Below are 223,040 nucleotides of genomic sequence, written 5' to 3' on the forward strand. Positions count from 1 at the left end.
GGTCCGGACGCGTCCCGGGCCCGATCGCGTGCGCAACCTGCGCCTCGACGCGCCCCGGCGGCGCAACAGCATCGGATCTGCTCCCGCATGAACAAGAATGTCCGCTTCAATCTCGGCTACGCCGTTGCCGCAATCTTCGCGGTCCTCTTGATCCAGCATCTCATCTCGGCGGCCAGCCAGATCGCCGTGATCCCCTACAGCGAGTACCAGCAGTTGCTGCGTCAGGGGAAGGTCGATGCGGTCGGCATTTCCGATCGGACCCTGCAGGGCACGCTGAAGGAGCCGCTGCCCGGCGGCCAGAAACAATTCGTCACCACGCGCGTCGATCAGGAGGTCGCGCAGGAACTCGAGAAATACAATGTGCGCTTCACCGGGCAGATCGAGAGCACGTTTCTCCGCGACCTTTTGTCGTGGGTCATGCCCGTGCTCCTGTTCTTCGGCATCTGGTGGTACATCGGCCGCCGCATGGCGGAAGGCGGCGGGCTCGGCGGCGGCCTGATGGCCATCGGCAAGAGCAAGGCCAAGGTCTATGTCGAGTCCAACACCGGCGTCACCTTTGCCGACGTCGCAGGGGTCGACGAAGCCAAGGACGAACTTCGCGAAGTGGTCGATTTCCTGAAGAACCCGACCGATTACGGCCGGCTCGGCGGCCGGATGCCGAAAGGCGTGCTGCTGGTGGGACCACCGGGCACAGGCAAGACCCTGCTGGCCAAAGCGGTCGCCGGCGAGGCCAGAGTGCCGTTCTTCTCGATCTCGGGGTCGGAGTTCGTCGAGATGTTCGTCGGCGTCGGCGCCGCGCGGGTCCGCGACCTGTTCCAGCAGGCGCACGAAAAGGCGCCGGCGATCATCTTCATCGACGAGCTCGACGCGCTTGGCCGCGCTCGCGGCATCGGCCCCTTCGCCGGTGGCCACGACGAGAAGGAGCAAACCCTCAACCAGCTGCTCGTCGAGCTCGACGGCTTCGACTCGCGCTCCGGGCTCGTCATCCTCGCCGCCACCAACAGGCCGGAAATCCTCGACCCGGCCTTGCTCCGCGCCGGCCGCTTCGACCGGCAGGTGCTGGTCGACCGCCCCGACAAGCGCGGTCGCATCGAGATCCTCAAGGTCCACACCAAGAAAGTGCGCCTTGCCGAGCAGGTCGAGGCGGAGACGATCGCAGCATTGACACCCGGCTTCACCGGCGCCGACCTCGCCAACCTCGTCAATGAAGCCGCGCTTCTGGCGACCCGTCGCGGGGCCGACGCGGTGGGCATGAGCGACTTCAACCACGCCGTCGAGCGCATGATCGCCGGCCTCGAGAAGCGCAACCGCCTGCTCAATGCCAAGGAGCGCGAGATCGTCGCCTATCACGAGATGGGGCATGCCCTGGTCGCGCTCTCATTGCCGGGGACCGATCCCGTGCACAAGGTCTCCATCATCCCGCGCGGCGTGGGCGCGCTCGGCTACACCATTCAGCGGCCGATCGAAGACCGGTTCCTGATGACGAAGGAGGAGCTGGAGAACAAGATGGCGGTGCTGCTCGGCGGTCGCGCCGCCGAGCTGATCGTATTCGGGCACTTGTCCACCGGCGCGGCCGACGATCTGCGCCGGGTGACCGACATCGCGCGCAGCATGGTGACACGTTACGGCATGTCCGAGAGACTCGGGAGCGTGGCCTATGAGCGAGATCCCGGCAACTTCCTTGCGGGCGCGGACCGTGCCTACCCGGGTCGCGAGCGCGACTATGCGGAAGAGACCGCTGGCGCGGTCGACCGCGAGGTGAAAGCCATTATCGACCAGGTCTTCCAGCGCACCCAGGGCATCTTGAACACACGGCGGCCGATCCTGGACCGCGCTGCAAAGAAGCTCCTCGAGAAGGAAACCCTGGAGCAGAGCGATATCGATGGGCTGATCCGGGAAATGCCCAAGGAAGGCCTGCGCGCGATTTGAGCCTCGCGAGCAGCGTCCCCGGGTTCGACGCTCCATGGCGCGAGACGGACTTTACACGGCCCGCTTCTGCCTGACCTCCGCCGGAAGTTCGATCACCTTCCTGTTCGATGGCGAACCGTTAGAGATCATCGGCGAAGGCGGGCCGTCGCTCTTGGGCGCCTCTATTGCCGTGACGGGATCGGCATGCCTGGCGTGCCATTCGATCAAGAGGTGACCGGCCACCAACATCACGCCGGCGCTTAACAGCGCGAGAGCCGCGCTGACGAGATCACGGTAATTATCCATCCCATAAACCAACGATGCGTGCAGCCAACGCGGCTTGCGTGGACCAGATTGGATTGAAGGCTCCACGTTTCAAGAGCTTGTCTGCAGCAGAGAAGAACCAGGCCGATCTCATTTGCCGGCTTTAGTGAAAGATCATTCACGTGGGAACATTCGGGCGCTTTCCAAATTCTAGAGGCGCCATCAGCCTGAGAGTGACTGGGTGCCGTGTTCGGGCTCAGCGACAGGTTGGCGGCGACTCTGACCATCTTGCTCTGTGAGGATTTGGACATGAGAACAACCTGTGCCCGGACTGCGCGGCCCGCCGGACTCGCCGCGCTCGCGACGCCGCGCTCGGCGCTCCAAGCGGCCGACCGCATTGATCGGCAGTGCACCTCGGCTCTGCGCCAACGCTCGTGGTGAGGGGTGCGCGATGCTAGCTGTCTCGTCGCTTCCTGCGATTCACTCGGAAGGCGGGCTCTCCCGCTATCTGAAGGAGATTCGTCGATTTCCGCTGCTCGAGGCGCCGGAAGAAACTGAATATGCACGCCGCCTGCGCCATTGCGGCGATTCCGACGCGGCCTACCGGCTGGTCACCAGCCACCTGCGGCTGGCGGCCAAGATCGCGCTTCAACATCGCCGCTACGGCCTTCCAATCGCCGACCTCGTCTCCGAGGCCAATGTCGGGCTGATGCTTGCGGTCAAGCGGTTCGACCCGGAGAAAGGCTTTCGGCTCGCGACTTATGCGACGTGGTGGATCAAGGCATCAGTGCAGGAGTACATCCTCCGGTCATGGTCACTCGTCAAGCTCGGCACCACCGCTGCGCAGAAGAAGCTGTTCTTCAACCTCCGCAAGCTGAAGAGCAGGCTCGGCGTACCGGAGGACGGCGATCTGCGTGCCGACCAGCTCAAGCAGATCGCCGGCAGCCTCAACGTGAGAGAAGGCGACGTGATCGAAATGGATGGCAGGCTGCGCGGCGACATCTCCCTCAACGCGCCGCTCGGCGTCGATAGCCAGGGCGATCAATGGCAGGATCGACTCGTGGATCCCTCCCCCGATCCTGAGAGCCTGCTGCTGGAGGCGAGCGAACGTGAACGAGAGAAAACCGCCCTCTCGGACGCCCTTGCTGCGCTTTCGCCACGCGAGCGCAGCATCATCAAGGCCCGATATCTCGACGAACCGCACAAGACGCTGGACGACCTCGCCAGCAGATTCGGCGTCTCGCGCGAGCGAATCCGGCAGATCGAGCAGCGCGCGTTGCAACGGATCAGGGCGACGGTCTGCGCGCGCCTGTCTCCGGTGTCGTGACAATCAGGTGCCGTGACAATCAGGGGCCGGTGAGAACCAAGACCTGCTGATCGGCCGGTGGGCCGATCAGCACCCGGTACAGATGTCGGGAATGATACGCTCGGCCGAAAAGTCGGCGCTCCTGCGTCCATTCCGGGATGGCCTCTCAGTATCGCTGCGTGAGGCCGCAGTGGAGCTGGTGGCGAGTTGCCGTGTGGGCTCGACCGAACTCCTCACCTCTGCGCGCGCAGAGGCGGCTTCCTTGGCCTGGAGCGCATTGATCATTGCCCACAAGGCGGCGGCAACGACGAAGCCTCTCATCTCTCATCATCCTCCTTTCATTCGAGCAAAGAGCGGCTGCAGAGCCGCGCGGAGAAGGAGCGATGTCCCGGACGACCGCCGCGGTGGTCGCGTCTCTTCACGTCCGTTCCGGCGGCACATGGACAGCGGAGCGGCCTGCCCGCCGCTCCAATGTCTCAGCTCATTGCAGGCTGTGGCCGGTCCCGATCGCGCGGGGCAAGATCGAGACGGATACCCGACGGTCCCAGAACCGGCGACAGCAGCGTATCCACCTTCATGGTGGAGCGCGCCCGCTCCCATTTCGCCCAGGGCATCGCGTCCAGGTATGGGATCGGCGGCAACGTCAACCGCTCCAAGGTCTCGGCTGCGTTCCCGCCGGAGCCGGGGCTCTCGGCGCCACGAGCCGCACAGGGCACGAGAGCGAGGCCGGCGGCAAAGCCCAACGCCGCCAGGTACCGCGCCATTTGTGTGTTCTCCGCGCGAGCGGAGAAGGTACGATCCTTGATCATCTCATCCTCCAATCGTTCGAAACAGGTCCAATGACCGTGACAGAGCTCGTGAAAACGAGCCCGGCGGGCAGCCGGGCTCGTTCGTCTCAGAAATCCGTGGCAGGAATGCTTGCCGCTTCGGGCTTCTTCGGCCTGTCAGCCACCAGTGCTTCGGTCGTAATGAGCAGCGAAGCAACGGAGGCGGCGTCCTGCAAGGCGGTGCGCACCACCTTGACAGGGTCGATCACGCCGGCCTGCACCATGTCCTGGTACTCGCCGGTGGCCGCATTGAAGCCCCAAGTGTAAGTCTCGTTCTCAAGGAGCTTGCCGACAACGACGGAACCGTCCTCGCCCGCATTCTGCACGATCTGCCGGGCCGGCACCTGGATGGCACGACGCACGATGTCGACGCCCGCCTTCTGGTCCGCGTTAGAGGTCTTGACGCCATCGAGCGCCTTGAGGGCACGCAGCAGTGCCACGCCGCCGCCAGGCAGGATGCCTTCCTCGACGGCAGCCCGCGTTGCATGTAGCGCGTCGTCCACACGGTCCTTGCGTTCCTTCACCTCGACCTCGGTCGCTCCGCCGACCCGGATCACCGCGACCCTGCCAGCGAGCTTGGCCAGCCGCTCCTGAAGCTTCTCGCGGTCGTAGTCCGAGGTGGTTTCCTCGATTTGACTCCTGAGCTGCTGACTTCTCGCCTCGATATCCTTCTTGGCACCGGCCCCGTCGACAATCGTGGTGTTCTCCTTGTCGATCACAACTTTCTTGGCGCGGCCCAGCATATTCAGCGAGACGCTCTCAAGTTTGATACCGAGTTCTTCGGAGATCACCGTGCCGCCGGTGAGGATCGCGATGTCCTCAAGCATCGCCTTGCGGCGATCGCCAAAGCCAGGCGCCTTGACTGCGGCGACCTTCAGGCCGCCGCGCAAACGATTGACCACCAGCGTCGCCAGTGCCTCGCCCTCGACCTCTTCCGCGATGATCAGAAGCGGCTTTCCGGATTGCACCACCTGCTCGAGCAGCGGCAGCATGGTCTGGAGGCCCGACAGCTTCTTCTCGTGAATCAGCACGTAGGGGTCGCCTTCGGCCACGACCAGTCGCTCTGGGCGATGGGACCGGATCAGTACGAAGGTTAGTTCCTCACGCCGCCGATCGATCCACCAAGCCATGCTGTAGCGAATCAAGCAGGCGCTGCTCGCGCTCGATCCGGGCGCGATAGAGTTCGCGCTCGCTCTCGTTTCTGGCACTGGCCAGCAACATGCGATAGTGCCCGATCACCTTCTCGCTGCCCCGGATGAGGAGGTTGCGGACGTCACTCATCGTTCCGCTCCGGCAGCAGTGGAAACGGATGGCATGTTCGGAAGGCTGAATGCGACGGGGAACGCATCGGCGGCGAGCGCCTCGAGCGCGGCCTGCTCCTCGGCAAGGCGTCGTTCGATAAACTGGCGCTCGATGTCCGACAACCTGGTCTTCAGCAAGCGTCGATAACGAGACAAATTGTTGCGGTGCGTGCGGATGCGGGCGAAATCCTGATCGAGCATCGTCGTCACTCCTGACGGTCTTTCACGGTCCTTTTCGATTTTGCGATGCAGGAAGAAGCATCTTCCGGAGCCAAGAAATATTCCGGCGCGCTGTCCTGCCAAGACGCCGTGTCACCGCTCTCTCGACGGCGCCCGCGGCCGCTCAAAAAATTTTGGCCCCCCTTGCAAGGACTTTGCGCCGCTGTAACTCGTTTTTCGCCGCGAGAGCGGTGAGCCGGATGCCGACTTGGGTCCGGGCGCGGCCGCCGGGCGGGTCTTCGGATCCGCTTCCGATTCCCTGTCTTGCCCTCCTTCGCAACCATCTTGCTCTTTGGAGGACTTGAACCGCAAAATTACGGCAGGTTGTCCCGCAGAAAAATATCGATGCGGATGCGCTCCTGGTCGGGGCTGATCGGCTCGCCCGAACAATGCGCGAGCAGGATTCGCGCCGCAGACCGCGCCTCGTGGCCGGCATCCTGGTTGATGACAGCGTCGAGCGTACCGCGGACCAGGAATCGCCTTGTGTACTCGGTGAGCTCATGGGTGATCCAGACCACCTCGCGCGCGCGGCCCGAAGCCTCGAGCGCATCGGCGATGCCGCGGTTTCCGGCGCCGCAGCAATAGATGCCGCGGAGGTCGGCGTGGCGTGCGAGCAACGCGCCCGTGAGTTTTCGCGTGCGGTCGCTGTCGTCGCGTCCCTCGATGACCGGTAGTGCGGACAGGTTAGAATGCTCGCTGGACAGGATCTGGTGGAAGCCGAACTGCCGTTCGGTGTGATCGCGCAGCGACAACGATCCTGCGATCACCGCGACGGTGCCCTCGCGCCCGGCGAGGAAACGCCCCATCAGCGTCGCCGCGGTGCGGCCTGCGGCCGGATTGTCGATCCCGACATAGTGCACGCGGGACGAGCTCGGCGCGTCCGACACCAGGGTCACCACGGCAATCCCGCGCGCGACGAGCTCGTCGATCGCGGCGCGAACCCTGGGATGATCGAGCGCGATGACGGCGACGCCCTGATAGGCCGGCGAGAGATTCTCCAGCGCCGCGGCAAGAACATCGGGGTCGAACACGTCGACATGGAGGATGTCGATGAAGCCACGCTGGCCGGCGAGCCAGTCGGCGGTGCGAGCCACCTGCTCGGTCAGGCTGGTCATGAAGCTGTTGCTGCCCGTCGGCAACACGAAAGCGAAGCGGAACGTCTGCCCGCGGGCGAGCCGCGCCGCCGCAACATCGGCGCGATAGCCGAGCTTAGCCACCGCGGCCTCGACACGCGCGACGGTCTTGGCGTGGACGCCCTCGCGCCGGTTGACGACCCGATCGACGGTGGCGAGCGAAACGCCCGCCGTGCGCGCGACGTCCTCGAGCGTGGCTCGAATCACCGGCTGGGTCGCGCCAACCGTCATTCGCGCGCGGCCCACAGCATGCCGCGAGTCATCAACGTGCGTATCTCCGGCACGTCGAGCTCGTAGGCGCGGTGGCCCAGCGAGGAGTAGAACACTCTCCCTGCGCCATAGCGCTTCTTCCACACCACGGGCATCACCACGCCCTCGATCCACGGCGCGTGCTCGCCGGTGAAAGTTGTCGTTGCCAATACCTCGTTGGCGGGGTCGACATGCATATAATATTGCTCGGACCGATGTTCGAAGCTGTTCAGACCCGTCATGATGGGATCATCCGGTTTCGTCAAGTCGACCTTGTAGTCGATGATGTTGCCGGGATGGGCGACCCACTGGCCGCCGCACAGGAATTGGTAATCGACCGACTCGCGGAAGGCATCGCACATGCCGCCATGATGGCCGGCAAGCCCGACGCCACTGCGCACCGCCGCGCAGAGATTGAGCGCGTCGGCCTTCTCGATCTTCGACATCGTGTAGATCGGGATGATCAACGACAGATCGTGGATCGCGGGATCGGCGAATGCCGCCGTCGTCGTCTCGATCCGAACCTCAAAACCTTCTGCCTTCAGCCAGCCCCGAATCATCGAGGCGCAGAGATCGGGATCGTGTCCCGGCCAGCCACCCCATACAATCAATGCCTTGCGCATGGTCATTCCCTCAATCGATCTGTCCGGTTTCACGCCCCGTGGTCAGCATCGCCGGCCGCTCGACGCGGCTCTCGATCTTGACGCGGCGGCCTTCGTCGGCGGAGCTCTGGAAAGCCTCCATTACCTCCAGCACGTGGAAGGCAAGCGCGCCGCTGGCGCGGTGCGGACGGTTGTTCAGGATCGCGGAGGCCATGTCGGCGACGCCGATGGAGCGGAACTCGCCCTCGACATGGCCGTGCGTCAGCGGCATCGTCTCCCATTCGCCGCCGGTCCTGGCAACCTGCACCTCGCCGCCGAAGCGGTTCGGGTCCGGCACCTGCATGCTGCCCTTGTCGCCATAGATCTCGATCGGCGCGTGCCGGTGCTTCGGTACGTCAAAGCTCATCGTGATCGAGACGACCGCGCCGCTTTCGAACTCCAGTGTCCCCGCGACATGGGTCGCGACCTCGACCGGAATCAGCGCGCCGTTCATTGGCTGGCTGGTGACCACACGCTCGGACCTCGGACGCGCGGTCGAGCCCACCACGCTCGCGACCGGGCCGAGCAATTGCACGAGATCGGTGATGTAGTACGGCCCCATGTCGAGCATCGGTCCGCCGCCGCGCAAATAATAGAAGCCCGGCGCCGGGTGCCAGCGCTCATGACCGGGGCAGCCGAAGAAGGCGCTGCCCGCCACCGGCGTGCCGATCGCGCCGTCGTCGATCAGCTTGCGTGCAGTCTGGTGTCCGCCGCCAAGGAACGTGTCGGGCGCGCAGCCGACGCGCAGGTTCTTCTGTGCGGCAAGATCAATGACCTTGCGGGCTTCCGCGACGTCGATACCGAGCGGCTTCTCGGAATGAACGTGCTTTCCGGCATTCAGCACCGCCAGGCTGACATCGGTATGGGCCAGCGGCACCGTGAGATTGACGACGATTTCGACATCGTCGCGCTTCAACAACTGGTCGACCCGCATCGCCGGCAAGCTGAATGCCGCTCCCTGGCGCTCCGCAACCTCGCTGCGCATGTCTGCGAGCGCCCTGACCTCCATGACCGGAAAACGCTGGGCGGCTTTGAGGTAGGCGGTACTGATCACACCGCAGCCGATGATTCCGACGCCGACTTTTCTCATTGTGATCTCCCGAGAATATGGCTCATCCCTTGACCGCGCCTGCAGTGAGGCCGGCGACGATGTGCTTCTGCGCCAGCAGGAACAGAATGATCGTGGGCAGGATGGTGAGCGTGATGAAGGCCAGGATCAGGTGCCATTCGGACGAGTATTCGCCCTGGTAGACCATGATTCCGAGCGGCCAAGGATACAGCGCATCGGTGTTCAGCATCACCAGCGGCAACAGATAGGCGTTCCAGCTGTTGACGAAAGTGATGGTGCCGACGGTCGCCAGGATGGGACGCGACAGAGGCAACGTCACATAGCGGAAGAACTTGATGTAGCTGCAACCGTCGACCAGCGCCGCCTCCAGCAGCTCATATGGAATATCCTTGAAGAAGCGGCGCAACAGCAGCACGCTCATGGCAAGACTGAACGCCACCTGCGGCAGCGCGACGCCGAAATAGGTATCGAGCAGGCCGAGATCCCGCACCTTGATGAACAGAGGCAACACGGCGGTCGCAGCGGGAAACAGCAGGCCCAGCGTCAGATAGCTGAGCAGCATCGAGCTCCCGTAGAACTTGACGTGGGCGAAGGTGAACGCGGCCATCGAAGCCGTGATCAGGGTCAGCGTCACTGCCAGCGTCGCGATGATCAGCGAATTGCGCAAGAGCTGCCAGTAGCGCGCCGAGAACAGGATGTCCGCATAGTTCTGCCACTCCCAACGCCCGGGCAAGCCGAACGGATTGACACGTAGTTCGCCGAGCGACTTGAAGCCGCCGAGCAGGGTCGCGAGCAGCGGCACCAGGACGAAGACCGCGATCAAACCGAGGAACAGCGCCTTGAACAGCGCGGCGGGATCGAACGCGCGGCTGGCCCCGGCACTACTCATCGCGCATGAACCATCGCTTGTAGGTAAAGGCAAAGGTCACGCAGATCGCGAACAGGATGACGCCGATGGCGCTGCCATAGCCAACTCGCATGCGCGAGATGCCATTGTTGTAGAGAAAGCTCACCATCGTATTCGAGGAGTCGGCCGGTCCTCCGCGCGTCAGCGGCATGACGAGATCGAACAGTTGCAGGGAACCGATGATGGCGAAGAACACGGACAAACGGACGGTCGGATAAAGCAAGGGGATGACGACATGGCGCAGTGTCTGCGTCCGCGTCGCGCCGTCGATCCGGGCGGCCTCGATCAGGCTCTTGTCGAGGCCCTGGAGCGCCGCGATGAACAGCATCATGTGGAAGCCGAAATACTTCCAGACCACCACGATCAGCACCGCCAACATCGCCGTGTCAGTCGAGGCCAGCAGATGCGGCGGCTCGGCGCTGAAGGCGCGCCAGATCGAGGCGACGAGGCCGTAGTCGCCGTCATAGACGAAGCTGAAGATCAGCCCCGTGGCGATCTCGGCGAGGATATAGGGCATGAAGAACAGCATGCGGAGCGCCACAGCTCCGCGAAAGCGTTCAGCGAGCATGAGGGCCAGCGTGAGCGCAAGCGGCAGCTGGATGGCGAGCGAAACCGCGATGATCAGCCCGTTGTTACGCAGCGCGAGCCAGAAGGCCCGCGTCTCCAGCACGAAGCGGTAATTGTCGAGGCCAATCCAGTTCGTCGGCCTGCCGAAGCCGTTCCAGTTGAAAGCCGAGTACCAGGCGGCCTCACCGATCGGCAGCACCACGAAAAGCGTGAACAGCAGCAGCGCGGGCGGCAAGAACAGGATCAGGACGGTGAAGCGTCCGTCCCAGGTCGGACCGCGAACCGCGAGCGGCGAGAAAGACGGCTTCGCAACGCCCATCGCCGACACGCTCGCGATGCGCCGTTGCACCATCAGTTACCCTGCTTCCAGGCCGCCTCGATCGCTTTCGCAGCGTCCTGCGGGGCCATGCTGCCGCCCGCGATCTCGGCGGTGACGTCATTGACGACGCGGCCGACCGAGGGGCCGAGGCTCTGGTCATAGAAGTTCTGGTGGTAGTTCGACTTCGCCAGATTGGCCGCGATCAGCTTCATAAAGGAATTGTTGAGGCCGACATCGGCACCCTGCACCACCGGGATGATGAAATTGCCCGCCGCAAGGCGCGTCTGCACGTCCTTGGACACGAAGTATTTCAGGAAATCGACAGCCTCCTTCGGCGATCCCTTGGTGATCAGCCAGCCCGTGATGCCTCCGAGCGTGTCGGTCGGCGCTCCCTTGCCGCCGGCGACGACCGGAAAATCGAACCAACAGATCCTGTCTTCGCCGAGACCGGCCTTGTCCGCCGCGAGCGCCCGCTGCAGATGATAGACGGTCGAAATCGCGAGCGTCATCGCGGCCTTTCCGTCGCCGAAATAGCCGACGGCTTGCGGATTCTTGAAGCCGAGGAAGCCGTTCTGGAAGGGCTGGAGATCGACGAGCTGCTTGAACAGCTCGCCGGATTTCTGGAAGGTCTCGCCGGCGAAGCCACCGTTCTCGCCGCGCAGCGCCGCATCGAACGCCGCCTTGCCGCCGATGCGCACGGCCAGATGCGTCCAGTAGAAATGCAGCGGCCATTTGTCGGCGCCTCCGACCACGATCGGCGTCACGCCGGCGGCCTTCAGCGTCTTCACGGCAGTGAGCAGGTCGTCCCAGGTCTTGATGGCGGCGGGATCGACCTTCGCCTTGGCCATCAGATCTTTGTTGCAGAGGAAGCCGACCTGCGAGAGCGCAGTCGGCAGACCGTAGACGCGGCCATTGCTGGTGAAAGCCGCAAGCGCGGCGGGAGTGAGGCTGTCGCTGTAACCCTTCACCTGATCGGTGATGTCGTCGAGCACGCCCGCCTCGACCTGGGTCTTCAGGACCCCGCCGGCCCAACTGTAGATGATGTTTGGACGATCCCTGGATTGCAGGATCGTGGGCAGCTTGGCCTTGTAGGCCTCGTTCTCGAGGAACTGCATCTCGATTTTGACGCCCGGATGCGATGCCTCGTAGGCACGGGCGACCTCGTCCCAGATCTTCACCTGGGCCGGGTTGGCCTCGATGTGCAGCCATTTCACGGTGGTGTCGGCTGACGCGGAATGGGCCCAAAGCAGGCATGCGACAGCGGCGAGTCCCAGTTTCCCGAGCGATCTCATCACATCCTCCCAACAGGCTCTTCTTCTTTGACGCAATCCTGCCCTCAATTTTTGAGGTACGCAACACAAATTCTGATCTATGGACCTCACCGAGGGTATCGCTAAGGTCAGAAAAAGAGTCGGGGCGACCCGCCGTGCCCGGCCGTAACAAACTGAGGTGCCCATGGCCGCTATCTATTCCGACCTCGCCGGCAAGGTCGTGCTCGTCACCGGAGGTGCAGCGGGAATTGGCGCTGCGATCGTGCGGCGCTTCGCGGAGCAGAAATCCAAGGTGGTGTTCTTCGACATCAAGATCGAGGAGGGACAGCGCCTGGCGCGTGAGCTGTCCGATCAGGGCATGGCTGCGCATTTCCAGCAGGTCGACCTCACCGACATCCCCGCGCTCCGTGCCGGAGTCGTCGAGGCCCGCAAGGCTCATGGCCCGATCAACATCCTGATCAACAATGCCGCCCATGACGAGCGCCACCACGCCGAGGAGATGACGCCGGAATATTGGGACGACCGCATTGCGGTGAATCTCAAGCACCAGTTCTTTGCGTCACAGGCCGTGTTGCAGGATATGAAGGCAGCCAATGCCGGCGCCATCATCAATTTCGGCTCGGTGTCGTGGATCGCCGGCCAAGGCGGCATGGCCGCCTACACCGCCAGCAAGTCAGGCGTGATCGGGCTGACGCGCTCGCTGGCGCGCGACTACGGCCCCTACAACGTCCGAGTCAACGCGATCGCGCCCGGCTGGATCATGACCGAGCGGCAGCTCGAGAAATGGATGACCCCGGCCGGCGAGATCGAGTTGCAGCAGCGACAATGCCTGAAGCGCAGGCTCATGCCGGACGAAGTTGCGAAGTTCACCGTCTTCCTCGCGTCCGACGAGGCCTCCGCCTGCACCGCTCAGCACTACATCGTCGATGGCGGCTGGGTCTGAGGTGGTTTGAGGAGGCGAGGCGCCGAGTCACTGTTAGTGTCGCAGAGCCGTGCAGCGCTCCAGTCTGGTCGGTTTCATCAGCTATTTCAGGAAAGCCGGGCTCCTGGCTGGGGCGGGAGGGATCGAACCTCCGAATGGCGGAATCAAAATCCGCTGCCTTACCACTTGGCTACGCCCCATCAGGCGACCGACGGAACGGAGCGGAAGAACCGGCGCCCGCAGATTCCCTTCGGTCGCAGCCGGTCTATAGGGAGCGGCGCGGCATTTCAACCGCCTGAAGGGCAAAATACCACCCGCCGCCGCCCGACGCGCGACACTCTTCATGGCGGCTCCGTGGCGGCACCCGCTCTCGGCCGGCGACGGCCACTCCCGCCCATTGAGACCGCCTTCGTTTCGTGGGAATACGGCGCCAATATTTGTCCACGGGAGTGAACCATGACCTACCGCGCGCCGATCAATGACATGCTGCTGTCGCTCAACCATGGCGCCGGCCTCAAGGCTGCCGTGGAGGCCGGTCATTACGGCGATTTCGATGCGGACATCGCCGCGGCCGTGCTGGAGGAAGCCGGCAAGTTCGCAAGCGACGTGCTGGCGCCGCTCAACAAGGTCGGCGACGAGCACGGCATCAAGCTTGACGACGGCAAGGTCACGACCGCGCCGGGCTGGCCGGATGCCTACAAGCGCTGGACCGAAGGCGGCTGGAACGCAGTCTCCGGCCCCGAGGATTTTGGGGGCCAGGGCCTGCCGCTCGCGATCAACGCCGCCTGCACCGAGATCTGGAGCGCCTCGAACGTCGCCTTCGGCCTCTGCCCGCTGCTGACGGCGTCGGCGATGGAGGCGCTGGAGGCGCATGGCAGCGACGAGCTGAAGAAGATCTATCTCGAGAAGCTCGTCTCCGGCGAATGGACCGGCACCATGCAGCTCACCGAGCCGCAGGCCGGCTCCGACGTCGGCGCGCTGCGCACCCGCGCCGAGAAGCAGGCCGACGGCACCTATCGCATCAAGGGGACGAAGATCTTCATCACCTATGGCGAGCACGACATGACCGACAACATCGTGCATTTCGTGCTGGCACGTCTGCCGGATGCGCCCGCCGGCACCAAGGGCATCTCGCTGTTCCTGGTGCCGAAGTTCATGGTGAATGCCGACGGATCGCTCGGCGCGCGCAACGATATTTTCGCCAGCGGCGTCGAGCACAAGCTCGGCATGCATGCTTCCCCGACCTGCACCATGACCATGGGCGATCATGGCGGTGCGATCGGCTTTTTGATCGGCGAAGAGAACCAGGGCATGCGTTGCATGTTCACGATGATGAACCAGGCCCGCCTTGGCGTCGGCCTAGAGGGTGTCGGCATTGCCGACCGTGCCTTTCAGCAGGCATTGTCGTACGCACAAGAGCGCAAGCAGGGCCGCGCCCTCGGCAATAAAAGTGACGGCTCCGATCCGATCTTCGTGCATCCCGACGTCAAGCGCATGCTGATGCGCATGCGGGCGCAGACCGCGGCAGCACGCACCATCTGCTATGCGACCGCCGTCGCGATCGACGTCTCGACGCGCGCCAGGGATCCCAAGGTGCGAGCCGATGCCGCTGCGCGCGCGGCGCTGCTGACGCCGATGGCCAAGGGCTATTCCACCGATATCGGCAACGAGGTCGCCTATCTCGGCGTGCAGGTGCATGGCGGCATGGGCTTCATCGAGGAGACCGGCGCTGCGCAACACTACCGCGATGCGCGCATCACCACGATCTACGAGGGCACCAATGGCATCCAGGCGATTGACCTCGTCACGCGAAAGCTCGCGGCCAATGGCGGCGCGTCGGTGTGGGCGCTGCTGGACGAGCTCTCGGCAACCGTCAGCGAAGTCGAGGCCTCCAATGATCCCGCTTTCGGCACCACGGGCGCGAAGCTGCGCGAGGCGCTGGAGGCGCTGACGCGCACCAGCAAATGGCTGCTGGACCGGGTTGCGTCGGCGCCGAACGAGGCGCTGGCGGGCGCAACGCCGTATCTGCAGCAGTTCGGCGCCACGCTCGGCGGCTGCATGCTGGCATCCGAAGCGCTCGCCGCCAAGGCCGACGGTAACACCGACGCCGCGCGCTACGTCTCGCTGGCGCGTTTCTTCGCCGAGAACATCACGGTGCAGGCACCCGCGCTCGAGCGCACCGTGACGGAAAGCGCGAAGTCGGTCGCGGCGGCGGATGCGGTGCTGTTGGGGTGAGCGCGCTCGCTACGACGCCGCGAGCTTCCTGCGGCTGCCCGGCCGCCACAGCACGATGCCCGCCGCAACGAGATCCAGCACCACGCACATCGCAAATGCCATCGTGTAGCTGCCGGTAAAGCTCCGTACCAACCCGACGATGCCGGGGCCGAAGGCGCTGACGATGCCGCTGATCGAGGTGCCCAATCCCATGGCGGCGGCGAAGGCGCTGGCGCCGATCTCGCGCTGGATGATCAAGGGCGGGAACGTGATCATGTTCCCGATCGAGAAGCCGTAGACGGCGCAGCACACCAGCAGCATCGTCGGGTTCGTGCTCTGCAGGAGAACGAACAGCGCAACCGCCTGGCTCGTCATCGACGCAGCGCAGGCGAGCCGCGGATCGAGCCGGTCGACGAACAGGCCAAGCGAGAGGCGGCCGACCACCGCCATCGCCGCCATGACAGTGACCGCGAGCCCTGCGGCGGAGCGGCCGACCAGCGGCTCGAGAAAGCTCACCTGGTGGATGATGAATCCCATCTGCGCCAGCACCGCGACCGCGATCGGCAACACCATGGTCCAGAACGCCGCGTTGGCGAGCAGCGTCTTGCGGGAATGGCTTGGCGCGGCCACGCCGCCGGACGAACGCTCCTCCGATGCCGGCGACATCCCGGTCGGCCAGCCGATGAAAATCACGACCACCGGCACCACCAGCACCATCATCGCCGTCGTGGCCGCCAGCATCGCGGAACGGAAGCCGACACTGTCGCTTAGCATCAGCAGCAGCGGAACGAGGACGATGCCGCCGCAAGTCGCGCCGTTGAACGCGAGACTGAGCGCAAGCCCGCGTCGCCGTTCGAACCAGGAGTTCAGCACGGTTGCGATCACCACGGTGCCCATGCCGGTCCAGCCGACCGACATCAGGCCATAGGCGAGATAGAGCTGCCAGGGCGTCTCCATCAACGCCAGCAACACCGTAGATGCCCCGAGCGCCACCAGGCCGCACAGGATCAGCGAGCGCAACCCGATGCGGACGAGCAGATCGTCGGTGAAGATGACGAGCACGGAGGTCAGAAGGAACGAGAACGTGCTGGCGGCGGAGACCAGCGTGCCGGACCAGCCATGCGCGCGCTGCAACTCGGCAAGATAGACGCCCTGGCCGTACAGGCCGAAGCCGAACATGAAGAAGGCCATCAGGAAACAGGCCAGCACGACGCGCCAGCCGCGATAGTGCAGCGAGGATTCGTCGACGCGGGTTGCGGCAATCATCAATCGAGCAATCGGCCAAATGGAAACCAAGCAGGGCAGATCGTGCCGCACAACTCCTGGTCATTCAACAAAAACATTGTAGCCTTTTGTTGCGCGCGCTGACCTCGATGCACCTCGCACTGCGCACGTCTCCGCGACGACGGAAGGCCCGTACCACTACGGCCAGGTATGGTTGAGGTTTCTTAACTGTCCAGGGCTAGATTCAATTCAGCCGAAGCAAGCGGCGTGTCGAGCCGCTTCGCGTACGTTGCAGTGATTGGAATAGCCATACAGGTTTGGACCAGCGCCGTTTTCGGCGTGTTGCGCTCTGCCTGCTCGTCTGCAATCGCCTCCCTTTCCCCGCAGGACAACGCCAATGATGTCATTGTTCAATAATCTACGAATGCCCACCAAGATCGGCTTGATCACCGGCGTGCTCGGCGCGGTCATGATCGCCCTGGTCGGTTACATCGCAACCCGGATGGCGGCTGTCGATGCGGCCTACTCGGATATCGTCGTCAGGATCGACACCTCCACTACCCTGGTGCCGCGTATCGCCCGCCGGGTCGAGACTTACCGCGCTGCAGCATTCGAGCTCCTGGTCGAAACAACTGACGCCGGCAACGCCAGGCTGTTGAAGGCCACGAAAGAGAATTCGGAATGGGCAATCGAGAATCTCAACAAGGTCCGGCAGAGCGTGCCTGAGAAGGCGGCGGAGATTGGCACGCAGATCGAAAGCCTCAAGAAAGCATTTGCTGCCTGCACCCCGGCTATCGCGTACGCCTCCACCACGACCAATGCGGAGGAGAACCTAAAGGCCGCCGAACGGATGCGTGTCGAATGCAATGGCGTTCTCCAGGAGGCGGTCGCCTCGCAGATCCATCTCGCCGAAACGATGGTGGCGTTTGCCAAAAGCAGGGCCGACGAACAACATGCGGACGCCGCCGCCGAGATCAGGAGTGCCTACATCCTTGCCGCAGTCTCCGGCATTTCCGCCATCGCCGGCGCGCTGCTGCTTGGTATCTTCGGTATCGCGCGGCCGCTGACGGGCCTGGTCGGTCTGCTCAATCGCATGGCCAAGGGCGAGGACGTCGAAATGACGGCGCTGGGCCGCCGCGACGAGATCGGCGACACGGCGCGCGCAGTGGAGAGCGTAAAGACGATGCTCGCCGAGAAGGCCCGCCAGGAGGCACTTTCCAAGTCCGAGCAGGATCGCCTTGCCGGCGAACAACGCAAGCAGGAGATGTACAAGCTCGCCAACCAGTTCGAAGGCGCAGTCGGACAGATCATCGAAACGGTATCCTCCGCCTCAACCGAGCTCGAGGCCTCCGCCAGCACGCTGACCGCGACCGCGGAACGCTCCCAGCAATTGTCGACCGTCGTGGCGGCAGCGTCCGAGGAAGCCTCCACCAATGTGCAATCGGTCGCGTCAGCCACCGAGGAGCTGTCGTCGTCCATCAACGAGATCAGCCGTCAGGTGCAGGATTCCGCGCGCATGGCAAGCGAAGCCGTCGGCCAGGCGCGTGCAACCACCGTCGAAGTCGGCGAACTTTCGAAGGCGGCGAGCCGGATCGGCGACGTCGTCGAGCTGATCAACACCATCGCTGGGCAGACCAACCTGCTGGCGCTGAACGCAACCATCGAGGCGGCACGGGCCGGTGAAGCGGGCCGTGGCTTCGCCGTGGTCGCCTCCGAGGTAAAGGCGCTGGCCGAACAGACCGCGAAAGCGACGGGTGAAATCGGGCAGCAGATCTCGGGCATTCAATCGGCGACGCAGGCCTCGGTCGGTGCGATCAAGGAGATCAGCGGGACGATCGAGCGGCTGTCCGAGATCGCCTCGGCGATTGCCGCAGCCGTCGAAGAGCAAGGTGCGGCGACCCAGGAGATTTCCCGCAACGTCCAGCAGGCGGCACAAGGCACGCATCAGGTTTCGTCCAACGTGACGGCCGTGCAGCGGGGCGCCGCGGAAACCGGCTCGGCATCCTCGCAGGTGCTGGCGGCCGCGCAATCCCTGGCGCTCGAAGGCAACAGGCTGAAGCTCGAGGTCGGGAATTTCCTGAACACGGTGCGCGCCGCGTAGGTGGGTGTGACTGGCACCACTTCGGCGATCGGGATACCGGGCCTCGGGAACACCGCGCATCGCCCGGCCGCTCTGTCCGCGGGGCTGTCTCTGGGTACCCGATCGCCCCGAAGTCAGGGCGTTCCCGCCAAAAACTTCCACCCGGCATTGGCACCTCCGTGAGATGATGTAGGTTGAGGTAGCGAGACCAGCCCACGTCAACCGCGGCGGCCGCACGGGGGACCCGATGGCGAATGGCAATATTATTGTGGCCGAAGAGCACGCAACGCGCGTGATCACGCTGCGCCGGCCGGGCAAGAAGAACGCCATCACGCAGGACATGTATCGCGAGATGAGTCGCGCGATCGACACCGCGCAGAACAATCCTGATATCCGCTGCATGATCATCATCGGCGGCTCCGGCGTATTCACCGCCGGCGACGACATCGACGATTTCATGCACGCCGACACGTCACGCCCCGAGACGCTGAGCGACGGAGCGAAATTCCTCTATTCACTCGCCCTGAACGTCAAGCCAATCATCGCCGCCGTGGATGGGGCATCGATCGGCATTGGCACGGTCATGCTGTTTCACTGCGACTACGTGCTCGCATCCACGGCAGCTAGCTTTTCCGCGCCCTACATCCGTTTCGGGCTGGTTCCGGTCGGGGCTTCCAGCCTGCTGATTCCGAACACGATGGGTTACCAGCGCGCCTTTGCGATGCTGGTGATGGGGCGGACCTTCACCGCCGCGGAGGCGCATACCGCAGGCTTCGTCAACGCGGTGGTGTCATCGGGACACACCGAGGTCGAAGCCCGCAAAGTGGCACGCGAGATTTGCAAGCTTCCGGCCGAGGCCGTCGCGATCTCGCGCAAATTCCTACGCGCCGCGCCGGAACAGCTCACCCGCCGCATCGATCAGGAAGCCAATCTGTTCGGCGAGCGGCTGAAGTCGGAAGAAGCCACCGCCGCGTTCAACGCGTTTGCAGACAGGAAGAAAAAATAGGGTAACGAGAACCTTCGTGAAATCTTCGCGCGGAACGACTAGTCTGGCTCCATGCGACATGTTCTTCGCCTCACCGCCTTCTCGCTTGCGCTCGCCACCCTGCCCGCGTCCGCCCAAACCGCCGCGCCCGTCGAGCTGCGCATCCTCGCGATCAACGATTTCCACGGCAATCTGCGCCCGCCGCCGGGTGGCATCCGGATCGGAGATCCCGAGGACAAGGCCAGGAAGGTGATGGTGGCGGCCGGCGGCGCCGAATACATGGCGACGCTTGTCAAGCAGCTGCGCGAAGGACACAAGAACACGATCTTCGTCGCCGCCGGCGACCTGATCGGCGCGAGCCCGTTCCTGTCGGCGATGTTCCACGACGAGCCTTCGATCGAGGCGCTGTCGATGATGGGGCTCGCGATCACCTCGGTCGGCAATCACGAATTCGACGAAGGCAAGGCCGAGCTGTTGCGGATGCAGAATGGCGGCTGCCATCTCCTCGAGGGCTGCCAGGGACCGCATCCCTTCACCGGCGCCAAATTCCGTTATCTCGCGGCATCGACCATCGAGACCGCGACCGGCAACAGCGTGCTGCCGCCCTACGAAATCAGGGAGTTCGACGGCATCCCCGTCGCCTTCATCGGGCTGACCTTGAAGGAGACCGCGGGCATCGTCTCGCCGTCGGGCATCGCCGGGCTCGAATTCCGCGACGAAGCCGAGACGGTGAACGCGCTCGTGCCGCAGCTGAAAGCGCGCGGCGTCGAGGCAATCGTGGTGCTGATCCACCAGGGCGGCGAGCCCGCCGGCGACTACAATGAATGCCCTGCCATCACGGGGCCGATCGTCGACATCGTCAAGAAATTCGACCGCGCCGTCGACGTCGTCGTCAGCGGCCATACCCATCGCGCCTATGTCTGCAACATCGACGGGCGGCTGGTCACCAGCGGCGACAAATACGGCACGCTGGTCACCGCGATCGACCTGAAGCTCGATCCCACAACGCGCGACATCGTCGGCGCCACGGGCGAGAACGTCATCGTGGCCAATGCCTCGCTGGCGAGGGACGCGGATCAGACCGCGCTGATCGAGGCCTACGACAGGCTCTCGGCCCCGATCGCCAACCGGCCGGCGGGATCGGTGACGCAGACGCTGTCGCGCGTGCCGAACGAGGCCGGCGAAAGCCCGCTCGGCGATGTCATCGCCGACGCGCAATTGCTGGCCACCCGCGACGCGAAGGATGGCAGCGCTGTCGTCGCGCTCACCAACCCCGGCGGCATCCGCACCGACATCGTCCCGAAAGAGAACGGCGCGATTACCTTCGGCGATGTCTTCGCAAGCCAGCCGTTCCGCAATCGCCTCGTCACCATGACGCTGACCGGCAGCCAGCTCAAGGACATGCTGGAACAGCAATGGTTGGACCCGAAGCGGCCGCGGATCCTCCAGGTCTCGAACGGATTCAGCTATGCCTGGGATGCCGCGAAGCCGTTCGGCGAGCGCGTCGTCGCCGAGAAGATGACGCTCAATGGCAGGCCGATCGAACCTGCAAGCGGCTACCGCGTCACCCTCAACGATTACCTCGCCGTCGGCGGCGACGCTTTTACCGTGGCCAAACAGGGCACCGCGCCACAATATGGCGGCTACGACGCGGACGCGCTGTTTGCGTTCTTCCGGGCACACGGACCGATCGGCCCGCTACCGCTGAGCCGCATCCAGCGCGTCAATTGATCGGGATCGAACCGGCCGGCGCGGGACGCCCCTTTGCCATTCCCGGCCAAGCGCATAGATTAGGTGCATTGCGTTTTGGCGCCGGATGCGCCAACGACGCCAAAGCCCGTTTCCTGTGAGGCCGACCTGATGAGCACGCTTCTCCTTTCCCACAAGGCCTGCCTCGACCATGTCACGCCGCCGGGACATCCTGAGAGGCCGGATCGTCTTCGTGCGGTGGAAGAAGCCCTGTCGAACGAGCGCTTCCAGTTCCTGGTGCGCGACCAGGCGCCGGAGGGTGATCTCGACCTCGTCACGCTCTGCCACAACGAGCATTACGTCACCGAGCTGCGCCACATCGCGCCGTCCAGCGGACAGGTCTATATCGACGGCGACACTTCGATGTCGCCGGGCACGTGGGAGGCGGTGATGCGCGGCGTCGGCGGCGCGGTGGCGGCGACCGAAGCGGTGATGGCGGGCGAACATCGCAACGCCTTCGTCGCGGTGCGCCCGCCCGGCCATCACGCCGAGATCGGCAAGCCGATGGGCTTCTGCTTCTTCGACAATGTCGCGATTGCCGCGCGCCACGCGCAGCGCAAATACGGCATCAAGCGCGCGGCCATCGTCGATTTCGACGTCCATCACGGCAACGGCACGCAGGATATCTTCTGGTCAGACCCGACCGTGATGTACTGCTCGACACACCAGATGCCGCTGTTTCCGGGCACCGGCGCCAAGAGCGAACGCGGCGACCACGACACCATCGTCAACGCGCCGCTTGCCTCCGAGGACGGCGGGCCGGAATTCCGCTCCGCGTTCGAGAATCTGATCCTGCCGCAACTCGAAAAATTCAGCCCCGAGTTCGTGGTCATTTCCGCCGGCTTTGATGCGCATTATCGCGATCCGCTGGCCTCGCTGAATCTTCGCGCGGAAGATTATGCCTGGGTGACGCGCAAGCTGATGGATCTCGCCGACAAGACCGCGGGGGGCCGCGTTGTTTCGGTGCTCGAGGGCGGCTATGACCTGCAAGGACTGAAAGAATCTGTTACGGCGCATGTCGGCGCCCTGATGGGCGCCTGACGACGCCCGCCACATTAAGCCCGTAAAACCCGCCTTCACTGCAGGGCGAGCGAATCGGGCAATCGGAAACGTATATGGCCGAAAATATTCAAGTCGACGTGTCCAGGCTCACCTTCGAGCGCGCGATCGAGGAACTCGAAACGATCGTGAAGCGGCTCGAGGACGGCAAGGTGCCGCTCGAGGAATCCGTGACGATCTACGAGCGCGGTGAGGCGCTGAAGCGCCGCTGCGAGGAATTGCTGCGCCAGGCCGAGGCCCGCGTCGACAAGATCACCACCGATGCCAGCGGCCAGGCCACCGGCACCGCGCCGCTCGACGTCCAGTAAGCCAAGGCTATCCCCCGGCTTCCCTCACTCGGTTTCTGACCGCACTCGACCCCCATGACACGGGGATGGCCGCGTAGCGGGCCGAGTTTTCACAATCGCATGGCGCCGTGCCGTGAGACGTGAGGGTTCCATGGGTAGGCGCACTGCTTGCCATTGTGCAACAGGCCCCTCAGAGACCGAAAAGTTCTGATTTCGCGGCGAAAAAGCCGCCGAGGGAACCAGCCAAGCCAGGAACCCCTCATTGCGGGCCACAGTTAACCACTCTGGCCCGCCGGTTGCATCCGCATACCCCTAATCGGTCCGGCGGGTTGGCTTTGGCCCAAGCTTTGGTGTAAAGCTGCGCGGAGTGTGGCTTTTTGCAAGCCTTGCGTTGGCACCGATTACCGACGACAAGCGCTTCAAACTGCTAATGAATTGGCTGGGACGGACGAAGCCGATCTAAAGTGACAGGGATCACAGAGACTGAACCGGAGCGCACTTAAGCTTACCTAAGCTTGAAGACGGGGCCTTGCCCCATGCAGGTGGCTCCGACGGTTAGGACTCGCGCTGCGCCGATATTGTACAAACCCATCGCGCACCGGAATGACCTTCCGGCGCTGACAAATTGGAAATCGCCGTGAACGCATACAGTAAGACGCCGCTTCTCGATACCATCCGGACGCCGGACGACCTGCGCAAGCTCAAGGTCGAGCAGGTTCGCCAGATTGCCGACGAACTGCGGCAGGAGACCATCGATGCCGTCTCGGTCACCGGGGGGCACTTCGGCGCGGGTCTCGGCGTGGTCGAGCTCACCACCGCGATTCATTACGTCTTCGACACGCCGCGCGACCGGCTGATCTGGGACGTCGGCCATCAAGCCTATCCGCACAAGATCCTCACCGGCCGGCGCGACCGCATCCGCACGCTGCGCACCGGCGGCGGCCTGTCCGGCTTCACCAAGCGCAGCGAGAGCGACTACGATCCGTTCGGCGCGGCGCATTCCTCGACCTCGATCTCCGCCGGCCTCGGCATGGCGGTGGCGCGCGACCTCTCTGGCGGCAAGAACAACGTCATCGCCGTGATCGGTGACGGTGCGATGTCGGCCGGCATGGCCTATGAGGCCATGAACAATGCGGGTGCGATGAACTCGCGCCTGATCGTCATCCTCAACGACAACGACATGTCGATCGCGCCGCCGGTCGGCGCCATGAGCGCCTATCTGTCGCGCCTCTACTCCGGCAAGACCTATCGCACGCTGCGCGATGCGGCCAAGCAGATCAACAAGCGCCTGCCCAAGATCATCGCGAGCCGCGCCAACCGCGTCGAGGAATATTCCCGCGGCTTCATGATGGACGGCGGCACGCTGTTCGAGGAGCTCGGCTTCTACTATGTCGGCCCGATCGACGGCCACAATCTCGACCATCTGCTGCCCGTGCTGAAGAACGTCCGCGACATGGAGACCGGCCCGATCCTGGTCCACGTCGTGACGCAGAAGGGCAAGGGCTACGGCCCGGCGGAAGCCTCCGCCGACAAGTACCATGCCGTCGTCAAGTTCGACGTCGCGACCGGCACCCAGGCAAAGTCCAAGCCGAACGCGCCGGCCTACCAGAACGTGTTTGGCGCGAGCCTCGTCAAGGAAGCCGAGAAGGACGACAAGATCGTCGCCATCACCGCGGCGATGCCGTCCGGCACCGGCGTCGACATCTTCAACAAGGCATTCCCGGACCGCACCTTCGACGTCGGCATTGCCGAGCAGCACGCAGTGACGTTCGCCGCCGGTCTCGCCACCGAAGGCTACAAGCCGTTCTGCGCGATCTACTCGACTTTCCTGCAGCGCGGCTACGACCAGATCGTGCACGACGTCGCGATCCAGAGCCTGCCCGTCCGCTTCGCCATCGACCGCGCCGGCCTCGTCGGCGCCGACGGCGCGACGCATGCCGGCTCGTTCGACAACGCCTATCTCGGCTGTCTGCCGAACATGGTGATCATGGCGGCGGCCGATGAGGCCGAGCTCGTGCACATGGTGGCGACCCAGGTCGCGATCAACGACCGTCCGAGCTCGCTGCGCTATCCGCGCGGCGAAGGTCGCGGCATCGAGATGCCGGAGGTCGGCATTCCGCTCGAGGTCGGCAAGGGCCGCATGATCCGCCAGGGCAGCAAGATCGCCCTGCTCTCGTTCGGCACGCGCCTTGCCGAATGCGAGAAGGCGGCCGACGAGCTCGCCGCCCATGGCCTGTCGACCACGATCGCCGACGCGCGCTTCATGAAGCCGCTCGACACCGAGCTGGTGCTCAAGCTTGCTCGCGACCACGAGATCCTGATCACGATCGAGGAAGGCTCGGTCGGCGGCTTCGGCTCGCATGTCGCGCAGTACCTGACCGATCAGGGCGCGCTCGACACCGGGATGGTCAAGTTCCGCTCGATGGTGCTGCCCGACGTGTTCCAGGACCACGACACGCCGGCCGCGATGTACGGCCGCGCCGGTCTCGACGCCAAGGGCATCGTCGCCAAGGTGTTCGAAGCGCTCGGCAAGGACGTGAAGGCCGAGACGGTCAAGCTGGCCTGAGGGCGAGCTTCGACCTCGGCGAAGCAGCGCGACGTCCATGAAGATCTATCTGGCAGGTCCCGACGTGTTCCTGCCGGATGCCATCGAGATCGGCCGGCGCAAGGCTGCGATCTGCGCAGCCCATGGCCTCGCCGGCCTCTATCCTCTCGACAACGCGATCGACCTCACCGCGCCGGATGCCTCGCGCCAGATCTATTGCGGCAACGAGGCGATGATGGACGAGGCCGACGCCATCATCGCGAACCTCACGCCGTTCCGGGGCGCCGGTGCAGATCCCGGCACCGTCTACGAACTCGGCTACATGGCCGGCCGTCGCAAATTCTGTCTCGCCTATTCCAACGACGGCACCGTCTATGCCGACCGGGTCGGTCGCTTCATGGCCGTGACGTCCGAGGACGGACGGCTGGTCGATTCACAGGGGCTGACGGTCGAGGACTTCGGCCTCCCCGACAACCTCATGATGATCCACGCGCTGGAGCTGCACGGCTGCCCGCTGGTGACGCCCGCGCAGATGCCCATCGACGTCTGGCACGATCTTGCCGCGTTCGAGACTTGCGTCCGGATGGCAGCCGCGCGATTGATCGCTACATAAGCACCTCAGTCGTGCCCATGAGAGCCTGATGTCCCCTGCCCGCAAGCGCGCAGATGTATTGCTGGTCGAGCGCGGCCTGTTCGAGAGCCGGGCGCGGGCGCGCGCGGCGATCGAGGCTGGCCTCGTCACGGCCGACGATAAGCAGGTCACCAAACCGTCGGAAACGATTGCCGAGGATGCGGTGATCCAGGCCGAACCCGCGCACCCCTACGTTTCCCGTGGCGGCGTCAAGCTCGCCGGCGCGCTGGAGCGTTATCCGATCGAGATCGAGGACCATGTCTGCCTCGATGTCGGCGCTTCCACCGGCGGCTTCACCGAGGTGCTGCTGGCGAACGGCGCGAGTCTGGTGTTCGCAATCGATGTCGGCACGAGCCAGCTGCACCCCTCGCTGCGCAACCATCCAAAAATCGTGTCGATGGAGGAGACCGACATCCGCAGCTATGACGGCAAGCGGCTGCCGGCGCGGCCCGATGTCGTCGTCATCGACGTCAGCTTCATCTCCCTCAAGTTGGTGCTGCCGGTTGCGCTTTCCCTCGCCGCCGCGCCGACGAGGCTGTTGGCGCTGATCAAGCCGCAGTTCGAGGCGGACAGGAAACACAACAAGAAGGGCATCGTCCGCGACGCCGCCGTGCACAAGGAGATCTGCGACGACGTCACCGCCTTTGCCGCCTCGCTCGGCTGCACCGACATCGAGATATTTCCCTGCTCGATCGCGGGCGGCGATGGCAATATCGAATTCTTCCTGGGTGCGCGCCGTGGTTGAACGTCTGACGATCGATCATGTGGGCCATCGCGGCGACGGCGTCTCGACGGCGACGGGCGAAGCCATCTATGTGCCCTACACGCTTGGCGGTGAGACCGTCGAGGTCGATCACGTCGTGGGCAACCATCCCGACCGGCGCAAGCTGCTCGCGGTCGATGTCGCAAGCTCCGAGCGTACCGAGCCGTTCTGTCGGCATTTCGGCGTCTGCGGCGGCTGCGCCATCCAGCACTGGGCGGCTGAGCCCTATCAGGCCTGGAAGCGCGGCATCGTGGTCGAAACGCTGGCGCAGGCCGGCATCGATTGCGCGGTGGCGCCGCTCGTCGATGCTCACGGCGCCGGGCGAAGGCGCATCACCCTGCACGGCCGCTTTGGCACGCATGACATTCTCAAGGTCGGTTTCTCCGCGACGAGTTCGCACGACGTCATTCCAATTGATCGCTGCCCGATCCTCGATCCCGCGCTCGATGGCGCGCTTGATGCCGCCTGGGCGCTCGCCGAGCCGCTGACATCCCGGATGCCGGTGACCAAGCCGCTCGACATCCAGGTCACTGCCACCGCCAACGGCCTCGACGTCGATGTGCGCGGCTCCGGTCCGTTGCCGACGGCGCTCGTCACGGCACTCTCGCGCGTCGCCGAGCAGCACCGCCTGGCGCGGCTGACGCGGCATGGCGAGCTGGTGCTGCAACGATTGCCGCCGACGGTGAAGATGGGCCGCGCCGAGGTGACGCTGCCGCCGGGTTCGTTTCTGCAGGCGACCGTCGCAGGCGAAGAGACGCTGGCCGCGCTGGTCGCCGAACGCATCGGCAAGGCCAAGGAGGTTCTCGACCTTTTCTGCGGTGTCGGCCCGTTCGCGTTGCGGCTCGCAGAGAAGGCCCGCGTCGCCGCCTATGACAACGACGCTGGTGCCATTGCGGCCCTCGTGAAAGCTGCGCGCACCCCGGGCCTGAAGCCGATCAAAGCCGAGCCGCGCGATCTGTTTCGCCGCCCCTTGGTGCCGCCGGAGCTGCGCGATTTCGATGCCGTGGTGTTCGACCCGCCGCGCCAGGGCGCGCAGGCGCAGGCGCTGAGGCTCGCCGCGAGCAAGGTGCCGGTGGTGATCGCGGTGTCCTGCAACGTCGCGACATTCGCCCGTGACGCGCGGTTGCTGATCGACGGCGGTTACAAGCTCGGGGCCGTCGTGCCCGTCGACCAGTTCCGGCACACGCCGCATGTGGAGCTGGTGGCGCAGTTCAGCCGTTGACGTCCCATCGTTACGGCGACGGCTCGAATTGCGGCTGCCATCGCAGCAGGTAAGACTGCAGCGAGCGCACCGCGATTGCGAGCAGGATGCCGACGAACATCATCACGAAGATGGCAACCATCATCTCGCTGGCATTGGCCCGCGCCTCGGCTTCGATGATGAGCTTGCCGAGGCCGCGTTCGGCGCCGATGAACTCGCCGACGATGACGCCGATGAGCGCAAAAGACACCGCCGGCAGGAGCGAAGCGAACACCCAGGCAAGCGCGGACGGGATCACGACGGTCCGCAGCACCATGAACTCGCTGGCGCCGAGCAGGCGGGCCGCTGCGATCTGGTCACGGTCGACCGCACGCGTTCCCTCGAAGGTGTTGAAGAACACCACGAAGAAGACAACGAGCCAGGCCGTGGCAATCTTGGAGAGGTCGCCGAGGCCGAAGATCAGGATGACGAGCGGCACCAGCGCAATGCGCGGTATCGAGTTGAGCGCCACGATGTAGGGTCCGAACACCCGGGCAAGGAAATCGGAGCGGCCGAGAATCAGGCCGGCCGCGATCCCACTCGCCGACCCGAACAGAAAGCCCCACCAGGTGTTCTTCAGCGTGACGAGCGTGGCAAGCCACAGATTGTTGTCGTTAGCCTTGATACAGGCGGCAAAGCCGCCGGCGTCGGCGAAGCAACCAAGCCGCAAAAAACTCTGCCAGATCAGCGACGGCTTGGCGACGAAATAGGGATCGAGGATCTTCGGCACGTAAACCTTCGGAAGCAGCGCCTTGCTCCATTCGAAGCCCCACTGCCAAACGACGAAAACGGCTGCAAGAATGGCCAGCTGCCAGAACAGGATGGCGGTGCGGCTGTGGGACATGGTCAGTCGGCCCTGGTGCGGCGGAACTCTTCGCCGAGGGAATGCCAGATGTGCGAATAGAGGCGGCCGAATTCGGCGGTCTCGCGCACGGAAACGGGATCACGCGGACGCGGGATGGCGACGTCGAAGTCTTCCTTGAGACGCCCGGGCCGCGCCGAGAGCAGGATGATGCGGCTCGCCAGTGTCAAGGCTTCGCCGAGATCGTGCGTCACGAACAGCACGGTCTGCCGCTCGCGTTCCCAGATCTCCAGCAGCGTCTTGTGCATCTCCAGCTTGGTGTGGGTGTCGAGCGCGCCGAACGGCTCGTCCATCAGCAGGATCTCGGGCTCGAGGATCAGCGTACGCATCAAGGCGACGCGCTGGCGCATGCCGCCGGACAGCATGCGCGGAAAGCTCTGCGCAAAGCCCGAGAGCCCGGCCTTCTCGACGGCGGAAGCGACGCGCCCGGCGCGTTCGGTCTTCGCCAATCCGGCGATCTCCAGCCCGTAGCCGATGTTCTGCTCCACGGTTCGCCAGGGAAACAGCGTATCGCGCTGGAAGACATAACCGACCCTGGGGTTGACCTCGCCGGTCTCGACCGCATCCTCGTCGATCAGGATCCGCCCGCCAGAGCGCGGCAACAGCCCAGCTACCATGTTGAGAATGGTGCTCTTGCCGCAGCCGGATGGACCGAGCAGCGCAACGAACTCGCCCTGCTTGACCTCGAAGGAGACGTCGTCCACCGCCACGAACTCGCGGCCGGACGCGTTGAAGCGTTTGGCAAGACCCTGCACGGCGATGCGGATGCGCGCTGCCGCTGCTTGGTCCTCGCCCCGCGCGAGCGCAAGGCTCTGGCCTGGCGCGGCGATCATTTGTATTTCGCCCTGGCCGCCTGGAGGAAGCTCATGTCGACGACATCCTCGTATCGGGTCTCGGGAATATCCGTGCCCTTGCGGTACCAGGGCTTGGCGCCGCGTTCGAACGCGGGCTTGTCGATGACACCGTCATAGGCCCAGGTCGACTTGTCGAAGCCGAGTTCGGCACTGACCGCGTCGGGATCGATGCCCGAGAAATATTTCGGCATGACCAGCGCCTGCACCTCCGCGAGCGGCGTCGCCTTCACGAAGGCCATCGCGCGATAGATCGCGTTGACATAGGCCTGCACCATCGCCTTGTCCTGCTCCACCGTGTCCTGGAGCGTGTAGATCACCAGCACGGGCAACGCCCCGCCGAAGTCCTTCTCGAAGACGCCGGGTTTTGATGTATCGTAGATCGTCCTGCCAAAACCCTTCTTCTCGACCTCGACGATCCAGCTCGGCGGCGCCATGATGGCGTCGAACTGCTTGGTCTGGAGCGAGGGGAACATCGTGTTGGTCCCGCCGCCCGCGACCCAGTTCACCTTGCCGCCGAGCCCACGCACTTCGAACACATAGGTGCCGAACACCCAGGTGCCCGAGCCGATCGCGGTCGCGGCAACGATCGGCTTTGCGCCGTCCGCCCGCTTGTACTCCGCAAGCTTCTCGACCGAATTGATGCCGCTGTCGTAGAGGTCCTGCCGGACCATGATGCTGGCATAGGAGCACACCATCTCGGTCGCGAGCAGGATCTTGCAGGGCTTGCCGCGCGCACCGAGCTGGAGCGGATGACTGGCATCGCCATGGGCAAACAGCGCCTGCCCTCCCGCCAGCGTCTGGCGGCCGAATGTGCCGGCATTGCCGGTGATCAGCTTGGAATCAAGTCCTTCGTCCTTGAAGTACCCCTTCAGCTCCGCGATCATGCCGATGGCGTAGACCGGCGATACCGGCCCGAAGGCGAGCGAGACCTGCTTGGTCTCGGCGCGCAGCTGCCCCGGCAGCAGCGATGCGCCGGCCCATGCCGAGCCCGCGATCAGCGTCTGGCGCCTGGTAAAGCTCATGTGCTCCTCCTCCCTTGGTTCTGTTTGCTAGCGCCGACCGATCAGGACGGCGCGAGCTTGATCGTCCCGGCTTGTCGCAGCGCTTCGATCTCATTCGGCGACATGCCGATCTCGCTCAGGATCTCGCCGCTGTGCTCGCCGATCCCAGGTGGATCGTAGCGATTGGGCAGGCGCCTTCCGTCCATGGAAATCGGCAACAGCGGCGTCTTGGCCTGGCCACCGCCGGGAAGCCGAATATCGGTCAGGCCCCCCGACTGGTTGAGATGCGGATCATCGAAGAGATCGCCGGGCTTGTTCACCGGCGCATAAGGCAGATCGAGCTGCTCGAGACGTGCGGCAAGATCGGCCTTGTCCCATTGCTTGAATATCTTCGCGATCTCAGGGATCAGCCAGTTGCGATGATCGACGCGGTCGTTGCTCGTGCCCAAGCGCGGATCGACAAGCCAGGCTTCACGATCGAAGGCACGACAGAACGCTGTCCATTGCTCTTCACCGACAATGGTGACGAACAGCTTCGAGCCGTCTTTCGTATCGAAGAGATCGTAGACCGGCCACGGGCTGTCCTTGACCGAATACGGGATCGACGGCTGGCCGCTGACCACCTCGCACATCATGGCCTGCGCCATCAGGAACACGTTGTTCTCGTACAGCGCGCTCTGGATGTAACGACCCCTGCCGGTGCGCTGCCGCTCGGCGAGCGCCGCCTGGATCGCGATCACGCCGAACATGCCGCCCATGACGTCGTTGACAGAGGCGCCGGCACGCATCGGCCGGTCGGGCAAGCCGGTCATGTAAGCGAGGCCGCCCATCATCTGCACGACTTCGTCGAGCGCGAGGCGGTTCTCGTAAGGCCCAGGCAGATAGCCCTTGAGCGAGCAATAGATCAGGCGTGGCGCAAAGGCGGCGACGCTTTCGTAGTCCAGACCGATCCGCTTCAGCAGGCCCGGCCGGAAATTCTCGATCAGGACGTCGCTGTTCTCGATCAGCCGCCGTGCGACATCCTGGCCTTCCGCGGTCGACGTATCCAGCGCGATGCTGCGCTTGTTGCGGCTGTAGGTGGCGAAGAAGCCGGCAGCGGGCCCCTTGAAGTAACGGGTGCGGTCGCCCTTGGGCGGCTCGACCTTGATCACCTCGGCGCCGAGATCGGCGAGGATCAGGCCGCAGCTCGGCCCCATCACCATCTGGCTGAACTCGACGACGCGAAGGCCGGCGAGCGGACGAAGCTCCGAGCCCGTCTCGCGCTCTGCCGCCGTCATGCCGCCCTCCGCAAAACCTTGGGAATGCCGGCCTCGTGCAGATGTCCCGTCAAATGTTTTGCCGGGATATGGCGGGCGAGAATCTCGCGCGTCTGCATCAGGCGGTCAAGATCGATGCCGGTGGAAAGTCCCATCCGCTCCAGGATGAACACGAGATCCTCGGTGACGATGTTGCCGCGCGCACCCGGAGCAAAGGGACAGCCGCCAAGGCCGGACACCGCGGCGTCAAACCGGCGGATGCCAGCTTCGAGACCAGCGACGGCATTGGCAAGGCCGGCACCGAGCGTGTCGTGCAGATGCAGCCGCAGCGTCATTTGCGATCCGACCTCGCGCCGCACCGCCGCGACGATCTGCCCGATTGATTTGGGCGTCGCATAACCGACGGTGTCGGCAAGCCCGATCTCATCGGCGCGGGCTTCGGCAAAAGCGCGTGCCACACGGCACACGGCCGCTTCGCTCACCTCGCCTTCGAGCGAGCAGCCGAAGGAGGTGGAGATCGCGCCCATCAATTGCGGCCGCTGGCCTACGGGCCGGACGTCGATCGCGGCGCGAACCGCGCGAAATCCTTCGAGCTGCTCTTCGATGGAGCGACGTACATTGGCGCGATTGTGCGTCTCGCTCGCCGAGATAACGAAATAGACGGCGTTGACGCCTGCTGCGATGGCGCGCTCGGCACCCTTCACGTTCGGCACCAGCGCGCCGATGGTCGCCGGCTTGTGCATGAGTGCATGAGCCATCACCGCGTCGACGTCGGCGAACTGCGGCACGACCTTTGGCGGCACGAACGATCCGGCATCGATCTCGCGCACGCCGGCAGCCGCGATCGTGTCGATCAGCGCGCATTTGGCTTCAGTCGGGATGAAGATGTCCAGGTTCTGGAGACCATCGCGGGGGGCAACCTCGCAAATGTGGACATCGGGCGCGTGCGCCATCGGGCTCTCTCCCTGGGAGGATTGTATATTGTTGCCTAAAAGAACAATTGGTGGGACAATCTGTCAAGTCCCAAAAATTGCGTGCAGTGCAATGAGCTCATCCGACGGTTCCCGACAACGCAGCGACAAGAACGGTTCCGAACGTGCCGAACATCTTGCCGGGCTGATCATGGCGCTCGCCCGGCGCGAAGGCATGAAAACCGGGGACCGCTTGATCGAACAAAGGCTTGCGGATGCGCTGGACCTTTCACGCGCACCAATCCGGCTCGGCCTGAAGGCGCTGGAAGCCGCCGGGCTGGCGCGCGGCGAACCGCATCGCGGCTTTGTGCTGGCAAAGAATCCCACAAGCGGCGCGGCCCAACCGGCGCTCGCGGCGGTGAGGCGCAACGAGCAGGTTTATGCGACCATTGCCGGCGACGTGCTCGCGAGCCGGCTGCCGGCCGACGTCACCGAGGCGGAGTTGATGCGCCGCTATGACGTCACCCGGGCCGAGCTACAGCGGCTGCTGGGCCGGATCGCTGCCGAGGGCTGGATCGCGCGCCTGCCGGGCTATGGCTGGCGCTTTGCGGAGACGGTCTCGAGTCCCGAAGCTCAAACGCAGGCCAAGGCGTTTCGCGCGGTGATCGAGCCGGCGGCCATCGCGCAACCCGGTTTTGCGTTGCCGCAGGAGGTGATCGTACGCCTGCGCGAGCGCCAGCAGCGCGTCTTCAAAGGCGAGCTCGAAAAGATGACGATCGGCGAGATCTTTCACTCAGGCTGCGAATTCCACGAAGAGATCATCCGCGGCGCCGGCAATCCCTTCTTCCTCGAAGCGCTCAGGCGCGTGAACTCGATCAGACGCCTGTTCGCCTATCGCAGCTTCGCCGACCGTGACGGCATGCGGCGGCACGTGCGCGATCATTTGCGCCTGCTCGACGTCCTGGAAACGCAACGTTACGCCGAGGCGGCGAAACTGATGGCCAGGCACCTGCAGCGCCCGCTGGTAGCCGGCTTGTCGTGATGCTTGCGGCCTGCGGAGGCACCCGATAGCGCGGCTCGCTGCGGCGTCCGCCGGAGCTGGTGATGCGATCCTAACGCCGAAGGCCGCCCAAGGCGGGCGACTCGCCGGGCAGCATCGACGAGTTGATGTCGCTATCCATGCGTCCCGATTGCTGCTGGATGAAACCGGCGCCGAACGACAGGCTGAGATTGGAGGTCGGCTTGAATTCGACCCCCGCGAACGCGCCATAGCCGGGCGCGGCGCTGGAGGTGAGCGGCGCGAGCGAGCTGCCGATACCGCCGTTGTATTTCAGCGTGTCGAAGCCGGCAAAGAACGTGACCGGCATGCCGCCCGAGATTTTGGTGTTGTAACCGAACGCCGTGCTATCAAAGGAGAGCGCGCTGAAATTGCCGGCCGAACCGGCCTGCTTGAAACCATTCAAACCCAAATTGCCGCGTTCGCTGCCGACGAAGAAACCATTCGCCGTGCTGGTGCGCCAATCCGCATCGCCGGCATTGAAGCTCGTGAAGTTGCCGTAGGCGTCGGAACTCTGCCCGGGTCCGCTGCCGAGGCCAAAAGGCCCGCCGGGGATCCAATATCGCAGCGGCGCGACCTGCGCATGGACCGGCTCTCCGCCGAGACAGAGCACCGCGAGAGCTGCAAAAGCACATGAACGCGCAAGGTTGAACATTCAGATTACCGTCCATAATTTCGCAAATTATAGTCCCCGAACATCATCAATGCCAGCGGAGTGACCGCGCCGGCGTCACTGCCGCAGGTCTCCCCGGGGAACAGCACCGAATGCCGCACGATCCATTGCTCACCCGCCTGACGTCCGTTCTTGCCGAAGTCCCGGGGGTTCAGGCCATCGTGCTCGGCGGCTCACGCGCGCGGGGCAGCGCGCACGCTGCGTCGGACTACGATATCGGCCTCTATTTCAGGACGGCGATTCCGCTGCATACCGAACGGCTGCTGGCCGCCGCTGAGGGCATTGCCGACGATCCCGCCGCCACGGCCGTGACCCCGGTGGGAGAATGGGGCCAGTGGATCGTCGGCGGCGCATGGCTGTCGGTGGAGGGCCGCAAGGTCGACCTGCTCTACCGGAACGCAGACGCGGTCGAGGCCGTCATGGAATCCTGCGGCGCCGGCGTGGTCACCATGGACTACCAGCCCGGCCATCCGCACGGCTTCTGCTCGGCGATCTGGATGGGCGAGATCGCGTATTGTCAGCCTCTGCGCGATCCGAACGGCCTGATCGCCCGGCTGAAATCAATCGCGCTGCCCTATCCGCCACCACTGCGCGCGGCGCTGGTCCGGCGCTTCCAGTGGGAAATCTCGTTTGGTGTCGAGAATGCGGAGCTCGCGGTGGCGCGCGGCGAGCAGACCCATGTCGCCGGATGCCTCTACAGGTCGCTCGCCTGCATCGCGCAGGTGCTGTTCGCGCTCAACGAGCGCTATCTCATCAACGAAAAGGGCGCGCTCCAGGAGGCCGCCCGTCTGCCGGTGACCATTCCACATCTGGCGGAGCGGACTGACGATGTCTGGCGGCTGATCGGCGATGGCGCCCTTGCGCCCGCCTGTGAACTCTTGCGCAAGATCGACCAGCAGCTGAAGGTGCTGTCCCAATGAACATGCAGAGCCCGGTGGCATCTGACGGCCCCGTCGTCTACGAACGTGTCGACGACATCGGCCGCATCACGCTGCGCCGCCCGCCTCAATGCGCTGGGCCTCGAGATGATCCGCGCGGTGGTCGCGGCGTTGCGCCGCGCGGCCGACGTTGACGGCGCACGCGTCGTCGTGCTGGACAGCGCGATTTCAAAACGCTTTCGGCGGCGCAATTCTCCGCCAAATCGGCCACGGTGCTGCGGATGGGCCTCGCCGCCTTCATGCGCCAAGTTGATCTGGACTGTCGACGCAGCGCAAGCGCCGTGGACGATTTCTGCAACGTCGCGACGTCGGATGAGGCGCAGGAGGGCTTGCGGGCGTTCGTGGAGAAGCGGCCGCCGAATGGTGAAGCCGGCAGCGTTCAGGCAGTTCTGTCGAGAGTGGACGACGTATCGGCCGGTGGATATTTCGTCACCGGCACCACGAACGATTTGGTGCCGACCTGGTAGATGACCTTGCCGTTCTGTCCGTCATCGGTTGCGATCTGCGCCTGCCCGAACATGATGACGTTCTTGTAGACGGAGCCGGTGCCCTGGCGGGTGACGCCATCCGTGGTGACGCTGACCTGCGCTTCCTTGCCGTTGACGGCAAGCACCTTGAAGCTCGCGCTCTTGCCGTTGGCGGGAGAATAGCCGCCCCAGCTTCCCATGAGGCGGCTGTCGGAAGCCGGCGGGGCTTGCTTCTCGAGGTTTGCGGTCTGCTTGCCGGCGCCGCCGAAAGAGAACAGCATCACCATGTTCTTGCCGTCCTTGGTGCCGACCGTGACCCCACCGAAGGTAATGAGCGTGCCCTGGACTTCGGCAAAGCCGCGCTCGGTATGCCCGTTATGGGTGTACTCGACCTGCGCCCGGGCACCGCGGATGTTCACGACCTTGAAACCGACGGGCTGGTTGTTGCCCACCCAATTGCCCTTCCAGTCGCCGACCAGAGCACTCTGGTGATACAGGCGCTCGTTGGCGGGCGAAATCTGGTTGGTGCTCGATGAGACGATGGCCATTGGAGTGCTCGGTGGACGAGTTCGATGAACCCGCGCGTTCGCCCAGCAATGTCACGGGCTGGAAACGGACAGAAACCCGACTGATTAGGGCCATGCACCGGTTAACGAGCGGTTAATTCAACCGCCGGACGAGATGAGGCGGAAGGTCCCAACGGGAGTGCCCTGTCAGCGGCCCCAGCGGTCTGACCAGATTTTCTCCCCGATCAGGCAATTGACGCGTGGCTCCTTGTCGGCGACCCGCATCGTGGGGCGCTCCGGCGTGCGGCCGGCGACCTCCATCAGCAGCTTGGTGCGGATCGCTTCCTTGAACTTGTTGCGGTCCTTGATCGTGATGACGAAGGAGCCGGGACCGCCGATGACGCAGTCCTCGTAGTAGAAATCGAGATTGTCGATATCCATGGTCGAATAGGACGGCTCCTTGACCATGATCGGCAGGCCGTTGATGACGACGCCCTTCTCCAGCGCGGCGTCTCGCGCCACCGTGACCGGGCCGCCATTGTTGTTGGGGCCGTCGCCGGAAACGTCGATCACGCGGCGCAAGCCCCGATAGGGATCCTCATCGAACAGCGGCATCGCGAAAGTGATCGCGCCGGAGATCGAGGTGCGCGAGGCGCGTCGGATCGGCGTCTTCATGATCTCGGCGGCGACCGCATCCGCCGTCTCCGGGCCGTCGACCAGCCGCCAGGGAATGATGATCTTCTGGTCGCTCGAGGCCGCCCACTCGAAATAGGTCACAGCGATCCGGCCGTTCGGACCGAGCTTGAGGGCCTGGAGGAACTCCTTCGACTGGATCGCTTGCGCATAGCCCTCGCGCTGGATCGCGAGCTCGTCCATGTCCATGGAGTAGGACACGTCGACCGCGAGGATCAGCTCGACGTCGACCGTCTGCGCGTCTCTGTCGCCCGCAAGTCGCTGCGCCTGATGTTTGGGCGGTTCGAATTTCGGCCCTGGTGCCGCGACGCCCGCGACGTCCCCTCCGGCAAACATGCCGGCAACCAACACAGCCCCGATCGAGAACAGCAAGCGCATCGCAGCCTCCCGTCGTATGACGCGATGGTGACATGCAATCGCCAAGCCGCAAAGGGCGAAGATCGCTTGCGCTTCACATTCGAGTTAAGAGGCTGCAAGTTAAGAAGCTGCGACCCGCGAAGCTGCGTTTTCGAATGTGCGCGCCTTGCGCAAAGCTGCCGCCGTGTTGCCACGCTCGCGCCGCTGGACACGCCCGGTCGCTCGCATCATCGGGCTCCCGGCGCACCAAGCCGGAACGACAAGCCGCGGGACAGAACTCCCCGCCCACTTGTCCGGCACGATTTCCATGCTAGGTTGGGCGCACAGATGGGGATGGAGTCCCCCCGAGAACCGCCCTCCGGTCAATGACCGTGGTGGGCTGATGACTCCTGCTTGAGCAGAGGCAATCATTGATTGCCTCTGCCTTCGGCGGGAGCATGGACAAACCCGCCACTGGCGGGTTTTTTGTTGTCTGGTGCAAAGGCCAGGAGAAGACGACGACGTGGCGACGACGACACCGAATGCCGAGCGTGCGGGGCTGCCCAGGGGAATCTGGATGCTCGGCTTCGTCTCGATGCTGATGGACATCTCCTCCGAGATGATCCACGCGCTGCTGCCGATCTATCTGGTCACCGTGCTCGGCGCTTCGACGCTCACCGTCGGCTTCATCGAAGGTATTGCGGAGGCGACGGCCTCGATCACCAAGATCTTTTCCGGCGCGCTGTCCGACTGGCTCGGCCGTCGCAAGCTGCTCGCAGCACTCGGCTACGGACTCGCCGCGCTGACAAAACCGCTATTCCCGCTCGCGCCCAGCGTCGGATGGCTGGTGGCGGCGCGCTTCATCGACCGCGTCGGCAAGGGCATCCGCGGCGCGCCGCGCGATGCGCTGATCGCCGATATCGCTCCCGTCGGCCTGCGTGGGGCAAGCTTTGGCCTTCGCCAATCGCTCGACACCATCGGCGCCTTCCTCGGGCCGCTCCTGGCGATCGGCCTGATGTGGTGGACGGCCGACAATTTTGCCGCGGTGTTCTTAGTGGCGGTGCTGCCGGCCTTCCTGTCCTTCGGCTTGATCGCGTTCGCGGTGAGCGAGCCGGAGCCGGAGCCGAGCCGGGAGCGTGCAAAGAATCCGCTCAATCTCGCCGCAATGCGGCAGCTTGGAACAGTCTATTGGCGTGTTGTGGCCGTCGGCGTCGTCTTCACGCTCGCGCGCTTCAGCGAGGCCTTTTTGATCCTGCGCGCACAGAACATCGGGCTCAGCGCGATGTGGGTGCCGGCGGTGCTGGTGCTGATGAACATCGCCTACGCGCTGTCGGCCTATCCAGCCGGCGTGCTCTCGGACCGCATCAACCGGACTGGCCTGCTCGCGCTTGGGCTCGTCTTCCTTGCCGGGGCCGATCTGGCGCTGGCACTGCTGCCGAGGCTTGGCGGCGTCGCGCTCGGGGTCGTGCTGTGGGGTCTGCACATGGGACTGACGCAGGGCCTGCTCTCGGCCCTCGTCGCCGACGCCGCACCGCCGAACCTGCGCGGGACTGCGTTCGGCTATTTCAACCTGTTCACCGGGCTCGCCTTGCTGGCCGCGAGCGTGATCGCGGGCGCGCTGTGGGACGTCTACGGTCCGGCCGGAACGTTCCTTGCGGGGCTTGGCTTCGCACTGGTTTCGCTTCTGGGGCTGCTCGCCGTCGGAAATGGTCTGGCTGCGGAGGATAAATGATGACGGGAGGCAGTTCATCGTGCTGAGCGGAGCAATCGCGATCGTGATCGGGAGCGCCCTGGGCGGCTGCGCCCGCTATTTCGTCTCCGGTGCGATCGCGCGGCGGCTGGGCGAAACGTTTCCGTGGGGCACCCTGACCATCAACATCACCGGCGCCTTCCTGATCGGCATTTTCGGCGCGCTGGCGACCCATCCCGGCTCGGCCTTCGCCGCACCCAATCCATGGCTGTTCGCAGTGACCGGTTTTCTCGGCTGCTACACCACGGTGTCCTCGTTCAGCCTGCAAACGCTGACACTCGCGCGAAGCGGCGAGCCGATGCATGCGCTCGGCAATATCGTGTTCTCGGTCGGACTGTGCCTTGCCGCCGTCGGTTGCGGCTTCCTCCTTGCGGACGGCGTGGGAGGCTAGGGGTCGATGAAGTCGCCCTCCTCCGCCGAGCGCCGGCGCACTGCGACGCTCTATGCCTGGGTTGCCGCGGGCAGCATCGTCGGTGGTCTGACGCGTTATCTGGTCGGGCTCGCGCTCGACACCGGATCGGGCTTTCCCTTGGCGACGCTGTTCATCAACGCGACGGGCTCGTTGATCATCGGCTTCTACGCGACGCTGACCGGCCCCGACGGCCGCATGCTGGCGCGGCCCGAGCACCGGCAGTTCGTCATGACCGGTTTCTGCGGCGGCTACACCACCTTTTCGACCTTCAGCCTCGAGACCTTCCGCCTGTTCCACGGCGGCATGAAATATACCGCGCTCGCCTACATCGCCGCATCCGTGATCTGCTGGCTGGTGGCGGTGTGGATCGGCCATATGATGGCGAGCCGCTACAACCGCTTGACAAGGAGCTGACCATGCAAATCCCCGCTCAGGCAGTTTCGCTCCGGATCTTCATCGGCGAGAACGACCATTGCGACGGCAAGCCGCTCTATGAAGCGATCGTCACGACGGCGCGCGAGCGGCACCTCGCCGGCGCAACCGTGCTGCGCGGGCCGATGGGGTTCGGCAAGTCTAGCCGGCTGCACACCTCGAAGATCCTGCGGCTCTCGGAAGACCTGCCGCTGCTGATCGAGATCGTCGACAGCGAGGACAACATCAACGCATTCCTGCCCATCCTGGATGGCATGATGTCGAGCGGGCTGATCACCTTGGAGAAGGTGCAGGTTCTGCAATATGGTGCAAAGGCCGCGAGCTGAGCGCCGCGGCTGCAACCCCAGCCCGCCGTGTCCGGGAGGCGGAATGAACGACACTGTCACCAAGCCGAAGACGCGGACGAAGACCAAGGTCGAGCGGCCGAAGCTGCACAAGGTCATCCTGATCAATGACGACTTCACGCCGCGCGAATTCGTCACCATGATCCTCAAGGCCGAGTTCCGCATGACGGAGGATCAGGCCTATAAGGTGATGATCACCGCCCACAAGCTTGGCGCCTGCGTCGTCGCCGTGTTCACCAAGGACGTCGCCGAGACCAAGGCAACGCGTGCCACCGACGCCGGCCGCGCCAAGGGCTATCCGCTGCTGTTCACGACCGAGCCGGAGGAGTAGGGCTCAGCCGATCACCACCGGCGCCTCCTCCGTCAGCCCGTACACACGCTGCGCCTTGGAGAACCCCGCGATCGGGAATTCGCCGAGTTCGTGCCAGTCGTGACGGCAGACATTGGCAAAACCTTCCGAGGCGACGACGGTCCGTCCCAGGCGTCCTGTGATCTTCTCGAGCCTTGCGGCAAGATTGACGGCCGGTCCGATGCAGGTGAAGTCGAGACGGTTGCCACCGCCGATATTGCCATAGAGGATGTTGCCGACGTGCAGCGCAACGCCGAAGCGGAAGCGCTCGATGACGTCGCCGACCGGAAACGCCAGCGCTTCGACGCTGGCACGTGATTCACGCGCGGCCTCCAGCACGCGCGCGCAGACATGCGCGGCATCGCCGACATATTCGTCGATCGGGAATACCGCGAGCAGGCCGTCGCCCATGAACTTCAGCACCTCGCCGCCATGGCCCCGGATCGCGGTGACCTGGCAGTCGAAATAGTGATTGAGGATCTGGACCACCGTCTCGGCCGGAAGCCGGTCCGACAACGCAGTGAAGCCGCGCAGGTCCGACAGCCAGATCGCGGCCTGCATGGTATCGTTGTGGCCGCGGCGGATCTGGCCGCCGAGGATGCGCGCGCCGGCACGGTTGCCGACATAGGTGTCGAGCAGCATCTCCGCAGTGCGGCGCAGGCTGATGATCTCGGCAACGCGCGCGAGCGGCGCAATGATGGTCCGGATCGCCGCGACGTCGTCGTCGCTGAAGCCGCCGGGCTGCCGCGTCATCCAGCTCGTCGCGTTGACCAAGCCGTCGAGGAATCGCAGCGGCACCGCGACATAGTCGGTCACGCCTTCGGCGCGCATGTCGTTGATGATGGGAAACCGCTTGCTGCCGGGATCGTCGACACGCCCTCTGACCTCCAGCCCCTGCTCGAACACGATCCGAAGCGGACTCTGGGCGAACTCCGGCGAGTCCAGGACGTCGAATTCGACCGCGCCAACTTCGACCTGTTCGCCCTGCCGCCAAATGAAGTTGCGGCCGAATATTTCGGGGTGGAGCGTGCGGATGAAGATGCCGAACCGCCACAGCGGCAGGCCGGCCGCGACCAGGCGCTCGCAGAAATCCGCGATCATCACCACCGGCTCTACCGACGACCAGGCGCCGTCGATCAGCCAGTTGGAGACGCGCTGAAGCTCGGAGCTGTTCATCGCCGCATTTGCAGGCGAAGTTGTGAGATCGTCAAGCTGCGCGGCGGGCTAAAGCATGATCCGGAAAAGTGCGCAGCGGTTTTCCGAAAAGAACATGCTTAAACAACAACCTAAAGCGCGATGACGATTTATCCTAATCGCATCGCGCTTTAGTACCGCGCCATCAGCGCCCCACCTGCCCGCGATCGCGCAGGAAATGGTCGGCCAGCACGCAGGCCATCATGGCCTCGCCGACCGGGACGGCGCGGATGCCGACGCAGGGGTCATGGCGGCCTTTCGTGAAGATCTCCGTGTCCGCGCCGTGGCGATCGACGGTCAGACGGGGCTGCAGGATCGACGAGGTCGGCTTCACAGCAAAACGTACCACCACCGGCTGTCCCGTGGAGATGCCGCCCATCACGCCGCCGGCATGGTTGGACAGGAAGCGCGTGCCGTCATTGCCGGTGCGCATCTCGTCGGCGTTCTCCTCGCCGGTGAGCTCGGCCGCGCCAAAGCCGGCGCCGATCTCGACGCCTTTCACCGCATTGATGGTCATCATCGCACCCGCAAGATCGGAATCCAGCTTGGCGTAGATCGGCGCGCCAAGGCCGGCCGGCACGCCTTCGGCGACGATCTCGATCACCGCGCCGATCGAGGAGCCGCTTTTGCGGATGCCGTCGAGATAGGTCTCGAAGAACGCCGCCTTGTCCTTGTCCGGGCAGAAGAACGGGTTTTTGGCGATCTCGTCCCAGTCCCATTTGCTGCGGTCGATCTTGTGCGGCCCCATCTGCACGAGCGCGCCGCGCACTCTGACGTCGGGCAGCACCTTTCGCGCGATGGCGCCGGCGGCAACCCGCGTCGCGGTCTCGCGCGCCGAGGAGCGGCCGCCGCCGCGATAATCGCGCAGGCCGTATTTGGCTTCATAGGTGAAGTCGGCGTGACCCGGACGAAACTTGTCCTTGATCTCCGAATAGTCCTTGGAGCGCTGGTCGGTGTTCTCGATCAGGAGCCCGATCGGCGTGCCCGTCGTCACCTGCACGCCGGTTTCCGGATGCGCCATCACGCCAGAGAGGATTTTGACCTGGTCCGCCTCCTGACGCTGGGTGGTGAAGCGCGATTGACCTGGCCGGCGGCGATCGAGGTCCTGCTGGATCTCGGCCTCGGTGAGCGGGATCATCGGCGGACAGCCATCGACCACGCAGCCGATTGCCACCCCATGGCTCTCGCCGAAGGTGGTGACGCGGAACATGTGGCCGAAGGTGTTGAAGGACATTGCCGGATTGTCGCCTTATGCTGACAGTCAACGTTCGTAGCCCCGAGGGGCACGGCGTTCAACCCTGTTGCCGTCATTCCGGGATGGTCCGAAGGACCAGACCCGGAATCTCGAGATTCCGGGTTCGCCTTCGGGCGTCCCGGAATGACGGAGATGGGATCAACTAAACTTCTCCAGCCGGCCCTCGCGGAAGACGTAGACGGCGCCTTGCTGGATATTGAGCTCGGCGGCGCCGGCGGGAGTCTCGATGCCCAAAGCCACCATCAGGGCCCGGCACGTGCCGCCATGGGCGACCGCGACGGTGTCGACCAGGAGTGACTCGTACCAATCGAGCATGCGCAGCTGCACCGCCGCGTAGGTCTCGCCGCCAGCGGGCGCGACCGTCCATTTGTCGGCGAGGCGCCTCGCATAGACGTCGGGATCGAAGGCCTCGCTTTCAGCCAGCGTCAGTCCCTCCCAGGTACCATAGCCGATCTCGCGCAGGCGGTCGTCGAGCGAATAGTCGGCAGGCGGAAGTTCGAGCTTGCCGCGGACGAGTTCCATGGTCTGACGCGCCCGCCCGAGCGGACTGGACACGTAGGGCAGCGCCGCTCTGTCCTTGCCGTCGCGCCTGAACAGATCGGCCAGAACATCAGCCGCCTGCACGGCCTGGCCGCGGCCGCGCGCGTTCAGCGGGATGTCCTTGGCGCCCTGAAGCCGCCCGAGTGCATTCCACTCGGTCTCGCCGTGGCGAAGGAAGTAGATCGTGGGCGCGGACATTGCGGCTGAAAGTCAGTCCTTACCGCCGAAGGAGATATCCGGCGCGTCGGGCCGTTTCATGCCGAGCACGTGATAGCCGGAATCGACGTGATGCACCTCGCCGGTGACGCCGCGCGAGAGGTCGGAGAGGAAATACAGTGCGCTGCCGCCGACGTCTTCGGTCGAGACGTTGCGCCGCAATGGCGCATTGTTCTCGTTCCACTTCAGGATATAGCGAAAGTCGCCGATGCCTGAGGCGGCAAGCGTCTTGATCGGCCCTGCCGAGATCGCGTTGACGCGGATGTTCTTCTCGCCGAGATCGGCGGCGAGATAGCGCACGCTGGCCTCCAGCGCGGCCTTGGCGACGCCCATCACGTTGTAATGAGGCATCCACTTCTCAGCGCCGTAATAACTGAGCGTGATGAGCGAGCCGCCATCTGGCATCAGCTTCTCGGCGCGCTGCGCCACCGCCGTGAACGAATAGCAGGAGATCAGCATCGACTTGGAAAAATTCTCCGGCGTGGTGTCGACGTAGCGACCGTCGAGCTGTTCGCCATAGGCGATCGCGTGCACCAGGAAGTCGATCTTGCCCCACTTCTCCTGCAGCACCGCGAAGGCGGCATCGATGGTCGCGGCATCGGTGACGTCGCAATGGCCGAGCACGAGGCCACCGATCTCGGCGGCGAGCGGTTCGACGCGCTTCTTCAGCGCATCGCCTTGATAGGTGAAGGCGAGCTCGGCGCCGGCGGCATGGCATGCCTTGGCGATGCCCCAGGCGATCGAGCGATTGTTGGCAAGCCCGAGGATCACCCCGCGCTTTCCTTGCATCAGACCTGAATTCTGCGCCATTTTTGAACGTCCCGTCGAACTCGTGGTGAGGTCTGGAGGTACACCAGCCCTCCCCGGCGGTACAGCCCTAATACGCCGCGTTAACGCTGTTTCCAGCGCCGGAATAGCCGTTCCGTTCGGGTGTTATGATCGCTATAGGCGCTTGCGCCGGACATCAGGACGACAAGACCGCAATGAGTGCGTTTCGCCAGAGTGTGGAAGCCATGATCCCGGCGTTGCGCCGTTACGCCCGCGCGCTCACGCGTGATGCGGACGCGGCCGACGATCTGGTGCAGGACACGCTGGTGCGAGCGCTGCGTTCGGAGCGGTTGTTTCTCGGCGGCGACGTCCGAAGCTGGCTCTATACGATCCTGACCAACCTCAACAAGAACCGGCGGCGCTCGCTGGCGAGGCGGCCGCAATTCACGCAGCTGACCGAGAACAACCCGGACGCCAGTGGCACCGAAGCCGAAGGGCGCGACATCGAGAGGGCACTGGCGACGCTCGTCGAGGAGCAACGTTCGGTGCTACTCCTGGTCATGCTGGAAGGCATGAGCTACCGCGAGGTCGCCGACATCCAGAGCGTGCCGATCGGCACCGTGATGTCGCGCCTGGCCCGCGCCCGCGCCCACGTCAAGGCCTCGCTCGAAGGCCAGCGCCTGACGCTCAGGCGGGTGAAATGATGGCAGGGTTGATGCATCGCGTATCGTCCGCCTGCAGCTTGCCGCTGCCGCGAGCGAAATTCAGCTTAGAACGAGATTTAGGGCCACAGAGCCAGAGACGATCGATATGAACGAGCGCAAGATCCCAGTGACCGAGGACGAATTGCACGCCTATGTCGACGGCGAGCTGCCGGCCGAGCGCCGCGCCGACGTCGAGGCCTGGCTAGCCGCCCATCCTGAAGAGGCCGAACGGGTGCATTCCTGGCGCGCCATGGCGGAGATGCTGCACGCCCGCTACGATTCCATCGCGCAGGAGCCGGTGCCGGCGCGGCTGGAGCTCGAGCGGCTGGAACGCCGACCGCGGAAATGGCTCTATGGCGCCGCCGCCGCCGTGCTGGTTGCTTTCATCGCCGGCGGCACGGCTGGCTGGGTGGCGCATGGCGCCGCCAGCGCACCCTCGACCTTCCAGAGCTTTACCGCGGACGCGCTCGACGCCCACCGTCTCTATGTCGTCGAGGTCCGCCACCCCGTCGAGGTCGGCGGCAATGAGCGCGACCACCTCCAGGCCTGGCTGACCCGGCGCTGCGGCTGGACCGTGTTCGCGCCAAACCTGGAGGCCAGCGGGCTGAAGCTCGTCGGCGGCAGGCTCTTGCCGGGGCCGAGCGGTCCGGCCTCGTTCCTGATGTATGAGGGCGCCTCTGGCGAGCGCTACACGATCTACACCGCGAAGACCGAGAATGGTGCGACGCAAATGCGCTATGCCAGGACGGACAAGGACGGCGCACTGTTCTGGGCCGAGCGCGGCGTCGGCTACGTTGTCAGTGGCGGCGGTGATCGCGACCGGCTGACCAAGGTGGCGCAGGCCGTCTACGATCAGGCCGAGAAAAACGGCAGCTGAGCAACCGCATAGAGCCGGTGCCTCGATTCCGTCATTGAAAATTTGGAATGAAGACATCGGCGCGTCTCATTATCGCACCGGATGATCACGCGAACATGAGCAGCGTTCGATCCGCCGATCGACGCGGGCGGCCTCGATTGGGGTTTTTGGTACCGCGCTGGTCCCCCTCTCGAGGCCGCACCTTTTTATCGGCTGCCCCGCCGGACAGCCGACCCGTCTCAAACGTCAGCGTCGAAGCGCGAGCCGCGCTTCACGCGTATGTTGAGCATCCTTTCGGGAAGAGAATGCTCCAATCGTCGAGAGCTGCCTCGGATAGCGCCCTAGCCTAGTCCGCTACGTGGATTGTAGGGGTGTTGGTCCCGCCACTTTTCCATCAATGCTTCAAGCTCGGCGTCGTTCCCGTCCGGTAGCATAATCCTGATGGTGACGAAGAGATCCCCGGTTCCGCCAGCTTTCGGCAGGCCCTTGCCCTTGAGGCGGAAGGTCCGGCCACTGGAGGTGTTCTTCGGAACCGAAAGCTCCACGGCATTGCCGAGGGTGGGCACGCGGACCTTGGCCCCGAGCACCGCTTCGTAGAGCGTGACCGGCAGGTCGATGCGCAAGTCGGCGCCCTCAACCTTGAAATAGGCGTGGGGCGCGATGCTGATGGTGATCAGGAGATCGCCGGGCGGATGGCCCTGCGCGGACTCGCCTTGCCCCCGCAGCCGGATCTGCTGACCCTCGGTGACGCCGGCGGGAATCTTGACGTTGAGCTCTTTGCCGGTCGGCAGCCGGACGCGCTTCTCGCCACCGTTGACCGATTCTTCCAGCGAGACGGACATCGCGACGTTCACGTCGAGATCGAGCCCAACGCCGCCGGTGTCGAATTCGAACTGCCCGGCACTGCCGGCCCCAGGCCGGGCGCCGCGCATGCCGCCGCCGAACATGCTGTTGAGGATATCCTCGAACGCGCCGCCGCCGCCCTGGCCAGGGCCACCCCCGGAGCGGAACGTATAGCTTTCGAACCCGCCAGGGCCGGTGCGGCCGCGCGGCCCGCCGCCCGGAAACCCCTGGAAGCGCGGCTTGCCGTCGGCGTCGATCTCGCCGCGGTCGAACTGCTTTCGCTTGTCCTCGTCGCCGATGATCTCGTTCGCCGAATTGATCTCGGAGAAGCGGTCGGCGGCTTTCGGGTCGTCCTTGTTGCTGTCGGGATGGTGCTTCTTGGCAAGCTTGCGATAGGCGCTTTTGATCGCGGCAGCGCTGGCGCTCCGCGGCACCCCCAAGACCTCATAGGGGTCGCGCATCCGTCACGTCTCCTTCAAGAAATCGAATTGTTCAAAGGGCTCCCCGCCCCACCTGCGATCCATGTGGGAAGGGAGTGTCATTTTTGCAACTAGGCGCCGGCCGAATCTCTAAGTTTGGAGCATGATCTTATCGGAAAACCGGTTCCCACTTTTCGCGAACGCGGCCCTTCGGGTCCGGATCATACTCAGCTCCGCCACGGCTTTAGCGTATGAATCTCCCAACGGCCACGGGAGCTTTGGCAGCCGGCGCCCTGCAGCCAGCTTTCGGTGCTGCCATTGACATAGCTCGCCAGGAAATCGCGGCATTTACGGCCGTCCTCAGCGGCATAGGACTGCGCGATCGGCGTCACCGACCCGCGCGCCCCGGTCTCCGGATTCTCCCAATGCTGGCTGGAATCCTTGTCGCCCTTGCTGAGGACGTCGGAGGCCGCGTTGCGGGCAAAGGCGAGATCGGTGTCGGTCGGCGGAGCTTCCTTCGCCGGTCGCGCGATCGAGCCGGTGAGGTCGTTGTCGTCGGCCTTGGCGTAGGCGCTCTGGTCGTTGCGGGAAAAGCTGCATCCCCCGGTGCCGAGCCCGATCAGAATGATCGTCATGACAAAGCCGGAGGGCCGGATCGCCGATAGGCCAACGCGTCCCCATGCCCTATATAGGGCGGTAGCGGACAACAACGCGTTTTGGGCCGCGGTACGCAACTCGGACTCCAGACATGACCGACACGACCTCGATGAAACACCAGACACCCTTAACATCCGGTGATTTCACCGCCGCCGACGAGCCATTTGCGTTGTTCGAGACCTGGCTGAACGAGGCGATCAAGAGTGAGCCGAACGATCCGAACGCCATGGCGCTCGCAACCGTCGACCCCGATGGGCTGCCTGACGTGCGCATGGTGCTGATGAAGGGCTTCGATACCGAGGGTTTTGTCTTCTACAGCCACATCGCGAGCCAGAAGGGCCGCGAACTCGCCGCAAATCCTAAGGCAGCGTTACTTTTTCACTGGAAGTCGCTGCGCCGTCAGGTCCGCATCCGCGGCAACGTGACGCCGGTGACCGACACTGAGGCCGACGCCTATTTCGCCACCCGACCCAAGCAGGCGCAGATCGGCGCCTGGGCGAGCAAGCAGTCGCAAGAGCTGGAGAGCCGCTTCGCCTTCGAACAAGCCATCGCGAAAGTCGCGGCCAGATACGTCATCGGCGAAGTACCGCGCCCGCCGGGGTGGAGCGGCTGGCGCATCAGCCCCTCGCGGATCGAGTTCTGGCACGACCGCCCATTCCGTCTGCACGACCGCATCGAATTTCGCCGTGACGCGGCAGGACAGAAGTGGTCCAAGACGCGGATGTACCCTTGAGCCTGATCTCGAACCTCGTCTCGAGCTTTGGGCCGACCTGAAAGATGTCCATGCCGCATTCGTCCAATGCGCCCCGCCGTACGCTGCTCCTGACCGGAGCAAGCCGCGGCATCGGCCACGCCACCGTGATCCGGTTCTCCTCGGCGGGCTGGCGCGTCATCACCTGCTCGCGGCACCCGTTTCCGGAGGATTGTCCGTGGGATGCCGGCCCCGAGGATCACATCCAGGTCGATCTCGGCAATCCCAAGGATACCACCCGCGCGATCTCCGACATCCGCAACCGCCTCGAGGGCGGCATGCTGCATGCGCTGGTCAACAACGCCGCGATCTCGCCGAAGGGCCCCGGCGGTTCCCGGCTCGGCTCGGTGGACACCGATCTCGAGACCTGGACGCATGTCTTTCATGTCAATTTCTTCGCGCCGATCATGATCGCGCGTGGGCTGATCGAGGAATTGAAGGCGGCCAGGGGCTCGGTCGTGAACGTCACCTCGATCGCGGGCTCGCGCGTGCATCCCTTCGCAGGCGCCGCCTATGCCACCTCCAAGGCCGCGCTCGCATCCCTGACGCGCGAGATGGCTTCCGATTTCGGCCGCGTCGGCGTACGCGTCAACGCGATCGCGCCGGGCGAGATCGACACCTCGATCCTGTCGCCAGGCACCGACAAGATCGTCGAGCAGCAGATCCCGTTGCATCGGCTCGGCACGCCCGACGAGGTCGCCAAGATCATCTACGTGCTGTGCACGGACACCAGTTCTTACGTCAACGGCGCCGAGATCCACATCAACGGCGGCCAGCACGTGTAGGCGTCCTCGTCATTGCGAGCGCAAGCGAAGCAATCCAGGACCGCCTCGGTGGAGACAGTCTGGATTGCTTCGTCGCAAGAGCTCCTCGCAATGACGACGTTGGAAGCCGGGGAAGCAAGGCGATCCAGGCAACGCCGCCGCAAGACCTGGATCGCCCTTTCCTTCCGTTCCTCAATCGATTCGAATCCGACGTGACCGGTCACGCGGCCGCGGAGCGGCCGTGCTGAATGCAGTCGAGCAGTCGTCGTCGTTCTCACCGTCGAGCAGCGGAGCACCACAGTGCCGGCACATGCGTGCCGACATCGACGACGCCTTGCCGCTCGTCATCGTCTGACGATAGTTCGCCAGATCGATGACGTTGCGGGGCGACGTTATGTGTTTTTCAACCATGGCTGTTCCTCGCGGCTACGCACTGCTTATCGCAGACAAGTTTCGCGCAAACGTTCAGCCCACCGCTCAAATTTTACCGGAGGAGTTGGGGCGGCAGCCACGCATCACCGCGCGGCCGCAATCCCGCTCTATTCTGCGACACCAAGCATCGTGTCTCTGCGAACGGTGTAAGGTCTCGGTAGGGATCTTCGCTTGAGCATGATCTATTCGGAAAACCGCTGCACAGTTTTCCGGATCATGATCCTACAGCCACTTCTTCAACTTGAAGATCCAGTACGGGACGATCGCGGCGATCAGCATCATCACCAGCGCCATCGGATAGCCGTGCACCCATTCGAGTTCCGGCATCACCTTGAAGTTCATGCCGTAGATCGAGGCGATCAGCGTCGGCGGCATCAGGACGACGGCCATGACCGAGAACAGCTTGATGATGTTGTTCTGCTCGAGATTGACGACGCCGAGCATGGCGTCGAGCACGAAGGTGATCTTGTTGGAAAGATAGGAGGCGTGATCGGTCAGGGAGGCGACGTCGCGCTGCATGGTCTTGAGCTGCTCGCGCATGTCCTTCGACCATTTTATGCCTTCGACCACCGCCGAGAGGAAGGTGACGACGCGGCCGATCGACACCAGGCTCTCGCGAACCTTCGAGGTCAGATCGCCCTTGCGGCCGATCGAGATCAGGATCTGGGAATATCGCTTGGCCTGCCCGTGACGCGCGCTCTCGGGCTCGAAGATGTCGTGGCTGACCTGGTCGATCTCGGCGCCGCATCGCTCCAGGATGTCGGCGCAGCGGTCGATCACGGCGTCCAGCAGCTCCATCAGCACCATCTCGCCGGTGATCGCGGGCGTGCAGGAGCGGGCAAGCTTGGCCTCCACCAGGGCGAAAGGCTTGGGCAGATCGTAGCGCACCGTCACGAGGCGGTGGTCGCCGAGAATGAACGTCACTGCCGTGGTCCGGGGCATGTCGGTATCGGAGTGGCACATCAGGGTCGCGGTCATGTAGCGCGCGCCGTTCTCGATATAGAGACGGCTGGAGATCTCGATCTCCTGCATGTCTTCGCGGGTCGGGATGGCGATGCCCGCGAGCCGCTCCACTGCCTTGTCCTCGGCCGCGGTCGGGTTGACGAGATCGATCCAGACCGCGCTCTCCGGCAACACCGTAAGGTCCTCGACGACCGCCTTCTTGAGGGAGGACTCGGAGGGAACAAACACAGAAAACATGCACAACTCCAGAGAACCTGCGTCGGATGACAGCCCTTAGCGCGATTCTGACAAGTTCACGATGACAACCGGATCAACGAGGCGTTTGCCCTTGTGGCGACGCCATGGCTTGACTGTGGCACGGAATCGACAGTCGGACGCTCCTTGCCCGAAAATCTCCAAGGCGCCGTGAAATTTGCGGCAAAAAAGCCACAGCCACGATCTTGCAGCGCGGGAGAAGGGCTTCAGTGCTGGAATTGTGGCAGATTTCAACCATAATGGGATTAACGGAGTCGAGGAACTTGGGCGCTAAACTCAGGTCTTCCGCACGGTATTGTTTTGATTGGAACCAAATCATGTCGTCGCTGAAAGTTAAGCTGGTAATTCTGGCCGCGGGCCTGATGCTGTCGGGCTGCATGCAGGCCACGCATTTCGAGGCGACCGACACCAAGGCGTTCAAGCCGAAGGACAAGGAATTGCTCGCCAAGGTCCGGTACGAGAATACGCCGGTCGCGGAGCCGTTCCGCCGCGCCATCGTGCAGTACCACCGCAAGGAATCGCCAGGGTCGATCGTGGTCGATTCCGACAATCACTATCTCTATTACGTGTTGGATGGCGGCAAGGCGATCCGTTACGGCATCACCGTCGGCGAAGAGGCCATGGCCTGGTCGGGCATTGCCAAGGTCGGCAGCAAGACCGAGTGGCCGGCGTGGCACCCCACCCCCGGCGAAATTTCGCGCCTGGGCGTGCCGACCTATGTCGCACCCGGCCCCGACAATCCGATGGGCTCTCGCGCGATTTACCTCTATTCTGGCGGAAAGGACACGTTGTTCCGCATCCACGGCACCAACCAGCCGGAATATATCGGCGCCTCGATCTCGTCAGGCTGCATCCGCCTGACCAACGAGGACGCGATCGATCTCTATGACCGCGTCAAGGTCGGCACTCTCGTCGTGGTGCTGGAGCCGAAGCATGGCGACTCGCCCTACAATTCGCGGCTTGCACTCGGCGGCAGCCAAACCGGCCAGGCTGGCAGCTACTGATCGCCTCCAAAACCTCTGAGATCCAAAAGCGCCGGTTTCACCGGCGCTTTTTTGTTGCCGGCTTGTGCGGTTGGGACTTGCCGCCATCGGCCGCCGGCTTCTCCGCAGGTGCTGGAGACTTTTCAGCCGCCTCGTCGTCAGCGCCTTCCTGTGCCTCGGGCTTGCCCGCGACGGCGCGCGGCGGCGCCGCCTCGGGGCGTTCGGCCGGCAGCAGCGGAGCGACCTGCGGCAGCGGATCCCAGACATTCCACTGGCAGATCCGGTAGTCGTTGCGCCGCTGCGCCAGGTCGAGATGGATATGGTCCTCGTGGTACCAGTCCGAACCCGGGCCGAGCACGGTGGAAAACCGCGTGCAGACTGACTGCAGCACGCGCTCGCGCACTTCGCGCGACATGGCGCGGTCGGTGAGGCCGATCGATTGTCCGTTGGCCAGCTTGATGGCACGGACGTCGATCGCATTGGCCTTGCCGTGCTCCGACAGCATCGCGCCGATGACGCGGTTGCGGCCGCGGCACTCGAAGCTATCGAAATTATCGAGTTCGCCAATGGTCGAGCCGAGGCTGGTGGCCAGCGGCACCATGTCCTTGCGCAGCCAATCAGCGATCGCGGACGCCATGGTGCAGCGGAGAATCGCCGCCGGCTTGACCGTTACCTTGCGCTTGTCCGGCAGCACGATGGCTTCCAGCCGCACCAGATCCTCGCCACCGCAGGCGCCGGGGCCGCGGATGTCGGGAATTGAGGGCGCGATCGCGATCTCCTCGGTCAGCGCGAGACGGCAGGCCGAGACCGGCTTCTGGGCCGGCTGCGCAGCCTCGGCAGGCTTGTCGGCGCCCGGCTTATCCTCTTCCGGCGGCGCCTCGTCCAATGCTTTGGGCGCCTCCTCGGGGCGCGGTCTCGGCAGCGGGATCTTGGCGGAATGAACCGCTACGCGCGGCCGTGGTGCGGCGATACCGAAGATATCCAGCGGGGAAGCATGTTTACGCGCCTCCGCCCTCTCGGCCAGCAGGAGCGATAGGCCGAGCGCGGCGGTAACCATTGCCGCGCCAGCGGACATATAGCCGCGACAAGACCATTTGCGGCGAAACTCCGGCAGGCTAGAACTCATGACAATTCTTTGGCCCAACGCTGAGAGCGACAACGCGCCCGGCGACTTCTCGGAGGAACGTGAGAATGCTTGGTTTGATGCAAGATTGGCCCCTGCTCTGCCACCGGATCATCGAACACGCCGCCAAAATTCATGGCAAGCAGGAGGTGGTCACACGCTCGGTCGAGGGACCGATCCACCGCACCAACTACGCCGATATCCACAAGCGTGCGCTCAAGGTCTCGCAGGTGCTGGAGCGCGACGGCATCAAGCTCGGCGACCGTGTCGCAACGATTGCCTGGAACACCTGGCGCCATCTCGAGGTGTGGTACGGCATCATGGGGATCGGCGCCATCTGCCATACCGTCAATCCCCGCCTTTTCCCCGAGCAGATCGCCTGGATCATCAACCATGCCCAGGACCGCATCGTGATGACCGACATCACCTTCGTTCCGGTCCTGGAGAAGATCGCCGACAAGCTGACAAGCGTTGAACGCTACGTCGTGCTGACCGACAAGGCGCACATGCCGCAGACGACGCTGAAGAATGTGGTCGCCTACGAGGACTGGATTGCGGAGGCCGACGGCAAATTCAAATGGAAGGACTTTGACGAGAACACGGCAGCCGCCATGTGTTACACGTCAGGCACGACGGGTGACCCGAAAGGTGTGCTGTATTCGCATCGCTCCAACGTGCTGCACGCGCTGATGGCCAACAATGTCGATGCGCTCGGCACCAGCGCCTCCGAGACGATGCTGCCTGTGGTTCCGCTGTTCCATGCCAACAGCTGGGGCATCGCGTTCTCCGCGCCGTCGCAGGGCACCAAGCTGGTCATGCCCGGCGCCAAGCTCGACGGCGCCTCGGTCTATGAGTTGCTCTCGACCGAGAAGGTGACGCACACTGCCGGCGTTCCGACGGTGTGGCTGATGCTGCTCCAGCACATGGCGGCCAACAATCTGAAGCTGCCGGACCTCAAGATGGTGATCTGCGGCGGCTCGGCGATGCCGCGCTCGATGATCAAGGCCTTCCTCGATATGGGCTCGAATGTCCGCCACGCCTGGGGCATGACCGAGATGAGCCCGATCGGCACCGTCGCTGCGCTGAAGCCGCCATTCCAGAATACCACCGGCGATGCACGGCTCGACGTGCTGCAGATGCAGGGCTATGCGCCCTTCGCGGTCGAGATGAAGATCACCGACGATGCCGGCAAGGAGCTGCCCTGGGACGGCAAGACCTTCGGCCGCCTCAAGGTGGCCGGCCCGGCCGTCGCCAAGGCCTATTACCGGGTGGATGCCACCATCCTCGACGAGGACGGCTTCTTCGACACCGGCGACGTCTCGACCATCGACGAGGACGGCTACATGCGGATCACCGACCGCTCCAAGGACGTGATCAAGTCCGGCGGCGAGTGGATCTCCTCGATCGACCTCGAAAATCTCGCGGTCGGCCATCCGGCCGTGGCGGAAGCTGCCGTGATTGGCGTATTCCACCCCAAATGGGACGAGCGGCCGCTGCTGATCGTGCAGCTCAAGCAGGGCCAGCAGGCCACGCGCGAGGACATCCTGAAATACATGGACGGCAAGATCGCCAAATGGTGGATGCCCGACGACGTCGCCTTCGTTGAGGGGATTCCGCATACCGCCACGGGCAAGATCCTGAAGACGGCGCTGCGCGACCAGTTTAAGGATTACCGCTTCCCGAATGCGGCGGCGTAAAGCCTTGCACGACCGTCATTCCGGGATGGTCCGAAGGACCAGACCTCAGGTGCGCAATTGCGTACCGGGGAATCTCGAAATTCCGGGCTCGATGCTGCGCATCGCCCCGGAATGACGGGCAGTAACGGCCCGCCTCCCTTGAATTTGCCCCCGCGCCGTGGTCTCAACGGCCCATCGTCGCGCCAAATCGGCCGGCATCGCTCCAAAACTCCGGCAGAGCTCACTCGATGGCCCGCAGGTTTTCCGCTCCCTATCAGTCGGAGCCCGTGTCCAGCCTCGCGAACTGGGCGCGCAATCTGGCCGTGTTCGCGGTGGTGGCGGTGGTGGTGTCGGTCATCGTCGTCCGCTTCGATTTCCTGGAGCCAAAGCCGGCGCTCGCGACCTTCTTCGGCGGCCTCGCGATCGCCGGCCTCTCGATCCTGTTCGGGCTCGCCGGCTTTGCCGCGATCTGGCAGAACGGCTCGCGCGGCATGGCGCGCATCCTGCTCGCCCTCCTGATCGACGGGGCGATCCTTGCCTACCCCGCCTATCTCGGCCTGCAATATCGCAAGCTGCCGGCGATCCACGACATCACCACCGACCCGATCGATCCGCCGCGTTTCGAGGCGTTGGCGCGCCTGCGCACCGGCGAGGGCACCAACACCGCGGTCTATGCCGGCCTCTATTCGGCGGAGCAGCAGCGCCACTTCTACCCTGATATCGAGCCCGTCGAGCTCGAAATTTCCGTCGACCGCGCCTATGCGATCGCGCTGCAGCTCGTCAACAAGCGCAAATGGATCGTCATCGACGAGCGCCCACCGCAGCCGCCGCGCCGCATCGGCCGCATCGAGGCGGTGGCGCGCACGCCGATCATGGGTTTTCGCGAGGACATTTCGATCAGATTCGTGGCGGACGGCGATGACTCCCGCGTCGATATCCGCTCGGCCTCGCGCAATTTCGACAGCGATCTCGGCAGCAACGCCGCGCGCGTCAAAAAATTCATCGACGATCTCAACACCGCGGCAGACGCCGACGCGCTCAAACCGGTGAAGAAGACGCCGGTCGCGCCGCCGAAGGCACCGGCAAAGACGGTGAAGAAGTGACGGAACGCTACGCGTTCGCCATCCGATACGACCCGCCGATCACCGGATCGCCCTCGGTCGCGACGACACCGCGGGCGACCAGGTCTTCCAGGTGCGCCAGCACGGAATAGCCGGCGGCCGTCGTGAGCCTCGGATCGATGCCGATATAGATCGCGCGGACCATGGTCGGGATGTCGGTCTCGCCCTTGGCGAGGCGGTGCAGGATCGAGGCCTCACGCGCCTTGCGGTGACGGATCAGGAAGCGAACGAAGCGCCGGCCGTCGGGAATCTCGGGGCCGTGGCCGGAGAAATAGAGATCTTCCTCGCGTGCCGCGAGCCGGTCGAGCGAGTCCATGTAGTCGATCATCGAGCCGTCGGGCGGCGCCACGATCGAGGTGGACCAACCCATCACGTGATCGCCGACGAAGTTGAACTTCCGCTCCGGCCAGGCGAATGCCAGATGATTGGCGGTGTGCCCCGGCGTCGCCACGGCCTCGAGCCGCCAGCCATCGCCTTCGACGAGATCGCCATCTGCGAGGTGGACGTCCGGTGCAAAATCGCGGTCGGCGCCGGATTCCGGATTGTGTTTCTCGCTCTCGAAACGCGGGCGCGAGGCCCGGTGCGGGCCTTCGGCGTAAACAGGTGCCCCTGTGGCCTGCTTGATCCGTGCGGTGTTCGGCGAATGGTCGCGATGGGTGTGGGTGACAAAGATATGGCTCACCGTCTCGCCGCGCACGGCATCGAGCAGCGCAGCCGCATGCGCCGCATCATCCGGACCGGGATCGATGATCGCGACGTTGCCGTTGCCCACGATGTAGCTGACCGTGCCGGTGAAGGTGAACGGGCTCGGATTGTCGCAGAGCACGCGGCGCACACCGGGCCGGACTTCCTCGACGATGCCGGCTTTCAGCGGAAAGTTGCGATTGAACGGGACGTCGTCATTGTCGGACATGGCTTCTTCTTTGTTCTTTGACGTCATTCCGGGGCGCCCGAAGGGCGAACCCGGAATCTCGAGATTCCGGGTTCGATGCTTCGCATCGCCCCGGAATGACGGAGAACATACTCAGAAAAACGCCTGAATGCCCGTGATCGCGCGCCCCAGGATCAGGGCGTGGACGTCGTGGGTGCCCTCGTAGGTATTCACCGTCTCGAGGTTATGGACGTGACGCATCACGTGGTATTCAATCGAAATGCCGTTGCCGCCGTGCATGTCGCGGGCGACACGGGCGATGTCGAGAGCCTTGCCGCAATTGTTGCGCTTCATGATCGAGATCATCTCGGGCGCGAACTTGCCCTCGTCCATCAAGCGGCCGACGCGAAGCGAGCCCTGCAGGCCGAGTGCGATCTCGGTCTCCATGTCGGCGAGCTTCTTCTGCACGAGCTGGGTCGCGGCGAGCGGCTTGCCGAACTGCTTGCGGTCGAGCGTGTACTGGCGCGCGCGATGCATGCAGTCCTCGGCAGCGCCAAGCGCGCCCCAGGAGATGCCGTAGCGGGCGCGGTTGAGGCAGCCGAACGGTCCCTTCAGACCCGACACGTTGGGCAGCAGCGCGTCCTCCGGAACCACCACGCCATCCATCACGACCTCGCCGGTGATGGAGGCGCGAAGCGAGAGCTTGCCGCCGATCTTGGGTGCCGAGAGGCCCTTCATGCCCTTCTCCAGCACGAAGCCGCGGATCTGGTTGTCGTGTGCGGCCGACTTGGCCCAGACCACGAACACGTCAGCGATCGGCGCGTTCGAGATCCACATCTTGCTGCCGGTGAGGCGATAGCCGTCAGAGACCTTTTCGGCGCGGGTCTTCATGCCGCCCGGATCGGAGCCGGCATCGGGCTCGGTCAGGCCGAAGCAGCCGACCCACTCGCCGCTGGCGAGCTTGGGCAGGTACTTCTTGCGCTGGTTCTCGTCGCCATAGGCGTAGATCGGGTACATCACCAGCGAGGACTGCACCGAGTTCATCGAGCGATAGCCGGAATCGACCCGCTCGATCTCGCGCGCGACGAGGCCGTAGGCGACGTAGCTCGCATTGGCACAGCCATACTCTTCCGGCAGCGTGATGCCGATCAGGCCGAGCTCGCCCATCTCGTTGAAGATCTCGCGGTCGGTCGTCTCCTCGAGATACGCCTTGGTGATGCGCGGCAGCAGCTTGTCCTGGGCATAGGCGCGAGCGGTGTCGCGCACCATGCGCTCATCTTCGGTGAGCTGCTCGTCGAGCAGGAACGGATCGTCCCATTGGAAAGAAGCCGCAGCCGGCTTGTCCTTGGCCTGAGGGCGCACGCTCATGAAACGTCCTTTCGTCTGGTTCCGTCAAAATTTGCCCGACAAAGTAAAGCGCCGCGGCAACAAGTGCAATTGCAATACAGACGTATGTATCTGCGTGAATCCCGAGCACGCGGATCGTGCCCGCGGAGGATGCGCCTCGCGCACCCCAGGATGACAGCGCTAGATTTCAAGCTGTTCGTTGGCGACGATCTCGATTCCGAAGCCCGAGAGGCCTTTGTAGTCGTGGACCGAGGAGGTGAGATGCCGGATCGAGCTGACGCCGAGGTCGCGCAAGATCTGCGCGCCGACACCGACTTCGCGCCACTGGCGGTTGCGGTCGGCCTCCGTCGCCGACTCGTCCGGCAGCGCCGCCACGGGCACGCCGGCCGCGCCGTCGCGCAAGTAGACCAGCACCCCACGGCCGGATTTCTTGAAATGCTCGAGCACGGCCGCCATGCGCTTGTGCCCGGTGAAGATGTCCTTGACGATGTTGGGCTTGTGAAAGCGGGTCAACACGTTCTTGCCGTCGCCGACGCCGTTATAGACGAAAGCGACGTGGGCGATGGAATCAAACGGCGAACGGTAGGCATAGCCTTGCAAGGGTCCGATCGGGCTTTCGGTGACGAAGGTCGAGACCCGCTCGATCAGCTTCTCACGCGCCTGGCGGTAGGCGATCATGTCCGCGATAGTGACGTGCTTGAGCTTGTGCTGCGCGGCGAAGCGGGCGACCTGCTCGCCCTTCATCACGCTGCCGTCGTCGTTCATCAATTCGCTGATGACGCCGACCGGCGGCAGTCCGGAGAGCTTGCAGAGATCGACGGCGGCCTCGGTATGGCCCGAGCGCAGCAGCACGCCGCCATCCTTGGCGATCAGCGGGAAGATGTGGCCGGGCCGGGCAAAATCGTTGGCGCCGGCATTGGGATTGGACAGCGCGCGGCAGCACGAGGCGCGCTCTTCGGCGGAAATGCCGGTGCCGCCGTCGGGCTTGTAGTCGATCGAGACCGTGAACGCAGTCGTGTGCGCGGAATCATTGTGGGCCACCATCGGATCGAGCCGCAGACGGCGTGCGTCCTCGGTGGTCACGGGCGCGCAGACAATGCCGGAGGTGTGGCGGATGATGAACGCCATCTTCTCGGCGGTGCAGAGCGAGGCGGCGACGATCAGATCGCCCTCGCCCTCGCGGTCGTCGTCGTCGGTGACGACCACGAGCTCACCCCGGGCAAACGCCTGCAAGACTTCCTGAACGCTATCCGGCATTTCCCAATCTCTATCGGTTATGCCGGGAGGCTTAGCCGGACTTGAGCCGGGGCGCTAGTGTCCTGGACGCAACCACATATTCCGGGCCGCGGACCACCGGAGGGCCAGTGTGCACCGAAGACGCCGGGATATAGGCGCAGACAGCCGGAGAGGAAGGCGGCCGGCCGCCGTCAAGGCAGCACTTCGCGCCGTTCGCCGAGCCGCTGATCGAGCTCGGCGCGCTTGTCGGCCAGAAGGCCGGCCTGGGCTGCTTCGATCACCGTGAACAGCTCGTGGGCATCGCTGAGCCGGGTTACCGTGACGTAGCTGGCGCCGGCCTCATAGAGCGCACCGACGTCGGCCAAGAGGTCGGCCGTAGCCACGATCAAGGCGCTCGGATTAAGCGCGCGGACGTGACGGACCAGCTTTTCGTTTGTAGCGCCCTTCAGCAGCGAGTCCGGCACGCTGAGGATGATCATCTCGGACTTGCCGATGCCGGCATGGAGCAGCGTATCGACGTTGCTGATGTCGCCATAGATCACGTGCAAGCCGCGCGAAAGCAGGGTCTGGTACACATTGGGGTTGAAATCGACCACGGTGATCTGCTCGAGCAGCACCGGCGTCTGCCGCTCGATCTCGGCCAGCAGCGCGCTCGCCGCACGGAAAAAGCCGAGGATGACGATACGGCGGGCCTCGCCATGGCCGTCCTCCTGCCCCTCCTCGGCATGGCCATTGCCATGGTCGAGATCGCGCAGGCCGATCCGCTTCAAGGGGCCGATCGCCCAGCGGGTGATCTCGTCGCTGCGGCTCATCGCGAAGGTCGAGAGCACCGCGAGCACCACGAAAGCGAAGGAGGCCGCGTTCGCTGTCTGCGCCGCGATATGGTGATCGGCGACGCCGGTCTGGATCACCACCAGTGAGAACTCGGAAATCTGCGCGAGGTTCAGCGCCGGCAACAGGCTGGCGCGCAGGCCCTGCTTCATCAGATAGAGCGGCGCGAAGGTGGTGACGAGGCGGCTGACCACCGTGAAAGCCGCGATCATCAGAGCCAGCCCGATCACGGAGAGACCAGGGATGGGAATGGTCATGCCGAGCGCGACGAAGAACAGGGTGATGAAGAAGTCGCGGAGCGTGGTGACCTTGGCGGTGACGTCCAGTGCGTAGGGAAAGGTCGAGAGCGAGACGCCGGCGATCAGGGCGCCCATCTCGCGCGACAGCGACAGCCGCTCGGCGGTCTCGGCGACGAGGAAACACCAGGCCAGCGCGCCGAGCAGGATCAGCTCGGGCCGGCGGGCGATCTGATGGAATAGCCGCGGCAGCACGTAGCGGCTGACCAGCAGCGCGGCAGCGACCAGCACCGCGACGCGGCCGATCGAGAGCAGGATGACACTGGCCTGCAGATTAGCAAGGCTCGGCTGCACCGCCAGGAACAGGATGGCGAAGATGTCCTGGAGCACCAGCACGCCGAGCGTGATGCGCCCCGGCAGCGTGTCGAGCTCGCGTTTCTCGTAGAGCACCTTGACGATGATCACGGTGCTCGACAGCGCGCACGCGACGCAGAGATAGACCGCATCGAAGTGCCCGCCGCCGAGCGGCAGGCCGATACCGGCGAAGAACAGGACCCCGAGCAGACAGCCGCCGACGAGTTGGCCCCCTGCCGCGAACAGGATCACCTTTCCCGCCCGCACGATCTTCTTCAGGTCAATCTCGAGCCCGATCATGAACAGCATGAAGATCAGGCCGAGCTCGGAGATGACGCCGATGGATTCCTGCGAGTGGACCCAGCCGGCGCCGAATGGACCTATGCAAAAGCCCGCGATAAGATAGGCAAGGATCAGCGGCTGCCGGGAGAAATGGGCGAGCAGGCCCAGCATCCAGGCAAACAGAATGCAAAGAGTAATGTCGCGAATGAGTTCGTGCATGCCAAATCGGTCCGTTTTGCCGCACCCTAGAGACGGGTTGCGGCGCGGCAAGCGAGCAATTCGTCACATGCAAAAAGGGCTGTTCGCAGCAATGCTGCTATGCGCCCTCGCCGGTGCCATGCCCGCCGCCGCACAATCCAAGGTCAATATCGAACAGAACTTTGCCGATTCCCTCACCGCAATGCCGAAGGAAGAACTCGCTGTTTCCGGCGGGTTCTACGTGCCCGCCTATTCCAGCGTCGCCATGAGCCAAGGCAGGCTGCGCGTAGACTTCTCGGTGACCCTCAGTGTGCACAACGCCTCCGAGACCCAGCCGCTGGTGATCAAACGCATCGCCTATTTCGACACCGCAGGCAAGCAGGTCGAGACCTACCTGAAGGGTCAGGTGGCCCTGAAGCCGCTGGCCACGATCGCGATCTTCGTTCCGACCGACGATTTGCGCGGCGGCACCGGGGCCAATTTCCTGGTCGACTGGGCCGCGACGGGCGAGATCGCCGAGCCCGTGGTCGAGGCTCTGATGGTTGGCGGCGTCGCAAATGCGCATTACGCTTTCATCAGCCAGGGCCGTCCGACCCGGACGGCAGCAAAGAACTAAACCGTCCGACCCGGACGGCTACCAAGGAGTAAGGCCATCGGACCCGGACGGCCGGCAAGAAATAAGGTCAGCGGGCGCAACGCCGGCTGGCTCAACAAGAACAGAAACGAGGAACGCCCCATGACGTCCAGCTTCGACTTCGCAACCCTGTTTCCGGCAGGGCTGCCGGCCCCCTCGGCGCGCTGGACGGGCCTTGCCAAGTACAGCTTTGTGGGCGGCAACAACGATTCCGAGCAACTGCCGCTCGAGGGCCTGATCGAGGCGACCACCCTGGCGCTGCAGCGCGAAGGCCGGTCGCTTGCGACCTACGGACTGGCGCATGGCCCGCAGGGCTACCTGCCCTTGCGCGAATTCCTGGTGACAAAACTCAAGCGCGATGCCGGCATCAACTGCACCGTCGACGATCTGCTGATCGTCTCCGGCTCGCTCCAGGCGCTCGACCTCGTCAACAGCACTCTGCTGGCGCGCGGCGACACCGTGATTTTCGAGCAGGACAGCTATCAGGGCTCACTGACCCGTCTGGCGCGGCTCGGCGTCAACGTGGTCGGCGTCCCGCTCGACAAGGACGGCATGCGCATGGACATGCTGGCCGCGACGCTGGCGGAGCTGAAGAGCCGCGGCATCCGCCCCAAATACATCTACACCATTCCGACGGTGCAGAACCCGACCGGCAGCATCATGCCGGAGAGCCGCCGCGCCGAACTGGTGCGGCTCGCGGCCGAGTATGGCGTGCCCATTTTCGAGGACGATTGCTATGCCGATCTCGTCTGGTCGGGGCAGCGGCCGCCGGCGCTCTACGCGATGAGCCCGAACGGCGGCGTGATCCATATCGGCTCGTTCTCCAAATCGATCGCACCGGCGCTACGCGTCGGCTTCATTGTGGCGCCCTGGGATGTGATGTCGCGGATGCTGGCGCTGAAGACGGATGCGGGCTCCGGCGCGCTCGAGCAGATGGTGCTCGCCGCCTATTGCAAGCCGCATTTCGCAAGCCACGTGCCGGCCCTGACCAAGGCGCTGCGCACCAAGCTCGACACGCTGATGGAAGCGCTGAACGAGCAGTTCGGGACCGCGGCGGAATTCGAGGAGCCCAAGGGCGGCATCTTCCTCTGGGTGAAGCTGCCCGATCAGGTCGATACGCTGAAACTGTATCAGGCCGCGCTCGCCGCCGGCGTCTCGATCAATCCGGGGCCGGAATGGTCGACCAACAAGGGCCATTCCAGCTCGCGGCTGAGGTTGTGCTTCGCCAGCCCCACGCATCAGCAGATCCGCGAGGGAGTCGCCGTGCTGGCTGAAGTTTGCCGCAAGGAATTCGGCGTGCCGGCCCGCAGCGCCAATGTGGAGAAGCGGGCCTGAGGTCCGCTTTATCCCGAACGGCGGCGAGCTCGCGGCGCGACAGATCGCAGCGCATGCGCGAGGACCGCAAGCGATCACCCAGCTCGCTCAGAAACGCTGTCTCGGAATACGGCGGCACCGAACAGCTCCACGGCAGCACTTCGCCCGCAAGACCCATGACTTGATTCAGCATTGGTCTATCCAGGTTCGCCGTCGGGAAGCGGCATCCTACCCCGAAAAGACCGGCCTCATTGACGGGATCAAATTCGCGAGCGATCGGCGGCTGCCATGGACGGAGGCGGGCGGGATGCTACACTTTGGAATTCTTCGAGGCGGGGTTCTTCCAGGACATGACGCTTTGTTTGAGCCGCTCGATCGCGGCTGTAATGCTGTGGGCGGCGATCACACCTGCGGCGGGTGCCGCGACGCTGGCCGCGAAGGTCGAGCAATGGGGCCTGCTCGGCTCCTGGGCGGTCGACTGCGCGGTCCGGCCCGACCGCGACAAGGGCGCGCTGCTGACTTACGAGGTCCGGAAGGACGGAAGGGTGATGTACCGGCGCAACTTCGGCGAGGTCAGCGACGAGAACGAGGTGGTGTCGGCCACAGTCAACGCCGAAGGCCTGCTCAATGTGATGGTGTACTTCCCCTCGCTGCACCAGGCCCGTGAATTCGGCTTGCTGCTGGCGAAGGACGGCAGCCTGCGCGCGATCTACAATCGCAGCGAGCGCGGTGAGTACACAATCAGGGACGGCAAATACGTCGCGACAGGCGCGCCGACACCGGTGCAGCAACGCTGCGATTAGACGATACGCTGTGGGCATGATCACGCTCTGTCTGAACAGGCGTTCAGAATTCTCCTGCTGTTCCTCCGGAACGTTCGCGTGAATGCGCGGTTTAGATGTGCATTGATTGGAGGAGGACATCATGAAGAAGCTTGGTTATGTGGTTGCGGCCCTGGGTGCACTCGTGATCGCGGCGCCGACGCTTGCAAGCGCGGAGACGGTCGTGATCAAGCGCGGCCATCATCATCACGGCTCGTACGGCGCCCGCGCCGAATACGGCATGCATCGTGACCACGGCTGGCATCGCCGCGGGCACCATCGTGGCGACAGGGTCGTCGTGATCAAGCGCAGCCATCGCCATCATCACTGGGACTAATGCGCAGCGCAAAATGGAATGGCCCCTCACGGGGCCATTTCTTTTGCGCATCGAAAGCTTCGGAGCTAGTCCCACGCCGGCGCGAAGCCGGGATTGACGCAGCGCTTGTCCTTTGGCAACGCGGCGATCTTGTTGCGGTCGGCATCGTGGAGCGTGATCTTCAGCGCATCGAGATTGGCCTGCTGGCTCTCGCGGCGCGAAGCCTTCGGGATGGCGGCGACGCCGTCCTGGTCCAGCAGCCATTTCAAAGCCACCTGCGCGGCGGTCGCGTCGTGCTTGGCACCGATCTCGGCCAGCACCGGATCGGAGGCGAAGCGCCCCTGCGCGAGCGGGCAATAGGCGACCAGCGGGATCGACTTTGCGGCGAGATAAGCCAGCACCTTCGATTGATCGAGCATCGCGTGATATTCGATCTGGTTGCAGGCGATCGGCACCCTGATGTCCTCGACCGTCAGCTTCAGCAGCGCCGTGGTGAAATTGGCGACGCCGATGGCCCGCGTGCGCCCCTCCTCCCTCAGCTTCATCAAGGTCTCGAACACCGCACCCCAATCTGCAGCCTTCGAAGGCCAGTGCACGAGATAGAGATCGACATGGTCGAGCCGGAGCTTCTTCAGGCTGGCGTCGAAGGCGCGTCGGATCGCGTTGGGGGTGAGGTTCTCGTGCCAGACCTTCGTCGTGACGTGCAACTCGCCGCGCGCCAGACCGGAGGCGGCGATGGCTGATCCAATTGACTCCTCATTGGCATACATCTCGGCGGTGTCGATGTGACGATAGCCGATCGATAGCGCGCTCTCGACCGCAGCGCGACACGCATCGCCCTGCATGCGAAAGGTGCCGAGGCCGAGCTTGGGCATGCTAATGCCCTGTGTCTTCAGATTGTCCATGAACACGCTCCTGACGTCGTTCATCCCACCAGTTCGCGCGGCGTTGGCGCTGCGTACAAACTCGTCGAGGATAAAAAAGAAGAGGCGGGAAGAAGCATCATAGCGCGGCCGCGGCGGCACGGCCAATCAAGATCGGGCTAGTTGAGTTTTGACCCACGCCTCGCGCGAAGCGAACTCCCTCTCCCGCTCGCGGGAAGGGCACGGGAGAGAGTGCTTCCGCAACGGGACAACCGACGTGCGGAGGACGGCTCCAGCCTCCTCTAATGCTTCCAGTTGCAGATGCCGCCGGAGCGGCACGGCCAGGTCTGGATGCGGGTATCCATCGCCTGCGCATCCAGCAGGTTGCCGTGACGATGCGCGAGTTTCGTTCGCGCTGCGCCGCGCGGCTGGGCCGGCCTGGCGTGGGCGACCTTGGGCTCGGCGACACGGACGCGTTCGGCGGCAACCTTCTTCGGCACCTCGACCGGCTCGGCGCGGGCCTGCGCCTCGTTGCCGCCACGTGCCTCCAAAGCCACCGGTGCAAACTGCGTCTCAGGCCCGAGCCGCTTCGGCGACAGCACCGCCTTGGTGAGATCAAGACTGAGATATTCGTCGGGCTTGTAGTCGTCAGCGCGTGCGACGCCGCCGCCAGCGAGCACGAAGGCAACGGCAACTGCAAAATGAACGCTCTTCAGGACCACGGACGCCTCCTGAAATCGATTTTGAAAGGAGTAATTTACCCCTATTTAGGAGGCGTCGCGCGCAATTCCAGCGGTCAAGTGCCGCCGTGGTTAAGAAGTTTGGCGGTGTCAGGCGACCTTTCGCGTGGCCCCCGTCCCGTCCAGGAACCCGATCAGGCGGCCGCGGATGATCTGTTCCGCCTCGCCCATGATCCTATCGATGAGTTCCTTGCAGGAGGGGATGTCATGGATCAACCCTGCGACCATGCCGCAGCTCCAGGCGCCGGCATCCATCTGGCCTTCCAGCATGATCCTGGGATAGACGCCCGCGACCTGGTCGTGAATGTCGTCGATCTTGAGCTTGTCGCCCTTCTCGCGCTCGATCTCGATCAGGCGGTCGACATTGGAGTTTCTGAGCACGCGTTCGGTGTTGCGCAAGCTGCGCATGATCAGGCGGGTATCGAGCTCGGTGGCCGCGACCAGCGCGTTCTTCACGTTTTGATGCACAGGCGCTTCCTTGGTGGCAATGAAGCGCGTGCCCATGTTCATGCCGGCTGCGCCCAGCGACAGCGCCGCCACGAGGCTGCGCCCGTCGGCCATGCCGCCGGAGGCGACGAACGGGATCTTCAACTCCTCCGCCGCGCGGGGCAGCAGGATCATGTTGGGAATGTCGTCCTCGCCGGGATGACCGCCGCACTCGAAGCCGTCGACGCTGACGGCGTCGCAGCCGATACGCTCGGCCTTCAGCGAGTGGCGGACCGAGGTGCATTTGTGGATGACCTTGATGCCGGCGGCCTTCAGCGCCGGCATGTAGGCCTCCGGGCTGCGGCCTGCGGTCTCCACCGCTTTGATGCCGCCTTCGATGATGGCCGCGATGTATTCGGGATAAGGCGGCGCCGCGAAGGTCGGCAGGAAGGTCAGGTTGACGCCGAACGGCTTGTCGGTCATGTCGCGGCAGCGCGCAATTTCCTTCGCGAGCAGCTCCGGCGTCTTCTGGGTGAGGCCGGTGATGATGCCGAGCCCACCGGCATTGGACACGGCGGCGGCCAGCTCGGCAAAGCCGACGAAATGCATGCCGCCCTGGATGATGGGGTGCTCGATGCCGAACAGCTCGGTGATCGCGGTCTTCACTTGGGTACCTCCCGGAATTTGCTCAGGTGGCTTCAGTCTAGCCGCAGTCTCGTGCCGGGGTCACGAATTCTCTGAGATTGAGGAAAGGCCCGTCAATGCCCCCGCGCCGGCGCTCTCAGATCAATCGGGCGCAGCGCGGCCGCGGTCGGGATCATCAGCATCGCGACGATTGCCAGCGTCCAGAACACGTCGATATAAGCGAGCAGATCGACTTGCTGCTGCAAGGTACGGCCGACCCAGGCGAGCGCCTGCGATGCCGCATCGTTCGCACTGGAGCCTTGCGCCTGGAAGTAGCGCGTCATCGCATCGATGGTCTGCTGGTAGCCGAGATCGGGGGGCGCGGCGTGCTCGATCAGGCGGCTCTGGTGGAATTGCTGGCGCTGCGCCAGAACCGTCTGCGCCAGCGCGACGCCCATGGAGCCGCCGATGTTGCGGGCGACATTGATCAGAGCGGAGGCCTGGTTGGTCTTGTCAGGCGGAACGCCGTCATATGAGGCGGTCGTCACCGGCAGGAACAGGAAGGGCAGACCCAGCGCGAGGAAGATGCGCGACAGCGCTGCGTATCCATAGGTGATGTCGCCGGTGAGCCCGGTGAGATGCCACATCGAGAACGCGACGATGGCAGCGCCGAACATGATGAGATATTTTGGCTGCACCGTGCTGACGAGGCGGCCGACCACCGGCATGAGCACCAAGGTTGCGATGCCGCCGGGCGACAGTGCAAGGCCCGCCAGCATCGCGGTGTAGTTCAGCTCGGTCTGGAGCAGTTGCGGCAAGAGCTGCGTCGTCGAGATCAGCACCGCGCCGGTGGCGAGCATGACCAGGAAGCAGGCGGCGAACTGACGCCGGCCGAGTAGACGCAGGTCGACGATGGGATCCTCGCGCGACAACTCCCACGGGATCAGCGCGAGCAGCGAGACCGCGGAAAGCACCGCGAAAAAGATGATCATGCTCGACCCGAACCAGTCCTTGCGCTGGCCTTCGTCGAGCACGAACTCGAGCGAGCCGAGCCCGATCGCCACGAGGGCGAAACCGATGTAGTCGACGCGCAGACCTTTGCTGAGCAGCCTTTCCCGCTCTTCCTCCGCACTCGAGGGTTCCCTGACCAGCGTACCGACCAGGAACAACGACAGCACTCCCATGGGAACGTTGATCAAGAACACCCAGTGCCAGGTGTAGGTGTCGGTGATCCAGCCACCGAGCGTCGGGCCGATCACCGGGGCAACCACGACGGCGACTCCGTAGATGGCAAAAGCCTGGCCTCGTTTATGTGGCGGGAAGGAGTCGGCGAGGATCGCCTGCTCGCTGGTCGCCATGCCGCCGCCGCCCAGCCCCTGAAGAATGCGGAATAGCACCAGCGATTCCAGATTCCAGGCGAAGCCGCAGAGCAGCGAGGCCAGCGTGAAGGTCGCGACGCATATCATGTAGAAGCGCTTGCGGCCGATCACCGTCGACAGCCAGCCGGAGATCGACAGCACGATGGCGTTGGCGACGAGATAGCTGGTGATGACGTAGGTGCTCTCGTCGATCCCCACCGCCAGGCTGCCCGCGATGTGGCGCAGCGCGACATTGGCAATGGTGGTGTCGAGCACCTCCATGAAGGTCGCGATCGAGACCACGAAAGCAATGAGATACGGATTGTGCCCGCCGGCCGCCGAGCGCTCCGGCGACCAGCCGGCGGACGCACCGCCTTGCGTAGCGTCCGTCATCGCACCCTGGTCCAGGGCACGACGGACATGCCGGGACCGACCGGCAGATCGGGCGGCCAGTTGTCGACCACGATCTTCACCGGCACGCGCTGCACCACCTTGACGTAGTTGCCGGTGGCATTCTCCGCCGGCAGCAGGCTGAACGCGGTGCCCGAGCCCGGCTGCACGGAATCGACATGGCCGGTGAGCTTGCTTCCGGGATAGGCATCGATGCGGATCTCGACCTGCTGGCCCGGACGCATGTCGGCCAGCTGTGTCTCCTTGTAGTTGGCGACGATCCAGACCTCGTCGGGGACGAACATCATCAGGCTCTGTCCCGCCGTGGCGAACGTGCCCTTGGCTCCGCTGATTTTGACGACGCGGCCAGACTGCGCCGCGACCACGCTGGTGTATTGCAGGTTCAGCCTGGCCTGATCGAGCTGCGCCTGTGACTGCCCGAGCTGCGCCTTGGCGCCTTCGAGCTGGGCCTGCAGCGTCTTGATGCCGAGTTGCGCCGACGTCACGGCCGTCCTCGCGCGCTCGGTATTGGCCTGCTGCGCCTGAAGATCAGAGCGGGTCTGCTGCTGGCGCTGCACGGTGCCGGCGCCCTTCTCGACCAGTTCCTCGGCGCGCGCGAATTCCTGCTGCGCGAATTGAAGCTGGGCCTGGGCCTGCTCGAGCTGCGCCTCGGCCTGCTTGATCTGCTCCGGCTGGGAATCGATCTGCGCCTCGACATTGGTGATGTTCGCCCTGGCCACCCCTACCTGCGCGATGGCCTGGTCGATCGCAATCCGGTAGTCGCGTTCGTCGATCTTGGCGAGAAGCTCGCCCGCATTGACATGCTGATTGTCCGTCACCGGGATATCGGTCACATAGCCGCCGACCTTCGAGGCCACCGAAAAGCTGCGCGCGGCGACGAACGCATCGTCAGTGGACTCATAATGACGTGCGTCGAGCCAGTAGAGCGTAGCGCCAATGAGCGCTGCGATCAGCACGACGGCGCCGATGGTTGCGAGCAGCCAATGCTCGCGAAGCCGCTGGCGGAGCGAAGGCGGCTTGGCCTGCTGGTCCCTGGTGTCGCGGGTCTGATCAGGAGGTGATCTTGGAGCTTCCTTCGTCCTGTGCGGCTGCTCCGCGGACAACCCACGCTCCCGTGTCTGAGCATCCACGGCCAACACCTTTCTCGGGATTCAACCGGTGGCGAACGGCTTTTCACCACCTCGCCTGCCGCGGGCCTAACCGCATCGCCGAAGCATGGTTCCGCCCTGTGAGAGCCCCGTGACCATTCGTGAATGCCATGCTCAAGAAAGAAGCGCGGCGTCATGAACGCCGCGCTTCTTCTCGTTCTCCACAGGAAGCACTCTTGTCAGTGCGTCTTGGTCCGGTGCCATTTCTCCAGATCGGGCTTCACCTTGTCCGATCCCTGTTCCTTCTCCGGATTGCCCGTCCAGGGCTTGTCCGTCTGTCTGTGCGATCCCCAGTCATTCTGATCCCGGGGATCGTCGGTCAGCCGTTCCTTGCTCATTGAACTCCCTTCCATGCTACGTCTATGCGAAGGGAACGCCGTAATAGGAGTTGATGCCGCGAACCGCGGCTTCATCCCCCCAGTTCCAGTCGCTTCGCTCGCCGTATTTCGGCGCGCTTTGCAGATCCTTGGCTGTGATCGCGGTGACATAACCGCCCAGCTCCGTATCGTATTTCAGCGATTGCCACGGTAACGGATAGTGATCGTTCCCGAGCCCGAGGAAGCCGCCGAACCCCAGCACGGCGTAGGACACCTTGCCGCTGATCTTGTCGATCATCACACGTTCGATCGAGCCGATCCTGCTGCGGTCGGCACCATAGACGGATGTTCCTTCGACCTTGTCGCTGCCAATCAAACGGCCAATCTCGGCGCGGTCCAGCTCTGCTTGATTCAACATCTCAGTGCTCCACTCACAGTGCCTGAATCAACCGGACAGGCGAGCGATCGTTCCGCCGCTGTTCCGCACGCCGCAGTCGAGCCCCCGGGCAGGAACATCGCTGCGAGCAAGCGGTTCTCTGAGCGTCAAAACAGCTCTCGGAATCGAGGCCGCATGGTGTCCCAGACCGTCTCCGACTTCATCGTTCAGCGTCTGCATCAATGGGGCGTGCGCCACATCTTCGGCTATCCCGGCGACGGCATCAACGGCGTGTTCGGCGCGATGAACCGGGCCGACGGCAAGATCGGCTTCGTGCAGGCGCGGCACGAAGAGATGGCGGCATTCATGGCGACCGCTTACGCAAAGTTCTCCGGGGAGCTCGGCGTCTGCATTGCGACCTCGGGCCCGGGCGCCTCGCATCTCATCACCGGGCTCTACGATGCGCTGCTCGATCACCAGCCGGTGCTGGCGATCGTCGGCCAGCAGGCGCGTAGCGCCCTCGGCGGGCACTATCAGCAGGAACTCGACCTTGTCTCGATGTTCAAGGACGTCGCCAGCGCCTACGTGATGCAGGCCTCCTCGCCTGCGCAAGTGCGACACCTGATCGATCGTGCGGTGCGGATCGCGCTTTCGCGGCGGACCCCGACCGTGATCATCCTGCCCAATGATTTGCAGGAAGAGCCTTACGAGGATCCGCCGCGCGCACACGGCACGCTGCATTCCGGCATCGGCTACAGCGCACCCAGCATCACGCCGCGTGAGGCCGATCTCGATCGCGCTGCCGAGGTCCTCAATGCCGGCAACAAGGTTGCGATGCTCGTCGGCGCCGGCGCACTTGGCGCCACCGACGAGGTGATCGCCGTCGCGGATCGGCTGTCGGCCGGCTGCGCCAAGGCGCTGCTGGGAAAGGCCGCGCTGCCCGACGATCTGCCATGGGTCACCGGCTCGATCGGCCTGCTCGGCACCGAGCCCAGCTCCAACATGATGATGCAATGCGACACGTTGCTGATGGTCGGATCGGCCTTCCCCTACGCTGAGTTCCTCCCCAAGGAAGGCAGCGCCCGCGGCGTGCAGATCGACATCGACGCCAGCATGATGTCGATCCGCTTTCCCATAGAGGTCGGCCTCGTGGGCGACGCCGCCGAGACTTTGCGCGCATTGCTGCCGCGACTGAAATCAAAGAGCGACGGCGCCTGGCGCCAGAGCATCGAGGAGGGCGTCGCGAAATGGTGGAAGACGCTCGATGGCCGGGCGCATCAGCCAGCGGCGCCGGTCAATCCGCAGCTCGTCGCCTGGGAATTGTCCCCGCGCCTGCCCGATCGCGCCATCATCACCAGTGATTCCGGCTCTTGTGCCAACTGGTTCGCGCGCGACCTGAAGATGCGGCGCGGCATGACGGCCTCGCTCTCGGGCGGCCTCGCCTCGATGGGCGCCGCGGTGCCCTATGCCCTCGCCGCCAAATACGCCCATTCCGATCGCCCCGTGATCGCCCTCGTCGGTGACGGCGCCATGCAGATGAACAACATGGCCGAGCTGATTACCGCCGCAAAGTACTGGCGCTCGTGGCGCGACCCGCGCTTTGTCGTCTGCGTCTTCAACAACGAGGATCTCAACCAGGTGACGTGGGAGCAGCGCATCATCAACGGCGATCCCAAATTCGAGGCCTCGCAGCGCATTCCCGACGTCTCCTATTCCCGCTTCGCCGAGCTCATCGGCCTGCGCGGCATCTTCGTCGATAGGCCGGAGCTGCTCGGCTCGGCCTGGGAGCAGGCGCTGGCCAGCGAGATGCCGGTCGTGCTCGAGGTGAAGACCGATCCCGAAGTGCCGCCGCTGCCGCCGCATATCACGCTTCAACAGGCAAAGAACTTCTCGCTGGCCCTGATGAAGGGCGATCCCAATGAAAGCGGGATGATCAAGGGAGCAGCGCGGCAGGTGCTCGAAACGATCCTGCCTGGAAAGGAATGAGGTGAACCATGAGCGACTTCCGGGATATCCAGCATGGCGTCAACGATCCCGTTGGAGGGCTCGACGTCAAACGGCAGGTCAACGACAACCGCACGCCTCATGAGCAGGCCCAACACCATGCGGACGTACGCGCTGACGCGACCCCCGTGCCGGCAGAGCCATTCCTTCCGGAGCGGCTGCGGCGGAAGCCGACCGATCCGATCAATCCTCGCAGCGGCAGGAGGCCGACAGACTGACTGTTTGGAACCTCGGACCGGGCGGCGTGTTGGTCGGCGCGAAGTCGCCGGCAATGGCCGCACGACGTATCGGAGGGATTTGACCATGAAACGAACCATCATCGCCGTTGCCTGCGTGCTGCTCGCAGGCCCCGCGCTCGCCCAGTCGCTGGGCGAGAAGACCGGAGTGAATTCGGCGCTCGGCGTCGCACCTGCGACCGCCGACTTCGTCAAGGAGGTCGCGATCAGCGATATGTTCGAGATCGAGTCGAGCAAGCTCGCCCAGCAGAAGGGCAACGCGCAGGAGAAGAGCTTCGCACAGCAGATGGTGACCGACCACACCAAGACCAGCACCGAGCTCAAGGGTCTCGTCAGTGACGGCAAGGTGCAAGCGACCCTGCCGACGGCGCTCGACAGCGCGCACCAGAGCAAGCTCGACAAGCTCAAGAACGCCTCGGGCAAGGATTTCAGCTCGGACTACAACTCCTACCAGGTCAGCGCCCATGAAGATGCGGTGTCGCTGTTCGAACGCTACGCCAAGGGCGGCGACAATTCTGCGCTGAAGGACTGGGCCGGCAAGACGCTGCCCGCCCTCAAGCACCATCTCGACATGGCCAAGGAGCTCGGCAAGGCGCCGAGCGTCGGCCAGACAAAGTAACGCCTCGGGCGAGGAGGCCGCCGCTCGACGTCCTCCTCGTCTTCCCCGACGATGTCATCTGTTCGTACGCCGCCATCGCGCTCGCGACGCCTGCGCTTAGCGCCTCGAGCGGCCTGTCGAACTCGCTTCGATCGATCTGCAGCTTGCCGCCGATGGGAGCGACACGACCGCCTCCGGAACCTCCATTGTCATACAGAATTTACAAAACAGTCATCAAGGATATCGCGCCAGACCGATGGCACTCGTAAAAGTAAAATCCACCCGGATCGACCAGGCGCTCGCCAACGAAATTGCGCATGACACCAATTCAAGCATTGAGCAAGTCGCCCAGACTTTGACGTGGGCTGCGGACGAGCACGTGCTGCTCGCGCTCGCTGCGGCTGGATGGCTGTACGCCCAGCTACGGCGACCCCAGGCGCGTCCCGTTGCGAATCACGTGTTGGCGGTCTCCTTGGCGACTGCGGTGCTGCCGCACCTGCTGAAGTCGCTGTTCGACCAGACGAGGCCCGACCGACTGACAGTGCTCGGTCACGCCAACGGCGTTCCCATCTCGGGGCGGTCCCGCGATGCGTTTCCGTCCGGCCATGCTCTGCATATGGGGGCGCTGGCTTCAGCGGCCGGGCTGCTGAAGCCCGTCCCACGCCGGCTGGTGCGCTCTCTTGCCGTAGCTCTGTCGTTGACGCGCGTCGTCGTGCTCGCACACTGGGCCAGCGACGTCGTGGCGGGCTTTACCCTCGGCCTCGTCGTCGAGCGGCTGTTCAGGCCGCTCACTCTCGGAAAGCTACGGCAGCGGCCTCCTGCCTCGCGGGCGCCGTCATGACGGAATATCTCCTGCGGTTCATCGCGGGTGGGGTCATCGTCTCCGCCTTCGCGATCCTGGGAGACATGCTCAAGCCGAAGAGCTTTGCCGGGCTGCTCGGCGCCGCTCCGTCGGTCGCGCTGGCCACTCTCAGCATCGCCGTCGTCCAGCACGGCCCGCAATATGTCGCCGCCGAAAGCTGGACGATGATCTATGGCGCCATCGCGCTCGCCTGCTACAGCCTCGTCGTCTGCCATCTCCTGATGAGGTTTCATCTCGCCGCGCTGCCAGCCACCATCGCCGCTTTTGCCGTATGGCTCGTGGTGGCCTTCGCTCTGCTCGCGGGCTTCGGGGGTGCGGCCTGATGCTGGTCAAGCTGTCTTCATCGGCGCTAAAGCAGACGCGGTGGTACGAGTACGGTGTTCGTTTCCTGCTTGGCGGACTGGCAACGGTCCTCGCGGGAATCGTGAGTAAACGTTTCGGCGTCTCCATCGGCGGGCTTTTCCTCGCGCTCCCCGCCATCTTCTGCGCCAGCGCAACGCTGATCGAAAGTCATGAGCGCCGCGCCAAGGAAAAAGCCGGCCTCAGCGGACGCAGGCGCGGGCAGCAGGCCGCAGCGCTCGATGCTGCGGGTGCGGGCCTGGGAAGCATCGGTCTTGCGGCATTCGCCTCAATTTTTTACGTCGTGGTTTCGACTACCACGATTGGCGCGTTCGTCGCCGCCGTCCTGGTATGGGCGGCCGTGTCGGTGTTGGCGTGGTGGCTGAGGCGAAAGTTTCGCATCACCTCGCGCGCGGTGCAGGCCGAGCGCATCGGACAGTCAGCGAGGGGCCGCGGGATCCCGTAGCATCACAATGCCATGCATCTCGGCGGCGTCTGCAGCTGATCTGGCGCGCGTAAACAGGCTCGCGCTGGCGCCCGTTCGGCAGGCCCGCATCTGGCTCATATCGTCTTCGCATCTTCCGTCCTCGGTGCTGCAGGCCCGGGCTGTTGGCCCAACGCGCGACTTGCTCGATGACCTTCTGGTGGCTTGGCCGCATCGGCTTCGGGGCGTCCGGCAACCGTTGATTTAACTAGGTATTCCTCTTGATCATCTGGAGCCTTATCGTCCTTATGGAACTCTCGCCAGGCTGCTTGGTTGAGTAATCTACTCAATTTACTCAATCGGTGATCGACCATGAACGACCTTCGCGCCGAGCGCCTTCAGGTCATGCTCTCGCCAGAAGAGCTGGCAGCCATCGACGATTTCCGGTTCAAGCATCGCATGCCGACGCGGGCGGCGACGGTCCGAGAGCTTCTCAAGTTCGGACTGGCTGCCGCAGGGATCGACGCAGCCGCCGGTGTGAAATCGAGCAGCTTCGGTGTATTCGGCCGCGGAACTGAGGGACATACTCAGGGCGATCCCGAGAGCGGCACCGAGGACTGAGCCATAAGGACCGGGCCATAGAGGCCTTCCACAACCGAACGGCCCCGGCACGGTGGGTGCCGGGGCCGTCCTTGGAGATTGCTTCCGGCGCACCGGGGGCATGACGACCGGAAGCAACCTGTCGACTCCGCGCACGACGATTCGTTCCTCGCGCGCAATCTGCCGTCCGCTCTAGCCGCTCGGCGCGTCGCCGGAATCATCCGGCGTCATGCCGGAGCCCGGCGTCTTGCTGTTGTCGTTCAATCTCGGATCGCGCGTCGCCTCTCGCGACGGCGAGCCTTTCTGATCAGCCTTTTGCGGATCCGTCTTCTGGACGGACTGCGCGCGCTGCTTGTCGCGGGGCTGCTCCTCCGCCCGCTGGTCTCTAACGATGCCGTGGTCGGAATGGGCCATGCTGTGCCTTCGCCTCTTGTGATGTCTCGAAGCGCTTACGCACTGCGGCGCCGAATGTTCCGGCGCCGCTCTAGCTGTGCGTCGCGTGGACGGCAGCCGATGCGTTCTCAAGGTGCACCTGACGAACCGTCGTCACGGTCGCAAACGCGACCGAGACGCCAAAGGCGAGAATGAGCGAAAGAAGAGCCAGACGTGGAGCCATCGCAAAATCTCCTCCCGGAATCGAAACCAACGCGATCGACTGTTCCCTGATCATCCACGATTGTTCGCTGGCGTTCCGTGAGCGGTCTCACACGCTGATTCACGAAAAGGCGAGCCTCAGGCGTCCTGCCTCTGTGGAAATCGGGCCGCAACCGGCGCGATCTCGCCATCGAGCCAATCCTGCTCGTGAGCAAGCGCCGTCCAGGCATCCGCCATGCGGGAATAGCGCTTGTGAGCGGGCTGTCCCTCAGCGCGCTCGGCGAGTTGGAGACAGTTATCGGCGTTATCTCTGAAGATGTCAGACTGTTTCATGGAGAAGACGTGGGGACGGAACTCTGGCATCGCAACCCGCTTGTCGGATCGTAATGTTGTGGGAACTTTGCACGCGTTCCGCAATTGAGATCGATGCGAGCTCTCGTCGCGATCATCCTGGCATTTATCAGCACTGCGGCGCTTGCCGACAGCACCGGCGACCGCAAGCCTGCCGACCGTTCGCCGAGCGCAATCGACGTCATCAGCGGTCTTTACAACTTCAGCCGCTTCCAGCAGGGCCTTCTGGAGAACACTGATCTGAAAGGCAACGCGGAGGTCAAGAACCTCGCTGCCTTGCGCGCCGAGGAGGCAGCCAAACGCGACAAGGCGCTGAAGCAGATACAACAGGCGATCGGCGCGGAGCCGCGCGTCGACAAGACGTCGTCCGTCAGCGCCAGCCTGGTCGAGCCTGAAACTTCGGACGGACCGACTTACGTCCGAAGCTTCTATGCCTCGCAGATTCCTGAATACGACTCGGCCATCGACCTGCTCGAACGCTATCTGAAGGCGCCCGACAACGCGGCGCTCGCAGCGTTCGCGCGCGAGCAGCTCCCGATGCTGCGTGCGCAGGTCAAGGACGCCGAGCGCACCATGGCGGACAAATAGCCGCCTCTATTTCTGGTTTGGATGTTGCTGGTTCTGCGGTCGCACGGTGGGCTCGTTCTCCAGCATCTTGTCCCGGCCGGCATCGCCATTGTCATCCTTGCCGCCCGATGATGAAGTGCCGCTTCCGCTCGGGTTCGACCGGGCCGCCGCCCCCGTGGTCGGGGTATCCGCCTTCGGGCTGGCGGAGCTCGCGGCGGGGTCGCCGGTCACCGCCCCGCGGCCGCTGGGGGCGCCGCCCTGGGCCAAGGCCGATCCGGCAAACAGCACGACGACGATCGCGGCAAATCCTGCTTTCATGTCCGTTCTCCCTCTTTGCGGGCTAACCGCGAGACTTGGCGGTCCGTTCCGAAGGAGCCGGTCGCGGACGAACAGGCCCGGCCCGCCGACCTACATTTTTGCCAAATCACAGGGAACCAGTTCCACAGATGTCCGTTGTCGTCGTTGGGCTGAGCAAGGCAGGTTCCATTTCTCGCGCCGCACCTTGGTGCTTGATTTCGAATTGGGCTGACGCTCTATTTCGATTTTGACGAGACGCGTCTTGCCTGGATTCGGCCGACGCCTGCGGGGGAATTAGTATGAGCGACCTCGATTCCGGAACTGCATCACGCTCCGGTCGTCGCGTCCCAAAGCAAAAAACCAACGGTACGTCAGACCCGGATTCCCGGGCGGAATTGCTGCTCGCTTTGCAGGCAATGCGGAGTGGCGACTTTTCCGTGCGGATGAGCGGCGACTATCTCGGTACAGACGGCAAGATCGCCGACACTTTCAATGAAATCATCGCCGCCAACCAGCGCATGGCGCAGCAGCTCGAACTGGTCGGCCAGGTGGTGGGCCGGGAAGGCAAGACGCGCCAGCGCGTGAAATTCGGCCTCGCCTCCGGCTCCTGGGCCGATATGGAAGGCTCCGTCAACACGCTGATCGAAGATTTGTTGTGGCCGACGCGCGAGGTGACGCGCGCGGTCGCCGCCGTCGCGCAGGGTGACCTGCTCCAGAGCGTCAAGCTCGACGTCGACGGCCGTCCGCTCCGCGGCGAGTTTTTGCAGTCGGCGACCATCGTCAACACCATGATCAAGCAGCTCGGCGTGTACACCTCCGAGGTGACGCGCGTGGCCCGCGAGGTCGGCACCGAAGGCAAGCTCGGCGGCCAGGCCCAGGTGCCGGAAGTGACCGGCGTCTGGAAGGACCTCACCGAGAGCGTCAACTCGATGGCGAACAACCTGACCAACCAGGTTCGCAACATTGCCGAGGTGACGATCGCGGTGGCGAACGGCGACCTGTCCAAGAAGATCACCGTCGACGTCCGCGGCGAGATCCTTCAGCTCAAGGAAGCCATCAACACGATGGTGGACCAGCTCCGCTCCTTCGCCTCCGAAGTGACACGCGTGGCGCGCGAGGTCGGCACCGACGGCAAGCTCGGCGGCCAGGCGATCGTGCCCGGCGTCGCCGGCACCTGGAAGGACCTCACCGATTCCGTCAACGCGATGTGCGGCAACCTGACCGCCCAGGTGCGCAACATCGCAAACGTCACCACCGCCGTGGCGCGCGGGGACCTGTCGCGCAAGATCACGGTGGATGTCCGCGGCGAGATCCTGGAGCTGAAGGACACCATCAACACCATGGTGGACCAGCTCAACTCCTTCGCCTCGGAAGTGACGCGCGTGGCGCGCGAGGTCGGCACGGAAGGAAAGCTCGGCGGCCAGGCCCAGGTGCCCGGTGTAGCCGGCACCTGGAAGGATCTCACCGACAACGTCAACTTCATGGCCTCGAACCTGACCGCGCAGGTCCGCAACATCGCCGACGTCGCCACGGCGATCGCGAGCGGCGACCTCTCGAAGAAGATCACGGTGAACGTGTCGGGCGAAATCCTTCAGTTGAAGGAGACGCTCAACACCATGGTCGACCAGCTCAACGCCTTCGCCGGCGAAGTGACGCGCGTGGCGCGCGAGGTCGGCACCGAGGGCCGGCTCGGCGGCCAGGCCAACGTGCTCGGCGTCGCCGGCACCTGGAAGGACCTCACCGAGAGCGTCAACTCGATGGCTTCGAACCTGACCGCACAGGTCCGCAACATCGCCGAGGTGACGACGGCGGTCGCCGGCGGCGACCTGTCGAAGAAAATCACGGTCGACGTGCGCGGTGAGATTTTGGAGCTGAAGGACACCATCAACACCATGGTGGACCAGCTCAACGCCTTCGCCGGCGAAGTGACGCGCGTCGCGCGCGAGGTCGGCACCGAAGGCAAGCTCGGCGGCCAGGCTGTCGTGCGCGGCGTCGGCGGCACCTGGAAGGATCTCACCGATAGCGTCAACTCGATGGCCTCGAACCTCACCGGCCAGGTCCGCAACATCGCCGAGGTCGCCACCGCGGTCGCCAAAGGCGATTTGTCGAAGAAGATCACGGTGAACGTGTCTGGCGAAATCCTTCAGCTGAAGGAAACGCTGAACACGATGGTGGACCAGCTCAATGCCTTCGCCGGCGAGGTCACGCGCGTCGCGCGTGAGGTCGGCACCGACGGCAAGCTTGGTGGTCAGGCCGGCGTGCCGGGCGTCGCCGGCACCTGGAAGGACTTGACCGACTCCGTGAACTCGATGGCGGGCAACCTCACAGCCCAGGTCCGAAACATCGCCGAAGTGGCAACCGCGATCGCCGGCGGCGACCTGTCGCGCAAGATCACCGTGGACGTGCGCGGTGAGATCCTTCAGCTCAAGGACACGCTGAACACGATGGTCGACCAGCTCAACCGCTTCGCGGGCGAGGTGACGCGCGTGGCGCGCGAGGTCGGCACCGAAGGCCGTCTGGGTGGTCAGGCCAACGTGCCCGGCGTCGCCGGCACCTGGAAGGACCTCACCGACAGCGTGAACTCGATGGCGGGCAACCTCACCGCCCAGGTCCGCAACATCGCCGAAGTGACCACCGCCGTGGCGCGCGGCGACTTGTCGCGCAAGATTACCGTCGACGTGAAGGGCGAAATCCTCGAGCTCAAGAACACCATCAACACGATGGTCGACCAGCTCAACGGCTTTGCCGGCGAAGTGACGCGCGTGGCCCGCGAGGTCGGCACCGAAGGCAAGCTCGGCGGACAGGCCGAAGTGCCCGGCGTCGCCGGCACCTGGAAGGACCTCACCGACAACGTCAACTTCATGGCCTCGAATCTCACGGCCCAGGTCCGCAACATCGCCGAAGTCGCGACCGCGATCGCCGGCGGCGACCTGTCGAAGAAGATCACGGTGGACGTGCGCGGCGAGATCCTGCTGCTCAAGGACACCTTGAACACCATGGTCGAGCAGCTCCGCTCCTTTGCCGCCGAAGTGACGCGCGTCGCGCGCGAGGTCGGCACCGAAGGCCGCCTCGGCGGTCAGGCCGTCGTTCCCGGCGTCGGCGGCACGTGGAAGGACCTGACCGACAACGTCAACCTGCTGGCAGCGAACCTCACGACGCAGGTCCGCAACATCGCCGAGGTCACCACCGCCGTCGCGCGCGGCGACTTGTCGCGAAAGATCACCGTCGACGTGAAGGGCGAAATCCTCGAGCTCAAGAACACCATCAACACCATGGTGGACCAGCTCAACGCCTTTGCCGGCGAGGTGACGCGCGTCGCGCGCGAGGTCGGCACCGAAGGCAAGCTCGGCGGTCAGGCCCAGGTGCCAGGCGTCGCCGGCACCTGGAAGGATCTCACCGACACCGTGAATTTCATGGCGGCGAACCTGACCGAGCAGGTCCGCGGCATCGTCAAGGTGGTAACCGCGGTCGCCAACGGCGATCTCAAGCAGAACCTCACCGTGAAATCGAAGGGCGAGGTCGCCGCGCTTGCCGACACCATCAACAACATGACCGAGACGCTCGCGACCTTCGCCGATCAGGTGACGTCGGTGGCACGCGAGGTCGGCGTCGAGGGCCGCCTCGGCGGCCAGGCCAACGTGCCGGGTGCCGCCGGCACCTGGAAGGACCTCACCGGCAACGTCAACCTGCTCGCGGCCAACCTCACCTCGCAAGTGCGCGCGATCGCCGAGGTCGCGACGGCCGTCACCAAGGGCGACCTGACGCGATCGATCCAGGTCGACGCCCGCGGTGAGGTGGCCGAGCTGAAAGACAACATCAACACGATGATCACGAATCTCCGTCTCACGACGGACGTGAACACCGAACAGGACTGGCTGAAGACCAACCTCGCCAAATTCACCAACATGCTCCAGGGCCAGCGCGACCTCACCACCGTCGGCCGGCTGCTGCTCACCGAGCTGTCGCCGCTGGTGAACGCGCATACCGGCGTGATCTACCAAGTCGAGAGCGAGGACAATCCGCAGCTCCTGCTGCTGGCCTCCTATGCCAGCGACGGCATCTATCCCTATCAGCGCGTGCTGCAGTTCGGCGTGGGCCTGATCGGCCAGTGTGCCCTTGACAAGCGGCCGCGCGTTGTGAGCGACATTCCCTCCGACGTGATGCCGATCAACTCGGCGCTGTTCCGCGTCGCGCCGAAGAACCTCGTCGTGCTGCCTGTGCTGTTCGAGGGCCAGGTAAAGGCCGTGATCGAGCTCGCCTCGCTCGTCTCCTTCACGACCTCGCAGATGACGTTCCTGGAGCAGCTCACCGACTCCATCGGCATCGTGCTCAATTCGATCGAAGCCACGATGCAGACCGAAGGTCTGCTCAAGCAGTCGCAGCAGCTCGCCGGCGAGCTTCAGACCCAGCAGCGCGAATTGCAGCAGACCAACGACCAACTCGAGCAGAAGGCGCAGCAGCTCGCCGAGCGCAACGTCGAGGTCGAACGCAAGAACCAGGAGATCGAGCAGGCCCGCCGCGCCCTGGAGGAAAAGGCGACCGAGCTCGCGCTGACTTCGAAGTACAAGTCCGAATTCCTCGCCAATATGAGTCACGAGCTGCGCACGCCGCTGAACTCGATCCTGATCCTGGGACAGCAGCTCACCGACAATCCAGACGGCAATCTTTCGGCCAAGCAGGTCGAATTCGCTCGCACCATCCACGGCGCCGGCACCGACCTGCTCAATCTGATCAGCGACATTCTGGATTTGTCCAAGATCGAATCCGGCACGGTGACGGTCGATGCCGAGGAAATCCTGACCGCGAACCTGCTCGATACCGTCGGTCGGCCGTTCCGGCACGAGGCGGACAACCGCAATCTGTCGTTCAAGATCGAGGTCGATCCGGCCCTTCCCCGCAGCGTCGTCACCGACTCCAAGCGCCTGCAACAGGTCCTGAAGAACCTGCTCTCCAACGCCTTCAAGTTCACCGCCGAAGGCGAGGTGCGCCTGAAGGTCGTCGGGGCGGTCGGCGGTTGGGGGAGCGATCACCCGGTACTGAACTCGGCGCCGGCCGTGATCGCGTTCGAGGTGTCCGACACCGGCATCGGCATTCCCGTGGAGAAGCAGAAGCTGATCTTCGAGGCGTTCCAGCAGGCCGACGCTGGTACCAGCCGGAAATATGGCGGCACCGGCCTTGGGCTTGCGATCAGCCGCGAGCTGGCAAGCCTGCTCGGCGGCGAGATCCATCTGCGCAGCTCGCCGGGCAAGGGCTCGTGCTTCACGCTTTATCTGCCGCTCAAATATTCCGGCCCGACGCTCGCACCCCGCGCGGCGCCTGCGCCACTGCTACACAACCAGCCGCCGGCGCTGCAGCCGACCGCGCCGGAGCAGCAGCGCGTCGTCGAGCAGCTTCCCGACGACCGGCTCAGCATCGAGCCCGGCGACAGCATCCTGCTGATCGTCGAGGACGACCCGCATTACGCGCGCGTGCTGGTCGATCTCGCGCGAGACAAGGGATTCAAGGTACTGGTCGCCGCCCGCGGCGCGGAGGCGCTGGAGCTTGCCAAGCAGTACCAGCCGCGAGCAGTCTCGCTCGACGTGTTCCTGCCCGACATGCTCGGCTGGACCGTGCTGAGCCAGCTCAAGCACAATCCGCTGACCCGTCACATTCCCGTGCAGATCATCACGCTCGACGAGGACCGCCAGCATGCGCTGGCCCGTGGTGCGTTCTCCTTCGTCAACAAGCCGACGACGACCGAAGGCGTCTCGGCCGCGCTGACGCAGATCAAGGAATATGCACGGCCGCGGCGCAAGCGGCTCCTGATCGTCGAGGACAACGAGGCCGAGCAGCTCTCGATCCGCGAGCTGCTGCACCACGACGACATCGAGATCGTAACGACCGACACGGGGGCAGGCGCGCTCTCGACGCTGCGCGAGGCGCCCTGCGACTGCGTGGTGCTCGACCTGCGGCTGCCCGACATGAGCGGCTTCGAGGTACTGGACCAGATCCGCAACGACGAGGCGCTGTCGAACATTCCGGTGGTGGTGTTCACCGGCCGCGAGCTCTCGGCGGAAGAGGATGCGGAACTCCACACCATGGCGCGCAGCATCGTGGTGAAGGGCGTGGAATCGCCCGAGCGCCTGCTCGACGAGACCGCGCTGTTCCTGCACCGCGTCATCACGGAACTTCCGGTCGAGAAGCAGCGCATGCTGGAGAAGCTGAACAGTTCCGACGAGGACCTGATCGGCAAGACCGCACTGCTCGTCGACGACGACGCCCGCAACATCTTCGCGCTGTCGAGCGTGCTGGAACGGCGCGGCATGAAGGTGCTGACTGCGACGACCGGCAGCGAAGCGGTAACCCTGGTCGAGTCCAACCCGGAGATCGCCATCGTGCTGATGGACATCATGATGCCGCAGATGGATGGCTACCAGACCATTGGCGTCATTCGCGAGAATCCGGCCTTCGCCCGCCTTCCGATCATCGCGCTGACCGCCAAGGCGATGAAGGGCGACCGGGAGAAATGCCTCGAAGCCGGCGCGTCCGACTACCTCGCAAAGCCCGTCAACACCGATCAATTGCTGCTTGCGATCCGCATGTGGCTGCACCGCTGAGTTGGATCCGAGAATGGACCACGAAAAGGTCAACATCCTCCTCGTCGACGACCAGCCGGCCAAGCTGCTCGCCTATGAGGTGATCCTGAAGGAGCTCGGCGAAAACCTCGTGATCGCCTCGTCCGGACGCGAGGCGCTGGAGCTGCTGCTCAAGACCGACATCGCAGTGATCCTGGTCGACGTCTGCATGCCCGAGCTCGACGGCTTCGAGCTTGCCGCAATGATCCGCGAGCATCCGCGCTTCCAGAAGACGGCGATGATCTTCATCTCCGCCATTCAGGTCAGCGACATCGACCGGTTGCGCGGCTACGAGATGGGCGCGGTGGACTACGTGCCGGTGCCGGTCGTGCCGGAGGTGCTGCGCGCCAAGATCAAGGTGTTTGCCGAACTCTACCGCAAGACCCGCGAGCTCGAACGGCTGAACCAGGAGCTCGAGGATCGCGTCCGCGCCCGCACGGCGGAATTGGAGAACTCCACCGCGAGGCTGCGCGAAAGCGAGCAGCGGCGCAGCATGGCGATCGCCGCCGGCAAGATGGGCTCCTGGGATTGGGACTGGATCAGCGGTGACTGGATGTGGGACGAGGGGCAATATCGCATCTTTGGCGTCGGCCCCGAGAGCTTCGAGGTCAACCCGGCCAACGTTCAAGCGCTGTTGCATCCCGATGACGTCGATCAACTGCGCAAGGCGATCGCCGAATTCAACAAGGGCGCGCGCGCCTACGAGACTGAATTCCGCATTATCAGGCCCGACGGTGAGGTGCGCTGGTGCGTCGGCACGGCGGCAGCGACGGTCGACGATAGCAGTCGCGTCGTACGCGTGAGCGGGGTCACCGTGGACATCACCGAACGCAAGCGCGCCGAGGAACGGCAAAACCTGCTGGCGCGGGAAGTCGATCATCGCGCCAAGAATGCGCTGGCACTGGCGCAGTCGATCGTGCGCCTCACCCGTGCCGACGAGGTCAAGGCCTATGTCAACGCCGTCGAGGGACGCATCAATGCGCTGGCGCGCGTGCACACCATCCTGTCGCTGTCGAGCTGGCAGGGCGCCGAGCTCTCCAGGCTGATCGACGAGGAGCTTGCGCCCTATTCGCTCGGCGGCCAGATCATCTTGGCGGGTCCGGAGGTCCAGTTGCTGCCGGCCACGGCCCAGACGCTGGCGCTCGCGCTGCACGAGCTCTTCACCAATTCGGCCAAGTACGGCGCCCTCTCGACCAGGTCGGGACGGCTGACGATCGGCTGGCAGGTGGAGGATCAAGTGCTTACGCTGAGCTGGGAGGAATCCGGCGGTCCGCTCGTCATGCCCCCCAAATCTCGCGGCTTCGGCACCCGGAGCCTGCTTGCGAGCGTCGAGTCCCAGCTCGGTGGACAGGCGCGGTTCGATTGGCGAGCCGAGGGCCTGTTGTGCCGTCTGGAGGTGCCGTTGACACGCAAGATGGCGGCGACGACCACATCCGGTAAATTCGACGACGCCAGCTCCGCCGAATTGCAGCGCGCATCCGGTTAGACCGTTTCCAGCGAAGCGGCGATCGTTTCGCGTCGAGAAAACGGGTCGAGACGAGGCTCGAGAGCTTCCGCTTCGATTCGATCGGAATGGCGAAAGCCCTAAGGCATGATCCGGAAAAGTGCGCAGCGGTTTTCCGAAAAGATCATGCTTAAACAACAGCCTAAAGCGCGATGGCGATTCATCCTGATCGCAGCGCTTTAGGCGGACGCCGCGCTCATCATACGTTGCTCCATCCGCGGTTCGCGCGCGACCCGGCCCTCAAGCCAGGCTTCGGTTCGGGCGAGATCGCGTAGCGCCCTGGCATAGCGGCGAGCCGCGCTTCGTTCCGCGCCGCGGGGCAGCTTGCGGGCCTTGCGCAGAATGTCCGCGGCGGCGTTGCGATAGGCCAGTGAGCGGTACAGAAAGACTACCTTACCCATGTCGAATGTCCCGTTTTGATGGCGCTCATCCTGGCAAGACCGGCATGAACGTCCGATGAAGCCGCTGATGACAATTCCTTCATTTATTTGGAACCGGCGACGGCCGCCTGCGTTTGCATGCCAGTTCGGGATGCACTCCCCATGCGCGCAAGAAAGTCGTCGGACCTGGTCTCTCCTGCCGGCCTCATCAAGCTGATGACGCATACAATGATGGGCGCAGCCCTCGGCCTCGCCTTCAGCCTCGCGCTGATCCTGTGCAATCCCGCCGTCGCCAGCCTGCTCCATCACGGTGGACGTCAGGCCGCGATCGTTTTCGTCCTCACATTGGTGACGACGTTCGCGATCGGCGCGACCCTCACGGGCGTCGTTTTCATCCTCGCCGAGGACAAGCAATCCTGAAGCGTGCCTCATGCAAGGCAGATGCTTTTGTTGGGAACTCCTGCGGCAAATGGCGGTTGGCTGCCTGCGTCAAATTAGCTCAGGGAGTCTCTCGCATGACAACGACCAAATTTGCTCTCACCGTAATGTTGGCAACCGGCCTCGCCGCCGCACCGCTCGCCGCCCAGGCCAAGTCACACAAGGCGAAACACGGATCCTCGATGTCGTCATCGCAGACCACCGGCGCCAACACCAAATCGTCGAAGGGCGCGGACCCGTCCGGCCAGGGCGGCTCCGGTCCCGGCTCGGACCAGGGCGGCACCATGACGAACAAGAGCAGCAAGGGCATCAGCAATACCAAGTGAGTCAGGCGCCCACTCAATCAAAAGCCCCGCGGCGACGCGGGGCTTTTTCTTTGCGGTAGAGCTGCTGCCACTCAGGCGGCGCTGCGCTGCAGATGACGTCCCTCCTTCACCTCTTCGATGATCTTTGCGCTGAACGCCTCCAAGTCGCCGGGATTGCGCGAGGTGATGATGCCCTGGTCCACCACGACCTCCGAGTCCTCCCAGCTCGCCCCGGCATTGATGACGTCGGTCTTGACCGATTTGTATGACGTCATCTTGCGACCCTTGGCGATGCCCGTCTCGATCAGGAGCCATGGCGCGTGGCATACGGCGGCAACGATCTTCTTCGCATTGAAGATGTCCTTGATGAACGACAATGCCTTGGGCTCGACGCGAAGAAGGTCGGGATTGATCTGTCCGCCTGGTAACACCAAGGCGTCGTAGTCGCTGCTGGAAGCCTGATCGAGCGTCTTGTCGACCGTCACCGGCCGGCCCCAATCCTTCTTGTCCCAGCCTTTGATCTCGCCGGCCGCTGGCGAGATCACGTGAACCGTTGCGCCGGCCTGCTTCAGACGGTCGCGCGGCACTTCCAGTTCCGACTGCTCGAAGCCGTTCGTTGCGAGAATGGCAATGGTCTTGCCTTTGAGGTCCATGGAACGCTCCATCGATGTGGGAGGAGTCCGGTCAATCGGCCGTCCCCGCTTCCGTTCCGCAATCCAGTCGGCTGCTCACGGGGATGTGCAGCACGCCTCATCGGCTGCAGGAACATTCACGTAGCCAAATCGCGGGCGGCATCGGTGCCTCCAGCGTGTCGCTCGCAGGCGCGCTTAGCTGCGCCGGATGCCGGGAGTATCGGGCTCGCTGCCCGCGGAATTCATCTTCACGAGATGATCGAGCTGCGCCCGCTTGCGTCCGATTAGAAGCTGGGCCGCAGCATCATCGAGACCCGCGCGCTGCAATTGCCGGATGGCAGAGCCCAATTCGAGAATCTCGGCGCGCAACCTCAAGATCCGGTAAGCGTCCGGGCCTTCCTCCATGGCGCCTCCTCAAAGCTTTCAGCGCCGTGCGTTCGCGCGCTCGGGATTGCCGACTGTCTTCACGAGCGAAGGCGCATCCGGCCGCGGACGTCAGGCAGCACGTCGACGCCGCCGGCAGCCTTCCATTCGCCGACCAATAGATTGATCCTCCGGCGCAAATCCATCTGCGCCAGGGCCTGCTGGGTGCAATCGCGATCGCCGTTGATGCGATCGCGGACGACGGCCTCGAAATCGGCCATCTCCAGCCTCAAGGCACTGATTTTGCGTCGAATTTCATTAATTCTATTGTCCATGGCTTGTTAGAACAAAATAAGAACATATAGTCAAGCCAGGATTCAGCACGGAGAAGCCAGATGCAGGTTCAAGGTAAATACGACGCCAGGGTCTTCCTCACCGAGCAGATGACCCGGGCACAGGGGCTGAGGCTGAAGCGGCTGAGCAATGAGGCTTATCAGCCTGCACAATATGCGCGCGATCTGTCCTTCACCGAGGCCGCGCGGCGCATCCAGCTGCTGGAAGCGGAGATCGAGCTGGCAAATTCCTTTTAGACTGCGCATGCGCCCGGAATGTCGGGTGCACAGCTTTCGGAACCATGGCTGGGCCGAACGGTTCTCCTCGGCCAAGGGAGAACATGCATGGCACGGAAGGCAAAGAAGCGCCGCTACTCGCGCAGCGCCGGCAGCGATGTCGAAAGCGAGATGAAGCGCTACAAGAAGGGCACGGCAAAGAGCGGTCGCAAAGGTCGTGGCGGACGCGTGAAGAGTCGCAAGCAGGCGATCGCGATCGGACTGTCGAAGGCGCGCAAGAAGGGCAAGAAGGTCCCGAAGAAGGCCTCGAAGAAGAAAGCGTCCAAGAAGACGACGACGAGGAAGAGTACGACCAAGAAGACCGCGAAGAAGAAATCGTCGAAGCGCAAATCCAGCAAGCGTTGAGGCTGACCTGTCTCAGATCATGCTGCCCGGCATGAAGCAGCGGATCGAAACCCCAAAGGCTGTCTTCACCGGCCACACCATGGTACGGCCGGCGCGGTTCGGCTCGGTGATGACGGCTGCATCAGGCACTTCGACCCACTCCCCGTCGAGACGCACGCGATAATGCCCGTTGTGCGACTCCCAGTCGGGATCGGCGACGGCAAAGCCATCGGCGTCCGAGCAGCACGGTCCGAGGTGGCTGCGCAGGCTGTCGAACCATGGCTTGAGGGGTGAGTCCGCGTAGCGGCCGTCATCACGACCGAGCGCGTTTCCGCCCCAGAGCACGAACGGGGCCGCGAGCAGCGCCCCTGTCAGCGAGAGCTTCAATCGATCCATGTCGGCACCGATCAAATCCGAACCACCGGCCAGTTCCACAAAGCGGCCGATGGTTCGAAGTTCCACGCCTGCAACCCGGTCCTCGGCGGCATCGTTGCCGCAACAGAGTTGCACAGGCGAACTGTGCGGGGCGAACACGGCTTTTTCGTATGAACCGGGTCACCATCCCTGCCGCTAACGAGAATGTTATCGACGACCCTCCTTGCATTCTGAAGGCCAACGGAAAGGCGGCCGAGGGCCGCCTTTTTTGATCTTGGCCGATCGATGTTCGCCTCAGGCGAGTGGCACCGCCACGAACTTCGTCGCCTCCGCGCTTTTGACCTGCAACAGCACGCTCCGCTTGCCGGACGATTTGGCCTGCGCCAGCTCCGAGCGGACCTCGCCGACATTGGCGACGGCCTTGCCGCCGACGTCGAGGATGACGTCGCCGGTCTGGATGCCGCGCTGTGCCGCCGGCCCTTGCGGATCGACTTCGGTGACGACAACACCCTTCTGGCCTGCGCCCTGGACGTCACCCGCCGGAGCCAGGCTGAGCCCGAGACGCGGTGTGCCGGCGTTCGGCTGCCCCTTGCCCTCGTCCGCACTGCCATTTCCCTGGGCCTGCCGCCCGTTCGGCAACTCGCCGAGTGCGAGCGTCAGCGTCGTGGCCCCACCCTTGTGGAAGACGTCGAGCCTCACCGAGCTGCCGGGGGCCAGGGTCGCGATGATACGGGCGAGGTCGCGGGAGCCCTTGATCGCGGTGCCGTTCACGGCGGTGATGACGTCACCCGCTTCGATGCCGGCCTTGGCCGCCGGGCTGCCGTCCTGCGGACTGTCGACGATGGCGCCGCGCGCCTCCTTCAGGCCGAGGCTGTCGGCAATCTCGGCGGTGACCGGCTGCACCTGCACGCCGAGCCAGCCGCGGGTGACCGCGCCCTTATCCTTCAGCTGCGCGACGACGAGTTTTGCGGTCGAGGCCGGAATGTCGAAGCCGATGCCGACCGAGCCGCCGGAGGGCGAGAAGATCGCGGTGTTCACACCGATCACGTTGCCGTTCATGTCGAAGGCCGGGCCGCCGGAATTGCCCTTGTTGATGGGCGCGTCGATCTGGATGAAATCGTCATAAGGACCATTGCCGATGTCGCGGCCGCTGGCCGAGACGATGCCGGCGGTCACGGTGCCGCCGAGACCGAAGGGATTGCCGACCGCGACCACCCAGTCGCCGACGCGCGGCTTCTGGTCGGCGAATTTGACGAACGGAAAGTCCTTCTTGCCATCGACCTTGATCAGCGCGAGATCGGTCTTCGGATCGGTGCCGACGACCTTGGCGGTGTAGCTCGTGCCGTCATCCATCGTCACCTGCACCGAGGTGGCATGGTCGACGACGTGGTTGTTGGTCACGGCATAGCCGTCGGCGGAGATGAAGAAGCCGGAGCCTTCGCCCGTGACCATCTGATGGCGCTGGCGCGGCATGCCATTCATGCCGCCTGGGCCACGGAAGCCGAACTGGGGTGAGAACTGATCGAACGGAGCGTCCTCGTCCGAATCCATCCGGTTCTGTTGCAGCATGGCGCTCTTGTCGTTGTCCTGGTCGATCCTGACCCGCACGGAGATGACGGCGGGCTTGACCTTGCTGACGAGGTCACCAAAACCCGGCGGCGTCGTCGCGGATTCCGCGGCCTGGGCCGGGGCAATGAGGGCGTTCGGACCGAACGGCGAAGAGCCGGGAGCAGCCGCCAGCACGGCCGAGCCGAGCGCGGCCACGGTACCGAGCAGCGCGAGCCGGCGCGGCCTCAAGATCTTGTGGGACGTCGTGGTGTCGGAATTGACGCGATCGTTCATGTCGAGATGTCCGTGTTGGAAGCTGTCGCCTTGCAGCCAACATGGACATCGTCACCTTACGGCGTCCCGTCCGTCCGGTTAAATCTTGGCAAAGAATGTGCGACGGCCGACGAGGGCCTCGATCTCCTGGTGATCGGCAACTACGCCATTCGCGATGGCAGGAGCGCGTTTCTCGGCGGCATCACCCGGTCAAGCTGGAAGCCATGACGGTCCCGACGCGATGTCGCATTGAGCCGAGCCGGCCCGGCGCCGTCACGCCGCGACCGGGGTCTCCCACGTCGCGGGCGCTGCGGCGCCCTCGTCGTGTTGCCCATTGCACGCATCGAAATGCGCCTTGAGCTCGACCTCGGCGAGGTATTCAAAATGTTCAGCCTGGCCAAGGAGTTCCCAGTTCTGAAGCGGCCGGTAGGCCGCCTGCTGGCGACAGAGGGACGCCAGCGCCCGGTAGCGACGTACGTTCTCCATGAGACCCTCCCTCGCATTTGCAAAGCTTATTGCCCCGATTTGCGTCAGGCTGATGGCGGTTGTGCAAAAGATTTGCTGCGCCCACAACGCGCCTCGTCTCGGCTCTGTTATTAGCAAATGTATGTCCGAGCCAAAGTTCCAAACAAGTATCGACTGACGCTCGGACCTCCCGCACCAAGGCACGCTGCGCTTCCGTCTCCACCCCTTCGGCAATGACCGGGATTTCAGCGCGTGCGCAAGGCTCAGGACCATGCGGACAATCTCGGCCGATGGCGGCGTCGCCTCGAGATTGGAGATGAAACTGCGATCGATCTTGATCTTGTCGGACGGAAACGACTGCAGATAGGACAGCGAGGAATAACCGGTGCCGAACTCGTCCATCGCGATGCGGATACCGAGCGCCTTCAGCCGCCGCAGCAGATTGAGCGCGCCGGTGAAATCGCCCATCGGCACACCCTCGGTGATCTCGATCTCGAGCCGCGTCGGGGTATGCCCTGTCTCTAGCAGGATCTGGTGGATCGAACCTTCGAGGTCGCTGGAATGGAACTGGACCGGCGACAGATTGACCGCCACCTGCAACGGCCGTGGCCACGACCCCGCCTCGCGGCACACTTCGCGTAAGACCCATTGACCGATCTGGACGATCAGCCCGTTCTCCTCGGCCAGCGGAATGAACTGGTCCGGCGGCACGAAGCCCGGCGCAGCAAATCCGGCTGTATCCCGTAGCCTACGGGATGAGCGCAGTCTGCAATTTTGGAACTCTGCCGGCCTCCGCGGCGGTGCGAATGGCCGCGATGCTGTTGGCGTAGGCCGCCTTGCTCTTGCCGCGAAACACTGCGGATCCCGCTACCAGCGTATCGGCGCCTGCCGCTGCCACCGCAGCGGCATTGTCGGGCGTGACACCGCCGTCGACCTCGAGCCGGATCGGCCGGTCGCCGATCATGACTTTGATCCGTTCGATTTTCTCGAGCTGGGATTCGAGGAAGGACTGGCCGCCAAATCCTGGATTGACTGTCATCACCAGCACAAGATCGACGCGATCGAGCACATAGGTGATCGCGCTCTCGGCAGTGGCCGGACACAGGCTGACGCCGGCCTTCTTGCCGAGCGCACGGATCGCCTGGATTGAGCGGTCGAGATGCGGGCCGGCTTCGGCATGCACCGTGATGATATCAGCTCCGGCCTTCGCGAACGCTTCGAGATATGGATCGACAGGCGCGATCATGAGATGCACGTCCAGGATCTTCTTCGTCACCGGCCGGATCGCCTTGATGACATCGGCGCCGAAGCTGATGTTCGGCACGAAGTGCCCGTCCATGACGTCGCAATGAATCCAGTCGGCGCCGGCCGCGTCGATTGCCGCGATCTCCTCGCCGAGGCGGGCGAAATCCGCCGCGAGAATTGAGGGAGCGATTACGATCTCTCTGGTCATGGCTTTGCACCCCCCGCATCGGCGCCGCCGCTGAAGACGCGGCTCGCCAGGACGTCCATGGGGTCGATGGTTTCGAGGTCGACGACATCGAGTATGCGGTCGAGATCGGACACCAGGCGATCGGCCTGCCGCAGCCGGATGCGGTCGACGGCGTTGCGGATCGAGCGCGCATTCGAGAAGAACGGCTGCGTCCGGCGCAGCGCGATGTATCTCTCGAACGCCTCGCGCGCCGCCGCCGAGAAGCGATAGCCGCGCTCCTTCAGCATCAACTCGGCGATGACGAGCAGCTCGGCTTCGGCATAATCAGGAAATTCGATGTGATGCGCGATGCGCGAACGGAAGCCGGGATTGGAGGCGAAGAATTTCGTCATCCGCTCGCCATAGCCGGCAAGGATTACGACCAGATCTTCGCGCTGGTTCTCCATGACCTGAAGCAGAATCTCGATCGCCTCCTGGCCGTAGTCGCGCTCGTTGTCCGGCCGGTGCAGATAATAGGCCTCGTCGATGAACAGCACGCCGCCCATCGCCTTCTTCAGGATCTCCTTCGTCTTCGGCGCGGTGTGGCCGATATATTGGCCGACGAGATCGTCGCGCGTGACTGAGATCACCTGCCCGCGCCGCACGAAGCCGAGACCGTGCAGGATCTTGGCCATGCGCAGCGCGACGGTGGTCTTGCCGGTGCCGGGATTGCCGGTGAACGACATGTGCAACGTCGTCGGCGCGGAGGCCAGGCCCGCGCGCTGCCGGATACGTTCGATCAGCAAGAGCGAGGCGATCTGGCGCACGCGGTCCTTCACGGGCTTCAATCCGATCAGCTCCTGCTCGAGCTGGTGCAGCGTGCCGGTGATGCCGGCCTCTTCGGCCTCCTTGCGGAGATCGAAATTGGTCTCGCCGGGCTCAGTTGTCTTTGCGTGGGGAACGTCCAGCATGGCTACCCTCGAAGAAAAGAGCTTCGCCGCCTGGGAGCGGCGAAGCAGTGGTCCGCCAAGGAAACGGAGCAGGGAGTGCTCCGCGCGGAGGAGGATGACTTAGGTTGACGCGTGCGCGGCCGGCCGGCGCGCGGTGGTGTAACGGATCGCACGGCCGCCGACTTCCTGCCGCACCAGCTCGAACTCGGCCTCTTGCGGCGGCCGGTTGACGAGGAAGGAGATCCGCACGGATTCCCAGCCATGGCTGGAGTCGAAGCCGCTGAGGCGGATGTAACGGTCGCCATACACTCTGCGGCATTCGGCGAGCTCCATCATCACGCCGGCGGCGTCCTGGAGATCGAACATCGGCAGGCCCCACATCTCCCAATAGGTGTTGCGGGGATGTGGATCGTCGGTGAACTCGATGTTCACGGCCCAACCGTTGGTCAGGCAATACTGCACCTGCTTGGTGATCTGATCGTCGGTCAGATCGGGCAGGAACGAGAAGCAGCCTTGGGTCAGCTTCATGTCAAATCTCCTCAAACGGTTTCGAGCGCGGTCGGCACGAAGTCCGGCGTGTCGGTGGATTCATAGTTGAAGCTCACGTCCTTCCAGACCTCGAGCGCAGCTTTCAGCGGCGTGCAGGTCTCGGCCGCCCGGGCCAGGATCTCCGGACCTTCATGGACGTAATCGCGGCCCTCGTTGCGGGCGAGGATCATCGCTTCTAGCGCCACGCGGTTGGCGATCGCGCCGGCCGCAATGCCCATGGGGTGGCCGATGGTGCCTCCGCCGAACTGCAGGACGACGTCTTCGCCCAGGAGGTCGAGCAGCTGGTGCATCTGGCCGGCATGGATGCCGCCGGAGGCCACCGGCATCATCTTGTTGAGGCTCGCCCAGGACTGGTCGAAGAACAGGCCATGTTCGAGCTTGGCCGGATTGAAGTCCTCCCGGCAGACGTCGTAATAACCGCGCGTGGTATTCGGGTCGCCTTCCAGCTTGCCGACCACCGTGCCGGCATGGATGTGGTCGACGCCAGCAAGGCGCATCCACTTGGCAATGACGCGGAACGACACGCCATGGCTCTTCTGCCGCGTATAGGTCGAGTGGCCGGCGCGATGCAGATGTAGGATCATGTCGTTGCGCCGCGCCCATTTGGCCATCGACTGGATCGCGGTGTAGCCGATCACGAGGTCGATCATGACGATGCACGACCCGAGCTCCTTGGCGAACTCGGCACGCTCGTACATGTCCTCCGTCGTGCCCGCGGTGATGTTCAGGTACGTGCCCTTCACCTCACCGGAAGCGGCCTGCGCGCGGTTCACGGCTTCCATGCAGTACAGGAAACGATCCCGCCAGTGCATGAAGGGCTGCGAGTTGATGTTCTCGTCGTCCTTGGTGAAATCGAGCCCGCCCTTCAGCGCCTCATAGACCACGCGGCCATAGTTGCGGCCCGAAAGCCCGAGCTTCGGCTTCACCGTCGCACCGAGCAGCGGCCGGCCGAACTTGTCCAGCCGCTCGCGCTCGACCACGATGCCGGTCGCCGGCCCCTGGAACGTCTTCACATAGGCGACGGGGAAGCGCATGTCTTCGAGACGCAAAGCCTTGAGCGGCTTGAAGCCGAACACGTTGCCGATGATCGAGGCCGAGAGGTTGGCGATCGAGCCCGGCTCGAACAGATCGAGGTCATAGGCGATGTAGGCGAAGTACGAGCCCGGAGTGCCCGGGACCGGATCAACGCGGTAGCATTTTGCGCGGTATTTTTCCGCCGCGGTCAGCCGATCGGTCCACACCACAGTCCAGGTCGCGGTCGAGGATTCACCGGCGACTGCTGCCGACGCCTCGATCGGATCGACACCTTCCTGCGGCGTGACGCGAAACAGCGCGATCACGTCTGTGTCCTTTGGCGTGTAGTCGGGCTCCCAATAGCCCATGCGCTTGTATTCCATCACACCGGAGCGATAGCGCTCCTTGCCGCGGACTGTGCCTGCATGTGCGTTCATGGCTCTCTCCTGCTGTTTTCTCTCTGAATGATTAGGCCGCGACGGGCTCGCGGGCGTCGACGCGCGGATCGAGTTCGCCGGCGCGGTAGCGCCGTGCCATCTCGCTCAAGGGAATGACCTTGATCTTGCTGGCGTGGCCCGCGGTGCCGAACTGTTCGAAACGTTCGCGGCAAAGTTCACGCATCGCGTCCATCGCGGGCTTGAGGAATTTGCGCGGATCGAACTCGGAGCGTGTTTGCGCTGCGACCTTGCGGAACATCGCGGTCATCGCGAGGCGGCAATCTGTGTCGATGTTGACCTTGCGCACGCCGCTCTTGATGCCGCGAACGATCTCTTCGACCGGCACGCCCCAGGTCTGAGGCATCTCGCCGCCGAACTGGTTGAACATGTCCTGAAGCGGCTGCGGCACCGAGGAGGAGCCGTGCATCACCAGATGCGTGTTCGGCAGGCGGCGATGGATCTCCTCGACCACCCGCATTGCCAGGATGTCGCCATCAGGCTTGCGGCTGAACTTGTAGGCGCCGTGCGAGGTGCCCATCGCGATCGCTAGCGCATCGACCTTGGTGGCCCGAACGAAGTCGACCGCCTGGTCGGGTTCGGTCAAGAGCTGGTCGTGGCTGACCTTACCCTCGACGCCGTGGCCATCCTCCTGCTCGCCGCCGCCGTGTTCGAGCGAGCCAAGCACGCCTAGCTCGCCTTCGACGGACGCGCCGACCCAGTGCGCGAGGTCGACGACGCGTCGGGTGATTGCGACGTTGTAGTCGTAATCAGCCGCCGTCTTGGCGTCGGCCTTGAGCGAGCCGTCCATCATGACGGAGGTGAAGCCGTGGGCAATGGCGGACGCGCAGATCGCTTCGTCATTGCCGTGGTCCTGGTGCATGCAGAGCGGAATGTCCGGATAGGTCCGCTCCAGCGCGTCGATCATGTGCGAGAGCATGATATCGCCGGCGTAGCTGCGAGCACCGCGCGAGGCTTGCATGATCACGGGCGCATCGACCTCGGCGGCAGCCTGCATGATCGCGATGCCCTGCTCCATGTTGTTGATGTTGAACGCCGGCACTGCATAACCGTGGCTGGCGGCGTGATCGAGCAGTTGACGAAGTGTGATACGGGCCACGAGGAGTCCTCCTTATTGTCTCTTGCGAGCGATCGCGCGGCGGGCGGCTTCCGCAATGCTCTGCGGAGTGATGCCGAATTCGCGGTAGAGCACGGGCGCCGGCGCCGACGCACCGAAGCCGCGCATGCCGACGAATTCGCCCTCAGTGCCGATCCAGTGCGCCCAGTCGCCGGCTACGGCCGCCTCGATCCCGACGCGCGGCGCGCTGCCGAGCACCGTGGCGCGGTAATCGTCCGGCTGCTCTTCGAACAAGGCGAAGCACGGCGCGGACACCACGGCCCCACGGATGTGCTCGGTTGCGAGCAGGCGAGCGGCTTCCAGTGCAATCGAGACTTCCGAGCCGGTTGCGATCAGCGTCACGTCACGGCCGCCGTCCGGCGAGACAACGAGATAGGCGCCACATGCGACGCGGTTTCTGCCGCGTCCATCGCTACGGAAGGTCGGCAGCGCCTGACGCGACAGGCACAGCACGGACGGACGGTCTTCGGAGTTGAGCGCGCAGTCCCAGGCTTCCAGCGTCTCCACCGCGTCGGCGGGGCGGAACACCAGAAGGTTCGGAATGACGCGCAGCGAAGCGAGATGCTCGACCGGCTGGTGCGTCGGGCCGTCCTCGCCGAGACCGATAGAGTCGTGGGTCATCACATGGATGACGCGCAGCCGCATCAGGGCCGCAAGACGGATCGCCGGCCGGCTGTAGTCGGAGAAGGCCAGGAAGGTGCCGCCATAGGGGATGAAGCCGCCATGGAGCGCGAGGCCGTTCATCGCGGCGGCCATGCCGTGCTCGCGAATGCCGTAGTGGATGTAGTCGCCGGCGAACGCCCCGCGCGTGACGGGGACTTGCGCCTTGGCGTGCGTCAGGTTCGAATGCGTCAAATCCGCGGAGCCGCCGACGAGGCCGGCAATTGTCCCGGCGATGCCGTCGAGCACCTGCTGCGAAGCCTGTCGCGTTGCCAGTTTCGGACGCTCGGATGCGAAGCGTTCGCGCAGCTTCGCCGCGGCCAGCGCATAGGCACCCGGCAGGGCGACCACCTTGCCTTCGACGAACATGTCGCGCTGCTCGGGCGTCGCGCCCTCGTAGCGATCGAGCCAGGCGAGCCGATCCACCTGCCCGCGCTGCCCGATCATTCGCCATGCCTTCAGGATCGGCATCGGCACCACGAAGGGTTGATATTCCCAGCCCAGCGTCCGGCGCGCGGCCGCGGTCTGCTCAGTGCCGAGCGGCGCACCATGGGCTTTCTCGGTGCCCTGTCTATCAGGCGCGCCGTAGCCGATGATGGTGCGGCAGGCGATTAGCGACGGTTTTGCGGTCTCCCGCTCTTCGGCGATCGCCTGCGCGGCCGCTTCGGAATCGTGTCCGTCGATGCTGCGCACCGACCAGCCGGAGGCAGCGAAACGCGCGAGTTGGTCGTCGGACGTCGCCAGCGAGGTCGGCCCGTCGATCGAGATCCCGTTGTCGTCGAACAGCACGATCAGACGGCCGAGTTGCAGATGACCCGCGAGCGAGATCGCTTCCTGGCTGAGGCCCTCCATCAGGCAGCCGTCACCCGCGATGACATAGGTGAAGTGATCGACCAGGCCGTCGCCATGCCGCGCATTGGCCATCCGCTCCCCAAGTGCCATGCCGACCGCGGTCGCGATCCCCTGTCCCAGTGGCCCTGTCGTGGTTTCCACGCCCGGCGTATGGCCGTATTCCGGATGCCCCGGCGTCTTCGAGCCCCATTGCCGGAAGGCCTTGATGTCGTCGAGGCTGACATCGCCGCCGGTCAGATGCAGCAGCGCATAGAGCAGCATCGAGCCATGGCCCGCCGACAGCACGAAGCGATCGCGGTCCGGCCAGTTCGGATGCGCCGAGTCGAATTTCAGGAAGCGCGAGAACAGCACGGTCGCGACATCGGCCATGCCCATCGGCAGACCGGGATGGCCCGACTGCGACGTCTCGATGGCATCAACCGCGAGGAAGCGCACGGCGTTGGCGAGATCATTGTGCGTGACCGCGTTGAGGTCGGCTTCGGCATGAACCGAGATGTTCATCGGGTCCTCCCATTGTTGTCGTTGTTGCGCGTCATCACTTCATGCTTCGCTTGCGCTCGATGAGCTGCATGATCAGCGGGGTCAGGATCAGCTGCATCGCGAGGTCGAGTTTCGCGCCGGGGCAGACGATCGAATTCGCGCGCGACATCCAGCTCTGCGGCAACATCGAGAGCAGATAGGGGAAGTCGATGCCGCGCGGATTCTTGAAGCGGATCACCACCATCGATTCGTCGGGCGTCGGGATCCAGCGCGCGATGAACGGATTGGAGGTGTCCACCGTCGGCACGCGCTGGAAGTTGATGTCGGTCTCGGAAAATTGCGGGCAGATGTAGTGGATGTAATCCGGCATCCGCCGCAGGATGGTGTCCGTGACCGCCCCGGTCGAATAACCGCGCGCACTGCGATCGCGGTGCAGCTTCTGAATCCATTCGAGGTTGATGACGGGCACGACGCCGATCTTGAGGTCGGCATAGCGCGCGACATTGACCTTGTCGGTGACGACGGCACCGTGCAGGCCCTCGTAGAATAGCAGGTCCGAATTCTCCGGCAGCCGTTTCCAGTCGGTGAAGGTGCCGGGCGCCGCGCCATGCAGCGTGGACTCCTCGGCATCATGCACGTAATGCCGCGTCGTCGCCGTGCCGCTCTCGCCATAGTCGCGGAACGCGCGCTCCAGCTCCTCGAACAGATTGGTCTCGGGGCTGAAATGGCTGAAATGCTTGTTGCCGCGATCGGCCTCTTTCGCCATCTGCGTACGCATCTCGGCGCGGTCGTAGCGATGGAAGGCGTCACCCTCGATGTAGGCGGCGTTGACCTTCTCGCGAAAAAATATCTGCTCGAACGTCTTCTTGACCGAGGTGGTGCCGGCGCCGGAGGAGCCGGTGATGGAGATGATCGGATGCTTCCTGGACATCGGACGCCTCGCTTACAGCCGGAAGAAGCCACGCCGCGCGAACAGCGGTGCGGAGACGCTGGCGACCAGCAGCGGATCGCAATGCAGCTCCTCGACGCGGCGCACCTCGTTGTTCGAGCCCATGATCAGCGGCACGCGCTGGTGCAGGCTCTGCGCCGAGAGGTCGAGGATGCGCTGGCGCCCCGTTGTGGCGGAGCCGCCGGCCTGCTCGATGATCATGGCCATCGGATGCGCTTCGTAAATCAGGCGCAGGCGGCCGTCTCCGTAGCCGGGACGCGCGTCCGAGGGATAGAGGAAGACGCCGCCACGGGTGAGGATGCGGTAGGCCTCGGCGACCAGCGAGCCGACCCAGCGCATGTTGAAATTGTGGTTGGCGGGCCCTTCGACGCCGGCGAGGCACTCGTCGACGAAGGCGCGCACCGGCTGCTCCCAGTGCCGGCGGTTCGACGCGTTGATCGCGAACTCCTCGCAGGTCTCGGCGATCTGAGCGCCGGCGCGCGCGAGGCGGAAGCAGCCCGCCTTTCCGTCGAGCGTGAAGATGTCGACGCCCTCGCCGAGCGTCAGCACCAGGGAGGTCTGCGGACCGTAGGTGACGAAGCCCGCCGCAAGCTGCGCCGAGCCGCGCTGATGGAAGGCGAGCGCGAGGTCGTCCGGGGCGGGCAGGATCGAGAAGATCGTACCGACCGTCATGTTGATGTCGATGTTGGAGGAGCCGTCGAGCGGATCGATCGCGATGCAGATCTTGGCCTTCCGATCGCCGATCTGGGCCTCGCGCATCTCTTCCGAGGCGAGGGCTGCGACTGGCAGCTTGCTGAGGCAGCGGCGCAGGATCGCATCCGCCTGCACGTCCAGATCGCGCTGGAGGTCGCCGTCGCAGTTGCGGCCGGTGGTCAGGCCGGAGGCGTCCACAAAGTCTCCGGTGGCGATGAGATCGGCGATCTCGATCGCCGCCGCCGCGATGGCATCGACCGCGGCCGCCACGGCCAGCGCGTGAGGTGCGGTCTCGCAATACCGTTGAAGGTGGTCGTCCAGCTTCAATTGCCCGGTCATCAGCGCATCCCCTTGCGGGCGCCGTATCCAGTTCCCTCCCCTCTGGAGGTCGGTACGATCAGTCCCGGCATCAGGAGATTGACAGGGGAGGCTTAATAAGGAAAATTTCTATTCATAATGAGCGTCAAAGAATTTTCTTATAATAGCCCCGGCCACGCGACGACCCAACTCCGGCATCTGACGATCCGGCAGCTGCGCTCGCTTGCGGCGCTCTCCGCCAAGGGCAGCGTGACGGCCGCGTCCGGCCATCTCGGGCTAACCCAGCCCGCCGTGACCCAGCAGCTCCGGCAGCTGCAGGACCTCGCCGGCTTGCCGCTGGTGCAGCGGACCGGCGACGGCATGCTGCTGACGGAGGCGGGCAAGGAGGTGCTGACGCTGGCCGAACGGGTCGAGGCCGCCATCATGGACTGCCAAGGCGCGCTCGACCTGCTCGCGGGGCGGACCGGCGGCACCGTGCATCTCGGCGCGGTGTCGACCGCCAAATATTTCGTGCCGCACGCGATCGCGGCGTTCTCCAAGCGGTACCCCAAGATCGAGATCAAGCTGACCATCGGCAATCGCGAGGAGATCCGCGAGGCCATGCACGGCTACGACCTCGATTTCGCGGTGATGGGTCGGCCACCGGCCGACGTCACCGTCGACGTCCGCCAGCTCGGGCGCAATCCGCACATCATCGTCGCGCGCAAGGGGCACTGGCTGGAGAAGGATTCCGGCCTCAACCTGACCGATCTCGTGCACGAGACTTTCCTCACCCGCGAGCCCGGCTCGGGCACGCGGACGCTGATGGAGGGCATGTTCCAGAAGTCGGATCTCGAGCCGATCATCGGCATGGAGATGAGCAGCAACGAGACCATCAAGCAGGCCGTGATCGCCGGGCTCGGCATCGCCTTTATCTCGGCCCACACGGTGGCGCACGAGCTCACCGAGGGCCGGCTCATCGTGCTCGACGTCGCGGGCCTGCCGATCGTGCGGCAATGGTACGTGATCCGCCGCAGCGACAAGGTGCTGCTGCCGCCGGCCCAGGCGATGTTCGATTTTCTGGGCTCGGAAGGGTCGAACTATCTGCCCGAGGTGCCCGAACTCGGCGGACGATGATCCGCCCGCGTTCAGCTCATCAGCTTCATGGCGATGGTCGCTGCCAGGATCAGGATGATCTGGAGCAGACGCCCGGTCGTGAAGATGCGGTTGAAGGTGGTCATCGCTTGCCCCGGCCGGCGTGAAGGAGATGTCGGTCGTCCCGTTGCTAGCACAGGCGGGCAGCGAGACAACTCCGTAATTGCCACGGGTAAACGTCATTCCCTCCCCGGCAGACGATCGATCCACCACGCGAGGCCGCGTGCGGCGCCCTCTTCGAATCCCACAACCGGCACGCCTGCGGTCACCCCGCGGAGGCGGCTGACGTCAGCGGCAATGATCGGCTCGGCGTCGACACCCCTGGCGGCGGCGGCGCCGAACCTGACCAGATGGCGTGCTTCGAGCAGGCCTGCGACATGCTCGATCACGCTGCGCAGGCTGCGCACTTCGCCGCTGGCGAGATTGACCACGCCGGTGAGTTCGCTGCCGAGCACGGCGGCGATCATCTGCGCGAGGTCATGGACATAGACGAAATCACGCAGCTGCCCGCCATGCGAGCAGTCGAATTGTCGTCCCGCGCGCAGGCTCCGGATCAGCGAGGGGATGAGGCGCGCCTCGGGCTCGTGCGGGCCGAACGGGACAAATACGCGGCCCCAGCTCGCGCCTGCCGCGATATAGGCTTCGGCCGTAGCGAGCTTGGCTTGTCCGTACAGCGTCGTGGGATTGCATTGGCTGGTACGTTCCTCACATGGGCCGCTCTGCGGTCCGTATTCGAGGCAGCTTCCGATGCCAAGGATGCGGCGGGTGCCGCCGGCCCTCGCGCGCGCGAGCAAGTCGATGCTGGCCTCCGCCCACAGCCCGTTGACGGGATCCTCGCGATAGCGGCCCGGCCGGGCTTCCCAGGCGAGATGAACCAGGTGCGTCGGACGCGCTGCGGACAGCGCCTGCCTGCGGCCGGCTTCGGTGAGGAGATCAGCCGCGTGCCACGTCACGCCTGAGGTCGCCGACTGAGCCGAGCGGGCGACGCCGTGAACCTCGAAGCCGCGAGCGACCAGCGCGGGCAACAGCGCGCGGCCGAGGAATCCGGACGCGCCCGTGACCAGCACCCGTTTCATCGAAGATACGGCAGCGCGCGGTCGCGCGCAGACAGGATCGGATCAGGCAGCGGCCAGGCGATCGCCAGCGAGGGATCGTCCCAGCGAATGCCGGAAGCGCCGTGCGGATCATAGGGAACGTCGATGCAATACATCAGATCGGTGCCACCCACGAGCGTCTGGAAGCCATGCGCGCATCCGGCGGGAATGAACACCGCATTGCCGCGGTCGGCGGCGAGCTCGACCGAGCACCATTGCCCATAGCTCGGCAGCGACCGGCGCAAATCGACGATCACGTCGAAGGCGCGGCCGGCAACGCACCGCACCAACTTGGCCTCCGGCCGGCCGGCCTGGTGGTGCAGGCCCCGCAGGGTGCCGGCGCGTTCGTTGCGGGACAGGCTGTGCTGCGCGAAATGCGTCGGCAATCCGTGCGCCGCGAACGCCTCGGCGTCGAACAGCCGGGCAAAGAATCCGCGCGCGTCAAGCTCCGGCTCGACCCCGATTTCGACCACGCCCGGCAGAGCCAATGGAGTGAACTTCATCTCAGGCTCCCGCGCGGCGACGCGCGCATCCCGCGTTGCGAACGTCCGTTCACCGAAACGCCTTTTGGGTTGCATGTTGCGCAACGTTGGCGGAATTTCCGTGGCTTGTGAGAATTCACTAACAGCCGCGGCACGACGGCACAACGGGACGATCCATCCATGGATAGGCATCGATGCCGCTTTTGCGCGCGGGAGCTCGACGAGACCTTCGTCGATCTTGGCCTGTCGCCTCTGGCGAATTCTTATCTGCCGCCGGAGCGGGCGGACGCGACCGAGCCGACCTATCCGCTGCATGCCCGCGCGTGCGGTGCCTGCGGGCTGGTCCAGCTTCCGCAATTCGAGCCTGCGGCGAACATCTTCGACCAGTATCTCTATTATTCGTCCTATTCCGAGAGCTGGCTGCTTCATGCGGAGAGCTATGCCGCCGAGATGATCGCCCGCGCGAGGCTGGGCGCAGCGTCGGAGGTGATCGAGATCGCCAGCAACGACGGATATCTCTTGCAGTATTTTCAGCGCGCCGGCATCCCAGCGCTTGGGATCGAGCCTGCCAGCGGCCCGGCGACAGCTGCCATCGCCAAGGGCATTCCGACCCGGACCTGCTATTTCGGCCGCGATGTCGCCACCGCCCTCCGCGCCGAAGGCCACCGTCCCGCGCTGATCGTCGCCAACAATGTGCTGCCGCACGTCCCCGATATCAACGATTTCGTCGCCGGCCTGCGCATCCTCCTGCCCGAGACCGGGCTCGCGACGCTGGAGCTTCCGCATCTGCTGAACCTGATCGAAGGCATCCAGTTCGACACGATCTATCACGAGCATCTGTCGTACTTCTCGCTCGCGACCCTCGAGACGGTCTTTCGCGCGCATGCCTTGCGCGTGTTCGACGTGGAGGAATTGCCGACCCACGGCGGCTCGCTGCGCCTGCACGTCTGCACCGAAGCTGCGCCTCACAGGTCCTCGCCCCCGCTTGAGAGATTGCGCCGGCGCGAGGCTGTCGCAGGGCTCGGCCGGCCGGCGACCTACGGTGATTTTCAGGCGAAGGTGGTGGCCAAGCGCGAGACGATCCGCGACTTTCTCATCGCGGCGCGGCGCGCGGGCAGGACGGTGCTGGCCTATGGCGCGCCGGCGAAGGGCAATACGCTGCTCAATTATTGCGCCGTCACGCGCGAGCTGATTCCGTTCACCGTGGACCGCAATCCGCACAAGCAGGGCCTGCTGCTTCCGGGAACGCATCTGCCGATCCGCGATCCCGCCGCCCTGATCGCAGCCAGACCGGATTACGTCTTCATCCTGCCCTGGAATCTGAAGGACGAGATCACCGCCCAGCTGGCGGAGGTCCGCGCCTGGGGCGGACAATTCGTGGTGCCCGCGCCGGATCTCACGATCATATCGTGAGCGATGGTTAACGATCAGGCTGCGAGCGGAGCCGCATGGTCCGCGCGCAACGCGAAATAGGCTTCCAGCTCCGACAACGCCCGCGCTTCCCAATCGCTCGCCTGCTCCAGCAACGACCAGCTCTGGCCTGGGCGGAACGCAGCAGTCTGGCGATAGAGCGATGCGATGCCGCGATAGCGGCGCACGTTCTCCAGGATGGCGTGACCATTGATTTGGCCGTTCATGTCCGAAAACTCCCTCGTCATTCCCGGGGAAGAAATTGCGGCCAAATCTTTTTCGAAAAGTTAGCGGCGCGCGGCAAGCTCGCGGATGGTTGCCGGACTGTTGCGCGCAGGCAACGCGCGACTTCGTGCAAGCCTGATTTCGAGAGCGGTTTATTGCGGATTCGTTGCCGCGCCTTCGCCGCCCGGGGGCTTGAGCCCGCCACGGCTGCTGATCCTCATTGTCTGGCGGCAGAGATCGGCAAGGCCGATCAGCAGCACGGCGAGCAGGCAGAACAGGTTGATGGAATCGGTATTCGCACTGGTCAGGGAGTTGAACTCGAAAAAGGGCGGAATGAACGCCCACCATACCAGCGGAATGGTGAACAACGCGGCAAGCCCCGCCGCCGGCGTGCCCGCCACGATGCCGAGCACGAACAGGCCGGGCAGGAACGCTGCAAAATAGAGCTTTGCGCCGAGCGCGACGCAGATGCCCTGAAGCCCAGCCGACATTGCGACAACGACGCATCCGAGCAGAAACGCCTGCCACGACCATGGCCGTACCGGCGGTACGCCAAACAGCCCCGCACGCCTCATCAGCTTCCCCCTGCCGCCCGTTAACCGGGCCCGCTTGAGACGAAAGTACTACACCCGCAAGCAAACCGCGAGATGCAAATTGCATCCCCACGGGATTGGTAAACGACCCGCACCGCAGAATTGGGGTCTGGAATGCTTCTTTCCCGGACAAGCCGCAACGCGCCAGCGTTGCGGCGCGAAACCGGGACCGAGGGGCGACACGGTAGGGCGCGGAGTGATGGGCCCCGGCTCTGCAGCGCACCGCATCGGAGGGGGCAGCATTGCGAACCTCAATGCACATTCGACTCGCAGTGACGTAGGATGGATAGAGCCCTTGCGAAACCCATCATGTATCGAGTGGACGAAGCATGATGGGTTTCGCTTCGCTCTACCCATCCTACGACCCTGCAGACACGCCTGCGCATCCTCGCGGCTGATTTCGCCCGAGCTTTGCTTCATCTCTCACCCTCAAATCCAAGAGGGCGCGACAAACCCGAATTTCGGTAAAGCGAAATATTTTTGGAGAAGGATTGACAGCGGGGCGACATAGCCACGCTCGCGTAGCCCGGATCGAGCGCCAGCGTCATCCGGGACAGTGCAAGATGCCGGGCGAGCGCTTTCGCTCCATCGGGAGTACGAGACAGAGAGCGCATCACCTCGCCCGCGCCGGCGTTCCGTCCGCCATCGTCGTTACCCCCTTGCGCTCCACGATCAGCCCATAGGTCTGGGGCTGGCGGTGGAGGTCGAAATTGAAGGTGGTGCGCTTGTAGGAGTTGCAGAGGTCGAGATCGCAGCGCGCCAGCGCGATCTCGTCGCCCTTGGTCGCGCATCTCGCGATGATCTCACCCGAGGGCGCGATGATGCAGCTGCCGCCGATATGGTCGACGCCCTCCTCGATACCGGCCTTGGCGACGCCGACGACGAAGGTGCCGTTCTGATAGGCGCCAGCCTGCATCACCAGATGATTGTGGAATAGCGAGAGATCGTCATGCTCCGGCGCGGGCGGATTGTGCGCCGGCGTGTTGTAGCCGATCATCACCATCTCGACGCCCTGCAGGCCCATCACCCGGTAGGTCTCGCTCCAGCGGCGATCATTGCAGATCGCCATGCCCATGACGCCGCCGAACGCGCTGGCGACGCCGAAGCCGCTGCCCGGCTCGAAATAGCGCTTTTCCAGATGCTGAAATTTGCGCCACGGCTCGTGCTCGGCGTGGCCGGGCAGATGGACCTTGCGATACCTCAGGATGATCGCGCCGCTCTTGTCGACGAGAATGGACGTGTTGTAGCGCCTGACAATTCCGGCCTCGACCGTCAACTCGGCGTAGCCGAGGCAAAAGCCGACCCCGAGTTCACGCGCCAGATCGAACAAAGGATGCGTCTCGGAGCCCGGCATCTCGCGCTCGAAGAAGCTGTCGATCTCGGCCTGATCTTCAAAATGCCAGCGCGGAAAAAACGTCGTCAGCGCGAGCTCGGGATAAACGATCAGGTCGCAGCCGCAAGCCTTCGCCTCGCGCATCAAGGCCATCAGCCGGGCCACCACTTCGGTCCTGGTCTCGGTCCTGGCGACCGGGCCAAGCTGGCCCGCTGCAACAGTTACAAATCTCGCCACGCGTCATTCCTTCATGTCCCGGTGTGCGTTCGGGCGTGAGCCTATCGAACGGCGCACCGCGCGCACAGGCCGGCTCGCCCATCGTCGTGACGGGACACAATCAAATTCCGTGCCTGCGGGGTGTCATCGGGTCATCGCGCGGCCGCTCACGAAAATCCGGGAATTTCGTTGCGAATATGCAACGGTTCCCCACCGTCTGAAGCCGGACAAAACAAACTCCCATTCCGGCCACGAACCGCTCTCACAAGGCCGTGAGACGATCAGGGGAACGACGATGCGTGCACAACGCGTTTGGAAAGTGAATGGAGACGCCAGCGTCTCGCAGCTCCAATCGAGACTGGACGATCTGAACAAGCGTCTCGGTCAGCTCGAAAGCCAGCATCCGGACAGCTGGACGGTCCAAGAGCTGAGAGCGAGCGCGCTCGGCCTGTCGCGCGAGATCGACGACGTCCGCTGCGCCGAGGCGACGGCGGCGCTGAGCGAACTGCTGCGGAAGTAGAAGGCGCTCGCCGATTCGCCACCCGCGCGTGGAACCAACGCCGCGCCGCCGCCATTGCCATGCAGAGCATGGAGCAGGATCATGACCAGGCACCTGACGCGAGCGCATCAGCGCGCGACGTGGCCGGCGCGGTGTCCACGCTGGTCCTGTGCGCGACGGTGGCCTTCGCGCCTTCGCGCGCCGCTTTGCCCTGTGAAGATTTGGCGTTGTGAAGAATTTGGCGCAGTGAGGAATTTGGCATGACGTCCGATCCCGAGGAGCAGGTGCGGCTGCAAGGTTATGGCGAGATGACGCTGCGCACGGCCGTAACCACGCTGATGCTGCTCGCTCCGCGCGACCGCTCCGGGACCGCCATCTACCGCGTCCGCGACGATGTGCGTCTGGCGCAAAGCGAGATCGCCGAGCTCGCTTCGAGCTGGGGCATCGAGCCTTCAGGTGATTTGCGATTGCCGGGCCGATCCTCGGAGCGACACTGGCCGGACATCGTGCGCGACATGGTACGCGAAGCACCGCTGCCGGCGCTGATGGTGGCGTTCATGCTCGGTGTGCTAGTGGCGAGAAGGTAGTCTCGCGACAGCCGCCGGCTATTGCAGGATGATCACTTCTGCTCGTTCGCTCGGATGTCCTCCGCATAAGGACGCAAAGCGTCGGACATGGCATCGAGGCGTTTTTGCCACTCGGCACCCGGCATGAAGGCGATCACCGGCTCCTCGCCGGGCGAGCTCGTCACGAACTCAGGGTTGCGCAGGCCTTCGGCAATCCCCGCTTCCAGCTTCTTGACGATGTCGTCCGGAACGCCCTTCGGGACCGCGAAGCCGCGTTCTGCCGTCGTGATGACCGCAAAGCCCACCTCCTCTGCCGTCGGAACTTCGGGCAGCGCTGGAACGCGCTTCTGCGACAGGATCGCGATGACGCGAAGTTGCCCCTTGTTGGTCCCATGCAATTCGGGAATCTCACTGAGGGTGACCATCCCAACTTCCAGATGCCCACCCAACAGATCGGTCCTCTGTGCGGCCGTTCCCCGGTAGGAGATTTCGTTGGGCTCCACCTTCGCGGCCGCTGCGAGCATACGAATGGCCAAATGGCCGTTCGTGCCAGCACCATTGTGACCAAACGTCACCGAGCCGGGCTTGCTACGAAGTGCGGCAATGATGCCCGGCAGATTCTTGAATCTGCTGTCGGCACGCACCACGATCACGTTCGGATCCTCGACGACCCGTGCGACCAGCCGGATTTCGTCCGTGGTGTATTGGGTTTTGCGAGTCATCGGCAAGAAATTGTAGCCCGGCACGTTAACGACGCCGATCGAATAGGCGTCGGGCGCCGCGCGCGCGATCGAAGCAAACGCAATCTCTCCGCCGGCGCCGGGCTTGTTCAAGACGACAAACTTCGCCTTGCCGCCCAGCGCACGCTCGACGAACGGAAGAAGTTTACGAGCCATGACATCGGTGCCGCCGCCGGGTGCAAAGCCGACGACGACTTCGATTGGCTTGTCATCCGGCCACGCGGCCCATGCCGAGCCGCAGCCAGCGAAACCGAAAGCGGCAACGAGCGCGACGATCTTCGTGTTCATGATTTCCAGCCCTGTTTTTTGTTATTGGCCGATCACGCGGCTTGAAGCTGCGATCGACTGCAGTTCATCTAACCGTCGGTCTGAGCGGATAGCAACCGATCGTCCCGAGCGCGAGCGTTTGATGAGCTCCGGCGGTTTTCGAGGCAATTGCGGAAGCGTCAGAGGAGGCCGCGTGCGAGCCTTGCCTAGCGGCGCTTTTGATTAGGCTCGCTCGCGGCGAGACGGTAATTCTCTGACCTACCGTACAACGCCGGATCAGGGATGCCGGGGAAAAGAAAGCCATGCCGCTGCGGCACAAGCCTCTGCCCGACCAAATCGGCCGTGGACCCGCGCCCTAAATCGTTGCAAAAAGGCGCTCCTGAGGCACCGGCGGCCGGTCGGCCAAGCCTCTGGAAAACGTCGACTTTTGGAAGAATGGTCGGAGTGGCAGGATTCGAACCTGCGACCCCTGCGTCCCGAACGCAGTGCTCTACCGGGCTGAGCCACACTCCGACAAGAAGGCGGCTTATAGCGTTGGGCTTGACGCACCGCAAGCGGCCGAGATGAGGAATTTTGTCCCTGTGAAAACGGGCCTTGAAACGCTGGTTTTACCGGCCGGTGCGGCCGGCGCGGAGGCTGCCGCCCGGGCCCTGGCCGCCGGCGGGCTGGTCGCGTTTCCGACTGAGACGGTCTACGGGCTCGGGGCGGACGCTGCCAATGCCACCGCCATCGCCCATCTCTACGCCGCAAAGGGGCGGCCGGCGTTCAATCCGCTGATTGCCCATGTCGCCGACCTCAAAGCCGCGCGGCGGATCGGGCGGTTCGACGCGCGCGCGTTGAGGCTTGCGGAGGCGTTCTGGCCGGGGCCGCTGACGCTGGCGGTGCCGAAGACTGACGGCTGCCCGGTGGCGGAGCTCGCCACCGCCGGCCTCGACACCGTCGCGATCCGCATTCCCGCTCACCCCGTCGCGCAGGCGATCCTGCGCGCCTTTGGCGGGGCCGTGGTGGCGCCGTCCGCCAACATCTCCGGCCACGTTTCGCCGACCCTGGCCGCCCATGTCGAGAGCGATCTTGCGGGGCGGATCGACCTCATCGTCGACGGCGGGCCTGTTACGGTCGGCGTCGAATCGACGATCGTCGGCTGCTTCGAGGCACCGATGCTGTTGCGGCCAGGCGGGTTGTCGCGCGAACGGATCGAGGCGGTGCTGGGCGCAGCCCTGGCTCGGCCGCCGATGGATGCCGAAAGCGACGACAGCCAGCCGCTGGCCCCGGGCATGCTGGCCTCGCATTACGCGCCGCGCGCCCCTGTGCGGCTCGATGCCCGCGAGGTGGCAGCGGGCGAGGCGCTGCTCGCATTCGGTCCTGCGCGGCTGGCCGGCATCGATGGCGCCGCCGCTGTCATGAATTTGTCGCCCACGGCCGATCTCGATGAAGCCGCCGCCAATCTGTTCGGTTATCTTCGCGAACTGGATGCGAAGAGCCCACGTGCGATCGCCGTGATGACGATCCCCGAGGAAGGCCTCGGCGAAGCGATCAACGACCGGCTGCGCCGGGCGGCGGTTGCGCGATAGCGCATGATCCGGAAAAGTGTGCAGCGGTTTTCCGACAAGATCATGCGCAAAGAGTAAGACGCTTGAGAAGAGACACGAAAATGAACGTCAATCCATCCGCCACCCCGCCGCTTGCGCCCGAATTGATCGCGCAATTCCGCAACATCGTCGGCGAACGCCACGCCATCACCGATGCGACCGACATCGCGCCTTACCTCGCCGAAGAGCGTAATTTGTTCCACGGCCGCTCGCCGCTGGTGCTGCGCCCCGGCTCGACGGCAGAGGTCTCGGAGATCTGCAAGCTGGCCTCCGCGCACAACATCGCGCTGGTGCCGCAGGGCGGCAATACCGGGCTCGTCGGCGGGCAGACGCCGCACAATGGCGAGGTGGTGGTGTCGCTGCGGCGCCTGGACAAGATTCGCGAGGTCGACACCGCCTCCAACACCATGACCTGCGAGGCCGGCGTGGTGCTGCAGATCGCGCAGCAGAAGGCCGCCGAGGTCGACCGGCTGTTTCCGCTGTCGCTGGGCGCGGAAGGCAGCTGCACCATCGGCGGCAATCTCTCGACCAATGCCGGCGGCACCGCCGCGCTCGCCTATGGCGTGGCGCGCGAGATGGCGCTTGGGCTCGAGGTGGTGCTGGCCGACGGGCGCGTGCTCAATTCGCTGTCGAAGCTGAAGAAGGACAACACCGGCTACAATCTGCACAACCTCTTCATCGGCGCCGAAGGCACGCTCGGCATCATCACGGCGGCAACTTTGAAATTGTTTCCGAAGCCGCGGGCGGTCGAGACCGCTTTCGTCGGGCTGAAGTCGCCGGCGGCGGCGCTCAAGCTGCTCACGATCGCGCAAGGCGAAGCCGCCAATGCGCTGACGAGCTTCGAGCTGCTGTCGGAGATGGCGGTGGAGTTCTCGGTCAAGCACGGCATCGACGTGCGCGATCCGCTCCAGGCGAAGCATCCCTGGTACGTGCTGATGGAATTGTCCGCAGCCAGCGAGGATGCCCGCACGCCGCTGGAGACGATCCTCGCCCGCGCCATGGAGGAAGAGATCGTCGACGATGCCGTGATCGCGTCGAGCCTCACCCAGCGCGCCGGCTTCTGGAAGCTGCGCGACGAAATGTCTTCGGCGCAGAAACCGGAAGGCGGCTCGATCAAGCACGACATCTCCGTGCCGGTCGCGGCCGTGCCCGAATTCATCGCCGAGGCCGACGCCGCCGTGGTGAAGCTGATCCCCGGTGCGCGGCCGGTGCCGTTCGGCCATCTCGGCGACGGCAATCTGCACTATAACGTCAGCCAGCCGATCGGCGCCGACACCGCCGATTTTCTGGCGCGCTGGCACGAGATGAACGCGGTGGTGTTCGCGATCGTGCTGCGCATGGGCGGCTCGATCTCGGCCGAGCACGGCATCGGCGTGCTCAAGCGCGACGAGCTGCCCGTCGTCAAGGACAAGACCGCGATCGAGCTGATGCGATCCATCAAGGCAATGCTCGACCCGCATGGAATCATGAATCCGGGGAAGGTGCTGTGAGCGCCCTTGCGATCTCTGCGATCACCGATGCCGATGTCGAGCCCGTTGTCGCGCTGTGGCAGCGCTGCGGCCTGACCCGGCCCTGGAACGATCCACACGCCGACATCGCTTTGGCGCGGCGGCGCGACAATTCCACCGTGCTGATCGGCCGCGACGATGGCGCGATCGCGGCAACGGTCATGGTCGGCCATGACGGCCATCGCGGCTGGGTCTATTACGTCGCGGTCGATCCTGACAGCCAGAAGCGCGGCCATGGCCGCGGCATCATGGCGGCGGCGGAGGGCTGGCTGCGCGCGGCCGGAATCGCAAAACTCCAGCTGCTGGTCCGCCGCGAGAACGCGCCGGCCAGTGCGTTCTACAAGTCGCTGGGCTTTACGGAATCCACCTCGGTGATGTTCCAGAAATGGCTCGACGACCGGGAAACCACCCCAAGCAACTGAGATGCGGCCGCGAACGCAGCTGCGCCCCTCGGTCCGTTTGCGGGGCGAGGTAAAGACAACGGAGAGGCTCCATGACAATTGCCGACCGCGTCCGCATCAAGGACGTCCGCGTGCTCTCGGACGGCTGGACCCCGCTGAAGACCACGACGTTCGACTACCGGCGCGGCAATGGCGCGTGGCAGACGCAGCACCGGGAAACCTATGAGCGCGACAACGCCGCGGCCGTGCTGCCGTACAATCGCGCACAGCGTACGGTGATCCTAGTGCGCCAGTTCCGTCTGCCGGCCTTCATCCGCGGCTACGACGATCTCCTGATCGAGGCCGCCGCCGGCGTGCTCGACGACGCCGAGCCCGAGGAGCGCATCCGCGCCGAGGCCGAGGAGGAGACCGGCTATCGCCTGCACCACGTCCACAAGGTGTTCGAGGCCTTCATGAGCCCGGGCGCCATCACCGAGAAGCTGCATTTCTTCGTCGCCGAGTACGAGCCTTCGATGCGCGTCAGCGACGGCGGCGGCCTGGAACACGAGGGCGAGGACATCGAGGTGCTGGAGCTCTCGATGGACGATGCGCTGGCGATGATCGCCGACGGACGCATCATCGACGCCAAGGCGATCATGCTGTTGCAGTACGTGGCGCTGCATGTGTTCAGGTGAGCTCGCGCTGGCGCCTCTCACCTCCCTGGAGGATAAGAGGCACCGCCGACGCCGCTTCACCCTCGTCTGCAATCCTGTCCTGCGTCCACCCTCCCCCCGTTGAGCAACCCGAAAACTATCTCTAGTCTGGCCCCAACCAAGAACCAGGAGACGCGCCCATGTCCGCTCCGCGCGACGACGAATTCGGCTTTGCGCCCGACTACGATGCCCCCGTCCCCTATATGCAGCGCACGCGGGATTATTACGCGGCGATCGGCTACACCACGGCGTACCGCTGGGCGCGTTACACCTCAGCGCCGTTCCAGCCGCTGAAGAAGCCGCTGGCAAAGTCGCGCGTGACCATCGTCACGACCGCTGCGCCGTTCGATCCCGCCAAGGGCGACCAGGGACCCGGCGCGGCGTATAACGGCAGCGCGAAATTCTACGCGGTCTATGACGGCGACACCTCGAAAGCGCACGACCTTCGCATCTCGCACATCGGCTACGACCGCAAGCACACCACGGCGACCGACAACGGCACCTGGTTTCCGCTGCCGCAGCTCTTGAAGGCGTCCGCCGCCGGGCGGATCGGCGAGGTCGCCCCGCGCTTCTTCGGCGCGCCGACCAACCGCAGCCATCGTGTCACGCTCGACACCGACGCGCCGGAGATTCTGGCGCGCTGCCTTGCCGACGAGGTCGATGTCGCGCTGCTGGTGCCGAACTGCCCGGTCTGCCACCAGACCACCGCGCTGGTGGCGCGGCATCTCGAAGCAGGCGGCATTCCGACCGTGATCATGGGCTGCGCCAAGGACATCATTGAGCACGCGGCGGTGCCGCGCTTCTTGTTCAGCGACTTCCCGCTCGGCAATTCCGCCGGCAAGCCGCATGATATCGCCTCGCAGGCGCAGACGCTTGAGCTCGCGCTCACGCTGCTGGAGACCGCGAGCGGCCCGCAGACCACGATGCAATCGCCGCTGCGCTGGAGCGAGGACGCCTCCTGGAAGCTCGACTACAACAACGTCGCGCAGCTTTCGCCGGAAGAGCTGGCGCGCCGCCGTGCCGAATTCGACAAGCAGAAGGAGATCGCGCGCGGCAACCGCGCCGCCTGACGTCCTCCGGTAACGTCAAGCAAACAGGGGAGAGCGACGTGACGCGACCATTCGAGGGCGTGAAGATCCTGGACTTCACCCAAGTGCTGGCCGGCCCCTATGCAAGCTACCAGCTCGCGCTGCTCGGCGCCGACGTCATCAAGGTCGAGCGGCGCGAGGGCGAGGACATGCGCCGCACGCCGCTGTCACGCGAATGGGCCGAGCGCGGGCTCGCGCCCGCGTTTCAGGCCATCAACGGCAACAAGCGCAGCCTGACGCTCGATCTGCAGAAGCCCGAGGCGATCGCGATCGTGAAGAAGCTTGCGAGCCAGGTCGACGTCGTCATGGAGAATTTCCGCCCCGGCGTCATGGACAAGCTCGGCATCGGCTATGAGGCACTCTCGGCGATCAATCCAAAACTGATCTATTGCGCGGTGTCGGGATTCGGCCAGACCGGCCCGGACCGCCTGCGGCCCGGCTATGACGGCAAGATGCAGGCGCTGTCGGGCATCATGGCGATCACGGGCCATCCCGAGACCGGACCGACGCGGGCGGGCTTTGCCGTGTGCGACGTACTTTCGGGCGCGACCGCCGCGTTCGGCGTGTCGAGCGCACTTTATCAACGCGACCGCACCGGCAAGGGCCAGCTCATCGACGTCTCCATGCTGGAGGCGACGCTGGCGTTTCTGTCCGGACAGATCGCGGACTGGTCGGTTGCCGGCCATCGCCAGCAGCTGTCGGGCAACCAGGCGGTCAGCCGCAGGACCACGGCGAACCTGTTCAAGTGCGGCGACAGCCACATCCTGCTCGCCGTCAACAACGAGAAGCAGTACCGCGCGCTGATGAGCGCGCTCGGCCGCGAGGACACGCTGTCAGATCCGCGCTTTGCCGACTGGTTCGCGCGCAACGAGAACGAGCCTGCGTTGCGCACCATCATCGAGGAGGCGCTAGCGGCAAGATCTGCGCGCGAATGGGAGACCATTCTGGAAGATGCCGGGGCGCCCTGCGCCAGCATCTGGAAGGTCGAGGAAATCATCGACCATCCGCAAATCAAGGCGCGCGGCGCGATCCAGGAGCTCGATACGCCCTATGGCCGCCTGCGCTTTGCCGGCAGCGGCTTCAAGCTCGCCCATGGCGGCGGCAAGCTGGACCGGATGGCGCCGGAACTGGGTGCGGATACCGATGCGGTACTGGGCGAGCTGGGGTTTGATGCAGCAGAGATTGCGGGGCTGCGAGCGAAAGAGATTGTGTGAACGGCGGCGCCGCTTAAAACAACGACCCCTGCCCGTCGTCCGCCGAGCCAACCGCCGCCTTCCGCGCCGCCTTCTTCGGCTTGGCCGCCTCTGCCTCCGCCGCCATCTCCTCCGCGCTGATCGGCAGCACGAGCTGCTCGTCGTCATTGGCGACGCGGTTGACGCGGGTGGAGACCGGGTGCCAGGCGAATTCGCCGCGGCGCGGGGCGGTCATCAGCGGCAGGATCGCATCGACCTCGTCGCCGCGAATATCAAGCCAACATTCGAAATCGCGTGGGCTGATGGTGACGGGAACGCGGTCATGCAGCGTCGCAAGATCCTGGCCCGCCGCGGCTGTGACGATCGCAACCGTGTCGAGCTCCTCGCCGTTCGGCCCGGCCCAGGTCTCGAACACCGCAGCGAAACCGAGCGGTGCACCGTCGGAACGGTGGATGAAGAAGGGCTGCTTGCGGCCGTCCTCCACCTTCCATTCGTAATAGCCATCCGCCGGGATCAATCCGCGCCGCCGGCGAATAGCCCTCTTGAAGGCGGGCTTCTCAAGGATCGTCTCCGAGCGGGCGTTGATCAGGAGCGTGAATCCGCGGGGATCCTTGACCCAGCCGGGCAAGAGGCCCCAGCGCATCAGGCGGAAATGGCGCGCGCCGTTCTCGGTCCACACGACCGGAATCGGTTGTGTCGGCGCCACGTTGTACCGAGGCGGGAAATTCGGCTGCTCGACATAGCCGAACAGTTGCCGCAAGGCCGCGGGGGCCGAAGTTATGACAAACCGTCCACACATCCCAAGGCGTCTATATAGGGTCCGTTCAGGTCCTTTTAACCCCGAACGTTAACACTGCGGCTGATGAGCTCAATGGCCTCCCAACCCGCGCGGACGCACGTACAGACGGGCCCCGAGGCCTCCGCCTGGGCGGAGCGGCTGCGCGTGGCCAACATCAATCCGCGGACCGGGCTTGCCACTGACTATCTCAACCATTTCAATGAAGCCGTGATGCTGCTCGAAATGGTCCCCGACATGCCGGAATGCGCCGAAGATTTTTTGACCTGGTCGCCGCTGTCCTATGCCGAGCATTTCACGGCGTCGAATTTCAAGGCACGCGACCTCGCGATCGAAGCCTATGAGAAGGCTGATCCCAACGTCCGCGCCCAGTTCGACCACCTGACCGATACCATGACCTCGATCCTGACTGCGGTCGGCTCGGCGATGCGCGAGGTCGAAAAGGACACGACGCGCATCCGTCTCGCCGAACAGGCCGCGCTCTGGGTCAAGCCGCTGATCGCGGCCTGCGGCGGCATCATTCATGGCGGGGCCGAGGCCGACGTCGATACCATTATGGCGAACTGAACCAGGTCCTTTCAGAACACGTCCTTTCAGAACAGGTCCTAAGAAAATGGTTCCGGTCGTCCAGCCCACCCATCCCCAGCTCGCCGTCAGCGCCGCCATTTTCCGCGACGGCAAGGTGCTGCTGACCCGCCGCGCCCGCTCGCCCGCCAAGGGCTTCTACTCGCTCCCGGGCGGCCGGGTCGAATTCGGAGAATCGCTGCACCAGGCACTGAGCCGAGAGGTCGATGAGGAAACCGGGCTCGACATCGCGATCGTTGGCCTCGCCGGCTGGCGCGAGGTGCTGCCGGCTGCCGCGGGGGCCGGCCATTACCTGATCATGTCGTTTGCCGCCCGCTGGGTGGCCAAGGAGCCGGTCCTGAACGACGAGCTCGACGACTACCGCTGGATCGCGCCCGACGCCTTGGCTGGCCTCGGCGACCTCAAGCTGACCGGGGGGCTGGAAGAGGTCATCCAGTCCGCCGCGCGCCTGATCGGCCCCTGACCGCCTTGCGCCCATCGCCCCGAGGGGGCATACAGCCCGCCGATGTCCACGCGATTTCTCGCCATTTTTGCCCTGATTCTCGCTTGCGCTTCTGCGCCCACGAGGGCCCAGGACGTGGCGGCGCCGTTTGACGGCGATTTGCAGCGGCTGGCGGAGATCCTCGGCGGGCTGCACTATCTGCGCGGCATCTGCGGCTCCAACGAGGGCAACAAATGGCGCAACGAGATGCAGGCGCTGATCGATGCCGAAACCCCCTCCGGCGAGCGCCGCACCCGCATGATCGCGGGCTTTAACCGCGGCTATAACGGCTTTCAGCAGACCTACCGGAGCTGCACGCCGGCCGCGACGGTGGCGATCCGCCGCTATATCGACGAAGGCTCGAAGATCTCGCGCGATCTGACGGCGCGCTACGCGAACTAAGACTCTCTCCGGAGCACGCGCAGCGCGAGCCATTCAACCGCAAAGTCCGCCGCCTGATGGATTCTCAGGTGCGCAATTGCGCACCATAGTTCGCTGCTTCGTCGCGCCCCGGAATGATAGCGGCTGGAACTCTGTCATCGAGTTTGTTCACAGCCGTTAACCGTTCTTAAAGATGTGGCCTAGCGGTCGTTAACGCTCGTGCTACACCTCTCGCACAGCGCATCGCCGTGGATCGCGCCCCAGCCCTGATCGAGTTTCATGAGCCAGCCGATTTCCTACGCCCCCGCACGCGCGCCGCTGCCCGATCACGAGCAGAAGCAGGCCGCACTGAGCTATCTCAACGAGGCCTGGGCCGAAGCGCGCCATGACGGCGTCGACGGCGACTGCCTGGCGCAGGCGAGCCTGTTCGCGGCTTTTGCCGAGCTCGTCGGCACCTATGGCGAGGATGCGGTCGCCAAGTTCGTCGAGGGCTTTCCCGGCCGCATCCGCAACGGCGAATTCTCGGTCGACATCTGCAGGCAATAGGCACTGCCGAAAAATGAACCCGCCACGCGGACGGGGCCAGTTGACGGACGTAGCGCGCGGGAACGTGCTCTCTCCTCACGGTTCGATCTTGAGTGTCGCTTTCATGTTGGGATGATAGCGGCAGTAATAATCGACCGTTCCCGCCTTCTTCAGAACTGATGTCGCCGATTTCTTCGGTGGCAGCGTCACGTCGAAGTCGCCGTTCTTCGCGGTGGCGGTGTGGGCGAAGACGTCCTTGTTGATCCAGTTGATGGTATCGCCGACCCTCGCCGATATCTCGGCCGGTGAGATCACGAGATTCTCCATCGTGATCTCGATGGTTGCGGCGTGTGCCGGGGCGACCATCGCCGCAAGGACAAGCACTATCGCGATCGAAGGCAGTCGCACCGGCATCATTGCTATCTCCTATTTCAGCTCGGCCGCGACGTGCTCAGCGTGCTGCTGATGCCCCTGGAAAATCTTCAGGCCGGTTTGCAGCAGGCTCTTCAATTCGGCGTTGTTCGCCGACGGAATCAGCTGGGTCTCCAGCGCGCCATTGACTGCCTTATGGTAGACGACTTCGTTGGCGACATAGGCCTTGTCGAACGCGGCACCGCTCAGCTTGTCGAGCTCGGCCAGCTTCTCGCTCGCCTGCTTGGACAATGCCTTGCTGGTGTCGTTGTCTTCCGGCGTGACGTTCAGCTTCTTGACCAGCGCAAGCGCCTGCTTGTTGACCGCTTCGTGGTCGCGCAGCATGTCCTCGGCGAACGCTTTCACGTCCTTGCTCTTCGCCTTCTTCTGAGCCTGCTTGGCGGCGTTGATGTCGATCACGCCCGCGGTGTAGGCGATGTGGGCGATCTGCGGATCGGTGGGCTTGTCGGCGGCAAGGGCGCCTTGCAGCAGCGCGGGGCTCGACAACAGAATTGCCGCGGCGATCGCCGCGCTCCATCGGATCAACATGGTTTGATACTCCTGTGCTGCCGGACGGTTCGCCGGCGCGTTGCTTCACAGGGGTTGGATGGGACTTTCGCGCAAACGTTCCCGAAAAATTTCAGCCGACGCCAATCAGCCGACGCCAAGGCGCGCGAGCACGGCCTCTGTCAGGCGCTCGCAGCGCTGCCCGGCGAACGGAAATGCATCCATCAGCACCGGGCCGATCTTCTTCTCGACGTTCTCACGCAGCATTGTGCGGCCACGGTGCAGCCGCGTCTTCACGGTCTCGGGCTTGATACCGAGCAGCTCGGCCGTCTCCTCCATGCTCATCCCTTCCATCACCCGCGCGACGAAGACCATGCGGTAGACGTCGGGCAATTCATCGATCGCGTATTCGACGACGCGCTGGATCTCGCGTTGAGCCATGGATTTTTCCGGATCAGTTGCGGCGGACGAAAGGGGAAACTGGATAATCTGCGCTTCGAGCGTGGCCTCCGGCAGCGATCCCAGTTCGACCTGCGGCCTTCGACCGCGTGCGCGTCCGAGCGCTTCGTTGATGGCAATGCGCGATAACCACGTCGACAGCGCCGACGCGCCAAGAAAGTCGTCGAGATGTGTGAATGCGCGGATATAGGTCTCCTGCACCACGTCCTCGGCCTCACTATCGCTGCGCAGGATACCGCGGGCAAGCCTGTAGAGCCTGCGGTTGTTGGCCTGCATGATCTCGCGCAATGCGGCTTCGTCCCGGCGCCGCGCACGGTCAATCAACTCGGCTTCCGATGTCCTGACGGCGGCGGACAGGCCGGCTGCGGTCCGTGGCATGGCGATTACCCGCTCGTTTCGTCTCACTTCGGACATTGGATGCAGGTCCAGGGGAAAGGTTCCCAATTTTTCTACAACTCGTCCGTCTCGATCGGCAGCGCCGGATCCCTCGCCCATTCACCCATCGAGGCGTCGTAGAGCGTCAGCTTGTCGTAGCCGAGCTGCGTCAGCAGAAACAGGTCGATCGTCGCCGAGATGCCGCCGCCGCAATAACAGATCACATTCTTGTCGCGCGTGACGCCTGCCGCCGCGAATTGGGCTTCGGCATCGGCAAGGCTCGTCAGCGTCTTGTCGGCGTTGGCGAGGGCCGCAGCTGATACGTTGACGCTGCCGGGAACACGGCCAGGCCGGCCGTAGCGGCTCGGCTCGAGGCCGCGATGATACTGCGGACCGAGCGCGTTCACGATGATCGTCGAGGGATCGCCGATCCGCGCTTTCACGGCGGTCTTGTCGACGAAGAAGCCCGCGCGCGGCGCGGCCTTGAAGGTCGTCGCTGGATATCCCTTCGGTGCGCCTGTCTCGACCGGGCGCCCCTCGTCCTCCCATTTGTCGTAGCCGCCATCGAGCACATGCACATCGACGCCGAGCGAACGCAGCATCCACCAGAACCGCGTCGACCACATCATCGTGCCGATACTGTAGAGCACAATGATCTTGCCTGCGTCGAGGCCGTGGCGGCCGAAGGCCGCCTCGAGTTGGGCCACGCCGGGCATCATGAAGAATTGCTGCGCGGAGGCGTCGGAGAACTCGCCTTGCAGGTCGAGAAAATCGGCGCCCGGAATGTGGCCGGCTTCGAACGTCTTGTCACCCGGCACCGCGCGGTACGGCACGTCGCTGCCCGGCGGCACTGGCTCGTTGTAGGTCGTGCAGTCGTAGAGGCGCAGGTTGGGATCGCCGAGCATGGCGGCGAGCTGCTCGGTGGTGATGAGGGGCGTCGGTTGGGGCATCGGACTGCTCTCCCGTTCGAGGGAGTGTAGCTCTCTCCACTCGTCATTGCGAGCGCAGCGAAGCATCCAGACTACCGCCGCGGAAAGACTCTGGATTGCTTCGCTGCGCTCGCAATGACGAATGTGTGACAACACCGCGGCTACGGCTACTGCTTCAGCGTCTCCAGGAATCGTACCGGCTCGCCTTGCGCGGCCGTCACGAGTTCGCCCTGCCACATCACGCGGCGGCCGCGGATGAAGGTGCCGACGGGCCAGCCTGTCACTCGGACGCCATCATAGGGAGTCCAGCCGGCCTTGGATGCCACCCATTTGTTGGTGATGGTCTCGCTGCGCTTGAGATCAACGACGGTGAAGTCGGCGTCGTAGCCGGCGGCGATGCGGCCCTTGCAGGCCATGTTGTAGAGGCGCGCGGGGCCGGCGCTGGTGAGGTCGACGAAGCGCGCTAGGGAGAGCCGACCCGCGTTGACGTGATCGAGCATCAGCGGCACCAGCGTCTGCACGCCGGTCATACCGGAGGGCGAAGCCGGATAGGTCTTCTGCTTCTCCTCCAGCGTATGCGGGGCATGGTCGGAGCCGAGCACGTCGATGATGCCCTGCTCGATGCCGCGCCAGATGCCGGCGCGATGATCGGCTCCGCGCACCGGCGGGTTCATCTGCGCCAGCGTGCCGAGCCGCTCATAGCATTCGGGCGCGACCAGCGTCAGATGATGCGGCGTCGCTTCGCAGGAGGCGACGTCCTTGTGGTCGCGCAGGAACTCAATCTCTTCCTTGGTGGAGATGTGCAGCACGTGGATACGCTTGCCCGTCTCGTGCGCGAGCTTGACGAGCCGCTGCGTCGCCATCAGCGCCGCGGTCTCGTCGCGCCATACTGGATGCGAGCGCGGATCGCCCTCGATGCGCAGCGATTTGCGATCGTTGAGACGGTACTCGTCCTCGGCATGGAACGCGGCGCGGCGGCGAATCACCTGGAAGATGCGGCGCAGGCTCTCGTCGTCCTCAACCAGCAGCGCGCCGGTCGAGGAACCGATGAACACTTTGACACCCGCACAGCCCGGCGCGCGCTCGAGCACCGGCAAATCCTGCACGTTCTCGCGGGTGCCGCCGATGAAGAAGGCGAAATCGCAATGCATGCGGTGATGGGCACGCTTCACCTTGTCGGTGAATGTGGCTTCCGTCACGGTCAAGGGAGACGTGTTGGGCATCTCGAACACGGCGGTGACGCCGCCCATCACGGCGCTGCGCGAGCCGGTCTCGAGGTCTTCCTTCTGCTCCAGTCCGGGCTCGCGGAAATGCACCTGCGTGTCCATGACGCCAGGCAGGATGTGCAGGCCCTTGCAATCGATCACCTCCGCGGCCGAGCCCTGCGACAGCGGGTCCAGTTCGGCGATCCGGCCGCCCGTGATGCCGACATCGCGAACACCCTCGCCGTCCTGATTGACAACAATGCCGCCTTTGAGGATCACGTCGAAACGCTGGGTCATGGCTGAAGGCCCCTCTCATCCCCAAGCGCAGGGCTCAAGGTCTTGTCGTTTATGCCTCGCGGGCTTACGTTCCGGAGCAACATGTCGCAAGAGATTTTCGTATGAAATCAGCGTTTCTTCCCGACCGGGGCGTGGTCAAGGTCGCGGGCGAGGATGCGCGCAACTTCCTCAACGGCCTGGTCACGACCGACGTCGACAGGCTGAAACCGGGCCTGGGCCGATTCGGTGCGCTGCTGACCCCGCAAGGCAAGATCATCGTCGATTTCCTGATCACCGAGGTGCCTAAAGGTGATGGCGGCGGGTTTCTGATCGACTGCCCGAAACCGCTGGCAGATAGCCTCGCCACCAAGCTGAAATTCTACAAGCTGCGCGCCAAGGTCACGGTGGAAAACCTATCCGGCGATCTCGGCGTGCTTGCCGCCTGGGACGGCCAGCCCGCGGCTCAGCCGGACCTCGCCTTCACCGACCCGCGCAATGAAGGCCTCGGCATTCGCATCCTGATCCCTGAAGATCTCAAGCAGAAGCTGTCCGATCTCATCGAGGCCGAGTTGGTCGATGCGACCGAATACGAGGCGCACCGCATCGCGCTCGGCGTGCCACGCGGGGGGCTCGATTTCATGTACAGCGACGCGTTCCCGCACGAGACCAACATGGACCGCCTTGCCGGCGTCGATTTCGACAAGGGCTGCTATGTCGGCCAGGAGGTCGTCTCGCGGATGCAGCATCGCGGCACCGCGCGTACCCGGAGCGTCAAGGTGCTGCTCGACGGCCCCTCGCCCGAAGCCGGCGCGACCATTCTCGCCGGCGACAAGCCGGTCGGCACCATCGGTTCAACCTCCGGCGGCAAGGGCATTGCGCTGGTGCGCATCGACCGTGTCGCAGAGGCGCTCGATGCCGGCCAGCCGCTTACTGCCGGCGGACTGGCCTTGACGCTCGCCGAGCCAGACGTCGTCCGCATTCCAGCCAAGCCCCCCGCCGCATGAGCCGCGCTCCCCGCCTGCATCCCGATGGAAAGACCCGCTGCCCCTGGCCGGGTGAAGATCCGCTCTACGTTACCTATCACGACACCGAATGGGGCGTGCCGGAATATGACGACCGCGCGCTGTACGAAAAACTGATCCTCGACGGCTTTCAGGCCGGGCTGTCCTGGATCACGATTTTGCGCAAGCGCGACAATTTCCGCAAAGCCTTCGACGATTTCCAGCCGGAGAAGATCGCGCGCTACAACGACAAGAAGGTTCATGCGCTGATGAACGATGCCGGCATCGTGCGCAACAAGGCCAAGATCGACGGCGCGATAGCGAGCGCGAAGTCCTATCTCGACATCATGGAGAAGGGGCCGGGCTTCTCGAAGCTGCTGTGGGACTTCATGGACGGACGACCCAAGATCAACCAGTTCAAGACCACCGCGAGCGTGCCGGCCTCGACACCCCTGTCGATGCAGATCTCGAAGGAGCTGTCCTCGCGCGGCTTCAAATTCGTCGGCCCGACCATCGTCTATGCCTTCATGGAGGCGACCGGCATGGTCAACGACCACCTCGTCGACTGCCATTGTCACGCGATCTGCGGCAAGACGCAGCGCAAGCCGCGCCTCAAGGCAAAATGACCGCGAAGAAGACCGCGGGCGTTGCGCAGTCCCGCGCCTGGCAGCGCATGCTGTCGGGCCGGCGGCTCGACCTGCTCGATCCCTCGCCGCTCGACGTCGAGATCGCCGACATCGCGCACGGCCTCGCGCGAGTCGCGCGCTGGAACGGACAGACCACCGGCGCGCATATCTTCTCGGTCGCGCAGCATACGCTGCTGGTGGAGACCGTGCTGCGGCACGAGATGCCGCGCGTCGATCGGCGCATGCGGCTGGCCGCGCTGCTGCACGATGCGCCCGAATATGTGATCGGCGACATGATCTCGCCGTTCAAGGCCGTGCTCGACGGCCATTACAAGGCGGTCGAGAAGCGCCTGCTCGGCGCCATCCACATCCGCTTCGGCTTGCCGCCGGAGCTGCCCGAGGAGATCACGCTGGCCATCAAGGCCGCCGATCGCGGCGCGGCCTATCTGGAGGCGACCGCGCTCGCCGGCTTCGGGGAGGCCGAGGCGAAGCGCCTGTTCGGCAAGGATCCCGGCCTCTCCGACAGCGTCCAGCGCGACTACCTGACGCCCTGGACCGCGGCACGGGCCGAGAAGCAGTTTTTGGAACGGTTTGGCGCGGTGTTCGCGTAGGTCTCGTAGGTGAGCAAAGGCGCTCTTGCGCCGTGCCCACCATCTTCTCGCGTTTGCGGCAAAAGTGGTGGGCACGCTTCGCTTTGCCCGCCCTACGGCACCGGCTATAATCGCCGCCAAAAAGGTCCGCCATGATCCACGTCTGTTCCCTCGCCGCGCTTCCCGAAACCGTCCGCCTCACCGGGGCCAGCCACGTGCTGACGGTCATGGCAAATGTCGAGCAAGTGGCAAGGCCGGTGTCCGTGCTGCCCGCCAATCATCTCAAAGTGTCGATGGACGACATCACCGAGGAGCTGGACGGTTTCGTCGCGCCGTCCGAGACGCATATCGATCAGGTGCTGAATTTCGTACGCGGCTGGGACCGCAGCGCACCGCTGGTGGTCCATTGCTATGCCGGCATCAGCCGCTCCACCGCGAGTGCGTTCGCGGCTGTCTGCGCGCTCAATCCAAACCGCGACGAACTCGACATCGCCAGGAAGATCCGCGCGGCCTCGCCGATCGCCTCCCCGAACCGGCGCATCGTCGGCCTTGCCGACCGCGCGCTCGGACGCAACGGCCGCATGCTGCGCGCGCTGGACGAGATCGGCCCGGGCGCGATGATGGCCGAGGGCCGCCCCTTCGCGATCGAGCTCGAATGAGGCGAGAGTCGAATAGCAGCCCCGAAGGGACTGCGCCCCCTCTCCCGCTTGCGGGAGAGGGTTGGGGAGAGGGTGCTTCCGCATCGGGGAAGTCCCGGCGTGGAGAGAACCCTCACCCGGCGCTACGCGCCGACCTCTCCCGCAAGCAGGAGAGGTTGCAGCGAGCCCGGGGAGAGGCCGGTTCAATCTATTGGCAGGTCCTTCGCGCAACAGCTGCGATCGTCACCGCATGAGCCAGACGCTCCTGACGCCGATCGAGATCGGGCTGACCGCGGCGATCGTCGCGATCGCGGACCACGAGCCGCTGATCCTGACCGCGCGCGGCAGTGACGGGCTTGCCGGCCTGCCGTTCGGCCCGTTCGACGCGCTCGCGCACCGCACCTTCGAGATCGGCCTGCGCGCCTGGGTCGAGGAACAGGCGGGCTTGCGGCTCGGCTATGTCGAGCAGCTCTACACCTTTGGCGATCGCGGCCGGCATGCCGAGGCCGGCGATACCGAGGCGCATATGGTGTCGATCGGTTATCTCGCACTGACACGCGCGGTGGACGGCGAGCTTGCAGCAAACGCGGCGAGCTTCGCGCCATGGTATCGCTTCTTCCCCTGGGAGGACTGGCGCGAGGAGCCGCCCGCGATCATCGCCCGCGACATCGTCCCCGCGCTGACCGTGTGGGCCGCGGAGGAGAGGCCGGAGACGGTTCGCGCGTTGCCGCGTAGGGATCGCGTGCGATTCTACTTTGGCCTGGACGGAGCGGCCTGGGACGAGGAGCGCGTGCTCGACCGCTACGAGCTGCTGTACGAGGCCGGGCTGGTCGAGGAAGCGCGGCGCGACGGCCGCCCTGCGGCATTAGCGCGCAAGACGCTTCCCCCGCTCGGCACCTCGATGCGGTTCGACCACCGCCGGATTCTCGCCACGGCGATCGCGCGGCTGCGTGCAAAACTGAAGTATCGTCCTGTGGTCTTTGAACTTTTGCCGCCTGAATTCACACTTACCGAACTGCAGCATACGGTCGAGGCGATTTCCGGCCGGCACCTGCACAAGCAGAATTTCCGCCGCCTGGTCGAAATGGAAGCCCTGGTCGAACCGACCGGGGTGATGTCGACACAGACGGGCGGGCGGCCGGCGGCGCTCTACCGCTTCCGCCGCGACGTGCTCCAGGAGCGGCCCGCACCAGGCTTGCGCGTCCGCCCCCGGCGCTAGACAAGGATTTCGTGATCGGCCCCCGTCGATCGCCTGGAGGCTACATGTTCGACGGCCCGTTTGATGTCTTTGCGTGGATCATAGCGATCGCCGCGTTCCTCATTGCGATCAAGGCTTCCGGCCAGGCGGGTGAGCTGCGCCGGCGACTGAATTTGCTCGAAGAGATGTTTCAGGCACAGCGGCAGCTGCAGCCGCCGCCGCTCACACCTGTTTGGGAGCAGGCGCCCGCCACCACGACCGATACCGCGGAGCCGCCGCCGCTTGTGCCGGAAACTGAACCGGCCTCGCCGCTCGTTACCGAAGCTGTTTCGCCGCCGCCGCTCGAAGCGGTCCCTGAAGCCGATGCGCCGCCTCCGCCTCTGCCCGCGCCTGCGCCCGGTTTCGAGGAGCAGCTCGGCACCCGGTGGGTGGTGTGGATCGGCGGCCTTGCGCTCGCGCTCGGCGGCTTCTTCATGGTGCGCTATTCGATCGAGGCCGGCCTTCTCGGCCCCGGCGTGCGCGTGTTTCTGGGCGGCCTGTTCGCAGCCGCGCTGCTCGGGGCCGGCGAGTGGTCGCGGCGCAAGGAGAGCATTTCCAACATCCAGGCGCTGCCGATCGCCAACATCCCGGCGATCCTCACCGCCGCCGGTACGGCGGTGGCATTCGCGACCATCTATGCCGCCTATGCGCTCTACGGCTTCCTCGTGCCTGCCACCGCCTTCGTGCTGCTCGGCATCGTCGCCATGTGCACGCTCGCCGCCGCGCTGCTGCACGGACCGGCGCTCGCCGGCCTCGGCGTGGTCGGCGCGTTCGTGACGCCGCTCCTCGTCTCCAGCGGCAAGCCGGACTATTGGGCGCTTTACATTTACCTCGCGGTCGTCACCGCCGCGAGCTTCGGCCTCGCCCGCATCCGGCTATGGCGCTGGCTGGCGGTCACCACGATCGGGTTCGCCGTGCTGTGGGTCTTCCCGGGTCTGGACACCGAAGGCTTGCAGGTCGCGCCGCACGCCTTCCATGTCATGGCAGGCTTCGTGCTCGCCGCCCTCCTCGTCGTCTGCGGCTTCATGTTCGGGCCAACGATCGAGGACGGCGAGATCGAGCCGGTGTCATCGAGCTCGCTCGGCGCCTATCTGTTCGGCGCGATGCTGATCGTGCTGTCGAGCGCGCATGCCGATCTGGCGCTGATCGCGTTTGCACTTCTCGTCGGCGCAACGCTTCTCGTCGCCTGGCGCGCGCCGGCGGCCACCGGCGCGCTCGGCGCAGCCGCGGCGACCGTCTTCATCGTGTTCGCCGAATGGGCGGTGCGGGCCAATCCGGACATGCTGGTGCTGCCGGGCGGCCCAATGTCCGGCCTCGGACCGACCGCGATTGACAGCTCCGTGACGCTGCATCTGGTGACGGCCGCGCTCTTTGCCGCCGGCTTCGGCATTGCGGGCTTTCTCGCCCAGGGCCGTTCGAACTCGGCGATCATCCCGGTGGTGTGGTCGGCAACGGCAGTGGCGACGCCGATCGCGATCCTGGTTGCGCTCTACGCCCGCATCGCTCATCTCGACCGCTCGATCCCGTTTGCAATCCTCGCGGTGCTGCTCGCCGCGGCGTTCGGCGCCGCGACCGAGGCTCTCACGCGCCGCGAGACCCGGCCAGGCACCATGATCTCGACCGCTTTGTTCGCGACCGGCACGCTTGGTGCGCTGGCGCTGGCGCTGACCTTCGCTCTGGAGAAGGGCTGGCTGACGATCGCGCTGGCGCTGATGTCGCTCGGCACCGCCTGGATCTCGCTGCAGCGGCCGATCCCGTTCCTGCGCTGGCTCGCCGCCATCTTCGCGGGGCTCGTCACCGCGCGCATCGCCTATGATCCGTGCATCGTCGGCGATGCCGTCGGCACCACGCCGATCTTCAACTGGCTGCTCTGGGGCTACGGCGTGCCCGCGGCATCGTTCTGGGGCGCGAGCATCTTCCTGCGGCGCCGGGCCGACGATGCGCCGCTGCGCATGGTCGAGACCGCCGCGATTCTGTTCACCGCGCTGCTCACGTTCATGGAGATCCGGCACTTTGCGACCGGCGGCCGTATGACCGCGGCCCCCTCGCTGCTCGAATTCGGGCTGCAGGTCTGCATCACGCTCGCAATGGCGATCGGGCTGGAACGGCTGCGGCTGCGCAGCCACAGCATCGTGCACAATGTCGGTGCGATCGTGCTCACTGCGATTGCCGGGTTCATCAGTGTGTTCGGCCTCCTTATCCTGGAGAACCCGTTGCTGTTCTCCGGTGTCAATGTCGGCGGCCTTATCTTCAACCTGCTGCTGCTCGGCTACGCTCTGCCGGCCGTGCTGATGCTGCTGCTGTCCTATGCGGTGGCGGGCCATCGCCCCGTCGCCTACGCCAACACGATCGCAGGCGGCGCGCTGGTGTTCGCGCTCGCTTACGTGACGCTGGAGATCCGCCGCTTCTATCACGGCCCGGTCCTGCTCTACGGCGGCACCACGGGGGCGGAGCAATACACCTATTCGATCGGCTGGCTCGGCTTCGGCGTGGTGCTGCTCGGCGTTGGCATCCTCGTCAACTCGGAGCGCGCGCGGCTGGCGTCGGCCGCAGTCATCGCGCTGACGATCCTCAAGGCCTTCGTGATCGATATGTCGACGTTGACAGGCGTCTACCGCGCGCTGTCGTTCATGTGTCTCGGCATCGTGCTGGTCGCGATCGGCTGGCTGTACCAGCGCATCCTATTCCGGCGGCAGGTCGCGCCGCCGCCGGCTCCGCAGACGGTTAGCTGAATTGTTTCAGCATGATCTTTTCGGAAAACCGCTTCGCACTTTTCCGGATCATGCTCCTGAGGATCAGGCCGCGCGGACCGACTCCAGGAACTGCGCGACCTCGACCTTGAGACGCGTGCTGTCGGTCGCCAGCGATTTCGCCGCCGACAGCACCTCGACCGAGGCTTCGCCCGTCTCGATCGCACCGCGCTGCACGTCGGTAATGTTCGCCGAGACCTCCTGCGTGCCGACCGAGGCCTGCTGAACGTTACGCGAGATCTCCTGGGTCGCGGCGCCCTGCTCCTCGACGGCGGCGGCGATCGCTGCGGACACTTCCGACAGCCGCTCGATGGTGCCGCCGATCTCCTGGATGGCGCTGACGGACTCCTGCGTCGCGGCCTGGATGCCCGACACCTGCGCGCCGATCTCGCCGGTCGCCTTCGCGGTCTGCTCGGCCAACGCCTTGACTTCCGACGCGACGACCGCGAAGCCACGGCCGGCTTCGCCCGCGCGCGCCGCCTCGATGGTGGCGTTCAGTGCCAGCAAATTGGTCTGGCCTGCGATGGTGTTGATAAGCTCGACCACGTCGCCAATGCGGGAGGCCGCCTGCGACAGCGCGTTGACGCGCTCGTTGGTCCGCGCGGCCTGCTCGACGGCTTCTGCCGCCATCCGCGCCGAATCCTGCACGCGGCGGCTGATCTCGGTGATGGAGGACGACAGTTCTTCGGATGCGGAGGCGACCGCCTGCACGTTGGTGGAGGCCTCCTCGGACGCAGCCGCAACCACGGTCGCGAGCTCCTGGCCGCGCTGCGCGGTGCCGGTCAGCGTCGAGGCCGACGCCTCGAGTTCGGTCGAGGCGGAGGAGACCGTGCCGACCACCTCGCCGATCATGGCTTCAAACCTGGTGGTGATCGCATCGACCCGGCGGCCGCGTTCGATCTTGGCCTCGGCGTCGCGCGCGGCCGCCTCGTCGGCGGCCTTCTTGGCGATCAGCGCCTCCTTGAAGATCTGAAGCGCATCCGCCATCGAACCGATCTCGGTCTTCTCGCCGCGATGCGGCACCTCGGCCGAGAGGTCGCCCTGGCCGAGCGACTGCATCGGACGGATGATCGAGGCTATGCCACGGGAGACGTCGCGCACGAGATAATAGGCGGCGCCGATCGCGATCACGACGGAGAGCACGATGATGCCGACCAGCACGCGGAAAATCGTGGCGTAGCTGTCGGCCGCCTGCTTCGTCTCAAGCTCGGCGCCCCTGTTGTTGAGCTCGATCGCTTTCTGAAGCAGCGGATCGGCGGCCTGCGCCATCTTGGCGACCTTGGTCTGCAGCATCTCGTTGGCATCGGTCGGGAAGCGGCCGACGCTCTTGCGCGACAGCGCCATCGTCTCCTGCACGCCATTCAGATATTCGGCCCACGCCTTGCTCCATTGCTCGTAGAGCGAGCGTTCCTCGGCGACCGTCATCAGCGGCTCGTAGACCTTGCGCGTCTTCTCGATGCGCTCGCGCAACGAGGCAAGGCGCTTCTCGGCGGCTTCCTTGCCTTCGGCGGTGTCCTGCATCAGATGCAGGCGAAGCGCGACGCGCAGCTCATTGATGTCGGCGCGCATCGATCCGAGCGCACGCACGCTCGGCAGCCAGCTCTCCGCGATTTCGACAGTGTGGGCGTTGATGTTCTGCATCGTGCCGATCGCTGTCACGCCGACACCCGCGAGCGAGAGAACGAGAACTGACAACACGGTCAGCAGCTTGAAGACGATCGACAGTTTCGACATCACACAAATCCCAACAATGCCCAGCAACGCGCATTCCACCTGCAACACGGGCGTCACAACGGACGACCGAGCGGCAGTCAGTTCAACAGTGCTGGCTGGTTCTTATCCCGCAAGATTGCCCTTGATACTCGCAAGCAGGCGTTAACATGATCCTACGTAAAACTACGGGCGCAGCCTGGTGCGCATTATTTTCCTTGCAATCATTTGTTGCGGCACGCGGCTATCACGTGCTGTGGTGCGAGCGCGCCGCCCTTGACGCGCTGCAACACTGCTCGAATTGACGAGCGCCGCTAGGCCGCCCGCACCGAGTCCAGGAAGCGCGCGACCTCGCTCTTGAGCCGGTTGCTCTCCTGCGACAGCGACTGCGCGGCCGAATGAACCTGCGCCGAAGCCGCTCCGGTCTCGCCGGCGCCGCGCTGGACGTCGGCGATGTTCGCGGAGACTTCCGAGGTACCTTGTGCCGCGTGCTGGATGTTGCGGGAGATCTCCTGCGTGGCGGCACCCTGTTCCTCCATCGCAGCGGCGATGGTCGACGAGATCTCCGACATCTTGGCGATGGTGTCGCCGATCTCCTTGATCGCGCCGGCCGAGTCCTCCGTCGCGGCCTGGATCGCGCCGATGTGCTGGCCGATCTCGCCCGTGGCTTTCGCGGTCTGCTCGGCAAGTGCCTTCACTTCGGTTGCGACCACGGCAAAGCCCTTGCCGGCTTCGCCCGCCCGCGCCGCCTCGATCGTGGCGTTGAGTGCAAGGAGGTTGGTCTGTGCGGCGATGGTGTTGATCAGCTCGACCACGTCGCCGATGCGGGAGGCGGCCTTCGTCAGCTCGGTGACGCGCGCATTGGTGTGCTGGGCCTGCGCGACGGCGACGTCGGCGACGCGCGCCGATTCCTGCACCTGGCGGCTGATCTCAGAGACCGACGAGGTCATCTCCTCGCTGGCTGCGGAAACCGATTGCACATTGGCGGACGCCTCCTCCGAGGCCGCCGCCACGGCGGTGGCAAGCCCGTTGCCGCGCTCGGCGGCCTGGGTCAGCGTGTTCGCCGACGCCTCGAGCTCGGTTGCCGCCGACGAGACCGTCCCGATGATCTCGCCGACCGCGCCTTCGAACGTGTCGGCGAGCCGCTGCATGTCTTGCTTGCGCTGCGCGCGCCCGCGCACGTCCGCCTCGGCCTGCTCGGTGCGCAGCCGATCGGCCTCGGCCATGTTGCTCCTGAACACCTCGACGGCACCGGCCATCTCGCCGATTTCATCCTTGCGCCCGATACCGGGAACGGAGATCGAGAGCTCGCCGCGCGCAAGCCGCGTCATCGCACCGACCATGGCGGCAAGGGTCTTCGAGATCGATCGTCCGAGCAGGAAGCCGACCGCGGCGAGCACGACGACGGCAATGGCGAAGGCGACCATCATCGACGTGCGCACAGCCTCGCGGGTCGCAGCTTCCGCCGCCTCGGCCTGCTTGTACAGGCCTTCGACTGTGTTGCGCACCTCGATCATACCCGGTTCTAACCCACGGAACGTCTTCATCATGCTGTCGTCGAGTGCCGCGGTTTGCTGCGCGGCCTCCACCCAGGATGCGAACTCGGATTGATATTTCTGCAGCTTGGCCGCGACCTCATTCATCACCGCCGTTGGGACCGCGACGACCTCTATTGCCTTGGAGAATTCGGCTGCGGCCTTCCGCATCTCGACGATGTATTTTGGGTCGCGCCGCAGCATGAAGTCCTTCTCATGCCGGCGCATCATCAGCATCCAGCTCGTGGTCCTGGGATCGTCGATCTCCTTCAGCTTGGCCTCGATGTCGTGTACCGCGGCGCGGAGCGAGCCGGACAGGCCGAGCGTCTCGTTCAGGCCCAGCTTGATCTCGGCGGCGACCAGCGCATTGAAGTCCGACGCGTAACGCTTGAAGCCGTCCTGCGCCTGCTTCATCCTGTCGGACATCGCACTCATGCCGCCCGCCGACATCAGCCGCTCCACCTCCTCGAAGTCGCGATTGATCGGGCCGATCAGCTCGGCATGCGCCTTGGCGTAACTTTCATTGCGCCGTTGCTGAAAATTCTTTTCGTTGCGGCGAGCCTCCAGCATCTCGATCGAGAGCTGCTTGTTGAGATCGGCGATCGCGCGGGCGCGGTTGGCAGCGTCGCGGGAGCTGTCCTGGGAGCGGCTGCCGATCTCGTAGATCGCGCCGAAGGCGACGAGCCCGATGAGGCCGAACAGTCCGATCGCCATGACCTTATGAGTAAGGCGAATGGAAATGCCGCTCATGAACCTGCTCCAACGATTGAGACGCAACACGCGAAGGGCGACTCAGCGCCCGGAATATTGCGGGCATCATGACTGCGTCGGTTTTCCGGAAGGTTAACCCTGCGGCACGGATCGCAACGTCGAAATACGAACGCGCGCAACCGCCGCGCAGTCACGCGCTGGTTGCAGGCTGCGAAGGGCGCCGCCGTCAGGCGGCGCGCACGGTGCCGAGAAACTTGCCGACCTCGAGCTTGAGGCGATTGCTGTCGCCGGACAGCATCTGCGCGGCGGACAGCACCTGCGAGGACGCCGAGCCCGTCTCGCTGGCGCCGCGCTGCACGTCGGTGATGTTGGACGACACTTGATGAGTACCTTCCGCCGCCTGGTGCACGTTACGGGAAATTTCTTGCGTCGCCGCGCCCTGCTCCTCAACGGCAGCCGCGATGGTGGAAGAAATCTCCGACAGCTTCTCGATGGTGTGGCTGATGTCCTTGATGGCGCCGACCGAATGCTCGGTCGCGCTCTGGATGCTGGCGATCTGCTGCCCGATCTCGCCCGTCGCCTTCGCAGTCTGCTCGGCGAGCGCCTTGACCTCGGAGGCGACCACGGCGAAGCCCCTACCGGCCTCGCCGGCGCGGGCGGCCTCGATCGTCGCGTTGAGCGCCAGCAAGTTAGTCTGGCCGGCGATGGTGTTGATCAATTCCACCACGTCGCCGATCCGCGCCGCGGCCGCGGATAGCTCGCCGACGCGGTCGGTCGTGGTGCGGGCCTGGCGCACTGCCTCGCCCGCGACGCGCGCTGATTCCTGCACCTGCCGGCTGATCTCCGTGATCGAGGATGATAGTTCCTCGGTCGCAGAGGCCACCGACTGCACGTTTGTGGACGCTTCTTCGGAGGCGGCAGCCACCAATGTGGTGAGTTCCTGCCCGCGTTCCGCGGTCGACGTCAGCGTCGACGCCGAGGCTTCCAGTTCGGTCGCAGCCGAGGACACGGTATCGACGATTTCGCCTATTGCGGCTTCGAAGCCGTCGGCCAGCTTGTGCATCTCGGACTTGCGTTGCTCAGCCGCCCGCGCCTCGGCCGCAGCCTGCTCGCCGCGCATGCGTTCGACCTCGATACCGTTCAGCTTGAAGACTTCAACGGTGCGCGCCATCTCGCCGACCTCGTCACCTCGGCCGGTGCCGGGTACGTCGGTCGTGAAGTCACCATTGGCGAGACCGCCCATCGCAACCGAAATGGCTGAAAGCGGCTTAAGAATCCGCGAAAAGGTGATCCAGAAGCTGACGCCGGCGAGCACCAGGGAGGCACAGAGCAACACGACCGTGAAAGCGAAATTGCGAGTGCTGGTTTCTGCCTGCATCGTGGCTTCGCGATCGGCGGCAGCACCAATAGCCTCTCCGAGCCTCAGAATAGCGCTGATGCCGGCAGTAGCCCGCGCGAAGTATTCCGGTCCCGTGATCCTGTAGTCTCCACTTTCGGCGCCGGCAAGCACAGTCACACGCGTTTCGCCGTAGACGCCAAAATAAGTGTTTTCGACCTCCGTCATCGCCTCGCCGACCTGCACGGGAAGGTCCGAGCGCAGCCGCACCGGCACGACCGTGTCCCACGCAAGCTCGACCTTGGCGCGCAGCCCCGAAAGGCGCTCGAAGCCCTCCTTGCCGAGCTTTGCATGGGATCCGACGGCCCCTGCCAGAAAGGCGCGCTCTCTTCCGGCATTCTCGGCCATCTGAGCCGTCAGATGCCGCAGGCCGATGAGTTGAGCCAGCCTTGCTACCGGCGGGCTGGTGAGAGTTTCGAGTGTCAAGCGCAAGCGGTTGCTCGCGACCTCGATCACCTCTGTGATCGCTGGAACGAAGCCATCCATCACCTCAGGCGCGCGTTCGGCGCGTGGGCGCGAAAGGCCGGCATCGATCTTCTCGCGCAAGAGACCCAGCGCTTCGAATTTCGCCTTGGCGTCCGCAAGCTGCCTTTGCCCCGCCGCCATTTCGGGAATCGCTCCGATATCGAGGGCGGCTCTGCGGAAGGCCTCGTCCGCCGTCGCACGCGCCTTTCCGATTTCGGCACGCCGGTCGGAGCCGGCGACTTCGGCCGACTTCAACGCCGCGTTGGTCAACCCGCGTTCAATTGCCCAATGTCCTGCGCTGCGCAACAGCAGCTGGGCAGCTCCATTGACCTTCAGGAACGCTTCTGATTCTTGCCTCTTGACGATGGCCTCGAAGGCAATGAATCCAGCCGAGGCCAATCCGAGCAGCACCAGGGCAGAGATGATGGTTGGCAAGATCGTGCCGATCCGAACTTCTCCAAGCCGCCGCCATCCGCTGGCGGCCCCGGTTCGGATCAACTGACTATCACTGTGGCTCAACATGGTACGTTTCCCCAAAGGAAACACGCAGCCAAGTCGTTGCAAGCTGCATGGGCGTTGATCGCCCTTGCCCACGAAACTAGCGCTCAGAGCTCCGCATTCTGGTTAACGACCGGCTGCGGAGAAATACTGAGATTTCGGGCCAAATAGTTGAAATTGAAGAGATAACATCGCCAGAAAGTTGTAAATTTCAGCTTGAGGTGGCCACTGCGGTCTCTTGCAGCCGTGCTCTCGTCCCGTCTTGTCCGAGGCGTTTAAGGACCATCATCACGCGAAAGCAACCCGCGTTAGGAACGCGGGTCGTCTCGCGAGTCGCTTTTGGCGAGGTGCTTTGGACGTGATGCTCAGCCGGTCCGGACGGTGCCGAGCAACTTGCTGACCTCGAGCTTGAGGCGGTTGCTGTCGCCGCAGCATCTGCGCGGCGGATAGCACCTGCGAGGACGCTGAACCCGTCTCGCGCGCGCCGCGCTGCACATCGGTGATGTTGGACGACACCTGAGTGCTCCGCCGCCTGCTGCACGTTACGGGAAATCTCCTGCGTCGCCGCGCCCTGCTCTCCCCATGCTCGCTGATCTCTGAAGAAATCGGGCCGTAGAAGCACGGCGTCAGCCGGGGCGATTGGGCAGCGGATGGCTCTCGCCGACGAGGCTGATCCGGAAGACCGGCTGCTTGTTCTCGTCAAGCAGCTCCATGCACCACTCCGCATTCGGCTTCAGGCCGCGGGCGATGCCACTGAGCAGGTTGGCGCAAACCTCTGTCATCTCGGTCCAGGCGGCTGTGCGATCCTCGAACTCGTACGGCTGGTCGGCGGCGCCGGAATAGCGGCCGGTGCTGATGCGGAAGAAGTACAGCGACATCGTCGAACCCTTTTATCGGGCCGCGCCCCCGGCCATACGCAAAGTGGAGCGCGAACAGCTACCAAGGCATGAAAGCCGCCGTCCGTATGACTACGGCGCGGCGGCTTCGTGTTCGATGGACGTCTTCAACGACAAGATGCGCGGACTGATGCGCAGGGTCTCACTGGGTCGAACGGCGCAGCTCCAGCGGGCCCTCGATCTTGGCAGGCTCCGGCTTGGTGTCCGACTTCACCGGCTCAAGCCGGCTGCTCTCCACACGCGGCGTCTCCACGCGCGCGGCAATCTCGGTGTTGGACGGACCGACCGAACCGGTGTGCTCCGACCTGTGCAACGAGCGCGGCCGCGCCGCGGCGCGGGCCATCAGCATCTGGTTGCCGCCCTGGTGATGGAAGTCGCAATAGGCGAAGCCCATGCCCGACACCGAGCCGCGGAAGCTGCGATCATCGGTCTTTTCAAGATTGAAACAGGGCTCGAACGGAATCCCCTTGATCGACGCGCAGACGTTCTGGCCGCGGATCTGGAGCGTGTTGCCGGGCAAGCGGAGATGCTTCACCGGGCCTGCGCCCGAGAACTGCACCGCACCGGCGGCACCGAGGTCGTCGAGGATGCGGCCTGCACCGCGGGTGCCGTCGAAACACGTGAAGGCGAACACTTTGCCGGCCACGAAGCGACGCGCCTCGTCGGCATTCATGCTTCCGGCAACGGCCGGCGCAAACGTTGCTGCCGCCGTGACAGCCCCCAACACAATACGCGCAAGCATGCTCAACTCCGAACCGACCCCGCAGCGGGCGATGCCTTATCTCTTTACCTGCTGCTTACCATACTAACCATGGCGACATTGAAGCAGCTTGGTTGGTAAAGTCTGAACGCCGTTAGACAATTTTTACCACGATGCGGCCGCGGACCTGGCCGGCGAGGATTTTCGCGCCCCATTCCGGAACTTCCTCGAGTGGTATTTCCTGAGTGATTCCAGATAGTTTTGTCCGATCCAGATCGGACGCCAAGCGCTGCCAGGCGGCCTTTCGCGGCTCGATCGGGCACATCACCGAATCGATGCCGAGAAGGCACACCCCGCGCAAAATGAAGGGTGCGACAGATGACGGCAGGTCCATGCCGGCGGCCAGGCCACAGGCCGCGATTGCCCCACCGTATTTCGTCATCGACAGCAAATTCGCCAGTGTGGTCGAGCCGACGCTGTCGACGCCGCCCGCCCAGCGCTCCTTCGCAATCGGCTTGGCCGGTGCCGACAATTCGTTGCGGTCGATGATCTCGGCCGCGCCGATCTCTTTCAGGTAGTCGGCCTCCGAGGCGCGGCCGGTCGACGCGATGACGTGGTAGCCGAGTTTCGAAAGCACGGCGATGGCGACCGAGCCGACGCCACCGGCAGCACCCGTCACCACCACGGGACCGCTCTTCGGCGACAGACCGTGCTTCTCCAGAGCCAGCACCGAGAGCATCGCGGTGAAGCCGGCGGTGCCGATCGCCATGGCATCGCGCGCCGACAGGCCTTGCGGCAAGGCGACCAGCCAGTCGCCCTTCACCCGCGCCTTCTCGGCATAGGCGCCAAGATGGGTCTCGCCCATGCCCCAGCCGGTGCAGACGACTTTGTCGCCCGCCTTCCATTGCGGATGCGAGGATTGCTCGACGGTGCCGGCGAAGTCGATGCCGGCGATCATCGGAAAGCGGCGCACCACCGGCGCCTTGCCGGTGAGCGCAAGGCCGTCCTTGTAGTTCAGCGTCGACCATTCGACGCGGACGGTGACGTCGCCGTCCATCAGCTCGGCTTCGTCGAACTGCGTCAGTGCGGCGGTGGTGCCCTTGTCCGCCTTATCGATCCGGATCGCCTTGAATGTGGCCACGACTGAACTCCCTAACTTGTCTGCCTGGGATGTTTAGCCGATCAGGCCGGCTGCGCAACTGGCGCTCCAATACCCGAAGTTCGCAACCATATCGGCACGCGGGGAGCGAACTTCAGAGGAGCGGCAGCAAAGAAATCATCCTAGTGCCGGTTATCGATTTGAACTTCCTGAACGAATTCGCGGCTTGCTCCGCAGGAACTTCAAATCGCCGGCACTAGCCGCTGAACCGGTTTTTCCACGATCGGAAGATTGATCAGCGCCGAGAGCACGCCGAACAGGATCGAGAGCCACCAGATCGGCGTATAAGACCCGAAGCGTTCGAAGACGATGCCCCCTAACCAGACGCCCAGGAAGCCGCCGACCTGATGGCTGACGAAGGCGAAGCCGTAGAGCGTTGCAAACCAGCGCGTGCCGAACATCAGCGCAACCAGCGCCGAGGTCGGCGGCACCGTCGACAGCCAGGTCAGGCCGGAGACCGCACCGAATGCGATCGCCGAGAACGGCGTGATCGGGAACGTGATGAAGGCGAGGATCGCCAGTGCGCGCGTGAAGTAGATGGTCGAGAGGATGTAGCGCTTGGGCAGTGAGGTCTGCAGATAGCCGACGCTCAGCGATCCCACGATGTTGAACAGGCCGATCGCCGCGATCACCCAGCCGCCGGTCTGGGCGGAGATGCCGCGATCGACCAGGAAGGCCGGCAGATGCACGGTGATGAAGGCGAGCTGGAACCCGCAGGTGAAGAAGCCGAGCACCAGCAGCACATAGGAGCGGTGGCCGAAGGCTTCGGCAAGCGCCCTGGTGAAGGTCTGATCATCCGCCGGCGTCGTGGTCGCCGCACTTGCGACCGGCGGCGTCGAGAGCGCCAGCGACAGCGGGATGATCAGCAACATCAGGAAGCCGAACACGGAAAGCGCCTGCTGCCAGCCGAAATTGTCGATCAAGGCGACGCCGATCGGCGCGAACAGGAACTGCCCGAATGATCCCGCCGCCGTGCCGGCACCAAGCGCAAGGCCGCGCTTCTCGGCCGGCAGGAGCTTGGTGAACGCCGACAGCACCAGATTGAACGAGCAGCCGGCAAGACCAAAACCGACCATGACGCCCGCACCGAGGTTGAGCGACAACGGCGTCGAGGAGTAGCGCATCAACAGCAGGCCGCCGGCATAGAGCAGAGCGCCGACGCACATCACCCGGAACAGGCCGAAGCGATCGGCGACCGCGCCGGCGAGCGGCTGGCCCAAGCCCCACAACAGATTCTGCACGGCAATCGCGAGACCAAACACGTCGCGACCCCAGGAGAATTCGTGACTCATCGGCTGCACGAAGAAGCCGAGCGCCGAGCGCGGACCGAAGCCCAGCATGCCGATCGCACAACCGCAGAGAATGATGATGGCCGGGGTGCGCCAGCTGGAGGAACGTGAGGCCGGAGCAAGTTCGCTCGCTGATGTCGACATGGTGTTCCTCGTCTGTCTGTGGCGACTCGCAAGCGGCGCCCGCAACCATGCCATTTAATGCACTTGCATGAAAATCCCAAGTCTAAAACGGTTGCATTCCGCGGGGAGCTGCCGCGGAAGCATTGCGTTTCAATGTGGCCTCGTCGATGCGCCAAGCCGAGCTTGACGGAAATGTGTTTGGCAGGATCTGGCGATGATCAGGAGAGCGTGTTATTTGTGATTTGCTCAAAGTGAGTATATTAGATCCTTGACGAAGTCCGCGGCGGCCTCTCGGCCGGATCAATCAGGCCTCGCATATGCTCAGTATGAGTATAATCGCCTGCAAGGGAGGCCTCGATGCCGATCTCTGGAATTTACGGTCCGGACGACTTTGCCAACCGGCCCCAGGGCCAACCTCAGAGCCAAGTCACCGCCACTCCCCGTGCCACACCGGCACGAACAGGCCCCCCGCTGCCGACGCCCTCGCTGGCATGGACGCCGGAGATCGCGCGTGCCACCGCGCCGCTCTATGAACGTGTGAAGCACGTGATCCCACCGATCGAGTGGCCGCTGCTGGCGCCGACGATCCATGCGATCAACGAGCTGAAGCGCGCGCGCGGCGCGGTGATCCTCGCGCACAATTATCAGTCTCCGGAGATCTTCCACTGCGTCGCCGATATCGGCGGCGATTCGCTTCAGCTCGCCGTCGAAGCCAGCAAGGTGAAGGCCGGCATCATCGTCCAGTGCGGCGTGCACTTCATGGCGGAGACGTCGAAACTGCTCAACCCGGACAAGACGGTGCTGATCCCCGACATGCGCGCCGGCTGCTCGCTCGCCGCAAGCATCACCGGCGCCGACGTCCGCCTGCTCCGCGAAAGATTTCCCGGCGTGCCGGTCGTCGCCTATGTCAACACCTCCGCGGAGGTGAAGGCCGAGGTCGACATCTGCTGTACCTCGTCAAACGCGGTGCAGGTGGTCGAGAGCCTCGGCGCTCGAAGCGTGATCTTCCTGCCCGATCGCTACCTGGCAACTTACGTAGCCTCGCAGACCGACGTGAAGATCATCGCCTGGAAGGGCGCCTGCGAGGTGCACGAACGCTTCACCGGCCAAGAACTGCGCGCGTTTCGTGAGGCCGATCCCTCGGTGCAGATCATCGCGCATCCGGAGTGCCCGCCGGACGTGCTGGCGGAAGCCGACTTCACCGGCTCGACCGCCCACATGATCAGCTGGGTACGCGAAAAGCGGCCGCGGCGGCTGGTGATGATCACGGAGTGCTCGATGGCCGACAATGTCCGCGCCGAGCTCCCCGACGTGGAGATGCTGCGCCCCTGCAACCTCTGCCCGCACATGAAGCGCATCACGCTCGCGAACATCCTGGAGAGCCTGCTGACGCTCCGCGAGGAGGTCACGGTCGATCCCGCGCTGGCAGTGCGCGCGCGGCGTTCGGTGGAGCGGATGATCAATCTGAAGAATTGAGAGCACAGCATGCAACACAACATCCACAACCTCGCCCGCAGCACCGACGACATCATCATCGTCGGCGGCGGCCTTGCCGGACTGTTCTGCGCGCTGAAGCTCGCGCCGCGGCCGGTGACCTTGATCTCGGCCGCGCCGCTCGGCCAGGGCGCGTCATCCGCATGGGCGCAAGGCGGCATCGCCGCGGCGGTGGCCGAAGGCGACACGCCGGAAGCACACGCAGCCGACACGGTCGCGGTCGGTGGCGGCCTCGTCGACGCGGCCGTCGCACTCGGGATCGCCCGCGAGGCCGCGCCGCGCATTCATGATCTCCTCGCCTATGGCGTGCCGTTCGACCGCGATCTCGAAGGCAGGCTCGCCGTCGGACGCGAAGCGGCACATTCCGCCCGGCGCATCGTGCATGTGCGGGGCGACGGGGCTGGCGCGGCGATCATCGCGGCCTTGAGCCAAGCGGTGCGCCGCACGCCGTCGATCCGTGTCATCGAAGGTCTCGTCGCTGAAGCCCTCCTGACCGAGGCCAGCGCCGTCGCCGGCCTTCAGCTGCGCGAGACCGTCAACCCGTCGGCGACGCCGCTCCTGCTCGCCGCGCGCGCGGTGGTGCTTGCCACCGGTGGCATTGGACATCTCTATGCGGTCACGACCAATCCGCCCGAGGCCAGCGGATCCGGCCTCGCCATCGCGGCGCGCGCCGGTGCCGTGATCGCCGATCCCGAATTCGTCCAGTTCCACCCCACCGCCATCAGTGTCGGACGCGATCCGGCACCGCTCGCCACCGAAGCGCTGCGCGGCGAAGGCGCGACGCTGATCAACGGCAAAGGCGAACGCTTCATGGCGGCGCGCCACCCGCTCGCAGAGCTCGCGCCGCGCGACATCGTGGCGCGCGGCGTGTTCGCCGAGATCGCCGCCGGCCGCGGCGCCTTTCTCGACGCGCGGCAGGCGCTGGGCGCGCGCTTCGCGGACAAATTTCCGACCGTCCATGCGAGCTGCATCGCCGCCGGTATCGATCCAGCGACGCAAATCATCCCGATCGCGCCTGCCGCACACTACCATATGGGCGGCGTCGCGGTGGACGAACGCGGCCGCAGCTCCATTGACGGGCTCTGGGCCGGCGGCGAGGTCTCGTCGACCGGCGCACACGGCGCCAATCGGCTCGCCTCGAATTCGCTGCTCGAGGCCGTGGTCTACGCCGCACGAATTGCCGACGACATTGCCGGCCGTACGCTGCCCTCGCCCGCCCGCCTTCCCGACGCACCGCTCGCACCGCGCGGCGGCTCGCCGGATCCGGCGGTCGTGCAGCGGCTGCGGGCGATGATGAGCGCGCATGTCGGCGTGGTCCGTGAGGGCGACGGTCTCACCGATGCCGTGCACCACTTCGCCGCGCTCGATCGCGAGGCAACGAGCATCACGCTCCGCAACATGGCGATTTCGGCCCTGCACGTCGCGGCCTCGGCATGGCGCCGACGCGAAAGCCGCGGCGCGCATTTCCGCGCCGACCATCCGGCCGAAATCCCAGCGCTGGCGCAGAGAACGATGACCTCGCTCGCTACGGCGCGCGAGATCGCAGAAAGCCTCAGCGCGTTGCCGCGCGCAGCCCCATGATCGCCTGACGGAGTTCCCCATGATCACCCCGAACTCATTGCTCAACCCCGACGCCTTTCTTTCGCCGCTCGTCATCGACGAAGCCGTGCAGCGCGCGCTCGACGAGGACCTCGGCCGCGCCGGCGACATCACCTCGCTTGCGGCGATCCCGGATGCGACCAGGGCAGAGGCGGTCCTGGTCGCGCGCCAGCCCGGCGTGATTGCAGGCCTGCCACTGGCGCTGGCGACATTGCGCAAGCTCTCGCCGGATATCGAGGTGCGTGCGCATGTCCGTGACGCCACACGCGTTGCCCGACGGCAGCAGCTGCTGACGATCTCTGGCCCTGCGCGCGCCATTCTCACTGCGGAGCGGACCGCACTGAATTTCGTCGGCCGCCTGTCGGGCGTCGCGACGCTCACGGCAGACTATGTCGCCCGCATCGAAGGCACGCGAATGCGCATCTGCTGCACGCGCAAGACCACGCCAGGGTTCAGGGCGCTGGAGAAATACGCGGTGCGCTGCGGCGGCGGCTTCAATCACCGCTTCGGTCTGGATGATGCGATCCTGATCAAGGACAACCACATCGCGGTTGCCGGGGGCGTCAGGGCGGTGCTGGAGCGTGCCCGCGCCCATACCGGCCACCTCGTCAAAATCGAGATCGAGGTCGACACGCTGGCGCAATTGCGCGAGGTGCTCGACACCGGGCTGGCCGACGCCGTGCTGCTCGACAACATGGACCTAGCGACATTGCGGGACGCAGTCCGGCTCAACGAGGGGCGCCTCAAGCTGGAGGCGTCCGGCAGCGTCACGCTGGACTCGATCGCGGCGATCGCGGCCACCGGGGTCGACTATGCTTCGGCCGGCGCGCTGACGCATTCGGCGCCGAATTTCGACTGCGCGCTGGATATCGAGGCGTGAGGACTACCTGCGCTCCGTAGCGCCCATCTCCGCAGAGCTCTTGGCTTGCTGGGCGAGTTCGGCGGAGAGCGCGGCGGTCTGGGCCGGCGTGCCCCAGCTTGGTTCCTCGCTGCCGTCGCCCCAGGCGCGCGGGCGGTAGAAGGTGTGCACGCCGGTCTTGTACATCTTCTTCATCTCGGCGACCCAGGACGGGCGCACCCAATAGGCGTGATAGTGCGTGGACTTGCCGACCTCGGGCAGCCAGATCTGGCCATCGAGCATGGCTTTTGCGATTTTCTTGGCGCGCTCCCACATCTCGGGCTCGCGGATCACGTCGGCATTGTTGTCGCAGGCAAAGGTGAACTGGCAGGCGAGATGACGATGCTTGTTCTGATAGACTGCGCCGCACACCGTGTCGGGATATTTGCCGGAGAACACCCGGTTCATCACGACTTGCGCCACCGCCATCTGGCCGCGGACGGCCTCGCCGCGGGACTCGAAGTACACCGCTTCCGCGAGGCACTTCTCGGACTTCGCGCGCGACTTGTCGTCGAGCGCCAGCCGTTCCACCGGTGATCTGGTGCGTTGGTTGTCGGCGTTGACCTCGCCCTTCGGCGCGACGCTCTCGCCGCTCTCGATGGCTTTGGCAATGTCCACTGTGGGCGGCGACAGCGAGGCCGTCACCTTCATGTCGCGGTCGGGCATCACGATCAGCGGCTCGGCGCCGGGCTGCCAGCTTTCGATACTCTCGAGATTGCCGCCGAGCGCGGAGCTGCCGAAGAACAGATTCGAGGTCTGCACGCGGAAAGGATCGCGCGCCGGAGCGGCCGGAACAGTCGCTTGCTTCAGCGCTTCGAGCGGCTGGACGGCGAACCCGCGCGTAGCGTCGCCGGCCTGCGGCGGATTGGCATATTGCGGCAGCGGCGGTGCGCGCAGCGCTTCCTGCAGCTCGGGGTCGAGCGTGGCCGCGGACTCCGGCGACATCGCCTGTGGCAACGCGGCGGTCTTGGTGCCGAACACCGACCTGTTCGATGTCGCGGGATCTTCCTGCGCCGGCGCCGCAGCAGGCGTGGCCGTTTCGGGAGCCTGAGCCGGGGTGACGGTTGCGAGGCGATCACCCTTCATGGAGCGATCGACCTTGGGAAAGTCGGAAGCGTGGTAGCGCGGCGGGGCCTGCAGCGCCGGATTGCGGCTGATCGCGCCGGTGACGTCGCGGCCGTCGATGCTTGCGAGGCGAACCATCGCGCTCTGCGGAACGGAGGTGCCGATCGGGCGCGAAAAACTGTAGGTGGCGAGCTGAATGGACGACGCCGCGGAGAACACCTGCTTCTGCCAACGCTCGGCGACGCCGGGTTGGCGCGCCAGCAAAGAGGCAATGTCCTGATAGCCGGTCTCTCTCGGCATCAATGCGAAGATGCAGAGACCGATTCCGAAGGACGCGAACCGCGCGCCCTTCGGATGGTTACGCAACACTGACATCGTTACGCTCACGCTACGCTTACGCCAGAAAAATCGAGCCGCAGTACATCCGTGCAATTCGACCTTTATCGTAAGTATCTAATTTAGGTTGCCGGGGCGTTAATCGGCGTTGCGCGTGCGGCACACTCAAGCGAACACGGGTGTTTTCACGGGGCGACCGCGCAGAGTGGTAAACACGTCCTCACGTGAAGCGGTAAACAACCGGTCAACGCGAATGGTGAAGGAACTCTTGCTGCCGCGTATCATTACGGGACGCGCGCCGGTTCCCGTCGTTTGCGCGAAGTGCTTCCCCGCCGTCATTGCGAGGAGCTCTCGCGACGACGCAATCCCGACTGTCTCCGCGGAGGGATTCCAGGATTGCTTCGGCCTTCGCCAAAGCTTCGGCGGACAAGTCGCTGCGGTCGCAATGAGGAGTGGCGCGCCGCGCATAACAAAAAGAGGCGGAGCTTTCGCCCCGCCCCTTTCATTCCAGCATTTAGTTCTGTCTTACGCCTGGCTTGCGATCGCCTTGCCGAGCGCGGCTTGCGCGGCGGCGAGGCGGGCGATCGGCACGCGGTAAGGCGAGCAGGAGACGTAGTCGAGACCGATAGCGTGGCAGAAGGCGACGGAGGCGGGATCGCCGCCGTGCTCGCCGCAAATGCCGACCTTGAGCTTCGGGCGGGTCTTGCGGCCGCGTGCGACGCCGATCTTGACGAGTTCGCCGACGCCCTCCTGGTCGAGCGCCACAAAGGGATCGACCGAGAGGATGCCCTTCGTCACGTAGGGACCGAGGAAGCTCGCCGCGTCGTCGCGGCTGATGCCGTAGGTCGTCTGCGTGAGATCGTTGGTGCCGAACGAGAAGAACTCCGCCGACTGTGCGATCTCGGCCGCGAGCAGGCAGGCGCGCGGCAGCTCGATCATGGTGCCGACCTGATAGGCCAGCTTGGTGTTGGTGTCGCGCATCACCGCCTGTGCGGTGGCATCGATCCGCGCCTTGACGAGGTCGAGCTCCATCTTGGTGGCGATCAACGGCACCATCACCTCGAGGCCAACGGCCTTGCCGGTACGCTTCTCAGCCTCGACCGCGGCCTCGAAGATCGCGCGGGCCTGCATCTCGGCGATCTCGGGGTACGCGATCGCGATACGGCAGCCGCGGAAACCGAGCATCGGATTGAACTCCGAGAGCTCGCGGGCGCGGTCGGCGAGGCGGCGCGGGTCGGTGTTCATGGCGCGCGCCACTTCCTCGACCTCGGCATGGGTGTGCGGCAGGAATTCGTGCAGCGGCGGATCGAGCAAGCGGATCGTGACCGGCAGACCCTTCATGATCTCGAACAGCTCAACGAAGTCGGCGCGCTGCATCGGCAGCAGTTTTGCGAGCGCGGCGCGGCGCGACTGCTCGTCCTCCGAGAGGATCATCTCGCGCACGGTGCGGATGCGGGTCTCCTCGAAGAACATGTGCTCGGTGCGGCACAGGCCGATGCCTTCCGCGCCGAACTTGATCGCGGTGCGCGCGTCCTCGGGCGTATCGCCATTGACGCGGACGCCGATCTTGCGGACCTGGTCGGCCCAGGACATCAGCGTGCCGAACTCGCCGGAGAGCTCCGGCTCGATCATCGGCATGCGTCCGGCCAGCACCTGGCCGAGCGAACCGTCGATGGTGATGACGTCGCCGGTCTTGAAGGTACGGGAGCCGATGCTCATGGTGCCGCGGCCATAATCGACGCGGATGGTGCCGCAGCCGGAGACGCAGGGCTTGCCCATGCCGCGCGCGACCACCGCCGCATGCGAGGTCATGCCGCCGCGCGTAGTCAAAATGCCTTCGGCGGCGTGCATGCCGTGGATGTCTTCCGGGCTGGTCTCGATGCGGACCAGGATGACCTTGCGCCCATCGGCCTGAAGCTTGGCCGCTTCATCCGAGGAGAACACGATCTCGCCAGAGGCAGCGCCCGGCGAAGCCGGCAGGCCGGTCGCGATGACGTCGCGCTTGGCGTTGGGATCGATGGTCGGATGCAGCAGCTGGTCGAGCGAAGCCGGATCGATGCGGGTGACCGCTTCGTTCTTGGTGATCAGGCCTTCATTGGCGAGCTCGACTGCGATGCGCAGCGCCGCTTTCGCGGTACGCTTGCCGCCGCGGGTCTGCAGCATCCACAGCTTGCCCTGCTCCACCGTGAACTCCATGTCCTGCATGTCGCGGTAGTGCTTCTCGAGCAGCGTGTAGATCCGCGTCAGCTCCTTGAAGGCCTCGGGCATCGCCGCTTCCATCGACGCCTTGTCCGAGCCCGATTCTTTGCGCGCTTCCTCGGTAATGTCCTGCGGCGTGCGGATGCCCGCCACCACGTCCTCGCCTTGCGCGTTAATCAGGAACTCGCCGTAGAGCTTGCTCTCGCCGGTCGAGGGATTGCGGGTGAACGCAACGCCGGTTGCCGAGGTCTCGCCCATATTGCCGAACACCATGGCCTGCACGTTGACGGCGGTGCCCCAGGATTCCGGAATGTCGTGCAGCTTGCGGTAGGTCACCGCGCGCGCGTTCATCCATGATGAGAACACGGCACCGATCGCGCCCCAGAGCTGGTCGTGCGGATCCTGCGGGAAGTCCTTGCCGGTCTCGCGCGCGACCGCGTCCTTGTACTTGCCGACCAGTTGGACCCAGTCGTCGGCGGTGAGGTCGGTGTCGAGCGTGTAGCCCTGGCCGTCCTTGAAGGTGTCGAGAATTTCCTCGAAGTGATGATGCTCGAAGCCGAGCACCACGTCCGAATACATGGTGATGAAGCGGCGATAGCTGTCATAGGCGAAGCGGCGGTCGCCCGACAATTCCGACAGCGCTTCAACAGTCTGGTCGTTGAGGCCGAGGTTGAGCACGGTGTCCATCATGCCCGGCATCGAGGCACGGGCGCCGGAGCGCACCGAAACGAGCAGCGGGTTCTTCGTGTCGCCGAACACCTTGCCGGTCAATTTGCCGACATGGTCGAGCGCCTTCTCAACCTGTGCCTGCAACTCCTTCGGATAGGATTTGTCGTGGGCATAGAAGTAGGTGCAGACCGAGGTCGGGATGGTGAAGCCGGGAGGCACGGGAAGGCCGAGATTGGCCATCTCGGCAAGGTTCGCGCCCTTGCCGCCGAGCAGGTCGCGCATCTCCGTGCTGCCTTCGGCCTTGCCGTCACCGAATGTGTACACCCATTTGCCGGCCTTGATGGCGGCTGGCGCGGCCTTGGCGGGCGCAGCCTTCTTCGGTGCGGGCTTCGGTGCGGGCTTCGCAGCGACCTTCGGCGGAGCCGCCTTGGTCACGGCCTTTGCCGCCGGCTTTGCAGCGGGCTTGGCACCGGGCTTGGCGGCAGGCTTTCCAGCGGCCTTGGCGACCGGCTTCGGCGCGCTCTTGGCCAGCGCCTTGCGGGCCGGCGTCGCGGCCTTTGCGGCGGCGGAGGACTTTGATTTCGCTGGGATTTTCGCCAGGATCTTCTTGGGCTTCGAGGCGGCTTTGGCCATAGCTTGCACACAACCTGCGAGAGGAATGGGAATTCGCGGGCCTTACACCATTTTGGGCGGGCCCGCGCAAGTCGGACGGTTCCGGAAAATGAACGCCTAGAAGCGGAGCCACTTCAGGAGCCCGAGCCCGATCGCGCCGTTCACGATGAGGAAGATCGCGACAATCAGGTTGAGGAGCCGCGGCATGATCAGGATGAGCACGCCCGCAATCAACGACAGGATCGGCGAAATGTGGGCGACGGTGATGTGCATGAACTATCTTTCTGTGGTGGTGAGACGAATCGCGGGCGGATCATAGCCCTCCCGGTTCCGCGAGTAGAGACGCGCAACAGGCATGCGAGTTCCGGCACCCACGAAAACTGCCTGAAATTGCCGCGAATGCGGCGGGCCTTTTCCCGGAACATTGCGAAGGGTGCATGCATTGGCCAATCGGCTGCGCCACCGGCGCGTCCGAAAATAAAATCACGTCGAAGGAGTTGTCCATGCGGAACAGGATTCTTGCTCTTGCAGCGCTCGCTGCCGCGATCGGCTCGCCCCTTGCGGCGCATGCGCAAAGCGGTGTCACCGTGGGACGCGCGCCTGCCGTGGTCGAAAGCGGCCCAACCATCGCAGTCGAGCAGCGGCCGGCCTTCCGCGAGTACGTCGTCGAGCAGCGTGTACCGGCCTTCAGCATTCCCGATCGCGTCGTAGTTGGCACCACATTACCCGAGGCGGGCGTCACCTATTACGACGTGCCGCAACGCTTCGGCGCCACCACCCATCGCTACACCGTCGTGAACGGCGAGACCGTGCTGGTCGAGCCGCGCTCGCGCCGCATCGTCGAGGTGTTGGACTAGCACCGATCGACAAGGAGCACTGATCGACTAGATGTCCGGCGCGTCACTTCAATCAGGCTGGCGCGAGCAATATAAATCGGACATCAGGCCCCGCCCGGTCTTCCCCCCGCCGGGCGGGGCACTTTTATCTCGTGTCCCAGGCAAGCGAAGCGCGACCCGGGAACAAGAAGCTCCGCGCATGCGGCCAGCATGGGCCCCGGCTCCGCAGCGCACCGCCAAGTGGCGCTGCGCTGCGTCCGGGCACGAGATCAATCCTGGATCTTCGAGAAATCCGCCACCGCTCGCGTGGCGCTGCGGATCTCGTTCAGCAGCTTCAGGCGGTTCTCGCGCACCTTCGCATCGTCGTCGTTGACGCGAACTTTTTCGAAGAACGCGTCGACCGCGCTTCGCAAGGTCGATAGGGACTCCATTGCCTGTTCGAAATCCTCGGCTGCAACATGTAACTTCGCATCTGCAACTGTGCTTTGAATAGTCCCCCAAAGGTGTTTTTCAATTGGATCGGCCATAAGGCTGGGATCCGATGCTCCATTGAACGTGCGCTTGTCCTTCTTCTCCTCGATCGAGAGAATGTTGTTGGCACGCTTAACTCCGGCAAGCAGGTTTTTGCCGTCTTCCGTATCCAGGAACTTGCCGAGCGCTTCGACGCGGTGGACAATTTTGACAAAGTCACCCCGACTTCCGAGCGCGAACACAGCATCGACCAGATCGTGCCGAGCACCCTGTTCGCGCAACTGAACCTTTAGCCGGTCCGCAAAAAAGACCATCAGGTCGCCCAGCGCTGGAGCCATGTTCCCCAAGGTTAGCCCTGCCGGAGCACCATGATCGCGAACCTCTTGAGCGATCTTCTTGGCCTCATCGAACGGAACGAACTCGGTTTGCCCGATGTCCATCAAGGTCGGATAATCCAACTGATCGATCGCCTCGCCATCCATCTGGAATTTGACCACTGCAAGGTGAGCAAAAAATATGCGAAGCAACTCAAGTCGGAGCTGATTGTCCACAATAATCCGCAAAACTCCCAGCGCTGCACGTCGCAGGGCATAAGGGTCCTTGCTACCGGTCGGCTTTTCGTTGATTAGCCAGAAGCCGACAAGCGTGTCGATCTTGTCCGCGAGTGCCACCGCGACACTAACCGGATCGGTCGGCACCCGATCGGCGGGGCCTTGCGGCTTGTAGTGCTCCTCGCACGCGGCCGCGACGGAGGCGTCCTCGCCCTGCGCGAGCGCGTAGTACTTGCCCATCAGGCCCTGCACCTCGGGGAATTCGCCGACGACCTCGGTCAGCAAATCCGCCTTGGCAAGATGCGCGGCCCGCGTCGCCTTAGCGACGTCGGCGCCGACCAGTGGCGCGATCTCGGCCGCCAAGCGCTCGATGCGCTTAATGCGCGCGGCCTGCGTTCCCAGCTTCTCGTGGAACACGATCTGTTCGAACTTCGGCAGCCGACCCTCGAGCTTCGTCTTCAGGTCGGTCTCGTAAAAGAACTTCGCATCCGACAGGCGCGGACGGATCACGCGCTCGTTGCCTGATACGATGACCTTGCCGCCGTCGGTCGCCTCGATATTCGCCGTGAGGACGAACTTGTTGGTCAGCTTGCCTGTCTTGGGATCCTTGACGACGAAGCACTTCTGGTTGTTGCGAATGGTGGCGCGGATTACCTCGTCCGGGATCGCGAGATATTCCGGCTCGAACGATCCCACCATGACGACGGGCCATTCGACGAGACCCGAGACCTCGTCCAGCAGAACCTGATCCTCGACCAGCTCAAACCCTTGCGCGAAAGTCAGCTCCTTGGCGTCGGCAAAGATGATGTCCTTGCGCGCCTGCGGATCGAGGATGACCTTTGCAGCCTTCAGCTTCGCTTCATAATCCTCGAAGCGGCGCACCGAGATTGCGGCGGGCGCCATGAAGCGGTGGCCATAGGTCGTGTTGCCGCTCTCGACGCCGTCGACCTCGAACTTCACGACATCCGGCTCTTCGGTCTCGAGCCCGAAAGTCGCGGTGATCGCGTGCAGCGGACGCACCCAGCTCAGCGCGCCGGGCTTGCCGGAACGCGCGCCCCAGCGCATCGATTTCGGCCAAGGGAAAGTGCGGATGATCACGGGCAGGATTTCCGCGAGCACCTCGATTGCATCGCGGCCGGGCTTTTCGATCAATCCGATGTAGAAATCACCCTTCGGGTCGCGCTGGATCTTGGCTTCATCCAGCGATTTCAGACCTGTCGCTTTCAGAAAACCCTGCACGGCCGCATCGGGCGCGCCGATTTTCGGGCCGCGGCGTTCGGTCTTGAGATCGGGCTGGCGCGCGGGGATGCCGTGCACGGTGAGCGCAAGCCGGCGCGGCGTCGCGAACGCCTTCGCGCCCTCGTAGACGAGGCCTTCGGCGACCAGCTTGTCGGTGACCATGCGGCGCAGATCGTCGGCCGCCTTGGCTTGCATGCGCGCGGGGATTTCTTCCGAGAACAGTTCAAGCAAAAGATCGGGCATCAGGCCGCTCCGCCCGCTTCAGTATGGATCCAGGCCTCGCCGCAGGCTTTTGCCAGTTCGCGCACCCTCAAAATGTAGCTCTGCCGCTCCGTCACCGAGATCACGCCGCGCGCGTCCAGAAGGTTGAAGACATGGCTCGCCTTGATGCACTGGTCATAGGCGGGCAGCGCCATCAGATGCGCCTCGCGCTTGCCGGACTGCGAATTGTTTTGCCAACCCGCGTCGAGATATTTCCGGCAGGCAGCTTCGGCCATCTTGAACTGCTCGAACAGCATCGCGGTGTCGGCTACTTCGAAATTGTGCTTCGAGTATTCGCGCTCGGCCTGCAGGAAGACGTCGCCATAAGTGACCTTGGCATCGCCGTCGCGGCCGTTGAAGTTGAGATCGTAGACGCGGTCGACGCCCTGCACATACATCGCGAGGCGCTCGAGCCCGTAGGTGAGCTCGCCCGCCACCGGCGCGCATTCGAAGCCGGCCACCTGCTGGAAATAGGTGAACTGGCTGACCTCCATGCCGTCGCACCAGCACTCCCACCCCAGGCCCCAGGCGCCCAGCGTCGGGCTCTCCCAATCGTCCTCCACGAAGCGGATGTCATGCACGGCGGAATCGATGCCGATCGCGGCGAGCGACTTCAGGTACAGCTCCTGAAGGTTCGGCGGCGACGGCTTCATGATCACCTGGAACTGGTAGTAATGCTGCATCCGGTTCGGGTTCTCGCCGTAGCGGCCGTCCTTGGGCCGGCGCGAGGGCTGTACATAGGCGGCGTTCCAGGGCTTTGGCCCGAGCGCGCGCAAAGTGGTCGCCGGATGGAAGGTGCCCGCGCCCATCTCCATGTCGTAGGGCTGCAGGATCACGCAGCCCTGCTCGGCCCAGAAGCGCTGGAGCGCGAGGATGAAGCCCTGGAACGAGCGTTCCGGGCGCATATGGGCGGGCAATGAGGCGTCCATCGTCAGATCAGGCTCTCGCGGGGGGTTTTGAATCGCGCGGGACCGTATCGACGGCGGGGGTGGGAATCAAGGCAAAGGGGCGGAAAGCGGCCTCAACGTCTGTTATTCCGGGGCGCCCGATGCGCGAACCCGGAATCCCGAGATTCGGGGTTCGATGCTTTGCATCGCCCCGGAATGACGTCGTTTCGGAAAGGCACCGGCTAACCCGGCCGGTAGGCTCCGGTCGCGGGATCACGTTTCAGCGTCGGACGTTCCCTATGAGCGGGTTCGGCGACGCGCGACAGGCGCATCTCCTCCAGTTCCTGATTGATCCGGACAGCGGTCTTGTAGGCCCATCGGACCACGGCAAGCCCACCCAGAACGCCCGCAAAAGCGACGAACGGCGGCATCGGTCGATCCTTGTCTCGTGCTCAGCCCCCACGCGCATTGTTGCGCAGATGGGCTTGCGCCGCAATTGGCGCCGACCGGGCGAAATGGCGCGGGAGCGCCAGCGCTAGAACCCGAATTTCGCCCAAATCGCCCGCGTCTCGACCGCCGAGATCAGCTCGTCCGGCAAGCCGGCCATCGATTCCAGGGCCGAAAGCTGGCCCGCGCCGGGCGATTTCCGCCCCAATAGGCCAGACAGCAGCCCGGTCGGCTGGGCGATCACAGGGGTGAGAACTTTCTCGCCATAGCGGGCACGAAGAGTTGAGCGGAGATCGCCGATGCTGTCGGCAAGGCCCAGCGCGACCGCGCTCTCGCCGGCCCAGTATTCGCCCGTGAACAGGGTGTCGTCGTCGCCCTTGAGCCGCGTCGCGCGACTGTCCTTCACCAGCGAAATGAAGATCTGGTGGATCTCGCGCTGGATCGCCTTCAGCTTGGCGACGTCGTCGGGGTTCTCAGGCAGAAACGGATCGAGCATCGCCTTGTGTGCGCCGGCGGTGTACAGGCGCCGCTCGATGCCGAGCCGCCTGATCGCCTCCTGGAAACCGAAGCTGCCGCCGACCACGCCGATCGAGCCGAGGATCGAGGACGGATCGCAGATGATCTCGTCGCCCGCGCATGCGATCATGTAGCCGCCGGACGCCGCGACGTCCTCGACGAACACGAGCACCGGCAGCTTCTTCTCCGCCGCGAGCTGCTTGATGCGCAGATAGATCTGGCGCGACTGCACCGGCGAGCCGCCGGGCGAGTTGATCACCAGCGCCACGGCCTTGGCGTTCCGATACGAAAACGCCCGCTCCAGCACGCGCGCGACTCCCGCCAGCGTCATGCCCGGACGCAGCGGCGTCACCGCGCCGATCACGCCTGAGAGTCGCACCACCGGCACCACCGCCGTGCCCGGGCGGAACCGCGCCGGAAGATATTGTATGAGCTTGTCGGCCAGGCCGGAACTCTCACGATCGTTCAATTGTTCGGCCATGCCATTACCTCTGATTAACCATTTCTTATCACGCGAGTGTCATTGGAAGTGCCTGGAACGTGTTTTGCGGATCTCCGGTTGGGAGGCTGCAATGAGGCAGCGGAGTACACCATGAAAATCTATCTGCTGATGCTGCTGATTGGTGCGTTGTTCATGGCGATCCGCCTGACGTCCCCGCAAGAGCAGCAGTCGGAATCGCTTCCGCAGTAAGCCGTCACGGTTCCACCAGCGGCAAGGCCGCTCTCCCCTCCAGAATTTCCGTCGTCTGGCTTTTAGGCACGCGTGACTCGTCACTGAGGATGAGGCCCGGCAGCAATCGCGTCGGGGCTCGACCGCCTTTGACCGCACGCACCAGCACGCGGATCGCGGGCCGCCCCGCCTCGCCGTGAACCGGCAGGATCGAGAGGCTGCCGAAGCCGCGCGACAGCGCCGCCAGCACATCGGCGATGCCATCTGCGCGCCAGATCAATGTCAGCACACCATTCGATCGGAGGATGCGCCGCGCTGCATGCACCCACGCATGCAGCGTCTCCTCCGTCGCCACATGCGCGGTGTGACGCGCCTGATCGGGCGAGCCGCGATGCCGGGCCGGATCGTTGAATGGCGGATTCATCAGCACCACGTCCACGCTATCGGGCGTCAACCCGTTCGCCGCAAAGGCCTGCGCGTCGGCCGCCACGTCGAGCACGATCGTCTCGGCGACAATCGCATTCGCCGCCGCATTGTCGCGCGCGAGCGCGGCCAGCTCCGGATCGATCTCGACCAGGCTGAGCCTGACACCGGGAATACGCCGGGCCAGCGCCAGTCCGGCCGTGCCGATACCGGCGCCGAAATCAACCACGCGGTCCTCTGCCCGGGCCTCAGTCGCTGCCGCAAGCAGGATGGCATCATGCCCGGCGCGATGGCCGGAGCGCTTCTGCCTCAGCCGCAACTGCCCCCCGAGAAAGGCGTCCTCGGTGATATTTGCGGCCTCACTCATCGCCGCGCAATTCGTGGCTGAGGCCGGCCTCGGTGAGGAGCTCCCTGGCCTCCTGGGCGTCGTCCTCATGAACCAGGATCCGCCGCGGCAAAATGCCGAGCGAGCCCTCGATGATGCTCATGTTCTGGTCCAGCACCAGATGATGGATGTTGGCGCCATCGAGCAGCGCGCCGATCGCCGACACCAGCACCAAATCGTTGGTCCGAACCAGTTCACGCAAAACGCAGGTCTCCTGCCTGAAGAGGCTAAAAGCGGTAAATGTCAATGGTTCCGCGGCACTTGCCGCATCCGCTGCCAGTTTCTATTGTCTTTCCGTCAGAATAGCCCCTCCGGGGCAAATGTTGGAGACCGGCGTGGCCGTCATCGTACCTTTCGAAGCTCCGGGCGCGTCGATCGAAGAGCTGGTTGCCCTTGTCGCCCCTGATATGGAGCGCGTCAACGCCACGATCTTGTCGCGGACCGGTTCGGACGTGACCATGATCCCGGAAGTGGCCAACCATCTGATCTCCTCAGGGGGCAAGCGCCTGCGGCCCATGCTGACGCTCGCCATGGCCAACCTCGCCGGCTACAGCGGCGACGGCCACATCAAGCTTGCTGCTTCCGTCGAGTTCATGCACACGGCCACCCTGCTCCATGACGACGTCGTCGACGAGAGCGAGATGCGGCGCGGCAAACTTTCAGCGCGTATGCTCTGGGGCAATGAGGCGAGCGTGCTGGTCGGCGACTTCCTGCTCGGCCAGGCTTTCCGCATGATGGTCGAGGTCGGCTCGCTCCGCGCGCTCGACATCCTCTCCGCGGCCGCCGCCACCATCGCCGAGGGCGAGGTGATGCAGCTCGCCGCCGCCAAGAACACCGCGACCACCGAGGACGAATACCTCGCCGTGATCCGCGGCAAGACCGCCGAGCTGTTCGCCGCCGCCTGCGAAGTCGGCCCCGTGATCGCCAATCGCCCGAAGGCCGAGCAGACCGCCTGCCGCTCGGTCGGCATGAATCTCGGCATTGCCTTCCAGCTCGTCGACGACGTGCTCGACTATGGCGGCAAGAGCGCCAAGCTCGGCAAGAACACCGGCGACGATTTCCGCGAGGGCAAGATCACGCTGCCGGTCGTGCTCGCCTTCCGCCGCGGCAACGACACTGAGCGCGCGTTCTGGATCCGCGCGCTGGAACGCGGCGAGATCGGCGACAGCGATCTCGACCACGCCATCGGCCTGATGAACAAGCACCGCGCGCTCGAGGACACGCTAAGCCGCGCCCAGCACTATGGCGCCATGGCGGTGGATGCGCTGGCGCTGTTCCCCTCCTCGCCGATGAAGAGCGCGCTGGAGCAGGTCGTGGCGTTTTGTTTGGCGCGGTCGCATTAAAGCTGTCGGCCTGGAATTCCTGCCGTTTCGCTCGCCTGTTAGCCCGTCATCCCCGCGCAACCGCGAAGCGGTTGTCGCTGGAGGCGCTCGCGCGCCGAGCCTCGAAGGATGCACGGCCGAGCTGCAGCCGGGCCGTCGCCCTTTGAGGCCCGCCGAACAGGCGAGCACCGCGAGGTGACCGGGATATACAAGCGCATACTGCATCAACATCGTGCGAGCGCGGCGAAGCAATCCAGAGTGTCTGCGCGGAACGATTCTGGGTTGCTTCGCTGCGCTCTCGCGATGACGGAGTGTGACGCACGCCCCTCGCTCCCCAAGTCGTATTCAGATCACCGCGACACGCTCGAATAAGATAACAGCCTCGCGGTCCTTCGGCTCACGCCGGCGACGTTTGCGCCGATGAGTGACTTGCATTTTGCAAGCCACCTGCCTATTTTCCGCTACATGCAGCCCAAATCCCCGTCCATCCAGGAATGCCCGGTCGGCCGCGCCGTAGAGACGGTTGGCGAATGGTGGAGCATTTTGATCCTGCGCGATGCGTTTCAGGGCGCGACCAAATTCGACGAGTTCTCGCAAAGCCTCGGCATCGCGCCGAACATCCTGTCGCGGCGCCTTGCCCACCTCACCGCATCAGGCATGTTCGTGCGCCGTCGCTATCACGACCGGCCACCACGTTACGAATATGTGCTGACGGACAAGGCGCGGGATTTCTTCCCCGTGATCGTGGCGCTGCTCGCCTGGGGCAACAGGCATCTCGCCGCCAAGGGCGAGTCCATCGTGCTGGCGAACCGAAGTGACGTTCGCCCGCTCGATCCGGTCGTGGTCGATGCCGCCGATCTGCGTCCGATCACGCTCGCCAATGCGGTCGTCATCGCAGGGCCGCGCGCCAGCCGCGGGATGCGCGCGCGGCTCGCTTCGCTCAAAGCCATGAACCCGGCCGTTGCGCCGGCTGGAGACTGACATGCGTCGGATCGTCGTGACGGGAATGGGGGCGGTGTCGCCGCTCGGCTGTGGTGTTGAAACCTCCTGGCGTCGGCTGCTTGCCGGCCAAAGCGGGTTGCGGGCGCTGCCCGAATGGGCGCAGGCGCTGCCCGCGCGCATCGCCGGGCTCGTGCCCGAGAAGGCCGATGATGCCGACGGCGGCTTCGATCCCACGCAAGCCGCCGCGCCAAAAGACCAGCGCAAGATGGACCGCTTCATTCTGTTCGCGCTGCTCGCCACGGCGGAAGCGGTCGCGCAGGCCAAATGGACGCCGCAGGACGCGAGAGCGCTGGAGCGGACCGCAACGATCATCGGCTCCGGCGTCGGCGGATTCCCGGCGATGGCGGAAGCGGTGCGCATTACCGAGCAGCGCGGCGTGCGCCGGCTCTCGCCATTCACGATCCCTTCGTTCCTGGCCAACCTCGCCGCCGGCCACGTCTCGATCAAGTACGGCTACAAGGGAGCGCTGGGCACACCGGTCACCGCTTGTGCCGCCGGCGTCCAGGCCATCGGCGATGCCGCGCGCATGATCCGCGCCGGCGAAGCCGATGTCGCGATCTGCGGCGGCGCAGAGGCCTGTATCGACCTCGTCAGCCTTGGCGGCTTTGCGGCGGCCCGCGCGCTGTCGAGCGGTTTCAACGACGAACCCGCGCGCGCCTCGCGCCCATTCGATCGCGACCGCGACGGCTTTGTCATGGGCGAAGGCGCCGGCATCCTTGTCATTGAGGAGCTCGAGCATGCGCTCGCGCGCGGCGCGACTCCGATCGCGGAGATCGTCGGCTACGGCACGACGGCGGACGCCTACCACATGACGTCAGGCCCGCCCGATGGCGACGGCGCCCGCCGCGCCATGGAGATCGCGCTCCGGCAGGCCAGCCTTGCGCCCACGGATGTGCAGCACCTGAACGCCCACGCGACATCGACGCCGGCTGGTGACGAGAGCGAGCTCGGCGCGATCGGCGCGTTGTTCGGCCGCAACCGCGGCATTGCCGTCAGCGCCACCAAATCGGCCACCGGCCATCTGCTCGGCGCCGCCGGAGGCCTCGAGGCGATCTTCACCGTGCTCGCTTTGCGCGACCAGATCGCGCCGCCGACGCTCAACCTCGAAAACCCCGATGCGGGCGCTGACGGCATCGACATTGTCGCCGGCACCGCACGGCCGATGCCGATGCAGCATGCCATCTCCAACGGCTTTGGCTTCGGCAGGGTGAATGCCAGCGCGATCTTCCGCCGCATGGATTAAGCGAAGGGCCTTCTCACCAGAAGACTTGTAATTAGAAGACTTGCAATCGCGGTCCGCTGCGCTACCAAAACAGGATGATCGAAACGAATTTCTGGTTGTTCCTGGCTGCTGCCTGTCTCATTGCCGCCGTTCCCGGTCCCGGCATCTTCTACGTCGCGGCACGGACCTTGTCCGAGGGGCGGGCCAGCGGGTTTGCCTCGACCGCGGGCACGGCGCTGGGCGGGCTGGTTCATGTCGTGGCGGGCGGCCTCGGCATCTCCGCAATCATCCTTGCGAGCGCCGAATTGTTCGCGGCCGTCAAGTTCGTCGGCGCGCTGTATCTGGTCTGGCTCGGCATCAGGACGTTCCGGAGTGCCGGCCGCGCGCTGTCGCTCGCGAGCGAACCTGTCGGCGACAAGCGTGCGTTCCGCGACGGCGTGCTGGTCGAGGCGTTGAACCCAAAGACCGCCGCGTTCTTCCTCGCTTTCATTCCGCAGTTCCTCGATGCCACGGGATCGAACCCCACGCTGCAATTCATCATGTTCGGCGCGATCTCGGTGGCGTTGAACACGCTCGCCGATATCGTCGTGGTGCTGATGGCCTCTGCAACACGCACGCAGCTCGTTGGCAGGCCGCATCTGATGCGGCGCCTCACGCAGGGCTCCGGCCTCTTCATTGCAGGTCTCGGCCTGTCGCTGGCACTGGTGCGGCGGCCGGCGAATGGATAGCGCTCCGCAAAGCCGCTTCCATGAATCGCACGGCCTGCGGCTGCATTACGCCGATTGGGGCAATGAGAGCGCGCCGGCTCTCATTCTGGTCCATGGCGGCCGCGATCATTGCCGGAGCTGGGACGTCATCGCGCGGTCGCTGCAGCCGCATTTCCACGTGATAGCGCCCGACCTGCGCGGCCACGGCGACTCCGAATGGACCAAGGGCGGCAGCTACGCACTGACCGAATATGTCTACGATCTCGCCCAGCTCGTCCGCGTTGTCGCAGCACCTCAGGTAACCCTCATCGGCCACTCGATGGGCGGCATGGTGAGCCTGATCTTTTCAGGGTCATTCCCCGAAGAGGTCTCGAAGCTGGTCGTGCTCGACGGCGTGACCATGTTGCCGGACACGCCGAAGCCGCCGGCGCACGAGCGCATCGGCAAATGGGTCGGCCAGCTCGACAGGCTGCATGACCGCACACCCCGCCGCTATGCGACCCTCGCGGACGCGGCGGCGCAGATGGTGCTTCACAACAAGCGTCTGTCCCGCGAGCTCGCGCTGCATCTCGCCACGCACGGCGCCCGGCAAAACGAGGACGGCAGCTATAGCTGGAAGTTCGATCCCTATCAGCGCGCCTCGGCGCCGCACCGGCTCTGGCCTGATGATCACGTCGCGCTGTGGTCGCGCATTACCTGCCCGACACTGCTGTTGAACGCCGGCGAGAGCTTTCTCGCCGGTGCCAGATCAGCTGGCCTGGAGCGGTATTTCCGGCAAGCCCGCGTCGAGACCATCTCCGGCGCCGGACACTGGTTGCAGCACGACAAGCCGCAAGAGGTGCTGAGTGAGATCCGGCAATTTCTCGGTCTAACTGAGCACAGCGCCGGCTAGCCCCGCTGCCGTAGGTTCGGCAACGCGCGACAGCGCCGTGCCCACCCAGCGGCGAGATTGAGCAAATGATTGGCGGGCACGCTTCGCTTTGCTCACCCGACGGCGATGTCGCAGCCCGCATGAGCGCAGCGACATGACGCCGTAAGCAGAATCCGGGATATCGCTTGGCTCATCCCGGCTAAGCAGCGCCCTTGGGAAATATTAGCCCAACGTCCCCGCATGCACCCACCAACCCGGGTGGTCGCGCCGGATCTTTTCGGCGGCGGTATGCGCATCGGCGGCTGAGCCATAGATCGCAAAACACGTCGCGCCCGAGCCGGACATGCGGGCGAGCTTGACGCCGGCGGAATCGCGAAGCGCGTCGAGCACCTCGCCGATCAGGGGCTGGATCCGCAGCGCAGGCGCTTCCAGATCGTTGGCGACGGTTTCGAGAACGTCGACCCAATCGGAAATCGATCCGCCCTCTTCGGGCCAGGCCGGCGCGCGGATGACATCGGTCACGCCGACCAGCAATTGACCGTTGCGCAGACCCAGCGCCTGGAAGACGTCCTTGGTGGCAACGGGTACGCGCGGATTGACCATCACGCACGGCATGCTCGGCAGTGCAAGCGGCAGCAGCTGCTCGCCGACGCCGGTCATGTCGCAGGCGCGCGAGACGAGGCACACCGGCACATCGGCGCCGGTCGCGAGCGCGACCTTCTGGAGCCTGGGATCATCGAGCGGCAGATTGTTGAGACGCGCCAGGAGCCGCAGCGCCGCCGCAGCGTCCGCAGAGCCGCCGCCGATGCCGGCGGCAACCGGCAGCACCTTGTCGAGCGCGAACGCGCCCAGCTTCAGGCCCGGCACGGCCTCGGCCAACAGCTTGGCAGCCTTGAACACGAGATTGTCGGACGTATCGCCGCAGGCGTCGGCCAGCGGCCCGGTGGTGGTGAGCTTCAGCTCGCCGCCCGGCTCCAGCGTCAGCCGGTCCGCGCAATCGGCGAACGCGACCACGCTTTCGAGATCATGATAGCCATCGGCGCGACGGCCGACGACGCGAAGGCTGAGATTGACCTTCGCCCGTCCTTCTTCAATCAACGCCGGCATCGGCGACACGCCCCCAACTCACTTGTTTGTCGCGCATGTCTTATCGGAAAACCGCTACGCACTTTGCGCTAGCGCGGCCCTTCGGGTCCGGATCATGCGCCAGCCTAGCCGCCCTTGCCGTCGTCCTTCTTCTTGTCCGCCTGCGCGGCCGAAGAGTTCGAATTGTCGTCGGTCAGCCCGTTGGCGATTTTGGCCTCGATCTTAGGCAGCTCATCCGGCTCGGGCTTGAGATCGCGCGCATGCGCCCACTGGAACTTGGCTTCCAGCGTGCGTCCGACCCGCCAATAGGCATCGCCAAGGTGATCGTTGATGGTGGGATCCTCGGGCTTGAGGTCGATCGCGCGCTCGAGATTCTTCACCGCTTCCTCGTAATTGCCGATGCGGTAATAGGCCCAGCCGAGAGAGTCGACGATGTAGCCGTCGTCGGGGCGCTGCTCGACGGCACGCTTGATCATCTTCATGCCTTCGTCGAGGTTCACGCCCTGGTCGATCCAGGAATAGCCGAGATAATTGAGCACGTGGGGCTGGTCGGGCTGCAGCTCGAGCGCCTTCTTCATGTCGGCCTCGGCCTTGGCCCACTGCTTGGAGCGCTCCTCGCAGATGCCGCGATAATAGTACCAGACGCTGTTGGCCTTGTCGTTGCCGGCCGGCAGCACGTCGACGCCTTGCGAATAGGTCGCGCCGCAGTCGCCGAACTTCTTGCGGCCGCGCTGGATGTTGCCCAGCGCCATGATCGCTTCGAGGTCCTTGGCATCCTCCGTGGTGACACCCTTGAGGATCTTGATCGCCTCATCGGTGCGGTCGGCGGAATCCAGATCGATGGCGAGCTGGATCTGCGCGTTGCGCTTGAGCGGAGAGCTCGACGGCACGCGCTCATACACCTTGATCGCCATCTGCGGCCGCTTCACCGATTCGTAGAGATCAGCGAGCGAAAGCAGCGCCAGCGGATGCGTCGGCTGGAGGTAGAGCGAGAGCTGGAGGTAGACGAGCGCCAGATCCTCGCCGCCGCGGCGGGTCAGCGTGGCGCCGATGCCGTAGAGCGCTTCAGCGGCGCCGGCCTGGGCGGAATCGGCAAGCGGCGGCATTTTCTTGCCTGCTTTGGTCTCGCGCAGGCCCTCCTGGATCAGCGGGTGACGCGCCAGCTTCTTGTCGAAGGCCTGATAGACGGTGGTCGCGGCCGCGGAATCCTTGTTGCGCGACAGCCAGCGCGCATAGGCCTCGCTCACGCGCAGCATGGAATCGTCGAGCTTGTAGGCGCGCTCGAAGCGGATGCCGGCGTCCTTCTCCTTGCCGGAGAGCTCGAGGATCATGCCGGCGTGAAGGTCCTTGAACAGCGGATACCATTCGGGACCTGCCAGCTTGTCGATGGTCGCGACACCGCCCTTGGCATCGCCCGCACCGTAGGCGGCCCAACCCGACAGCAGTGTGGCGACGAGATCGGTGATCGGACCGCGGATCGACTGGTTGATATTGGTTTGCGCGGCCGCGTACTTCTTCACCTTGAGATCATGCACGCCGACCACGAGACGCGCGACGCGGTTGGTCTTGTCGATGGTGAGCACGCGCTCGGCGAGCTTGACCGCCTCATCAATGTCGCCGTCGGCGACCGACGAGATGAAGGCGCGGTCGAGCAGCTCGTTGTTCTTGGGATCGGTGCGCAGGGCCGAGCGGTAGAACGCGGCGGCAGAGGCCGCGTCGCGCTCGACGCTGGCATGGCGGGCGGCAAGATAGCTGCCGGCACCGGTGAGCGACTTCAGATCATTTCGGGTCGGAAACTGCGCCGCCGTATTCTCCGGATGATCCGGCGTCTGCGCCAGGACCCTGCCGGGGACGGTCGCGATCGCTGTGCCCATGAGGGCGATGGCGGCAACAGTCCAGCGGTTGAAACGATTTGAAAACATCAGGGCTCGCCTTGAGTTGGTAGTGCCTGGGTTTGCAGCAGAGGCCGCATCGCATGCGAACGCGGCCGGTGGCATGGGGACCCGGAACCGTCGGGCCGACAATGCCGCTTTTGGCGCTTCGCCGCAAGGATTCGGGCCGGACGATCCCCTCCGCACGTCCCAAACCGGCCAAGAGGAGCCCCAAGACGCCGCTACTGTGGCCTTATCGTGGCCGCGACCGGGGGTCGCGGCCCCATCCTCACGCGAACGTGCGCCGGATCACCTTCGAGGGGCAGCCCTCTTCTTGGCCTACTCTTACATCGCCTCGTAGTTCGGACCGCCGCCGCCCTCTGGGGGAACCCAGGTGATGTTACCGTTGGGATCCTTCACGTCGCAGGTTTTGCAGTGAACGCAGTTCTGGGCGTTGATCTGGAAACGCGGGCTTGATCCCTCCTCGACCCACTCATAGACGCCGGCCGGGCAATAGCGATTCGAAGGACCAGCGAACACGTCATGCTCGGAGGTCTTCTGCAGGTTCATGTCCGTGACCTTGAGATGGACCGGCTGGTCCTCCTCATGATTGGTGTTGGACAGGAACACGGAGGACAGCTTGTCGAACGAGATCTTGCCATCCGGCTTCGGATAGTTTTTCGGGGCGTGCTGTTTGGCCGGATCGAGCGTGGCGCGATCGGGCTTGGCGTGCGACTGGGTGCCGAACAGCGAGCCGCCGAACAGCGTGTTGCACCACATGTCGAAGATGCCGAGCCCGGCGCCGATGAAGGTGCCGAACTTCGACAACAACGGCTTGGCGTTGCGGACAGGATAGAGGTCCTTACCGACGACGGAATCGCGCCAAGCGTTCTCGTATTCGATCAGTTCATCATTGCCGCGGCCCGCAGCGAGAGCCGCGTGAACATGTTCGGCCGCGAGCATACCGGTACCCATGGCATTGTGCACGCCCTTGATGCGGGGCACGTTGACGAAGCCAGCCGCGCAGCCGATCAGCGCGCCGCCGGGGAAGCTGAGTTTCGGCACCGACTGGTACCCGCCTTCGGTGATTGCGCGCGCGCCGTAAGCCAGCCGCTTGCCGCCTTCAAGCGTCGCGCGGACGGCCGGATGGTTCTTGACGCGCTGGAATTCGTCGAATGGCGACAAATAGGGGTCGTTGTAGTTGAGATGAACGACGAAGCCGATCGACACCAGGTTCTCGTCATAATGGTAGAAGAACAGGCCGCCGCCGGTGTTGTTGTTCAAGGGCCAGCCAACGGCGTGCTGCACCAGCCCCTTCTGATGCTTGGCCGGATCGATCTGCCAGACTTCCTTCAGCCCGATGCCAAATTTCGGCGGCTCACTCTTGGTGTCGAGCGCGTATTTCGCGATCAGCTGCTTCGAGAGGCTGCCGCGGGCGCCTTCGGCGAACAGCGTGTACTTGCCGAGCAATTCCATGCCGCGGGTAAAGGAGTCCTTCGGCTTGCCGTCCCGTCCGATCCCCATGTCGCCGGTGGCGATGCCGCGCACCGCCCCATTGTCGTCATAGAGCACTTCAGTCGCGGCAAAACCGGGATAGACCTCGACGCCGAGGGCCTCAGCCTTGCGGGCCAGCCAGCGGCAGACATTGCCGAGCGAGCCGATATAGCAGTGATGGTTATCCATCAGCCGCGGCATGATGAAATTCGGCAGCTTGATCGCGCTGGTCTCCGTGAACCAGAAGAAGCGGTCGTCCTTGACCTGCGTCTTGAGGGGACAGTCGGAATCCTGGCGCCAGTCCGGGATCAGCTTGTCGAGCCCGGCCGGGTCGATTACGGCACCGGAGAGGATATGCGCACCGACCTCGGAGCCCTTTTCCACCACGACGACATTGAGATCGGCATTGAGCTGCTTCAGCCGGATCGCGGCGGACAGACCCGAGGGGCCGGCGCCGACGATGACGACGTCGAATTCCATGGATTCGCGCGGGGGAAGTTCTTCGGTGCTCATCTGATCTCAGCCCTTGAGACGGTTCCTTGGTCGTTTGGCCCTCTTGTTTCCGATTTTTCCGGGTAGGACAACCACGGAAATGCGTTCCGCTGGGATGCAAGGCGCCTTAGACTGAACTAATAGTCAGACTTTCTCATGATAGCCGAACCCGCACCCACCGTCCGCGAGCTTCTTGCCTTCTATCTGGAGGCGGGTGTCGATTGCGCGCTCGCGGAGGAACCGATCGACCGCCTGGCGGAATTGGATGCTCCCCCCGCGCCCCCGCGCGTGGCACCGCCGGTCGAGGCGCCGCGGCCGATCACCGCGCCGACGGTGATGCGCGGCGAGGTCGCCCCTGCCCCCGACGTCGCAATCGCGTCCGCACGCGAGACCGCGCGCACCGCACCGACGCTGGAGGCGCTGCGCGAATTGATGCAAAGCTTCGAGGGCTGCGCGCTGAAGCACACCGCGACGCGGCTGGTGTTCGCCGACGGCAACCCGCAGGCGCGCATCATGTTCGTCGGCGAGGCTCCGGGCCGCGACGAGGACATCGAAGGCCTGCCCTTCGTCGGGCGCAGCGGCAAGCTGCTCGATTTAATGATAGGCGCCATAGGCCTCAACCGCAGCACCGCCTATATCGCCAACGTGATTCCCTGGCGGCCGCCCGGCAACCGCACACCGACGCCGCAGGAGACGCAGATCTGCCTGCCCTTCATCCAGCGCCAGATCGAGCTGGTGAATCCCGACGTGCTGGTGACACTCGGCAATCCCTCGACGCAAACACTGCTGGGCACGCGCGAGGGCATCATGCGTACCCGCGGGCGCTGGTTCGACTACGAGACGGGCCAGCGCACAATCCGCGCGCTGCCGACGTTCCATCCGGCGTATCTGTTGCGCTCGCCGTCCTACAAGCGACTGGCCTGGCAGGATCTGCGGGCGATCGCGAAGGTGCTGGCGGGGTAATGCGCTCGTGTCCCGGACCCGGTGCGGCACGCAGTGACGCTCCGCAGAGCCGGGACCCGGAAAGCAACACAGTGTAGCGTGGAGAGATGGGCCCCGGCTCTGCAGCGTGTCACTTCGTGCTGCGCAGCGTCCGGGGCACGAGACCTACGTCCCCTTCGGTCGCACGATGGCCCAGCCGATCCGAAGCAATTGCTGCCGACCCGTCACCAGCCATTCGAAGGCGCGCGGCACTTCCGGCACGATGCCTGGAAAGCGTTTGAGGATCTCCGGCGGCGGCGTGCCGGCGGTATCGGAGGCGCGCCAGACCACGACGCCGCCGGTCTCGCTGAATTTGGCCTGGCTCATCCACGGGGTCCGCGCGGGGTCGGCGTCGATGAACAGATGCGGCCGGCCAGGATGCAACGTGATCAGGCTCGCAAGCTGGGTCTCGCCGGCAACCGCGCGCAGGCGGTGATTCGTGCGGCGGGCAAAGCTCTCGTCGAAGAAATCCGAGATCGCACGCGCCGGCATAGACGTCGCGATCTCGTTGGCGCCGGTCCAGGGCAACAACAAGACGGCGAGCGCGACGCCCACGGCCGGCGCCACGACGGCAGCGGCCCACACCATGCGCAGCATCCGCGCGCGCCGCATCGCGATGAGATCCCCGGCCGCGACCACCACGGCAAGCCCGGACATGACCAGCAGCACGCCGGCGCCGCCGACCACGGACTCGAGCCCGAGCAGGCCGGAGATCAGCACTGCGCCCAGCACTGGGGCGAGCGCGAAGAAATAGGCGAAGTTGCGCGCGAGCGGCGCAACCGGCGGCCGGAAGATGATCGGCGGCTCCTCGCCCTTGGTGGCGAACAGCCCGCTGTTGAGGAAGGTCAGCGCCGGGATCGCGGCAGCCCCGAGTACCAGGCCGCCAAGCAGCCAGGCCGCGTGCAGGGCGCGCGCACTCAGCTCCCCGACTTGCGGCAAGGCGGGCATCGCAAGCGTCTCGGACCGCATCAGCCAGACCGCATAGGGCAGCGCCAGAACCGCTACGACGATCAGCGCAAACAGCGGATCGAGCGCGCGCAGCGTTCGGCGGCCGCCTGCGGTCGAGACCGCGAACACGACGAGCAGCAACAGGAGGAAGATCGCCGCGGGCGTCGTCAGCAACAGGAGACCGGCCTCGATGGACCAGGCGAACCAGGCATTGCCGCGGCGCTGGCCGATGATCTGCCAGGAGTGCAGCAGCAGCAGCGCCCAGAGCGGCCGGGCCAGAATGAGGGGGCCGAAGTCGAGCGCCGACGAGGAGAAGGCGAGCACCGTCATGGTCAGCAGCACGGCGAGCACCGCCTGCTGCGAGCCGACCACGGCGCGGGACAGATGAAAGAGCGCAATGAAGGTCGCGATCTCGCAGAGCTCGGCGAGCACATAGACGCCGAACATGTGGCCGCCGGCGGCGCGATAGGCGATGTCGGCGAGCCAGACCGGCAAGGGCGGACCGAGGTCGGTGCCGACCTGGTATTCGCGTCCGAAAGCCAGCAGGGTCGCCAAGGTGCCGGGCGGGCTGCGGTAGAACGCCAGCGCCACGAACAGCCACATCGCGGCCTGGAGCAGCACGACGATCCAGACGATCAGCCGCGGCCGGGCGCGAATGAGCTCGATGACCAGGGAGGTAAACCGCATGCAACGTCCGAAAGATGCAGCCAACCCGTCCAGCCGGCCCTATTCGCTCACATCTGTTTTGATAAAGGGCGCTGCGCGCCCTGGCAACTTCGGTCTGCTCGCTTTCCCGCGAGGCTCCACACGGACGGTGACGGTTGGATTCGCGGAGAGCCCCCTCGCCCGGAATGCATCTTGGTTGCAACGGCCTCTCCCCGCAGCCGGGAGAGGCGAGGTGTCCGCAGCGGATCTTGTGGTTATGGAGTCCTAGAGACCCGTGGAAGCGCCGACCTCAACGCTCGCTTCCACCTGCACCTCGACCTCTGTGACCGGGAACAGGTCCCGCACCGGCTCCACCGTCCAGGGCATGTGCTTGGCACGCGCGGCCGCGACCGGAGCGAAGAAGCGGCGATGGTGGACGGAGGGGCCGAGGCGGTCGAGCGCGTCGAGGTGCTCGGGGACGGCATAGCCCTTGTGCTGCTCAAAGCCGTAGCCGGGGCAGTCCTGCGCCAGCGCGCACATCAGGCGGTCACGCGTCACCTTGGCGATGATGGAGGCCGCAGCGATCGACACAACGATGCCATCGCCGCCGATCACGGCCTCGCAGTCGCATTCGGTGTCGAGCCGGTCGCGGCCATCGACGAAGACATGCCTGGGCGCCTCCGGCAGCGCCACAACGGCGCGCTTCAGCGCCCACAATGAGGCGCGCAAGATGTTGTCGCGATCGATTCGCGAGGGCGAAGCGACGACAACGGAGACCTGCGCGGTCGCACAGATCTTGTCGAACAGCCTTTCACGCTCCTCGGCAGTCAGGCGCTTGGAATCGTCGATGCCGCGCGGGATGCGGTCGGGGTCGAGAATGACCGCGGCTGCCACCACTGGACCTGCCAGCGGCCCGCGGCCGGCCTCGTCGCAGCCGGCGACGGGCCAGACGCCGCGCTTGATCAGCGCGCGCTCGCGACGAAAGCTTGGGGGAGTGACGGCAATGATGCCTTTGTTGCCGGCGCGCTTTCCCGTCAAAACCTTTGCCGCGGCGGCTTTGGCCGCTTTGGCAGGCGCGGCCTTCTTGGCAGCGTCCTGCTTTGGCGCATCCTTGGCCGGCTTCCTGATGGACTTGTCCCGAATCATGGGCGGATGGTGCGCAAGCGCCCCGGCCTGCGCAACCGGGAACCCCAGACAATTCCCGCTATTCAGGCTGGCCCTACTCCGTCAGATGCACCCGCCGGTCCTCGCCGACATCGATGCCGGGCGCGACCACGATCTCCCAAGGATGGCCGTCGGGATCAGCGAAATAACCGGAATAGCCGCCGTAATCGGTCTCGTGCGCGGCTTTCATCAGCACCTCTTCCACTTGCCAGCTCAGAACAGGCTGAGCTGATCGCCGTTCCGCTTCGGCCGCGCAAAGTGATCCGTCGTCAGCTTGGAGCGCCGTTTGTTCAGCCCGAGCCTGTCGCAGGCGATCTCGAAGCGGCGCCCGATGGTCCAGGCCATGGGTCCCGTGCCCTTCATCCGCTCGCCCCATTTCGCGTCGTAGTCGCGCCCGCCGCGCATGTCGCGGATCAGCGTGAAGACGTGGCGATAGCGATCCGGATAGTTGGCCATCAGCCATTCGCGGAAGAGATCGCGCACCTCCAGCGGCAGCCGCAGCAGCACATAGGAGGCTTCCTTGACGCCGGCATGGGCGGCGGCATCGAGAATGCGCTCGATCTCCGAATCGTTCAGCGCGGGGATCACGGGCGCGACCATCACCGTGGTCGGAATGCCGGCGTCCGAGAGCTGCTTGAGCGCCTCCAGCCGCTTCGGCGGCGTCGAGGCCCGCGGCTCCATGGTGCGCGCCAGTTTTGGATCGAGCGAGGTGACCGAGATCGCGACCTTGGCGAGGTTGCGCTTGGCCATCCGCGCGAGAATGTCGATGTCGCGCACCACCAGCGCCGATTTGGTGACGATGCCGACGGGATGGCCGGCACGCTCCAGAACTTCGAGGATGCCGCGCATGATTTTGCGCTCGCGCTCGATCGGCTGGTAGGGATCGGTATTGGTGCCGATCGCGATCATCCGCGGCTCATAGCCGGTCGCGGCGAGTTCCTTCTCGAGGAGAGCCGGCGCCTCAGGCTTGACGAACAGTTTTGACTCGAAGTCGAGCCCCGGCGACAGGCCGAGATAGGCATGGGTCGGCCGGGCAAAGCAGTAGACACAACCGTGCTCGCAGCCGCGATAGGGATTGATGGAGCCGTCGAAGCCGATATCGGGAGAATCGTTGCGGGTGATCACCTTGCGCGACGTATCGACCCCCACACTGGTCTTGAACGGCGGCAGTTCTTCCAGGCTCTGCCAGCCATCGTCGAAGGCGATGCGCGCCTCGGCCTCATAGCGGCCGCTGGCATTGGACTGCGCACCCCGCCCTCGCCTGCGCGCGCGGTCGATGGCGACGCCAAGCTCGGGAAAATCGGCGTGAAGATCAGAGTCCGCACCCGCCGGCTCGGAGGGCGCCGTGACCGGCGGGTGCTTGAGAGCATGAGAGGATGCTGCTGGACTCATGAAGCCAAGATAGCACGCCAAAGGAACAAATCAAGAACACAAACGAAAAACTAAAAACAAACCCAGGCGAAGCTGCCGCCCAATTTCGGGTGCGATTCTTTGACCTCACGCAACACGGCCGTCATCGCGATTTCGTTTGATGCCGGTCCGGATCAATCGTCGCGGAACAATGTTGGTGACGATCGCTGGGTGAAGGTCGTCAGGAACATGACAATTCAACAAAGAATAGCTGCTGCGAGCAGCGACCTCGGTCTCCTCGATCGCTACCGGCGCGCCGCAAACTATCTCTCTGTCGGGCAAATTTACCTGCTCGACAATCCGCTGCTGCGCCAGCCCCTGCGCCCCGAGCACATCAAGCCGCGTTTGCTCGGCCATTGGGGCACGACGCCCGGCCTGAACTTCATCTATGCCCATCTTAACCGCGTGATCCGCGCACTGGACCTCAACGTGCTCTACGTCTGCGGCCCCGGGGCATGGCGGGCCGGGCATGGTCGCCAACACCTATCTGGAAGGCAGCTACAGCGAGATTTATCCCGACATCGCGCGCGATACCGACGGACTGCGCAAGCTGTACCGCTCACATATGCAAATGGGTACGCGGAGATGACCCCTCACCCCAGTTAGTTCGTGTCTCATCGCCTCGCTGGCCTCTCCCACAAGGAGCGAGGGCACAGGAACGCGCATCTGGCTCGCAGAGCTAAACTAATGCATCCCTGACAGGATCTGAAAACACCCGATCGCCACCTCGATCACGATCAGCACCACCACCGCGATCTCAAGTCGCAGCGAGCGCTGGGTGTCGATGATGTCGGTGAGTGCGTTGGCAGTCTCCGAGACCGCAGTGAGCTTGCGCTCGAGGGTGTCGAGGCGCTCCCGCAGTTCGTACTCGTCCTCAAGACGGGAATAGAGTCGGTCGAGCTCGGGCTTCTCCCAGAGCACGTCGGGCTTCTCGGCGATAGCGACGCGACCGGCGACGCGCTGCTGCACCAGCAGTGCATTGCCGATCAGTTGCAGGATGCCCCTGCGCCGGCGCGGCGTGCGGCCATGTTCGGCGAGCTCCCGCGCAAAGGGCTCGATCACATCGAAGACCGCGGCGACGCGGCGCTCATCGCGCGCCAGCGACGTGCTCTTGGCGAGCGCATCGGCAACCAGCAGCAGCCGATCGTCGGAGAATTTCGAGAGGCAGATCGGACCGCCCGGCTGGACCGCTTCGGCGTCCTCGTCCTTGCAGAGCTGCGCCTGTGCGATCTCTTCCTCGTACGGACTGAGCTCGCCGGTCACGCGACACTTCAGGTTGTCGGTCAGCACCTTCTCCTCCGAAGGCAGCAAGCCGATCAGCACGACGACGCCGTAGCGGAAAATCACGACGAGGCCCGCATGGACGCGGAAGGCGGCCGGCGTCGAGGAGACGAGCGCGCCGAGCTCGAGCCCGGACGGATTGATGCGTTCGCCGAGCATCACCGCACGGATTCGCAACGTCGGCGCGCCGTGCGGCTTCGATGATGTTGCAGGAGCACTAACAGCAATTTGATCGGCGTTCATGTGAAGCTCTCGTCAGCATCGCGGATTGCAGGCCTCTCCTGTTTCCGCCGTCGGTTGTCACGCACCGTCCGCTTGCAGGATTGCGATTGCCTGCACGGCGCGCAATATCGAAGCCAAACTCCGGATTAATACTGGGACAGCGAGCCCGCGCCGAAATATTCCGCAACATTGCCACCCCGCAGGGGACATATTTGGGTGCGATGGTTCTGGCAGTTTACCATCCAACACGAGACCCCGCCGAAAAGTTGCGCTCGGCGCCGTCGCGGGTTTATGACAGCATCACAACGGACTACGCTTCTCCCGAAATGCGGACACTGAAGCCTCAATCATGCTGAGCGTCATCATACCGACCGAAGGTGTCGAGCAGACAGCGGTGGCGACTCTGGCCGCGCTGGTGCCCGGTGCCGCCGCGGGCATCATCAAGGAAGTGCTCCTTGTCGACGGCACACGCAACGGCGTCATCGAACGCGTCGCCGACGTTGCCGGCTGCCGTTTCGTCGGTTTCGAAGGGTCCTCGCAGGGGGCGGCGCTCGCGGCCGGCGCGCTCCAGGCCCGTTCGCCCTGGCTGATGTTCCTCCCCGCAGGCGCAGTGCTGGACACCGGCTGGATCGAGGAGACGACCCAGTTCATCCAGAGCGTCGCGTCCAGCGGACGCGATCGCGCGGCGGTGTTCCGCTATGCGCGCTCGCCCTACGCCGAGACCCGGTTGCGGGATACGTTCTGGGCCGTGGTGCGCAAGCTCATCGGTCCCCTCAGCGATCAGGGACTTTTGATCGCCCGTGATCATTACGACCGGATCGGCGGCTACCCGCCCCAAGCTCGCCGCTCCGAGGCCCGGCTGCTGCGGCGGCTCGGCCGCTCGTCACGGACCATGCTGCGCAGCCGGATCGTCATGACCGGCTGAACCCACCTGACACTTGCCAAAGTCAAATAATTAATTGAAAATGGCAAATATTGAGGTGAGCCATGGCCATCAATGGTACAGACGAGCAGATCGCAGCGGTTCGCGCCTTCAACCGCTTCTATACCCGCAAGCTCGGTGTGCTCGACCAGCATCTTGGAAAGACCGGGCTCTCGCTCAGCGAGGCGCGCGTGCTCTATGAACTCGCGCATCACGACGACCTGGCCGCAAAAGACATCGGTATTGAGCTTGGTCTCGACCCCGGCTATCTCAGCCGCATCGTCCAAAACTTCGACGAACAGGGGCTCGTCACGCGAAAGCCCCTGGCCGCAGATCGCAGGCAATACCAGCTCAGCCTCACCGCGAAGGGCCGCCAAGCCTACGCCAAGCTGAACCTGAGCTCGCAAAACGAGGTCGCCGCCATGCTGGCTCAGCTTTCAGCCAGCGATGCGGCGCGGCTCACGCAGGCCATGGCGACCATTGAGGCTGTGCTGGAGCAACGTCGCAGTCAGCCCGCGGCTGTCATGCTGCGCAGCCATCGGGTCGGCGACATGGGGTGGGTCATCTCCCGCCAGGCCGCCGCCTATGCGGCGGACTACAATTGGGACATCAGCTACGAGGCGCTGGTCGCCGAGATCTGCGCACAGTTCATCAAGAACTACGACGGCGCGCGCGAGCACTGCTGGATCGCGGAGGTGGGTGGCGAGCCAGTCGGCTCGATCTTTCTGGTCAAGGCCACGGACGAGGTCGCCAAGCTGCGGCTGTTGCAGGTGGAGAAGAAAGCGCGGGGCCTCGGCGTCGGTCGCGCGCTGGTCGATCAATGCATCCGAGGCGCCCGCGAGAGGGGCTACAGCAAGATGACGCTGTGGACTCAGAGCATCCTGGTGGCCGCGCGCGGCATCTATCAAAGTGCAGGCTTTCAGCTCGTGAAGGAAGAGAAGCACCACAGCTTCGGCGCCGATCTGATCGGCGAGACCTGGGAGCGGGATCTGTAGCGCTCTCGCAACCAGCGAGACGCGCATGAATGCGCCCTCGCCCCTTGTGGGAGAGGGCAGCGTCGCAGGTGACACAAGCTCCCTTGGGTGAGGGTTGTCTCCGCGCACGAACTCTCTCGCAATGTGCGCGCAGAGAGAACCCCTCATCCGGCACCTCGCGCCACCTTCCCCACACAAGGGGGGGAACGGAAGAAAGCGCGCTTACACCGTCGCGCCTTGCGCCTTTGGCCTGCGCAGATGCTCGTCCAGCCTCGGCATGATCTCGACGAAATTGCAGGGCCGCGTGCGGTAGTCGAGCTGGGCTGCGAGGATACCGTCCCAGCCGTCGCGGCAGGCGCCGGGGGAGCCTGGCAGGCAGAAGATATAGGTCGCACCCGCCACCCCGGCAGTGGCGCGGCTCTGGATCGTCGACGTCCCGATCTTGGCGTGGCTCAGCATGTGGAATGCGATCGAGAAACCATCCATGCGCTTCTCGAACAGCGGCTCGATCGCCTCCGGCGTGACGTCGCGTCCCGTAAAACCGGTGCCGCCGGTGGTGATGACGACGTCGACGCCCGCATCCGCGATCCAGCGGCGGATCACGGTGCGGATCGCTTCGACATCATCGGTGACGATCTCGCGCGCGGCCAGATGATGGCCCGCAGCGGTGAGACGGTCCGCAAGCGTCTGGCCGGATTTATCCTCCGCGAGCGCACGCGTGTCCGAGACGGTGAGCACCGCGATGTTGAGCGGAATGAACTGTTTGGTTTCGTCGATGGAGGGCATTGCTCTTTCCTCTCGCGTCCCGGACGCGATGCAGCGCGTCAGCGGTGCGTCGCAGAGCCGGGACCCATGCTCGTGAATCACAGAGGCGCCGGCGTTGTGGGCCCCGGCTCGCCAGCGCACCGATGAAGAAGCGCTGCGCCGCGACCGGGCCACGAAACCATCGTTACATCTGCCCCGCGCCGAACGTATTGCAGGCCTGAACCGTGCCCTGCTGATAGCCGGTCATGAACCACTGCTTGCGTTGCGCGGCCGAGCCATGCGTGAAGGAATCCGGCACGACGCGCCCGGTGGCCTGGCGCTGCAGCGTGTCGTCGCCGATCGCACTCGCCGTGGTCAGCGCGGCGTCGATGTCGCCGGCCTCGAGGAAGTTCGGACGCTTCTTCGCCTCGCGATTGACCCAGACGCCGGACAGGCAGTCGGCCTGCAATTCGACCTTCACCTGGAGCGCGTTCGCTTCCGCCTTCGAGCCGGCCTGCTGCTGCAGCCGCGTCACGCGCGGAATGATGCCGAGCAGGTTCTGGATGTGATGGCCGGCTTCATGCGCGATGATGTAGGCGGTGGTGAAGTTACAGGCGGATTTGCCGGAGCAGCCGCGAAAACGCGTCTCGACCTCGCGGAAGAAACCCGTGTCGAGGAAGATGGTCCTGTCGGGCGGACAATAGAACGGTCCCATCGCGGACTCTGCGCGGCCGCAGCGCCCGCCATTGGTAACGTTGCGGAACAGCACGACCTTCGGACCGGTAAAGGACTGGCCGGAGGCCTGGAAGATTTCGGTCCAGCGGTCGTCGATCTCGCCGAGAATGCCGGAGATCATGCTGCCCATCTCGTCGGCCGGCGCGCCGCGCTTGGCGTTGGGCGACGACTGGCGATCGGTCTGGTACGACGGCGCCTGGCCGCCGCCGGTCAGGATCTCGGCGCCGCCGATCAGGATCCGCGGATCGATGCCGAAGGCGTAGCCGACCAGGCCGAGCACGATGATGGTGCCGATGCCGAGCCCGCCGCCGCCCATGGGCAGGCCGAACCCGCCCCCTCCACCACCGCCGCCACCATCATCGCGACGATCCTCGATGTCGTCGCTGCGGCGGAAATCATCGTAGCGCATGGCGGGTTTCCCTCAGTCCTCGATTGGCGTCGTTCAGACGCAGGAGCGCGAAAGCTCAACGCGCCACACACGTAAAATTTCCGTTGCCTTTATCAATATCGTGGTCGGCAAAAATTGCCTAGTGCGGCAACATGCCGATGGCAGCAATTTTTTCCGAGGATCGAGCAATTTTTTCCGAGAGAAATTTGGAGCTCCTTTGAAGCCTGAGCTTGTCCCGCGCCCCCGGAATTGCAAAACACACTATAAAACGCGGCGAATACGCACGACGACGCACGTGCAAACCGTGACGCGAGGCCTGCTCACGACAGCGGCGGGTTAAGTCGATTTTTACTTTGCCGCTTCAATGTAACGGTCAGTCGGTTGTTTGGTCCCGCGTCGCCGACAGCGTCGCCTGAGTCAGAGTTCTTGAGTCATGGTAGAGTCGCGTCGCGGGGCGTCTGCAAGGGCGCCCCGCACAAATTTCGAGTCTCCGTCGCATCGTATCATTCTCGGCGATTGCGTCGCCGAGATGTCGAAGCTTCAGGCAGGTAGCGTCGATCTCGTATTCGCCGATCCGCCCTACAATCTCCAGCTCAAGGGCGATCTCAAGCGCCCCGATGAATCCCATGTCGACGCCGTCAATGACGACTGGGACAAGTTCGATTCATTCTCCGCCTATGACGATTTCACCCGCGCCTGGCTGCTGGCCGCCCGCCGCGCGATGAAGCCGTCGGCGACGATCTGGGTGATCGGCTCCTATCACAACATCTTCCGCGTCGGCGCGATCATGCAGGACCTCGGCTTCTGGCTCCTGAACGACATCGTCTGGCGCAAGACCAATCCGATGCCGAATTTTCGCGGCCGCCGCTTCACCAACGCGCACGAGACCATGATCTGGGCCGCGCGCGACGAAAAGGCCAAGGGCTACACGTTCAATTACGAGGCGCTGAAGGCCGCCAATGAGGACGTGCAGGCACGCTCCGACTGGCTGATCCCGCTCTGCACCGGCGAGGAGCGCCTCAAGGGCGCCGACGGCAAGAAGGTGCATCCGACGCAGAAGCCGGAAGGCCTGCTCGCGCGCGTGCTGCTGTCCTCGTCCAAGCCCGGCGATCTCGTGATCGATCCGTTCAACGGCACCGGCACCACCGGTGCGGTCGCAAAACGTCTCGGCCGCTCCTATATCGGCTTCGAGCGCGACAAGATCTACGCCAAGGCCGCCGAAGCGCGCATCGCCGCGATCGAGCCGCTCCCGGAGGCAAGCCTCGCCCCGTTCATGACCGCGCGCGAAGCGCCGCGGGTGGCGTTCTCCGAGCTGATCGAGCGCGGCATGATCATGCCCGGTACCAAGCTGTTCGACGCCAAGAAGAAGCTCGGCGCATTGGTGCGCGCCGACGGCGCCATCATGTTCGGCGACAAGGTCGGCTCGATTCACCGCATCGGCGCGGTGGCGCAAGGCGCGCAGGCCTGCAACGGCTGGACGTTCTGGCACATCGAGACCAAGAAGGGTCTCAAGCTGATCGACGAGTTGCGCGCCGAAATCCGCGCCGGCATGGCGGCGCTGTAGTTTCCTCGCTTCGGTCATTGATTGCCGCCACCATCAGGACTAGAGTCCCCCTATCAGCCTCCGTCCTGACGGGCCGGCTCCGATGCGACGACAGTCCGAAACATTGCTGTTGGTGCCGCTGCTGCCGATCTTCCTGGTCGGCATGTTTCCGATGTTCCTGATAGCCCTGCTCGGACTCTTCGGTCTCGCGCTGTTCGGCGTGCTGGTGATCTGCGTCGGGCTTGCCAGCAGCAACGAGGCTCACGACAATTTCAATCACGACGTCATCGTTCACGGCTATTCGCGCGGATCGGAGCGCAAGGCGCGGGCCGGCGACATGCATCTTGCCGCACGGCTCGGGTTGCGCCTGGAGGCGGTCGGCGCGGCGATGGTCATCACGGCGGCGATCGGCCTTTGTTACCCCGGCTGATCTGCGCAGGGCGCAGATACCGCCCGGCAAACTCGGCGGTTGCTCTCCCTCAGAAGGTTCGGCAAGAGAAGACGACCCCGCGGCGATGACGCTGCGTTCGCTCTCGGCAAGAAACACTGGGGAGATCTATAATGCTCAAATTCTATTTCAACGGTTCGCCGAACCCGACCAAGGTCGCGCTCTACCTCGAAGAGTCCGGCCTGCCCTACGAACCGGTGAAGATCGACACCCGCACGGGCGAGCAATTCAAGGCGGACTATTTGAAGATCAACCCGAACGCCAAGGTGCCGGCGATCGATGACGATGGGACGATCGTGTTCGATTCGAACGCCATCCTGCTCTACCTCGCCGAGAAGACCGGCAAGTTCCTGCCCTCAGCCAGCGTGCGCGGCGAGACGCTGTCATGGCTGATGTTCATCGCGACCGGCGTCGGGCCGTATTCGGGCCAGGCGGTGCACTTCAAGCATTTTGCGCCGAAGGACCAGAACCACGACTACGCCCATAATCGCTACCAGTACGAGACCGATCGCCACTACAAGATTCTCGACAGCCACCTGAAGGGCAGCCGCTACATGGTCGGCGGTAGCTATTCGATCGTCGACATGGCGCTGTGGGGCTGGGCGCGGATGCTGCCGTTCAAGCTAGGCGACGACGCCTTTGCGCGATACCCGAACGTGAAGCAGTTGGTGGACGAGATCTCGGCGCGCCCGGCGGCGGCGCGCGCGATTGCCCTGAAGGACAAGTTCACCTTCAAGGCCGAGATGGACGATGAGGCGAGAGCCAACATGTTCAAGCACATGACGACCAAGGTCGCCTGATCGCGCCACGCCGCAATGAAGGGCCACGCGCTTGCGCGTGGCCCTTTGCTTTTCAGTTCAGGCGGCGTGGACCGAGTTCAGGAACTTCCTCACCTCGAGCTTGAGGCGGTTGCTGTCGGCCGACAGCAAGCGCGCCGAGAGCACCTGCGAGGAGGCTGAGCCGGTCTCGGACGCCTCACGCTGCACGTCACCAATATTGTCGAGACGCGCTGGGTGCCCGGAGCGGCCTGCAGCACGTTACGCGAGATTTCCTGCGTGGCCGCGCCTGCTGCTCCACCGCGCCCGCGACCGCAGAGGAGATCTCCGACAGTCGCTCGATGGTGCCGCTGATCTCCCTGATGGCGCCGACCGACTGCTCGGTGGCGGCCTGGATGGTCGCGGTCTGCTGCCCGATCTCGCCGGTCGCCTTAGCCGGTTGCGCCACTCCTATGCGCAAAGCGCGCGGCCCTATGCAGATGTCTCCATGGGGCGCGCTGATGCGTGCGTATCAGGCGGTGGCCTGCTTGCAATTTGCGGCCCCGATCCCTCCCCTCTATTTTCATCTTCGCGGGGTGGGCATCTTCAGCTCATACTCGACCTCCGAACGGGTCATCCCGCAGTCCTGAAGCTCCCGCTCGCTCATGGCGGCGAGTTGGCAGCGCTGGCGAGAGCGCCGCCGTCGGATCCGGACGGTCTCCGCCAGCGTTCGCCAGACCGACACGGCCCATGCAAATCGAGACGGACGCCGCCAGTTGGCAGACCAGATGGCGCTCAAGCCGTCAGCCCGCGGCCCGCGCGGCCGTTTGCGGAAACGGGCCCAGCGCCCTCTCGGTCAGGATGGAGTCGCAGTACTCGCGGATTTCCTTGATCTTGCCGTCCTCGAGACGAAACACCAGGCAATAGTCGTTGTCGTAGCGCACGCCCTCAGGCGTGACGTTGTCGCCCTTGGCCTCCACGACGACCACATCGCCGTCGGCGATGAAGCGGTGCGCGACCGTGCGCGTGCGGTCGCGCAGGCGGGTGCGCACATAGCCGTGCAGATCGTTGAGGATCGCCTCCTTGCCCGCAAAGGTGCGCGACCAGGAATATTGGCCGGTCACGACCCATTTGGCATCCTCGGCAAGGCTTGTGGTGAACAGGGCGCGATCGCGCGCGGCCGGATCGGGATTGGCGGCGGCGGCGAAAATATCCTGCATCAGTCTCTTGTTGGCGCTCGCGCTCATGGCGACATCTCCTTTGGTGAGAACGCGGAGAGCATCGCCGGCCGATCTGCATTCTTCAAATCGATACTAAATATGATATGTATTCACGTCATGAATTTGAATTCGCTTGACCTCAACCTGCTGACCGCACTCGACGCATTGCTGCGCGAGGCCAGCGTCAGTCGCGCCGCGCTCCGGATGGGCCTGTCCCAGCCGGCAGCCAGCCATGCGTTGCAGCGCCTGCGCGACATTCTCGGCGATCCGCTGCTGGTGCGCACCGGCGCGCGCATGGAGCTGACGCCGCGGGCGCAGGCCCTGCGCGCGCCGCTCGCTCAGGCGCTCGACCAGGTACGCGGACTGTTCGTGCCCGACGATTTCGACGCGGCACGCAGCGAGCGGCAATTCCGCCTGATGATGCCGGACCTGGCGGTCGAGCTGCTGATGCCGCCGCTGATGGAGAAGGTGACGCGTCTTGCGCCCAACGTCCGCATCGACGTGGTGCCGTGGCGGGGACCTGCGATCTTCCACACCGAGTTCGCCCGCACCATCGACCTCGTGATCTCGATCGGCAATGCCTTCAAGGGGTTTCACCGCCAATTGCTCTATACCGATAGTGACGCGCTGGCAGTCCGGCGCGGCCATCCCATCGGCACCAAGCTGAAACGGCGCGAGGCGTTCCTGGCCGCACGCCATGTCGGCGTAGTCATCCGCGGCCAGCCCGAGGATCTCATCGACACTTGGCTGCGGGCCAAGGGCATCGAGCGGCACATCGCGCTGGTCGTGTCAGGCTATCTTGAAGCGCTGCACGTCGCGGCCCGTACCGACCTCGTCGCCTTCGTGCCGCGCCGGTTGATCGCAGCACTGTCGAAACAGCTCGGGCTCCTCGCGGTGAGGCCGCCGCTCGACCCAGGAATCGACGAGCAGTTCATGTTCCATCCGACCCGCGCGCAGATGGATCCCGGCTCAATTTGGTTGCGGCGGCTGATGCTGGAAACGGGACGGGAGTTGGAGAAGGCCACGCGCAAGCTCTCGTAGCTGCTGTAGGGTGGGCAAAGCGAAGCGTGCCCACCATCTGTCTCGATCGGAAGAGAACGTGAGCACGTCGCTGCGCGCCTTTGTCCACCCTACGAAGCCGGCGTGTTTTACGCCTTCTGCGCGTCCATCACCTTGCGCACCGCGGGCCGATCCGACATGCGCTTGAAATAGTCGGCGATCTTCGGCGTGGCGTTGATATCGACGCTGTCGCCTTCGAGCCAGGTCGAGAGCGTGTAGAGATAGGGATCGCAGATCGTGAACTGATCGCCCATCACCCAGGGCCCACGAAACATCTTCTGCTCGATCAGGGAGAAGCAGGCGGCCATGGTCTTCGGGACCATCGCCTTCATGTCGGCGAACGAGCTCTCCTGCGTCGCCCAGCGCGCACCGCGCATCTTGTGGGCATGGTTGATGTGCACGGTCGAGCAGAGATAGGAGTTGAACGACTGCACCTGGGCGAAGTCGAAGGGATCGTCGAGCGGCGCGAGCTTCGACTTGGGAAAGGTCTGCGCGAGGTAAGCCAGCATCGCCGGCGTCTCGGTGAGGACGCCGCGATCGGTCACTAGCGCCGGCACGCGGCCCTTCGGGTTGATCGCGAGATAGTCCGGGCTGGTCTGCTGGTTGTCCTTGAAGCTCAGCCGTTCAGCCGTGTAGTCGGCGCCGGCCTCCTCCAGGGTGATGTAGGTGGCGAGCGCACAGGTGCCGGTGGCGTAGTACAGCTTGAGCATGGCGGACCTCATGGAGGAAAACCAGAGGTTAACGGCCCCCCGCCGCGCCGTCCATAGCCGACCTCTTCGCAGTTGCCCACCGCCGCCCGGCGTGCCAAGACGCCGTCAACCGGAGGGGATTTTGTCATGACCGTACTCATCGCCGGTGGCGGCATCGGCGGGCTGACGCTTGCGCTCAGCCTGCACCAGATCGGCATTCCCGTAAAACTGTTCGAGAGCGTCGCCGAGTTGAAGCCGCTCGGCGTCGGCATCAACGTGCTGCCGCATGCGGTGCGCGAACTGATCGAGCTCGGCCTGATGGACAGACTGGACGCCAGCGGCGTGCGGACGCGCGAGCTCGCCTATTTCTCCAAGCACGGCAATCCGATCTGGAGCGAGCCGCGCGGGCTCGAAGCCGGCTACAAATGGCCGCAATTCTCGATCCATCGCGGCACGCTGCAGCAGCTCCTGCTCGACACCGCCATCGAGCGGCTCGGCCGCGAGAACATCCTCACCAGCCATCATCTGACCGGTTGGACCGAGACGGCCGCCGGCATTCGCGCCGACTTCATCGACAGGGCAACCGGCAAGGCCGCAGGGACTTTCGACGGGGCAATCCTTATCGCCGCCGACGGCATCCATTCCGCGGCGCGCGAAAAGCTCTATCCCAATGAAGGCCCGCCGCTCTGGAACGGCCGCATCCTCTGGCGCGGCGTCACGCCGGCAAAAGCCTTCCTCACCGGCCGCACCATGATCATGGCCGGACACGAGATCCTGAAATTCGTCTGCTATCCGATCTCGAAGGAGCCGGATGCCGAAGGCAACCATCTGATCAACTGGGTCGCCGAGCGCCACATGCCGCCGACTTATCAGTGGCGGCGCGAGGACTATAACCGTACCGCGCGCCTGGAAGAGTTTCTGCCCTGGTTCGAGAGTTGGCAGTTCGACTGGCTCGACGTGCCTGGTCTGATCAAGAACTGCCCGCACGCCTACGAATATCCGCTGGTCGACCGCGATCCGGTGTCGCAATGGACCTTTGGCAAGGTCACGCTGATGGGCGATGCCGCGCACCCGATGTATCCGATCGGATCGAACGGCGCCTCGCAGGCGATCCTCGATGCCCGCACCATCACTCGCGAGATGCTCGCTCATGGACCGACGAGCGCGGCGCTACTCGCCTATGAGGCCGAGCGCCGGCCCGCGACCACCAACCTCGTCCTGCTCAACCGCAAGAACGGTCCCGAACAGGTGATGCAGCTCGTCGAGGAACGCGCGCCCGACGGCTACAACGTCGTCACCGACGTGCTGTCGCAGCAGGAGCTGGAGGATGTTGCCGCCAACTACAAGCGCGTCGCGGGTTTCCAGGTGGAAGCACTGAACGCGAAGCCGCCGATCGTGAGCAAGGATGCGCGGCGGGTGGGAGCGTGAGTTAGCCACTCATCGAGCCGCGTGCTCCTCTTCACCTCGCCCCGCTTGCGGGGAGAGGTCGGATTGCATGGAAGATGCAATCCGGGTGAAGGGGTAGGTCTTTCGACAATCTTACATGCGGAGAGAGGCCCCTCACCCCACCCTCTCCCCGTAAGAACGGGGCGAGTGAGCGAGAGAGGTGTACCACCTACCGCACCACCCGCGCCGCTTCGAGCAACCGCTCGCTCGCGCTTGCCGTCGCCAGCACCGTGCCGTCTTCCGCCATCAGCTTACCCTCCACGAACGCGATGGTCTTGCCGAGCTGAGTCACCTTGGCCTCGCCGATGATCGGTCCGGGCTTTGCGGGGCTGAGGAAATTTACCGTCATGCTGATGGTCGTTGTGTAGAGCCGGCCCTCGGTCATCACCAGCACGGCGGGGCCCATGGTGTCGTCGAGCATGGCCGAAAGCATGCCGCCCTGGATAAAACCGGCAGGATTGCAGAACTCCGGCTTGCCGTCGAAGGCGAGCTTGATCCAGCCCTCCTCCGGACGGGCATCGAGCAGACGCCATCCGAGCAGCTCGGCGCAGGGCGGTCGCTTGAAGTTGTCGAGCGCGGTCTTGACCATTGGCAGCCTCCGTTTCGCAGTTCCCTAGCTCAGCGCTGCTGCCAGCGTGCTGTCAGGAGGATGGGCCCGGTGGAAGGTCGAGCGCGTGGGCAATGACCTTGCGCATGACGTTGGGCAGCGCTTCACCGGCAAGGGTCGCGGTCGGCACCCAGCGCATGCCGTCGGGCGCACGCGTGCGCGCCTCCGCCTTCGCGGTATAGACCACTAGCTCGAGCGGAAAATGTGTGAACACGTGGGTGACGACGCCCATTTTGCGCTGCCAGGGTGACAATCCCTTCAGCTCCGGCGCCTGCTGCTTCGCGGTCGCATCGTCCTGGCTGGCGAGCCAGTCCGAGCCCGGCACTTCCGTCATGCCGCCGAGCAGGCCTTTTTCGGGCCTTGAGCGAACGAGCAGCTCGTCGCCGCGTGTCACAACGAAGGCAGCACCGCGCCGTAGCGTGCCGGTCTTCTTCGGCGCCTTGCGCGGAAAGGTCTCCTGGGTGCCCGCCGCGCGCGCCATGCAATCATCGTTCAGGGGGCATAGCGAGCAGGCCGGCTTCTTCGGCGTGCAGATCGAAGAGCCGAGATCCATCAGCGCCTGTGCACTGTCGCCCGCGCGAGAGTCGGCAAGCAGCGTCGCCGCCAGCTGCTGGATCATCGGTTTTGCCTGCGGGAGCTCTTCTTCAACTGCAAAGAGCCGCGACACCACGCGCTCGATATTGCCGTCGACGGGCATGGTGTTGCGGTCGAACGCGATCGCCGCGATCGCAGCCGCGGTGTAAGGCCCGATGCCCGGCAGCGCGCGCAGGCCCGCTTCGCTGTCGGGAAAGGTGCCGCCATGGTCGCGCGTCACTGCGACCGCGCAGGCATGGAGATTGCGCGCGCGTGAGTAATAGCCGAGCCCGGCCCACATCCGCAGCACGTCGTCCTGCGAGGCCCGCCCGAGCGCCGTGACATCAGGCCAGCGCGCGACGAATTTTTCGAAGTAGGGCCCGACCGCCTTCACCGTGGTCTGCTGGAGCATGATCTCCGACAGCCAGACGCAGTAAGGGTCGGATGCCTCGCCGGGAGCGGCGCGCCAGGGCAATCGGCGGCGGTGGCGGTCGTACCAATCGAGCAGCAATCTCGGGCGGGCCGAGGACGTACTCGCCGCTGAGCTCCGTTCGTTCTTGCGCGCAGTCGGAGAGGACATTCGCCTTACTAGATGAGGATTCCGGCGATGGCCAGCGCAACCGGACCGTTGTGCACTATAACGCCTTGCGTTATAAAGAAGCATGATCCAGAACTTCGCCAACTCAGAGACCGAGTTGATCTGGTCCGGGCGGCGAAGTCGAAAACTGCCGCCCGACATCAGAATGTAGCTTTACGAAAACTGCGCTTGTCGAACCAAGCGCGTGTATTGGCCGATCTTAGGGTTCCCCCGGGCAACCGGCTCGAAGCTCTGATCCGACCGGCAAGGTCAGCATTCGGTCCGGATTAATGACCAGTGGCGCATCTGCTTTGTTTGGGACGACGGAGGACCGAGAGATGTCGAAATCGTCGACTACCACGGCTAGGAACCAGGTCCTCCGCAATCCTCATCCCGGCGAAATCCTGCTGGAGGAGTTCCTGAAACCGATGGATCTGAGCCAGAACGCGCTGGCGCGCGCTGTTCGCGTGCCGCCGCGGCGGATCAACGAGATCGTCCTCGGCAAGCGTGACATCACCGCTGACACGGACCTCCGGCTCGCCCGCTACTTTGGTGTGTCGGAAGGCTTTTTTCTGGGCCTCCAGATGGACTACGACCTCTTGCAGCGGCGGCGCGAGATCAATCACGACTTAAAGGCCATCCGGCCCCGCGCGGCGGCATAGCTATGGCCCGCATCTCCAAACCCGGTCCGATCAGCGCCAAGCCGCTGGGCATCCTGCTCAACGACGTCTTTGCCGAGGCCTATGCCAAGCAGGGCTTTGCCGCGCGTGAGCTGGTGACGCGGTGGGCGCAGATTGCAGGAGCGGAGATCGCAGCTCATGCCGAGCCGCTGAAGATGCAATGGCCGCGGCCGGTGGAGGGCCAGCCGCAGGAGCCGGCGACGCTGGTGCTGCGCGTCGAGGGGCCGATGGCGCTGGAGATCCAGCACTCCGCCGACGTGATCCTGGAGCGGGTCAACCGCTTCTTCGGCTGGAGCGCGGTCGGCAAGCTGGCCTTCCGCCAGGCCCCGCTGTCGCGCGCCTGGCGGCCGGTTCGACCCGGCCCGCCCGATCCCAAATCGGTGGCCAAGGTGGCGGAGAGCCTGGGCGACATCGAAGATGACCAACTAAAGACGGCGCTCGCGCGGCTGGGGGCCGCCATCAAGCGAAATTGAGCCTCATTCCGGCGCCAATCTGGACCTGTCCGGGCCCCCCGCCATTGCCTCAATCGACGTTTCAAGCTAGCGACAGGCCGCCCGGGCGGGAACTCGATAGACCCCTGGGCGACATTTTTGCAATTCGGGAGTCGACCGTGATCATCACCCGCCGCGCCTTCACCACGATGCTGTCGCTGACCGGGCTTGCCGCGGTCGCTGGGCTCTCGCCGCTCCGGTTCGTCTCTGAAGCGATGGCGCAGGGCGGCGCGGATGTCGCCAAGCCCGTATCGCTGCCCGACATGGCGCTCGGCCCGAAGGACGCCGCCGTCACCATCACCGAATACGCCTCGATGACCTGCCCGCACTGCGCGGCCTTCAACGAGCAGGTGTTCCCCAAGATCAAGACGGAATACATCGACACCGGCAAGGTGCGTTACATCTTCCGCGAGTTCCCGCTCGACATCAAAGCCGCCGCCGGCGCGATGCTGTCGCGTTGCATCGCCAAGGACGACGCGCCGAAATACTTTGCGGTCACCGACATGCTGTTCCGTCAGCAGAACGACTGGGTGATGAAGAATACCACCGAGACCCTGACGCGGATCGGCAAGCAGGCCGGCCTGACCCAACAGCAGGTCGAAGCCTGCCTGAAGGACCAGGCGCTGCTCGACAAGATCGCCGCCGACCAGAAATATGCCAGCGACGTGCTGAAGGTGGATTCGACGCCGACCTTCTTCATCAACGGCGAGAAGATCAAGGGCGAGGCCTCGTTCGAGGAGTTCGCCAAGAAGATCAATCCGCTGCTGAAGAGCTGATTCGCTCGTCAAGACTCTGATTCGCATCTCGAAAGCCGTATCTTTCCCGGCATAAATCCCTTGGGAAAAGCGGCTTTCGCTGGTTGCCCTTGCGGCGCACCGCGGCCATTGTCCAGCCGCATGAGCCGCCTCGCGCGACTCACCCAGAGAGCGACATTGCCTTCCATGGTATTGTCCCGGCAGGGGGATTCGCGCCTGCCAAAAGAGATGCGTGCTTATGAAAATCACCCGCCTGCGCCTTCACGGCTTCAAGTCCTTCGTTGAGCCCACGGACTTCGTCATCGAGCCCGGCCTGACCGGCGTCGTCGGCCCCAACGGCTGCGGCAAGTCGAATCTCGTCGAGGCGCTGCGCTGGGCGATGGGCGAGACCTCCTACAAGTCGCTGCGTGCCGCCGACATGGATGCGGTGATCTTCGCCGGCTCCGGCAACCGTCCCGCGCGCAACCACGCCGAAGTGACGATGACGATCGACAATGCCGATCGCACCGCGCCGGCGGCGATGAACGACAGCCAGCTCCTCGAAATCTCACGCCGCATCGAGCGCGAGGCCGGTTCGGTCTATCGCATCAACGGCCGCGACGTGCGTGCCCGCGACGTGCAGATTCTGTTCGCCGACGCCGCCACCGGCGCGCGCTCGCCGGCCCTCGTCCACCAGGGCAAGATCGGCGAGATCATCCAGGCCAAGCCCGAGCAGCGCCGCCGCGTGCTGGAAGACGCCGCCGGCGTTGCCGGCCTGCACGCCCGCCGCCATGAGGCCGAGCTGCGGCTGAAGGCGGCCGAAACCAACCTCACCCGCGTCGAGGACGTGATCGGCCAGCTCGCAGGGCAGATGGAAGGCCTGAAGAAGCAGGCCCGCCAGGCGGTGCGCTATCGCGAGGTCGCGGCCAAGGTCCGCAAGGCCGAGGCCACCCTGTTTCACCTGCGCTGGATCGGCGCCCATGCCGACGTCAGCGAATCCGGCCGGACCCATGATCTCGCCGTCCGCGAGATGGCCGAACGTACGCAGCACCAAGCCGAAGCCGCCCGCATTCAGGCGATCCGCGCCGCCGAAATGCCGGCGCTGCGCGATGCCGAAGCCCGCGCCGCTGCAGGCTTGCAGCGTCTGACCAATGCCCGCGAGCTGCTCGACCGCGAGGAAGAGCGCGCCAAGGAGCGCGTCGCCGAGCTCGAGCGTCGCCTCGCCCAGTTCGAAGGCGATATTTCCCGTGCTCAGCAACAAACCATGGACGCCGACGTCGCGCTGCAACGGCTCGACACCGAAGATGCCGAGCTGAAGGAAGAGATCAAGTCGCGCGTCGAGAAGCGCTCCGGCGTCGACGAGCGCGTCGGCGAAGCCGAGGCGGTGCTGACCGAAACCGAGCAGCAATTCGCCGAGCTCACCACCGCGCTCGCCGACCTCACCGCCAAGCGCAATCAGCTCGAAGCCAACGTCCGCACCCACCGCGACAAGCTTGCCCGGCTCGACCAGGAGATCGCGAACGTCACCGCGGAAGAGCAGAAGCTTGCCGCCGAGACCGGCGGTTTCGGCGATCTCGACGAGCTGACCGCGACGGTCGAAACCGCGGAGCAGACGCTGGCGGCTTCGGAAGCCGCGGCGCAGGCGAGCGAAGCCGCCCATGTCGCGGCGCGCCAGACGCTGGAATCCTCGCGCTCGCCGCTGGTCGAAGCCGACAAGCGCGCGCAGCGGCTCGAAACCGAAGCGCGCACGATCTCCAAGATCCTGAACGGCGAGACCAAGAATCTGTGGCCGCCGATCATCGACGGCATCACGGTCGACAAGGGGTTTGAAAAAGCCATCGGCGCCGCCCTCGGCGACGATCTCGACGCCCCGGTCGATCCCTCCGCGCCGATGCGCTGGACCAATGCCGGCGTCACCGATGGCGATCCGGAGCTGCCCGAGGGCGTCGTACCGCTCGCCAATCACGTGCAGGCGCCGGCCGAGCTGGCGCGCCGCCTGGCGCAGATCGGCGTGGTGCCGCGCGAACGCGGTGCCGAGCTGGTCTCCCAGCTCAAGACCGGCCAGCGGCTGGTCTCGCCCGAGGGCGACGTCTGGCGCTGGGACGGCTTTGTCGCGGCCGCTCACGCTCCGACCGGCGCCGCGCGGCGCCTTGCCGAGCGCGCCCGCCTCGTCGACATCGAGAACGAGCTGGAACAGGCCCGCATCGACGCGCAGATCAAGCGCCAGGCGCTGGAGAACGCGGAGGCCGAGCTGCAGATGGCCGCCAGCACCGAAGGCGCCAGCCGTGAAGCCTGGCGCGCTGCGCAACGTGAGCTCAACGTGGCGCGCGAGCGGCATGCCAGCGCCGAACGCGAGATCAGCCGTCACGCCGCGCGCAAGGCGACGTTGTCCGAAGCGCACAGCCGTCTCGCCGCCGACCGCGCCGAAGCCGAAGCCGCATATGAATATGCCGAAGCCGGCATCTCCGAGTTGCCGTCGAGCGAGGACACCGAGACTCGTCTTGCCGCCGTCCGCAGCGACATCGAAGGCCATCGCCGCCTGGCGGCCCAGGTCCGCGCCGAGGCCCAGGCGCTGGCCCGGGAAGCCGAGCTCGCCGACCGCCGCGTGCAGGCGATCCTCGCCGAGCGCACCGAGTGGCAGAACCGCAAGGAGAGCGCGGCCTCTCACATCGACACCATCCAGGCCCGTATCGCCGAGCTCACGATCGAGCGCAGCGAACTCGAAAACGCGCCCGCCGTTTTCGCCGAGAAGCGCAGCGCGCTGATCACCGAGATCGAATACGCCGAGAACGACCGCCGCATGGCCGCCGACGCGCTCGCCACCGCGGAAAGCGCGATGGCCGAGACCGACCGCGTCGCCAAGCTGACGCTGGAAGCACTTTCCAGCTCGCGTGAGGCCACCGCGCGCGCCGAGGAGCGCACGGAAGGCGCGCGGCGCCGGCTCGAGGACATCGAGCGCGAGATCCGCGACATGCTCGAGGTTGAGCCGCAGGCCGTCGCCGGCCTGGCCGAGATCGAGCCGGGTGCGGAGCTGCCGCCGCTGCATGACATCGAGGAAGATCTCGAAAAGATGCGCCGCGATCGCGAGCGTCTCGGAGCAGTCAATCTGCGCGCCGAGGAAGAGCTGCGCGAGGTCGAAACCCAGCACAATGGCCTCGTCACGGAGCGCGACGACCTGGTCGAAGCCATTAAGCGGCTGCGCCAGGGCATCCAAAGCCTCAACAAGGAGGCGCGCGAGCGGCTCTTGACCTCGTTCGAAGTGGTCAACACCCACTTCAAGCGCCTGTTCGTCGAGCTGTTCGGCGGCGGCGAGGCCGCACTGCATCTGATCGAGAGCGACGATCCGCTGGAAGCCGGCCTCGAAATCATCGCCAAGCCGCCGGGCAAGAAGCCGCAAACGCTGTCGCTGCTCTCGGGCGGCGAGCAGGCCCTGACCGCGATGGCGCTGATCTTCGCCGTGTTCTTGACCAACCCGTCACCGATCTGCGTGCTGGACGAAGTCGACGCGCCGCTCGACGACCACAACGTCGAACGCTACTGCAACCTGCTGAATGAGATGACCAGCTCGACCGACACGCGCTTCATCATCATCACGCACAATCCGATCACGATGGCGCGGATGAACCGCCTGTTCGGCGTGACCATGGCCGAACGCGGCGTGTCGCAATTGGTGTCGGTGAGCCTGTCGGAGGCCGTGGACATCCTCGATCAGAACGTGGCGTGATATCTCTGGTGTCATTCCGGGGCTCGCGAAGCGAGAACCCGGAATCGCGCGCTGACAATCTCCAGATCCGGGATTCGCGCTTCGCGCGCTCCGGAATGACGTGAGGTTGCTGATGATCGCCCCCGCCCTCCCCGCTGAACTCAAGGCCGCCCTCGACGGCAAGCTGCAGGGCTTTTCGCGGAGCGACGCTGCGCAGCGCTCGCAGAAGATCTCCACCACCTACCGCGCCGGCGGCGGCTCCGGCACGATCAAGTCGGACGCCGATGCGCTCGCTTATGCGCTGGCGCGCATGCCGGCGACCTACGCGGCGGTGGCGGCCAGCCTCAATGCACTCACCGGGATCGCGCCTGATCTGGCCCCGGAAACATTGCTCGACGTTGGCGCAGGCCCGGGCACCGCGAGCTGGGCGGCCGCGGAAGCCTTGCCCTCGCTGCAGGATTTCACGCTGCTCGACGCCAACCCCACGCTGAGCCGGCTTGCGCTCGAGCTGACGCGCGGCAGCACGCGATTGGCGGAGTGCCGCTATCTGCCGGGCGATGCCGGCGTCAACCTGGCCGAGGTCGCGCAAGCCGACCTCGTCATTGCAAGCTACCTCATCGGCGAACTCAGTGAAGCTGACCAACGCACGCTCACCGAGGCGATGTGGGCGAAGGCGCGCCACGCGCTGCTCGTGATCGAGCCCGGCACGCCCGCCGGCTATGGGCGCATCCTCGCGCTACGCCGGCAACTGATCGCACAAGGTGCCTACGTCGCCGCACCGTGCCCGCACGAAAAGCCCTGCCCGCTGATCGCGCCCGACTGGTGCCATTTCTCGCAGCGCCTGCCGCGCTCGCAGGCGCACCGCCAGATCAAGGGTGCCGAGGTGCCGTTCGAGGACGAGCGCTTCATCTACGTCGCCCTGACCCGCGCGCCGCCCAAGAGCCGCGCCGCCCGCGTGCTTGCGCCGCCGGACCTGGGCAAGGCCGAGATCACGGCCAAGCTTTGCATGGACGGTGGAGTTGCGCTGACGAAAGTCCCACGACGCGACAGGGCGGCGTATGCGGATGCACGGCGCTGGCGCTGGGGCGATGCGATCCTGTCCGATAGTTAATTTCGCTGGCCGTTTTCGCCTTGAACTTGGATGGCTCCTCATTCGACCAAGTCTTACCTCCCCTCTGCGCGGGGCTCTCGCCCTGCCCCAATTTGGTTTAGGCTAGGCCCGCTTTCTTCCCCCTCCAGGAGTTCTCCATGTCGACCGGCTGGATCGTTCTCGGCGTCATCGTCGTCCTCGTGTTCTTAGGCTTCAGCGCCTACAACCGCCTGGTGGCGCTGAGCCAGCGTGTCGGTCAGGCGTTTGCCGATATCGACGTGCAGCTCAAGCAGCGCCACGATCTGATCCCGAACCTGGTCGAGACGGTGAAGGGCTATGCCTCGCATGAGCGCGGCACTCTCGACGACGTCATCAAGGCGCGCAATTCGGCGATGTCGGCGCAGGGGCCGACGCAGGTATCCGCGGCCGAGAACCAGCTCTCGGGTGCGCTCGGCCGGCTGATCGCCCTCTCGGAGGCCTATCCCGACCTCAAGGCCAATGCCAATTTCCAGCAGCTCGCCAGCGAGCTCTCTGACCTCGAGAACAAGATCGCGGCGAGCCGCCGCTTCTTCAACAACGCGGTCCAGGAATACAACACCGGCATCCAGCAGATGCCAGCGGCGCTGTTCGCTGGCATGTTCGGCTTCACCAAGAAGGACTTCTTCGATCTCGGCGCCAGCCGCACCGAGGTCGAGGCGACGCCGCAGGTGAAGTTCTGAGTTGAGCCGATAGGCCGCAGGGCACGCGCGTCATGGCCGCGTATGGTCTCTATACGCATATCGCTTCGAACAAGCTTCGTTCGATGCTGCTGCTCGGCGGCCTGTTCATGCTGGTCTACGTGCTGGTCTATGCCGGCGCGCTGGTCGCCGAAGTTCTCATCGACAGCAACCGGACCGTCGCCTTCTACCTGAACCACGCCTTCCAGGATCTGAAAGTCGCAGCCCCCGTTGCTACCGTCGTGGCGGCGGCCTGGATCGTGATCGCCTATTTCTTCCACCAGTCGATGATCGATGCGGTCACCGGCGGCCATGACGTCACCCGGCAGGAGGAACCGCGGCTCTACAATCTGCTCGAAAACCTCTGCATCTCGCGCGGCATCACCATGCCGAAGCTGAAGATCATGGAGAGCGCGGCGCTGAACGCGTTCGCGAGCGGCCTCAATCCGAGGCAATATTCCATCACGGTCACCACAGGTCTCCTCAATGCGCTTGACGACAAGGAGATCGAGGCCGTGCTCGGCCACGAGCTGACCCATATCAAGAACGGCGACGTACAGCTCATGGTGGTCGCCGTCATCATCGCCGGCGTGGTCGGCTTCTTCGGCGAATTGTTCTTCCGCCTGTTCACGAACTTCAATTGGAGCTCCGGCTCCGGCGGGCCGTCGTCCTCGGGCTCCTCCTCGTCGTCGCGGTCGTCCTCCTCGTCGAGCGACAGCAAGAATTCCGGCGGCGGCGCAGTGATCGTGATCATCATCGCGATTGTGCTCATCGTGGTGGCCTGGCTGCTGTCCCAGGTAGTCAAGCTCGCACTGTCCCGCTCGCGCGAATATCTGGCCGACGCAGGCTCCGTGGAGCTGACGAAAGATCCCGATGCGATGATCTCGGCGCTGCGCAAAATCGAGAATCGCGGCGAACTGCCCGGCGCGACCTCGGCCGTGATGGAGCTCTGCGTCGACAATCCCCGCGAGGGATTTGCCGATCTGTTCGCAACCCACCCGTCGGTGCAATCCAGGGTCGATGCGCTGGTCAAGTTTGCCGGCGGCCGCGATCCGGGGCCGCTACCGCCGCCCGGCGATGAGGCAGAGGCGCCCGATACGCAGGACGAACAGCAGGACGCCCCGCCGCCGCTGCGTCAGGGGCCCTGGGACGATGCAGGCGGCTCAGCCAGTCCGCCGCCTGTGCCTACACCCAGCCCAGCCAGAACCGCAACAGGCGCCCCCATCAATCCGATGGGTCCTTGGGGCCGCCATTGAGGACGTCGTCTGCGGCCTGCGAGGCCGGTTTCGCGGCGCTTTGGAAAAACTCCGGGAATTGCCGCTGCGCGGCGCCAGAGATTTGAATTCTCCCTTCTTTCTGCCATGTTCGCGCCCAACAGCAGACTCGGGACATTCGATTGGGCCCGGCCGATTGCGACCTCGCGATCGGGGGCGCGTTAGGGGACAGCAATGGCAAAGCCGGCAGTGGTTGTGGTGGGCGCGGACAAGGGCGGAGTCGGCAAGACCACGGTGTCGCGTACCTTGCTCGATTATTTCTCAGCCAACAACGTGCCGACGCGCGCCTTCGACACGGAGTCGCCCCGCGGAACCCTGAAGCGCTTCCACCCCGATATCACCGAGATCGTCGACATGACGACGACGTCGGATCAGATGAAGATCTTCGATACGCTCAATGCGACGAGCCCGTCGGTGACCGTGATCGACGTCCGCGCCGGCCTGCTGTCCCCGGCACTCGCCTCCTTGCGCGACATCGGCTTCCTCGACGCGGCCAAAGCCGGCCAGATCACCTTTGCCGTGTTCCACATCCTCGGCCCGTCGATCGCCTCGCTGGATGAGATCGCCGAAACCGCGAATTTCATGGGGGGAGCCAAGTACTTCCTGGTGAAGAACTTCATCAACGACACGCAGTTCTTCCAGTGGGACCAGGCGACCTATAATTCCTACTTCCACCGCATCAAGGACGCGACCGAGCTGACCATCCCCAAGCTCAACGAAATGGCGTATGAGCAGGTCGAGGTGTCCTCCGTTCCCTTCCTGAAATTCGTCGCCAACAAGGGCATCAACGACGAGGCCGCGAACTATTCCTTCGTGCTGCGCGGCTATGTTCGGCACTGGCTGGCGAATGTCTGGAGCGAGTTCGACCGCATCCGCCTGACCGACATCGTCGGTCAGAAACCCGTGACCCGCAACAGCGAAAAATAGTTGCGGACCCCGGGCGGATACGGCTGGATTGGGCGGTGAGTTCGCTCAGATAATAGTTCGTGATGCCCGTGACGCCCGTCTACATCATCTGCTCGCCCCGCCCGCAGGTCGGCAAGACCCTGCTGGCGCGGCTGCTTGCGGAATTTCTGCTGCTCAAGAACGGCAATGTCGCGGCCTTCGACGTCAATCTGAAGGAGCCGTCGCTGCTCGACTATCTGCCGGGGATCACCGAGACCGCCGACGTGATCGACACGTACGGCAAGATGCAGCTGATGGACCGCGTCATCGTCGACGACGGGCTTGCCAAGGTGATCGATCTCGGCTTCCACGCCTTCGACGAGTTCTTCAAGATGAGCGACGAGATCGGCCTGTTGAAGGAGGCGGCGCGCCGCCATGTCGCGCCTCAGATCCTGTTCGTTGCCGACACGGACCGCGTCTCTCTTCGCGGCCACGAGATGCTGCGCGGGCGGATCCCGCGCATGAACCTGATCACGGTGGACAACGAATTTGTCGTTCGCGGCGAGCTGCCGGCCGCGATGGCGGGCGGCCGGCTGTTCCGCCTGCCCGCGCTGCCGGGCTTCCTCAAGACTTATGTCGACCGGCTGAACTTCTCCTTCACCGGCTACCTGCGCCAGGAGAAGGACGCCTCGACCGAGCTGCACCAATGGACCCGGCGCAACTATCTCGCCTTCCGCGAGCTCGAGCTCAACCTGATCCTGCAGCGATCCTGAATATTTTACCCGGGTAATATTGACACAAGGCGGGGCTGCCGCTACTGGGATTGGCCAGCAACGTCCCTCAACAAGGCCCTTCACGTGAGCATCGACCGGAAAGCAGCGATCGCCGCCTACAAGGAGCGAAAGACCATCGCGGGCATCTTCGTCGTGCGCTGCGCGGTCTCGGGCGAAGCCTGGGTCGGCCAGGCGCCGAACCTGGAACAGATCCAGAACCGCATCTGGTTCTCGCTGCGCCTCGGCAGCCACACGTGCCGCAGCCTCCAGGCCGCCTGGAACACGCATGGCGAGGCGGGGCTATCGTTTGGCGAATGCGAGCGTCTGGACGACGAGGAGAGCGCTTATGTCAGGAACGCGCTCCTGAAGGAGCGCCTGCTGCATTGGTGCTCAGAACTGAAGGCCGAAACGATCTGACCGCAGCGGCGCTCAGTGCCCCTCGAACGTCATCAGCGTGCGCACCGGCACGTCCATGGCGCGCAGCTTGGCAGCGCCGCCGAGCTCGGGGAGGTCGATGATGAAGCAGGCTGCGACGACGTTGGCGCCGATCTGGCGCAGCAGCTTCACCGCGCCTTCCGCGGTGCCGCCGGTGGCGATGAGATCGTCGACCAGGATGACGCGCTCGCCGGGCGCGATCGCGTCGACATGCATCTCCATCTCGTCGATGCCGTATTCGAGCGAGTAAGCGATCCGCACGGTGGTGTGCGGCAGCTTGCCCTTCTTGCGGATCGGCACGAAGCCGGCCGAGAGCTGGTGCGCCACCGCGCCGCCAATGATGAAGCCGCGCGCCTCCATGCCGGCGACCTTGTCGATCTTGTTGCCGGCCCAGGGATTGACGAGCTCGTCGACCGCGCGGCGGAAGGCGCGCGCATCCGCGAGCAAGGTCGTGATATCGCGGAACATGATCCCCGGCTTAGGATAGTCGGGAATGGTGCGGACGCTCGCCTTAATATCATGGTCGAAGGTCATTGGTGCCTCTCAATCAACGCGCGCATCCAGCCGGAACGCATTCTCGACAATACGTAGTCCCACCTCATTGCCGAGCGACATCAGCGATTCCGGATGGAATTGCACGCCGGCGATCGGCAGGGTCTTGTGCTCCAGCGCCATGGCGACGCCGTCCTCGGTGGTTGCGGTGACGGACAACACCTCAGGCATACTGTCGCGCTCGACAAAGAGCGAGTGATAGCGACCGATGACGATCTCGTTCGGCAGATTGCGCATCAGCCGCCCGCCGCGCACCTGCACCCGCGAGGGCCGGCCGTGGGCGGGATGCGTGAGCTGCCCGAGCTCGCCGCCAAAATACTCGCCGATGGCCTGCACGCCCAGGCAGACGCCGAACACCGGCAGCTTGTTCTCGAGCGCCGCGTCGATCGTCTTCTTGATCGCGAAATCCTCAGGGCGTCCAGGACCCGGCGACAGCACCAGCAAATCCCAGCTCTTCTGCTTGAGCATGTCGAGCGCATGCACATGGCGGACCACGGTGACGCTGGCGCCGACCTGGCGGAAATAATCGGCGAGCATGTGCACGAAACTATCGTCGTGGTCGATCAGCAGCACCTGCTTGCCCGAGCCGGTCGCATCAGGCGCAAAGGCCGACAGCGGCTTTGGCGCATCGCCGCGCAGTGCCTGGAACAGCGCGGCAGCCTTGACCTGGCACTCGCGATCTTCGGCGGCGGGATCGGAATCGAACAGGCAGGTGGCGCCAACGCGCACTTCAGCAAGACCATCCTTCATGCGGATGGTGCGGATGGTGAGGCCGGTGTTGATGCTGCCGTCAAAATTCACCGCACCGATCGCGCCGGCATACCAGCGGCGCGGCGAGCGTTCGTGATCTTCCACGAACTGCATCGCCCACAATTTGGGCGCACCGGTGACAGTGACTGCCCAGGCATGGGTGAGGAAGGCATCGAGCGCGTCGAAGCCGGGACGCAGCATGCCCTCGACGTGATCCACGGTGTGAAACAGCTTTGAGTAAGTCTCGATCTGCCGGCGCGCCAGCACTTTGATGGTGCCGGGAACGCAGACGCGCGCCTTGTCATTGCGGTCGACGTCGGTGCACATGTTGAGCTCGAACTCGTCCTTCTCCGAATTCAGGAGCTGGCGGATCTGCTCGGCATCGCCGATCGCATCAAGGCCGCGCGCGATCGTGCCCGAGATCGGGCATGTCTCGACGCGGCGTCCGTCCGAGCGCACGAACATTTCCGGCGAGGCGGAGACGAGAAACTCTCCCTCACCCAGATTCATCAGCGCGCCGTAGGGCGACGGATTGATGACGCAGAGGCGCTGGAACACTTCGGCCGGCGAGCGCTCGCAGGGCTCGGCGAACAGCTGCCCTGGCACCGCCTCGAACAGATCGCCGCGGGCGAAGGCGGCACGCGCTGTCTCCACTGTCGCCTGATATTCGCCGGGCGCGTGATCGGCAAAGCCCTGGCGCGGCGTCTTCAGGTACGGGCTCTCGGCGGTCTCGCGCGGCAGGCCTGCGGTGGATTTGCCGTTCCAGGCGAAGTCGTAACTCAGCACGACGCCGCGGCCGGTGGCGCGGTCATAAGCCAGCAGGCGATCCGGCACGTAGAGCACGATGTCGCGCTGATCGCTCTCGCGTGTGCGCTTCTGTACGAGATCCTCGATCTGGAACACAAGGTCGTAGGCAAAAGCGCCGAACAGGCCGAGCAGCCCATCGTCGTTGGCGGAGAAGGCGGCAACGAGATCACGCACCAGCGACATCACGCTGGCACGCCGCGTGCGCTGGTCTTCCTCGATCGGCGCATCGCCGCGAATGATGTGGCCGGCCAGGCGCGACGCGGTCTTCTCGGAGATTACCAGGCAGGGCTCGCGCAGGACGTCCGCGAGGAAGGCGATCAGCACCTGCCCACGCGCGTTCAGCGCTTCCAGCTTGAAATTGATCCCCGTGGTCTCGAGCTTGAGCGGCGGGTCCGAGAAGCCGAGATCGAAGCTCTCGTAGCGGCCGGGCACGGTCGTGCCGGAGGACAGCACCACGCCGCGGCGGCGGTCGAGCAGATTGATGAGATCGTCGAGCCGGTTGGCGCCGCCGGTAAACTGCTCGGCCATGCGCGTGATCGCGAGTCCCGCGCGGGTCACATAGTCGCTTCGGGCCGGGAGGGCAAAGACTGTCCTGTTCATGTCGTCCTCTTACGAAACTTGCCGAGGGAACGCCACACAGGACAAACGATCAGGCCGCCGCACTGCGTGGGCGACCTCACACGATTTGGGAAAGGAAAATCGCACCGGCCACCTCGTTAGGAGGTGCGCCACCAAAGACGGGCTGGGCGGACGGCGGTGCTCATGCGGCGGATACTCACCATGGCGCGGGGGCGGCGTCAAGGGTGGCACGCCGCGCCACGGAAGTGGCCCTACCCTAGATGCTTCCTGAAAAACTCCGTCGCCCTGCCCCAGGCGAGCTCGGCGGCTTCGCGGTCGTGGACGGCCTGGCGCTGCTCATTGACGAAGGCGTGCTCGGCGTCATAGCGGAACAGCTCGAGCGACTTGCCGGCCGCCTTCATGGCCTTTTCGAAGCCATTGACGAGCTCCGGCGTGCACCAATCGTCCTTGTTGGCGAAATGGGCCTGGAGCGGGATCTTGACGTCCGCGGGCTTGGCCGCTTGCTCGGGCGGAATGCCGTAGAACACGACGCCGGCCGCGAGCTCCGGGATCTTGGTTGCGCCGATGATGGTGACGGCGCCGCCGAGGCAGAAGCCTGTCAGGCCGACCTTGGCGCCGTTGCGCGCAAGATATTGCGTGGCGCCGCGCACCGTCTGTGTGGTGGCGTCCATGAAGTCGAGCGAGTTCATCTCCTTGTTGGCGCTGTCCGTGTCGTGATACGGCACCACCTTGCCCTTGTAGAGATCGGGCGCCAGGGCATCGAAGCCGGCCAGCGCAAAGCGGTCGCACAGGCCCTTGATCTGGTCCGACAGCCCCCACCATTCCTGGATCACGACCACGCCCGGCGCGTTGCCGCGCGCCGCGTTGGCGAGATAGCCCGAGGCGTCGTTGCCGTCCGGACGCTTGAAGGTGATGGCGGTTCCCATGGTGTGTCCTCCGATGAGTGTTGGGGAGCGGTTGGCGGCATTTTGGCGATTGAGCGCGCGGTAGGCAATCGCGCTAAACAACACAGTCTCGTGGCCAACAAAAAAGCCCCCTTGCGGGGGCTTCTGCATTTTCATTTTGATCCGCTCAGTGGGAGTCCGCCCAGACTTTCTTCTTGGTGAAGTACATCAGGCCCGCAAACAGGATCAGGAAAATGAAGACCTGGAATCCGAGGCGCTTGCGCGCTTCCATGTGCGGCTCGGCACTCCACATCAGGAACGTGGTGACGTCCTTGGCGTACTGCGCGACGGTCGTCGGCGAGCCATCGTCATAGGTTACCTGGCCGTCGCTGAGCGGCTTGGGCATCTTGATGGCATGGCCCGGGAAGTACTTGTTGTAATAGGAGCCCTCCGGAATGGTCACACCTTCCGGCACCTTGTCCTCAAAACCCTGGAGCAGCGCCGAGACGTAGTCCGGGCCTTGCTCCTGATATTGGGTGAAGAAGTCGACGATGAACATCGGGAAGCCGCGCTTGTACGAGCGCGCCTTGGTGATCAGGGAGAGGTCCGGCGGCGCGGCGCCGCCGTTCGCCGCACGCGCGGCCTGTTCGTTCGCGAACGGCGATGGGAAATAATCCGCCGGGCGCCCCGCACGCTCGAACATGTCACCCGCATCGTTCGGGCCGTCCTTGACCTTGTATTCCGACGCGAACGCTGCGGCCTGCGCAACGGAATAGCCTGGTCCGCCCGCTTCGGCGAGGTTCCGGAAGGCGACGTAGGACAGGCCGTGGCAGCTGGCGCAGACCTCCTTGTAGACTTTCAGGCCGCGCTGCAGCGCGCCGCGGTCGAACTTACCGAAAGGGCCTGAGAACGACCATTTGTTGCCGGGCGGCTGGTCGCTGCCTTCGGACGCCTTCGCGCTGTCGACCGAGCCCGCGAACAACGAACCGGCGAGCGCCAGCATGATCGCGGTCGAGACCATCGGTGTCGATCGGCTTCCGGTCTTGGCCAGCACCGCGTCAGAGATCGAGTTCGGCACCGGCCGCGGCTTCTCGATGCGCGAGAGCAGCGGCAGCACGATCAGGAAGTAGGCGAAGTAGCAGACCGTCAGAACGCGGCCGGCGATCACGTAGATGCCTTCCGGCGGCTGCGCGCCGAGATAGCCGAGCAGGATGCAGACCGCGACGAAGATCCAGAAGAACTGCTTGGCGAGCGGACGGTACTTCGACGACTTCGTCTTTGCTGCGTCCAGCCAGGGCAGGAAGCACAGAATGATGATCGCTCCGAACATCCCGATCACGCCCGCCAGCTTGTTCGGGATTGAGCGCAGGATGGCGTAGAACGGCAGGTAATACCATTCGGGCACGATGTGCGGCGGTGTCACGCCCGGGTTCGCCGGAATGTAATTGTCGGCGTCGCCGAGATAGTTCGGCATGTAGAAGATGAACCAGGCGTACAGCAGCATGAAGCAGGCGACGCCGAACATGTCCTTGATGGTTGCATGCGGCGTGAACGGGACCGTGTCCTTTTCCGTCTTGGGCTCGACGCCGTCAGGATTGTTCTGTCCGGAGACATGCAGCGCCCAGACGTGGAGCACGACGACGCCCGCGATCAGGAATGGCAGCAGATAGTGCAGCGAGAAGAAGCGGTTCAGCGTCGGGTTGCCAACTGAATAGCCGCCCCACAGCAGCGTCACGATGCTCTCCCCGACGTAGGGGATCGCGGAGAACAGATTGGTGATGACGGTAGCGCCCCAGAAGCTCATCTGGCCCCACGGCAGCACGTAGCCCATGAAGCCCGTGGCCATCATCAGGAGGTAGATGATGACGCCGAGGATCCACAGCACCTCGCGCGGCTCCTTGTAGGAGCCGTAATAGAGGCCGCGCAGCATGTGGACGTAGACAGCGACGAAGAACATGGAGGCGCCGACGGCATGCATGTTGCGCAGCAGCCAGCCGTAATTGACATCGCGAACCAGAAGCTCGACCGACTTGAAGGCGAGGTCGGCATGCGGCGTGTAGTGCATCGCCAGGATCACGCCGGTCAGGATCTGGATCCCCAGCATGAAGGAGAGGATGGCGCCGAAGGTCCACCAGTAGTTCAAATTGCGCGGAGTGGGATAGACCACGAAGGAGGAGTGCATGAGGCCGAGGATCGGCAGACGTCGCTCGATCCATTGCAGGGCCGGATTGCTCGGCTGGTAGTCGGATGGTCCGCTCATGATGCGATCCTGAGGAAATAGTACGACGAGACGGCGCGAAGCTTCGGACAAGGGCCCGAAGCTCAGCCGATCTGGATTTTGGTGTCGGAAACGAACTGGTACGGCGGCACCGGCAGGTTCGCGGGCGCGGGCCCCTGGCGGATGCGGCCGGACGAATCGTACTGCGAACCATGGCAGGGGCAGAAGAACCCGTCGTAATTGCCTTCATGGGCGATCGGGATGCAGCCGAGATGGGTGCAGATGCCGATCACGACCAGCCACTGCTCGTGGCCGGACTTGACCCGGGCCTCGTCGGACTGCGGATCGGGCAGGCTCGCCACGTTGACGGCGCGTGCCTCGTCGATCTGCTTCTTGGTGCGGTGACTGATGTAGATCGGCTTGCCGCGCCAGAACACCTTGATGTCCTGTCCCTCGGCGACCGGGCTGAGATCGACCTCGATCGGTGCACCGGCGGCGATGGTCGACGCATCAGGATTCATCTGGGAGATGAAGGGCCAGAGCGCAGCCGCGCCCCCTACTGCTGCAGCCGCCCCCGTTGCAACGAATAAGAAATCACGGCGTGTCGGATGGTCCGCCGAAGACGCTGTCGTCACGATTCCAACCCTTTCTTCTTGTGCAGCCGGCGAAACCGCTCCGGAGGCCCCCAAGGTCCCTAGAACAGCCCGCCCGCGCCCGCGGCCCCCCGCGGCGGCAGAACTTCACTCGTCCCCACCGAAACAAGGCGAAAACAGCAGTCCAGAATCGTTCTATTGGCACCCTTGCCGGGCGAGCGCAAGCCCGCTAACGGCGGGGAAGCGTGCAATGCACGAATTCCCGGGCGGGCGATGTTTTATTGAGACATTTCCGCCCCACAACCAGCCCGTCGCCCATGCTGCAGATAGCGCTTTTCCAGCCCGACATCCCTCAGAACACCGGCACGATTCTCAGGCTCTGCGCCTGCTTGGGATTGGCTGCCCATATCATCGAACCGGCCGGGTTCCCGGTCTCGGACCGTGCGTTCCGCCGGGCGGGAATGGATTACCTCGGCCATGTCAGCATCGTCAGGCACGACTCCTGGCAGAAATTCGAGGACTGGCGCGCCTTGCACGGCTACCGCCTGCTGCTGTTCACCACCAAGGGCGCAACCGACTATCGCGATTTCCGTTACCAGACGTCGGACATCCTGCTATTCGGGCGCGAGAGCGCCGGCGTCACCGACGCGGTGGTCGAGGCCGCGGATGCGCGGCTGGTGATCCCGATCAAAGCGGGGCTGCGGTCGCTCAATGTCGCCATGACCGCGGCCATGGCCGCGGGCGAGGCGCTGCGGCAGATCCGTGCCCCTGCAAGTTCGACAGGTTGAGGAGAGACAATTGAGTTACGCGGTCAAGGAAATCTTCCTGACCCTGCAAGGCGAAGGCGCCCATGCCGGGCGCGCGTCCGTGTTCTGCCGTTTTGCCGGCTGCAATCTCTGGAGCGGGCGCGAGGCGGACCGCCGCGAGGCAATTTGCAAATTCTGCGACACGGATTTCGTCGGCACCGACGGCACCCTCGGCGGCCGCTACGGCTCGGCCGCGCAGCTCGCCGACACCATCGCCGAGCAATGGACGGCAACCGCCGCCAACCGCTACGTGGTGCTCACCGGCGGCGAGCCGCTGCTCCAGGTCGACGTCGCCCTGATCGACGCGCTCCACGCCCGCGGCTTCGAGATCGGCGTCGAGACCAACGGCACGATCGAAGCGCCCGAGGGGCTCGACTGGATCTGCGTCAGCCCCAAGGGCGGCAGCGAGCTGGTGCTGCGCCAAGGCCACGAGCTGAAGCTGGTCTACCCGCAGACCCTCGCCGCCCCCGAAGCCTTCGAGGAGCTCGCCTTCGAGCGCTTCTCGCTGCAGCCGATGGACGGACCCGAGGTCGTCCAGAACACCGCACGTGCGATCGACTATTGCCTGCGCCATCCGCAATGGCGGCTCAGCGTGCAGACGCATAAGTCGCTCGGCATCAGATAGGACGCGACCGGGAATGCAGATGGACATGCCGACGATCGAAGACCGCAAGGCCCGCGCCCGCGCCTGGTTCGAAGCCTTGCGCGACGACATCTGCGCGAGCTTCGAGCGGCTCGAGGACGACGCCCCGCCAAGCCTCTATCGGGGCGACGCCGGCCGCTTCAAGCGCACGCCCTGGCAGCGCACCGACCATACCGGCGCGGCCGGAGGTGGCGGCGTGATGTCGATGATGCATGGCCGGCTGTTCGAGAAGGTCGGCGTGCACTGCTCGACCGTGCATGGCGAGTTCGCGCCGGAATTCCGGGCTCAGATCCCCGGCGCCGCGGAGGATCCAAAATTCTGGGCTTCCGGCATCTCGCTGATCGCGCATATGCGCAATCCGAACGTGCCCGCGGTGCACATGAACACCCGCTTCGTCGTCACCACCAAGGCCTGGTTCGGCGGCGGCGCCGATCTCACGCCGGTGCTGGAGCGACGGCGGACGCAAGAGGACGCCGACGCCATTGCCTTCCACGCCGCGATGAAACAGGCCTGCGCCCAGCCGAGCGGCGTTGCCGATTACGACAAATACAAGAAATGGTGCGAGGAGTATTTCTACCTGCCGCACCGCAAAGAGGCGCGCGGCATCGGCGGCATCTTCTACGACTGGCACGACAGCGGCGACTGGGACGCGGACCTTGCCTTCACGCAAGATGTCGGCCGCGCCTTCCTGAAGATCTACCCCGACATCGTCAGGCGCAATTTCGCGAGCGCCTGGACCGCTGCGGACCGGGAGGAGCAATTGATCCGGCGCGGCCGCTATGTCGAGTTCAACCTGCTCTATGATCGCGGCACCATCTTCGGGCTCAAGACCGGCGGCAACGTGGACTCGATCCTGTCGTCGCTGCCGCCGGAGGTGAAGTGGCCATGACGACGATGCGGCCCGCCGCCAAGCTGCTCCCCCGCGCCATGCTGATCGACATGGACGACACCATCCTGTCGGCCTATGGCCGGCCCGAGATCGCCTGGAACACCATCACCAACGAATTTGCCGAGGAGCTTGCGCCGCTGCCGCCAGCGCTGGTCGCGACCGCCGTGCTCGCCTTCGCGCGAAACTTCTGGGCCAATGCCGAAGCCGCATGGCGGATGAAGCTCGCCGAGGCGCGGCACCTGACGGTCAAGGGCGGTTTTGCCGCGCTCGCGGCGGCCGGCCACCGCGCCCTGCCCGACGACCTCGCCATTCGCCTCGCCGACCGCTTCACCGCCTATCGCGAGGAGGAGATGTTCGTCTTCCCCGGCGCGCATGAAGCGATCGACCAGTTGAAGGCGCTCGGCATCAAGCTGGCGCTGGTGACCAATGGTGCCGCCGACACCCAGCGTGCCAAGGTCGAGCGTTTCGAGCTGGCGCACCGCTTCCACCACATCCAGATCGAGGGCGAACACGGCTTCGGCAAGCCCGAGGAGCGCGCCTATCTGCACGCGATGGAGGCGCTTGGCGTCACCGCCGAGGACACCTGGATGATCGGCGACAATCTGGAATGGGAAGTCGTGACGCCGCAGCGTCTCGGCATCTATTCGATCTGGATCGACGTGCATGGCGATGGCCTGCCCGAAGGCTCGACCGTCAAGCCCGACCGCATCATCCGCTCGCTGACCGAACTGGTGCCGGGCCGGCCCTGATCAGGGCCGCCCAAACAAAAACTGAAAACAACCCCATGCACAGTAGACGGCCCCAGCAAGATCAACACCTTACGGATTTTACGAAGCGCGTTTGATTCGTCGGGCAAAACAGGGGTATGATGCCATCGTCGCAATTGCCATGGACAAGCTTCTGCGCCGCCAGACGACATTGATGCCTCGCGATCTCGGCTGATTTTGAACAGCCTAACCCTGCATCCTACCTGGATCGGTGTGCTTCAGCTCCGGCATGCCAGATGTCCTCTTAGAACAGAACGACGTATCGGGCCGAGTGACTCGGCCCGACCGATCCGGTCGCCTTCGATGGACGCTTCCGCGCGACGCGATCTCGTCCGTCTAATGGACGAAGGCGATTTCGAAATGCATGCCATCAGGGCGGCTTCCGAAATGTCCGCCCCAATAGAATCCATGCTTGTTTGCGATCGGGACCAATTCCCGGACTGATCCACGAGTGCCTATGAGCGCCGGCCGAGCTCCCAATCGATTCTCGTCGGCGTTGATGTCAAACGCACTTCCGAAAGCATGATTGCTCAATTGCGTGGTCGACCCCCGGATGAAGCGAGGCACGAAAGATCCGTCATATGACACGATCCTATCCAGTAGATTCGCGCTCTCCCACTCGTCCCAGAGCGCCTTTAGCTGTGCGGCGGCGAGCTTATGGAATTGCATGGAGGCGGGAGCATGTGCTCCCAAAACCTTCCGCAATTGGGGAATAGGCACGCTGACGATGTTGTCCCTAACCCAGGTCCCGAGGATTCGGATGTTCTCGCGGTTGTCCGGACGGGGATCCGAAACGAAGTTGAACGCTCCAAAAACCGCCCGCCTTGCGACCGTGTTTTCGAGCGGCGGAAAATCGGGTCGCGGCGGGAAGTTTGAACCAGTCATGTCAGAAGCGGGCTCTTCAATGAGCTCGAATCCAAGCTGCATGGCTTTCAAAATGGTTTCGCGACCTGCGACGCCGTCGCTCGTTAGCCCGCTTGCCGCCTGAAACGCACTCGTTGCCGCCTGGGTCTTGTCACCAAACTCTCCGTCAAAGCCGCCCGGATCGAAATGCTGACCTTGCAAAAAGCTCTGCCAGGCTTTGACGAGCGGTCCCTGCGAACCAAGGCGGAGCGCCCGCAAAGCAACGGGCCTCGTCGATTCACCCGGCACCGAAACCGGCGTCTCCGCAATTGGAACGACCTCCGGTGCCGGGCCTGCAACTCCACCCGACAACATTGCGCTGGTCGCGGCTCGTGTTGCGCTGAAGCCGCGAGACTGAGGCTGAATCCTGAGGGTTTCGATCTGTGTGTCGGTCACAACAACCTCCTCTGAGCTGGTGATAAAACTCTTTGCGACGTTCAATGCGTTATTCCAGCGATTGACCAGGCCCTTCCAAAACTTGCTGGTCTCGCTGCGCTTGGCGACATCACGCTCGTACTGCTCGCGGGCCGTGCGCAGGTCTTGCAGGAACTCCAACGTGTCGTCCTCGCGGCCGGCAACGAGTGCGCGTCCCGCGTCATCGATCACGCCATTGTCAGGAACGCGTAAGGCCCTCTGGAGTATTCGCGCAGCACCACGAGGACCTCGGTTGAAGCAGCAGTCTCGCAAGTAACATTCGATCGCCGGCTTTCCCGACCAACTCAACACGCCGTCGGTGTAAGTGGCTATGATTTCGCAGGCCGCCCGTTCCGCCTCCTGAAACTGCCCCGCTTCGACGAGATCGGCCAGCATCCGTGCTTCTTCAGGGTGGAAACGTTCGTTGATGCCAGCGACTTCATACGCTCCGCCACCATCGTCAGCCGGCAGCTTGTAGATTGTGAGTCGTCCCTGCTTGTCGCGCCTAGCTTCGAAGCTGAGGATGGAGGCTGCCATCCGCTGACGGTCCGCCGATGTGCTCATTCAGAGTCCCCCCGCAATATGCAACGTTAGCCGCCGCGGCTTTTGCCGGCTTCATAGCCACGTCCGGCGTGAACCAGCCAAAGCCGACCACGCCAAAGGACGCCAGCGCATCCGCAACACGCTCAATGAATCGGAGCCTACGCCTCGGGCTGAGGACGTGTTGTGAAGTGCTTCACAATCGCTGTTGCAGTTCGATGACGCACGGGCGACTTCCGATTGGCGCCCCGAAGCGACGTATACGAGAGTGTGCCTCGATCGAGGCAAGTCGCGAACGCCCAAATGGCGTCACGGGGGCAGGCGACAAGCGCCGAATCCACTTTTTCGTTTTTTTCGCCACATCGACCGCTCGACCATGTCGGTACGGGCTAGTCTCGACCGTCCTTGGCTGGACACTTCTCGCAAGTGCCGTGGATGGACCCTGCAAACGTCAGATGATGTCGTCACCTCGAGCAAAATCGAACTGGAGCAATGCCCATGAGGATCACCGTCGAAACCAGCGTAGCGGCCCCTATCGATCAGGTCTGGCGTGCTTATACGACGCCGGCCGACATCGTGAAGTGGAATGCTGCGTCCGACGACTGGCATACGACCAAGGCTACGGTCGAGCTACGTGAAGGCGGAGCCTTCTCGTCCCGGATGGAGGCCAAGGACGGCAGCATGGGCTTTGACTTCGCCGGCACCTACACCAAGATCGTCGAGCACGAGCGGATTGAATACGCATTCGGCGATCGAAAAGCGGAGATCGAGTTCGTGCCCGGCCCGAAAGGGGTCGTCGTCCGCGTTGTCTTCGATAGCGAACCGACGCACTCCGTCGAGCAGCAGCAAGGCGGCTGGCAGGCGATCCTCGACAACTTCGCGCGATACGTCGAGGCGAACCAGAAGACGTCGTGAGGGCATGTGAGGCCTGACGTCTCCATGGCGGCTGCCGTCGGCTTTCGCCGAGCCGCCGGGCAGCAGATGTCCGCGTCTGAGCGGTACAGGACGCCGCTCTACTTCTTCAGGATGCCAGGGTTAGTGTTCCCAAGCTGCCGGACGGCGGCGTCCGCAGCTGGCGTGTTGTACGTCGGTCGAGACCCACCGCCGTCCTGATCAGGAGCCGCTGCGCCGAGTTTTTCGCCCGTGGTGCGGTGGCTTTTGGCATTGGACGCGTTGGGGCCTGGCGAACCGCCTGTTCCGTTGAGCGTGGTACCATTCGAAAGCGTCGAACCACCGGTGCCGCTTGCCCCGGTCGCACCGCCAGCCGATGACGAACCACCCGAACCGCCTCCTGAACTTTGCGCAATTGCAAACGAGATGCCGCCTAGCAGGATGGTCGCCGTGATCGCAAAAAGCTTCATCCTTCCTCCCTTTGCGCTCGGCAGTTTTCGAAAGCCGACGAACGTCTCGCCTTGAAGGCTCGCAACCTAGTGCCGGCGCACGAACCATGCGCCAAGAAGAAATGCGACAAGAAGCGAGCGCAAAGGCGCCTTCACAGTTGTCTCGCGCAACTGATCGGCCCATTTCGTCGCGAAGTCCGGGGAAGGCGAGGATAGCGGCCGGTAGCGCGCTCTCCCCAGCGCCGAGGCCGAGGGTCGGCCGGACGTCTGCTTGGCGGCACTCTGCTCGTTCGTCAGCCCGGACGCTTCCGTCATTGCCGAGGCTTCCTTCATGTCCATGCGCGTCCTCCACTGTCGATGGCGAAGCAACCTGCTCCGGTGTTCCTGGTTCCTCTCTGCAACACCTTGCGCGGCGAAAGGCTCCGTTTGGAACAAAGCCCCCGTCTTGGTTGCACTTCCAAAAACGAACGGCCTACCGGTTCCACCAACCTCTGACACGGCGGGGAGCGCAACCTTGTAGGGCCATCCGGCATTTACATGGGATGCAGCGCATAGCGATCATCGCGTTCATGTTTGCACTGGCCACAATGCTCGCACGCTGGGTCGGTGACAGCGACGTGCATACCGCGAGTCACCGCGAGCCTGACAAAACGGCGACCGTCGGGCGGGCACATTGACCACCGTGTAAGCGAAGGGCGAGCGAAGCACTCCCTGCGAATTCAGGTGCTAGCATTGTCGTCGCTGAGCCGGGTCAGCTACGCCACCAATTGCCTCACTGCAGCCGAGATCATCACCAGCCCGCCCGTAATGACTGCGACATCCAGGATCGCGGTATGGATGTGCACCGGCATCCGCTCGACAAAGGCTTTTGCCAGAAACGCGCCGGGAATGGCGGCGGCTCCGATCAGCAGCGCAAAGGCGAGCACCTGCGCGGTCACGGCGCCTGCGAGACCGAACACCGAGATCTTGATGAGGCCGGTGCCGAGCGAGATCATCGCATCGGTCGCGATCACCGCGGCGCCCTCTAACCCGGCGGCCATCAGGAGCGAGAGCAGGATCACGCCGGAGCCGGAGGTGCCGCCGACCAGCACGCCGTAGCCGACCGAGCCCGCGGCAAGGCCGGTGTCGCCGATCTTGACCTTTCGGCGACGGAGCACACGGCGCAACGGAACGCTCAGGATCAGCATGGCGCCGATCACGAGCGCGGCACCGGCATTGGTCAGACGCGTATAGCCGTAAGCGCCGAGCGCAGTCGTCAAGCCAGCGCAGGCGAGCACGATCAGCGCGCGGCGACGATCGGCATAACGGATGTAGGCGAGTGCACGGCTCGAATTGGTGAGCATCGCAGAGATCGCGATGATCGGCACCACGGGCTCCGCGCCGACCAGCGGCACCAGCACCAGCGGCATCAAGGCGCCGGTGCCATAACCGGCAAGACCACCGATGATCGAAGCAAACAACGCCATCAACGCGACCAGCAGGAGCTGAAAAAACGAGATGTCGGCGAGGGCTGAGACGATGGTCACGTTCTCCCGTCGCGGCTGATGCGGGCCGCAGCTCGATCGGCGATGGAAGCGATCGCGGCTTCATCTAGGGGAAAATCCGCCGCAAGCCAAGCGTCCTCGGCGAGCGTCAACACATGTCCGAGCGCAGGTCCTTCGGCGAGGCCACGCGCGATGAAATCCGCGGCCTTCAACGGAAATTTCGGCGCAGTCCAGCGCTGCGGCAGTTCGGCGAGCGCGCGCCAGTGCATTGACACGACATCGCCGCCGGCCCGCGCCCATCCCAGCAACACACGATCGTGATAGCGCTCGGCGCCGAGCCGGTAGAGCAGCCGCCGCGCATTGGCCTCGTCCTTGGCGACCAGGCGCCACCAGCGGTGGCCCATCGAATCCAGCGCCTTGGTCTCGGCATTGGACAGCCGCAAGCGCGCGGCGACGCGCTTGGCATCTTCGGTCACAGCGACGGTGAGCGCAGCGAGGCGCCGCGTGGTGCTCGCGGTGAGGCCGAGTTCGCGCTCGATCGCAATCATCGTCGCTAGCGGCCCGGTATAGACGACGCCGCCGGTCAGCGCTTGCAGCAATCCGCCCTCCGCCATGGCCAGCGCGGCCGCGGATGCCCCCGACGCCACCAGCAGCTTGAGCATCTCCATCCGCACCCGCTCGGCCGAGAGGCTGGCGAGGCCCGCACGTCCCCGGATGCAGGCGAGATAGCCGTCGCGGTCGGGCTCGCCCGTGCCGAAGGCGGCGTGGATGCGGAAGAAGCGCAGGATGCGCAAGTAATCCTCGGCGATGCGCTGGCCGGGATCACCGATGAAGCGCACGCGGCGCGCTTTCGCATCCGCGATGCCGCCGACATGGTCGTAGACGACGCCTGCCGCATCGACCGACAGGCCGTTCATGGTGAAGTCGCGCCGCTCGGCGTCCTTGACCCAGTCGCGGCCGAACGCAACCTTGGCCTTGCGGCCGAAGGTTTCGGTGTCCTCGCGCAGGGTCGTGACTTCGTAGGGGTGGCTGTCGATCACCAGCGTGACGGTGCCGTGATCGATGCCGGTCGGCACGCTCTTGATGCCGGCAGCCCTGGCGCGCCGCATCACCTCTTCCGGCCGCGCCGTGGTGGCGATGTCGATGTCGCCGGGCTTGAGCCCGAGCAGCGCGTTGCGCACGGCGCCGCCGACCACCCGGGCCTCCTCGCCGTCAGCGTTGAGCAATTGCAGGACGCGCGCGGTGCCGCCAGAGATCAGCCAGGGCGCATCGGCAAGAATCGGCGCAAATATCGGCTCCGCGCTCATCGTGCGGCCTCTATTTTTCCACGCCCGGCACCAGCCGGCCGTTCTCGATATGGGCGGGAACGTAAGTCGAATCCGGGGCGGCGCCGGAGAAATGCGCGAAGCCGATCAGCCCGGCGATCACCAGCACCAGCGCCGCCAAGACAAGGCGCGCGACGACGGTGACCGGCCAGGACGTTCGTGCGAACAGGCCGGACCGCGTCGCGGCCAGGAACAGCGCATAGACGGCAAAGGGAATGAGGAAGATTCCGATCTCGGTCAGGACCGGCCGGATCATGATGAGTAGATCCGCTCATACAGCACACGCAGCATGCCGGCCGTCGCACCCCAGATGTAGCGTTCCGCGAACGGCATCGCGTAGTACGAGCGCGACATGCCGCGGAATTCCTTGCTGTGCACCTGATGGTTCACCGGGTTCATCAGGAAGGATAGCGGCACCTCGAACGCGTCATCAACCTCGGAATGGTTGATGGTGAGCGTGAAGCCCGGCCGGACCCTCGCGACCGTCGGCAGGATGCGGAAGCCGAACCCCGTGCCGTAGAGATCGAGATAGCCGAGCGGCTCGACGAAGTCTCTGGACAGCCCGACTTCCTCCTCGGCCTCGCGCAGCGCCGCGTCCAGCGGCGAGGAGTCGGTCGGGTCGATCTTGCCGCCGGGAAAGGCGATCTGGCCGGCATGATCGTTCAGATGCGCCGAGCGCTGCGTCAGCAAAATGGTCGGCTCGGGATGATCGACCACCGCGATCAGGACTGCTGCGGGGCGGACCGGCTGCTCGCGCGCGATGATCTCGAGCATCTTGTCGGTGCCGGGATCGCCCGAGGCGGGGATGATGTTGGGATCGTAGAGGCCGGCCGGGACGTCGAAGTCGAGCTTGGCCCGGGACCGCGCGAAGAAATCCGCCGCGCCGATCACGGCCCGATCGTACTTGGGGATAGGCTTGTTCAAAGCGCCGCCCTCACCTGCTCCGCATCCGCCATGGCGAAGAATTCGCCTGATGATTCGACGCCGAACATCGGCTGGCCATCGACCATCCGCTCCTCACCCATGTCAACCAGATCGTAATAGAGCGCCCGCGTGACCTTGGCCCAGAGATCGGCGCGGACATGCAAGTACGGCGTCAGACCGCCGTCGCTGGCCTGCTCGAACCGCAGCCGGTGCGCGGTATCGCACGTGACCCAGTCGTCGACATTGGTGCGGAAGCGCAGCACGCGATGGTCGTCCTCGCCTTCCTTCAGCATCTCGACCGCCATGAAAGGCGCATCATCGACCCGAATGCCGACCTTCTCGACTGGTGTGACCAGGAAATGCTTGTCGCCCTCGCGCTTCAGGACGGTCGAAAACAGCCGGACCAGAGCGGGACGCCCGATTGGAGTGCCCATGTAGAACCAAGTACCATCGGCGGCGATTCGGATGTCGAGATCGCCGCAAAACGGCGGATTCCACAGATGCACCGGCGGCAGGCCCTTTTTGGCGCCTTCGTCATTGGTGGCGCTTTTGGCGGCGGCAGTCAGCCCCTCGAGACCGCGGTCGGCGCCTTGCCCTTGGTTCGCCATGGTTTGCCCTGACTTTGTCCTTGGCACGATTGGTGCAGGTCTACGTTGTACATCGGCGCCCGGTTCCACCCCGGATTTTCCGGTGCGGGCGGTCGCCACTTCGTGATGCCGTACATAACCCGAAGCCGATAAGGTGGGGATAGGTTAATTCAACGAATACATGGCCTTCCTGCAAGTCTAGCATAGGGCCCATGATCTAGCGTGATGACGTGACGGTGATGAATTGCGTGATCACGCGGCGGTCGATGACTGGCGGGATGCGATAACATCACGACGCAAGCCGCATGGCGGGTTGAAGGAGCGAACGGATGGCGGAGAGTGTCGAGAAACTCGAGGACGGGATCGTCCGTTCGGCCGAGCAGGTGTCGGGCCAGATTCGCGCAGCGAAAGAGGCGATCGCATCTGTCATCTTCGGCCAGGATCGCGTGATCGAGAACACGCTGGTCACGATCCTCTCCGGCGGCCATGCGCTGCTGATCGGCGTGCCTGGCCTCGCCAAGACCAAGCTGGTCGAGACGCTCGGCGTCACGCTCGGTCTCGACGCCAAGCGCATCCAGTTCACACCCGACCTGATGCCGTCGGACATTCTCGGCGCCGAAGTGCTCGATGAGAGCACCGCGGGCAAGCGCGCCTTCCGCTTCATTTCAGGTCCGGTGTTCGCTCAGCTGCTGATGGCCGACGAGATCAACCGCGCCAGCCCGCGGACGCAGTCGGCGCTGCTGCAGGCGATGCAGGAGCAGCACATCACCGTCGCCGGCGCACGTCATGATCTGCCGAAGCCCTTCCACGTGCTCGCGACGCAGAATCCGCTGGAGCAGGAAGGCACCTATCCGCTGCCGGAAGCGCAGCTCGACCGCTTCCTGATGGAGATCGACGTCGACTATCCCGATCGCGACGCCGAACGCCGCATCCTGTTCGAAACCACCGGCGCCGAAGAGACGCTGGCCAAGGTCGCGATGACGCCCGATGCGCTGATTACCGCGCAGCGGCTGATCCGGCGCCTGCCCGTCGGCGATTCCGTCGTGGAGGCGATCCTGTCGCTGGTGCGCTCGGCGCGCCCTGGTGCGGACGCCGGCGAAGCCGGCAAATTCATCGCCTGGGGCCCCGGCCCGCGCGCCAGCCAGTCGCTGATGCTGGCCGTGCGCGCGCGGGCGCTGATCGACGGACGCCTCGCGCCCTCGGTCGACGACGTCCTCGACCTCGCGGAGCCCGTGCTGAAGCACCGCATGGCGCTGACGTTCCAGGCGCGCGCCGAAGGCCGCACGATTGCGGACGTGATCCGGCAGTTGAAGACACGGATCGGTTGATGGCAGCGGAGAACGGGCGCGCAGGCAAGGAGATCGTCGCGATCCGACGTGCCGATGGCGAAAGCCGCACGCTCGCAGCTTCCTTGCCGCGCCTGGTGCTCGAAGCCCGCCGTATTGCCGCCAACGTCATCCATGGCCTGCATGGAAGGCGCCGCGCCGGCTCCGGCGAAAATTTCTGGCAATACCGCCGTTTTGTCTCCGGCGAGCCGGCGCAGAACGTCGACTGGCGCCGCTCGGCGCGTGACGACCATCTCTATGTCCGCGAGCTCGAATGGGAAGCTTCGCACACGGTGTGGATCTGGCCCGACCGCTCGCCCTCGATGGCGTTCGCCTCGAAGAGCGCGCGCGAGTCCAAGCTCGAACGCACCCTGATCGTCGCCTTCGCACTGGCCGAACTGCTGGTCTCCGGCGGCGAACGCGTCGGCATTCCCGGGCTGATGGCGCCGACCGCGAGCCGCAGCGTCATCGACAAGATGGCGCAGGCGATGCTGCATGACGATGCCGATCGTCTCAGCCTGCCGCCGTCCTTTGTGCCTGCGGCGCTCGCCGAGACGATCGTGCTGTCGGATTTCTGGTCCCCGATCGCGGAGATCAGGGCCACGCTCGCAGGGCTCTCCGGCTCGGGCGCGCATGGCACGCTGGTGCAGATCGTCGATCCCGCCGAAGAATCGTTCCCCTATTCCGGCCGCGTCGAGTTCGTCGAGCCCGAAGGTTTCGGGGTGATCACCGCCGGCCGCGCCGAGAGCTGGGCGCAGGATTACACCGCGCGGCTCGCGCTGCACCGCGACCAGATCCGCGCCGAGACCAACAAGCTCGACTGGCTGTTCACGACGCACGCCACCGACCGTTCCGCCGCCGAGCTGCTGCTGTTCCTGCATGCCGGCATGCAGGTGAGCAAGTCGGGCGCCCGCACCACGATCATCAAGGCGGGGCCGGCCGCATGATGGGACTGCCGCTCGCTTTCACCCAACCGCTGCTGCTGATCGGGCTCGTCAGCCTTCCGGTGCTGTGGTGGCTGCTGCGCGTGATGCCGCCGCGGCCGCGCCGCATCGAGTTTCCGCCGACGCGTCTGTTGTTCGACATTGCGCCCAGGGAAGAGACGCCCTCGCGGACGCCGTGGTGGTTGACCGCGCTGCGTCTGCTGGCCGCGGCGCTGGTGATCTTCGCCGCCGCCGGTCCGATCTGGAATCCGCAGACGGGCCTTGCCGGCAGCAAGGCACCGCTGATGATCATGTTCGACGACGGCTGGAGCGCGGCCTCGCACTGGGACATCAGGATCAGGGCCGCCGACGAGCTGATCGCCAACGCCGACACCGACCGCCGCGCCATCGCACTGGTGCAGCTGTCCGAGCCGAACCGCGACATCACCCTGATGCCGGCGGGTGCCGCGCGTGTCGCGCTGCGACAGCTCGCGCCAAAGCCCTATTCGATCGACCGCGTCGAGACGCTGGCTGCCATCGACCGTTTCCTGAAAGCCACCGGCGATTGCGAGATCGCCTGGCTGTCCGACGGCGTCGACACCGGCCGCGGCGAGGACTTCGTGCAGGGCCTCGGCAAGACCATCGGCGATCGCAGCCTGACCCTATTCGATGGCGGCACCTCCTCACCATTGGCGCTGGTCGCGGCCGAGAACGCGGCCGCCAGGATGACGGTGAAGGTGCTGCGCACCGACAGCGGCATCGCTGTCGGTATCGTGCGCGCGCTGGACCAGAAGGCCTCGCCGATCGGAGAAGCCCGTTACGCGTTCGGCCCGCAGGACAAGGAGACCGACGCTTCGTTCGATCTGCCGGTCGAGCTGCGCAACGACATCACGCGGCTCGAAATATCGGGCGAGCGCTCCGCCGGCGCGGTGCAGCTGCTCGACAAGCGCTGGCGCCGCCGCGCCATCGGCATCGTCTCGGGCGCGACCAGCGAGACCGCGCAGCCGCTGCTGGCGCCGACCTTCTACCTCACCCGCGCGCTGGCGCCGTTCGCCGACGTCAGGCTCGCCGACAAGGGTTCGCCGCAGCAGGGCATCACCCAATTTTTGGACCAGAAGCTGCCGATGATCATCCTCGCCGATGTCGGCACCATCGCCCCCGAGTTGCGCGAGCGCGTCAATGCCTGGATCGACCAGGGCGGCGTGCTGGTGCGGTTCGCCGGTCCCCGGCTGGCGCAGGCGGAAGACGATCTCGTGCCGGTCAAGCTGCGCAAGGGCGGCCGCACGCTCGGCGGCAGCCTGACCTGGGAGAAGCCGCAGCATCTGGCCTCCTTCGCCGCCGACGGTCCGTTTGCCGGCGTCGCGGTCCCCAGGGACGTCACCGTGAGCCGCCAGGTGCTGGCGGAGCCCGACGCGGTGCTCGCCACCAAGAGCTGGGCCTCGCTGGAAGACGGCACCCCGCTGGTGACGGGCGAGCATCGCGGCAAGGGACTGGTCGGCCTGTTCCACGTCAGCGCCGACATGCGCTGGTCGGATCTGCCGATGTCGGGCACCTTCGTCGAAATGCTGCGGCGGGTGGTCGACATGTCCGGCTACACGTCCAAACCCGGCGCAGGCGTTGCCAGCGAAGCGACCACCGAAACGGTGGCGCCGCTGCACATGCTCGACGGTTTTGGCGCCTTCGGTCCGCCGCCGGCGACCGCAAAGCCACTGCCGGCGGATTACCGCGACCGCGCCACATCAGATCATCCGCCGGGCTTCTATGGCCCGGCCGAAGGACCGCTCGCCGTGAACACGCTTGCTAGCGCCGACCGCATCGAGGCCCTCAACACCGCGAGCCTGCGCGCCCGCCACGCCACCTATACCAATGCCGAGCCGCGGGACTTGCGTGGCTGGTTGCTGTCGACGGCGCTCGCGCTGTTCCTGATCGATGCCATCATCGTCGCGGTGCTCGGCGGCGGGATCGCCGCGCTGCTGCGCCGCCGCGCGGCGCCCGCGATGATCGTCCTTGGCCTGCTGTTCGCGGCGCTCTCGCCGGCGCCGTCACGCGCCGACAGCGCCGCGGACGATTTCGCGATGAAGGCGACGTCGCAGACCCGCCTCGCCTATGTCGTCACCGGCAATGCCGACGTGGACTCCATCGTCAAAGCGGGCTTGAACGGGCTGACGCTGTTCCTGGCCCAGCGCACCGCGCTGGAGGCCGGCGATCCCGTCGGCATCGATCCGGCGCGCGACGAGCTCGCCTTCTTCCCGCTGATCTACTGGCCGATCGTGCCGGGCGCGCCCAAACCGCCGCGGGACGCCATCAACAAGATCGACGCCTACATGAAGCAGGGCGGCACCGTGCTGTTCGACACGCGCGATGCGATCGAAGCACCGCCCGGCGCGAACGGCGCGGCACAGACCCCGGGCATGCAGACGCTGCGCGAGATCCTGTCGTCGCTCGACGTGCCGGAGCTCGAGCCGGTCCCGCGCGAGCACGTGCTGACCAAGACCTTCTATCTGCTGCGCGACTTCCCCGGCCGCTTCGTCACCGGCCAGACCTGGGTCGAGACCCTGCCGCGCGACGAGGACGAGGACAGCGCGCAGCGGCCGGCGCGTGGCGGCGACGGCGTCTCGCCGATCATCATCACGTCGAACGATCTTGCCGGTGCCTGGGCCGTGCGGCCCGACGGCCAGGCCATGCTGCCGGTGACCGGCGGCGACACCCGCCAGCGCGAATTCGCCTACCGCGCCGGCGCCAACATCGTGATGTACACCCTGACCGGCAACTACAAGGCCGACCAGGTGCACGCACCGGCCCTGATCGAACGGCTGGGGCAATAGGATCGATATGAATTACGGCATCGCGTTCACGCCGCTTGTACCTGCGATCGTGCTGTGGCTCGCGCTCGCCGCGATCGTCGTCGTCGCGCTGGTGCTGCTGCTCGCGCGCGCACGCGGCGCCGCCGTGCGCGTCGCCGCGCTGGCGCTGTTCCTGCTGGCGCTCTCCAATCCCTCCTTCACCCGCGAGGACCGCGACCCCCTCACCTCGGTTGCGGCCGTCGTCGTCGACAAGAGCCCGAGCCAGAATTTCGGCAACCGCAATCGCGAGGCAGCAACGGCGCAGGAGGCGCTGGTCGACAGCCTGAAGAAGATCAAGGGCCTCGAAGTCCGCGTTGTCGACGCCGGACAGGCCGATGGCGAGACCGACGGCACCAAACTGTTCGGCGCCCTCGCCTCGACCTTGTCGGACGTGCCGGTGGACCGCGTCGCCGGCGCGTTCCTGATCACGGACGGCCGCGTCCACGACATTCCGGCGAACGCCGCCGCGCTGGGCTTCCAGGCGCCGGTGCACGCGCTGGTCACCGGCCAGAAGGACGAGCGCGACCGCCGCATCGCGATCACGGCGGCACCGCGCTTCGGCATCGTCGGGCAGACCCAGACCATCAACTACCGCCTCGACGACCAGGGCGTCACCGGCGAGCGCGCCAAGGTGACGATCCGCAGGGACGGCGAGGTCATCAACGAGCGCACGTTGTCGAGCGGCCAAGCCGCGAGCGTCGACGTCGACATCAAGCATGCCGGGCCGAACATCGTCGAGATCGAGGCCTCGCCGCTCGAGCGCGAATTGACGCCGGTGAACAACCGTGCCGTCGTCGCCATCGACGGCGTGCGCGACAAGTTGCGCGTGCTGCTGGTCTCGGGCGAGCCGCATTCCGGCGAGCGGACCTGGCGCAATCTGCTCAAGTCCGACGCCAGCGTCGATCTCGTGCATTTCACCATTCTGCGTCCGCCGGAGAAGCAGGACGGCACGCCGATCAACGAATTGTCGCTGATCGCGTTTCCGACCCGCGAATTGTTCCAGCAGAAGATCAACGAATTCCAGCTGATCATCTTCGACCGCTATGCCCGCCAGGGCGTACTGCCGATCGCCTATTTCGACAACATCGCGCGCTATGTCCGCTCCGGCGGCGCGGTGCTGGTCTCGGCCGGACCCGACTACGCCTCCAACACCAGCATCTGGCGCACGCCGCTGGATACGGTGCTGCCGGCCGAACCGGTCGGCGTGACGGAAAAACCGTTCTATGCGCATCTGTCGGACGTCGGCAAACGCCACCCCGTCACGCGCGCCCTGGAGGGCTCCGCGAGCGAGCCGCCGCGCTGGAGCCGCTTCTTCAGGACGGTCGACACCCGCAATTCCGTCAACCCGCCGGTGATGACGGGGGCCGACGGCAAGCCGCTTCTGTTCCTGTCGCGTTTCGGCGAAGGCCGCGTCGCGCTCTTGCTGTCCGATCACATCTGGCTGTGGGCGCGCGGCTATGAGGGCGGCGGCCCGCATCTCGATCTGCTCAGGCGGATGTCACACTGGCTGATGAAGCAGCCGGACCTCGACGAGGAGGCGCTGCGTCTGCAGGTGCAGGGCAAGGACCTCGTCGTCGTGCGTCAGACCATGGCCGACAGTGTCCAGCCGGTGAGCGTGACCTCGCCGTCGGGCGTGTCGAACGATTTGACGCTCGCGCCTGCCGACCCCGGCGAATGGCGCGCCAGCCTTCCCGCCAGCGAACTCGGCCTGTGGCAGGCCACCGACGGCACGCTGAAGGCGCTGATCAATGTCGGCCCGACCAATCCGAAGGAGTTTTCGGAGGTCACCTCCACCGTCGATACGCTGAAGCCACTGACCCAGGCGACCGGCGGCGACGCCGTCCGCGTGGCCAGCGGCTCAAGTGTCGAGCTGCCGCGCATCCTGCCGGTGCGCTCGGTGGGCATGTTCCATGGCGACGGCTGGATGGGCGTGCGGATGCGCGATGCCAGCGTGGTGAAAGGCGTCGGCGTGCTGCCGATCTTCGCCGGCGTGATCGGCCTTTTGCTGCTGCTCGGCGCCTTCGCCGCGACCTGGGTCCGCGAAGGGCGCTAGTTGCCGGAATGACACATCAAGTCGGCGGTCTGCATGCGCCGATCCGCCCGCCGTTGACATCCCCTCCCCGATCTGGCGATGTTATATTATAACATCGCGGCGTCCTTGGATTGGCGTCCCGGTGTGGGGTGGCGTTTTCAGATGAAGTGGTTCCGGTCGAATATCAGGCACGGCGCCCGGCTCGCGTTGCTCGCGATGCTGGTGCAGTTCGCGCTGACGTTCGGCCACAGCCACTGGTTCGCCCAGGCCGCCCCCCTTGCTCAATCCTCGCTGCAGCAGACTGACAGCAACCCAGGTCTCGCTGCGAGCGACCGCGCGGCTGTCGAGAGGCAATCGCCATTGGCTCCCGACCGGGAGCACCCGGGCGAGGACAATTGCGCCATCTGCGCATTGGTCGCGATGGCCGGCACCATCATGTTCGCGGCGCCGGCTGTGTTGTTGCTGCCACAGGCGATCGACCTGCTCTATCGCACCACCGATGCCGAATTCATCCATCTGAAATCGCCCGGCACGGCGTTCCAGCCGCGCGCCCCTCCTGCCTCCTGACTTCCAACTCTTGATCACGCCCAGGCTTGCCGCGCGTCGGCGTATGCCCGGGAGAAGTTGAAGTCGAATTCCGTCGCGCCGCGACGGCAGGCCGCCTCCATCAGCATACACCATGCGGACGGCCTGGCTGGAATCAGGATCATGTCATTTCAATTGCGACGCGCGCAGCGTCTTGGCGGAGCAAGCCTGCTTCTGCTCGGCGCCGCCGCCACGCCCGCTTTCGCCCAAACGCCTGCGCAAGATAAATCGTCGACCGAGATCCCCGCCGTCACCGTGACGGCGCCGAGCCCCATCGTGCGCAGAGCGGTGGTGCCATCCCGCAACCCGGGCCGTGGCACGCGGACCGCGCGGGTGCGCAGCCGCGAGCGAACGGCGGAAGCAACGCCGGCAGCCCCCGTACCTGCCGCGCCGCAGCAGGGCGTGCTGCCCGTCGTCACCAACCAGTTCGCGACGGTCACCGTGGTGCCGAACGATGAGATCCGCCGCGAGGGCGGCGGTCAGCTCGGCGATCTCCTGTTCTCCAAGCCCGGCATCACCGGCTCGAGCTTCGCGCCGGGTGCCTCCAGCCGGCCGATCATCCGCGGGCTCGACGTCAACCGCGTCGGCATCGTCGAGAACGGCACCAATTCCGGCGGCGCCTCCGACCTCGGCGAGGATCATTTCGTCCCGATCGATCCACTTGCCACCAACCAGATCGAAGTGGTGCGCGGGCCGGCAGCGCTTCGCTATGGCTCGACTTCGATCGGCGGCGTCGTCAGCGCCACCAACAACCGGATTCCGGATGCGATGCCGAGTTGCGCGCCGTCGTTCCAGGCCTACGGCATGCCGACCAAAGCCCCGCTCGCGAGCGCCGCGACCTCGCCCTGCGTCACCGCCGAGACCCGCACCGCCTTCAGCTCGGTCGATCGCGGCGTCGAAAGCGGCGTGCTGCTCGACACCGGCGGCGGCAATTTTGCCTTCCATGCCGATGCCTATGGCCGCACGACCTCGGACTACAGCATTCCGAGCTATCCGTATCTGAACGATCAATCGCGCCCCGTGAACGGCCGCCAGCCGAACTCGGCGACGCGTTCGGACGGTGCCTCGATCGGCGGCTCCTACTTCTTCCAGGGCGGCTATATCGGCGCGTCGATCACGCAGAACGACTCGCTTTACCACATCCCCGGCATCGACGGCGCCGACCACCGCACGCGGATCGACGGCCACCAGACGAAGATCAACGTCAAGGGCGAGTACCATCCCGACGCTGCTGCGATCGACACGGTCCGCTTCTGGGCCGGCGCGACCGATTACCGGCACAACGAGATCGGCCTTGCCGATCCCGCCGATCTCAACAGTGACGGCATCCGCCAGACCTTCACCAACAAGGAGCAGGAGATCCGCACCGAGGTGCAGCTGATGCCGTTCAACGCGCGCTTCGCCGAAGTGACGACGGCGCTCGGCTTCCAGGTCGGCCATCAGGAATTGAGCGCGCCGAGCCCGGACAATCCCGGCACGTTGTTCAACGGGCTGTGGGACCCCAACAACAGCACGCGGGTTGCCGGTTACGCCTTCAACGAGTTCAAGTTCACGGACGCAACGCGGGCGCAGATCGCCGGCCGCATCGAGCATGTCGAGCTGCACGGCACGACGCCGGACTTCCCGGCCGATTACCTGCCCGACGGCACGCCGCAGGCGGCGACCTCGCGCAATCCGTCGTTCACGCCGAAGAGCGGCAGCATCGGCCTGCTGCAGGATCTGCCGGGCGGCATGGTCGGCAGCATCACCGCGCAATATGTCGAGCGCGCGCCGAAGGCGGCCGAGTTGTTCTCGCGTGGCGGACATGACGCGACTGCGACGTTCGACATCGGCAATCCGAACCTGACCATCGAGACCGCGAAGTCGGTCGAGCTTGGCGTGCGCCGGGCGACGGGGCCGTTCCGATTCGAGGCGACGGTCTACTACACGCATTTCGACAATTTCATCTACCGTCGCCTCACCGGCGTGTCCTGCGACGACGACTTTGCGTCCTGCGGCACGCCGGGCGCCGAGCTGAACCAGGCGGTCTACTCGCAGCGCAACGCCAACTTCCGCGGCGGCGAATTCCAGTCGCAGCTCGACGTCGGAGCCTTCCAGGGCGGCGTCTGGGGCATCGAGAACCAGTTCGACTTCGTCCGCGCCACCTTCAGCGACGGCACCAACGTGCCGCGGATTCCGCCCATGCGGATGGGCGGCGGCGTGTTCTGGCGCGACGACAACTGGCTGATGCGCGTCAACCTGCTGCACGCATTCGCGCAAAACAACGTCGCCGTGATCGCGGAGACGCCGACGGCGGGCTACAATCTCTTGAAGGCCGAGGTCAGCTACAAGACCAAGCTCGACCGCAACTGGTTCGGCGCGCGCGAGATGATGGCCGGCATCGTCGGCAACA

General features: G+C 64.7%; 216 protein-coding genes, 2 tRNA genes, 7 pseudogenes and 1 riboswitch (1 of these 226 only partly in view). Of the genes and pseudogenes, 105 read left to right on the forward strand and 120 right to left on the reverse strand.

Features of this window, described 5'->3' with window-relative positions:
• Positions 1–87 precede the first annotated feature (87 nt).
• A complete protein-coding gene (gene ftsH / locus IVB28_RS24275) occupies positions 88–1,929 on the forward strand; it encodes an ATP-dependent zinc metalloprotease FtsH (protein WP_247529558.1) in 1,842 nt (613 codons plus the stop codon).
• A 51-nt stretch (positions 1,930–1,980) separates the two neighbouring features.
• On the opposite strand, the gene IVB28_RS24280 is transcribed toward ftsH, so the two are convergent.
• Complete coding sequence (locus tag IVB28_RS24280; RefSeq protein ID WP_247529559.1) at positions 1,981–2,214, reverse strand: hypothetical protein; 234 nt, start codon at positions 2,212–2,214, stop codon at positions 1,981–1,983.
• A 409-nt stretch (positions 2,215–2,623) separates the two neighbouring features.
• On the opposite strand from IVB28_RS24280, the gene rpoH reads away from it, so the two are divergent.
• On the forward strand, positions 2,624–3,499 hold the full coding sequence (gene rpoH / locus IVB28_RS24285) for an RNA polymerase sigma factor RpoH (protein ID WP_247530154.1): 876 nt from the start codon (positions 2,624–2,626) through the stop codon (positions 3,497–3,499).
• 455 nt (positions 3,500–3,954) lie between these two features.
• Here rpoH and IVB28_RS24290 read toward each other — a convergent pair whose 3' ends face one another.
• The 10 genes from IVB28_RS24290 to IVB28_RS24335 all read right to left on the reverse strand — a co-directional run bounded on the left by IVB28_RS24290 (position 3,955) and on the right by IVB28_RS24335 (position 12,002).
• A complete protein-coding gene (locus tag IVB28_RS24290; protein WP_247529560.1) occupies positions 3,955–4,242 on the reverse strand; it encodes a hypothetical protein in 288 nt (95 codons plus the stop codon).
• Positions 4,243–4,373: 131 nt separating this feature from the next.
• Positions 4,374–5,435 carry a chaperonin GroEL gene (gene groEL / locus IVB28_RS24295; RefSeq protein ID WP_256467011.1) on the reverse strand — a complete coding sequence of 354 codons (1,062 nt, stop codon included), beginning with the start codon at positions 5,433–5,435 and terminating at the stop codon, positions 4,374–4,376.
• Positions 5,407–5,586, reverse strand: coding sequence for a hypothetical protein (locus IVB28_RS24300; RefSeq protein ID WP_247529561.1), 180 nt, complete (start codon positions 5,584–5,586; stop codon positions 5,407–5,409). The genes groEL and IVB28_RS24300 overlap by 29 nt, the downstream gene beginning before the upstream one ends.
• The gene (locus IVB28_RS24305) at positions 5,583–5,807 is read right to left on the reverse strand and encodes a hypothetical protein (RefSeq protein WP_247529562.1); all 225 of its coding nucleotides are present in this window, start codon (positions 5,805–5,807) and stop codon (positions 5,583–5,585) included. Before IVB28_RS24305 ends, IVB28_RS24300 begins: the two co-directional genes overlap by 4 nt.
• A gap of 332 nt (positions 5,808–6,139) precedes the next feature.
• Positions 6,140–7,189, reverse strand: coding sequence for a LacI family DNA-binding transcriptional regulator (locus tag IVB28_RS24310; RefSeq protein WP_247529564.1), 1,050 nt, complete (start codon positions 7,187–7,189; stop codon positions 6,140–6,142).
• Positions 7,186–7,830 (reverse strand): ThuA domain-containing protein, encoded by a 645-nt coding sequence (locus IVB28_RS24315; protein ID WP_247529565.1) that lies wholly within the window; start codon positions 7,828–7,830, stop codon positions 7,186–7,188. The genes IVB28_RS24310 and IVB28_RS24315 overlap by 4 nt, the downstream gene beginning before the upstream one ends.
• A 10-nt stretch (positions 7,831–7,840) precedes the next feature.
• Positions 7,841–8,938, reverse strand: coding sequence for a Gfo/Idh/MocA family oxidoreductase (locus IVB28_RS24320; RefSeq protein ID WP_247529566.1), 1,098 nt, complete (start codon positions 8,936–8,938; stop codon positions 7,841–7,843).
• Between the two features lie 22 nt (positions 8,939–8,960).
• Positions 8,961–9,806 carry a carbohydrate ABC transporter permease gene (locus IVB28_RS24325; protein ID WP_247529567.1) on the reverse strand — a complete coding sequence of 282 codons (846 nt, stop codon included), beginning with the start codon at positions 9,804–9,806 and terminating at the stop codon, positions 8,961–8,963.
• The gene (locus IVB28_RS24330) at positions 9,799–10,740 is read right to left on the reverse strand and encodes a sugar ABC transporter permease (protein WP_247530155.1); all 942 of its coding nucleotides are present in this window, start codon (positions 10,738–10,740) and stop codon (positions 9,799–9,801) included. The genes IVB28_RS24325 and IVB28_RS24330 overlap by 8 nt, the downstream gene beginning before the upstream one ends.
• 2 nt (positions 10,741–10,742) lie before the next feature.
• On the reverse strand, positions 10,743–12,002 hold the full coding sequence (locus IVB28_RS24335; protein WP_247529568.1) for an extracellular solute-binding protein: 1,260 nt from the start codon (positions 12,000–12,002) through the stop codon (positions 10,743–10,745).
• Between the two features lie 163 nt (positions 12,003–12,165).
• Between IVB28_RS24335 and IVB28_RS24340 the strand changes: the two genes are divergently transcribed.
• A complete protein-coding gene (locus IVB28_RS24340) occupies positions 12,166–12,924 on the forward strand; it encodes an SDR family NAD(P)-dependent oxidoreductase (protein WP_247529569.1) in 759 nt (252 codons plus the stop codon).
• 104 nt (positions 12,925–13,028) lie between these two features.
• Here the strand turns inward: IVB28_RS24340 and IVB28_RS24345 are convergent.
• Positions 13,029–13,103: transfer RNA gene (locus IVB28_RS24345), tRNA-Gln, on the reverse strand.
• Between the two features lie 256 nt (positions 13,104–13,359).
• Between IVB28_RS24345 and IVB28_RS24350 the strand changes: the two genes are divergently transcribed.
• Entirely contained in the window at positions 13,360–15,138 is a 1,779-nt protein-coding gene (locus IVB28_RS24350) for an acyl-CoA dehydrogenase (RefSeq protein WP_247529570.1), read from the forward strand.
• 9 nt (positions 15,139–15,147) lie between these two features.
• Here IVB28_RS24350 and IVB28_RS24355 read toward each other — a convergent pair whose 3' ends face one another.
• The gene (locus IVB28_RS24355) at positions 15,148–16,383 is read right to left on the reverse strand and encodes an MFS transporter (RefSeq protein ID WP_247529571.1); all 1,236 of its coding nucleotides are present in this window, start codon (positions 16,381–16,383) and stop codon (positions 15,148–15,150) included.
• Positions 16,384–16,738: 355 nt separating this feature from the next.
• Here IVB28_RS24355 and IVB28_RS24360 point away from each other — a divergent pair, with 355 nt between their 5' ends.
• The 9 genes from IVB28_RS24360 to IVB28_RS24400 all read left to right on the forward strand — a co-directional run bounded on the left by IVB28_RS24360 (position 16,739) and on the right by IVB28_RS24400 (position 27,662).
• Complete coding sequence (locus IVB28_RS24360; RefSeq protein WP_346730763.1) at positions 16,739–18,442, forward strand: methyl-accepting chemotaxis protein; 1,704 nt, start codon at positions 16,739–16,741, stop codon at positions 18,440–18,442.
• A gap of 226 nt (positions 18,443–18,668) precedes the next feature.
• The gene (locus IVB28_RS24365) at positions 18,669–19,427 is read left to right on the forward strand and encodes an enoyl-CoA hydratase-related protein (protein ID WP_247529573.1); all 759 of its coding nucleotides are present in this window, start codon (positions 18,669–18,671) and stop codon (positions 19,425–19,427) included.
• A gap of 51 nt (positions 19,428–19,478) precedes the next feature.
• Entirely contained in the window at positions 19,479–21,137 is a 1,659-nt protein-coding gene (locus IVB28_RS24370) for a bifunctional metallophosphatase/5'-nucleotidase (RefSeq protein ID WP_247529575.1), read from the forward strand.
• Between the two features lie 129 nt (positions 21,138–21,266).
• Positions 21,267–22,196 carry a histone deacetylase family protein gene (locus IVB28_RS24375; RefSeq protein WP_247529576.1) on the forward strand — a complete coding sequence of 310 codons (930 nt, stop codon included), beginning with the start codon at positions 21,267–21,269 and terminating at the stop codon, positions 22,194–22,196.
• Between the two features lie 74 nt (positions 22,197–22,270).
• Positions 22,271–22,522, forward strand: coding sequence for an exodeoxyribonuclease VII small subunit (locus IVB28_RS24380; protein ID WP_212080902.1), 252 nt, complete (start codon positions 22,271–22,273; stop codon positions 22,520–22,522).
• 616 nt (positions 22,523–23,138) lie between these two features.
• A complete protein-coding gene (gene dxs, locus IVB28_RS24385) occupies positions 23,139–25,067 on the forward strand; it encodes a 1-deoxy-D-xylulose-5-phosphate synthase (protein ID WP_247529577.1) in 1,929 nt (642 codons plus the stop codon).
• A gap of 37 nt (positions 25,068–25,104) precedes the next feature.
• Positions 25,105–25,659 (forward strand): nucleoside 2-deoxyribosyltransferase, encoded by a 555-nt coding sequence (locus IVB28_RS24390; RefSeq protein ID WP_247529578.1) that lies wholly within the window; start codon positions 25,105–25,107, stop codon positions 25,657–25,659.
• Positions 25,660–25,687: 28 nt separating this feature from the next.
• Positions 25,688–26,422, forward strand: a complete 735-nt coding sequence (locus tag IVB28_RS24395) for a TlyA family RNA methyltransferase (RefSeq protein ID WP_247529579.1) — start codon at positions 25,688–25,690, stop codon at positions 26,420–26,422.
• On the forward strand, positions 26,415–27,662 hold the full coding sequence (locus IVB28_RS24400) for a methyltransferase (RefSeq protein ID WP_247529580.1): 1,248 nt from the start codon (positions 26,415–26,417) through the stop codon (positions 27,660–27,662). The genes IVB28_RS24395 and IVB28_RS24400 overlap by 8 nt, the downstream gene beginning before the upstream one ends.
• A 10-nt stretch (positions 27,663–27,672) precedes the next feature.
• Here IVB28_RS24400 and IVB28_RS24405 read toward each other — a convergent pair whose 3' ends face one another.
• The 5 genes from IVB28_RS24405 to IVB28_RS24425 are packed head-to-tail and all read right to left on the reverse strand — an operon-like array spanning position 27,673 to position 32,606.
• On the reverse strand, positions 27,673–28,524 hold the full coding sequence (locus IVB28_RS24405) for an ABC transporter permease (RefSeq protein ID WP_247529581.1): 852 nt from the start codon (positions 28,522–28,524) through the stop codon (positions 27,673–27,675).
• A 2-nt stretch (positions 28,525–28,526) separates the two neighbouring features.
• On the reverse strand, positions 28,527–29,375 hold the full coding sequence (locus IVB28_RS24410; RefSeq protein ID WP_247529582.1) for an ABC transporter ATP-binding protein: 849 nt from the start codon (positions 29,373–29,375) through the stop codon (positions 28,527–28,529).
• Complete coding sequence (locus IVB28_RS24415; protein ID WP_247529583.1) at positions 29,372–30,418, reverse strand: ABC transporter substrate-binding protein; 1,047 nt, start codon at positions 30,416–30,418, stop codon at positions 29,372–29,374. Before IVB28_RS24415 ends, IVB28_RS24410 begins: the two co-directional genes overlap by 4 nt.
• A gap of 41 nt (positions 30,419–30,459) precedes the next feature.
• Positions 30,460–31,674: a CaiB/BaiF CoA-transferase family protein gene (locus tag IVB28_RS24420; protein WP_247529585.1), complete on the reverse strand. Its 1,215-nt coding sequence runs from the start codon at positions 31,672–31,674 to the stop codon at positions 30,460–30,462.
• Positions 31,671–32,606: a hydroxymethylglutaryl-CoA lyase gene (locus tag IVB28_RS24425; RefSeq protein WP_247529587.1), complete on the reverse strand. Its 936-nt coding sequence runs from the start codon at positions 32,604–32,606 to the stop codon at positions 31,671–31,673. Before IVB28_RS24425 ends, IVB28_RS24420 begins: the two co-directional genes overlap by 4 nt.
• Here IVB28_RS24425 and IVB28_RS24430 point away from each other — a divergent pair.
• Positions 32,581–33,606: a GntR family transcriptional regulator gene (locus IVB28_RS24430; RefSeq protein ID WP_247529589.1), complete on the forward strand. Its 1,026-nt coding sequence runs from the start codon at positions 32,581–32,583 to the stop codon at positions 33,604–33,606. The two genes, IVB28_RS24425 and IVB28_RS24430, sit on opposite strands and share 26 nt — an antisense overlap.
• A 70-nt stretch (positions 33,607–33,676) precedes the next feature.
• On the opposite strand, the gene IVB28_RS24435 is transcribed toward IVB28_RS24430, so the two are convergent.
• A complete protein-coding gene (locus IVB28_RS24435) occupies positions 33,677–34,276 on the reverse strand; it encodes a hypothetical protein (protein WP_247529591.1) in 600 nt (199 codons plus the stop codon).
• A 110-nt stretch (positions 34,277–34,386) separates the two neighbouring features.
• On the opposite strand from IVB28_RS24435, the gene IVB28_RS24440 reads away from it, so the two are divergent.
• Positions 34,387–35,214: a nucleotidyltransferase domain-containing protein gene (locus IVB28_RS24440; protein ID WP_247529592.1), complete on the forward strand. Its 828-nt coding sequence runs from the start codon at positions 34,387–34,389 to the stop codon at positions 35,212–35,214.
• Between the two features lie 397 nt (positions 35,215–35,611).
• Here the strand turns inward: IVB28_RS24440 and IVB28_RS24445 are convergent, their stop codons facing one another.
• Complete coding sequence (locus IVB28_RS24445; RefSeq protein ID WP_247529593.1) at positions 35,612–36,247, reverse strand: hypothetical protein; 636 nt, start codon at positions 36,245–36,247, stop codon at positions 35,612–35,614.
• Between the two features lie 165 nt (positions 36,248–36,412).
• On the reverse strand, positions 36,413–37,276 hold the full coding sequence (locus IVB28_RS24450; protein WP_247529594.1) for a DUF1194 domain-containing protein: 864 nt from the start codon (positions 37,274–37,276) through the stop codon (positions 36,413–36,415).
• A gap of 299 nt (positions 37,277–37,575) precedes the next feature.
• Positions 37,576–37,654: riboswitch (Fluoride riboswitch) on the forward strand.
• 103 nt (positions 37,655–37,757) lie between these two features.
• On the opposite strand from IVB28_RS24450, the gene IVB28_RS24455 reads away from it, so the two are divergent.
• Genes IVB28_RS24455 through clpS form a run of 5 tightly spaced genes read left to right on the forward strand, consistent with a single transcriptional unit; the run spans position 37,758 to position 40,503 of the window.
• Positions 37,758–38,966 carry an MFS transporter gene (locus tag IVB28_RS24455; protein ID WP_346730764.1) on the forward strand — a complete coding sequence of 403 codons (1,209 nt, stop codon included), beginning with the start codon at positions 37,758–37,760 and terminating at the stop codon, positions 38,964–38,966.
• Positions 38,941–39,375 carry a fluoride efflux transporter CrcB gene (crcB, locus tag IVB28_RS24460; protein WP_247529595.1) on the forward strand — a complete coding sequence of 145 codons (435 nt, stop codon included), beginning with the start codon at positions 38,941–38,943 and terminating at the stop codon, positions 39,373–39,375. The genes IVB28_RS24455 and crcB (IVB28_RS24460) overlap by 26 nt, the downstream gene beginning before the upstream one ends.
• Positions 39,376–39,381: 6 nt before the next feature.
• On the forward strand, positions 39,382–39,810 hold the full coding sequence (gene crcB, locus IVB28_RS24465) for a fluoride efflux transporter CrcB (RefSeq protein ID WP_247529596.1): 429 nt from the start codon (positions 39,382–39,384) through the stop codon (positions 39,808–39,810).
• Positions 39,811–39,812: 2 nt separating this feature from the next.
• Positions 39,813–40,154 (forward strand): DUF190 domain-containing protein, encoded by a 342-nt coding sequence (locus tag IVB28_RS24470; RefSeq protein ID WP_247529597.1) that lies wholly within the window; start codon positions 39,813–39,815, stop codon positions 40,152–40,154.
• A gap of 43 nt (positions 40,155–40,197) precedes the next feature.
• The gene (gene clpS / locus IVB28_RS24475) at positions 40,198–40,503 is read left to right on the forward strand and encodes an ATP-dependent Clp protease adapter ClpS (RefSeq protein WP_247529598.1); all 306 of its coding nucleotides are present in this window, start codon (positions 40,198–40,200) and stop codon (positions 40,501–40,503) included.
• Positions 40,504–40,506: 3 nt separating this feature from the next.
• Here clpS and IVB28_RS24480 read toward each other — a convergent pair whose 3' ends face one another.
• The 4 genes from IVB28_RS24480 to fabI all read right to left on the reverse strand — a co-directional run bounded on the left by IVB28_RS24480 (position 40,507) and on the right by fabI (position 44,536).
• Positions 40,507–41,697, reverse strand: coding sequence for an adenylate/guanylate cyclase domain-containing protein (locus IVB28_RS24480; protein ID WP_247529599.1), 1,191 nt, complete (start codon positions 41,695–41,697; stop codon positions 40,507–40,509).
• A 163-nt stretch (positions 41,698–41,860) separates the two neighbouring features.
• Positions 41,861–42,949, reverse strand: coding sequence for a chorismate synthase (gene aroC, locus IVB28_RS24485; RefSeq protein ID WP_247529600.1), 1,089 nt, complete (start codon positions 42,947–42,949; stop codon positions 41,861–41,863).
• Positions 42,950–43,108: 159 nt separating this feature from the next.
• Complete coding sequence (locus IVB28_RS24490) at positions 43,109–43,708, reverse strand: histidine phosphatase family protein (protein ID WP_247529603.1); 600 nt, start codon at positions 43,706–43,708, stop codon at positions 43,109–43,111.
• A gap of 12 nt (positions 43,709–43,720) precedes the next feature.
• Complete coding sequence (gene fabI, locus IVB28_RS24495) at positions 43,721–44,536, reverse strand: enoyl-ACP reductase FabI (protein WP_247529605.1); 816 nt, start codon at positions 44,534–44,536, stop codon at positions 43,721–43,723.
• Between the two features lie 173 nt (positions 44,537–44,709).
• On the opposite strand from fabI, the gene IVB28_RS24500 reads away from it, so the two are divergent.
• Both IVB28_RS24500 and IVB28_RS24505 read left to right on the forward strand, forming a co-directional pair.
• Positions 44,710–45,198, forward strand: a complete 489-nt coding sequence (locus tag IVB28_RS24500) for an RNA polymerase sigma factor (RefSeq protein WP_247529606.1) — start codon at positions 44,710–44,712, stop codon at positions 45,196–45,198.
• A gap of 106 nt (positions 45,199–45,304) precedes the next feature.
• Complete coding sequence (locus IVB28_RS24505; RefSeq protein WP_247529608.1) at positions 45,305–46,075, forward strand: anti-sigma factor; 771 nt, start codon at positions 45,305–45,307, stop codon at positions 46,073–46,075.
• Positions 46,076–46,395: 320 nt separating this feature from the next.
• On the opposite strand, the gene IVB28_RS24510 is transcribed toward IVB28_RS24505, so the two are convergent.
• Together IVB28_RS24510 and IVB28_RS24515 are read right to left on the reverse strand one after the other, a co-directional pair.
• Positions 46,396–47,358, reverse strand: a complete 963-nt coding sequence (locus tag IVB28_RS24510) for a J domain-containing protein (RefSeq protein ID WP_247529610.1) — start codon at positions 47,356–47,358, stop codon at positions 46,396–46,398.
• A 185-nt stretch (positions 47,359–47,543) separates the two neighbouring features.
• Positions 47,544–47,951: an RT0821/Lpp0805 family surface protein gene (locus IVB28_RS24515; protein ID WP_247529612.1), complete on the reverse strand. Its 408-nt coding sequence runs from the start codon at positions 47,949–47,951 to the stop codon at positions 47,544–47,546.
• Positions 47,952–48,064: 113 nt separating this feature from the next.
• Between IVB28_RS24515 and pdxH the strand changes: the two genes are divergently transcribed.
• Both pdxH and IVB28_RS24525 read left to right on the forward strand, forming a co-directional pair.
• Positions 48,065–48,706 (forward strand): pyridoxamine 5'-phosphate oxidase, encoded by a 642-nt coding sequence (gene pdxH / locus IVB28_RS24520; protein WP_247529613.1) that lies wholly within the window; start codon positions 48,065–48,067, stop codon positions 48,704–48,706.
• A 50-nt stretch (positions 48,707–48,756) separates the two neighbouring features.
• The gene (locus IVB28_RS24525) at positions 48,757–49,509 is read left to right on the forward strand and encodes an SDR family oxidoreductase (protein ID WP_247530158.1); all 753 of its coding nucleotides are present in this window, start codon (positions 48,757–48,759) and stop codon (positions 49,507–49,509) included.
• Between the two features lie 171 nt (positions 49,510–49,680).
• Here IVB28_RS24525 and IVB28_RS24530 read toward each other — a convergent pair whose 3' ends face one another.
• Together IVB28_RS24530 and IVB28_RS24535 are read right to left on the reverse strand one after the other, a co-directional pair.
• Positions 49,681–49,899, reverse strand: a complete 219-nt coding sequence (locus tag IVB28_RS24530) for a hypothetical protein (RefSeq protein WP_247529615.1) — start codon at positions 49,897–49,899, stop codon at positions 49,681–49,683.
• A gap of 243 nt (positions 49,900–50,142) precedes the next feature.
• Positions 50,143–51,120 (reverse strand): magnesium transporter CorA family protein, encoded by a 978-nt coding sequence (locus IVB28_RS24535; protein ID WP_247529617.1) that lies wholly within the window; start codon positions 51,118–51,120, stop codon positions 50,143–50,145.
• A gap of 335 nt (positions 51,121–51,455) precedes the next feature.
• On the opposite strand from IVB28_RS24535, the gene IVB28_RS24540 reads away from it, so the two are divergent.
• Entirely contained in the window at positions 51,456–52,142 is a 687-nt protein-coding gene (locus tag IVB28_RS24540) for a L,D-transpeptidase (protein WP_247529618.1), read from the forward strand.
• Positions 52,143–52,179: 37 nt separating this feature from the next.
• Here the strand turns inward: IVB28_RS24540 and IVB28_RS24545 are convergent, their stop codons facing one another.
• Positions 52,180–53,247, reverse strand: coding sequence for an extensin family protein (locus IVB28_RS24545; RefSeq protein WP_247529619.1), 1,068 nt, complete (start codon positions 53,245–53,247; stop codon positions 52,180–52,182).
• Between the two features lie 65 nt (positions 53,248–53,312).
• Here IVB28_RS24545 and IVB28_RS24550 point away from each other — a divergent pair, with 65 nt between their 5' ends.
• Together IVB28_RS24550 and IVB28_RS24555 are read left to right on the forward strand one after the other, a co-directional pair.
• Complete coding sequence (locus IVB28_RS24550) at positions 53,313–54,941, forward strand: fatty-acid--CoA ligase (protein WP_247529620.1); 1,629 nt, start codon at positions 53,313–53,315, stop codon at positions 54,939–54,941.
• Between the two features lie 227 nt (positions 54,942–55,168).
• Positions 55,169–56,023, forward strand: coding sequence for a DUF1499 domain-containing protein (locus IVB28_RS24555; RefSeq protein ID WP_247529621.1), 855 nt, complete (start codon positions 55,169–55,171; stop codon positions 56,021–56,023).
• A 7-nt stretch (positions 56,024–56,030) separates the two neighbouring features.
• On the opposite strand, the gene IVB28_RS24560 is transcribed toward IVB28_RS24555, so the two are convergent.
• The 4 genes from IVB28_RS24560 to IVB28_RS24575 all read right to left on the reverse strand — a co-directional run bounded on the left by IVB28_RS24560 (position 56,031) and on the right by IVB28_RS24575 (position 61,417).
• Positions 56,031–56,954 (reverse strand): MBL fold metallo-hydrolase, encoded by a 924-nt coding sequence (locus tag IVB28_RS24560; RefSeq protein WP_247529622.1) that lies wholly within the window; start codon positions 56,952–56,954, stop codon positions 56,031–56,033.
• A 111-nt stretch (positions 56,955–57,065) separates the two neighbouring features.
• Positions 57,066–58,280, reverse strand: a complete 1,215-nt coding sequence (locus IVB28_RS24565) for an acyl-CoA dehydrogenase (RefSeq protein WP_247529623.1) — start codon at positions 58,278–58,280, stop codon at positions 57,066–57,068.
• Between the two features lie 159 nt (positions 58,281–58,439).
• Positions 58,440–59,516: a 3,4-dihydroxy-2-butanone-4-phosphate synthase gene (gene ribB / locus IVB28_RS24570; protein WP_247529624.1), complete on the reverse strand. Its 1,077-nt coding sequence runs from the start codon at positions 59,514–59,516 to the stop codon at positions 58,440–58,442.
• 170 nt (positions 59,517–59,686) lie between these two features.
• On the reverse strand, positions 59,687–61,417 hold the full coding sequence (locus IVB28_RS24575; protein WP_247529625.1) for a cation:proton antiporter: 1,731 nt from the start codon (positions 61,415–61,417) through the stop codon (positions 59,687–59,689).
• Positions 61,418–61,484: 67 nt separating this feature from the next.
• Here IVB28_RS24575 and IVB28_RS24580 point away from each other — a divergent pair, with 67 nt between their 5' ends.
• A complete protein-coding gene (locus IVB28_RS24580) occupies positions 61,485–62,012 on the forward strand; it encodes a DUF3124 domain-containing protein (RefSeq protein WP_247529626.1) in 528 nt (175 codons plus the stop codon).
• A 120-nt stretch (positions 62,013–62,132) separates the two neighbouring features.
• The gene (locus IVB28_RS24585; protein ID WP_247529628.1) at positions 62,133–63,365 is read left to right on the forward strand and encodes a PLP-dependent aminotransferase family protein; all 1,233 of its coding nucleotides are present in this window, start codon (positions 62,133–62,135) and stop codon (positions 63,363–63,365) included.
• Positions 63,366–63,387: 22 nt separating this feature from the next.
• Here the strand turns inward: IVB28_RS24585 and IVB28_RS24590 are convergent.
• A pseudogene (locus IVB28_RS24590) lies at positions 63,388–63,537 on the reverse strand (transcriptional regulator); the annotation flags it as partial.
• A 157-nt stretch (positions 63,538–63,694) separates the two neighbouring features.
• Between IVB28_RS24590 and IVB28_RS24595 the strand changes: the two are divergent.
• Together IVB28_RS24595 and IVB28_RS24600 are read left to right on the forward strand one after the other, a co-directional pair.
• Positions 63,695–64,147, forward strand: coding sequence for a hypothetical protein (locus tag IVB28_RS24595; RefSeq protein ID WP_247530159.1), 453 nt, complete (start codon positions 63,695–63,697; stop codon positions 64,145–64,147).
• Positions 64,148–64,268: 121 nt separating this feature from the next.
• Positions 64,269–64,502, forward strand: a complete 234-nt coding sequence (locus IVB28_RS24600; RefSeq protein ID WP_247529630.1) for a hypothetical protein — start codon at positions 64,269–64,271, stop codon at positions 64,500–64,502.
• Positions 64,503–64,567: 65 nt separating this feature from the next.
• On the opposite strand, the gene IVB28_RS24605 is transcribed toward IVB28_RS24600, so the two are convergent.
• From IVB28_RS24605 to IVB28_RS24635, 7 genes are all read right to left on the reverse strand, one after another.
• Positions 64,568–65,386, reverse strand: a complete 819-nt coding sequence (locus IVB28_RS24605; RefSeq protein WP_247530160.1) for an aldo/keto reductase — start codon at positions 65,384–65,386, stop codon at positions 64,568–64,570.
• 260 nt (positions 65,387–65,646) lie between these two features.
• Positions 65,647–66,066, reverse strand: coding sequence for a hypothetical protein (locus IVB28_RS24610; protein WP_247529632.1), 420 nt, complete (start codon positions 66,064–66,066; stop codon positions 65,647–65,649).
• A 108-nt stretch (positions 66,067–66,174) separates the two neighbouring features.
• Positions 66,175–67,176: a nitronate monooxygenase family protein gene (locus IVB28_RS24615; protein ID WP_247529634.1), complete on the reverse strand. Its 1,002-nt coding sequence runs from the start codon at positions 67,174–67,176 to the stop codon at positions 66,175–66,177.
• Between the two features lie 92 nt (positions 67,177–67,268).
• Complete coding sequence (locus tag IVB28_RS24620) at positions 67,269–68,885, reverse strand: DHA2 family efflux MFS transporter permease subunit (RefSeq protein ID WP_247529636.1); 1,617 nt, start codon at positions 68,883–68,885, stop codon at positions 67,269–67,271.
• A complete protein-coding gene (locus IVB28_RS24625) occupies positions 68,882–70,033 on the reverse strand; it encodes an HlyD family secretion protein (RefSeq protein ID WP_247529638.1) in 1,152 nt (383 codons plus the stop codon). Before IVB28_RS24625 ends, IVB28_RS24620 begins: the two co-directional genes overlap by 4 nt.
• Before the next feature lie 197 nt (positions 70,034–70,230).
• Positions 70,231–70,389 carry a hypothetical protein gene (locus tag IVB28_RS24630; RefSeq protein WP_247529640.1) on the reverse strand — a complete coding sequence of 53 codons (159 nt, stop codon included), beginning with the start codon at positions 70,387–70,389 and terminating at the stop codon, positions 70,231–70,233.
• A 22-nt stretch (positions 70,390–70,411) separates the two neighbouring features.
• Positions 70,412–70,786 (reverse strand): PRC-barrel domain-containing protein, encoded by a 375-nt coding sequence (locus IVB28_RS24635; RefSeq protein ID WP_247529642.1) that lies wholly within the window; start codon positions 70,784–70,786, stop codon positions 70,412–70,414.
• Positions 70,787–70,942: 156 nt separating this feature from the next.
• Between IVB28_RS24635 and IVB28_RS24640 the strand changes: the two genes are divergently transcribed.
• The 7 genes from IVB28_RS24640 (at position 70,943) to IVB28_RS24670 (ending at position 75,828) form a co-directional block, all read left to right on the forward strand.
• A complete protein-coding gene (locus tag IVB28_RS24640; RefSeq protein ID WP_247530161.1) occupies positions 70,943–72,730 on the forward strand; it encodes a thiamine pyrophosphate-requiring protein in 1,788 nt (595 codons plus the stop codon).
• An 8-nt stretch (positions 72,731–72,738) separates the two neighbouring features.
• Positions 72,739–72,966: a hypothetical protein gene (locus IVB28_RS24645; RefSeq protein WP_247529644.1), complete on the forward strand. Its 228-nt coding sequence runs from the start codon at positions 72,739–72,741 to the stop codon at positions 72,964–72,966.
• Between the two features lie 85 nt (positions 72,967–73,051).
• Positions 73,052–73,603 (forward strand): DUF4142 domain-containing protein, encoded by a 552-nt coding sequence (locus IVB28_RS24650; protein ID WP_247529645.1) that lies wholly within the window; start codon positions 73,052–73,054, stop codon positions 73,601–73,603.
• A gap of 235 nt (positions 73,604–73,838) precedes the next feature.
• Positions 73,839–74,423: a phosphatase PAP2 family protein gene (locus tag IVB28_RS24655; protein WP_247529646.1), complete on the forward strand. Its 585-nt coding sequence runs from the start codon at positions 73,839–73,841 to the stop codon at positions 74,421–74,423.
• Positions 74,420–74,767, forward strand: coding sequence for a DUF3147 family protein (locus IVB28_RS24660; RefSeq protein WP_247529647.1), 348 nt, complete (start codon positions 74,420–74,422; stop codon positions 74,765–74,767). Before IVB28_RS24655 ends, IVB28_RS24660 begins: the two co-directional genes overlap by 4 nt.
• Positions 74,767–75,249 carry a DUF3147 family protein gene (locus tag IVB28_RS24665; RefSeq protein ID WP_247529648.1) on the forward strand — a complete coding sequence of 161 codons (483 nt, stop codon included), beginning with the start codon at positions 74,767–74,769 and terminating at the stop codon, positions 75,247–75,249. Before IVB28_RS24660 ends, IVB28_RS24665 begins: the two co-directional genes overlap by 1 nt.
• A 330-nt stretch (positions 75,250–75,579) precedes the next feature.
• Complete coding sequence (locus tag IVB28_RS24670) at positions 75,580–75,828, forward strand: hypothetical protein (protein ID WP_247529649.1); 249 nt, start codon at positions 75,580–75,582, stop codon at positions 75,826–75,828.
• Between the two features lie 171 nt (positions 75,829–75,999).
• On the opposite strand, the gene IVB28_RS24675 is transcribed toward IVB28_RS24670, so the two are convergent.
• The 3 genes from IVB28_RS24675 to IVB28_RS24680 form a co-directional block, all read right to left on the reverse strand.
• Complete coding sequence (locus IVB28_RS24675; RefSeq protein ID WP_247529650.1) at positions 76,000–76,221, reverse strand: hypothetical protein; 222 nt, start codon at positions 76,219–76,221, stop codon at positions 76,000–76,002.
• A gap of 70 nt (positions 76,222–76,291) precedes the next feature.
• Positions 76,292–76,423, reverse strand: a complete 132-nt coding sequence (locus IVB28_RS29440) for a hypothetical protein (RefSeq protein ID WP_256467012.1) — start codon at positions 76,421–76,423, stop codon at positions 76,292–76,294.
• A gap of 116 nt (positions 76,424–76,539) precedes the next feature.
• Positions 76,540–76,734 carry a hypothetical protein gene (locus IVB28_RS24680; protein WP_247530162.1) on the reverse strand — a complete coding sequence of 65 codons (195 nt, stop codon included), beginning with the start codon at positions 76,732–76,734 and terminating at the stop codon, positions 76,540–76,542.
• A gap of 93 nt (positions 76,735–76,827) precedes the next feature.
• Here IVB28_RS24680 and IVB28_RS24685 point away from each other — a divergent pair, with 93 nt between their 5' ends.
• The gene (locus IVB28_RS24685) at positions 76,828–77,340 is read left to right on the forward strand and encodes a DUF4142 domain-containing protein (RefSeq protein ID WP_247529651.1); all 513 of its coding nucleotides are present in this window, start codon (positions 76,828–76,830) and stop codon (positions 77,338–77,340) included.
• Between the two features lie 6 nt (positions 77,341–77,346).
• Here the strand turns inward: IVB28_RS24685 and IVB28_RS24690 are convergent, their stop codons facing one another.
• Positions 77,347–77,637, reverse strand: a complete 291-nt coding sequence (locus IVB28_RS24690; protein ID WP_247529653.1) for a hypothetical protein — start codon at positions 77,635–77,637, stop codon at positions 77,347–77,349.
• A 278-nt stretch (positions 77,638–77,915) separates the two neighbouring features.
• Between IVB28_RS24690 and IVB28_RS24695 the strand changes: the two genes are divergently transcribed.
• Positions 77,916–84,212 carry a HAMP domain-containing protein gene (locus tag IVB28_RS24695; RefSeq protein WP_247529654.1) on the forward strand — a complete coding sequence of 2,099 codons (6,297 nt, stop codon included), beginning with the start codon at positions 77,916–77,918 and terminating at the stop codon, positions 84,210–84,212.
• A gap of 13 nt (positions 84,213–84,225) precedes the next feature.
• Positions 84,226–85,716, forward strand: coding sequence for an HWE histidine kinase domain-containing protein (locus IVB28_RS24700; RefSeq protein WP_247529656.1), 1,491 nt, complete (start codon positions 84,226–84,228; stop codon positions 85,714–85,716).
• A gap of 197 nt (positions 85,717–85,913) precedes the next feature.
• Here IVB28_RS24700 and IVB28_RS24705 read toward each other — a convergent pair whose 3' ends face one another.
• Positions 85,914–86,135 carry a hypothetical protein gene (locus IVB28_RS24705; RefSeq protein WP_247529658.1) on the reverse strand — a complete coding sequence of 74 codons (222 nt, stop codon included), beginning with the start codon at positions 86,133–86,135 and terminating at the stop codon, positions 85,914–85,916.
• A 141-nt stretch (positions 86,136–86,276) separates the two neighbouring features.
• Between IVB28_RS24705 and IVB28_RS24710 the strand changes: the two genes are divergently transcribed.
• Both IVB28_RS24710 and IVB28_RS24715 read left to right on the forward strand, forming a co-directional pair.
• On the forward strand, positions 86,277–86,534 hold the full coding sequence (locus IVB28_RS24710; protein ID WP_247529660.1) for a hypothetical protein: 258 nt from the start codon (positions 86,277–86,279) through the stop codon (positions 86,532–86,534).
• Positions 86,535–86,629: 95 nt separating this feature from the next.
• Positions 86,630–86,878 carry a hypothetical protein gene (locus IVB28_RS24715; protein ID WP_247529662.1) on the forward strand — a complete coding sequence of 83 codons (249 nt, stop codon included), beginning with the start codon at positions 86,630–86,632 and terminating at the stop codon, positions 86,876–86,878.
• Positions 86,879–86,949: 71 nt separating this feature from the next.
• Here IVB28_RS24715 and IVB28_RS24720 read toward each other — a convergent pair whose 3' ends face one another.
• The 3 genes from IVB28_RS24720 to IVB28_RS24730 all read right to left on the reverse strand — a co-directional run bounded on the left by IVB28_RS24720 (position 86,950) and on the right by IVB28_RS24730 (position 88,133).
• Positions 86,950–87,510, reverse strand: coding sequence for a type 1 glutamine amidotransferase domain-containing protein (locus IVB28_RS24720; RefSeq protein WP_247529663.1), 561 nt, complete (start codon positions 87,508–87,510; stop codon positions 86,950–86,952).
• A gap of 174 nt (positions 87,511–87,684) precedes the next feature.
• Positions 87,685–87,894, reverse strand: coding sequence for a hypothetical protein (locus IVB28_RS24725; protein WP_247529664.1), 210 nt, complete (start codon positions 87,892–87,894; stop codon positions 87,685–87,687).
• Positions 87,895–87,953: 59 nt separating this feature from the next.
• Positions 87,954–88,133, reverse strand: coding sequence for a hypothetical protein (locus tag IVB28_RS24730; RefSeq protein ID WP_247529665.1), 180 nt, complete (start codon positions 88,131–88,133; stop codon positions 87,954–87,956).
• Positions 88,134–88,247: 114 nt separating this feature from the next.
• On the opposite strand from IVB28_RS24730, the gene IVB28_RS24735 reads away from it, so the two are divergent.
• Together IVB28_RS24735 and IVB28_RS24740 are read left to right on the forward strand one after the other, a co-directional pair.
• Positions 88,248–88,442: a DUF3072 domain-containing protein gene (locus IVB28_RS24735; protein ID WP_247529666.1), complete on the forward strand. Its 195-nt coding sequence runs from the start codon at positions 88,248–88,250 to the stop codon at positions 88,440–88,442.
• Between the two features lie 87 nt (positions 88,443–88,529).
• On the forward strand, positions 88,530–88,826 hold the full coding sequence (locus IVB28_RS24740) for a DUF6496 domain-containing protein (RefSeq protein ID WP_247529667.1): 297 nt from the start codon (positions 88,530–88,532) through the stop codon (positions 88,824–88,826).
• A gap of 12 nt (positions 88,827–88,838) precedes the next feature.
• Here IVB28_RS24740 and IVB28_RS24745 read toward each other — a convergent pair whose 3' ends face one another.
• The 11 genes and pseudogenes from IVB28_RS24745 to IVB28_RS24795 form a co-directional block, all read right to left on the reverse strand.
• Positions 88,839–89,201 (reverse strand): hypothetical protein, encoded by a 363-nt coding sequence (locus IVB28_RS24745; RefSeq protein WP_247530163.1) that lies wholly within the window; start codon positions 89,199–89,201, stop codon positions 88,839–88,841.
• 273 nt (positions 89,202–89,474) lie between these two features.
• Entirely contained in the window at positions 89,475–91,022 is a 1,548-nt protein-coding gene (locus tag IVB28_RS24750) for a Do family serine endopeptidase (protein WP_247529668.1), read from the reverse strand.
• 637 nt (positions 91,023–91,659) lie between these two features.
• Positions 91,660–92,183, reverse strand: a pseudogene (locus IVB28_RS24755) (EAL domain-containing protein); the annotation flags it as partial.
• Positions 92,184–92,214: 31 nt separating this feature from the next.
• Positions 92,215–92,919 carry a ribulose-phosphate 3-epimerase gene (rpe, locus tag IVB28_RS24760; protein WP_247529669.1) on the reverse strand — a complete coding sequence of 235 codons (705 nt, stop codon included), beginning with the start codon at positions 92,917–92,919 and terminating at the stop codon, positions 92,215–92,217.
• Positions 92,916–93,848 (reverse strand): CbbX protein, encoded by a 933-nt coding sequence (gene cbbX / locus IVB28_RS24765; protein ID WP_247529670.1) that lies wholly within the window; start codon positions 93,846–93,848, stop codon positions 92,916–92,918. Before cbbX ends, rpe begins: the two co-directional genes overlap by 4 nt.
• 99 nt (positions 93,849–93,947) lie before the next feature.
• Positions 93,948–94,355: a ribulose bisphosphate carboxylase small subunit gene (locus tag IVB28_RS24770; RefSeq protein WP_247529671.1), complete on the reverse strand. Its 408-nt coding sequence runs from the start codon at positions 94,353–94,355 to the stop codon at positions 93,948–93,950.
• An 11-nt stretch (positions 94,356–94,366) separates the two neighbouring features.
• Positions 94,367–95,827: a form I ribulose bisphosphate carboxylase large subunit gene (locus tag IVB28_RS24775; protein ID WP_247529672.1), complete on the reverse strand. Its 1,461-nt coding sequence runs from the start codon at positions 95,825–95,827 to the stop codon at positions 94,367–94,369.
• A 31-nt stretch (positions 95,828–95,858) separates the two neighbouring features.
• Positions 95,859–96,944 (reverse strand): class II fructose-bisphosphate aldolase, encoded by a 1,086-nt coding sequence (gene fba / locus IVB28_RS24780; protein ID WP_247529674.1) that lies wholly within the window; start codon positions 96,942–96,944, stop codon positions 95,859–95,861.
• A 12-nt stretch (positions 96,945–96,956) separates the two neighbouring features.
• Positions 96,957–98,975 (reverse strand): transketolase, encoded by a 2,019-nt coding sequence (gene tkt, locus IVB28_RS24785; protein ID WP_247529675.1) that lies wholly within the window; start codon positions 98,973–98,975, stop codon positions 96,957–96,959.
• A gap of 34 nt (positions 98,976–99,009) precedes the next feature.
• A complete protein-coding gene (locus tag IVB28_RS24790; protein ID WP_247529676.1) occupies positions 99,010–99,885 on the reverse strand; it encodes a phosphoribulokinase in 876 nt (291 codons plus the stop codon).
• Positions 99,886–99,897: 12 nt separating this feature from the next.
• A complete protein-coding gene (locus IVB28_RS24795) occupies positions 99,898–100,935 on the reverse strand; it encodes a class 1 fructose-bisphosphatase (RefSeq protein WP_247529677.1) in 1,038 nt (345 codons plus the stop codon).
• 117 nt (positions 100,936–101,052) lie between these two features.
• Here IVB28_RS24795 and IVB28_RS24800 point away from each other — a divergent pair, with 117 nt between their 5' ends.
• The gene (locus IVB28_RS24800) at positions 101,053–102,030 is read left to right on the forward strand and encodes a LysR family transcriptional regulator (RefSeq protein WP_247529678.1); all 978 of its coding nucleotides are present in this window, start codon (positions 101,053–101,055) and stop codon (positions 102,028–102,030) included.
• A gap of 197 nt (positions 102,031–102,227) precedes the next feature.
• On the opposite strand, the gene IVB28_RS24805 is transcribed toward IVB28_RS24800, so the two are convergent.
• Both IVB28_RS24805 and IVB28_RS24810 read right to left on the reverse strand, forming a co-directional pair.
• Positions 102,228–103,124 carry an NAD-dependent epimerase/dehydratase family protein gene (locus tag IVB28_RS24805; protein WP_247529679.1) on the reverse strand — a complete coding sequence of 299 codons (897 nt, stop codon included), beginning with the start codon at positions 103,122–103,124 and terminating at the stop codon, positions 102,228–102,230.
• Positions 103,121–103,645 carry a dTDP-4-dehydrorhamnose 3,5-epimerase family protein gene (locus tag IVB28_RS24810; protein WP_247529680.1) on the reverse strand — a complete coding sequence of 175 codons (525 nt, stop codon included), beginning with the start codon at positions 103,643–103,645 and terminating at the stop codon, positions 103,121–103,123. The genes IVB28_RS24805 and IVB28_RS24810 overlap by 4 nt, the downstream gene beginning before the upstream one ends.
• Before the next feature lie 159 nt (positions 103,646–103,804).
• Between IVB28_RS24810 and IVB28_RS24815 the strand changes: the two genes are divergently transcribed.
• Positions 103,805–105,037 carry a class I SAM-dependent methyltransferase gene (locus IVB28_RS24815; RefSeq protein ID WP_247529681.1) on the forward strand — a complete coding sequence of 411 codons (1,233 nt, stop codon included), beginning with the start codon at positions 103,805–103,807 and terminating at the stop codon, positions 105,035–105,037.
• Positions 105,038–105,051: 14 nt separating this feature from the next.
• On the opposite strand, the gene IVB28_RS24820 is transcribed toward IVB28_RS24815, so the two are convergent.
• From IVB28_RS24820 to IVB28_RS24830, 3 genes are all read right to left on the reverse strand, one after another.
• On the reverse strand, positions 105,052–105,261 hold the full coding sequence (locus tag IVB28_RS24820) for a hypothetical protein (RefSeq protein ID WP_247529682.1): 210 nt from the start codon (positions 105,259–105,261) through the stop codon (positions 105,052–105,054).
• Positions 105,262–105,411: 150 nt separating this feature from the next.
• The gene (locus IVB28_RS24825; protein WP_247529683.1) at positions 105,412–105,834 is read right to left on the reverse strand and encodes a DUF4118 domain-containing protein; all 423 of its coding nucleotides are present in this window, start codon (positions 105,832–105,834) and stop codon (positions 105,412–105,414) included.
• Between the two features lie 631 nt (positions 105,835–106,465).
• Complete coding sequence (locus IVB28_RS24830; RefSeq protein ID WP_247529684.1) at positions 106,466–107,422, reverse strand: N-carbamoyl-D-amino-acid hydrolase; 957 nt, start codon at positions 107,420–107,422, stop codon at positions 106,466–106,468.
• A 274-nt stretch (positions 107,423–107,696) separates the two neighbouring features.
• On the opposite strand from IVB28_RS24830, the gene IVB28_RS24835 reads away from it, so the two are divergent.
• Together IVB28_RS24835 and IVB28_RS24840 are read left to right on the forward strand one after the other, a co-directional pair.
• On the forward strand, positions 107,697–107,921 hold the full coding sequence (locus tag IVB28_RS24835; protein ID WP_247529686.1) for a hypothetical protein: 225 nt from the start codon (positions 107,697–107,699) through the stop codon (positions 107,919–107,921).
• Positions 107,922–108,160: 239 nt separating this feature from the next.
• Complete coding sequence (locus tag IVB28_RS24840) at positions 108,161–108,487, forward strand: hypothetical protein (RefSeq protein ID WP_247529687.1); 327 nt, start codon at positions 108,161–108,163, stop codon at positions 108,485–108,487.
• Positions 108,488–108,519: 32 nt separating this feature from the next.
• Here the strand turns inward: IVB28_RS24840 and IVB28_RS24845 are convergent, their stop codons facing one another.
• The gene (locus tag IVB28_RS24845; RefSeq protein WP_247529688.1) at positions 108,520–109,494 is read right to left on the reverse strand and encodes a tripartite tricarboxylate transporter substrate binding protein; all 975 of its coding nucleotides are present in this window, start codon (positions 109,492–109,494) and stop codon (positions 108,520–108,522) included.
• 415 nt (positions 109,495–109,909) lie between these two features.
• Positions 109,910–109,986: transfer RNA gene (locus tag IVB28_RS24850), tRNA-Pro, on the reverse strand.
• A 68-nt stretch (positions 109,987–110,054) separates the two neighbouring features.
• Here IVB28_RS24850 and IVB28_RS24855 point away from each other — a divergent pair.
• The 6 genes from IVB28_RS24855 to IVB28_RS24880 all read left to right on the forward strand — a co-directional run bounded on the left by IVB28_RS24855 (position 110,055) and on the right by IVB28_RS24880 (position 115,965).
• Positions 110,055–111,044 carry an L-threonylcarbamoyladenylate synthase gene (locus tag IVB28_RS24855; protein WP_247529689.1) on the forward strand — a complete coding sequence of 330 codons (990 nt, stop codon included), beginning with the start codon at positions 110,055–110,057 and terminating at the stop codon, positions 111,042–111,044.
• Positions 111,045–111,124: 80 nt separating this feature from the next.
• Positions 111,125–112,552, forward strand: a complete 1,428-nt coding sequence (locus tag IVB28_RS24860) for an FAD-binding oxidoreductase (protein WP_247529690.1) — start codon at positions 111,125–111,127, stop codon at positions 112,550–112,552.
• On the forward strand, positions 112,549–112,992 hold the full coding sequence (locus IVB28_RS24865) for a GNAT family acetyltransferase (protein ID WP_247529691.1): 444 nt from the start codon (positions 112,549–112,551) through the stop codon (positions 112,990–112,992). The genes IVB28_RS24860 and IVB28_RS24865 overlap by 4 nt, the downstream gene beginning before the upstream one ends.
• Positions 112,993–113,063: 71 nt before the next feature.
• Positions 113,064–113,645, forward strand: coding sequence for an NUDIX domain-containing protein (locus IVB28_RS24870; protein WP_247529692.1), 582 nt, complete (start codon positions 113,064–113,066; stop codon positions 113,643–113,645).
• A gap of 158 nt (positions 113,646–113,803) precedes the next feature.
• Complete coding sequence (locus tag IVB28_RS24875) at positions 113,804–114,733, forward strand: glycine reductase (protein ID WP_247529694.1); 930 nt, start codon at positions 113,804–113,806, stop codon at positions 114,731–114,733.
• A 38-nt stretch (positions 114,734–114,771) separates the two neighbouring features.
• The gene (locus tag IVB28_RS24880) at positions 114,772–115,965 is read left to right on the forward strand and encodes a CoA transferase (protein WP_247529695.1); all 1,194 of its coding nucleotides are present in this window, start codon (positions 114,772–114,774) and stop codon (positions 115,963–115,965) included.
• 13 nt (positions 115,966–115,978) lie between these two features.
• Here IVB28_RS24880 and IVB28_RS24885 read toward each other — a convergent pair whose 3' ends face one another.
• Positions 115,979–116,743 carry an SOS response-associated peptidase gene (locus tag IVB28_RS24885; RefSeq protein ID WP_247529696.1) on the reverse strand — a complete coding sequence of 255 codons (765 nt, stop codon included), beginning with the start codon at positions 116,741–116,743 and terminating at the stop codon, positions 115,979–115,981.
• 63 nt (positions 116,744–116,806) lie between these two features.
• Between IVB28_RS24885 and IVB28_RS24890 the strand changes: the two genes are divergently transcribed.
• The 4 genes from IVB28_RS24890 (at position 116,807) to IVB28_RS24905 (ending at position 118,733) form a co-directional block, all read left to right on the forward strand.
• Complete coding sequence (locus IVB28_RS24890) at positions 116,807–117,307, forward strand: hypothetical protein (RefSeq protein WP_247529697.1); 501 nt, start codon at positions 116,807–116,809, stop codon at positions 117,305–117,307.
• Between the two features lie 46 nt (positions 117,308–117,353).
• Positions 117,354–117,788, forward strand: a complete 435-nt coding sequence (locus tag IVB28_RS24895) for an NUDIX hydrolase (protein WP_247529698.1) — start codon at positions 117,354–117,356, stop codon at positions 117,786–117,788.
• Positions 117,789–117,830: 42 nt separating this feature from the next.
• Positions 117,831–118,208 (forward strand): TIGR02301 family protein, encoded by a 378-nt coding sequence (locus IVB28_RS24900; RefSeq protein ID WP_247529700.1) that lies wholly within the window; start codon positions 117,831–117,833, stop codon positions 118,206–118,208.
• Positions 118,209–118,466: 258 nt separating this feature from the next.
• Positions 118,467–118,733 carry a hypothetical protein gene (locus tag IVB28_RS24905; RefSeq protein ID WP_028134933.1) on the forward strand — a complete coding sequence of 89 codons (267 nt, stop codon included), beginning with the start codon at positions 118,467–118,469 and terminating at the stop codon, positions 118,731–118,733.
• A gap of 75 nt (positions 118,734–118,808) precedes the next feature.
• Here the strand turns inward: IVB28_RS24905 and IVB28_RS24910 are convergent, their stop codons facing one another.
• The 5 genes from IVB28_RS24910 to IVB28_RS24930 all read right to left on the reverse strand — a co-directional run bounded on the left by IVB28_RS24910 (position 118,809) and on the right by IVB28_RS24930 (position 122,895).
• Entirely contained in the window at positions 118,809–119,129 is a 321-nt protein-coding gene (locus IVB28_RS24910) for a cupredoxin family copper-binding protein (protein ID WP_247529702.1), read from the reverse strand.
• 9 nt (positions 119,130–119,138) lie between these two features.
• A complete protein-coding gene (locus IVB28_RS24915; RefSeq protein WP_247529703.1) occupies positions 119,139–119,672 on the reverse strand; it encodes a DUF4142 domain-containing protein in 534 nt (177 codons plus the stop codon).
• A gap of 105 nt (positions 119,673–119,777) precedes the next feature.
• Positions 119,778–120,467 (reverse strand): RNA polymerase sigma factor, encoded by a 690-nt coding sequence (locus tag IVB28_RS24920; RefSeq protein WP_247530164.1) that lies wholly within the window; start codon positions 120,465–120,467, stop codon positions 119,778–119,780.
• Positions 120,468–120,538: 71 nt separating this feature from the next.
• Positions 120,539–121,414 carry a sulfurtransferase gene (locus IVB28_RS24925; RefSeq protein ID WP_247529704.1) on the reverse strand — a complete coding sequence of 292 codons (876 nt, stop codon included), beginning with the start codon at positions 121,412–121,414 and terminating at the stop codon, positions 120,539–120,541.
• Positions 121,415–121,560: 146 nt separating this feature from the next.
• Positions 121,561–122,895, reverse strand: a complete 1,335-nt coding sequence (locus IVB28_RS24930) for a dihydroorotase (RefSeq protein WP_247529705.1) — start codon at positions 122,893–122,895, stop codon at positions 121,561–121,563.
• 101 nt (positions 122,896–122,996) lie between these two features.
• Between IVB28_RS24930 and IVB28_RS24935 the strand changes: the two genes are divergently transcribed.
• The 6 genes from IVB28_RS24935 (at position 122,997) to IVB28_RS24960 (ending at position 129,698) form a co-directional block, all read left to right on the forward strand.
• On the forward strand, positions 122,997–123,878 hold the full coding sequence (locus IVB28_RS24935) for a folate-binding protein (protein WP_247529706.1): 882 nt from the start codon (positions 122,997–122,999) through the stop codon (positions 123,876–123,878).
• Complete coding sequence (locus tag IVB28_RS24940; RefSeq protein WP_247529707.1) at positions 123,875–124,501, forward strand: DNA-3-methyladenine glycosylase I; 627 nt, start codon at positions 123,875–123,877, stop codon at positions 124,499–124,501. The genes IVB28_RS24935 and IVB28_RS24940 overlap by 4 nt, the downstream gene beginning before the upstream one ends.
• Entirely contained in the window at positions 124,498–125,112 is a 615-nt protein-coding gene (locus IVB28_RS24945; RefSeq protein WP_247529708.1) for an HD family hydrolase, read from the forward strand. The genes IVB28_RS24940 and IVB28_RS24945 overlap by 4 nt, the downstream gene beginning before the upstream one ends.
• A gap of 131 nt (positions 125,113–125,243) precedes the next feature.
• Positions 125,244–125,750: a protein-tyrosine phosphatase family protein gene (locus IVB28_RS24950; RefSeq protein ID WP_247529709.1), complete on the forward strand. Its 507-nt coding sequence runs from the start codon at positions 125,244–125,246 to the stop codon at positions 125,748–125,750.
• A 229-nt stretch (positions 125,751–125,979) separates the two neighbouring features.
• On the forward strand, positions 125,980–126,948 hold the full coding sequence (locus IVB28_RS24955) for an NAD regulator (RefSeq protein WP_247529710.1): 969 nt from the start codon (positions 125,980–125,982) through the stop codon (positions 126,946–126,948).
• A gap of 44 nt (positions 126,949–126,992) precedes the next feature.
• On the forward strand, positions 126,993–129,698 hold the full coding sequence (locus tag IVB28_RS24960) for a DUF2339 domain-containing protein (protein ID WP_247529711.1): 2,706 nt from the start codon (positions 126,993–126,995) through the stop codon (positions 129,696–129,698).
• Positions 129,699–129,761: 63 nt separating this feature from the next.
• Here the strand turns inward: IVB28_RS24960 and IVB28_RS24965 are convergent, their stop codons facing one another.
• The 8 genes and pseudogenes from IVB28_RS24965 to IVB28_RS25000 form a co-directional block, all read right to left on the reverse strand.
• Positions 129,762–131,450 carry a methyl-accepting chemotaxis protein gene (locus IVB28_RS24965; protein ID WP_247529712.1) on the reverse strand — a complete coding sequence of 563 codons (1,689 nt, stop codon included), beginning with the start codon at positions 131,448–131,450 and terminating at the stop codon, positions 129,762–129,764.
• A gap of 290 nt (positions 131,451–131,740) precedes the next feature.
• The gene (locus IVB28_RS24970; RefSeq protein ID WP_247529714.1) at positions 131,741–133,711 is read right to left on the reverse strand and encodes a HAMP domain-containing methyl-accepting chemotaxis protein; all 1,971 of its coding nucleotides are present in this window, start codon (positions 133,709–133,711) and stop codon (positions 131,741–131,743) included.
• A gap of 187 nt (positions 133,712–133,898) precedes the next feature.
• Positions 133,899–135,968, reverse strand: a complete 2,070-nt coding sequence (locus IVB28_RS24975; RefSeq protein ID WP_247529716.1) for a methyl-accepting chemotaxis protein — start codon at positions 135,966–135,968, stop codon at positions 133,899–133,901.
• Between the two features lie 428 nt (positions 135,969–136,396).
• Positions 136,397–136,608, reverse strand: a pseudogene (locus IVB28_RS24980) (methyl-accepting chemotaxis protein); the annotation flags it as partial.
• Positions 136,609–136,657: 49 nt separating this feature from the next.
• Positions 136,658–136,909, reverse strand: coding sequence for a hypothetical protein (locus tag IVB28_RS24985; RefSeq protein WP_247529718.1), 252 nt, complete (start codon positions 136,907–136,909; stop codon positions 136,658–136,660).
• Between the two features lie 160 nt (positions 136,910–137,069).
• Positions 137,070–137,669, reverse strand: coding sequence for a hypothetical protein (locus tag IVB28_RS24990; RefSeq protein WP_247529720.1), 600 nt, complete (start codon positions 137,667–137,669; stop codon positions 137,070–137,072).
• Positions 137,670–137,781: 112 nt separating this feature from the next.
• On the reverse strand, positions 137,782–138,768 hold the full coding sequence (locus IVB28_RS24995; protein ID WP_247529721.1) for an MDR family oxidoreductase: 987 nt from the start codon (positions 138,766–138,768) through the stop codon (positions 137,782–137,784).
• A gap of 200 nt (positions 138,769–138,968) precedes the next feature.
• On the reverse strand, positions 138,969–140,219 hold the full coding sequence (locus tag IVB28_RS25000; RefSeq protein ID WP_247529723.1) for an MFS transporter: 1,251 nt from the start codon (positions 140,217–140,219) through the stop codon (positions 138,969–138,971).
• A 336-nt stretch (positions 140,220–140,555) separates the two neighbouring features.
• Here IVB28_RS25000 and nadA point away from each other — a divergent pair, with 336 nt between their 5' ends.
• The 3 genes from nadA to nadC are packed head-to-tail and all read left to right on the forward strand — an operon-like array spanning position 140,556 to position 144,171.
• The gene (nadA, locus tag IVB28_RS25005; protein ID WP_247529725.1) at positions 140,556–141,674 is read left to right on the forward strand and encodes a quinolinate synthase NadA; all 1,119 of its coding nucleotides are present in this window, start codon (positions 140,556–140,558) and stop codon (positions 141,672–141,674) included.
• Positions 141,675–141,683: 9 nt separating this feature from the next.
• Positions 141,684–143,273: an L-aspartate oxidase gene (locus tag IVB28_RS25010; protein WP_247529727.1), complete on the forward strand. Its 1,590-nt coding sequence runs from the start codon at positions 141,684–141,686 to the stop codon at positions 143,271–143,273.
• A 19-nt stretch (positions 143,274–143,292) separates the two neighbouring features.
• The gene (nadC, locus tag IVB28_RS25015; protein WP_247529729.1) at positions 143,293–144,171 is read left to right on the forward strand and encodes a carboxylating nicotinate-nucleotide diphosphorylase; all 879 of its coding nucleotides are present in this window, start codon (positions 143,293–143,295) and stop codon (positions 144,169–144,171) included.
• Between the two features lie 3 nt (positions 144,172–144,174).
• On the opposite strand, the gene IVB28_RS25020 is transcribed toward nadC, so the two are convergent.
• The 3 genes from IVB28_RS25020 to IVB28_RS25030 form a co-directional block, all read right to left on the reverse strand.
• Entirely contained in the window at positions 144,175–145,629 is a 1,455-nt protein-coding gene (locus IVB28_RS25020) for a cell wall hydrolase (protein ID WP_247529731.1), read from the reverse strand.
• A gap of 486 nt (positions 145,630–146,115) precedes the next feature.
• Entirely contained in the window at positions 146,116–149,091 is a 2,976-nt protein-coding gene (gene ppdK / locus IVB28_RS25025; protein ID WP_247529732.1) for a pyruvate, phosphate dikinase, read from the reverse strand.
• A gap of 96 nt (positions 149,092–149,187) precedes the next feature.
• Positions 149,188–149,343, reverse strand: coding sequence for a DUF3096 domain-containing protein (locus IVB28_RS25030; protein ID WP_008562090.1), 156 nt, complete (start codon positions 149,341–149,343; stop codon positions 149,188–149,190).
• A gap of 230 nt (positions 149,344–149,573) precedes the next feature.
• Here IVB28_RS25030 and IVB28_RS25035 point away from each other — a divergent pair, with 230 nt between their 5' ends.
• Positions 149,574–149,927: a DUF1236 domain-containing protein gene (locus IVB28_RS25035; RefSeq protein WP_247529733.1), complete on the forward strand. Its 354-nt coding sequence runs from the start codon at positions 149,574–149,576 to the stop codon at positions 149,925–149,927.
• Between the two features lie 248 nt (positions 149,928–150,175).
• Here the strand turns inward: IVB28_RS25035 and glyS are convergent, their stop codons facing one another.
• The 6 genes from glyS to IVB28_RS25065 form a co-directional block, all read right to left on the reverse strand.
• The gene (gene glyS / locus IVB28_RS25040) at positions 150,176–152,410 is read right to left on the reverse strand and encodes a glycine--tRNA ligase subunit beta (protein ID WP_247529734.1); all 2,235 of its coding nucleotides are present in this window, start codon (positions 152,408–152,410) and stop codon (positions 150,176–150,178) included.
• Positions 152,410–153,357, reverse strand: a complete 948-nt coding sequence (locus IVB28_RS25045) for a glycine--tRNA ligase subunit alpha (protein WP_247529735.1) — start codon at positions 153,355–153,357, stop codon at positions 152,410–152,412. Before IVB28_RS25045 ends, glyS begins: the two co-directional genes overlap by 1 nt.
• A gap of 200 nt (positions 153,358–153,557) precedes the next feature.
• On the reverse strand, positions 153,558–153,746 hold the full coding sequence (locus IVB28_RS25050) for a hypothetical protein (protein WP_247529736.1): 189 nt from the start codon (positions 153,744–153,746) through the stop codon (positions 153,558–153,560).
• 104 nt (positions 153,747–153,850) lie between these two features.
• Positions 153,851–154,759, reverse strand: a complete 909-nt coding sequence (locus IVB28_RS25055) for a S49 family peptidase (RefSeq protein WP_247529737.1) — start codon at positions 154,757–154,759, stop codon at positions 153,851–153,853.
• A gap of 214 nt (positions 154,760–154,973) precedes the next feature.
• Complete coding sequence (locus IVB28_RS25060) at positions 154,974–155,738, reverse strand: methyltransferase (protein WP_247529738.1); 765 nt, start codon at positions 155,736–155,738, stop codon at positions 154,974–154,976.
• Positions 155,731–155,958, reverse strand: coding sequence for a DUF2007 domain-containing protein (locus tag IVB28_RS25065; RefSeq protein ID WP_247529739.1), 228 nt, complete (start codon positions 155,956–155,958; stop codon positions 155,731–155,733). Before IVB28_RS25065 ends, IVB28_RS25060 begins: the two co-directional genes overlap by 8 nt.
• A gap of 133 nt (positions 155,959–156,091) precedes the next feature.
• Between IVB28_RS25065 and IVB28_RS25070 the strand changes: the two genes are divergently transcribed.
• From IVB28_RS25070 to IVB28_RS25090, 5 genes are all read left to right on the forward strand, one after another.
• Positions 156,092–157,099: a polyprenyl synthetase family protein gene (locus tag IVB28_RS25070; RefSeq protein ID WP_247529740.1), complete on the forward strand. Its 1,008-nt coding sequence runs from the start codon at positions 156,092–156,094 to the stop codon at positions 157,097–157,099.
• 444 nt (positions 157,100–157,543) lie between these two features.
• Entirely contained in the window at positions 157,544–158,059 is a 516-nt protein-coding gene (locus IVB28_RS25075) for a helix-turn-helix domain-containing protein (protein ID WP_247530165.1), read from the forward strand.
• 1 nt (position 158,060) lies between these two features.
• A complete protein-coding gene (gene fabF, locus IVB28_RS25080; protein ID WP_247529741.1) occupies positions 158,061–159,323 on the forward strand; it encodes a beta-ketoacyl-ACP synthase II in 1,263 nt (420 codons plus the stop codon).
• Between the two features lie 74 nt (positions 159,324–159,397).
• On the forward strand, positions 159,398–160,030 hold the full coding sequence (locus IVB28_RS25085) for a LysE family translocator (protein WP_247529742.1): 633 nt from the start codon (positions 159,398–159,400) through the stop codon (positions 160,028–160,030).
• A complete protein-coding gene (locus IVB28_RS25090; RefSeq protein WP_247529743.1) occupies positions 160,023–160,901 on the forward strand; it encodes an alpha/beta hydrolase in 879 nt (292 codons plus the stop codon). Before IVB28_RS25085 ends, IVB28_RS25090 begins: the two co-directional genes overlap by 8 nt.
• A 201-nt stretch (positions 160,902–161,102) precedes the next feature.
• Here IVB28_RS25090 and IVB28_RS25095 read toward each other — a convergent pair whose 3' ends face one another.
• The 3 genes from IVB28_RS25095 to IVB28_RS25105 form a co-directional block, all read right to left on the reverse strand.
• Positions 161,103–161,987 (reverse strand): 4-(cytidine 5'-diphospho)-2-C-methyl-D-erythritol kinase, encoded by an 885-nt coding sequence (locus IVB28_RS25095; RefSeq protein WP_247529745.1) that lies wholly within the window; start codon positions 161,985–161,987, stop codon positions 161,103–161,105.
• 104 nt (positions 161,988–162,091) lie between these two features.
• Positions 162,092–163,888 (reverse strand): tetratricopeptide repeat protein, encoded by a 1,797-nt coding sequence (locus IVB28_RS25100; RefSeq protein ID WP_247529746.1) that lies wholly within the window; start codon positions 163,886–163,888, stop codon positions 162,092–162,094.
• A gap of 294 nt (positions 163,889–164,182) precedes the next feature.
• Positions 164,183–165,844 carry an electron transfer flavoprotein-ubiquinone oxidoreductase gene (locus IVB28_RS25105; RefSeq protein ID WP_247529748.1) on the reverse strand — a complete coding sequence of 554 codons (1,662 nt, stop codon included), beginning with the start codon at positions 165,842–165,844 and terminating at the stop codon, positions 164,183–164,185.
• A 135-nt stretch (positions 165,845–165,979) separates the two neighbouring features.
• On the opposite strand from IVB28_RS25105, the gene IVB28_RS25110 reads away from it, so the two are divergent.
• The gene (locus IVB28_RS25110; RefSeq protein ID WP_247529750.1) at positions 165,980–166,786 is read left to right on the forward strand and encodes a uracil-DNA glycosylase; all 807 of its coding nucleotides are present in this window, start codon (positions 165,980–165,982) and stop codon (positions 166,784–166,786) included.
• A 144-nt stretch (positions 166,787–166,930) separates the two neighbouring features.
• On the opposite strand, the gene IVB28_RS25115 is transcribed toward IVB28_RS25110, so the two are convergent.
• The 4 genes and pseudogenes from IVB28_RS25115 to IVB28_RS25130 all read right to left on the reverse strand — a co-directional run bounded on the left by IVB28_RS25115 (position 166,931) and on the right by IVB28_RS25130 (position 170,953).
• On the reverse strand, positions 166,931–168,439 hold the full coding sequence (locus tag IVB28_RS25115; protein ID WP_247529752.1) for a glycosyltransferase family 39 protein: 1,509 nt from the start codon (positions 168,437–168,439) through the stop codon (positions 166,931–166,933).
• A 243-nt stretch (positions 168,440–168,682) separates the two neighbouring features.
• Positions 168,683–169,543 (reverse strand): ribonuclease HII, encoded by an 861-nt coding sequence (locus tag IVB28_RS25120; protein WP_247529754.1) that lies wholly within the window; start codon positions 169,541–169,543, stop codon positions 168,683–168,685.
• Between the two features lie 73 nt (positions 169,544–169,616).
• Positions 169,617–169,754: pseudogene (locus IVB28_RS25125) on the reverse strand (VOC family protein); the annotation flags it as partial.
• 20 nt (positions 169,755–169,774) lie between these two features.
• Positions 169,775–170,953, reverse strand: coding sequence for a PA0069 family radical SAM protein (locus IVB28_RS25130; protein ID WP_247529756.1), 1,179 nt, complete (start codon positions 170,951–170,953; stop codon positions 169,775–169,777).
• A 207-nt stretch (positions 170,954–171,160) separates the two neighbouring features.
• Between IVB28_RS25130 and IVB28_RS25135 the strand changes: the two are divergent.
• A pseudogene (locus IVB28_RS25135) lies at positions 171,161–171,530 on the forward strand (phosphoketolase); the annotation flags it as partial.
• Positions 171,531–171,655: 125 nt separating this feature from the next.
• On the opposite strand, the gene IVB28_RS25140 reads toward IVB28_RS25135, so the two are convergent.
• Positions 171,656–172,495: an RMD1 family protein gene (locus IVB28_RS25140; protein WP_247529758.1), complete on the reverse strand. Its 840-nt coding sequence runs from the start codon at positions 172,493–172,495 to the stop codon at positions 171,656–171,658.
• A gap of 328 nt (positions 172,496–172,823) precedes the next feature.
• Between IVB28_RS25140 and IVB28_RS25145 the strand changes: the two genes are divergently transcribed.
• Positions 172,824–173,399, forward strand: coding sequence for a glycosyl transferase (locus tag IVB28_RS25145; protein ID WP_247529760.1), 576 nt, complete (start codon positions 172,824–172,826; stop codon positions 173,397–173,399).
• Positions 173,400–173,461: 62 nt separating this feature from the next.
• Complete coding sequence (locus IVB28_RS25150) at positions 173,462–174,391, forward strand: helix-turn-helix domain-containing GNAT family N-acetyltransferase (RefSeq protein ID WP_247529762.1); 930 nt, start codon at positions 173,462–173,464, stop codon at positions 174,389–174,391.
• A 201-nt stretch (positions 174,392–174,592) separates the two neighbouring features.
• Here IVB28_RS25150 and moaB read toward each other — a convergent pair whose 3' ends face one another.
• The gene (moaB, locus tag IVB28_RS25155) at positions 174,593–175,156 is read right to left on the reverse strand and encodes a molybdenum cofactor biosynthesis protein B (protein WP_247529764.1); all 564 of its coding nucleotides are present in this window, start codon (positions 175,154–175,156) and stop codon (positions 174,593–174,595) included.
• 163 nt (positions 175,157–175,319) lie between these two features.
• Positions 175,320–176,258, reverse strand: a complete 939-nt coding sequence (locus IVB28_RS25160; protein ID WP_247529766.1) for a neutral zinc metallopeptidase — start codon at positions 176,256–176,258, stop codon at positions 175,320–175,322.
• 412 nt (positions 176,259–176,670) lie between these two features.
• Between IVB28_RS25160 and IVB28_RS25165 the strand changes: the two genes are divergently transcribed.
• From IVB28_RS25165 to IVB28_RS25175, 3 genes are all read left to right on the forward strand, one after another.
• On the forward strand, positions 176,671–177,801 hold the full coding sequence (locus IVB28_RS25165; protein WP_276576216.1) for a site-specific DNA-methyltransferase: 1,131 nt from the start codon (positions 176,671–176,673) through the stop codon (positions 177,799–177,801).
• Between the two features lie 82 nt (positions 177,802–177,883).
• On the forward strand, positions 177,884–178,210 hold the full coding sequence (locus IVB28_RS25170) for a hypothetical protein (protein WP_247529769.1): 327 nt from the start codon (positions 177,884–177,886) through the stop codon (positions 178,208–178,210).
• A 131-nt stretch (positions 178,211–178,341) separates the two neighbouring features.
• A complete protein-coding gene (locus tag IVB28_RS25175; protein ID WP_247529770.1) occupies positions 178,342–179,028 on the forward strand; it encodes a glutathione S-transferase family protein in 687 nt (228 codons plus the stop codon).
• Between the two features lie 57 nt (positions 179,029–179,085).
• On the opposite strand, the pseudogene IVB28_RS25180 reads toward IVB28_RS25175, so the two are convergent.
• From IVB28_RS25180 to IVB28_RS25190, 3 genes and pseudogenes are all read right to left on the reverse strand, one after another.
• Positions 179,086–179,440: pseudogene (locus tag IVB28_RS25180) on the reverse strand (methyl-accepting chemotaxis protein); the annotation flags it as partial.
• Between the two features lie 126 nt (positions 179,441–179,566).
• Complete coding sequence (locus tag IVB28_RS25185) at positions 179,567–179,728, reverse strand: DUF1127 domain-containing protein (RefSeq protein ID WP_247530166.1); 162 nt, start codon at positions 179,726–179,728, stop codon at positions 179,567–179,569.
• A gap of 58 nt (positions 179,729–179,786) precedes the next feature.
• Positions 179,787–180,230: a nuclear transport factor 2 family protein gene (locus tag IVB28_RS25190; RefSeq protein WP_247529771.1), complete on the reverse strand. Its 444-nt coding sequence runs from the start codon at positions 180,228–180,230 to the stop codon at positions 179,787–179,789.
• A gap of 90 nt (positions 180,231–180,320) precedes the next feature.
• On the opposite strand from IVB28_RS25190, the gene IVB28_RS25195 reads away from it, so the two are divergent.
• The gene (locus IVB28_RS25195) at positions 180,321–181,244 is read left to right on the forward strand and encodes a LysR family transcriptional regulator (RefSeq protein WP_247529772.1); all 924 of its coding nucleotides are present in this window, start codon (positions 180,321–180,323) and stop codon (positions 181,242–181,244) included.
• A gap of 107 nt (positions 181,245–181,351) precedes the next feature.
• On the opposite strand, the gene IVB28_RS25200 is transcribed toward IVB28_RS25195, so the two are convergent.
• Complete coding sequence (locus IVB28_RS25200) at positions 181,352–181,972, reverse strand: glutathione S-transferase family protein (RefSeq protein WP_247529773.1); 621 nt, start codon at positions 181,970–181,972, stop codon at positions 181,352–181,354.
• Between the two features lie 126 nt (positions 181,973–182,098).
• On the opposite strand from IVB28_RS25200, the gene IVB28_RS25205 reads away from it, so the two are divergent.
• Positions 182,099–183,379 (forward strand): flavin-dependent oxidoreductase, encoded by a 1,281-nt coding sequence (locus IVB28_RS25205; RefSeq protein ID WP_247529774.1) that lies wholly within the window; start codon positions 182,099–182,101, stop codon positions 183,377–183,379.
• A gap of 187 nt (positions 183,380–183,566) precedes the next feature.
• Here the strand turns inward: IVB28_RS25205 and IVB28_RS25210 are convergent, their stop codons facing one another.
• Positions 183,567–183,986, reverse strand: a complete 420-nt coding sequence (locus IVB28_RS25210; RefSeq protein WP_247529775.1) for a PaaI family thioesterase — start codon at positions 183,984–183,986, stop codon at positions 183,567–183,569.
• A gap of 52 nt (positions 183,987–184,038) precedes the next feature.
• Positions 184,039–185,157, reverse strand: a complete 1,119-nt coding sequence (gene mutY, locus IVB28_RS25215) for an A/G-specific adenine glycosylase (RefSeq protein WP_247529776.1) — start codon at positions 185,155–185,157, stop codon at positions 184,039–184,041.
• Positions 185,158–185,239: 82 nt separating this feature from the next.
• Between mutY and IVB28_RS25220 the strand changes: the two are divergent.
• The 11 genes and pseudogenes from IVB28_RS25220 to IVB28_RS25270 all read left to right on the forward strand — a co-directional run bounded on the left by IVB28_RS25220 (position 185,240) and on the right by IVB28_RS25270 (position 195,917).
• Positions 185,240–185,521, forward strand: a pseudogene (locus tag IVB28_RS25220) (type II toxin-antitoxin system RelE/ParE family toxin).
• Complete coding sequence (locus IVB28_RS25225; RefSeq protein ID WP_247529777.1) at positions 185,493–185,816, forward strand: HigA family addiction module antitoxin; 324 nt, start codon at positions 185,493–185,495, stop codon at positions 185,814–185,816. The pseudogene IVB28_RS25220 and the gene IVB28_RS25225 overlap by 29 nt, the downstream one beginning before the upstream one ends.
• A 2-nt stretch (positions 185,817–185,818) precedes the next feature.
• Entirely contained in the window at positions 185,819–186,307 is a 489-nt protein-coding gene (locus tag IVB28_RS25230) for a DciA family protein (protein WP_247529779.1), read from the forward strand.
• Between the two features lie 137 nt (positions 186,308–186,444).
• The gene (locus IVB28_RS25235; RefSeq protein WP_247529780.1) at positions 186,445–187,101 is read left to right on the forward strand and encodes a DsbA family protein; all 657 of its coding nucleotides are present in this window, start codon (positions 186,445–186,447) and stop codon (positions 187,099–187,101) included.
• Positions 187,102–187,318: 217 nt separating this feature from the next.
• Positions 187,319–190,783: a chromosome segregation protein SMC gene (gene smc, locus IVB28_RS25240; RefSeq protein WP_247529781.1), complete on the forward strand. Its 3,465-nt coding sequence runs from the start codon at positions 187,319–187,321 to the stop codon at positions 190,781–190,783.
• A gap of 112 nt (positions 190,784–190,895) precedes the next feature.
• Complete coding sequence (locus IVB28_RS25245; RefSeq protein ID WP_247529782.1) at positions 190,896–191,873, forward strand: small ribosomal subunit Rsm22 family protein; 978 nt, start codon at positions 190,896–190,898, stop codon at positions 191,871–191,873.
• Between the two features lie 137 nt (positions 191,874–192,010).
• The gene (locus IVB28_RS25250) at positions 192,011–192,571 is read left to right on the forward strand and encodes a LemA family protein (RefSeq protein ID WP_247529783.1); all 561 of its coding nucleotides are present in this window, start codon (positions 192,011–192,013) and stop codon (positions 192,569–192,571) included.
• Positions 192,572–192,603: 32 nt separating this feature from the next.
• A complete protein-coding gene (locus IVB28_RS25255; RefSeq protein WP_247529784.1) occupies positions 192,604–193,824 on the forward strand; it encodes a M48 family metallopeptidase in 1,221 nt (406 codons plus the stop codon).
• 192 nt (positions 193,825–194,016) lie between these two features.
• On the forward strand, positions 194,017–194,769 hold the full coding sequence (locus IVB28_RS25260) for a hypothetical protein (protein WP_247529785.1): 753 nt from the start codon (positions 194,017–194,019) through the stop codon (positions 194,767–194,769).
• A gap of 62 nt (positions 194,770–194,831) precedes the next feature.
• The gene (locus IVB28_RS25265; RefSeq protein ID WP_247529786.1) at positions 194,832–195,500 is read left to right on the forward strand and encodes a hypothetical protein; all 669 of its coding nucleotides are present in this window, start codon (positions 194,832–194,834) and stop codon (positions 195,498–195,500) included.
• Between the two features lie 84 nt (positions 195,501–195,584).
• Positions 195,585–195,917 carry a GIY-YIG nuclease family protein gene (locus tag IVB28_RS25270; RefSeq protein ID WP_247529787.1) on the forward strand — a complete coding sequence of 111 codons (333 nt, stop codon included), beginning with the start codon at positions 195,585–195,587 and terminating at the stop codon, positions 195,915–195,917.
• 12 nt (positions 195,918–195,929) lie between these two features.
• Here IVB28_RS25270 and IVB28_RS25275 read toward each other — a convergent pair whose 3' ends face one another.
• The 5 genes from IVB28_RS25275 to petA all read right to left on the reverse strand — a co-directional run bounded on the left by IVB28_RS25275 (position 195,930) and on the right by petA (position 202,360).
• Positions 195,930–196,469, reverse strand: a complete 540-nt coding sequence (locus IVB28_RS25275; RefSeq protein ID WP_063196579.1) for an adenine phosphoribosyltransferase — start codon at positions 196,467–196,469, stop codon at positions 195,930–195,932.
• Positions 196,470–196,478: 9 nt separating this feature from the next.
• Complete coding sequence (locus IVB28_RS25280; RefSeq protein ID WP_247529788.1) at positions 196,479–198,644, reverse strand: anthranilate synthase component I; 2,166 nt, start codon at positions 198,642–198,644, stop codon at positions 196,479–196,481.
• 230 nt (positions 198,645–198,874) lie between these two features.
• Positions 198,875–199,549, reverse strand: coding sequence for a dienelactone hydrolase family protein (locus IVB28_RS25285; RefSeq protein WP_247529790.1), 675 nt, complete (start codon positions 199,547–199,549; stop codon positions 198,875–198,877).
• A gap of 145 nt (positions 199,550–199,694) precedes the next feature.
• Entirely contained in the window at positions 199,695–201,767 is a 2,073-nt protein-coding gene (gene fbcH / locus IVB28_RS25290; protein ID WP_247529791.1) for a cytochrome b/c1, read from the reverse strand.
• A gap of 62 nt (positions 201,768–201,829) precedes the next feature.
• On the reverse strand, positions 201,830–202,360 hold the full coding sequence (gene petA / locus IVB28_RS25295; protein WP_026232845.1) for a ubiquinol-cytochrome c reductase iron-sulfur subunit: 531 nt from the start codon (positions 202,358–202,360) through the stop codon (positions 201,830–201,832).
• A gap of 278 nt (positions 202,361–202,638) precedes the next feature.
• Here petA and IVB28_RS25300 point away from each other — a divergent pair, with 278 nt between their 5' ends.
• From IVB28_RS25300 to IVB28_RS25315, 4 genes are read left to right on the forward strand one after another with little or no spacing between them, the layout of a single operon-like run.
• Entirely contained in the window at positions 202,639–203,106 is a 468-nt protein-coding gene (locus IVB28_RS25300; RefSeq protein WP_247530167.1) for a tRNA (cytidine(34)-2'-O)-methyltransferase, read from the forward strand.
• 10 nt (positions 203,107–203,116) lie between these two features.
• Entirely contained in the window at positions 203,117–203,749 is a 633-nt protein-coding gene (gene queE, locus IVB28_RS25305) for a 7-carboxy-7-deazaguanine synthase (protein ID WP_247529793.1), read from the forward strand.
• Positions 203,750–203,768: 19 nt separating this feature from the next.
• Complete coding sequence (gene hemF / locus IVB28_RS25310) at positions 203,769–204,656, forward strand: oxygen-dependent coproporphyrinogen oxidase (protein WP_247529794.1); 888 nt, start codon at positions 203,769–203,771, stop codon at positions 204,654–204,656.
• Positions 204,653–205,405: an HAD family hydrolase gene (locus IVB28_RS25315; protein ID WP_247529795.1), complete on the forward strand. Its 753-nt coding sequence runs from the start codon at positions 204,653–204,655 to the stop codon at positions 205,403–205,405. Before hemF ends, IVB28_RS25315 begins: the two co-directional genes overlap by 4 nt.
• A gap of 354 nt (positions 205,406–205,759) precedes the next feature.
• On the opposite strand, the gene IVB28_RS25320 is transcribed toward IVB28_RS25315, so the two are convergent.
• The gene (locus tag IVB28_RS25320) at positions 205,760–207,304 is read right to left on the reverse strand and encodes a M15 family metallopeptidase (protein WP_247529796.1); all 1,545 of its coding nucleotides are present in this window, start codon (positions 207,302–207,304) and stop codon (positions 205,760–205,762) included.
• 474 nt (positions 207,305–207,778) lie between these two features.
• On the opposite strand from IVB28_RS25320, the gene IVB28_RS25325 reads away from it, so the two are divergent.
• Positions 207,779–208,195, forward strand: a complete 417-nt coding sequence (locus IVB28_RS25325) for an SRPBCC family protein (protein WP_247529797.1) — start codon at positions 207,779–207,781, stop codon at positions 208,193–208,195.
• 98 nt (positions 208,196–208,293) lie between these two features.
• Here IVB28_RS25325 and IVB28_RS25330 read toward each other — a convergent pair whose 3' ends face one another.
• The 7 genes from IVB28_RS25330 to IVB28_RS25360 all read right to left on the reverse strand — a co-directional run bounded on the left by IVB28_RS25330 (position 208,294) and on the right by IVB28_RS25360 (position 212,961).
• Positions 208,294–208,641 carry a hypothetical protein gene (locus IVB28_RS25330; protein ID WP_247529798.1) on the reverse strand — a complete coding sequence of 116 codons (348 nt, stop codon included), beginning with the start codon at positions 208,639–208,641 and terminating at the stop codon, positions 208,294–208,296.
• A gap of 66 nt (positions 208,642–208,707) precedes the next feature.
• Positions 208,708–208,959 (reverse strand): hypothetical protein, encoded by a 252-nt coding sequence (locus IVB28_RS25335; protein WP_247529799.1) that lies wholly within the window; start codon positions 208,957–208,959, stop codon positions 208,708–208,710.
• Between the two features lie 416 nt (positions 208,960–209,375).
• Positions 209,376–210,146: a sulfite exporter TauE/SafE family protein gene (locus IVB28_RS25340; protein ID WP_247529800.1), complete on the reverse strand. Its 771-nt coding sequence runs from the start codon at positions 210,144–210,146 to the stop codon at positions 209,376–209,378.
• On the reverse strand, positions 210,143–211,411 hold the full coding sequence (locus tag IVB28_RS25345; protein WP_247529801.1) for a CCA tRNA nucleotidyltransferase: 1,269 nt from the start codon (positions 211,409–211,411) through the stop codon (positions 210,143–210,145). The genes IVB28_RS25340 and IVB28_RS25345 overlap by 4 nt, the downstream gene beginning before the upstream one ends.
• A gap of 10 nt (positions 211,412–211,421) precedes the next feature.
• A complete protein-coding gene (locus IVB28_RS25350) occupies positions 211,422–211,685 on the reverse strand; it encodes a DUF6111 family protein (RefSeq protein ID WP_247529802.1) in 264 nt (87 codons plus the stop codon).
• Positions 211,682–212,353 (reverse strand): CoA pyrophosphatase, encoded by a 672-nt coding sequence (locus tag IVB28_RS25355; protein ID WP_247529803.1) that lies wholly within the window; start codon positions 212,351–212,353, stop codon positions 211,682–211,684. Before IVB28_RS25355 ends, IVB28_RS25350 begins: the two co-directional genes overlap by 4 nt.
• Positions 212,350–212,961 (reverse strand): DUF1285 domain-containing protein, encoded by a 612-nt coding sequence (locus IVB28_RS25360; RefSeq protein ID WP_247529804.1) that lies wholly within the window; start codon positions 212,959–212,961, stop codon positions 212,350–212,352. Before IVB28_RS25360 ends, IVB28_RS25355 begins: the two co-directional genes overlap by 4 nt.
• 308 nt (positions 212,962–213,269) lie before the next feature.
• On the opposite strand from IVB28_RS25360, the gene IVB28_RS25365 reads away from it, so the two are divergent.
• The 6 genes from IVB28_RS25365 to IVB28_RS25390 all read left to right on the forward strand — a co-directional run.
• Positions 213,270–214,268 (forward strand): MoxR family ATPase, encoded by a 999-nt coding sequence (locus IVB28_RS25365; protein ID WP_247529805.1) that lies wholly within the window; start codon positions 213,270–213,272, stop codon positions 214,266–214,268.
• Positions 214,268–215,212: a DUF58 domain-containing protein gene (locus IVB28_RS25370; RefSeq protein ID WP_247529806.1), complete on the forward strand. Its 945-nt coding sequence runs from the start codon at positions 214,268–214,270 to the stop codon at positions 215,210–215,212. Before IVB28_RS25365 ends, IVB28_RS25370 begins: the two co-directional genes overlap by 1 nt.
• Positions 215,209–218,013 (forward strand): DUF4159 domain-containing protein, encoded by a 2,805-nt coding sequence (locus tag IVB28_RS25375; protein WP_247529807.1) that lies wholly within the window; start codon positions 215,209–215,211, stop codon positions 218,011–218,013. Before IVB28_RS25370 ends, IVB28_RS25375 begins: the two co-directional genes overlap by 4 nt.
• A gap of 7 nt (positions 218,014–218,020) precedes the next feature.
• On the forward strand, positions 218,021–220,084 hold the full coding sequence (locus tag IVB28_RS25380) for a hypothetical protein (protein ID WP_247529808.1): 2,064 nt from the start codon (positions 218,021–218,023) through the stop codon (positions 220,082–220,084).
• Between the two features lie 141 nt (positions 220,085–220,225).
• Positions 220,226–220,630, forward strand: coding sequence for a DUF2946 domain-containing protein (locus tag IVB28_RS25385; RefSeq protein WP_247529809.1), 405 nt, complete (start codon positions 220,226–220,228; stop codon positions 220,628–220,630).
• A gap of 141 nt (positions 220,631–220,771) precedes the next feature.
• Positions 220,772–223,040: the 5' portion of a TonB-dependent receptor gene (locus IVB28_RS25390; RefSeq protein ID WP_247529810.1), read on the forward strand. It continues 101 nt past the right edge of the window; only the first 2,269 of its 2,370 coding nucleotides appear in the window; its start codon is at positions 220,772–220,774; its stop codon lies beyond the right edge, outside the window.

The sequence above is a fragment of the Bradyrhizobium sp. 199 genome, from assembly GCF_023073355.1.
GTDB lineage: Bacteria > Pseudomonadota > Alphaproteobacteria > Rhizobiales > Xanthobacteraceae > Bradyrhizobium.

What these genes read in the sequence shown, in the direction of transcription:
- ftsH (WP_247529558.1), top strand. Translation starts at nt 88, where the DNA reads ATGAACAAGAATGTCCGCTTCAATCTCGGCTACGCCGTTGCCGCAATC.
- IVB28_RS24280 (WP_247529559.1), bottom strand. Translation starts at nt 2,214, where the DNA reads ATGGATAATTACCGTGATCTCGTCAGCGCGGCTCTCGCGCTGTTAAGC.
- rpoH (WP_247530154.1), top strand. Translation starts at nt 2,624, where the DNA reads ATGCTAGCTGTCTCGTCGCTTCCTGCGATTCACTCGGAAGGCGGGCTC.
- IVB28_RS24290 (WP_247529560.1), bottom strand. Translation starts at nt 4,242, where the DNA reads ATGGCGCGGTACCTGGCGGCGTTGGGCTTTGCCGCCGGCCTCGCTCTC.
- groEL (WP_256467011.1), bottom strand. Translation starts at nt 5,435, where the DNA reads ATGGCTTGGTGGATCGATCGGCGGCGTGAGGAACTAACCTTCGTACTG.
- IVB28_RS24300 (WP_247529561.1), bottom strand. Translation starts at nt 5,586, where the DNA reads ATGAGTGACGTCCGCAACCTCCTCATCCGGGGCAGCGAGAAGGTGATC.
- IVB28_RS24305 (WP_247529562.1), bottom strand. Translation starts at nt 5,807, where the DNA reads ATGCTCGATCAGGATTTCGCCCGCATCCGCACGCACCGCAACAATTTG.
- IVB28_RS24310 (WP_247529564.1), bottom strand. Translation starts at nt 7,189, where the DNA reads ATGACGGTTGGCGCGACCCAGCCGGTGATTCGAGCCACGCTCGAGGAC.
- IVB28_RS24315 (WP_247529565.1), bottom strand. Translation starts at nt 7,830, where the DNA reads ATGCGCAAGGCATTGATTGTATGGGGTGGCTGGCCGGGACACGATCCC.
- IVB28_RS24320 (WP_247529566.1), bottom strand. Translation starts at nt 8,938, where the DNA reads ATGAGAAAAGTCGGCGTCGGAATCATCGGCTGCGGTGTGATCAGTACC.
- IVB28_RS24325 (WP_247529567.1), bottom strand. Translation starts at nt 9,806, where the DNA reads ATGAGTAGTGCCGGGGCCAGCCGCGCGTTCGATCCCGCCGCGCTGTTC.
- IVB28_RS24335 (WP_247529568.1), bottom strand. Translation starts at nt 12,002, where the DNA reads ATGAGATCGCTCGGGAAACTGGGACTCGCCGCTGTCGCATGCCTGCTT.
- IVB28_RS24340 (WP_247529569.1), top strand. Translation starts at nt 12,166, where the DNA reads ATGGCCGCTATCTATTCCGACCTCGCCGGCAAGGTCGTGCTCGTCACC.
- IVB28_RS24350 (WP_247529570.1), top strand. Translation starts at nt 13,360, where the DNA reads ATGACCTACCGCGCGCCGATCAATGACATGCTGCTGTCGCTCAACCAT.
- IVB28_RS24355 (WP_247529571.1), bottom strand. Translation starts at nt 16,383, where the DNA reads ATGATTGCCGCAACCCGCGTCGACGAATCCTCGCTGCACTATCGCGGC.
- IVB28_RS24360 (WP_346730763.1), top strand. Translation starts at nt 16,739, where the DNA reads ATGATGTCATTGTTCAATAATCTACGAATGCCCACCAAGATCGGCTTG.
- IVB28_RS24365 (WP_247529573.1), top strand. Translation starts at nt 18,669, where the DNA reads ATGGCGAATGGCAATATTATTGTGGCCGAAGAGCACGCAACGCGCGTG.
- IVB28_RS24370 (WP_247529575.1), top strand. Translation starts at nt 19,479, where the DNA reads ATGCGACATGTTCTTCGCCTCACCGCCTTCTCGCTTGCGCTCGCCACC.
- IVB28_RS24375 (WP_247529576.1), top strand. Translation starts at nt 21,267, where the DNA reads ATGAGCACGCTTCTCCTTTCCCACAAGGCCTGCCTCGACCATGTCACG.
- IVB28_RS24380 (WP_212080902.1), top strand. Translation starts at nt 22,271, where the DNA reads ATGGCCGAAAATATTCAAGTCGACGTGTCCAGGCTCACCTTCGAGCGC.
- IVB28_RS24390 (WP_247529578.1), top strand. Translation starts at nt 25,105, where the DNA reads ATGAAGATCTATCTGGCAGGTCCCGACGTGTTCCTGCCGGATGCCATC.
- IVB28_RS24395 (WP_247529579.1), top strand. Translation starts at nt 25,688, where the DNA reads ATGTCCCCTGCCCGCAAGCGCGCAGATGTATTGCTGGTCGAGCGCGGC.
- IVB28_RS24405 (WP_247529581.1), bottom strand. Translation starts at nt 28,524, where the DNA reads ATGTCCCACAGCCGCACCGCCATCCTGTTCTGGCAGCTGGCCATTCTT.
- IVB28_RS24410 (WP_247529582.1), bottom strand. Translation starts at nt 29,375, where the DNA reads ATGATCGCCGCGCCAGGCCAGAGCCTTGCGCTCGCGCGGGGCGAGGAC.
- IVB28_RS24415 (WP_247529583.1), bottom strand. Translation starts at nt 30,418, where the DNA reads ATGAGCTTTACCAGGCGCCAGACGCTGATCGCGGGCTCGGCATGGGCC.
- IVB28_RS24420 (WP_247529585.1), bottom strand. Translation starts at nt 31,674, where the DNA reads ATGACGGCGGCAGAGCGCGAGACGGGCTCGGAGCTTCGTCCGCTCGCC.
- IVB28_RS24430 (WP_247529589.1), top strand. Translation starts at nt 32,581, where the DNA reads ATGTGGACATCGGGCGCGTGCGCCATCGGGCTCTCTCCCTGGGAGGAT.
- IVB28_RS24425 (WP_247529587.1), bottom strand. Translation starts at nt 32,606, where the DNA reads ATGGCGCACGCGCCCGATGTCCACATTTGCGAGGTTGCCCCCCGCGAT.
- IVB28_RS24435 (WP_247529591.1), bottom strand. Translation starts at nt 34,276, where the DNA reads ATGTTCAACCTTGCGCGTTCATGTGCTTTTGCAGCTCTCGCGGTGCTC.
- IVB28_RS24440 (WP_247529592.1), top strand. Translation starts at nt 34,387, where the DNA reads ATGCCGCACGATCCATTGCTCACCCGCCTGACGTCCGTTCTTGCCGAA.
- IVB28_RS24445 (WP_247529593.1), bottom strand. Translation starts at nt 36,247, where the DNA reads ATGGCCATCGTCTCATCGAGCACCAACCAGATTTCGCCCGCCAACGAG.
- IVB28_RS24450 (WP_247529594.1), bottom strand. Translation starts at nt 37,276, where the DNA reads ATGCGCTTGCTGTTCTCGATCGGGGCTGTGTTGGTTGCCGGCATGTTT.
- crcB (WP_247529595.1), top strand. Translation starts at nt 38,941, where the DNA reads ATGGTCTGGCTGCGGAGGATAAATGATGACGGGAGGCAGTTCATCGTG.
- crcB (WP_247529596.1), top strand. Translation starts at nt 39,382, where the DNA reads ATGAAGTCGCCCTCCTCCGCCGAGCGCCGGCGCACTGCGACGCTCTAT.
- IVB28_RS24470 (WP_247529597.1), top strand. Translation starts at nt 39,813, where the DNA reads ATGCAAATCCCCGCTCAGGCAGTTTCGCTCCGGATCTTCATCGGCGAG.
- clpS (WP_247529598.1), top strand. Translation starts at nt 40,198, where the DNA reads ATGAACGACACTGTCACCAAGCCGAAGACGCGGACGAAGACCAAGGTC.
- IVB28_RS24480 (WP_247529599.1), bottom strand. Translation starts at nt 41,697, where the DNA reads ATGAACAGCTCCGAGCTTCAGCGCGTCTCCAACTGGCTGATCGACGGC.
- aroC (WP_247529600.1), bottom strand. Translation starts at nt 42,949, where the DNA reads ATGTCCTTCAACACCTTCGGCCACATGTTCCGCGTCACCACCTTCGGC.
- IVB28_RS24490 (WP_247529603.1), bottom strand. Translation starts at nt 43,708, where the DNA reads ATGTCCGCGCCCACGATCTACTTCCTTCGCCACGGCGAGACCGAGTGG.
- fabI (WP_247529605.1), bottom strand. Translation starts at nt 44,536, where the DNA reads ATGGCGCAGAATTCAGGTCTGATGCAAGGAAAGCGCGGGGTGATCCTC.
- IVB28_RS24500 (WP_247529606.1), top strand. Translation starts at nt 44,710, where the DNA reads ATGAGTGCGTTTCGCCAGAGTGTGGAAGCCATGATCCCGGCGTTGCGC.
- IVB28_RS24505 (WP_247529608.1), top strand. Translation starts at nt 45,305, where the DNA reads ATGAACGAGCGCAAGATCCCAGTGACCGAGGACGAATTGCACGCCTAT.
- IVB28_RS24510 (WP_247529610.1), bottom strand. Translation starts at nt 47,358, where the DNA reads ATGCGCGACCCCTATGAGGTCTTGGGGGTGCCGCGGAGCGCCAGCGCT.
- IVB28_RS24515 (WP_247529612.1), bottom strand. Translation starts at nt 47,951, where the DNA reads ATGACGATCATTCTGATCGGGCTCGGCACCGGGGGATGCAGCTTTTCC.
- pdxH (WP_247529613.1), top strand. Translation starts at nt 48,065, where the DNA reads ATGACCGACACGACCTCGATGAAACACCAGACACCCTTAACATCCGGT.
- IVB28_RS24525 (WP_247530158.1), top strand. Translation starts at nt 48,757, where the DNA reads ATGCCGCATTCGTCCAATGCGCCCCGCCGTACGCTGCTCCTGACCGGA.
- IVB28_RS24530 (WP_247529615.1), bottom strand. Translation starts at nt 49,899, where the DNA reads ATGGTTGAAAAACACATAACGTCGCCCCGCAACGTCATCGATCTGGCG.
- IVB28_RS24535 (WP_247529617.1), bottom strand. Translation starts at nt 51,120, where the DNA reads ATGTTTTCTGTGTTTGTTCCCTCCGAGTCCTCCCTCAAGAAGGCGGTC.
- IVB28_RS24540 (WP_247529618.1), top strand. Translation starts at nt 51,456, where the DNA reads ATGTCGTCGCTGAAAGTTAAGCTGGTAATTCTGGCCGCGGGCCTGATG.
- IVB28_RS24545 (WP_247529619.1), bottom strand. Translation starts at nt 53,247, where the DNA reads ATGAGTTCTAGCCTGCCGGAGTTTCGCCGCAAATGGTCTTGTCGCGGC.
- IVB28_RS24550 (WP_247529620.1), top strand. Translation starts at nt 53,313, where the DNA reads ATGCTTGGTTTGATGCAAGATTGGCCCCTGCTCTGCCACCGGATCATC.
- IVB28_RS24555 (WP_247529621.1), top strand. Translation starts at nt 55,169, where the DNA reads ATGGCCCGCAGGTTTTCCGCTCCCTATCAGTCGGAGCCCGTGTCCAGC.
- IVB28_RS24560 (WP_247529622.1), bottom strand. Translation starts at nt 56,954, where the DNA reads ATGTCCGACAATGACGACGTCCCGTTCAATCGCAACTTTCCGCTGAAA.
- IVB28_RS24565 (WP_247529623.1), bottom strand. Translation starts at nt 58,280, where the DNA reads ATGAGCGTGCGCCCTCAGGCCAAGGACAAGCCGGCTGCGGCTTCTTTC.
- ribB (WP_247529624.1), bottom strand. Translation starts at nt 59,516, where the DNA reads ATGCCGGATAGCGTTCAGGAAGTCTTGCAGGCGTTTGCCCGGGGTGAG.
- IVB28_RS24575 (WP_247529625.1), bottom strand. Translation starts at nt 61,417, where the DNA reads ATGCACGAACTCATTCGCGACATTACTCTTTGCATTCTGTTTGCCTGG.
- IVB28_RS24580 (WP_247529626.1), top strand. Translation starts at nt 61,485, where the DNA reads ATGCAAAAAGGGCTGTTCGCAGCAATGCTGCTATGCGCCCTCGCCGGT.
- IVB28_RS24585 (WP_247529628.1), top strand. Translation starts at nt 62,133, where the DNA reads ATGACGTCCAGCTTCGACTTCGCAACCCTGTTTCCGGCAGGGCTGCCG.
- IVB28_RS24595 (WP_247530159.1), top strand. Translation starts at nt 63,695, where the DNA reads ATGACGCTTTGTTTGAGCCGCTCGATCGCGGCTGTAATGCTGTGGGCG.
- IVB28_RS24600 (WP_247529630.1), top strand. Translation starts at nt 64,269, where the DNA reads ATGAAGAAGCTTGGTTATGTGGTTGCGGCCCTGGGTGCACTCGTGATC.
- IVB28_RS24605 (WP_247530160.1), bottom strand. Translation starts at nt 65,386, where the DNA reads ATGGACAATCTGAAGACACAGGGCATTAGCATGCCCAAGCTCGGCCTC.
- IVB28_RS24620 (WP_247529636.1), bottom strand. Translation starts at nt 68,885, where the DNA reads ATGACGGACGCTACGCAAGGCGGTGCGTCCGCCGGCTGGTCGCCGGAG.
- IVB28_RS24630 (WP_247529640.1), bottom strand. Translation starts at nt 70,389, where the DNA reads ATGAGCAAGGAACGGCTGACCGACGATCCCCGGGATCAGAATGACTGG.
- IVB28_RS24635 (WP_247529642.1), bottom strand. Translation starts at nt 70,786, where the DNA reads ATGTTGAATCAAGCAGAGCTGGACCGCGCCGAGATTGGCCGTTTGATT.
- IVB28_RS24645 (WP_247529644.1), top strand. Translation starts at nt 72,739, where the DNA reads ATGAGCGACTTCCGGGATATCCAGCATGGCGTCAACGATCCCGTTGGA.
- IVB28_RS24650 (WP_247529645.1), top strand. Translation starts at nt 73,052, where the DNA reads ATGAAACGAACCATCATCGCCGTTGCCTGCGTGCTGCTCGCAGGCCCC.
- IVB28_RS24655 (WP_247529646.1), top strand. Translation starts at nt 73,839, where the DNA reads ATGGCACTCGTAAAAGTAAAATCCACCCGGATCGACCAGGCGCTCGCC.
- IVB28_RS24660 (WP_247529647.1), top strand. Translation starts at nt 74,420, where the DNA reads ATGACGGAATATCTCCTGCGGTTCATCGCGGGTGGGGTCATCGTCTCC.
- IVB28_RS24665 (WP_247529648.1), top strand. Translation starts at nt 74,767, where the DNA reads ATGCTGGTCAAGCTGTCTTCATCGGCGCTAAAGCAGACGCGGTGGTAC.
- IVB28_RS24670 (WP_247529649.1), top strand. Translation starts at nt 75,580, where the DNA reads ATGAACGACCTTCGCGCCGAGCGCCTTCAGGTCATGCTCTCGCCAGAA.
- IVB28_RS24675 (WP_247529650.1), bottom strand. Translation starts at nt 76,221, where the DNA reads ATGGCCCATTCCGACCACGGCATCGTTAGAGACCAGCGGGCGGAGGAG.
- IVB28_RS29440 (WP_256467012.1), bottom strand. Translation starts at nt 76,423, where the DNA reads ATGGCTCCACGTCTGGCTCTTCTTTCGCTCATTCTCGCCTTTGGCGTC.
- IVB28_RS24680 (WP_247530162.1), bottom strand. Translation starts at nt 76,734, where the DNA reads ATGAAACAGTCTGACATCTTCAGAGATAACGCCGATAACTGTCTCCAA.
- IVB28_RS24685 (WP_247529651.1), top strand. Translation starts at nt 76,828, where the DNA reads ATGCGAGCTCTCGTCGCGATCATCCTGGCATTTATCAGCACTGCGGCG.
- IVB28_RS24690 (WP_247529653.1), bottom strand. Translation starts at nt 77,637, where the DNA reads ATGAAAGCAGGATTTGCCGCGATCGTCGTCGTGCTGTTTGCCGGATCG.
- IVB28_RS24695 (WP_247529654.1), top strand. Translation starts at nt 77,916, where the DNA reads ATGAGCGACCTCGATTCCGGAACTGCATCACGCTCCGGTCGTCGCGTC.
- IVB28_RS24700 (WP_247529656.1), top strand. Translation starts at nt 84,226, where the DNA reads ATGGACCACGAAAAGGTCAACATCCTCCTCGTCGACGACCAGCCGGCC.
- IVB28_RS24705 (WP_247529658.1), bottom strand. Translation starts at nt 86,135, where the DNA reads ATGGGTAAGGTAGTCTTTCTGTACCGCTCACTGGCCTATCGCAACGCC.
- IVB28_RS24710 (WP_247529660.1), top strand. Translation starts at nt 86,277, where the DNA reads ATGCGCGCAAGAAAGTCGTCGGACCTGGTCTCTCCTGCCGGCCTCATC.
- IVB28_RS24715 (WP_247529662.1), top strand. Translation starts at nt 86,630, where the DNA reads ATGACAACGACCAAATTTGCTCTCACCGTAATGTTGGCAACCGGCCTC.
- IVB28_RS24720 (WP_247529663.1), bottom strand. Translation starts at nt 87,510, where the DNA reads ATGGACCTCAAAGGCAAGACCATTGCCATTCTCGCAACGAACGGCTTC.
- IVB28_RS24725 (WP_247529664.1), bottom strand. Translation starts at nt 87,894, where the DNA reads ATGGAGGAAGGCCCGGACGCTTACCGGATCTTGAGGTTGCGCGCCGAG.
- IVB28_RS24730 (WP_247529665.1), bottom strand. Translation starts at nt 88,133, where the DNA reads ATGGCCGATTTCGAGGCCGTCGTCCGCGATCGCATCAACGGCGATCGC.
- IVB28_RS24735 (WP_247529666.1), top strand. Translation starts at nt 88,248, where the DNA reads ATGCAGGTTCAAGGTAAATACGACGCCAGGGTCTTCCTCACCGAGCAG.
- IVB28_RS24740 (WP_247529667.1), top strand. Translation starts at nt 88,530, where the DNA reads ATGGCACGGAAGGCAAAGAAGCGCCGCTACTCGCGCAGCGCCGGCAGC.
- IVB28_RS24745 (WP_247530163.1), bottom strand. Translation starts at nt 89,201, where the DNA reads ATGGATCGATTGAAGCTCTCGCTGACAGGGGCGCTGCTCGCGGCCCCG.
- IVB28_RS24750 (WP_247529668.1), bottom strand. Translation starts at nt 91,022, where the DNA reads ATGAACGATCGCGTCAATTCCGACACCACGACGTCCCACAAGATCTTG.
- rpe (WP_247529669.1), bottom strand. Translation starts at nt 92,919, where the DNA reads ATGACCAGAGAGATCGTAATCGCTCCCTCAATTCTCGCGGCGGATTTC.
- cbbX (WP_247529670.1), bottom strand. Translation starts at nt 93,848, where the DNA reads ATGCTGGACGTTCCCCACGCAAAGACAACTGAGCCCGGCGAGACCAAT.
- IVB28_RS24770 (WP_247529671.1), bottom strand. Translation starts at nt 94,355, where the DNA reads ATGAAGCTGACCCAAGGCTGCTTCTCGTTCCTGCCCGATCTGACCGAC.
- IVB28_RS24775 (WP_247529672.1), bottom strand. Translation starts at nt 95,827, where the DNA reads ATGAACGCACATGCAGGCACAGTCCGCGGCAAGGAGCGCTATCGCTCC.
- tkt (WP_247529675.1), bottom strand. Translation starts at nt 98,975, where the DNA reads ATGAACATCTCGGTTCATGCCGAAGCCGACCTCAACGCGGTCACGCAC.
- IVB28_RS24790 (WP_247529676.1), bottom strand. Translation starts at nt 99,885, where the DNA reads ATGTCCAGGAAGCATCCGATCATCTCCATCACCGGCTCCTCCGGCGCC.
- IVB28_RS24795 (WP_247529677.1), bottom strand. Translation starts at nt 100,935, where the DNA reads ATGACCGGGCAATTGAAGCTGGACGACCACCTTCAACGGTATTGCGAG.
- IVB28_RS24800 (WP_247529678.1), top strand. Translation starts at nt 101,053, where the DNA reads ATGAGCGTCAAAGAATTTTCTTATAATAGCCCCGGCCACGCGACGACC.
- IVB28_RS24805 (WP_247529679.1), bottom strand. Translation starts at nt 103,124, where the DNA reads ATGAAACGGGTGCTGGTCACGGGCGCGTCCGGATTCCTCGGCCGCGCG.
- IVB28_RS24810 (WP_247529680.1), bottom strand. Translation starts at nt 103,645, where the DNA reads ATGAAGTTCACTCCATTGGCTCTGCCGGGCGTGGTCGAAATCGGGGTC.
- IVB28_RS24815 (WP_247529681.1), top strand. Translation starts at nt 103,805, where the DNA reads ATGGATAGGCATCGATGCCGCTTTTGCGCGCGGGAGCTCGACGAGACC.
- IVB28_RS24820 (WP_247529682.1), bottom strand. Translation starts at nt 105,261, where the DNA reads ATGAACGGCCAAATCAATGGTCACGCCATCCTGGAGAACGTGCGCCGC.
- IVB28_RS24825 (WP_247529683.1), bottom strand. Translation starts at nt 105,834, where the DNA reads ATGAGGCGTGCGGGGCTGTTTGGCGTACCGCCGGTACGGCCATGGTCG.
- IVB28_RS24835 (WP_247529686.1), top strand. Translation starts at nt 107,697, where the DNA reads ATGCGTGCACAACGCGTTTGGAAAGTGAATGGAGACGCCAGCGTCTCG.
- IVB28_RS24840 (WP_247529687.1), top strand. Translation starts at nt 108,161, where the DNA reads ATGACGTCCGATCCCGAGGAGCAGGTGCGGCTGCAAGGTTATGGCGAG.
- IVB28_RS24845 (WP_247529688.1), bottom strand. Translation starts at nt 109,494, where the DNA reads ATGAACACGAAGATCGTCGCGCTCGTTGCCGCTTTCGGTTTCGCTGGC.
- IVB28_RS24860 (WP_247529690.1), top strand. Translation starts at nt 111,125, where the DNA reads ATGAACGTCAATCCATCCGCCACCCCGCCGCTTGCGCCCGAATTGATC.
- IVB28_RS24870 (WP_247529692.1), top strand. Translation starts at nt 113,064, where the DNA reads ATGACAATTGCCGACCGCGTCCGCATCAAGGACGTCCGCGTGCTCTCG.
- IVB28_RS24875 (WP_247529694.1), top strand. Translation starts at nt 113,804, where the DNA reads ATGTCCGCTCCGCGCGACGACGAATTCGGCTTTGCGCCCGACTACGAT.
- IVB28_RS24885 (WP_247529696.1), bottom strand. Translation starts at nt 116,743, where the DNA reads ATGTGTGGACGGTTTGTCATAACTTCGGCCCCCGCGGCCTTGCGGCAA.
- IVB28_RS24890 (WP_247529697.1), top strand. Translation starts at nt 116,807, where the DNA reads ATGAGCTCAATGGCCTCCCAACCCGCGCGGACGCACGTACAGACGGGC.
- IVB28_RS24895 (WP_247529698.1), top strand. Translation starts at nt 117,354, where the DNA reads ATGGTTCCGGTCGTCCAGCCCACCCATCCCCAGCTCGCCGTCAGCGCC.
- IVB28_RS24900 (WP_247529700.1), top strand. Translation starts at nt 117,831, where the DNA reads ATGTCCACGCGATTTCTCGCCATTTTTGCCCTGATTCTCGCTTGCGCT.
- IVB28_RS24905 (WP_028134933.1), top strand. Translation starts at nt 118,467, where the DNA reads ATGAGCCAGCCGATTTCCTACGCCCCCGCACGCGCGCCGCTGCCCGAT.
- IVB28_RS24910 (WP_247529702.1), bottom strand. Translation starts at nt 119,129, where the DNA reads ATGATGCCGGTGCGACTGCCTTCGATCGCGATAGTGCTTGTCCTTGCG.
- IVB28_RS24915 (WP_247529703.1), bottom strand. Translation starts at nt 119,672, where the DNA reads ATGTTGATCCGATGGAGCGCGGCGATCGCCGCGGCAATTCTGTTGTCG.
- IVB28_RS24920 (WP_247530164.1), bottom strand. Translation starts at nt 120,467, where the DNA reads ATGCCACGGACCGCAGCCGGCCTGTCCGCCGCCGTCAGGACATCGGAA.
- IVB28_RS24925 (WP_247529704.1), bottom strand. Translation starts at nt 121,414, where the DNA reads ATGCCCCAACCGACGCCCCTCATCACCACCGAGCAGCTCGCCGCCATG.
- IVB28_RS24930 (WP_247529705.1), bottom strand. Translation starts at nt 122,895, where the DNA reads ATGACCCAGCGTTTCGACGTGATCCTCAAAGGCGGCATTGTTGTCAAT.
- IVB28_RS24935 (WP_247529706.1), top strand. Translation starts at nt 122,997, where the DNA reads ATGAAATCAGCGTTTCTTCCCGACCGGGGCGTGGTCAAGGTCGCGGGC.
- IVB28_RS24940 (WP_247529707.1), top strand. Translation starts at nt 123,875, where the DNA reads ATGAGCCGCGCTCCCCGCCTGCATCCCGATGGAAAGACCCGCTGCCCC.
- IVB28_RS24945 (WP_247529708.1), top strand. Translation starts at nt 124,498, where the DNA reads ATGACCGCGAAGAAGACCGCGGGCGTTGCGCAGTCCCGCGCCTGGCAG.
- IVB28_RS24950 (WP_247529709.1), top strand. Translation starts at nt 125,244, where the DNA reads ATGATCCACGTCTGTTCCCTCGCCGCGCTTCCCGAAACCGTCCGCCTC.
- IVB28_RS24955 (WP_247529710.1), top strand. Translation starts at nt 125,980, where the DNA reads ATGAGCCAGACGCTCCTGACGCCGATCGAGATCGGGCTGACCGCGGCG.
- IVB28_RS24960 (WP_247529711.1), top strand. Translation starts at nt 126,993, where the DNA reads ATGTTCGACGGCCCGTTTGATGTCTTTGCGTGGATCATAGCGATCGCC.
- IVB28_RS24965 (WP_247529712.1), bottom strand. Translation starts at nt 131,450, where the DNA reads ATGTCGAAACTGTCGATCGTCTTCAAGCTGCTGACCGTGTTGTCAGTT.
- IVB28_RS24970 (WP_247529714.1), bottom strand. Translation starts at nt 133,711, where the DNA reads ATGAGCGGCATTTCCATTCGCCTTACTCATAAGGTCATGGCGATCGGA.
- IVB28_RS24985 (WP_247529718.1), bottom strand. Translation starts at nt 136,909, where the DNA reads ATGTCGCTGTACTTCTTCCGCATCAGCACCGGCCGCTATTCCGGCGCC.
- IVB28_RS24990 (WP_247529720.1), bottom strand. Translation starts at nt 137,669, where the DNA reads ATGCTTGCGCGTATTGTGTTGGGGGCTGTCACGGCGGCAGCAACGTTT.
- IVB28_RS25000 (WP_247529723.1), bottom strand. Translation starts at nt 140,219, where the DNA reads ATGTCGACATCAGCGAGCGAACTTGCTCCGGCCTCACGTTCCTCCAGC.
- nadA (WP_247529725.1), top strand. Translation starts at nt 140,556, where the DNA reads ATGCCGATCTCTGGAATTTACGGTCCGGACGACTTTGCCAACCGGCCC.
- IVB28_RS25010 (WP_247529727.1), top strand. Translation starts at nt 141,684, where the DNA reads ATGCAACACAACATCCACAACCTCGCCCGCAGCACCGACGACATCATC.
- nadC (WP_247529729.1), top strand. Translation starts at nt 143,293, where the DNA reads ATGATCACCCCGAACTCATTGCTCAACCCCGACGCCTTTCTTTCGCCG.
- IVB28_RS25020 (WP_247529731.1), bottom strand. Translation starts at nt 145,629, where the DNA reads ATGTCAGTGTTGCGTAACCATCCGAAGGGCGCGCGGTTCGCGTCCTTC.
- ppdK (WP_247529732.1), bottom strand. Translation starts at nt 149,091, where the DNA reads ATGGCCAAAGCCGCCTCGAAGCCCAAGAAGATCCTGGCGAAAATCCCA.
- IVB28_RS25030 (WP_008562090.1), bottom strand. Translation starts at nt 149,343, where the DNA reads ATGCACATCACCGTCGCCCACATTTCGCCGATCCTGTCGTTGATTGCG.
- IVB28_RS25035 (WP_247529733.1), top strand. Translation starts at nt 149,574, where the DNA reads ATGCGGAACAGGATTCTTGCTCTTGCAGCGCTCGCTGCCGCGATCGGC.
- glyS (WP_247529734.1), bottom strand. Translation starts at nt 152,410, where the DNA reads ATGCCCGATCTTTTGCTTGAACTGTTCTCGGAAGAAATCCCCGCGCGC.
- IVB28_RS25045 (WP_247529735.1), bottom strand. Translation starts at nt 153,357, where the DNA reads ATGGACGCCTCATTGCCCGCCCATATGCGCCCGGAACGCTCGTTCCAG.
- IVB28_RS25050 (WP_247529736.1), bottom strand. Translation starts at nt 153,746, where the DNA reads ATGCCGCCGTTCGTCGCTTTTGCGGGCGTTCTGGGTGGGCTTGCCGTG.
- IVB28_RS25055 (WP_247529737.1), bottom strand. Translation starts at nt 154,759, where the DNA reads ATGGCCGAACAATTGAACGATCGTGAGAGTTCCGGCCTGGCCGACAAG.
- IVB28_RS25060 (WP_247529738.1), bottom strand. Translation starts at nt 155,738, where the DNA reads ATGAGTGAGGCCGCAAATATCACCGAGGACGCCTTTCTCGGGGGGCAG.
- IVB28_RS25075 (WP_247530165.1), top strand. Translation starts at nt 157,544, where the DNA reads ATGCAGCCCAAATCCCCGTCCATCCAGGAATGCCCGGTCGGCCGCGCC.
- fabF (WP_247529741.1), top strand. Translation starts at nt 158,061, where the DNA reads ATGCGTCGGATCGTCGTGACGGGAATGGGGGCGGTGTCGCCGCTCGGC.
- IVB28_RS25085 (WP_247529742.1), top strand. Translation starts at nt 159,398, where the DNA reads ATGATCGAAACGAATTTCTGGTTGTTCCTGGCTGCTGCCTGTCTCATT.
- IVB28_RS25090 (WP_247529743.1), top strand. Translation starts at nt 160,023, where the DNA reads ATGGATAGCGCTCCGCAAAGCCGCTTCCATGAATCGCACGGCCTGCGG.
- IVB28_RS25095 (WP_247529745.1), bottom strand. Translation starts at nt 161,987, where the DNA reads ATGCCGGCGTTGATTGAAGAAGGACGGGCGAAGGTCAATCTCAGCCTT.
- IVB28_RS25100 (WP_247529746.1), bottom strand. Translation starts at nt 163,888, where the DNA reads ATGTTTTCAAATCGTTTCAACCGCTGGACTGTTGCCGCCATCGCCCTC.
- IVB28_RS25105 (WP_247529748.1), bottom strand. Translation starts at nt 165,844, where the DNA reads ATGAGCACCGAAGAACTTCCCCCGCGCGAATCCATGGAATTCGACGTC.
- IVB28_RS25110 (WP_247529750.1), top strand. Translation starts at nt 165,980, where the DNA reads ATGATAGCCGAACCCGCACCCACCGTCCGCGAGCTTCTTGCCTTCTAT.
- IVB28_RS25115 (WP_247529752.1), bottom strand. Translation starts at nt 168,439, where the DNA reads ATGCGGTTTACCTCCCTGGTCATCGAGCTCATTCGCGCCCGGCCGCGG.
- IVB28_RS25120 (WP_247529754.1), bottom strand. Translation starts at nt 169,543, where the DNA reads ATGATTCGGGACAAGTCCATCAGGAAGCCGGCCAAGGATGCGCCAAAG.
- IVB28_RS25130 (WP_247529756.1), bottom strand. Translation starts at nt 170,953, where the DNA reads ATGAGTCCAGCAGCATCCTCTCATGCTCTCAAGCACCCGCCGGTCACG.
- IVB28_RS25140 (WP_247529758.1), bottom strand. Translation starts at nt 172,495, where the DNA reads ATGAACGCCGATCAAATTGCTGTTAGTGCTCCTGCAACATCATCGAAG.
- IVB28_RS25145 (WP_247529760.1), top strand. Translation starts at nt 172,824, where the DNA reads ATGCTGAGCGTCATCATACCGACCGAAGGTGTCGAGCAGACAGCGGTG.
- IVB28_RS25150 (WP_247529762.1), top strand. Translation starts at nt 173,462, where the DNA reads ATGGCCATCAATGGTACAGACGAGCAGATCGCAGCGGTTCGCGCCTTC.
- moaB (WP_247529764.1), bottom strand. Translation starts at nt 175,156, where the DNA reads ATGCCCTCCATCGACGAAACCAAACAGTTCATTCCGCTCAACATCGCG.
- IVB28_RS25160 (WP_247529766.1), bottom strand. Translation starts at nt 176,258, where the DNA reads ATGCGCTACGATGATTTCCGCCGCAGCGACGACATCGAGGATCGTCGC.
- IVB28_RS25165 (WP_276576216.1), top strand. Translation starts at nt 176,671, where the DNA reads ATGGTAGAGTCGCGTCGCGGGGCGTCTGCAAGGGCGCCCCGCACAAAT.
- IVB28_RS25170 (WP_247529769.1), top strand. Translation starts at nt 177,884, where the DNA reads ATGCGACGACAGTCCGAAACATTGCTGTTGGTGCCGCTGCTGCCGATC.
- IVB28_RS25175 (WP_247529770.1), top strand. Translation starts at nt 178,342, where the DNA reads ATGCTCAAATTCTATTTCAACGGTTCGCCGAACCCGACCAAGGTCGCG.
- IVB28_RS25190 (WP_247529771.1), bottom strand. Translation starts at nt 180,230, where the DNA reads ATGAGCGCGAGCGCCAACAAGAGACTGATGCAGGATATTTTCGCCGCC.
- IVB28_RS25195 (WP_247529772.1), top strand. Translation starts at nt 180,321, where the DNA reads ATGAATTTGAATTCGCTTGACCTCAACCTGCTGACCGCACTCGACGCA.
- IVB28_RS25200 (WP_247529773.1), bottom strand. Translation starts at nt 181,972, where the DNA reads ATGCTCAAGCTGTACTACGCCACCGGCACCTGTGCGCTCGCCACCTAC.
- IVB28_RS25205 (WP_247529774.1), top strand. Translation starts at nt 182,099, where the DNA reads ATGACCGTACTCATCGCCGGTGGCGGCATCGGCGGGCTGACGCTTGCG.
- IVB28_RS25210 (WP_247529775.1), bottom strand. Translation starts at nt 183,986, where the DNA reads ATGGTCAAGACCGCGCTCGACAACTTCAAGCGACCGCCCTGCGCCGAG.
- mutY (WP_247529776.1), bottom strand. Translation starts at nt 185,157, where the DNA reads ATGTCCTCTCCGACTGCGCGCAAGAACGAACGGAGCTCAGCGGCGAGT.
- IVB28_RS25225 (WP_247529777.1), top strand. Translation starts at nt 185,493, where the DNA reads ATGTCGAAATCGTCGACTACCACGGCTAGGAACCAGGTCCTCCGCAAT.
- IVB28_RS25230 (WP_247529779.1), top strand. Translation starts at nt 185,819, where the DNA reads ATGGCCCGCATCTCCAAACCCGGTCCGATCAGCGCCAAGCCGCTGGGC.
- smc (WP_247529781.1), top strand. Translation starts at nt 187,319, where the DNA reads ATGAAAATCACCCGCCTGCGCCTTCACGGCTTCAAGTCCTTCGTTGAG.
- IVB28_RS25245 (WP_247529782.1), top strand. Translation starts at nt 190,896, where the DNA reads ATGATCGCCCCCGCCCTCCCCGCTGAACTCAAGGCCGCCCTCGACGGC.
- IVB28_RS25250 (WP_247529783.1), top strand. Translation starts at nt 192,011, where the DNA reads ATGTCGACCGGCTGGATCGTTCTCGGCGTCATCGTCGTCCTCGTGTTC.
- IVB28_RS25255 (WP_247529784.1), top strand. Translation starts at nt 192,604, where the DNA reads ATGGCCGCGTATGGTCTCTATACGCATATCGCTTCGAACAAGCTTCGT.
- IVB28_RS25260 (WP_247529785.1), top strand. Translation starts at nt 194,017, where the DNA reads ATGGCAAAGCCGGCAGTGGTTGTGGTGGGCGCGGACAAGGGCGGAGTC.
- IVB28_RS25265 (WP_247529786.1), top strand. Translation starts at nt 194,832, where the DNA reads ATGCCCGTGACGCCCGTCTACATCATCTGCTCGCCCCGCCCGCAGGTC.
- IVB28_RS25275 (WP_063196579.1), bottom strand. Translation starts at nt 196,469, where the DNA reads ATGACCTTCGACCATGATATTAAGGCGAGCGTCCGCACCATTCCCGAC.
- IVB28_RS25280 (WP_247529788.1), bottom strand. Translation starts at nt 198,644, where the DNA reads ATGAACAGGACAGTCTTTGCCCTCCCGGCCCGAAGCGACTATGTGACC.
- IVB28_RS25285 (WP_247529790.1), bottom strand. Translation starts at nt 199,549, where the DNA reads ATGGGAACCGCCATCACCTTCAAGCGTCCGGACGGCAACGACGCCTCG.
- fbcH (WP_247529791.1), bottom strand. Translation starts at nt 201,767, where the DNA reads ATGAGCGGACCATCCGACTACCAGCCGAGCAATCCGGCCCTGCAATGG.
- hemF (WP_247529794.1), top strand. Translation starts at nt 203,769, where the DNA reads ATGGACATGCCGACGATCGAAGACCGCAAGGCCCGCGCCCGCGCCTGG.
- IVB28_RS25315 (WP_247529795.1), top strand. Translation starts at nt 204,653, where the DNA reads ATGACGACGATGCGGCCCGCCGCCAAGCTGCTCCCCCGCGCCATGCTG.
- IVB28_RS25320 (WP_247529796.1), bottom strand. Translation starts at nt 207,304, where the DNA reads ATGAGCACATCGGCGGACCGTCAGCGGATGGCAGCCTCCATCCTCAGC.
- IVB28_RS25325 (WP_247529797.1), top strand. Translation starts at nt 207,779, where the DNA reads ATGAGGATCACCGTCGAAACCAGCGTAGCGGCCCCTATCGATCAGGTC.
- IVB28_RS25330 (WP_247529798.1), bottom strand. Translation starts at nt 208,641, where the DNA reads ATGAAGCTTTTTGCGATCACGGCGACCATCCTGCTAGGCGGCATCTCG.
- IVB28_RS25335 (WP_247529799.1), bottom strand. Translation starts at nt 208,959, where the DNA reads ATGGACATGAAGGAAGCCTCGGCAATGACGGAAGCGTCCGGGCTGACG.
- IVB28_RS25345 (WP_247529801.1), bottom strand. Translation starts at nt 211,411, where the DNA reads ATGAGCGCGGAGCCGATATTTGCGCCGATTCTTGCCGATGCGCCCTGG.
- IVB28_RS25350 (WP_247529802.1), bottom strand. Translation starts at nt 211,685, where the DNA reads ATGATCCGGCCGGTCCTGACCGAGATCGGAATCTTCCTCATTCCCTTT.
- IVB28_RS25360 (WP_247529804.1), bottom strand. Translation starts at nt 212,961, where the DNA reads ATGGCGAACCAAGGGCAAGGCGCCGACCGCGGTCTCGAGGGGCTGACT.
- IVB28_RS25365 (WP_247529805.1), top strand. Translation starts at nt 213,270, where the DNA reads ATGGCGGAGAGTGTCGAGAAACTCGAGGACGGGATCGTCCGTTCGGCC.
- IVB28_RS25370 (WP_247529806.1), top strand. Translation starts at nt 214,268, where the DNA reads ATGGCAGCGGAGAACGGGCGCGCAGGCAAGGAGATCGTCGCGATCCGA.
- IVB28_RS25375 (WP_247529807.1), top strand. Translation starts at nt 215,209, where the DNA reads ATGATGGGACTGCCGCTCGCTTTCACCCAACCGCTGCTGCTGATCGGG.
- IVB28_RS25380 (WP_247529808.1), top strand. Translation starts at nt 218,021, where the DNA reads ATGAATTACGGCATCGCGTTCACGCCGCTTGTACCTGCGATCGTGCTG.
- IVB28_RS25385 (WP_247529809.1), top strand. Translation starts at nt 220,226, where the DNA reads ATGAAGTGGTTCCGGTCGAATATCAGGCACGGCGCCCGGCTCGCGTTG.